The sequence below is a fragment of the Lelliottia wanjuensis genome (assembly GCF_030238365.1).
GTDB classification, from domain to species: domain Bacteria; phylum Pseudomonadota; class Gammaproteobacteria; order Enterobacterales; family Enterobacteriaceae; genus Enterobacter; species Enterobacter wanjuensis.
The window spans coordinates 114,240-340,788 of the sequence record NZ_JASSOT010000063.1 but is presented as its reverse complement, the minus strand read 5'-3'; the positions used below and the strand labels follow the sequence as shown (position 1 = coordinate 340,788).

Annotated in this window: 227 protein-coding genes, 3 tRNA genes and 5 pseudogenes (2 of these 235 only partly in view); 162 read left to right on the top strand and 73 right to left on the bottom strand. The window is 54.6% G+C overall.

The genetic code is table 11. From position 1 onward, the window contains the following. Together fliG and fliF are read right to left on the bottom strand one after the other, a co-directional pair. Nucleotides 1–939, bottom strand: partial view of a flagellar motor switch protein FliG gene (gene fliG, locus QQF33_RS15500; protein WP_282495401.1) — the 5' portion only. 57 nt of this gene lie to the left of the window's left edge; 939 of the gene's 996 nt are visible here — the first part of the coding sequence; its start codon is at nucleotides 937–939; the stop codon falls past the left edge of the window. Continuing rightward, complete coding sequence (gene fliF / locus QQF33_RS15495) at nucleotides 932–2,611, bottom strand: flagellar basal-body MS-ring/collar protein FliF (RefSeq protein WP_282495402.1); 1,680 nt, start codon at nucleotides 2,609–2,611, stop codon at nucleotides 932–934. Before fliF ends, fliG begins: the two co-directional genes overlap by 8 nt. Before the next feature lie 228 nt (nucleotides 2,612–2,839). On the opposite strand from fliF, the gene fliE reads away from it, so the two are divergent. Both fliE and yedD read left to right on the top strand, forming a co-directional pair. Beyond that, nucleotides 2,840–3,157: a flagellar hook-basal body complex protein FliE gene (gene fliE / locus QQF33_RS15490; RefSeq protein WP_282495403.1), complete on the top strand. Its 318-nt coding sequence runs from the start codon at nucleotides 2,840–2,842 to the stop codon at nucleotides 3,155–3,157. An 83-nt stretch (nucleotides 3,158–3,240) separates the two neighbouring features. Next, nucleotides 3,241–3,654, top strand: a complete 414-nt coding sequence (gene yedD, locus QQF33_RS15485) for a lipoprotein YedD (protein WP_285144364.1) — start codon at nucleotides 3,241–3,243, stop codon at nucleotides 3,652–3,654. Nucleotides 3,655–3,750: 96 nt separating this feature from the next. On the opposite strand, the gene amyA is transcribed toward yedD, so the two are convergent. The 4 genes from amyA to fliD are packed head-to-tail and all read right to left on the bottom strand — an operon-like array spanning nucleotide 3,751 to nucleotide 7,537. Then, nucleotides 3,751–5,238, bottom strand: coding sequence for an alpha-amylase (gene amyA / locus QQF33_RS15480; protein ID WP_285158104.1), 1,488 nt, complete (start codon nucleotides 5,236–5,238; stop codon nucleotides 3,751–3,753). Between the two features lie 52 nt (nucleotides 5,239–5,290). Next, nucleotides 5,291–5,665, bottom strand: coding sequence for a flagella biosynthesis regulatory protein FliT (gene fliT / locus QQF33_RS15475; protein WP_282495405.1), 375 nt, complete (start codon nucleotides 5,663–5,665; stop codon nucleotides 5,291–5,293). Further along, nucleotides 5,665–6,075: a flagellar export chaperone FliS gene (gene fliS, locus QQF33_RS15470; protein ID WP_282495406.1), complete on the bottom strand. Its 411-nt coding sequence runs from the start codon at nucleotides 6,073–6,075 to the stop codon at nucleotides 5,665–5,667. The genes fliT and fliS overlap by 1 nt, the downstream gene beginning before the upstream one ends. Before the next feature lie 16 nt (nucleotides 6,076–6,091). Beyond that, nucleotides 6,092–7,537, bottom strand: coding sequence for a flagellar filament capping protein FliD (fliD, locus tag QQF33_RS15465; protein WP_282495407.1), 1,446 nt, complete (start codon nucleotides 7,535–7,537; stop codon nucleotides 6,092–6,094). Between the two features lie 387 nt (nucleotides 7,538–7,924). Here fliD and QQF33_RS15460 point away from each other — a divergent pair, with 387 nt between their 5' ends. The 24 genes from QQF33_RS15460 (at nucleotide 7,925) to sdiA (ending at nucleotide 32,885) form a co-directional block, all read left to right on the top strand. After that, a complete protein-coding gene (locus QQF33_RS15460) occupies nucleotides 7,925–8,761 on the top strand; it encodes a flagellin N-terminal helical domain-containing protein (protein ID WP_282495408.1) in 837 nt (278 codons plus the stop codon). A 230-nt stretch (nucleotides 8,762–8,991) separates the two neighbouring features. Further along, nucleotides 8,992–9,828, top strand: coding sequence for a flagellin N-terminal helical domain-containing protein (locus QQF33_RS15455; protein ID WP_282495412.1), 837 nt, complete (start codon nucleotides 8,992–8,994; stop codon nucleotides 9,826–9,828). Between the two features lie 234 nt (nucleotides 9,829–10,062). Continuing rightward, a complete protein-coding gene (locus QQF33_RS15450; RefSeq protein ID WP_282495410.1) occupies nucleotides 10,063–10,899 on the top strand; it encodes a flagellin N-terminal helical domain-containing protein in 837 nt (278 codons plus the stop codon). Nucleotides 10,900–11,134: 235 nt separating this feature from the next. Beyond that, nucleotides 11,135–11,971, top strand: a complete 837-nt coding sequence (locus tag QQF33_RS15445; RefSeq protein WP_282495411.1) for a flagellin N-terminal helical domain-containing protein — start codon at nucleotides 11,135–11,137, stop codon at nucleotides 11,969–11,971. Nucleotides 11,972–12,153: 182 nt separating this feature from the next. Further along, nucleotides 12,154–12,990, top strand: coding sequence for a flagellin N-terminal helical domain-containing protein (locus QQF33_RS15440; protein WP_282495412.1), 837 nt, complete (start codon nucleotides 12,154–12,156; stop codon nucleotides 12,988–12,990). A 214-nt stretch (nucleotides 12,991–13,204) separates the two neighbouring features. Further along, nucleotides 13,205–14,629: a hypothetical protein gene (locus QQF33_RS15435; RefSeq protein WP_285149421.1), complete on the top strand. Its 1,425-nt coding sequence runs from the start codon at nucleotides 13,205–13,207 to the stop codon at nucleotides 14,627–14,629. Between the two features lie 47 nt (nucleotides 14,630–14,676). Continuing rightward, entirely contained in the window at nucleotides 14,677–18,027 is a 3,351-nt protein-coding gene (locus QQF33_RS15430) for an O-linked N-acetylglucosamine transferase family protein (protein WP_285158103.1), read from the top strand. A gap of 63 nt (nucleotides 18,028–18,090) precedes the next feature. After that, a complete protein-coding gene (locus QQF33_RS15425; protein WP_285158102.1) occupies nucleotides 18,091–19,251 on the top strand; it encodes a DegT/DnrJ/EryC1/StrS family aminotransferase in 1,161 nt (386 codons plus the stop codon). Next, nucleotides 19,248–19,886, top strand: a complete 639-nt coding sequence (locus QQF33_RS15420) for an acetyltransferase (protein WP_282495416.1) — start codon at nucleotides 19,248–19,250, stop codon at nucleotides 19,884–19,886. The genes QQF33_RS15425 and QQF33_RS15420 overlap by 4 nt, the downstream gene beginning before the upstream one ends. 24 nt (nucleotides 19,887–19,910) lie before the next feature. Then, nucleotides 19,911–20,150 (top strand): acyl carrier protein, encoded by a 240-nt coding sequence (locus QQF33_RS15415; protein WP_285144190.1) that lies wholly within the window; start codon nucleotides 19,911–19,913, stop codon nucleotides 20,148–20,150. A gap of 17 nt (nucleotides 20,151–20,167) precedes the next feature. Continuing rightward, nucleotides 20,168–20,914 (top strand): SDR family NAD(P)-dependent oxidoreductase, encoded by a 747-nt coding sequence (locus QQF33_RS15410; RefSeq protein WP_285154917.1) that lies wholly within the window; start codon nucleotides 20,168–20,170, stop codon nucleotides 20,912–20,914. Between the two features lie 10 nt (nucleotides 20,915–20,924). Continuing rightward, the gene (locus QQF33_RS15405) at nucleotides 20,925–21,668 is read left to right on the top strand and encodes an SDR family NAD(P)-dependent oxidoreductase (RefSeq protein ID WP_282495418.1); all 744 of its coding nucleotides are present in this window, start codon (nucleotides 20,925–20,927) and stop codon (nucleotides 21,666–21,668) included. Continuing rightward, a complete protein-coding gene (locus tag QQF33_RS15400; RefSeq protein ID WP_285144192.1) occupies nucleotides 21,665–22,474 on the top strand; it encodes a transketolase in 810 nt (269 codons plus the stop codon). The genes QQF33_RS15405 and QQF33_RS15400 overlap by 4 nt, the downstream gene beginning before the upstream one ends. Next, on the top strand, nucleotides 22,471–23,439 hold the full coding sequence (locus QQF33_RS15395; protein ID WP_285158101.1) for a transketolase family protein: 969 nt from the start codon (nucleotides 22,471–22,473) through the stop codon (nucleotides 23,437–23,439). The genes QQF33_RS15400 and QQF33_RS15395 overlap by 4 nt, the downstream gene beginning before the upstream one ends. Continuing rightward, nucleotides 23,436–24,809, top strand: a complete 1,374-nt coding sequence (locus QQF33_RS15390) for an AMP-binding protein (RefSeq protein WP_285158100.1) — start codon at nucleotides 23,436–23,438, stop codon at nucleotides 24,807–24,809. The genes QQF33_RS15395 and QQF33_RS15390 overlap by 4 nt, the downstream gene beginning before the upstream one ends. After that, nucleotides 24,802–25,884, top strand: a complete 1,083-nt coding sequence (locus QQF33_RS15385; protein WP_285158099.1) for a LuxE/PaaK family acyltransferase — start codon at nucleotides 24,802–24,804, stop codon at nucleotides 25,882–25,884. Before QQF33_RS15390 ends, QQF33_RS15385 begins: the two co-directional genes overlap by 8 nt. Beyond that, on the top strand, nucleotides 25,868–27,073 hold the full coding sequence (locus QQF33_RS15380; RefSeq protein ID WP_285158098.1) for an acyl-CoA reductase: 1,206 nt from the start codon (nucleotides 25,868–25,870) through the stop codon (nucleotides 27,071–27,073). The genes QQF33_RS15385 and QQF33_RS15380 overlap by 17 nt, the downstream gene beginning before the upstream one ends. Before the next feature lie 127 nt (nucleotides 27,074–27,200). After that, the gene (locus tag QQF33_RS15375; RefSeq protein ID WP_282495424.1) at nucleotides 27,201–27,920 is read left to right on the top strand and encodes an RNA polymerase sigma factor FliA; all 720 of its coding nucleotides are present in this window, start codon (nucleotides 27,201–27,203) and stop codon (nucleotides 27,918–27,920) included. Between the two features lie 52 nt (nucleotides 27,921–27,972). Next, nucleotides 27,973–28,524: a flagella biosynthesis regulatory protein FliZ gene (gene fliZ / locus QQF33_RS15370; RefSeq protein WP_282495425.1), complete on the top strand. Its 552-nt coding sequence runs from the start codon at nucleotides 27,973–27,975 to the stop codon at nucleotides 28,522–28,524. Nucleotides 28,525–28,608: 84 nt separating this feature from the next. Then, nucleotides 28,609–29,409, top strand: coding sequence for a cystine ABC transporter substrate-binding protein (tcyJ, locus tag QQF33_RS15365; RefSeq protein ID WP_285158097.1), 801 nt, complete (start codon nucleotides 28,609–28,611; stop codon nucleotides 29,407–29,409). Between the two features lie 105 nt (nucleotides 29,410–29,514). Next, nucleotides 29,515–30,501 (top strand): D-cysteine desulfhydrase, encoded by a 987-nt coding sequence (gene dcyD / locus QQF33_RS15360; RefSeq protein ID WP_285144198.1) that lies wholly within the window; start codon nucleotides 29,515–29,517, stop codon nucleotides 30,499–30,501. 20 nt (nucleotides 30,502–30,521) lie between these two features. Continuing rightward, nucleotides 30,522–31,190 (top strand): cystine ABC transporter permease, encoded by a 669-nt coding sequence (gene tcyL, locus QQF33_RS15355; protein ID WP_095282452.1) that lies wholly within the window; start codon nucleotides 30,522–30,524, stop codon nucleotides 31,188–31,190. Beyond that, a complete protein-coding gene (gene tcyN, locus QQF33_RS15350; RefSeq protein ID WP_285144199.1) occupies nucleotides 31,187–31,939 on the top strand; it encodes an L-cystine ABC transporter ATP-binding protein TcyN in 753 nt (250 codons plus the stop codon). The genes tcyL and tcyN overlap by 4 nt, the downstream gene beginning before the upstream one ends. 223 nt (nucleotides 31,940–32,162) lie before the next feature. After that, entirely contained in the window at nucleotides 32,163–32,885 is a 723-nt protein-coding gene (sdiA, locus tag QQF33_RS15345) for a transcriptional regulator SdiA (RefSeq protein ID WP_285149572.1), read from the top strand. Nucleotides 32,886–32,956: 71 nt separating this feature from the next. Here sdiA and QQF33_RS15340 read toward each other — a convergent pair whose 3' ends face one another. Further along, on the bottom strand, nucleotides 32,957–33,181 hold the full coding sequence (locus QQF33_RS15340) for a DUF2594 family protein (protein WP_282495429.1): 225 nt from the start codon (nucleotides 33,179–33,181) through the stop codon (nucleotides 32,957–32,959). 467 nt (nucleotides 33,182–33,648) lie between these two features. Between QQF33_RS15340 and uvrY the strand changes: the two genes are divergently transcribed. The 10 genes from uvrY to QQF33_RS15290 all read left to right on the top strand — a co-directional run bounded on the left by uvrY (nucleotide 33,649) and on the right by QQF33_RS15290 (nucleotide 46,954). Next, entirely contained in the window at nucleotides 33,649–34,305 is a 657-nt protein-coding gene (gene uvrY, locus QQF33_RS15335) for a UvrY/SirA/GacA family response regulator transcription factor (protein ID WP_282495430.1), read from the top strand. Next, a complete protein-coding gene (gene uvrC / locus QQF33_RS15330; RefSeq protein ID WP_285158096.1) occupies nucleotides 34,302–36,134 on the top strand; it encodes an excinuclease ABC subunit UvrC in 1,833 nt (610 codons plus the stop codon). Before uvrY ends, uvrC begins: the two co-directional genes overlap by 4 nt. A gap of 56 nt (nucleotides 36,135–36,190) precedes the next feature. Next, nucleotides 36,191–36,739, top strand: coding sequence for a CDP-diacylglycerol--glycerol-3-phosphate 3-phosphatidyltransferase (pgsA, locus tag QQF33_RS15325; protein WP_095282446.1), 549 nt, complete (start codon nucleotides 36,191–36,193; stop codon nucleotides 36,737–36,739). A gap of 150 nt (nucleotides 36,740–36,889) precedes the next feature. Continuing rightward, nucleotides 36,890–36,965, top strand: a tRNA-Gly gene (locus QQF33_RS15320). 53 nt (nucleotides 36,966–37,018) lie between these two features. Next, a tRNA-Cys gene (locus QQF33_RS15315) sits at nucleotides 37,019–37,092 on the top strand. Nucleotides 37,093–37,104: 12 nt separating this feature from the next. Next, nucleotides 37,105–37,190: transfer RNA gene (locus tag QQF33_RS15310), tRNA-Leu, on the top strand. Between the two features lie 653 nt (nucleotides 37,191–37,843). Then, nucleotides 37,844–43,123, top strand: coding sequence for a peroxidase family protein (locus QQF33_RS15305; protein WP_285149430.1), 5,280 nt, complete (start codon nucleotides 37,844–37,846; stop codon nucleotides 43,121–43,123). Nucleotides 43,124–43,183: 60 nt separating this feature from the next. Further along, on the top strand, nucleotides 43,184–44,926 hold the full coding sequence (locus QQF33_RS15300; protein ID WP_285158095.1) for a type I secretion system permease/ATPase: 1,743 nt from the start codon (nucleotides 43,184–43,186) through the stop codon (nucleotides 44,924–44,926). After that, nucleotides 44,926–46,239 carry an HlyD family type I secretion periplasmic adaptor subunit gene (locus QQF33_RS15295; protein ID WP_285158094.1) on the top strand — a complete coding sequence of 438 codons (1,314 nt, stop codon included), beginning with the start codon at nucleotides 44,926–44,928 and terminating at the stop codon, nucleotides 46,237–46,239. Before QQF33_RS15300 ends, QQF33_RS15295 begins: the two co-directional genes overlap by 1 nt. A 46-nt stretch (nucleotides 46,240–46,285) precedes the next feature. Continuing rightward, entirely contained in the window at nucleotides 46,286–46,954 is a 669-nt protein-coding gene (locus QQF33_RS15290; protein ID WP_285149432.1) for a YecA/YgfB family protein, read from the top strand. An 83-nt stretch (nucleotides 46,955–47,037) separates the two neighbouring features. Here the strand turns inward: QQF33_RS15290 and QQF33_RS15285 are convergent, their stop codons facing one another. The 5 genes from QQF33_RS15285 to QQF33_RS15265 form a co-directional block, all read right to left on the bottom strand. Further along, nucleotides 47,038–47,487 (bottom strand): SymE family type I addiction module toxin, encoded by a 450-nt coding sequence (locus QQF33_RS15285; RefSeq protein WP_285149433.1) that lies wholly within the window; start codon nucleotides 47,485–47,487, stop codon nucleotides 47,038–47,040. Nucleotides 47,488–48,066: 579 nt separating this feature from the next. Further along, nucleotides 48,067–49,278, bottom strand: a complete 1,212-nt coding sequence (gene tyrP / locus QQF33_RS15280) for a tyrosine transporter TyrP (protein ID WP_285149435.1) — start codon at nucleotides 49,276–49,278, stop codon at nucleotides 48,067–48,069. Nucleotides 49,279–49,515: 237 nt separating this feature from the next. Continuing rightward, nucleotides 49,516–50,013 (bottom strand): non-heme ferritin, encoded by a 498-nt coding sequence (gene ftnA, locus QQF33_RS15275; RefSeq protein WP_282495436.1) that lies wholly within the window; start codon nucleotides 50,011–50,013, stop codon nucleotides 49,516–49,518. A 200-nt stretch (nucleotides 50,014–50,213) separates the two neighbouring features. Beyond that, nucleotides 50,214–50,552: a YecR family lipoprotein gene (yecR, locus tag QQF33_RS15270; RefSeq protein ID WP_282495437.1), complete on the bottom strand. Its 339-nt coding sequence runs from the start codon at nucleotides 50,550–50,552 to the stop codon at nucleotides 50,214–50,216. A gap of 104 nt (nucleotides 50,553–50,656) precedes the next feature. Beyond that, nucleotides 50,657–52,777, bottom strand: coding sequence for an HD domain-containing phosphohydrolase (locus tag QQF33_RS15265; protein ID WP_285158093.1), 2,121 nt, complete (start codon nucleotides 52,775–52,777; stop codon nucleotides 50,657–50,659). Nucleotides 52,778–53,083: 306 nt separating this feature from the next. On the opposite strand from QQF33_RS15265, the gene QQF33_RS15260 reads away from it, so the two are divergent. Further along, a complete protein-coding gene (locus QQF33_RS15260) occupies nucleotides 53,084–53,722 on the top strand; it encodes an RpiB/LacA/LacB family sugar-phosphate isomerase (protein WP_282495439.1) in 639 nt (212 codons plus the stop codon). Between the two features lie 75 nt (nucleotides 53,723–53,797). On the opposite strand, the gene QQF33_RS15255 is transcribed toward QQF33_RS15260, so the two are convergent. Next, nucleotides 53,798–55,216, bottom strand: a complete 1,419-nt coding sequence (locus QQF33_RS15255; RefSeq protein ID WP_285158092.1) for an MFS transporter — start codon at nucleotides 55,214–55,216, stop codon at nucleotides 53,798–53,800. Between the two features lie 213 nt (nucleotides 55,217–55,429). Between QQF33_RS15255 and azuC the strand changes: the two genes are divergently transcribed. Further along, nucleotides 55,430–55,513, top strand: a complete 84-nt coding sequence (gene azuC, locus QQF33_RS15250) for a stress response protein AzuC (RefSeq protein WP_014832437.1) — start codon at nucleotides 55,430–55,432, stop codon at nucleotides 55,511–55,513. A 108-nt stretch (nucleotides 55,514–55,621) separates the two neighbouring features. After that, complete coding sequence (locus tag QQF33_RS15245; RefSeq protein WP_095282433.1) at nucleotides 55,622–55,873, top strand: DUF2766 family protein; 252 nt, start codon at nucleotides 55,622–55,624, stop codon at nucleotides 55,871–55,873. 96 nt (nucleotides 55,874–55,969) lie between these two features. Here QQF33_RS15245 and QQF33_RS15240 read toward each other — a convergent pair whose 3' ends face one another. Together QQF33_RS15240 and QQF33_RS15235 are read right to left on the bottom strand one after the other, a co-directional pair. Beyond that, a complete protein-coding gene (locus tag QQF33_RS15240; RefSeq protein WP_095282432.1) occupies nucleotides 55,970–57,313 on the bottom strand; it encodes an anaerobic C4-dicarboxylate transporter in 1,344 nt (447 codons plus the stop codon). 148 nt (nucleotides 57,314–57,461) lie between these two features. Further along, nucleotides 57,462–57,965: a non-heme ferritin-like protein gene (locus QQF33_RS15235; RefSeq protein WP_285144209.1), complete on the bottom strand. Its 504-nt coding sequence runs from the start codon at nucleotides 57,963–57,965 to the stop codon at nucleotides 57,462–57,464. A 200-nt stretch (nucleotides 57,966–58,165) separates the two neighbouring features. Between QQF33_RS15235 and QQF33_RS15230 the strand changes: the two genes are divergently transcribed. From QQF33_RS15230 to otsA, 6 genes are all read left to right on the top strand, one after another. Continuing rightward, complete coding sequence (locus QQF33_RS15230; RefSeq protein WP_285158091.1) at nucleotides 58,166–58,723, top strand: DJ-1 family glyoxalase III; 558 nt, start codon at nucleotides 58,166–58,168, stop codon at nucleotides 58,721–58,723. Nucleotides 58,724–59,039: 316 nt separating this feature from the next. Continuing rightward, nucleotides 59,040–60,029 (top strand): arabinose ABC transporter substrate-binding protein AraF, encoded by a 990-nt coding sequence (araF, locus tag QQF33_RS15225; RefSeq protein ID WP_095282430.1) that lies wholly within the window; start codon nucleotides 59,040–59,042, stop codon nucleotides 60,027–60,029. A gap of 66 nt (nucleotides 60,030–60,095) precedes the next feature. Further along, nucleotides 60,096–61,610, top strand: a complete 1,515-nt coding sequence (araG, locus tag QQF33_RS15220; RefSeq protein ID WP_282495444.1) for an L-arabinose ABC transporter ATP-binding protein AraG — start codon at nucleotides 60,096–60,098, stop codon at nucleotides 61,608–61,610. A gap of 14 nt (nucleotides 61,611–61,624) precedes the next feature. Then, a complete protein-coding gene (gene araH / locus QQF33_RS15215; RefSeq protein ID WP_282495445.1) occupies nucleotides 61,625–62,605 on the top strand; it encodes an L-arabinose ABC transporter permease AraH in 981 nt (326 codons plus the stop codon). Nucleotides 62,606–62,769: 164 nt separating this feature from the next. Continuing rightward, nucleotides 62,770–63,576 (top strand): trehalose-phosphatase, encoded by an 807-nt coding sequence (gene otsB, locus QQF33_RS15210; protein WP_285158090.1) that lies wholly within the window; start codon nucleotides 62,770–62,772, stop codon nucleotides 63,574–63,576. Further along, the gene (gene otsA, locus QQF33_RS15205; RefSeq protein WP_285149574.1) at nucleotides 63,551–64,972 is read left to right on the top strand and encodes an alpha,alpha-trehalose-phosphate synthase; all 1,422 of its coding nucleotides are present in this window, start codon (nucleotides 63,551–63,553) and stop codon (nucleotides 64,970–64,972) included. The genes otsB and otsA overlap by 26 nt, the downstream gene beginning before the upstream one ends. Nucleotides 64,973–64,991: 19 nt before the next feature. Here otsA and uspC read toward each other — a convergent pair whose 3' ends face one another. Next, entirely contained in the window at nucleotides 64,992–65,417 is a 426-nt protein-coding gene (gene uspC / locus QQF33_RS15200; RefSeq protein WP_285158089.1) for a universal stress protein UspC, read from the bottom strand. A gap of 796 nt (nucleotides 65,418–66,213) precedes the next feature. Here uspC and flhD point away from each other — a divergent pair. The 6 genes from flhD to cheW all read left to right on the top strand — a co-directional run bounded on the left by flhD (nucleotide 66,214) and on the right by cheW (nucleotide 71,650). Beyond that, nucleotides 66,214–66,564 carry a flagellar transcriptional regulator FlhD gene (flhD, locus tag QQF33_RS15195; protein ID WP_181826511.1) on the top strand — a complete coding sequence of 117 codons (351 nt, stop codon included), beginning with the start codon at nucleotides 66,214–66,216 and terminating at the stop codon, nucleotides 66,562–66,564. A gap of 2 nt (nucleotides 66,565–66,566) precedes the next feature. Further along, nucleotides 66,567–67,145 (top strand): flagellar transcriptional regulator FlhC, encoded by a 579-nt coding sequence (flhC, locus tag QQF33_RS15190; RefSeq protein WP_107704251.1) that lies wholly within the window; start codon nucleotides 66,567–66,569, stop codon nucleotides 67,143–67,145. Nucleotides 67,146–67,268: 123 nt separating this feature from the next. Next, complete coding sequence (gene motA, locus QQF33_RS15185) at nucleotides 67,269–68,156, top strand: flagellar motor stator protein MotA (RefSeq protein ID WP_282495448.1); 888 nt, start codon at nucleotides 67,269–67,271, stop codon at nucleotides 68,154–68,156. After that, entirely contained in the window at nucleotides 68,153–69,082 is a 930-nt protein-coding gene (motB, locus tag QQF33_RS15180) for a flagellar motor protein MotB (RefSeq protein WP_282495449.1), read from the top strand. The genes motA and motB overlap by 4 nt, the downstream gene beginning before the upstream one ends. Before the next feature lie 4 nt (nucleotides 69,083–69,086). Further along, the gene (gene cheA / locus QQF33_RS15175; RefSeq protein ID WP_282495450.1) at nucleotides 69,087–71,126 is read left to right on the top strand and encodes a chemotaxis protein CheA; all 2,040 of its coding nucleotides are present in this window, start codon (nucleotides 69,087–69,089) and stop codon (nucleotides 71,124–71,126) included. 20 nt (nucleotides 71,127–71,146) lie between these two features. After that, the gene (cheW, locus tag QQF33_RS15170) at nucleotides 71,147–71,650 is read left to right on the top strand and encodes a chemotaxis protein CheW (RefSeq protein ID WP_282495451.1); all 504 of its coding nucleotides are present in this window, start codon (nucleotides 71,147–71,149) and stop codon (nucleotides 71,648–71,650) included. A gap of 1,167 nt (nucleotides 71,651–72,817) precedes the next feature. Here the strand turns inward: cheW and QQF33_RS15165 are convergent. The 9 genes and pseudogenes from QQF33_RS15165 to QQF33_RS15125 all read right to left on the bottom strand — a co-directional run. Beyond that, nucleotides 72,818–73,134: pseudogene (locus QQF33_RS15165) on the bottom strand (RHS repeat-associated core domain-containing protein); the annotation flags it as partial. Between the two features lie 109 nt (nucleotides 73,135–73,243). Beyond that, on the bottom strand, nucleotides 73,244–73,603 hold the full coding sequence (locus tag QQF33_RS15160; RefSeq protein WP_285149443.1) for a hypothetical protein: 360 nt from the start codon (nucleotides 73,601–73,603) through the stop codon (nucleotides 73,244–73,246). A 180-nt stretch (nucleotides 73,604–73,783) separates the two neighbouring features. Continuing rightward, nucleotides 73,784–74,293, bottom strand: a complete 510-nt coding sequence (locus QQF33_RS15155; RefSeq protein WP_285149444.1) for a hypothetical protein — start codon at nucleotides 74,291–74,293, stop codon at nucleotides 73,784–73,786. A gap of 269 nt (nucleotides 74,294–74,562) precedes the next feature. Then, nucleotides 74,563–74,958 carry a hypothetical protein gene (locus QQF33_RS15150; protein WP_285149445.1) on the bottom strand — a complete coding sequence of 132 codons (396 nt, stop codon included), beginning with the start codon at nucleotides 74,956–74,958 and terminating at the stop codon, nucleotides 74,563–74,565. Between the two features lie 352 nt (nucleotides 74,959–75,310). Beyond that, nucleotides 75,311–75,538: pseudogene (locus QQF33_RS25870) on the bottom strand (RHS repeat-associated core domain-containing protein); the annotation flags it as partial. Between the two features lie 158 nt (nucleotides 75,539–75,696). Then, on the bottom strand, nucleotides 75,697–76,161 hold the full coding sequence (locus QQF33_RS15140) for a hypothetical protein (protein WP_285149447.1): 465 nt from the start codon (nucleotides 76,159–76,161) through the stop codon (nucleotides 75,697–75,699). A 30-nt stretch (nucleotides 76,162–76,191) separates the two neighbouring features. After that, nucleotides 76,192–80,130: an RHS repeat-associated core domain-containing protein gene (locus QQF33_RS15135; protein ID WP_285149448.1), complete on the bottom strand. Its 3,939-nt coding sequence runs from the start codon at nucleotides 80,128–80,130 to the stop codon at nucleotides 76,192–76,194. A gap of 43 nt (nucleotides 80,131–80,173) precedes the next feature. Further along, nucleotides 80,174–82,246: a type VI secretion system Vgr family protein gene (locus tag QQF33_RS15130; RefSeq protein ID WP_285149449.1), complete on the bottom strand. Its 2,073-nt coding sequence runs from the start codon at nucleotides 82,244–82,246 to the stop codon at nucleotides 80,174–80,176. A gap of 348 nt (nucleotides 82,247–82,594) precedes the next feature. Continuing rightward, nucleotides 82,595–83,854, bottom strand: coding sequence for a dicarboxylate/amino acid:cation symporter (locus QQF33_RS15125; RefSeq protein ID WP_282494692.1), 1,260 nt, complete (start codon nucleotides 83,852–83,854; stop codon nucleotides 82,595–82,597). A 428-nt stretch (nucleotides 83,855–84,282) separates the two neighbouring features. Here QQF33_RS15125 and QQF33_RS15120 point away from each other — a divergent pair, with 428 nt between their 5' ends. The 11 genes from QQF33_RS15120 (at nucleotide 84,283) to cheZ (ending at nucleotide 95,894) form a co-directional block, all read left to right on the top strand. Then, entirely contained in the window at nucleotides 84,283–84,852 is a 570-nt protein-coding gene (locus QQF33_RS15120) for a Csu type fimbrial protein (protein ID WP_285149450.1), read from the top strand. 14 nt (nucleotides 84,853–84,866) lie between these two features. Continuing rightward, nucleotides 84,867–85,415 carry a Csu type fimbrial protein gene (locus QQF33_RS15115; protein WP_285149451.1) on the top strand — a complete coding sequence of 183 codons (549 nt, stop codon included), beginning with the start codon at nucleotides 84,867–84,869 and terminating at the stop codon, nucleotides 85,413–85,415. Between the two features lie 17 nt (nucleotides 85,416–85,432). Further along, nucleotides 85,433–86,182 (top strand): fimbrial biogenesis chaperone, encoded by a 750-nt coding sequence (locus QQF33_RS15110; RefSeq protein WP_390888258.1) that lies wholly within the window; start codon nucleotides 85,433–85,435, stop codon nucleotides 86,180–86,182. Further along, on the top strand, nucleotides 86,158–88,542 hold the full coding sequence (locus QQF33_RS15105; protein ID WP_285158088.1) for a fimbria/pilus outer membrane usher protein: 2,385 nt from the start codon (nucleotides 86,158–86,160) through the stop codon (nucleotides 88,540–88,542). Before QQF33_RS15110 ends, QQF33_RS15105 begins: the two co-directional genes overlap by 25 nt. Then, nucleotides 88,539–89,504, top strand: a complete 966-nt coding sequence (locus tag QQF33_RS15100; RefSeq protein WP_285158087.1) for a Csu type fimbrial protein — start codon at nucleotides 88,539–88,541, stop codon at nucleotides 89,502–89,504. Before QQF33_RS15105 ends, QQF33_RS15100 begins: the two co-directional genes overlap by 4 nt. An 84-nt stretch (nucleotides 89,505–89,588) precedes the next feature. After that, complete coding sequence (tar, locus tag QQF33_RS15095; RefSeq protein ID WP_285158086.1) at nucleotides 89,589–91,256, top strand: methyl-accepting chemotaxis protein II; 1,668 nt, start codon at nucleotides 89,589–89,591, stop codon at nucleotides 91,254–91,256. 43 nt (nucleotides 91,257–91,299) lie between these two features. Further along, a complete protein-coding gene (gene tap / locus QQF33_RS15090; protein ID WP_285144229.1) occupies nucleotides 91,300–92,901 on the top strand; it encodes a methyl-accepting chemotaxis protein IV in 1,602 nt (533 codons plus the stop codon). Between the two features lie 19 nt (nucleotides 92,902–92,920). Further along, complete coding sequence (cheR, locus tag QQF33_RS15085; RefSeq protein WP_100779756.1) at nucleotides 92,921–93,787, top strand: protein-glutamate O-methyltransferase CheR; 867 nt, start codon at nucleotides 92,921–92,923, stop codon at nucleotides 93,785–93,787. Continuing rightward, a complete protein-coding gene (locus QQF33_RS15080; protein ID WP_282494685.1) occupies nucleotides 93,784–94,833 on the top strand; it encodes a protein-glutamate methylesterase/protein-glutamine glutaminase in 1,050 nt (349 codons plus the stop codon). Before cheR ends, QQF33_RS15080 begins: the two co-directional genes overlap by 4 nt. A 16-nt stretch (nucleotides 94,834–94,849) precedes the next feature. After that, complete coding sequence (gene cheY, locus QQF33_RS15075) at nucleotides 94,850–95,239, top strand: chemotaxis response regulator CheY (RefSeq protein ID WP_282494684.1); 390 nt, start codon at nucleotides 94,850–94,852, stop codon at nucleotides 95,237–95,239. A gap of 10 nt (nucleotides 95,240–95,249) precedes the next feature. Further along, nucleotides 95,250–95,894 carry a protein phosphatase CheZ gene (gene cheZ / locus QQF33_RS15070; protein WP_282494683.1) on the top strand — a complete coding sequence of 215 codons (645 nt, stop codon included), beginning with the start codon at nucleotides 95,250–95,252 and terminating at the stop codon, nucleotides 95,892–95,894. Nucleotides 95,895–95,939: 45 nt separating this feature from the next. On the opposite strand, the gene QQF33_RS15065 is transcribed toward cheZ, so the two are convergent. The 4 genes from QQF33_RS15065 to QQF33_RS15050 all read right to left on the bottom strand — a co-directional run bounded on the left by QQF33_RS15065 (nucleotide 95,940) and on the right by QQF33_RS15050 (nucleotide 101,073). After that, on the bottom strand, nucleotides 95,940–97,088 hold the full coding sequence (locus QQF33_RS15065) for a fimbrial protein (RefSeq protein WP_285149456.1): 1,149 nt from the start codon (nucleotides 97,086–97,088) through the stop codon (nucleotides 95,940–95,942). After that, nucleotides 97,078–99,633, bottom strand: coding sequence for a fimbria/pilus outer membrane usher protein (locus QQF33_RS15060; RefSeq protein WP_285149457.1), 2,556 nt, complete (start codon nucleotides 99,631–99,633; stop codon nucleotides 97,078–97,080). The genes QQF33_RS15065 and QQF33_RS15060 overlap by 11 nt, the downstream gene beginning before the upstream one ends. 6 nt (nucleotides 99,634–99,639) lie before the next feature. Beyond that, nucleotides 99,640–100,332: a fimbrial biogenesis chaperone gene (locus QQF33_RS15055; RefSeq protein WP_285149458.1), complete on the bottom strand. Its 693-nt coding sequence runs from the start codon at nucleotides 100,330–100,332 to the stop codon at nucleotides 99,640–99,642. Nucleotides 100,333–100,467: 135 nt separating this feature from the next. Further along, a complete protein-coding gene (locus tag QQF33_RS15050; protein WP_350318473.1) occupies nucleotides 100,468–101,073 on the bottom strand; it encodes a fimbrial protein in 606 nt (201 codons plus the stop codon). Between the two features lie 486 nt (nucleotides 101,074–101,559). Here QQF33_RS15050 and flhB point away from each other — a divergent pair, with 486 nt between their 5' ends. The 13 genes from flhB to QQF33_RS14985 all read left to right on the top strand — a co-directional run bounded on the left by flhB (nucleotide 101,560) and on the right by QQF33_RS14985 (nucleotide 115,818). Continuing rightward, nucleotides 101,560–102,708, top strand: a complete 1,149-nt coding sequence (flhB, locus tag QQF33_RS15045; protein WP_282494678.1) for a flagellar biosynthesis protein FlhB — start codon at nucleotides 101,560–101,562, stop codon at nucleotides 102,706–102,708. Further along, nucleotides 102,701–104,779, top strand: a complete 2,079-nt coding sequence (gene flhA, locus QQF33_RS15040; RefSeq protein ID WP_282494677.1) for a flagellar biosynthesis protein FlhA — start codon at nucleotides 102,701–102,703, stop codon at nucleotides 104,777–104,779. Before flhB ends, flhA begins: the two co-directional genes overlap by 8 nt. Further along, nucleotides 104,779–105,171, top strand: coding sequence for a flagellar protein FlhE (gene flhE, locus QQF33_RS15035; protein WP_285158085.1), 393 nt, complete (start codon nucleotides 104,779–104,781; stop codon nucleotides 105,169–105,171). The genes flhA and flhE overlap by 1 nt, the downstream gene beginning before the upstream one ends. Nucleotides 105,172–105,422: 251 nt before the next feature. Further along, a complete protein-coding gene (locus QQF33_RS15030) occupies nucleotides 105,423–107,006 on the top strand; it encodes an MFS transporter (RefSeq protein WP_285144234.1) in 1,584 nt (527 codons plus the stop codon). Nucleotides 107,007–107,010: 4 nt separating this feature from the next. Beyond that, nucleotides 107,011–108,150, top strand: coding sequence for a beta-galactosidase BglB (gene bglB / locus QQF33_RS15025; RefSeq protein ID WP_285158084.1), 1,140 nt, complete (start codon nucleotides 107,011–107,013; stop codon nucleotides 108,148–108,150). A 190-nt stretch (nucleotides 108,151–108,340) separates the two neighbouring features. Then, nucleotides 108,341–109,243, top strand: coding sequence for a GntR family transcriptional regulator YhfZ (gene yhfZ / locus QQF33_RS15020; protein WP_285158083.1), 903 nt, complete (start codon nucleotides 108,341–108,343; stop codon nucleotides 109,241–109,243). Nucleotides 109,244–109,267: 24 nt separating this feature from the next. Beyond that, nucleotides 109,268–109,624: a PRD domain-containing protein gene (locus tag QQF33_RS15015; RefSeq protein WP_285149463.1), complete on the top strand. Its 357-nt coding sequence runs from the start codon at nucleotides 109,268–109,270 to the stop codon at nucleotides 109,622–109,624. A gap of 93 nt (nucleotides 109,625–109,717) precedes the next feature. Beyond that, nucleotides 109,718–110,893, top strand: a complete 1,176-nt coding sequence (locus QQF33_RS15010; protein ID WP_285158082.1) for a YhfX family PLP-dependent enzyme — start codon at nucleotides 109,718–109,720, stop codon at nucleotides 110,891–110,893. After that, nucleotides 110,886–112,121: a phosphopentomutase gene (locus QQF33_RS15005; protein ID WP_285158080.1), complete on the top strand. Its 1,236-nt coding sequence runs from the start codon at nucleotides 110,886–110,888 to the stop codon at nucleotides 112,119–112,121. The genes QQF33_RS15010 and QQF33_RS15005 overlap by 8 nt, the downstream gene beginning before the upstream one ends. Before the next feature lie 4 nt (nucleotides 112,122–112,125). Next, nucleotides 112,126–113,004: a phosphotriesterase-related protein gene (locus QQF33_RS15000; protein WP_285158147.1), complete on the top strand. Its 879-nt coding sequence runs from the start codon at nucleotides 112,126–112,128 to the stop codon at nucleotides 113,002–113,004. 9 nt (nucleotides 113,005–113,013) lie between these two features. Continuing rightward, nucleotides 113,014–113,367 carry a DUF2620 domain-containing protein gene (locus QQF33_RS14995; protein WP_282494669.1) on the top strand — a complete coding sequence of 118 codons (354 nt, stop codon included), beginning with the start codon at nucleotides 113,014–113,016 and terminating at the stop codon, nucleotides 113,365–113,367. Nucleotides 113,368–113,377: 10 nt separating this feature from the next. Next, nucleotides 113,378–114,682: a YhfT family protein gene (locus QQF33_RS14990; RefSeq protein ID WP_285149468.1), complete on the top strand. Its 1,305-nt coding sequence runs from the start codon at nucleotides 113,378–113,380 to the stop codon at nucleotides 114,680–114,682. Between the two features lie 50 nt (nucleotides 114,683–114,732). After that, nucleotides 114,733–115,818: an aminotransferase class V-fold PLP-dependent enzyme gene (locus QQF33_RS14985; RefSeq protein ID WP_285149469.1), complete on the top strand. Its 1,086-nt coding sequence runs from the start codon at nucleotides 114,733–114,735 to the stop codon at nucleotides 115,816–115,818. A 751-nt stretch (nucleotides 115,819–116,569) separates the two neighbouring features. Here QQF33_RS14985 and argS read toward each other — a convergent pair. Continuing rightward, on the bottom strand, nucleotides 116,570–118,303 hold the full coding sequence (argS, locus tag QQF33_RS14980) for an arginine--tRNA ligase (RefSeq protein WP_285158079.1): 1,734 nt from the start codon (nucleotides 118,301–118,303) through the stop codon (nucleotides 116,570–116,572). A 238-nt stretch (nucleotides 118,304–118,541) separates the two neighbouring features. Between argS and QQF33_RS14975 the strand changes: the two genes are divergently transcribed. Together QQF33_RS14975 and cutC are read left to right on the top strand one after the other, a co-directional pair. Beyond that, nucleotides 118,542–119,102, top strand: coding sequence for a VOC family protein (locus QQF33_RS14975; RefSeq protein WP_285144244.1), 561 nt, complete (start codon nucleotides 118,542–118,544; stop codon nucleotides 119,100–119,102). Nucleotides 119,103–119,187: 85 nt separating this feature from the next. Further along, entirely contained in the window at nucleotides 119,188–119,931 is a 744-nt protein-coding gene (cutC, locus tag QQF33_RS14970) for a copper homeostasis protein CutC (protein ID WP_285158078.1), read from the top strand. 290 nt (nucleotides 119,932–120,221) lie between these two features. Here the strand turns inward: cutC and cmoB are convergent, their stop codons facing one another. The 5 genes from cmoB to QQF33_RS14945 are packed head-to-tail and all read right to left on the bottom strand — an operon-like array spanning nucleotide 120,222 to nucleotide 123,797. Next, on the bottom strand, nucleotides 120,222–121,193 hold the full coding sequence (gene cmoB / locus QQF33_RS14965; protein WP_095282397.1) for a tRNA 5-methoxyuridine(34)/uridine 5-oxyacetic acid(34) synthase CmoB: 972 nt from the start codon (nucleotides 121,191–121,193) through the stop codon (nucleotides 120,222–120,224). Continuing rightward, the gene (gene cmoA, locus QQF33_RS14960) at nucleotides 121,190–121,930 is read right to left on the bottom strand and encodes a carboxy-S-adenosyl-L-methionine synthase CmoA (RefSeq protein WP_282494662.1); all 741 of its coding nucleotides are present in this window, start codon (nucleotides 121,928–121,930) and stop codon (nucleotides 121,190–121,192) included. Before cmoA ends, cmoB begins: the two co-directional genes overlap by 4 nt. Before the next feature lie 40 nt (nucleotides 121,931–121,970). After that, nucleotides 121,971–122,366, bottom strand: a complete 396-nt coding sequence (locus QQF33_RS14955) for an MAPEG family protein (RefSeq protein ID WP_095282395.1) — start codon at nucleotides 122,364–122,366, stop codon at nucleotides 121,971–121,973. A gap of 49 nt (nucleotides 122,367–122,415) precedes the next feature. Next, nucleotides 122,416–123,234, bottom strand: coding sequence for a DUF72 domain-containing protein (locus QQF33_RS14950; RefSeq protein WP_285144246.1), 819 nt, complete (start codon nucleotides 123,232–123,234; stop codon nucleotides 122,416–122,418). Continuing rightward, on the bottom strand, nucleotides 123,231–123,797 hold the full coding sequence (locus QQF33_RS14945) for a hydrolase (RefSeq protein ID WP_285158077.1): 567 nt from the start codon (nucleotides 123,795–123,797) through the stop codon (nucleotides 123,231–123,233). The genes QQF33_RS14950 and QQF33_RS14945 overlap by 4 nt, the downstream gene beginning before the upstream one ends. A 264-nt stretch (nucleotides 123,798–124,061) precedes the next feature. On the opposite strand from QQF33_RS14945, the gene aspS reads away from it, so the two are divergent. The 6 genes from aspS to ruvB all read left to right on the top strand — a co-directional run bounded on the left by aspS (nucleotide 124,062) and on the right by ruvB (nucleotide 129,428). Next, nucleotides 124,062–125,834, top strand: coding sequence for an aspartate--tRNA ligase (aspS, locus tag QQF33_RS14940; protein WP_285158076.1), 1,773 nt, complete (start codon nucleotides 124,062–124,064; stop codon nucleotides 125,832–125,834). 1 nt (nucleotide 125,835) lies between these two features. Next, complete coding sequence (gene nudB, locus QQF33_RS14935; protein WP_285149475.1) at nucleotides 125,836–126,279, top strand: dihydroneopterin triphosphate diphosphatase; 444 nt, start codon at nucleotides 125,836–125,838, stop codon at nucleotides 126,277–126,279. Nucleotides 126,280–126,417: 138 nt separating this feature from the next. Continuing rightward, a complete protein-coding gene (locus QQF33_RS14930; protein ID WP_014070693.1) occupies nucleotides 126,418–127,158 on the top strand; it encodes a YebC/PmpR family DNA-binding transcriptional regulator in 741 nt (246 codons plus the stop codon). Nucleotides 127,159–127,192: 34 nt separating this feature from the next. Continuing rightward, nucleotides 127,193–127,714: a crossover junction endodeoxyribonuclease RuvC gene (ruvC, locus tag QQF33_RS14925; RefSeq protein ID WP_285144251.1), complete on the top strand. Its 522-nt coding sequence runs from the start codon at nucleotides 127,193–127,195 to the stop codon at nucleotides 127,712–127,714. Between the two features lie 80 nt (nucleotides 127,715–127,794). Further along, nucleotides 127,795–128,406, top strand: a complete 612-nt coding sequence (gene ruvA / locus QQF33_RS14920) for a Holliday junction branch migration protein RuvA (RefSeq protein ID WP_282494657.1) — start codon at nucleotides 127,795–127,797, stop codon at nucleotides 128,404–128,406. A gap of 11 nt (nucleotides 128,407–128,417) precedes the next feature. After that, nucleotides 128,418–129,428 (top strand): Holliday junction branch migration DNA helicase RuvB, encoded by a 1,011-nt coding sequence (ruvB, locus tag QQF33_RS14915; RefSeq protein WP_100779779.1) that lies wholly within the window; start codon nucleotides 128,418–128,420, stop codon nucleotides 129,426–129,428. Between the two features lie 96 nt (nucleotides 129,429–129,524). On the opposite strand, the gene znuB is transcribed toward ruvB, so the two are convergent. Together znuB and znuC are read right to left on the bottom strand one after the other, a co-directional pair. After that, nucleotides 129,525–130,310 carry a zinc ABC transporter permease subunit ZnuB gene (znuB, locus tag QQF33_RS14910; RefSeq protein ID WP_285158075.1) on the bottom strand — a complete coding sequence of 262 codons (786 nt, stop codon included), beginning with the start codon at nucleotides 130,308–130,310 and terminating at the stop codon, nucleotides 129,525–129,527. Then, on the bottom strand, nucleotides 130,307–131,062 hold the full coding sequence (gene znuC / locus QQF33_RS14905) for a zinc ABC transporter ATP-binding protein ZnuC (protein ID WP_282494655.1): 756 nt from the start codon (nucleotides 131,060–131,062) through the stop codon (nucleotides 130,307–130,309). The genes znuB and znuC overlap by 4 nt, the downstream gene beginning before the upstream one ends. Before the next feature lie 77 nt (nucleotides 131,063–131,139). Here znuC and znuA point away from each other — a divergent pair, with 77 nt between their 5' ends. From znuA to lpxM, 3 genes are all read left to right on the top strand, one after another. Next, complete coding sequence (znuA, locus tag QQF33_RS14900; RefSeq protein ID WP_285158074.1) at nucleotides 131,140–132,084, top strand: zinc ABC transporter substrate-binding protein ZnuA; 945 nt, start codon at nucleotides 131,140–131,142, stop codon at nucleotides 132,082–132,084. A gap of 15 nt (nucleotides 132,085–132,099) precedes the next feature. After that, the gene (mepM, locus tag QQF33_RS14895; RefSeq protein WP_282494653.1) at nucleotides 132,100–133,419 is read left to right on the top strand and encodes a murein DD-endopeptidase MepM; all 1,320 of its coding nucleotides are present in this window, start codon (nucleotides 132,100–132,102) and stop codon (nucleotides 133,417–133,419) included. 118 nt (nucleotides 133,420–133,537) lie between these two features. Next, nucleotides 133,538–134,509: a lauroyl-Kdo(2)-lipid IV(A) myristoyltransferase gene (gene lpxM / locus QQF33_RS14890; protein WP_285158073.1), complete on the top strand. Its 972-nt coding sequence runs from the start codon at nucleotides 133,538–133,540 to the stop codon at nucleotides 134,507–134,509. A gap of 52 nt (nucleotides 134,510–134,561) precedes the next feature. Here lpxM and QQF33_RS14885 read toward each other — a convergent pair whose 3' ends face one another. The 4 genes from QQF33_RS14885 to QQF33_RS14870 form a co-directional block, all read right to left on the bottom strand. Further along, nucleotides 134,562–135,230, bottom strand: coding sequence for a DUF2931 family protein (locus QQF33_RS14885; protein ID WP_285158072.1), 669 nt, complete (start codon nucleotides 135,228–135,230; stop codon nucleotides 134,562–134,564). Further along, complete coding sequence (gene tssD, locus QQF33_RS14880) at nucleotides 135,227–137,218, bottom strand: Hcp family type VI secretion system effector (RefSeq protein WP_285158071.1); 1,992 nt, start codon at nucleotides 137,216–137,218, stop codon at nucleotides 135,227–135,229. The genes QQF33_RS14885 and tssD overlap by 4 nt, the downstream gene beginning before the upstream one ends. A gap of 238 nt (nucleotides 137,219–137,456) precedes the next feature. Next, a complete protein-coding gene (pyk, locus tag QQF33_RS14875; protein ID WP_282494651.1) occupies nucleotides 137,457–138,899 on the bottom strand; it encodes a pyruvate kinase in 1,443 nt (480 codons plus the stop codon). Nucleotides 138,900–139,004: 105 nt separating this feature from the next. Beyond that, the gene (locus QQF33_RS14870; protein ID WP_095282381.1) at nucleotides 139,005–139,874 is read right to left on the bottom strand and encodes a MurR/RpiR family transcriptional regulator; all 870 of its coding nucleotides are present in this window, start codon (nucleotides 139,872–139,874) and stop codon (nucleotides 139,005–139,007) included. 358 nt (nucleotides 139,875–140,232) lie between these two features. Between QQF33_RS14870 and zwf the strand changes: the two genes are divergently transcribed. From zwf to kdgA, 3 genes are all read left to right on the top strand, one after another. Beyond that, nucleotides 140,233–141,708 carry a glucose-6-phosphate dehydrogenase gene (gene zwf / locus QQF33_RS14865; RefSeq protein ID WP_282494650.1) on the top strand — a complete coding sequence of 492 codons (1,476 nt, stop codon included), beginning with the start codon at nucleotides 140,233–140,235 and terminating at the stop codon, nucleotides 141,706–141,708. 233 nt (nucleotides 141,709–141,941) lie between these two features. Continuing rightward, entirely contained in the window at nucleotides 141,942–143,753 is a 1,812-nt protein-coding gene (gene edd / locus QQF33_RS14860; protein ID WP_285149479.1) for a phosphogluconate dehydratase, read from the top strand. 39 nt (nucleotides 143,754–143,792) lie between these two features. Beyond that, entirely contained in the window at nucleotides 143,793–144,431 is a 639-nt protein-coding gene (gene kdgA / locus QQF33_RS14855; RefSeq protein WP_095282378.1) for a bifunctional 4-hydroxy-2-oxoglutarate aldolase/2-dehydro-3-deoxy-phosphogluconate aldolase, read from the top strand. Between the two features lie 80 nt (nucleotides 144,432–144,511). Here kdgA and purT read toward each other — a convergent pair whose 3' ends face one another. Beyond that, complete coding sequence (purT, locus tag QQF33_RS14850; protein WP_285149480.1) at nucleotides 144,512–145,690, bottom strand: formate-dependent phosphoribosylglycinamide formyltransferase; 1,179 nt, start codon at nucleotides 145,688–145,690, stop codon at nucleotides 144,512–144,514. A 177-nt stretch (nucleotides 145,691–145,867) separates the two neighbouring features. Between purT and QQF33_RS14845 the strand changes: the two genes are divergently transcribed. Continuing rightward, nucleotides 145,868–146,518, top strand: coding sequence for a tellurite resistance TerB family protein (locus tag QQF33_RS14845; protein ID WP_285149481.1), 651 nt, complete (start codon nucleotides 145,868–145,870; stop codon nucleotides 146,516–146,518). Nucleotides 146,519–146,605: 87 nt separating this feature from the next. Continuing rightward, a complete protein-coding gene (gene ptrB, locus QQF33_RS14840; protein WP_285158070.1) occupies nucleotides 146,606–148,669 on the top strand; it encodes an oligopeptidase B in 2,064 nt (687 codons plus the stop codon). On the opposite strand, the gene exoX is transcribed toward ptrB, so the two are convergent. The 3 genes from exoX to QQF33_RS14825 form a co-directional block, all read right to left on the bottom strand. Beyond that, nucleotides 148,666–149,328 (bottom strand): exodeoxyribonuclease X, encoded by a 663-nt coding sequence (gene exoX / locus QQF33_RS14835; RefSeq protein WP_285149483.1) that lies wholly within the window; start codon nucleotides 149,326–149,328, stop codon nucleotides 148,666–148,668. The two genes, ptrB and exoX, sit on opposite strands and share 4 nt — an antisense overlap. Before the next feature lie 24 nt (nucleotides 149,329–149,352). Next, nucleotides 149,353–150,009, bottom strand: a complete 657-nt coding sequence (locus QQF33_RS14830) for a carbon-nitrogen hydrolase family protein (protein ID WP_285158069.1) — start codon at nucleotides 150,007–150,009, stop codon at nucleotides 149,353–149,355. A 109-nt stretch (nucleotides 150,010–150,118) separates the two neighbouring features. Then, nucleotides 150,119–150,349 (bottom strand): DNA polymerase III subunit theta, encoded by a 231-nt coding sequence (locus tag QQF33_RS14825; RefSeq protein WP_285158068.1) that lies wholly within the window; start codon nucleotides 150,347–150,349, stop codon nucleotides 150,119–150,121. 137 nt (nucleotides 150,350–150,486) lie between these two features. Here QQF33_RS14825 and yobA point away from each other — a divergent pair, with 137 nt between their 5' ends. From yobA to QQF33_RS14810, 3 genes are read left to right on the top strand one after another with little or no spacing between them, the layout of a single operon-like run. Next, nucleotides 150,487–150,861, top strand: coding sequence for a CopC domain-containing protein YobA (gene yobA, locus QQF33_RS14820; RefSeq protein WP_285158067.1), 375 nt, complete (start codon nucleotides 150,487–150,489; stop codon nucleotides 150,859–150,861). Nucleotide 150,862: 1 nt separating this feature from the next. Further along, entirely contained in the window at nucleotides 150,863–151,735 is an 873-nt protein-coding gene (gene copD / locus QQF33_RS14815) for a copper homeostasis membrane protein CopD (protein WP_285158066.1), read from the top strand. Between the two features lie 15 nt (nucleotides 151,736–151,750). Continuing rightward, the gene (locus QQF33_RS14810) at nucleotides 151,751–152,089 is read left to right on the top strand and encodes a YebY family protein (protein WP_282494640.1); all 339 of its coding nucleotides are present in this window, start codon (nucleotides 151,751–151,753) and stop codon (nucleotides 152,087–152,089) included. Nucleotides 152,090–152,466: 377 nt separating this feature from the next. Here the strand turns inward: QQF33_RS14810 and QQF33_RS14805 are convergent, their stop codons facing one another. The 9 genes from QQF33_RS14805 to QQF33_RS14770 form a co-directional block, all read right to left on the bottom strand. After that, nucleotides 152,467–153,546: a tyrosine-type recombinase/integrase gene (locus tag QQF33_RS14805; protein WP_285158065.1), complete on the bottom strand. Its 1,080-nt coding sequence runs from the start codon at nucleotides 153,544–153,546 to the stop codon at nucleotides 152,467–152,469. Then, nucleotides 153,524–153,751, bottom strand: a complete 228-nt coding sequence (locus QQF33_RS14800) for an excisionase (RefSeq protein ID WP_285149577.1) — start codon at nucleotides 153,749–153,751, stop codon at nucleotides 153,524–153,526. Before QQF33_RS14800 ends, QQF33_RS14805 begins: the two co-directional genes overlap by 23 nt. Nucleotides 153,752–153,935: 184 nt before the next feature. After that, the gene (locus QQF33_RS14795) at nucleotides 153,936–154,160 is read right to left on the bottom strand and encodes a hypothetical protein (RefSeq protein ID WP_285158064.1); all 225 of its coding nucleotides are present in this window, start codon (nucleotides 154,158–154,160) and stop codon (nucleotides 153,936–153,938) included. After that, entirely contained in the window at nucleotides 154,160–154,639 is a 480-nt protein-coding gene (locus QQF33_RS14790) for a hypothetical protein (protein ID WP_285158063.1), read from the bottom strand. The genes QQF33_RS14795 and QQF33_RS14790 overlap by 1 nt, the downstream gene beginning before the upstream one ends. Beyond that, the gene (locus QQF33_RS14785; protein WP_285158062.1) at nucleotides 154,636–155,181 is read right to left on the bottom strand and encodes a hypothetical protein; all 546 of its coding nucleotides are present in this window, start codon (nucleotides 155,179–155,181) and stop codon (nucleotides 154,636–154,638) included. The genes QQF33_RS14790 and QQF33_RS14785 overlap by 4 nt, the downstream gene beginning before the upstream one ends. Further along, on the bottom strand, nucleotides 155,178–157,067 hold the full coding sequence (locus QQF33_RS14780; protein ID WP_285158061.1) for an exonuclease family protein: 1,890 nt from the start codon (nucleotides 157,065–157,067) through the stop codon (nucleotides 155,178–155,180). The genes QQF33_RS14785 and QQF33_RS14780 overlap by 4 nt, the downstream gene beginning before the upstream one ends. Nucleotides 157,068–157,395: 328 nt before the next feature. Then, entirely contained in the window at nucleotides 157,396–157,590 is a 195-nt protein-coding gene (locus QQF33_RS25785) for a DUF1482 family protein (RefSeq protein ID WP_350318475.1), read from the bottom strand. Next, a complete protein-coding gene (locus tag QQF33_RS14775; RefSeq protein WP_285149491.1) occupies nucleotides 157,538–157,729 on the bottom strand; it encodes a hypothetical protein in 192 nt (63 codons plus the stop codon). Before QQF33_RS14775 ends, QQF33_RS25785 begins: the two co-directional genes overlap by 53 nt. Next, nucleotides 157,722–157,970 (bottom strand): hypothetical protein, encoded by a 249-nt coding sequence (locus tag QQF33_RS14770; RefSeq protein WP_285158060.1) that lies wholly within the window; start codon nucleotides 157,968–157,970, stop codon nucleotides 157,722–157,724. Before QQF33_RS14770 ends, QQF33_RS14775 begins: the two co-directional genes overlap by 8 nt. Nucleotides 157,971–158,039: 69 nt before the next feature. Here QQF33_RS14770 and QQF33_RS14765 point away from each other — a divergent pair, with 69 nt between their 5' ends. Continuing rightward, nucleotides 158,040–158,339 (top strand): hypothetical protein, encoded by a 300-nt coding sequence (locus QQF33_RS14765; protein WP_285158058.1) that lies wholly within the window; start codon nucleotides 158,040–158,042, stop codon nucleotides 158,337–158,339. 350 nt (nucleotides 158,340–158,689) lie between these two features. On the opposite strand, the gene QQF33_RS14760 is transcribed toward QQF33_RS14765, so the two are convergent. After that, nucleotides 158,690–159,067 (bottom strand): helix-turn-helix domain-containing protein, encoded by a 378-nt coding sequence (locus QQF33_RS14760; RefSeq protein ID WP_285158057.1) that lies wholly within the window; start codon nucleotides 159,065–159,067, stop codon nucleotides 158,690–158,692. A gap of 111 nt (nucleotides 159,068–159,178) precedes the next feature. Here QQF33_RS14760 and QQF33_RS14755 point away from each other — a divergent pair, with 111 nt between their 5' ends. The 38 genes and pseudogenes from QQF33_RS14755 to QQF33_RS14570 all read left to right on the top strand — a co-directional run bounded on the left by QQF33_RS14755 (nucleotide 159,179) and on the right by QQF33_RS14570 (nucleotide 185,480). Continuing rightward, nucleotides 159,179–159,424, top strand: a complete 246-nt coding sequence (locus QQF33_RS14755) for a helix-turn-helix transcriptional regulator (RefSeq protein WP_285158056.1) — start codon at nucleotides 159,179–159,181, stop codon at nucleotides 159,422–159,424. Continuing rightward, a complete protein-coding gene (locus QQF33_RS14750) occupies nucleotides 159,424–159,864 on the top strand; it encodes a toxin YdaT family protein (protein WP_285158055.1) in 441 nt (146 codons plus the stop codon). The genes QQF33_RS14755 and QQF33_RS14750 overlap by 1 nt, the downstream gene beginning before the upstream one ends. A gap of 16 nt (nucleotides 159,865–159,880) precedes the next feature. Further along, the gene (locus tag QQF33_RS14745; protein WP_285158054.1) at nucleotides 159,881–160,138 is read left to right on the top strand and encodes a DUF4222 domain-containing protein; all 258 of its coding nucleotides are present in this window, start codon (nucleotides 159,881–159,883) and stop codon (nucleotides 160,136–160,138) included. Continuing rightward, on the top strand, nucleotides 160,135–161,025 hold the full coding sequence (locus QQF33_RS14740; RefSeq protein WP_285158053.1) for a conserved phage C-terminal domain-containing protein: 891 nt from the start codon (nucleotides 160,135–160,137) through the stop codon (nucleotides 161,023–161,025). The genes QQF33_RS14745 and QQF33_RS14740 overlap by 4 nt, the downstream gene beginning before the upstream one ends. Before the next feature lie 22 nt (nucleotides 161,026–161,047). Continuing rightward, the gene (locus QQF33_RS14735) at nucleotides 161,048–161,419 is read left to right on the top strand and encodes a DUF977 family protein (protein ID WP_285158052.1); all 372 of its coding nucleotides are present in this window, start codon (nucleotides 161,048–161,050) and stop codon (nucleotides 161,417–161,419) included. A gap of 172 nt (nucleotides 161,420–161,591) precedes the next feature. Continuing rightward, nucleotides 161,592–162,146, top strand: coding sequence for an ead/Ea22-like family protein (locus tag QQF33_RS14730; RefSeq protein WP_285158051.1), 555 nt, complete (start codon nucleotides 161,592–161,594; stop codon nucleotides 162,144–162,146). 2 nt (nucleotides 162,147–162,148) lie between these two features. Further along, on the top strand, nucleotides 162,149–162,574 hold the full coding sequence (locus QQF33_RS14725) for an HNH endonuclease (RefSeq protein ID WP_285149506.1): 426 nt from the start codon (nucleotides 162,149–162,151) through the stop codon (nucleotides 162,572–162,574). A 5-nt stretch (nucleotides 162,575–162,579) separates the two neighbouring features. Further along, on the top strand, nucleotides 162,580–163,053 hold the full coding sequence (locus QQF33_RS14720; protein ID WP_285158050.1) for an XF1762 family protein: 474 nt from the start codon (nucleotides 162,580–162,582) through the stop codon (nucleotides 163,051–163,053). Beyond that, nucleotides 163,043–163,483 (top strand): hypothetical protein, encoded by a 441-nt coding sequence (locus QQF33_RS14715; RefSeq protein ID WP_285158049.1) that lies wholly within the window; start codon nucleotides 163,043–163,045, stop codon nucleotides 163,481–163,483. Before QQF33_RS14720 ends, QQF33_RS14715 begins: the two co-directional genes overlap by 11 nt. After that, a complete protein-coding gene (locus QQF33_RS14710) occupies nucleotides 163,480–163,773 on the top strand; it encodes a hypothetical protein (RefSeq protein WP_285158048.1) in 294 nt (97 codons plus the stop codon). The genes QQF33_RS14715 and QQF33_RS14710 overlap by 4 nt, the downstream gene beginning before the upstream one ends. After that, nucleotides 163,763–164,116: a hypothetical protein gene (locus tag QQF33_RS14705; RefSeq protein WP_285158047.1), complete on the top strand. Its 354-nt coding sequence runs from the start codon at nucleotides 163,763–163,765 to the stop codon at nucleotides 164,114–164,116. The genes QQF33_RS14710 and QQF33_RS14705 overlap by 11 nt, the downstream gene beginning before the upstream one ends. After that, the gene (locus QQF33_RS14700) at nucleotides 164,113–164,673 is read left to right on the top strand and encodes a hypothetical protein (protein ID WP_285158046.1); all 561 of its coding nucleotides are present in this window, start codon (nucleotides 164,113–164,115) and stop codon (nucleotides 164,671–164,673) included. The genes QQF33_RS14705 and QQF33_RS14700 overlap by 4 nt, the downstream gene beginning before the upstream one ends. Beyond that, a complete protein-coding gene (locus QQF33_RS14695; protein WP_285158045.1) occupies nucleotides 164,670–164,966 on the top strand; it encodes a hypothetical protein in 297 nt (98 codons plus the stop codon). The genes QQF33_RS14700 and QQF33_RS14695 overlap by 4 nt, the downstream gene beginning before the upstream one ends. Further along, nucleotides 164,963–165,616 carry a hypothetical protein gene (locus QQF33_RS14690; RefSeq protein WP_285158044.1) on the top strand — a complete coding sequence of 218 codons (654 nt, stop codon included), beginning with the start codon at nucleotides 164,963–164,965 and terminating at the stop codon, nucleotides 165,614–165,616. Before QQF33_RS14695 ends, QQF33_RS14690 begins: the two co-directional genes overlap by 4 nt. After that, a pseudogene (locus QQF33_RS14685) lies at nucleotides 165,616–165,897 on the top strand (DUF4406 domain-containing protein); the annotation flags it as partial. The gene QQF33_RS14690 and the pseudogene QQF33_RS14685, both read left to right, overlap by 1 nt. Before the next feature lie 89 nt (nucleotides 165,898–165,986). Further along, nucleotides 165,987–166,253, top strand: coding sequence for a hypothetical protein (locus tag QQF33_RS14680; protein ID WP_285158043.1), 267 nt, complete (start codon nucleotides 165,987–165,989; stop codon nucleotides 166,251–166,253). An 800-nt stretch (nucleotides 166,254–167,053) separates the two neighbouring features. Next, nucleotides 167,054–167,239 carry a hypothetical protein gene (locus tag QQF33_RS14675; RefSeq protein WP_285158042.1) on the top strand — a complete coding sequence of 62 codons (186 nt, stop codon included), beginning with the start codon at nucleotides 167,054–167,056 and terminating at the stop codon, nucleotides 167,237–167,239. 135 nt (nucleotides 167,240–167,374) lie between these two features. Next, a complete protein-coding gene (locus QQF33_RS14670) occupies nucleotides 167,375–167,677 on the top strand; it encodes a Ref family recombination enhancement nuclease (protein WP_285158041.1) in 303 nt (100 codons plus the stop codon). After that, nucleotides 167,674–168,387, top strand: coding sequence for a DNA-methyltransferase (locus QQF33_RS14665; RefSeq protein WP_285158040.1), 714 nt, complete (start codon nucleotides 167,674–167,676; stop codon nucleotides 168,385–168,387). Before QQF33_RS14670 ends, QQF33_RS14665 begins: the two co-directional genes overlap by 4 nt. Further along, on the top strand, nucleotides 168,384–168,524 hold the full coding sequence (locus QQF33_RS14660) for a YlcG family protein (protein ID WP_285158039.1): 141 nt from the start codon (nucleotides 168,384–168,386) through the stop codon (nucleotides 168,522–168,524). Before QQF33_RS14665 ends, QQF33_RS14660 begins: the two co-directional genes overlap by 4 nt. Beyond that, entirely contained in the window at nucleotides 168,521–169,273 is a 753-nt protein-coding gene (locus QQF33_RS14655) for an antitermination protein Q (RefSeq protein WP_285158038.1), read from the top strand. Before QQF33_RS14660 ends, QQF33_RS14655 begins: the two co-directional genes overlap by 4 nt. A 106-nt stretch (nucleotides 169,274–169,379) precedes the next feature. Further along, a complete protein-coding gene (locus QQF33_RS14650) occupies nucleotides 169,380–169,550 on the top strand; it encodes a hypothetical protein (RefSeq protein WP_285158037.1) in 171 nt (56 codons plus the stop codon). 216 nt (nucleotides 169,551–169,766) lie between these two features. Then, nucleotides 169,767–170,114 (top strand): hypothetical protein, encoded by a 348-nt coding sequence (locus QQF33_RS14645; protein WP_285149519.1) that lies wholly within the window; start codon nucleotides 169,767–169,769, stop codon nucleotides 170,112–170,114. Then, complete coding sequence (locus QQF33_RS14640; RefSeq protein WP_285158036.1) at nucleotides 170,107–170,469, top strand: D-Ala-D-Ala carboxypeptidase family metallohydrolase; 363 nt, start codon at nucleotides 170,107–170,109, stop codon at nucleotides 170,467–170,469. The genes QQF33_RS14645 and QQF33_RS14640 overlap by 8 nt, the downstream gene beginning before the upstream one ends. A gap of 60 nt (nucleotides 170,470–170,529) precedes the next feature. Continuing rightward, nucleotides 170,530–170,946: a crAss001_48 related protein gene (locus QQF33_RS14635; RefSeq protein WP_285158035.1), complete on the top strand. Its 417-nt coding sequence runs from the start codon at nucleotides 170,530–170,532 to the stop codon at nucleotides 170,944–170,946. A 65-nt stretch (nucleotides 170,947–171,011) separates the two neighbouring features. Then, nucleotides 171,012–171,146 carry a hypothetical protein gene (locus QQF33_RS14630; protein WP_285149523.1) on the top strand — a complete coding sequence of 45 codons (135 nt, stop codon included), beginning with the start codon at nucleotides 171,012–171,014 and terminating at the stop codon, nucleotides 171,144–171,146. Between the two features lie 58 nt (nucleotides 171,147–171,204). Beyond that, nucleotides 171,205–172,314, top strand: coding sequence for a terminase small subunit (locus QQF33_RS14625; protein WP_285158034.1), 1,110 nt, complete (start codon nucleotides 171,205–171,207; stop codon nucleotides 172,312–172,314). 4 nt (nucleotides 172,315–172,318) lie between these two features. Beyond that, nucleotides 172,319–173,824 (top strand): TerL protein, encoded by a 1,506-nt coding sequence (locus QQF33_RS14620; protein ID WP_285158033.1) that lies wholly within the window; start codon nucleotides 172,319–172,321, stop codon nucleotides 173,822–173,824. Nucleotides 173,825–173,834: 10 nt separating this feature from the next. After that, nucleotides 173,835–175,979, top strand: a complete 2,145-nt coding sequence (locus tag QQF33_RS14615; protein WP_285158032.1) for a portal protein — start codon at nucleotides 173,835–173,837, stop codon at nucleotides 175,977–175,979. Next, the gene (locus QQF33_RS14610) at nucleotides 175,979–176,914 is read left to right on the top strand and encodes a hypothetical protein (RefSeq protein WP_285158031.1); all 936 of its coding nucleotides are present in this window, start codon (nucleotides 175,979–175,981) and stop codon (nucleotides 176,912–176,914) included. The genes QQF33_RS14615 and QQF33_RS14610 overlap by 1 nt, the downstream gene beginning before the upstream one ends. A 93-nt stretch (nucleotides 176,915–177,007) precedes the next feature. Continuing rightward, nucleotides 177,008–178,294, top strand: a complete 1,287-nt coding sequence (locus tag QQF33_RS14605) for a P22 phage major capsid protein family protein (protein ID WP_285158030.1) — start codon at nucleotides 177,008–177,010, stop codon at nucleotides 178,292–178,294. Nucleotides 178,295–178,348: 54 nt separating this feature from the next. Then, the gene (locus QQF33_RS14600; protein ID WP_285158029.1) at nucleotides 178,349–178,741 is read left to right on the top strand and encodes a hypothetical protein; all 393 of its coding nucleotides are present in this window, start codon (nucleotides 178,349–178,351) and stop codon (nucleotides 178,739–178,741) included. A gap of 5 nt (nucleotides 178,742–178,746) precedes the next feature. Next, nucleotides 178,747–179,211 (top strand): packaged DNA stabilization gp4 family protein, encoded by a 465-nt coding sequence (locus QQF33_RS14595; RefSeq protein ID WP_285158028.1) that lies wholly within the window; start codon nucleotides 178,747–178,749, stop codon nucleotides 179,209–179,211. Next, nucleotides 179,204–180,964 (top strand): packaged DNA stabilization protein, encoded by a 1,761-nt coding sequence (locus tag QQF33_RS14590; protein WP_285158027.1) that lies wholly within the window; start codon nucleotides 179,204–179,206, stop codon nucleotides 180,962–180,964. The genes QQF33_RS14595 and QQF33_RS14590 overlap by 8 nt, the downstream gene beginning before the upstream one ends. After that, the gene (locus QQF33_RS14585; protein WP_285158026.1) at nucleotides 180,964–181,221 is read left to right on the top strand and encodes a hypothetical protein; all 258 of its coding nucleotides are present in this window, start codon (nucleotides 180,964–180,966) and stop codon (nucleotides 181,219–181,221) included. The genes QQF33_RS14590 and QQF33_RS14585 overlap by 1 nt, the downstream gene beginning before the upstream one ends. Before the next feature lies 1 nt (nucleotide 181,222). Continuing rightward, on the top strand, nucleotides 181,223–181,900 hold the full coding sequence (locus QQF33_RS14580; RefSeq protein WP_285158025.1) for a hypothetical protein: 678 nt from the start codon (nucleotides 181,223–181,225) through the stop codon (nucleotides 181,898–181,900). Between the two features lie 11 nt (nucleotides 181,901–181,911). Beyond that, entirely contained in the window at nucleotides 181,912–183,216 is a 1,305-nt protein-coding gene (locus QQF33_RS14575; RefSeq protein WP_285158024.1) for a hypothetical protein, read from the top strand. Between the two features lie 2 nt (nucleotides 183,217–183,218). Beyond that, nucleotides 183,219–185,480 (top strand): hypothetical protein, encoded by a 2,262-nt coding sequence (locus QQF33_RS14570; RefSeq protein ID WP_285158023.1) that lies wholly within the window; start codon nucleotides 183,219–183,221, stop codon nucleotides 185,478–185,480. Nucleotides 185,481–185,508: 28 nt separating this feature from the next. On the opposite strand, the gene QQF33_RS25865 is transcribed toward QQF33_RS14570, so the two are convergent. Both QQF33_RS25865 and QQF33_RS14560 read right to left on the bottom strand, forming a co-directional pair. Beyond that, nucleotides 185,509–186,102, bottom strand: coding sequence for a Rha family transcriptional regulator (locus QQF33_RS25865; RefSeq protein WP_390888478.1), 594 nt, complete (start codon nucleotides 186,100–186,102; stop codon nucleotides 185,509–185,511). Nucleotides 186,103–186,362: 260 nt separating this feature from the next. After that, nucleotides 186,363–186,581: a hypothetical protein gene (locus QQF33_RS14560; RefSeq protein WP_285158021.1), complete on the bottom strand. Its 219-nt coding sequence runs from the start codon at nucleotides 186,579–186,581 to the stop codon at nucleotides 186,363–186,365. A 257-nt stretch (nucleotides 186,582–186,838) separates the two neighbouring features. Between QQF33_RS14560 and QQF33_RS14555 the strand changes: the two genes are divergently transcribed. The 8 genes from QQF33_RS14555 to QQF33_RS14515 all read left to right on the top strand — a co-directional run bounded on the left by QQF33_RS14555 (nucleotide 186,839) and on the right by QQF33_RS14515 (nucleotide 194,006). Then, a complete protein-coding gene (locus QQF33_RS14555) occupies nucleotides 186,839–188,272 on the top strand; it encodes a phage tailspike protein (protein WP_285158020.1) in 1,434 nt (477 codons plus the stop codon). Continuing rightward, nucleotides 188,272–189,495, top strand: a complete 1,224-nt coding sequence (locus tag QQF33_RS14550) for a prophage tail fiber N-terminal domain-containing protein (RefSeq protein WP_285149541.1) — start codon at nucleotides 188,272–188,274, stop codon at nucleotides 189,493–189,495. Before QQF33_RS14555 ends, QQF33_RS14550 begins: the two co-directional genes overlap by 1 nt. Before the next feature lies 1 nt (nucleotide 189,496). Continuing rightward, on the top strand, nucleotides 189,497–189,934 hold the full coding sequence (locus QQF33_RS14545) for a tail fiber assembly protein (protein WP_285158019.1): 438 nt from the start codon (nucleotides 189,497–189,499) through the stop codon (nucleotides 189,932–189,934). Nucleotides 189,935–189,948: 14 nt separating this feature from the next. Continuing rightward, nucleotides 189,949–190,221: a hypothetical protein gene (locus tag QQF33_RS14540; protein WP_285158018.1), complete on the top strand. Its 273-nt coding sequence runs from the start codon at nucleotides 189,949–189,951 to the stop codon at nucleotides 190,219–190,221. 5 nt (nucleotides 190,222–190,226) lie between these two features. Beyond that, nucleotides 190,227–190,769, top strand: coding sequence for a hypothetical protein (locus QQF33_RS14535; protein ID WP_285158017.1), 543 nt, complete (start codon nucleotides 190,227–190,229; stop codon nucleotides 190,767–190,769). A 359-nt stretch (nucleotides 190,770–191,128) separates the two neighbouring features. After that, complete coding sequence (locus tag QQF33_RS14530; protein WP_285158016.1) at nucleotides 191,129–192,124, top strand: hypothetical protein; 996 nt, start codon at nucleotides 191,129–191,131, stop codon at nucleotides 192,122–192,124. Nucleotides 192,125–192,187: 63 nt separating this feature from the next. Further along, complete coding sequence (locus tag QQF33_RS14525; protein WP_285158015.1) at nucleotides 192,188–192,574, top strand: hypothetical protein; 387 nt, start codon at nucleotides 192,188–192,190, stop codon at nucleotides 192,572–192,574. A gap of 994 nt (nucleotides 192,575–193,568) precedes the next feature. Then, nucleotides 193,569–194,006, top strand: a complete 438-nt coding sequence (locus QQF33_RS14515; RefSeq protein WP_285149547.1) for an ECs1072 family phage-associated protein — start codon at nucleotides 193,569–193,571, stop codon at nucleotides 194,004–194,006. Here the strand turns inward: QQF33_RS14515 and QQF33_RS14510 are convergent. Continuing rightward, nucleotides 193,999–194,181: a hypothetical protein gene (locus tag QQF33_RS14510; RefSeq protein ID WP_285149548.1), complete on the bottom strand. Its 183-nt coding sequence runs from the start codon at nucleotides 194,179–194,181 to the stop codon at nucleotides 193,999–194,001. The genes QQF33_RS14515 and QQF33_RS14510 overlap by 8 nt on opposite strands. Nucleotides 194,182–194,322: 141 nt before the next feature. Between QQF33_RS14510 and QQF33_RS14505 the strand changes: the two genes are divergently transcribed. Continuing rightward, nucleotides 194,323–194,493: a hypothetical protein gene (locus tag QQF33_RS14505; RefSeq protein WP_285149549.1), complete on the top strand. Its 171-nt coding sequence runs from the start codon at nucleotides 194,323–194,325 to the stop codon at nucleotides 194,491–194,493. Here QQF33_RS14505 and QQF33_RS14500 read toward each other — a convergent pair. Further along, the gene (locus QQF33_RS14500) at nucleotides 194,484–194,813 is read right to left on the bottom strand and encodes a hypothetical protein (RefSeq protein WP_285149550.1); all 330 of its coding nucleotides are present in this window, start codon (nucleotides 194,811–194,813) and stop codon (nucleotides 194,484–194,486) included. The genes QQF33_RS14505 and QQF33_RS14500 overlap by 10 nt on opposite strands. 9 nt (nucleotides 194,814–194,822) lie before the next feature. Between QQF33_RS14500 and QQF33_RS14495 the strand changes: the two genes are divergently transcribed. The 5 genes and pseudogenes from QQF33_RS14495 to QQF33_RS14475 all read left to right on the top strand — a co-directional run bounded on the left by QQF33_RS14495 (nucleotide 194,823) and on the right by QQF33_RS14475 (nucleotide 197,947). Then, nucleotides 194,823–195,134 (top strand): hypothetical protein, encoded by a 312-nt coding sequence (locus QQF33_RS14495; RefSeq protein WP_285149551.1) that lies wholly within the window; start codon nucleotides 194,823–194,825, stop codon nucleotides 195,132–195,134. A gap of 87 nt (nucleotides 195,135–195,221) precedes the next feature. Next, nucleotides 195,222–195,980, top strand: a pseudogene (locus QQF33_RS14490) (ATP-binding protein). Between the two features lie 93 nt (nucleotides 195,981–196,073). After that, a complete protein-coding gene (locus QQF33_RS14485) occupies nucleotides 196,074–196,400 on the top strand; it encodes a hypothetical protein (protein ID WP_285149552.1) in 327 nt (108 codons plus the stop codon). Between the two features lie 56 nt (nucleotides 196,401–196,456). Further along, entirely contained in the window at nucleotides 196,457–197,104 is a 648-nt protein-coding gene (locus tag QQF33_RS14480) for a hypothetical protein (protein ID WP_285149553.1), read from the top strand. A 423-nt stretch (nucleotides 197,105–197,527) separates the two neighbouring features. Then, nucleotides 197,528–197,947, top strand: a complete 420-nt coding sequence (locus tag QQF33_RS14475) for a DUF2778 domain-containing protein (RefSeq protein WP_285149554.1) — start codon at nucleotides 197,528–197,530, stop codon at nucleotides 197,945–197,947. Nucleotides 197,948–199,007: 1,060 nt separating this feature from the next. Here the strand turns inward: QQF33_RS14475 and QQF33_RS14470 are convergent. Continuing rightward, nucleotides 199,008–199,949, bottom strand: coding sequence for a VirK/YbjX family protein (locus QQF33_RS14470; protein ID WP_390888428.1), 942 nt, complete (start codon nucleotides 199,947–199,949; stop codon nucleotides 199,008–199,010). 168 nt (nucleotides 199,950–200,117) lie between these two features. On the opposite strand from QQF33_RS14470, the gene pphA reads away from it, so the two are divergent. Then, entirely contained in the window at nucleotides 200,118–200,762 is a 645-nt protein-coding gene (pphA, locus tag QQF33_RS14465; protein ID WP_285149579.1) for a protein-serine/threonine phosphatase, read from the top strand. Here pphA and QQF33_RS14460 read toward each other — a convergent pair whose 3' ends face one another. From QQF33_RS14460 to yebS, 5 genes are all read right to left on the bottom strand, one after another. After that, nucleotides 200,763–200,954: a YdfD/YebW family protein gene (locus QQF33_RS14460; RefSeq protein WP_282494632.1), complete on the bottom strand. Its 192-nt coding sequence runs from the start codon at nucleotides 200,952–200,954 to the stop codon at nucleotides 200,763–200,765. 105 nt (nucleotides 200,955–201,059) lie between these two features. Continuing rightward, entirely contained in the window at nucleotides 201,060–201,299 is a 240-nt protein-coding gene (locus QQF33_RS14455) for a YebV family protein (protein WP_095282365.1), read from the bottom strand. 104 nt (nucleotides 201,300–201,403) lie between these two features. After that, entirely contained in the window at nucleotides 201,404–202,846 is a 1,443-nt protein-coding gene (rsmF, locus tag QQF33_RS14450) for a 16S rRNA (cytosine(1407)-C(5))-methyltransferase RsmF (RefSeq protein WP_285149555.1), read from the bottom strand. A 75-nt stretch (nucleotides 202,847–202,921) separates the two neighbouring features. Next, complete coding sequence (locus QQF33_RS14445) at nucleotides 202,922–205,555, bottom strand: PqiB family protein (RefSeq protein ID WP_285155839.1); 2,634 nt, start codon at nucleotides 205,553–205,555, stop codon at nucleotides 202,922–202,924. Then, complete coding sequence (yebS, locus tag QQF33_RS14440; protein ID WP_285144270.1) at nucleotides 205,524–206,807, bottom strand: membrane integrity lipid transport subunit YebS; 1,284 nt, start codon at nucleotides 206,805–206,807, stop codon at nucleotides 205,524–205,526. Before yebS ends, QQF33_RS14445 begins: the two co-directional genes overlap by 32 nt. Nucleotides 206,808–206,938: 131 nt before the next feature. Here yebS and QQF33_RS14435 point away from each other — a divergent pair, with 131 nt between their 5' ends. The 4 genes from QQF33_RS14435 (at nucleotide 206,939) to htpX (ending at nucleotide 211,364) form a co-directional block, all read left to right on the top strand. Further along, complete coding sequence (locus QQF33_RS14435) at nucleotides 206,939–207,436, top strand: GAF domain-containing protein (RefSeq protein ID WP_282494628.1); 498 nt, start codon at nucleotides 206,939–206,941, stop codon at nucleotides 207,434–207,436. Between the two features lie 97 nt (nucleotides 207,437–207,533). After that, complete coding sequence (proQ, locus tag QQF33_RS14430; protein WP_282494627.1) at nucleotides 207,534–208,220, top strand: RNA chaperone ProQ; 687 nt, start codon at nucleotides 207,534–207,536, stop codon at nucleotides 208,218–208,220. Nucleotides 208,221–208,239: 19 nt separating this feature from the next. Beyond that, nucleotides 208,240–210,288 carry a carboxy terminal-processing peptidase gene (prc, locus tag QQF33_RS14425; protein ID WP_282494626.1) on the top strand — a complete coding sequence of 683 codons (2,049 nt, stop codon included), beginning with the start codon at nucleotides 208,240–208,242 and terminating at the stop codon, nucleotides 210,286–210,288. Nucleotides 210,289–210,482: 194 nt separating this feature from the next. Next, nucleotides 210,483–211,364 carry a protease HtpX gene (gene htpX / locus QQF33_RS14420; protein WP_095282358.1) on the top strand — a complete coding sequence of 294 codons (882 nt, stop codon included), beginning with the start codon at nucleotides 210,483–210,485 and terminating at the stop codon, nucleotides 211,362–211,364. Between the two features lie 53 nt (nucleotides 211,365–211,417). Here the strand turns inward: htpX and QQF33_RS14415 are convergent, their stop codons facing one another. Further along, nucleotides 211,418–212,791, bottom strand: a complete 1,374-nt coding sequence (locus QQF33_RS14415; RefSeq protein WP_285149556.1) for an MFS transporter — start codon at nucleotides 212,789–212,791, stop codon at nucleotides 211,418–211,420. Between the two features lie 178 nt (nucleotides 212,792–212,969). On the opposite strand from QQF33_RS14415, the gene kdgR reads away from it, so the two are divergent. Beyond that, nucleotides 212,970–213,761 carry a DNA-binding transcriptional regulator KdgR gene (gene kdgR / locus QQF33_RS14410; RefSeq protein WP_285144273.1) on the top strand — a complete coding sequence of 264 codons (792 nt, stop codon included), beginning with the start codon at nucleotides 212,970–212,972 and terminating at the stop codon, nucleotides 213,759–213,761. 57 nt (nucleotides 213,762–213,818) lie between these two features. Here kdgR and QQF33_RS14405 read toward each other — a convergent pair whose 3' ends face one another. Continuing rightward, entirely contained in the window at nucleotides 213,819–214,058 is a 240-nt protein-coding gene (locus QQF33_RS14405) for a YobH family protein (RefSeq protein WP_282494623.1), read from the bottom strand. A 160-nt stretch (nucleotides 214,059–214,218) separates the two neighbouring features. Between QQF33_RS14405 and mgrB the strand changes: the two genes are divergently transcribed. The 7 genes and pseudogenes from mgrB to rlmA all read left to right on the top strand — a co-directional run bounded on the left by mgrB (nucleotide 214,219) and on the right by rlmA (nucleotide 219,447). Continuing rightward, nucleotides 214,219–214,362, top strand: coding sequence for a PhoP/PhoQ regulator MgrB (gene mgrB, locus QQF33_RS14400; RefSeq protein ID WP_095282354.1), 144 nt, complete (start codon nucleotides 214,219–214,221; stop codon nucleotides 214,360–214,362). A gap of 73 nt (nucleotides 214,363–214,435) precedes the next feature. After that, entirely contained in the window at nucleotides 214,436–214,726 is a 291-nt protein-coding gene (locus QQF33_RS14395; RefSeq protein WP_282494622.1) for a YebO family protein, read from the top strand. A 22-nt stretch (nucleotides 214,727–214,748) separates the two neighbouring features. After that, nucleotides 214,749–215,738, top strand: coding sequence for an MBL fold metallo-hydrolase (locus QQF33_RS14390; RefSeq protein WP_285158014.1), 990 nt, complete (start codon nucleotides 214,749–214,751; stop codon nucleotides 215,736–215,738). Between the two features lie 522 nt (nucleotides 215,739–216,260). After that, nucleotides 216,261–216,405 (top strand): annotated as a pseudogene (locus QQF33_RS14385) (DUF2627 domain-containing protein). A gap of 12 nt (nucleotides 216,406–216,417) precedes the next feature. Beyond that, complete coding sequence (gene cspE / locus QQF33_RS14380) at nucleotides 216,418–216,627, top strand: transcription antiterminator/RNA stability regulator CspE (RefSeq protein WP_001062678.1); 210 nt, start codon at nucleotides 216,418–216,420, stop codon at nucleotides 216,625–216,627. Between the two features lie 219 nt (nucleotides 216,628–216,846). After that, nucleotides 216,847–218,565, top strand: coding sequence for a peptidoglycan glycosyltransferase FtsI (ftsI, locus tag QQF33_RS14375; protein WP_285158013.1), 1,719 nt, complete (start codon nucleotides 216,847–216,849; stop codon nucleotides 218,563–218,565). 66 nt (nucleotides 218,566–218,631) lie between these two features. After that, the gene (gene rlmA, locus QQF33_RS14370) at nucleotides 218,632–219,447 is read left to right on the top strand and encodes a 23S rRNA (guanine(745)-N(1))-methyltransferase (RefSeq protein WP_285149559.1); all 816 of its coding nucleotides are present in this window, start codon (nucleotides 218,632–218,634) and stop codon (nucleotides 219,445–219,447) included. Here rlmA and mntP read toward each other — a convergent pair. The 5 genes from mntP to manX all read right to left on the bottom strand — a co-directional run bounded on the left by mntP (nucleotide 219,444) and on the right by manX (nucleotide 223,599). Beyond that, nucleotides 219,444–220,010 (bottom strand): manganese efflux pump MntP, encoded by a 567-nt coding sequence (mntP, locus tag QQF33_RS14365; protein WP_282494618.1) that lies wholly within the window; start codon nucleotides 220,008–220,010, stop codon nucleotides 219,444–219,446. The two genes, rlmA and mntP, sit on opposite strands and share 4 nt — an antisense overlap. A gap of 399 nt (nucleotides 220,011–220,409) precedes the next feature. After that, a complete protein-coding gene (locus QQF33_RS14360; RefSeq protein ID WP_285144276.1) occupies nucleotides 220,410–220,868 on the bottom strand; it encodes a DUF986 family protein in 459 nt (152 codons plus the stop codon). 55 nt (nucleotides 220,869–220,923) lie between these two features. Beyond that, complete coding sequence (locus QQF33_RS14355; protein WP_095282347.1) at nucleotides 220,924–221,775, bottom strand: PTS mannose transporter subunit IID; 852 nt, start codon at nucleotides 221,773–221,775, stop codon at nucleotides 220,924–220,926. 12 nt (nucleotides 221,776–221,787) lie between these two features. Next, nucleotides 221,788–222,588, bottom strand: a complete 801-nt coding sequence (gene manY, locus QQF33_RS14350) for a PTS mannose transporter subunit IIC (protein ID WP_285158012.1) — start codon at nucleotides 222,586–222,588, stop codon at nucleotides 221,788–221,790. A gap of 48 nt (nucleotides 222,589–222,636) precedes the next feature. Further along, nucleotides 222,637–223,599, bottom strand: coding sequence for a PTS mannose transporter subunit IIAB (gene manX / locus QQF33_RS14345; RefSeq protein WP_282494615.1), 963 nt, complete (start codon nucleotides 223,597–223,599; stop codon nucleotides 222,637–222,639). 317 nt (nucleotides 223,600–223,916) lie between these two features. On the opposite strand from manX, the gene QQF33_RS25860 reads away from it, so the two are divergent. Both QQF33_RS25860 and yoaE read left to right on the top strand, forming a co-directional pair. After that, nucleotides 223,917–224,075: a protein YoaL gene (locus QQF33_RS25860; RefSeq protein ID WP_390888257.1), complete on the top strand. Its 159-nt coding sequence runs from the start codon at nucleotides 223,917–223,919 to the stop codon at nucleotides 224,073–224,075. After that, a complete protein-coding gene (yoaE, locus tag QQF33_RS14340) occupies nucleotides 224,063–225,622 on the top strand; it encodes a CNNM family cation transport protein YoaE (RefSeq protein WP_282494614.1) in 1,560 nt (519 codons plus the stop codon). The genes QQF33_RS25860 and yoaE overlap by 13 nt, the downstream gene beginning before the upstream one ends. 6 nt (nucleotides 225,623–225,628) lie before the next feature. Here yoaE and QQF33_RS14335 read toward each other — a convergent pair whose 3' ends face one another. Then, nucleotides 225,629–226,549 carry the 3' portion of an EAL domain-containing protein gene (locus QQF33_RS14335; protein WP_285158011.1) on the bottom strand. The gene runs 678 nt beyond the window's last position, so only the last 921 of its 1,599 coding nucleotides appear in the window; its start codon lies beyond the right edge, outside the window — the gene reads right to left on this strand; the stop codon is at nucleotides 225,629–225,631.

Below are 226,549 nucleotides of genomic sequence, written 5' to 3'. Positions count from 1 at the left end.
ACGTACGATAAGCAGGATCGCTTTCTGTTCGTTTTCCACCTGAGACAGACGAACCGGGCCACGGTTGGCAAGGTCGTCGCGCAGGATATCCGCCGCACGCTGAGACATGTTGCGCAGGAATTTCTCGCGCAGCGGCTGCTCGGCCCCCTTGAGGGCGATAAGCAGGGATTCGGAATCCACTTCCTGGAGCAGGCGCTGGACGCTGCGATCGTCGACTTCGACCAGGTTTTCGAACAGGAACATCTCGTCGATAATTTTTTGTGCCAGCTCGCCGTCGAACTCGCGCACCGCCGACATAACGGCCTCTTCCTGCTGGGATTTCATCAGGTTGATAATTTCGGCTGCGGTTCTCACGCCGCCCATTTTGCTGCGCTTGAGGTTCTGGCCGTCGAGCAGGCCGTTCAGCACTTCGGTCAGCTCCGCCAGCGCCGCCGGCTGGACGCCGCCGAAGGTGGCGATACGCAGCATCACGTCGTGACGCAGACGTTCGTCGAACAGCGCCAGAATATCTGCCGCCTGGCTGCGTTTGAGGTGCACCAGGATGGTGGCGATGATCTGTGGGTGCTCGTCGCGAATAAGGTCCGCGGCACTCTGCGGCTCCATAAAGTTGAGCGTTTCGATGCCGCTGGCGGTATCGCGTGTTTCCAGAATATCTTCCAGCAGGCTGGCAGCACGCTCTTCGCCCAGGGCTTTGACCAGGACCGAACGCAGGTAGTCGTTGGCGTTGACGTTCAGCGCCGCGAACTGTTCCGCTTCCTGCTCAAACTCGGCCAGCACTTCCGTCAGCTGCTGGTTGGAGATCTGACGCACGTTCGCCATCGCCGCACTGAGGATCTGAACTTCGCGCTGGGAGAGGTGTTTGAACACCTCCGCCGCACGATCTTCACCGATGGTCATCAGCAGGATGACGCTTTTATCTTTACCGCTAAGGTTACTCATCTTCGTTACCCATCCACTGGCGGATCACCAGCGCGACGACGCGTGGATCGTTATCAGACATTTCGCGAATACGCTGGCTCATGACCTCAGCGCCCATGCGCTGGTTGGCGCGGCGTTGCTGCAGCTGTTCGTCACGGCTCAGGCGAACTTCAACGGCTTCCTGAGTTTCCTGACGAACGCTCATGTTCTCTTGTTCAGCTTTCAGCACTTCCGCACGGCGGTTAAGCTGTGGACGGATGGCTTTACGCCAGATAATCCAGGCAACAATCAAGACCAGTAACCAGCGGCCTGCGGACATCAGCTGGTCGATGAACGACTGCTGTTGCCAGAATGGCAGCTCACCACCGGATTCGTCAGTGACGGTGAACGGAGAGTTGACCACGTTCAGGGTGTCACCGCGTTTTTCGGAGTAGCCCATCGCTTCACGGGTCAGGTCTTCGATCTGCTTCATCTGATCGGTGGTCAGCGGCAGCGGTTTTCCGTCCGGCAGCGTTTTGTAGTTCACGACCACGGCAACGGAGAGACGCTGCACGTCGCCCACGTTCATCTTGGTGTGACGGATGGTGCGATCCACTTCGTAGTTCGTGGTCTCGTTACGGCTCGAGTTGCGTGGACCGGTGTTTGCCGCCGCCGTCGAGGTGGTCTGCGCCGCATTCTGCTGGCCGTTCTGCTGATTCGCCGGAGGCGTCGAAATCGGCGCAGTGTTAGCCGGGGCAGGGGTGTTCGACAGCGCACCCGGAACGCCGCCCGGATTCTGTCCGCCGATCTGATCGGTGGTGTTCAGCTGACGCGAACGCATAACCGCCTGAGACGCATCGCCGTTCGGGCTGTACTGCTCTTCGGTTTGTTCTTTATTCGCAAAGTCGATCTGTGCGGTGACCTGAGCGTGGACGTTGCCGTTACCCACGATAGGACCGAGGATCGCTTCGATGCGACGCTGGACGCGGCTTTCCACGTCGGTCGCATATTTCAGCTGCGCGTCATTCAGATCGCGGCTGCTGGTGTTGGACTGAGTCAGCAGGTGACCGCTCTGATCCACCACGGTGACGTTACCCGGCGGCAGGCCAGCAACGGCGCTGGAGACCAGGTGGGTGATCGCGCTGATCTGGCCTTCGTCCAGCGCACGGCCAGGTTCTAGATTCACGGTCACTGACGCCGTCGGCGATTTTTGTTCGCGCACGAACAGGGACGGTTTTGGCATCGCCAGATGCACGCGGGCGGTTTTCACCGGGCCAAGCGTTTCGATAGTGCGGGCCAGTTCGCCTTCCAGCGCGCGCTGGTAGTTGATCTGCTCGCTAAACTGGCTGATACCGAACTTTTCCTGATCCAGCAGTTCAAACCCAACCGCGCCGCCTTTAGGCAGACCTTGCTGGGCGAGGCGCAGGCGCAGTTCGTGGACTTTATCCGCAGGCACTTCCAGCACCCCGTTATCCGCAAAGCGGTAAGGGATGTTCATCTGGGTCAGTTGGGTGACGATAGCCCCGCCGTCCTGATCGGACAGGTTGCTATAAAGGGTGCGATAGTCCGGGCTTTTCGCCCACAGGACCATCGCCACGAGAATCGCAATAGCGGCAGCGCCGGCTACGATCAACGGAATTTTAGGGTTCGCACGCAGGCGGTTCATCCACTCAAGCGATTTGTTTTGCGGTGCTGCAGATGCTGTCGCAGTCATAGCGCACCTCGTGGCTCGTGGTGGATGATGTTATTCGTGTAGTGAAACAAAACTAACTCCCGGGTCGGCAAACACGACAAAAGTTCCATATATATGGCCGAGCTATTATTTGATGAATCCGGATTTTCGATTCGTCAAATAACCTGGTTTTTTGTCGCTATTTACCGCCATTATCCCATTGACAAGGTGCTAGTCTTGTCCTCGTAAAAAACCATCCAGGGGAGAGTCATGGCAATACAAGGCATTGAAGGGGTGATCAGCCAGCTGCAGGCAACGGCGATGACGGCCCGTAATCAGGACGTTTCGGCGGACACGCAATCGACGGTCAGCTTTGCAGGGCAGCTGCACGCCGCGCTCGATCGCATCAGCGACACGCAAAACGCTGCGCGCGCAGAGGCAGAGAAGTTCACCCTCGGCGAACCCGGTGTGGCGCTGAACGATGTGATGACCGATTTGCAAAAATCATCGGTTTCTCTGCAGATGGGGATTCAGGTGCGTAATAAGCTGGTGACGGCTTATCAGGAAGTGATGAACATGCAGGTGTAGTCCCTTTAACGATTGTTATCTTACGCTGGAAGCTTTAACGCTTTAATGCCACAATATTTTTTTCTTCGCAGGCGGGAAAGATGATGAAAAAAAGTATTGTGGTTGGCGCGCTGCTGGCGTTAACCGGTTGTGTGCAGGTCGATAATTATCAGGATGTCATCAAGCATCCAGTCCCTGCTCATCTGGCGGGTTACTGGCAGTCTCACGGACCGCAAAGCAAAATGGTCAGCCCGGAAGCGATTGCGACGCTGGTGGTGACAGAGCAGGGGGATACCCTGGATTGTCGTCAGTGGCAGCGCGTGGTGGCGGTGCCGGGTAAAATCATGCTGCGGTCTGACAGTTATTACAACGTGACCCGCAAGCTGGATATCTATCCGCTCGAACTTGATGGCAACACGCTGGAATATGACGGCATGGAACTGCAGCGCGTCGACCGTCCGACGGTGGAGTGCGCTGATTACCTGAGCAAGAACCCGCTTGAGAGTGCGGTGAAGTAAGGTTTTTTTTGCCGGGTGGCGGCTACGCCTTACCCGGCCTACGGTCCGATTTTGTAGGCCGGGTAAGCGCCAGCGCCACCCGGCACAACCCCCCAACTACAACACTTCCTCCATCACCCAGATACTCACGCTCCCGCCTTTGCAGGTGAACGTCCCTTCGCCGTCGGCGGCCGTGGTGACACTCTCTTCCCGGTTGCCGAGAAAATCACGCCAGCTCTTGTTGCCGTAATTCTCCCCGAGACACAGCACTTTTTCGCCGTCGTCCCCGTTGGACATCACCACCACGCAGCCCGGATCTTCATCGGTACCGCTGCGGCTGAAGGCAATACAGTTGGGATGATCGAACCACAGCGTCTGCACGCCGTGGGCGAAACGCTGGCGGGCGAGGATCAGCTCGTGGAGCTGCTCGATAACCGGCATCACGATAGGATAAGTTTCCCCGTCGCCGCCGGTATCTTCATAGCTCGCGCCAAACAGATCCGGATAGAACACGCTCGGCACGCCGTTTTCGCGCAGCAAAATCAGGGCATATGCCAGCGGTTTAAACCAGGCTTCGACCGGTGCTTCCAGCGCCTGCAAGGGCTGGGTGTCGTGGTTGGCGACCAGCGTCACGGCATGGAACGGATCCGCCTCCACCAACGTACCGGTGAAGATCTGACTCATGTCGTAGTCGCGGCCCTGGCGGGAGGCTTCGTGGAATTTCATCTGCAGCGGGGCGTCGAAGAGCATGGTTTTGCCCTCGACCTGCTCGATGTATTGCTGGAGTTTATCAACTTCGTGGGACCAGTATTCCGCCACGATAAATAGCGGTTTGGGTGCCACTTCCTGCACGTGTTCAATCCACTCTTTATAGAACCAGGCCGGAATATGCTTCACCGCATCGAGACGAAAACCGTCGCAATGGGTTTGCTCCATCACCCAGCGCGCCCAGTATTTCAGCTCCTCCGTCACCGCGTGATTGCGAAAATCGATGTTTTCGCCCATCAGGTAATCGAAATTGCCCATCTCGTCGTCGACCTGATCGTTCCAGCCGTCGCCGGTGTAATCATTGACGATTTTGAAAATGCTGTCTTCGTTGGGGTTTTCAATATGGTCGATGCCGCTAAAGCATTTGAAATCCCAGATAAACTCGGAGTATTTCCCGCCCCGGACGGGGAAGGTGTAGCGGGTCCAGGCTTCGCATTCGATGATCTCATCATCAATCTGCGTCCGGTCCTGCTCATTCACTCTCTGCACGCGGATCGACTCTTTCTCATCCGCGCCCATTTTGTGGTTCACTACCACGTCCAGCAGTACGGCGATCTCATTGCTTTTTAAGGCGTTGATAGCCTCCAGCAGCTGCGCTTTATCGCCGTATTTGGTGGCGACAGACCCTTTTTGATCAAACTCACCGAGATCGAACAGATCGTAAGAGTCATATCCGACGGAATACCCGCCCGATGCCCCTTTGTAAGCCGGGGGCAGCCAGATCATGTTGATGCCGATTTCGTTGAGATTGGGGGCCAGCGCCGTCACTTCCCGCCACAGCTCGCCGCCAGTGGGGTAATACCAGTGAAAACATTGTAACAGAGTGGGGTTTTTCATCTTCCGTGCTCCAGAAGCCGTTAGGCTGACTTCTGGAGTATGGATGATGAAATCATAGTTGGTTATCGCGAGTCAGACTTTCTGGATAAAGAATATTTCCGGAAAGCTTGCCATAGGCCGAAGTTATGGACTGTTGTTTCGTCGTTTGGTCGATGAGATTACGCAGCTCATCCATGCGGATAGCCAGCAGCTCTTTTAGCTCTTTCTCATTTTTCAGCACCATCTCTAACAGGTATCGCGCCTGTTCAATCTGGGCCGCATGAGCAGATGGTATAGAATTCTGCGAGATGCGTTCAACCAACTGCACATAGGAGATTTCGTGGGCGATGAGCTCATCCCACTGGCCGGAATGAGCAAGTTTTAACATCGCCAGGCTAAGGCTGTGCAGGGCCTGCCAGTCGTTAAGAGCGGTGCTGGGATTCGTCATCAAAATTTATCCTGGAGAGAGGAAACGGTCGGGCCTATCTGTTTCCACGCATCCGCAATGTTATTTAATATACCCTCGATCTCGACAATGGCCTCGACGTCATTACGCAGGTTAGCGTGTAACAGACGTCGAACCATGTAGTCGTACAGTGCAGCGAGGTTGCCAGGCAACTCGCTATCAACCTCCATGTTCAGTCCCGCTTTTAAGCCATTATCGATAATGTTGATCGCTTTCGATAAGGCTTCACCTTTCTCGGCAATTTTCCCCTCTTCGAGGAAAAGCCGGGCGCGAACCAGGGCACTAAGTGCCCCGTCGAAAAGCATGACCACAAGCTGATGCGGAGTTGCGCTCAGAACCGCGCTCTCCAGCCCGACCTGCTGATAGGCTCGGGCGCCGTTTTGTGCATACATATACGTTCCTTAACCGCTAAGAACTAAATTGCTTGGTGAGGTAAGCGGCGGTGTTATTCAGCTTGCTCATCATGGTGTCCAGGTTAGTGAACTGACTTTTATAACGCGCCATGGTGGCATCAATACTGGCTTCCATCGCGGTGTAGCGCTGATCCAGAGACTTCAGCGTACTGTTGATCCCGTCGGTGGCGTTCTTGATGATCCCTTCTTTACCGGTTGTGGTGCTGAGCATCCCGGTGAGTACCGTCGACATCTGCGTCGCCAGACCGGTCTTTTTACCGTCGCCCACGAAGTAGGCCTGTACGGCATCCGGGCTTTCACTCAGCACTTTGGTCAGTTTGGCGTCGTCGACTTTCAGGTTGCCCATGGAGCCATCGGCACCCACGGTTGGATCCTGCGTCACGCCCAGCTGAGCCATAATCGAGAACGCCCCGTCCTGTACGTTGGTCAGCAGGCTGCGCAGCTGTGACTGTACGGAACGCACGGTGTTGTCACCCAGCAGCGCACCATTGCTGGTGGACTGATCGGCACCGGCATCCACTTTCACGTACTTGGTGACCGTGGCGATGGTGGACTGCAGGGCGTTATAGGAGGTGACCCAGTCGTTTACCGCTTTTTTGGTGGCATCGGTAGAGCGGGTGACATCCAGATTTTCACTCTTGGTGCTTTCTGCTTTCAGGCTTAAGGTCACGCCCGGCAGCGCATCGCTGATGGTGTTGGTTGAACGCTCGATTTCGATGTCGTTCACCACCACTTTGGCGTTTTGCGAAGCCGTTTGCTGATTCATGGCACCGGTGTGGGTGGATGAATCAAAACCAATGATGTTCTGAAGCGCATCATCGCCGGTCACGGAGACCGTCATGTCGTTCGCGGTGCCGGTGGTTTTTGATGCCAGCATCAGCGTAAACGCACCGTCTTTGGCTTTAACGACCGTTGCGTTGACGCCGCCATTCGCTTTGTTGATCGCGTTAGCGATGCCGCTCAGGCTGGTGTCACCGTCTTCCAGCGTTACGCTGATCGGCTTATCAATGCCTGGCTGAGAAATTGTCAGAGTACGCGTGGTACCTGTGGTGCTCCCCAGCTGTGCGGTGGAGCTGGTCTGGCTGTCAGTGGTCAATACCTGTGCTTTAGCCAGCGCTTTAACCTGTACCGAATACGAACCCACTGCCGCACCTGCCGTGGTGGTGGCGCTGAACGCGGTATTGGTCGAACCAATGGTGGCGGCGTTCCAGGTATCGTTCTTGGCCAGAGCCGCAGTCGCGGTGTTCAGGTTCTGCATCGCGCTTTGCAGTTTACTAAAGGCACTCAGCTGCGCATTAAAGGAAGACTGCTGCGTGGTAATGGTATTGAGCTTCGTTTTTTCCGCTGTCTCAAGGTTCGTGTACAGCGAACTCAGGTCCAGTCCAGAGCCGACCCCCATGCTGGTTATCGTCGCCCCTGAGGTAGTGATTGTACTTGCCATTAATTCATTTCCTTTAGCCAATGGTAGTTTCAGATACTTATCGGCGACTTCTGGAGATAGTTTACGTTTTAGTTAAAAAAATTATCGACGGAATAACGCACAACGATGCGGTCATATGCCTCTATTGCGGTCTGGAGGTATAAAGAAGGGAAGGGCAAGAGAGTTAAGCGTGGATTAATAATTTAGCTTAGTACACCTGTTGAATTAACATCTGAAGAGAATGATGAGGCATTTACAGGATTTAAAACACATTAAATACAAAGGGTTAAATTTTTTCTGACTTAAGTTCTAAAGTCTTATTCAGACCCGTCGATAACCTTCATAACGCTGAGAGACGCCGTGAGTCACCGGCACTTACTCATATCACTATATTGAAGGAATCGAACCATGGCCGTTATTAATACCAACCTGCTGTCCCTGACCACTCAGAACAACCTGAACAAATCTCAGTCTTCTCTGGGCACCGCTATCGAGCGTCTTTCTTCTGGTCTGCGTATCAACAGCTCTAAAGACGATGCTGCTGGTCAGGCGATTGCTAACCGTATGACCTCTCAGGTTAAAGGCATGACTCAGGCGGCACGTAACGCCAACGACGGTATCTCCCTGGTGCAGACCGCGGAAGGTAACCTGAACGAGATCAACACCAACTTACAGCGTATCCGTGAGCTGGCCGTACAGGCCGCGAACGACACCAACGGCACAACTGACCTGGACTCCATCAACACGGAAATCACCCAGCGTCTGTCTGAAATTGACCGTATCGCCGGTGGCGCAAACTTCAACGGCAAAAACCTGCTGAACGGTTCTGTATCTACCGCGCTGAAAATCCAGGTTGGCGCAGGTGTTTCTTCTAACGACACCATCGCGATCGACAGCTCTGCGCTGATCAACGCCACTTCCGGTTCTCTGAGCACTACCCTGAGCACCACCATCGCGGGCAACTCCTCTGCACAGACCGTCATCTCTGCTGCTGACGCCGCGATCGCGAAGATCGATACCGCACGTTCTAACATGGGTGCGATTCAGAACCGTTTCGAGTCCACCATCAACAACCTGAACAACTCTATCAACAACCTGTCTGCGGCCCAGTCTCGTATCCAGGATGCTGACTACGCGACCGAAGTGTCCAACATGTCCCGCTCGCAGATCCTGCAGCAGGCTGGTACTTCTGTGCTGTCTCAGGCGAACCAGGTTCCTCAGGCGATGTTGTCCCTGCTGCGTTAATTTCGCAGAATTCTTAAGAAAGGGTTGCTGGAAACAGCGGCCCTTTTTTTATCGTTTTTCACCAGTCTCAGTGCCGCTCATTTTTGTCAGAGAAGTCCGCCCCTGATAGCGATCTATTTTTAGCGAAAGATCTAAAGTCTTTCTCCAGTTCGTCGATAACCTTAATAACGCTGAGAGCTGCCGTGAGTGACCGGTACCGACTCATAACACTACATTAAAGGAATCGAACCATGGCCGTTATTAATACCAACCTGCTGTCCCTGACCACTCAGAACAACCTGAACAAATCTCAGTCTTCTCTGGGCACTGCTATTGAGCGTCTGTCTTCTGGTCTGCGCATCAACAGCTCTAAAGACGATGCAGCGGGTCAGGCGATTGCAAACCGTATGACCTCTCAGGTTAAAGGCATGACTCAGGCGGCGCGTAACGCCAACGACGGTATCTCCCTGGTGCAGACCGCGGAAGGTAACCTGAACGAGATCAACACCAACTTACAGCGTATCCGTGAGCTGGCCGTACAGGCCGCTAACGACACCAACGGCACAACTGACCTGGACTCCATCAACACGGAAATCACCCAGCGTCTGTCTGAAATCGACCGTATCGCTGGCGGCGCGAACTTCAACGGCAAAAACCTGCTGAACGGCTCTGTGTCTACCGCGCTGAAAATCCAGGTGGGCGCAGGTGTTTCTTCTAACGACACCATCGCGATTGACAGCTCTGCGCTGATCAACGCCACTTCCGGTACTCTGAGCTCCACCCTGAGCACCTCTATCGCAGGCAACTCCTCTGCACAGACCGTGATCTCTGCTGCTGACGCCGCGATTGCGAAAATCGATACCGCACGTTCTAACATGGGTGCGATTCAGAACCGTTTCGAATCTACCATCAACAACCTGAACAACTCCATCAACAACCTGTCTGCGGCACAGTCCCGTATTCAGGATGCTGACTACGCAACCGAAGTGTCCAACATGTCCCGCTCGCAGATCCTGCAGCAGGCTGGTACTTCTGTGCTGTCTCAGGCGAACCAGGTTCCTCAGGCGATGCTCTCCCTGCTGCGTTAATTTCGCAAAAATATCGAAAAGGGTTGCTGGAAACAGCAGCCCTTTTTTTTGCCTGCGGTTTTTTATTAATTTAGGTGAAATTAATTTTTATTAGGGAAATAAAAAGATGGGGCGGATCTATTTTTAGTGAAATAGCTAAAGTCTTTCCCTTATTCGTCGATAACCTTAATAACGGTGAGCGATACCGCAGGTGCCTGGCACTGACTTTTAAAACTTATTTGAAGGAATTCAATCATGGCAGTTATTAATACCAACCTGTTGTCCCTGACCACTCAGAACAACCTGAACAAATCACAGTCTTCTCTGGGCACTGCTATTGAGCGTCTGTCTTCTGGTCTGCGCATCAACAGCTCTAAAGACGATGCAGCGGGTCAGGCGATTGCTAACCGTATGACCTCCCAGGTTAAAGGTATGACTCAGGCGGCGCGTAACGCCAACGACGGTATCTCCCTGGTGCAGACCGCGGAAGGTAACCTGAACGAGATCAACACCAACTTACAGCGTATCCGTGAACTGGCCGTGCAGGCCGCGAACGACACCAACGGCACGACTGACCTGGACTCCATCAACACGGAAATCACCCAGCGTCTGTCTGAAATCGACCGTATCGCTGGCGGCGCAAACTTCAACGGCAAAAACCTGCTGAACGGCTCTGTGTCTACCTCCCTGAAAATTCAGGTGGGTGCAGGTGTTTCTTCTAACGACACTATCGCAATTGACAGCACTGCGCTGATCAACGCCACTTCCGGTTCTCTGAGCACCACCCTGAGCACCACTATCGCGGGCAACTCCACGGCTCAGACCGTTATTTCCGCAGCTGACGCCGCTATCGCGAAAATCGATACCGCACGTTCTAATATGGGTGCGATTCAGAACCGTTTCGAATCAACCATCAACAACCTGAATAACTCCATCAACAACCTGTCTGCGGCACAGTCCCGCGTACAGGACGCTGACTACGCGACCGAAGTGTCTAACATGTCCCGCTCGCAGATCCTGCAGCAGGCCGGTACGTCTGTTCTGTCCCAGGCGAACCAGGTTCCTCAGGCGATGCTCTCTCTGCTGCGTTAATTTCGCAGAAATATCCAAAAGGGTTGCTGGAAACAGCAATCCTTTTTTTTTGCATATTATTTATTAATAAGTTCGGTGAATCTAATTTTTATTAAGTAAATAAACCCAGGAGGGCGAATTATTTTTAGCGAAATATCTAAAGTCTTCCCTTAATACGTCGATAATCTTAATAACGGTGAGAGACGCCGCGAGTGCCTGGCACTGACTTATAAAACTAAATTGAAGGAATTTAATCATGGCAGTTATCAATACAAACCTGTTGTCCCTGACCACTCAGAACAACCTGAACAAATCTCAGTCTTCTCTGGGTACCGCTATCGAGCGTCTGTCTTCTGGTCTGCGCATCAACAGCTCTAAAGACGATGCAGCGGGTCAGGCGATTGCTAACCGTATGACCTCCCAGGTTAAAGGTATGACTCAGGCGGCGCGTAACGCCAACGACGGTATCTCCCTGGTGCAGACCGCGGAAGGTAACCTGAACGAGATCAACACCAACTTACAGCGTATCCGTGAACTGGCCGTACAGGCCGCGAACGACACCAACGGCTCAACCGACCTGGACTCCATCAACACGGAAATCACCCAGCGTCTGTCTGAAATTGACCGTATCGCTGGCGGCGCGAACTTCAACGGCAAAAACCTGCTGAACGGTTCTGTGTCTACTTCCCTGAAAATTCAGGTAGGTGCGGGTGTTTCTTCTAACGATACCATCGCGATTGACAGCACTGCGCTGATCAACGCCACTTCCGGTACCCTGAGCTCCACTCTGAGCACGGCGATCAGCAACAACGCCTCAGCACAGACCGTGATCTCTGCCGCTGACGCCGCTATCGCGAAAATCGATACCGCACGTTCTAACATGGGTGCGATTCAGAACCGTTTCGAATCAACCATCAATAACCTGAATAACTCCATCAACAACCTGTCTGCCGCACAGTCCCGCGTACAGGATGCTGACTACGCGACCGAAGTGTCCAACATGTCCCGCTCGCAGATCCTGCAGCAGGCTGGTACTTCTGTCCTGTCTCAGGCGAACCAGGTTCCTCAGGCGATGCTGTCCCTGCTGCGTTAATTTCGCAGAAAGAACAAAGGGGTTGCTGGAAACAGCAGCCCTTTTTTAGGTCTGCGGGACTTCGATCTTTTTTTTACAAAATATCTAAAGTCTTAGTTCATGCCGTCGATAACTGTAATAACGGTGTGAGACGCCGTAAGTGACAGGCACCGACCCTGCAAACCTAACTAAGGAATTTAATCATGGCAGTTATCAATACCAACCTGTTGTCCCTGACGACTCAGAACAACCTGAACAAATCTCAGTCTTCTCTGGGCACCGCCATCGAGCGTCTTTCTTCTGGTCTGCGTATCAACAGCTCTAAAGACGATGCTGCTGGTCAGGCGATTGCTAACCGTATGACCTCTCAGGTTAAAGGCATGACTCAGGCGGCGCGTAACGCCAACGACGGTATCTCCCTGGTGCAGACCGCGGAAGGTAACCTGAACGAGATCAACACCAACTTACAGCGTATCCGTGAACTGGCCGTACAGGCAGCGAACGACACCAACGGCACGACTGACCTGGATTCCATCAACACGGAAATCACCCAGCGTCTGTCTGAAATTGACCGTATCGCTGGCGGCGCGAACTTCAACGGCAAAAACCTGCTGAACGGCTCTGTTTCTACCGCTCTGAAAATCCAGGTTGGCGCAGGTGTTTCTTCTAACGACACCATCGCAATTGACAGCTCTGCGCTGATCAACGCCACTTCCGGTACCCTGAGCAGCACCCTGAGCACCTCTATCGCAGGCAACTCCTCTGCGCAGACCGTGATCTCTGCTGCTGACGCCGCTATCGCGAAAATCGATACCGCACGTTCTAACATGGGTGCGATTCAGAACCGTTTCGAATCTACCATCAACAACCTGAACAACTCCATCAACAACCTGTCTGCGGCACAGTCCCGTATCCAGGATGCTGACTACGCGACCGAAGTTTCCAACATGTCCCGCTCGCAGATCCTGCAGCAGGCTGGTACTTCTGTGCTGTCTCAGGCGAACCAGGTTCCTCAGGCGATGCTGTCCCTGCTGCGTTAATTTCGCAAAATTCTTAAGAAAGGGTTGCTGGAAACAGCAGCCTTTTTTTTTGCCCCTGAAAGATGAATAACGTCAGCGACGCGCATTTCTAAACTCGAAAATAAGGCGCTGATTTAGGTTTTGTTCCCGCCATTATGGTTGCCCCCGCAGTGATAACCTTTCAACCTCTGCAGAATCGGTTAAAAAACGCATTATCACAGGTTAATACATCACTATGACAACTTACGCTCGCACCAGAGCCATGCACCAATATTATCGGGATGTATTCACCCGTGAAATCTATCTGCCTGAAGCCGATGCCCTGCCAGCCCATATCGTGGTGGAGATCCTCAACTACGCCAACGCCGATCTTCGTTCGCTGGAAGGCATGCTGAACGCGGCGGAAACCGAGTTAGATCCCGATCAGGATCGCGCTATCAAGCTGATGATGAGCGCGGTCGCGCTGGCGAACGGCGCCTTTGATAGCCGCTCGGACGGGCAGCAAGTGCCACTGTCAGCCGAAACCATCGCGCTGATCACAAGCCAGGTCGTTGAGGCGATGCAGCTTTCAAACAGTGTCCATTTCCTGGTCGCCTCCATTCAGATCCTGTTCCGCGTCAACGAAATTGACTCGGTGCTGTTCCTGATCACCAACAACCTTTCAACACTCAGCGAAATCCCGAGCGTGCTGAAAATCCTGCTGCTCATCTGTCTGATGGAAGAGGATTACAACCAGGCGCTGGTGATTGTTCAGCAGCTCACGGCGAATGCCGACCTGATTGGCGAAGATCGCATGACGCTGATCATGGTGGTGTGCAGCATCTATAAGCTCGGCGGTTTCCCGGATTCATTTATCGACTTCCGCCCGCTGAGTTTACCCGCGCCGAAGCTCGATGCGTCGCGCTACGAATGGCTTATCGCCCCAGAAGATAACGGTAAAACCACGGTGATGGTGGCCTGTGACAAGGGTTACTACTATCAGCACGCCGTCGCGCTGCTGCTCTCGATTTATGAGACTAACGGCAGCGATCTGAACGTCCATTTCCATATCTATAACTGCGATGCGGAGATGATTTCGCATCTGCAGGGGCTGGGTAAGACGCTGCCGGGGCTGAATCTGTCGCTCAGCAGCGAATACTTTGCCGCGGTCCAGGCCGTGAATGTGCACTACGCCTGCCGCCGCTTTATCTTCCTGAGCCACGCGCTTGAGAAAATTAACGGGCCGATCATGGTCCTGGATGCCGACTGCCTGGTGAGAAAATCCTGGGCTGAAGTGAAAGCGCGCTACCAGGATAACGAACTGATCGTCTCGCACCACGACGGTCTGCCCCTGTGGGAGCAGATCCCGGCCGGATTCGTCTATACCCGCGGCGGCGCGATCTCGAAAAAATACTTCGCCGCTGTCGGCCACTTTATCGACGTCAACCTGGCAAGCGAGAAGGCCGAGTGGTTCCTCGATCAAATTGCGCTCTCATTCTCCGTCGATGCCTTAACGCCCGTTGAGCAAATGAGCATTGGCCGCGAGCCGACGGCGGAACTGATCGACATTAAGCACTCCGATAACGCTTTTAGCTGGGTGGTGACCACCAGCAAAAATGCGGCGGGGCGCTATCAGGATTACAAAAAGCAGCTGTGCAGCAAATATCTGCCTGACGCGTGATGCTCCGGCAAGGAACGTTTTAATTTTCTCATTTGGATAAGCTTATCGTGACACGCGTTTACTCTGCTATCAGCCAGACTCCCGTCGCTCTTCATGCAGCGGCCTCGCTCTATCATGCTTCGAGCGTCACGCCCGACCAGGCGCGAATTCTGGAGCTGGGCTGTGGTGATGGGGAAGGGCTGGTGGCGAACGCGCTGGCCTGGCCAGAGAGTGTGGCGATCGGTGTTGATGTCCATGAAGAAGAGATCGTCCTCGGCCAGGCAAAGATTGCGCAATTTTCGCTGACCAACCTTGAGCTCCACCATGCCGGGCTGGCGGATCTGCTCGCTTCCGATTTAGGGGAGTTCGACTACATCGTGCTGCGAGGACTCTTCTCGCTGATGGGCGGCGACGAGCGTATCGCGCTGCTCTCCTGGTGCCAGTCACACCTTTCATCCCAGGGGGTGATTGCCCTTCACTGGCCGGTGTTACCTGGCGCGCAGGAGAGCAAAACCTTACAGGATGCGCTCAGTTTTCACGCCGGAAACGCAGCGGATATCGACGCGCAGATCGACTCCGCGCGCGGGATGCTCAGCTATCTGGCGATGACCCTGCCGGAAGGCAGCTTAAAAGATCAGGTCACCCGCGCAGAAAAAAGCAACGATCTGACGCTGGCATTGCGCTATCTCAGTCACAGCCATCAGGGCGACTACTTTGTCGATTTTCAGCAGGTTATCGCTGATGCTGGCCTGAGCTATCTCGGCGACGCCGTTCCGCAGAGCGAGACGGCGAGCTTCTACGGCACCAAAGTGGCGCAGATGCATGGCCTGATCAGCCGCGGCAGCACGCGCGCCAACAGCCAGCAGTATCTCGATTTTGCCACCGGCCGGAGCGAGCGTTTCAGCCTGCTGATCCACCCGACGACGGTCTCTTTTGCCGAGGAGCCAGACCTCGAATCCATCGAACATCTGCACTGGGGGGGCTGCTTCAAGCGCCAGACCAACGGCAGCGGGGTGATGGCCAACGGGCATATCGGCCAGGACGGCACGCCGCTCAGAACAGACAATAAAACCACGCTGCAGATCCTCGATGTGCTGTCCGAAGTCTGGCCGTTAAGCCTGAGCTTCGAGCAGCTGCTTTTCCACTGCCGTTTCCCGGAAGAGACCACCCGCGATCATCGCGCTGATCTGGTTTCATCCCTGCAGGATCTGCTGTCAAACGCCATCAGCGGGCTGATGATCTCCGCCGTACCGTCCGCGTATAACCTGGCGACCAACGACGTTTTGCGTCCCATCGTCCCTGTCTCCGAGGCCGCGTTCGCCGATAATCGCGATATCACGCTGCAAAACTACTGGGGCCAGCCCGTCACGCTCAGCCTTGAAGAGTGGTCGTTTGCGACGGATGCGCAGCAGTGGTGGGGCGCAGCCAACTGGCCGCGCTTTTGCGCGCTGCGGGATAAAGGGCTGTTAACCGGCTCGATCGCCGCCTGGCGCAACGCCCTGCAAGAATTCATGAAATCTGACGATCTGGCGGTGATCAAACAGGTCTATATCGGCCTGCTGATGTTCAGCTGCGAGCGTAAATACGGCGGATTTTCCCTCACGCCGGATCTGCAGCAGACCCCCGTCGGCAGCGATGAGCAGTACGATAGCCTGTACGATGAGGTCAATGCCCTGATCCAGCAGGGGCGGCATAAACAAGCCCGCGACCGGGTGGCGGATTTACTCAAAGACGACCCGGACAACGTGCATTTGCTGCGCTGTCAGGCCCGCTCCAGCCTGCTGATGGAGCAGTGGCAACCGTCGCTGCTCATCAGTAGCCGCCTGCTGGGACACTATTCCATGCACTGGGATAGCTATTACGATCTGGCGACGGCGCTGTTTAAAATCGACGAGCTGCTCGAAGCGCGCAAGCTGCTGCGGGCCTTGTTGCGTATTGACGATCAAAACGCGAACTGCTGGAACCTGCTGGCGTGCCTGTTCCATTCCCGACGCGAGATGGCGGTTGCCGAGAAGTGTGCGCGGCAGGCGATCCGTCTGGCAGCGGACGTGCCGTATTTCCTGAGTATCATGGGGATTATCCTCAGCGATAACCAAAAAATACCCGATGCGCGCTATTTCCTTGAGAAATCCCTGTCGCTGAAAGGCGATGATTTAAACACCTTCACCAGCCTGCTGTTTGTCCTGAGCCATGATGTCAGTTTGTCGCCCGCCGACCTGTTTTCTGTCCATCAGAAATATGGCCGCCAGGTGAACGAGATGTGCCAGTCCCAGCAGGTGGCGATTCACCATGCGGGCAGCAAAGATCCGCAGCGTAAGCTGCGCGTTGGCTTTGTCTCGGGCGATCTCCGTAACCATCCGGTCAGCAATTTCTTCCTGCCGTTCTGGGACAACCTGAACCGCGAGCACTTCGATCTTATCGGCTACAGCACCATTGATAAAACCGATGAGGTGAGCGAGCACTATGCCCGCACGTCAGCTATCTGGCGCATGGCGACGGAGTACAGCGACGCGGAGCTGGCGAAGCAGATTGCCGAAGATCAGATTGATATTCTGGTCGACCTGTCGGGCCACACTACGGGAACCCGTCTGCCGGTCTTTGGCTTTAAACCTGCGCCGGTGCAGATGACCTGGATTGGTTATCCTGGAACGTCAGGCCTGGATCAGATGGACTATCGCATCACCACGCCGGGGCTGGGTAAGCCTGGCGAAATGGACGATCAGTACACTGAAAAACTGCTCTACATGCCGCTGCGCAGCTTCTTTGCCCCGAGCGAACTCAGCCCGGAGGTCAACCCGCTGCCGGCGCTCAGCAATGGCTACTTCACCTACGGCAGCTTCAACCGTCCGAAGAAACTGAACAATGAGGTCTTCGCCCTGTGGGCGCAGATCATGTCGCGTAACCCGACCGCGAAGCTGCTGATTGGCTTTATGGACGATGACGAGATGATTGCCCGTTATCGCAAGAAGCTCTGCGCGCTGGGCGTGCTGGAGTCGCAGCTGATTTTCCGCAAAACAACCGATCTCGAAACCTACCTGCGCATGCATCATGAAGTGGATCTGATGCTGGACTCCTTCCCGTATACCGGTGGCACGACAACCAGCCACGGCGTCTGGATGGGCGTTCCGACGCTGAGTATTGCCGGGGCGACCACCGCGTCGCGCCAGGGGGTGGAGATCATGCACATCTACGGTCTGCAGCCGTTCGTCGCCACCAGCCAGCAAGATTACGTCGAGCGCGCCGTTGGCTGGCAAAACCGTCTTCAGGAGCTGAACGACTGGCGCCAGAGTATGCGCAAAAACATGCCGCTGAAGCAGGATGGCTTTGACGTGGCCGCACCGCTGGAAAAAGCGCTGCGCAAGGCGTGGGAGATTTACTGCTCCGGGCAACCGGCACAGAGTTTTACGGTAGAAGAGTAGGGCGGTTCGTGGCGGCGTAAGCCGTCCGCGAGGGCAAACACAGGTTTATTTTGAAGGTGCGTTATGAAAAACAATGTCTACGTCACGAGCCCGCTGCTTCCGCCGCTCGAGGAGTTTATTCCTTACCTGGAGCAAATCTGGGAAAACAAGTTTTTAACTAACGGCGGTCAGTTTCACCAGCAGCTGGAAAAAGCGCTGGCGGAATATCTCGGCGTGGAGCATCTGTGTTTGTTCTCCAACGGCACGCTCGCGCTGCTGACGGCGCTGCAGGCGCTGCGCATCACCGGGGAAGTGATCACTACGCCGTACTCGTTTGTCGCCACTTCCCACTCGCTGCTGTGGAACGGCCTGACGCCGGTGTTTGCGGATATCGATCCGGTGACCTGCAATATCGATCCGGCGAAGATCGAACAGCTGATTACTCCGGCTACGTCCGCCATCCTGCCGGTCCACTGCTACGGCATTCCGTGCGACGTGGACGGCATCCAGAAGATCGCCGATGCCTGGGGCTTAAAGGTGATTTACGATGCGGCCCACGCGTTTGGCGTCAAAAAAGATGGACAGAGCGTGCTGAACTGCGGCGATCTGTCGATTCTGAGCTTCCACGCTACCAAGGTGTTTAACACCTTTGAAGGCGGGGCGATTATCTGCCCGGATGCGCGCATGAAGCAGCGCATCGACTACCTGAAAAACTTCGGTTTCGCCGGGGAGACCACCGTGGTGGCACCGGGGATCAACGCCAAAATGAACGAAGTGCAGGCCGCGTTTGGCCTGGTGCAGCTCCAGCATATTGACGGCGCCCTGGATGCCCGTCGCGCCATCTACGAGCGCTACTGTGAACTGCTGAGCGACATCGACGGGATTGAGTCCTTCAGCGCGCCGGACAATGTGGAGTGGAATCACGCCTACTACCCGGTGCTGGTGAACGAGAGCTATCCCCTTAGCCGCGACCAGCTCTATGACGTGCTGAAAGAAGAGAATATCTACTCACGTCGCTACTTCTACCCGCTGATCAGCTCGTTTTCCATGTACCGGCATCTGCCTTCCGCCAGCCCGCAAAACCTGCCTGTCGCGGAAGGTATCTCGCAGAAAATTCTCTGCCTGCCGATTTTCCCGGATCTGAGCGAAAGCGATCAGGATCGCGTGGTGGCGATGATTCGCCAGTACAGCGCCGCGTCGGCGAATCAGCCGCTGGTGGCGCAGGTTGACGGAGAAGTGGCATGAAACTGGGTATTTACGGCGCAGGCGGCCTGGGGCGCGAAGTGTTAGTCCTGGCGCAGCAGCTCAACCAATCTTCCCGCTGGGAAGAGATCTTTTTTATCGATGACGTCACTGACGAAAACGTGGTCTCGGGCGTGCCGGTCCATCGTTTTGCCCTGCTGGATCATCAGTGCACCGAAGTGGTGATTGCGATTGGTGAACCGGCCGCGCGGCAGAAACTGGCCGAGAAAGTGCTCGCCAGAACCAGCCTGACGACGCTGATCCATCCTTCGGTCTTTATTCCGCCGGGGACGCACATTGGCGCCGGGGCGATTATCTGCGACCACGCCTTTATCTCCTGCGATGTCGACATTGGGGAAAACACCCTGATTCAGCCGCACGCCAGCGTCGGGCACGATACCCGCGTGGGACCGCACTCTGTGGTCTCCAGCAACGTGACACTCGCCGGACACTGTCTGGTGGGCAAACGTGTGTTTATCGGTATGAACGTGGCAGTGAAAGAAAAAACCACCCTCGGCGCTGACGTTATCGTCGGGATGGGCAGTGCGGTGTTCAGCGATATTGCTGAAGAGTCCGTGGCCCTCGGGAATCCTGCTCGCGTGATGCGCAAAAATGAGCAAAAGAAAGTTTTTAAGTAATTGTTTTGTCTGGAGCTATTCGAAATGACTAATTTAATAAAGTACAACACGATTTTTGTCGAAACCTTTGAGATCACTGAAGACATCCTGCCTGGCTACAAATATCAGGACACCCCTTCCTGGGACTCCGTCGGTCATATGAGCATGATTGCGGCGCTGGAAGAGACCTTCGACATCATGCTGGACACCGAAGACATTATTGATTTCTCCTCCTGGGAAAAAGGGAAAGAGATCCTCAAAAAATATGATGTTGAAGTCGCCTGATTAAAGGAGGGGTGAGCATGTTACTGGCCGGGAAAACTGCCGTTGTGACGGGATGCCTGCAGGGAATAGGGAAGGCGACGCTGGTCGCCTTTGCCCGCCAGGGTGCGAACCTGTTTGCCTGCGTTCAGCAGGAGGATGAGGATTTTTTAACCTTTATTCGTGACCTGAGCGCAGAGCACGGCGTATCCATTACGCCGGTGAGCTTTGATTTGCTCGACGACGCGTCGATCAAACAAGCCGCGATGACCATTCAAAAAGCGAAACAGCCGATTGATATCCTGGTGAACGTGGCGGGCGTGACGCTGGATGCGCTGTTCCCGATGGTCACGCTCGATCAGCTGCAAAAAACCTTCACCATTAATTTCTTCTCGCAGATGGTGTTTACCCAGTACATGACCCGTCTGATGCTGCGCAATAAGCGCGGCAGCGTGATTAACATCGCCAGTATTTCCGGACTCGACGGCAATGTGGGGCAGCTCTCTTATTCCGCCTCCAAGGCGGCGATGATCGCGGCCACCAAAACATTGTCTGCCGAGCTGGGGCCGCAGGGCATCCGCGTGAATGCGGTGGCGCCCGGCGTGATCCAGACCGCGATGACGGAAAACCTGCCGCAGGCGGTGGTGAATGAAAAAATGGCGGCGGCCGCTATTCCGCGCCTGGGTCTGGCAGAAGAGGTGGCGAATACCCTCTGCTGGTTAGCGTCTGATGCGGCGGCTTACGTCACCGGTCAGGTTATCCGCGTCGACGGCGGGATTGGGCACTAAGGGGCTGACTATGCTGTTGAAAGATAAAAATGTCATTATTACCGGCTGCAAGCGCGGGATTGGTCGGGCGATGGTCGAGGCGTTTGCGTCTAATGGCGCCAATATTTACGCCCACGCCCGCAGCGCTGACGACGATTTTTTGACGGATATGGCCCAGACTGCCGCCCGTCACGGGGTGCAAATCTGGCCGCTCTGTTTTGATCTCACCGATTCGGCGGCAATGAAGCTGGCGGTCAAACAGCTGATGAGCGACAAACGCCCGCTGCACGGCCTGGTGAACAACGCCGGGATTACCCTCAACGCCCTGTTCCAGATGACCACCGAGCAGGCATTGCGTCAGCAGTTTGAAGTCAATTTCTTCTCACTGTTCAACTTCACGCAATCCGTCTCCAAGCTGATGGCGCGCCAGAAGCAGGGGAGTATTGTCAATATCGCCTCGACGGCCGCGCAGGATGGCAACGCCGGGAAATCGGCGTATGGCGCATCCAAGGCGGCGGTGATCGCCCTGACGGAATCCATTGCCACCGAACTGGGTGAAACCGGGATCCGTGCGAACTGCATCGCGCCAGGGATCACCGATACGGATATGCTGGAAACCCTTCCGGCTGCCATTATCGAAGCGACGCGCAATCAGACCGATCTGCGCCGTCTGGGCAATCCGTCCAACATCGCCGATGCGGCGGTGTTTTTAGTCTCCGATCTGGCGAGCTACATTACCGGCCAGACGCTGCGCGTGGACGGCGGTTTACGATGAGTCGCGTCGCTGAACTGCAGGCAGCCGCCCGTCAGATCCGCCGCTCGATGATCGACGTCGCGTTCAATGCGCCCGTTGACGGCGTGCATCTTGGCTCGGCGCTGTCGATGGTAGAGATCGCCACCGTCCTGTATGGATCAGTGATGCGTTATTCGGCGGACAGTATGGCGAGCCAGGAGCGCGACCGCTTTTTACTGAGCAAGGGTCATGCCGCCCTTGCGCTCTATACCACGCTGCACCACTACGGCGTGTTGAGCGCGGAACAGCTGGCGACCTTCGATCACAGCGGCTCGCTTTTCCCGGCGCTGACGCCGATGAATCCGGCCCTCGGCATTGATTTCGCCGGTGGCTCTCTGGGGCTTGGCGTGGGCTTTGCCAGCGGGATCGCCTGGCATCAGCGTCTGAAACAGCAGCCGTGGCACAGCTACGTCGTGCTGGGTGATGGGGAATGCAATGAAGGCTCCATCTGGGAGAGCGCGATGTTTGCCGCGCACCACGGGTTAGATAACCTGACGGCAATTGTCGATGTGAACGGCTTCCAGTCGGACATCGCCTGCGAACAAACCCTCAGAATGAATTTCCCGGCCCTGTGGCAGGCCTGCGGCTGGCATGTCGAAACTTGCGACGGCCATGATATCGCGGCGCTCCAGCAGGCTTTCGCTGCACCTTCCCACGGCAAACCGAAAGCGGTGATTGCCGCTACCGTGAAAGGGAAAGGGATCTCCTTTATGGAACACAACAACGCGTTTCACCGCGCGAAACTCTCTGCGGCGCAGCGCCTTGCCGCCCTGGAGGAGCTGGTATGAATATCTCCGTCTCTCCGGCAGAGGTCCGGGCCTGGTCGATGATGGGCACGCGCGGCACCTTTGGTGTGACGCTCCTGAATCTCGCCCAGCAGAACCCCGATATCGTGGGGCTGACCGCAGATCTGGGGATTACCTCGGGCATGGAGCGTTTCAGCCATACCTTCCCCGAGCGCTATATTAACGTCGGTATTGCCGAGCAAAATCTGATTGGCGTGGCGGCAGGCATTGCCTCCCAGGGCAGCATTCCGTTTGCCACCACCTTCGCCAACTTCGCAGCACTGCGTTCCTGCGAGCAGATGCGCCATTACATGGGCTATCTGCAGGGCAATATTAAAGTGGTTGGGCTGGCCTCCGGGTTTGCGATGGGGATGTTTGGCACCACCCATTACGGGATTGAAGACATCGCCACGCTGCGCTCGATAGCCAATCTCACCATCCTGTCACCTGCGGATGCGACGGCGACGGCACTGCTGACGCTCGCGGCGGTTGAACATACCGGGCCGGTCTATCTGCGCCTGACAGGCGGAATGCGCACGCCAATCGTCTATCGCGACGCGCAGGCATTCACCCCTGGCAAAGCCAACCTGCTTCGCGAAGGCTCTGACGTGGCGCTGGTGGCGACGGGGAGCATGGTTTCAGCCTCGCTGAAAGCGGCGGAGATCCTCGCCGAGCGCGGGATCAGCTGCAGCGTTACCGATATGTTCACCATCAAGCCGCTGGATACGGAAGCGTTAAAAAATCAGTTCGGCTGCAAAATGATGGTGAGTCTTGAAGAGCATAGCGTCATTGGCGGACTGGGCAGCGCCGTTGCCGAGTTTCTGGTGACCCAGCCACAGGCGCCGCGTCTGCTAACCATTGGCATACCGCAGGGCTACGGCCCGGCGGGCGAGTATCAGTGGATGCTCGAGCAAAACGGCCTGACCGGGGCGCAGATTGCGGGCACGATCCTGGAGAACCTGTCATGACGCCATTCTGGCAGCTGTCGGCTGACAGTGATGCGGTGGCCGTGATCGACGACCAGAACATCGCGCTCACCTATCGCGAGCTGGCGCACTCGGTCGCGGCACTTGCCGAAACATTGCCAGCCCGCGCGCTGGTTTTTTGTTTATGCGATAACAGCCCCGGCGCGCTGGTGGGCTATCTCGCCTGCCTGAACGCCCGCGCGGTTCCGCTGATGCTGGATAAAACTATCGCCCCTGAACTCCTGCAACAGCTGCTCGATATCTATCGACCCGGCTTTATCTGGCAGCAGGGTGCTGAGGGCTATGCGCTTGAGGATTTACAGCAGCCAGCGCCGGAGATGGATGACTCCCTGGCCTTGCTGATTGCCACCTCCGGCTCGACCGGCAGCCCAAAACTGGTGCGTCAGAGCTATCAAAACCTGCTCTCGAACACCCGCAGCATCATTGATTATCTTGGCATCGACCGTCACGAGCGGGCGCTCGCCTGGCTGCCGATGAACTACGTCTACGGACTGTCGATTATCAACACCCATCTGGCGCAAGGTGCCACGCTGCTGCTGACCAACAGCGGCCCGGTGCAGCCGGGGTTCTGGCGTTTTGTGAAACAACATTCAGCCACCTCGCTCTCCGGCGTGCCTTACAGCTGGGAAATACTGAAAAAACTGCGCTTTACCCGCATGGATCTCCCGTCGCTGAAAACCCTGACCCAGGCCGGAGGCAAACTGCGCCCGGAGCTGCACAGCGAGCTGGCGGCGTGGGCTCTTGATAAAGGGTTACGCTTTTTCGTCATGTACGGTGCATCAGAAGCCACCTCGCGGATGGGCTATTTGCCTCCCGAGCTGGCGGCAGATCATCCGGGCGTGATGGGAAGGGCGATCCCGGGTGGCCGGTTTGCCCTTGAGGACGAAACTGGCGCAGAAATCACCGCCGCCGGTGAGCGCGGTGAGCTTGTCTATTATGGCGAGAACGTGACCCTCGGGTACGCCACCTGTCGTGCAGATTTGGCCAAAGGCGACGAGCACCGCGGGCGTCTGGCGACCGGGGATATGGCCAGCCGTAATGAGGCCGGGCTTTACACCATCGTCGGGCGTAAAACGCGCTTTCTGAAAGTCTTCGGCAACCGCGTCGGGCTGGATGAACTTGAGCATCTGGTGGTGAATGCATTCCCCTCTACCGAGTGTGTGGCGGTCGGGCGCGACGACAACGTGCAGGTGTTTATTACCGATGCGCATCAGGCAGAAGCGGTCAAAAGCTATCTGGCGAAAACCTGCCAGCTGCACCACTCCGCATTCAGGGTGACGGGCATCGAGGCGATCCCGAAAAACCCGGCGGGGAAAACCTTATACCGTCAGCTGGAGGCATTGTGTGACTGAATTTGATGCCTGGCTCGAACATGGGCCTTACGCCTTAAAGCGCGACGAAAAACGCCAGCATCTGCTGGCGCGCATGCGCAGGCTGACGGAACACCATCAGCAGAATTGCGAGCCTTACCGCAATATGCTGCAGGGGCTGGGCTGCGACGTGACCCGGCTGAATCAGCTTGAAGACGTGCCGTTTTTGCCCGTTTCGCTGTTCAAAACTCTGTCCCTACAAAGCGTGCCGGAAGAAGAGGTGGTCAAAACCATGACCTCTTCAGGCACCACGGGGCAGCAGGTTTCGCGTATTTTCCTCGATAAAATGACCGCGGCGCGCCAGCAGAAAACGCTGGTGCGCATTGTGAGCCATTTTACCGGCGCAGGGCGATTGCCGATGCTGATCCTCGACACCCCGGCGGTGATGAAAGATCGCAACATGTTTTCCGCGCGTGGGGCGGGCATTCTCGGATTTTCGATGTTCGGCTCTGAGCGCTGCTGGGCGTTAACGGAATCCATGGGTCTGGATGTGGAAGGCATCAGTGCGTTCCTGGAGCGTCATCAGGGGAAACCCATTCTGCTGTTTGGTTTTACCTTTATGGTCTGGCAGCATTTTTACCAGGCGTTAAAGGCCAGCGGCAAGTCTCTCAACTTAGAGAACGGGATCCTGATCCACGGCGGCGGCTGGAAAAAACTCCAGTCGCAGGCGGTTTCCGCCGCAGAGTTTGCCGATGCGCTGCACAGCGTGTGTGGCATTAATAACATCTCTGACTATTACGGCATGGTGGAACAGACCGGCTGCATTTATATGCAGTGCGAGCAGGGCCATCTCCATGCCAGTATTTTCTCCGATGTGATCGTCCGCGATCCGCGCACGCTTTCTCCGTGCCCGCCGGGTCAACCCGGTATTATCCAGGTCCTGTCGACGATCCCGGAGTCCTATCCGGGGCATTCGCTGTTAACTGAAGATGATGGGATGATCCTCGGAGAAGATGATTGTCCGTGCGGCAGGGCAGGGAAGTATTTCCGTATTCTTGGCCGACTGAAAAATGCAGAAATAAGAGGATGCAGTGACACCTATGCCGCAGAGTTTTGAATCGTTACGCTTCCGGGTGGGTGACGGGCAGGTCCTGGCGCAGATGCCCGAGGCAAAGCCGCGTATGCCCTTTGATCCTGAAGTCATGGCATTCCTGCAGACCTTCTCGAAAATAGTACTGGCAATGCCGCAGGCGCGTCCGCACAGCGATGTGATCTCACTCGCATTCTGGTGTCGAAAAGCGGCGCTGGAGAAAATGAAACAGCGGCTACAGTATAAAGAGCATCTGTTGGGCCGGGGCGTTGCGTTTCATATTGCGCCGTCGAATGTGGCAGTCAATTTTGCTTACTCGCTGTTTGCCGGATTACTCACCGGAAATGCCAATGTTGTGCGCCTGCCGTCAAAAATGTTTGTGCAGGTCGATATTATTTGTGAGGCGCTTAATCAGGCGCTGCAACAACATGTTGCGATACGTGAATTGATTTGTCTGGTGCAATACGGGCATGAGCGCGAAATTAATAACGCGCTGTCAGCACTGTCTCAGTCACGTTTAATTTGGGGCGGCGATAAAACCATTGCCTTAATTCGCCAGTCGCCGCTTTCCCCTCGCGCTGTCGATGTGGCCTTTGCGGATCGCTATTCCATTGCCATTATTCATGCCGATGAATATCTCGCCGCCGACAATAAACAACGCATCGCCCAAAACTTTTTTAACGATACCCTGTTAACCGATCAGCTGGCGTGTACCTCGCCAAAAGTGGTGGTGTGGCTGGGAGAACGAAAAGCCGAGGCGCGCGCGCAGTTTTGGGCGCATTTTGAAACTTACCTGCAAGACAGGCCTGATCCCGAAGCCGTTTCGGTGGTGAAAACTCTCGCCGATTATTGCCAACTGGCGGCACAAAACCCGGCGTTAAAATATATTCCGTCAGAGACGCGACATATTTTCCGGGTAGAGGCAGAAGCGGTAAGTCAGGAGATGCTGGACACTCATCACGGGAATGGACTCTTTTATGAGTGGCTGGTGAATGACATCAGTGAAATTATGTCTATCTGCGGGGAAAAATGTCAGACTGTTGCGACATTCGGCGTATCAAGAAATAATATTGAGGCGTTTATTGTTAACCATGCCCCTAAAGGCGTTGACCGAATAGTTTCTTTTGGTGAAACCATGGAGTTTTCACTGCACTGGGACGGCTATGATCTGCTAAAAACATTAACGCGGACAATCACTTTGTCGCCTGACTATTAGTCGGGCGGCCCCCGTTTTCGCATTACCCCCCAAATAACCCCCGATTTCACCCACTATTCATCCGATTAAAACCCCTCCAGAATTGGATAATCATGCCGATAACTCAATTAACGCAGGGCTGTTTATCGTGAATTCACTCTATACCGCTGATGGTGTAATGGATAAACACTCGCTGTGGCAGCGTTATGTCCCGCTGGTGCGTCATGAAGCGTTGCGCCTCCAGGTGCGATTGCCGGCGAGTGTGGAACTGGACGACCTGCTACAGGCGGGCGGTATCGGGTTACTGAATGCAGTGGACCGGTACGACGCTCTGCAAGGAACGGCATTTACGACTTACGCAGTACAGCGTATTCGGGGTGCGATGCTGGACGAACTGCGCAGCCGTGACTGGGTGCCACGTAGTGTTCGCCGCAATGCCCGCGAAGTGGCACATGCAATAGGACAGCTGGAACAGGAACTGGGACGTAACGCGACGGAAACTGAAGTGGCGGAACGTCTTGGCATTGCTGTGGCAGATTATCGCCAGATGTTGCTCGATACCAATAACAGCCAGCTCTTCTCTTATGACGAGTGGCGTGAAGAGCATGGCGATAGCATCGAGCTGGTGACTGATGAAAATCAGCAACAAAACCCGTTACACCATTTACTGGAAGGTAATTTGCGCTCGCGCGTGATGGAAGCGATTGAAGCGTTACCGGAACGTGAGCAGCTGGTGTTAACCCTCTATTACCAGGAAGAGCTGAATCTGAAGGAGATCGGCGCGGTACTGGAAGTCGGGGAGTCGCGGGTGAGCCAATTGCATAGTCAGGCCATCAAACGCTTACGGACCAAACTGGGTAAGTTATAGGCGATGAACGCCCGAAAAGTGCCGCACAACGTATTGACAACCAGGAGTTATCATGACGGTGCAGCAATCTAAAAGACGGCCTTTAAGCCGCTACCTAAAAGACTTTAAACACAGCCAGACGCATTGCGCCCACTGCAATAAGTTGCTCGACCGTATCACGCTGGTTCGTCGCGGCGAAATCGTGAATAAGATCGCGATCTCTCGTCTCGACACCCTGATGGATGAATCCGCGTGGCAGGCAGAGCAGCAGGAGTGGGTGGCACTCTGTCGATTCTGTGGCGATCTGCATTGCAAAGAGCAAAGCGATTTCTTCGACATCATCGGCTTTAAACAATTCCTGTTTGAGCAAACTGAGATGAGCCACGGCACCGTGCGCGAATATGTGGTTCGCCTGCGTCGTCTGGGCCAGCATCTGACACAGCAAAACATCTCCCGCGATCTGCTGGACACCGGTTATCTGGATGAGAATCTGGAGCCGTGGTTGCCTGCAACCAGCACCAACAACTATCGCATCGCCCTGCGTAAGTACGCGCAATATAAAGCGCAAATGCCGGGCGTGATGAAGCAGAAAGTCTACGCCGGAACAACTTCTGATATATATTAAAATTGAATAAGATGTAGCGGACTCGTGTTTGACGTTATAAACGAAAGCCCTACACTACTCAAAAACCACTATATCGGGGTCACTATGAAATTAGCACTTCTGGGTCGTCAGGCGCTGATGGGCGTCATGGCTGTTGCGCTGGTCGCAGGGATAAGCGCGAAAACCTTCGCCGCTGAAAATCTGCTGAATAAAGTGAAAGAACGCGGCACGCTGCTGGTGGGACTGGAAGGCACTTATCCGCCATTCAGTTTCCAGGGCGATGACGGCAAGCTGACCGGTTTCGAGGTCGAGTTTGCTGAAGAGCTGGCAAAACATCTGGGCGTGAAAGCCTCGCTGAAACCGACCAAATGGGACGGGATGCTCGCCTCGCTGGATTCCAAACGTATCGACGTGGTCATCAACCAGGTGACCATCTCTGACGAGCGTAAAAAGAAATATGATTTCTCTACGCCGTACACCGTCTCCGGTATTCAGGCGCTGGTGAAGAAGGGCAACGAAGGCACGATTAAATCTGCTGCCGATCTGAAAGGCAAAAAAGTGGGTGTGGGTCTTGGCACTAACTATGAAGAGTGGCTGCGCCAGAACGTACAGGGCGTGGATATTCGTACCTATGATGATGACCCGACCAAATATCAGGATCTGCGTGTAGGCCGTATCGATGCGATCCTGGTTGACCGTCTGGCCGCGCTGGATCTGGTGAAGAAAACCAAAGACACCCTGGCCGTGGCCGGTGATGCCTTCTCCCGTCAGGAAGCCGGTGTGGCTATCCGCAAGGATAACCAGGACCTGGTCAAAGCGATCGACGATGCGATTGCTGAGATGCAAAAAGACGGCAGCCTCAAGGCGCTCTCCGAGAAGTGGTTCGGGGCAGACGTCACCAAGTAAGTCTTTCCCTGAAAAAAAGGCGCTTTTAAAAGCGCCTTTTTCATTTCTGTCGCGACTGCGTGCATAATAAAAATAATAAACAAAAACAGCGTTACCGGAGGATCCATGTCACTGCAAAATTTAACCCGCTTTCCGCGCCTCGAGTTTATCGGCGCGCCCACGCCCCTGGAGTATTTACCGCGTTTTTCTGACTATTTAGGGCGCGATATTTTTATCAAGCGTGACGACGTGACCCCAATGGCGATGGGCGGGAACAAGCTGCGCAAGCTGGAGTTCCTCGCCGCTGACGCGCTGCGTGAAGGCGCTGATACGCTGATCACCGCCGGTGCGATCCAGTCCAACCACGTGCGCCAGACGGCGGCGGTGGCGGCGAAGCTCGGCCTGAACTGCGTGGCGCTGCTGGAGAACCCGATCGGCACGCGCGCGGAAAACTATCTCAGCAACGGCAACCGCCTGCTGCTGGATCTCTTTAACGTGCAGATTGAGATGTGCGACGCCTTAACCGATCCGGCGGCGCAGCTGGAAGAGCTGGCGACGCGCGTCGAAGCCCAGGGTTTTCGTCCGTATGTCATTCCGGTCGGCGGCTCGAACGCGCTGGGTGCGCTGGGCTACGTCGAAAGTGCGCTGGAGATCGCTCAGCAGTGTGAAGGGGCGGTGAGTCTCTCGTCTGTGGTGGTGGCCTCCGGCAGCGCCGGAACGCACGCCGGGCTGGCGGTTGGGCTTGAGCAGCTGATGCCGGAGGTGGAGCTGATTGGCGTCACTGTGTCCCGCAGCGTCGCGGATCAGAAGCCGAAAGTGGTGACTTTGCAGCAGGCGGTTGCGCAGCAGCTGGAAGTGCAGGCGAAGTCGGACATTTTGCTGTGGGATGACTATTTCGCGCCGGGCTACGGCACACCGAACGAAGAAGGGCAGGAGGCGATCAAACTGCTGGCGCGTCTGGAAGGCATTCTGCTCGATCCGGTTTACACCGGTAAAGCGATGGCGGGGCTGATCGACGGCATTACCCAGAAACGCTTTAAGGATGAAGGGCCGATTCTGTTCGTTCACACCGGCGGAGCGCCTGCGTTGTTTGCCTATCATCCTCACGTCTGAATCACGGGTCGAAAATAATAATGCAAGAAAGTATTCAACTGGTTATTGATTCCCTGCCGTACCTGCTGAAAGGGGCGGTGTTTACGCTGCAGCTCAGCCTGGGCGGGATGTTCTTTGGGCTGGTGCTGGGCTTTATCCTCGCATTGATGCGCATGTCGCCGATCCTGCCGGTACGCTGGCTGGCGCGGTTTTACATCTCGATATTTCGCGGTACGCCGCTGATCGCTCAGCTGTTTATGATCTACTACGGCCTGCCGCAGTTTGGCATCGAGCTGGATCCGATCCCGGCGGCGATGATTGGTCTGTCGCTCAACACCGCGGCGTATACCTCTGAGACCCTGCGGGCGGCGATCTCCTCGATTGATAAGGGGCAGTGGGAAGCGGCGGCCAGCATCGGCATGACGCCGTGGCAAACTCTGCGCCGCGCCATTCTGCCGCAGGCGGCACGGGTGGCGCTCCCGCCGCTCAGCAACAGCTTCATCAGCCTGGTGAAAGACACGTCGCTGGCGGCAACGATCCAGGTGCCGGAACTGTTCCGTCAGGCGCAGCTTATCACCTCGCGCACGCTGGAAGTGTTCACCATGTATCTGGCGGCGTCGCTGATTTACTGGGTGATGGCGACGGTGCTTTCCGCCCTGCAAAACTATTTTGAAAACCAGCTTAACCGCCAGGAGCGAGATCCGAAATGAGTGCTATCGACGTCAAAAACCTGGTCAAAAAATTCCACGGGCAGACGGTGCTGCACGGCATCGATCTGGAAGTGCAAGAGGGCGAAGTGGTGGCGATTATCGGGCCGAGCGGCTCCGGGAAAACCACGCTCCTGCGCAGCATTAATTTGCTCGAGCAGCCCGAGGGCGGAACCATTCGCGTCGGGGATATCACCATTGATACCGGGAAGTCCATCGGGCAGCAGAAGGGGCTGATCCGCCGTCTGCGCCAGCACGTGGGCTTTGTCTTCCAGAGCTTTAATCTCTTCCCGCACCGTACGGTGCTGGAGAACATTATTGAAGGGCCGGTCATCGTAAAAGGTGAGCCGAAGGAGGAAGCGACCGCGCGCGCGCGGGAGCTGCTGGCGAAGGTGGGGCTTTCGGGGAAAGAGACCAGCTATCCGCGCCGTCTGTCGGGCGGACAACAGCAGCGTGTGGCGATCGCCCGCGCACTGGCGATGCGCCCGGACGTGATCCTCTTCGATGAGCCGACCTCGGCGCTGGACCCGGAGCTGGTGGGCGAAGTGCTGAACACCATCCGCCAGCTGGCGCAGGAGAAACGCACGCTGGTGATCGTTACCCACGAGATGAGCTTTGCCCGTGACGTTGCCGACAGGGCGATTTTCATGGACCAGGGGCGCATCGTGGAGCAGGGCCCGGCAAAAGAATTGTTTACCCATCCGCAACACCCGCGCACGCGTCAGTTCCTCGACAAATTCCTGACGCAGTAATCTTATCTGCGCTGATTTGCTCCAGAAAGACGTTCTGGAGCAAATCATTCTCCAGTTCTGCGGTTTTTTAGATGGTTATATTCTAAATATCAACACTTAAAGGGCGGGAAATGAAAGCTATTCTCACCTGGGGCGATATTTTATACATATAAATAAGATTTATGTGTTAGGTTATATTCACCATAATAATGATTATCTTTTTCAGGGGCTTCATTCAGTAAGTATGAGGGATACAGACTTTTTTACATGGCGGCGGAATTGCTTCCTCCGTTTCCAGGAGATGGGAACGGCCGACGAGGTTTATCACGAACTTCAGCAGCAAACACAGGCTCTCGAATTCGATTATTACTCACTCTGTGTGCGTCATCCGGTGCCGTTTACCCGTCCAAAAATTACGGTTCATTCCAGCTATCCGGCTGAATGGATGTCGCAATATCAGGCAGAGAATTATTTCGCGATTGATCCGGTATTAAAGCGGGAGAATTTCATTCAGGGTCATCTGCCCTGGACGGATGCATTATTCGCTGAGGCGCAACCTTTGTGGGACGGCGCGCGCGACCACGGCATTCGTAAGGGGATCTCGCAATGTTTAATGTTGCCGAATCACGCGCTCGGTTTTCTCTCCGTTTCCCGCACCAGCCAGTTTGGCAAAATGATGGACAGCGATGAAATAGAGCTGCGTCTGCAGATGTTAGTGCAAATGGCGCTGACCACGTTGCTGCGATTTGAACATGAAATGGTGATGCCGCCGGAGATGAAATTCAGCAAACGCGAGAAGGAAATTCTGAAGTGGACGGCAGAGGGGAAAACGTCGGCTGAAATCGCGATTATATTGTCGATCTCAGAGAATACGGTGAACTTCCATCAGAAGAATATGCAGAAGAAATTTAATGCGCCGAATAAGACGCAGATTGCCTGCTATGCGGCGGCAACCGGATTCATCTGACAACACTCTTACTGTTCTGCGTGCCAGACACGAAAACGGCTGAATGCAATCGCATCCAGCCGTTTCTTTTTTTACTGGCGGTAAGCTTGTTTAATTTGCTTAACCGTACCGGCAAATACATCTGCCTGGCTCTGATCTTCCATTTGGGCGATCTGTTTTTCCATCTTAATGATCACACGACCCGCGTCGGCCTGGCCCATCGCCTGCAGCATCAGAGTCAGTAGCGCTTTCAGACAGGATACTTCCTGCGCCAGTTCTTGGTTATTTTCGGCGGTGGCGAATTCAGGTGTGCTCATGGTTATTCCTCAGGACAAAACGGCGCTTGAGCGCGACGATGAAAGTTATGGCGGCGGAGTATACCACAAGCCGGAGGAAAAAAAGCAGTGGTTATTTTTTGTACATTTTTAGACTTTGTTTATTTGGGTAAACTATCATTAAGTGTAATCGCAATAATGTTTTAACATTCCTTAATTGTTTATGGCTGGTGTGCATCTTGTTAATTATTGTTACAAAAATATAAGTGCGACGCTGTGCCAGGACCTGGGCAGTCTTTCGTAACTTTTTGAATACAGAAGCTTAAAAATAACGACGATCCGACTTTTTAAATGGGATTCCCTTTCCACTTGCTGTACAGGCTAATTTCCAAAAACGAGAAGGAAATCGAATGGCGCACTTTTTAGCGTTTTAAAGTTGGGATGAAAACCGTTAATATAAGCCAAATTAGTAGTCAGTAGCGTTATCCCTATTTCTGGAGACATTTCCTTTGATCAACGTTCTTCTTGTTGATGACCACGAACTCGTGCGCGCAGGGATACGACGCATACTTGAAGATATAAAGGGTATTAAAGTCGCCGGTGAAGTTTGCTGCGGCGAAGACGCCGTGAAGTGGTGTCGTACTCACACAGCCGACGTAGTACTGATGGACATGAACATGCCCGGCATTGGTGGGCTCGAAGCCACGCGTAAAATTGCGCGCGCCTACGTTGATACCAAAGTCATCATGCTGACCGTCCACACGGAAAACCCGCTGCCCGCAAAAGTCATGCAGGCCGGAGCCGCCGGTTATCTCACCAAAGGCGCAGCGCCACAGGAAGTGGTCAATGCGATTCGCTCCGTTTTCGCCGGTCAGCGCTATATCGCCTCGGATATTGCTCAACAGATGGCGTTAAGCCAGATTGAACCGGAAAAAACCGGATCGCCATTTGCCAGTTTGTCTGAGCGTGAATTGCAGATTATGCTGATGATCACCAAAGGCCAAAAGGTGAATGAGATTTCTGAGCAGCTGAATCTCAGCCCGAAAACGGTGAACAGCTACCGCTACCGTATGTTCAGTAAACTGAACATTCATGGCGATGTCGAACTCACTCACCTGGCCATTCGACATGGTCTGTGCAATGCAGAGACCCTAACCAGTCAGTGAGTGCTGTGTTCGATTCAAAATCTTTCCTGAAAACCGTCACCAGCCAGCCAGGCGTCTACCGGATGTATGACGCTGGCGGTACGGTTATCTATGTTGGCAAAGCCAAAGACCTGAAAAAGCGTCTTTCCAGTTATTTCCGCGCCAATCTGGCCTCCCGTAAGACGGAAGCGCTGGTGGCACTGATCCAGCAAATCGACGTCACCGTGACCCACACGGAAACGGAAGCGCTGCTGCTGGAACACAACTACATCAAGCTCTATCAGCCGCGCTATAACGTGCTGCTGCGCGACGATAAATCGTATCCGTTCATTTTCCTCAGCAGCGACACTCACCCGCGCCTCGCCACCCATCGCGGGGCGAAACATACGAAAGGGGAGTACTTCGGCCCGTTCCCGAACGGTTATGCCGTGCGTGAAACCCTGGCGCTGCTGCAAAAAATCTTCCCGGTGCGCCAGTGCGAGAACAGCGTTTATCGCAACCGCTCGCGCCCGTGTCTGCAATATCAGATTGGCCGCTGCCTCGGCCCGTGCGTCGCGGGGCTGGTGAGTGAAGAAGAGTACGCCCAGCAGGTCGACTACGTGCGCCTGTTCCTCGCCGGAAAAGACGATCAGGTGTTAACCCAGCTGATTGCGCGCATGGAAAAAGCCAGCCAGGCGCTGGCGTTTGAAGAGGCCGCGCGTATTCGCGATCAAATCCAGGCGGTACGCCGCGTCACGGAAAAACAGTTTGTCTCAAATACCGGTGACGATCTGGACGTGATAGGCGTCTCCTTTGATTCCGGCATGGCCTGCGTCCACGTCCTGTTTATCCGCCAGGGCAAAGTGCTGGGCAGCCGCAGCTACTTCCCGAAAGTACCGGGCGGCACAGAGCTTGGCGAAGTGGTGGAAACTTTCGTCGGCCAGTTCTATTTGCAGGGCAGCCAGATGCGCACCTTGCCGTCGGAGATCCTGCTCGACTTTAATCTGCATGATAAAACCCTGCTGGCGGACTCGCTGTCCGAGCTGGCGGGGCGACGCGTCAACGTTCAGACCAAACCGCGCGGCGATCGCGCACGTTATCTGAAGCTGGCGCGCACCAACGCGGCGACGGCGCTGACGACCAAACTCTCTCAGCAATCGACGGTAAATCAGCGTCTGGTGGCGCTGGCGGCGGTGCTGAAACTGCCGGAAGTGAAGCGGATGGAGTGTTTCGACATCAGCCACACCATGGGCGAACAGACCGTTGCCTCCTGCGTGGTGTTCGACGCCAACGGCCCCGTGCGTGCGGAGTATCGCCGCTACAATATCACCGGCATTACGCCGGGCGATGACTACGCGGCGATGAACCAGGTGCTGCGTCGTCGCTACGGTAAAGCCATCGAAGAGAGCAAAATCCCGGACGTGATCCTCATCGACGGCGGGAAAGGGCAGCTCGGTCAGGCGAAAACGGTTTTCGCTGAACTTGATGTGCCGTGGGACAAGCATCATCCGATTCTGCTCGGCGTGGCGAAAGGGACCGATCGTAAAGCCGGTCTGGAGACGCTGTTTTTTGAGCCGGAAGGGGAAGGGTTCAACTTGCCGCCGGATTCTCCCGCGCTGCACGTGATCCAGCATATTCGCGATGAGTCGCACGACCACGCGATTGGCGGGCACCGTAAAAAACGGGCGAAGGTCAAAAACACCAGTACCCTTGAGACCATTGAGGGCGTTGGGCCAAAACGCCGACAAATGTTGTTGAAATACATGGGCGGATTGCAAGGATTACTCAACGCCAGCGTGGAGGAAATTGCAAAAGTGCCGGGTATTTCGCAAGGGCTGGCAGAAAAGATCTACTACTCGTTGAAACATTGAGGGCTCTGTAGCAACATAGAGCTAAATTTTACTGACAACAGACAGTTACCGTCACTATGCGATTTAACATCCCTACGTTGCTCACGCTTTTTCGCGTCGTACTTATCCCGTTCTTTGTGCTGGCTTTTTACATGCCATTCACCTGGGCTCCTTTTGTATGTGCGCTGATCTTCCTTGTGGCCGCGGTGACCGACTGGTTTGATGGCTATCTGGCGCGTCGCTGGAACCAGAGTACGCGTTTCGGTGCCTTCCTCGATCCTGTTGCCGATAAAGTGATGGTCGCCATTGCGATGGTGCTGGTGGCAGAGCATTACCACACCTGGTGGGTCACGCTGCCGGCGGCGACGATGATTGGCCGAGAAATTATTATCTCCGCCCTGCGCGAGTGGATGGCGGAGCTGGGTAAACGCAGCAGCGTGGCGGTCTCCTGGATTGGTAAAGTCAAAACCACGGCGCAGATGGCGTCTCTGGTGTGGATGCTGTGGCGTCCGAACGCCTGGGTAGAGTGGGCGGGAATCGGCCTGCTGTGGGTCGCTGCGGTGCTGACCCTGTGGTCAATGCTGCAATACCTGAACGCCTCACGCGGCGATCTGCTTGATCAGTGATCGTTTCGGCGTAATTTTCAGCAAACGATCCAGGGAAGCAAAATTAACGTTGACTCAAATCGTCATATAAGTAGAATGCAACGCATCGAACGGCGGCACAGTCAGCCGGACGATAATGAAATCAAGTGATTACAAATAACTTGATGACATGCGGGAATAGCTCAGTTGGTAGAGCACGACCTTGCCAAGGTCGGGGTCGCGAGTTCGAGTCTCGTTTCCCGCTCCAAATTTAAGCATCGGCAGTTTGCGGGTGCAGGTCGGAAGACCACAAAGATTTAAGGCGCGTTAGCAAAGCGGTTATGTAGCGGATTGCAAATCCGTCTAGTCCGGTTCGACTCCGGAACGCGCCTCCAATTTCTTCCCGAGCCCGGATGGTGGAATCGGTAGACACAAGGGATTTAAAATCCCTCGGCCATAGGCTGTACGAGTTCAAGTCTCGTTCCGGGTACCATGGGAAAACAAGAATAATCAAAGCAATAAGCAGTGTCGTGAAACCACCCTCGGGTGGTTTTTTTGTTTTTATTTCTCCCCCGTTTCCACTCTTCTCATCCTCACTTATTCATTTCAACGCTTATTAATCTCACGCTATTTTAATTCTGAGTAACTGGCGAAAATATGAGCTGAAATGCCTGGCATAAGAAAGAATAAATAAGACGATGGCACACGTCAGTGTTCAGAAAAAAGCTTAGAGAGGGGGGTAATGGTTTCAGCAGAAAGTATGAGGTGAGGAAACAAAGCACCCTCCATAGTTATGACCATAACAAAACTGTCATCTTAAATTAAAACTGAAATGACAGTTAAGCCTCACTAATATATTACCTTTGTGAAAATACAATCTGACTGAGTTATTAATCATTCATTAGCCGAATATAAAAGCACGGTATTTATTCCCGATTTTCCATTGGGAAAATTAATCTGACAGGATAATTTCTCCCCGCATTACGGATTCAGGGTCTGGCTTGTTGTGCTTAAAACGTAAACGGACTTCAGCGATCGACGACCTTAAGGTGATTAATTCTATCTGATGAGGATCATTCTTTATCTGTTGCGGCAGCGCCGTGGCGGAAATGGATGATGATAGCTTAATAAACAGAGGTAATGATTATGTCTACGCAATATGATTTTACCGTCACGCTCCACGATCTGGCGTTTATTCTGCAGCAGATCAAAATATCGGAAGCGGCAACCAATCCTGACGGATCGGTTAATGGCGAGCTGCTGCGCGAACTGGTCTCCAGCCCGCTGTTGCCCTATGGGCTTCGTACCGTGGATGGCTCCTGGAACAACCTGCTACCGGGCCAGGAGCTCAACGGGGCTGCCGATCAAACAATGCCCAGGCTGGTGACGCTGGATTTAAACGATCTGCAGGCGCTGCAAAAGTATCTGATTCTCAACCCGAATCAGATGGTGGTGGACGCCGACCCCCGCATCATCAGTAACCTGATCTCGGACCAGACCGCCTCCAACCCCGCCGCGCAGGAAGCCCATGACGGACTCGCTGACGCCCCCGGCGGCGGCACGGTGTCGGACAATGGCAGTTTATCTATCCCCAATTTATCGCCGGATATCGGCCTGTCACCGGCGTTCAACGGCTGGATGACCTTCTTCGGTCAGTTCTTTGACCACGGTCTGGACTTGATCCCCAAAGCCGGGAACGGGATTGTCTTTATCCCGCTCATGCCGGACGACCCGTTATTTGTCGAGGGCTCGCCGACCAACTTCATGCTGCTCACCCGCGCTCAGGTCGACGCCAACCACAACACCACCAACATCACCACGCCGTTTATCGATCAGAACCAGACCTATACCTCCCATCCTTCCCATCAAATTTTTATCCGCGAATATGCGATGGTTGACGGCAAACCTGAGCCAACCGGGAATCTGCTGGAAGGCGCGGGCGGCGGGCTGGCCACCTGGGCTGACGTGAAACATCAGGCTGAAACCCTGCTGGGGATTAAGCTGACGGATCAGGATGTGTTCAACGTTCCGCTGCTGGCGACAGACCGCTACGGCAACCTGATCTTGAGCGACAACGGTAAAGTGCAGATCGTCACCGCGCACGGCCTGGTGGAAGCCAACGGGGATGTCCTGCCAGCAGACACCATCCGCACCGGCCACGCCTTCCTCGACGATATCGCCCACACCGCGGTGCCAAAAGCGGGCCTGGTGGCAGATGACGATACGGAAACCGGCAACGCGCAGACCGCCGGAACCTACGATGACGAACTCCTTGACCGCCACTTCATTACCGGCGACGGACGCGGGAACGAGAATATCGGCCTGACTGCCGTGCATTCCGTGTTCCACAGCGAACACAACCGCCTGGTCGAGCAGTACAAAACCACCATTCTTGAAAGCAATGATATTGCGCTTATTAACCAGTGGCTGTTGCCGAATCACCAGATCACCGAAATCCCGGCTGATACCAGCACGCTGCAATGGAACGGGGAGTATCTCTTCCAGGCGGGGCGTTTTGCGACGGAGATGGAGTACCAGCATCTGGTGTTTGAAGAGTTCGCCCGCGCCGTGCAACCGGCGGTCGATCCGTTCGTCTTCTCCAACAGCGCGGACATCAACCCGGCGATTTTCGCCGAGTTCGCCCATGTGGTGTACCGCTTCGGCCACTCGATGCTCACCGAGACCGTCGCCCGTACCGATGAGGACATGCAGAGTGACGATATCGGGCTTATCGAAGCCTTCCTGAACCCGGTCGCGTTCCACGAACTCAACGGCCAGACCATCTCCACCGAGCAGGCGGTAGGGGCGATTGTGCGCGGGATGACCCGTCAGGTCGGCAACGAAATCGATGAATTTATCACCGATGCGCTGCGCAATAATCTGGTCGGGCTGCCGCTGGATCTCGGCGCGCTGAACCTGGCGCGTGGGCGCGATACGCTCATGCCGACCCTGAATCAGGCCCGAGAGCAGTTCTTTGAATTAACCGGCAACAGCGAGCTCAGGCCGTACACCAGCTGGGGCGACTTCGCCTCGTTCCTGAAAAACCCGGCGTCAATCATCAATTTCATGGCTGCCTACGGTCAGCACGATCTGATTCGCAACGCCACCACCATCGAAGGCAAGCGCGACGCGGTGAACTTCCTGCTGTTTGGCGATGCTGACGATCCTGCCCGCGCCGATGCGCTGGATTTCTTTATGGGGACCGGGGCGTGGGCCACCAAAGAGACCGGGCTGAACCTGGTCGACTTCTGGATTGGCGGGCTGGCAGAGCGCAAAAATGAGTTTGGCGGCATGCTCGGCTCCACCTTCAACTTCGTGTTTGAAACCCAGATGGAGTTGCTGCAGGACGGCGACCGCTTCTACTACCTGAGCCGCGTGCAGGGGCTGAACCTGCTCAACGAGCTGGAGGGCAACTCCTTCTCGGCGCTGGTGATGCGTAACAGCGATCTGGGCGATGCGGGATCTTCCCATCTGCCCGCCCACCTGTTCCAGACCCCGGATTACACCTTTGAGGTCGATAAAGCCCTGCAAACGCATGCCGATCCGAAGTGGGGGAATGCGCTGAAAGATCTGCTCTTCCCGCTGGTGGTGCGGCGCGCGGCCGGGCCGGATGTGGACGGGGATGGCGCAGCCGACGGCGCGTATCTGAAATACACCGGTGACGGGCACGTGGTGCTCGGCGGCTCGGCGGGAAATGACACGCTCATCGGTGGGAAAGGGATCGACAGCCTGTGGGGCGATGCCGGCGATGACCGTCTGGACGGCGGCGACGAGGCGGACGTGGTTCACGGCGGTGACGGGAACGACATTATCACCGACACCGGCACGCCAATCGGCGGGGCCGATTTCCTCCACGGCGATGCAGGTCACGACGTTATCTTCTCGGGCAACGGCAACGATCTGATCTTCGGCGGCAGCGGGAGTGATTTTATCGTGGTAGGCGAAGATGCGCAGGAGGTCTTTGCCGGGCGCGACAACGACTTCGTCCTCGGCGGCTCCGGCGGTGACGCGCTATTGGGTAACGAAGGCGACGACTGGCTGGAGGGCGGCGACGGGTTTGACTCCCTGACCGGTGAAAACTCCGAGCTGTTCTTCAACAGCACCATTGTCGGGCACGACGTCCTGAATGGTCAGGGTAATGACACGGACTACGACGGCGAAGCGGGCGACGACATCATGGTGCAGGGCGCTGGCATCCAGCGTAACAACGGCATGGCCGGTTTCGACTGGGCGATCCACAAAGGCGACCCCAACGCGGCCAACTCGGATCTGGGCATTCCGATCTTCGTCAACCAACAGGAGTTCATCCTGCGCGATCGCTTTGACCTGGTGGAAGGGTTGTCAGGCTGGAAGTTTGACGATGTCTTAACCGGCACGGAACAGCCGGTCGGGACTGCGCCGGTTCAGGGCGTACCGCTGTCCAATAACCTCACGCAGGAAGGCGTCGACAGGATCGCCGGTTTGCAGAGCATTGTCGGCGGACAGCGCCTCGCGGATCCGAATGCGGTGGTCTTTAACCCTGATACCGGCGGCGACATTCTCCTCGGCGGGGGCGGCAGCGACCGCATCACGGGCAAATCCGGGAATGACATTATCGACGGCGACGCCTGGCTGAACGTGCGCATTGCGGTCTCCGGCATGCCAGGGCTGACCAGCGCCGACAGCATGAACGAACTGAAATCCCTGATGCTGGCCGGAACTCTGAAGCCGAATCAGCTCTCCATCGTGCGTGAAATTTTGCAGGAGGGGGCAGGCACCGCGACGGACGTGGCGGTCTATCGCGATCTCAGCAGTAATTACCTGTTCAACCGCAACGCTGACGGCAGCCTGACGGTGAATCACGCCACGCCTGCGGCCGGGCTGGCGTTTAACGATGGCGTCGACCGCCTGCTGCATATCGAAAAACTGGAGTTCGGCAACGGCGAGCAGCTGTGGGTGACGGCCCAGGCCGCTACCGGCAACCTCTCGATCACCGATTCCACGCCGGAGGTAGGCGATCTGCTGCGCGTCAGTCTGACGGACCTGCAGGACGGGAACGGCATCGCGGTGAATGCCCCGATTGTGCTGACCTGGCAGGCGCTGGTGGGTGGGCAATGGCGCGATCAGGCCAGTGGCGAAACCTTTCGCGTGCCGGGCGGCATTCTGGGCGCGCCGCTGCGGGTGATTGCCAGCTTCACCGACCGGATGGGCGATGCCGAGCGGCTGGTCTCCGCGCAAACCGGCGCCGTTCAGGTGCGCGATCAGCCCACCACCGGCGCACCGGCGATCAGCGATTCGACGCCAACGGAAAGCGTCACGCTGACGGCGATCGTCTCGGGGATTGCCGACAGCGACGGTCTGACGGGCGGGAATTTCAGCTACCAGTGGAGAATGAGCCAGGGCAACGGGTTCGTGAATATCGCCGGGGCTACCGCCGCGACGTACACCCCCGGTCAGGCGATGATTGGCCGCGCAATGCAGGTGGTCGTCACCGTCGTCGATGACGAGGGCAACCCGCCAGTGGTGCTGACGTCCGCTGCGACTCAGCCTATCGGCGATATGGTGACGGGGAATAACGCGGCGAACACGCTGGTGGGCACGGCGTGGAGCGACATCATCAACGGCGAAGGGGGGAATGACACCTTACTCGGTCAGGCGGGGGACGATCTGCTGAACGGCGGGGCGGGCAATGACGACCTGGATGGTGGTGCCGGTCAGGATATCCTCAACGGTGATGCCGGCAACGACGAACTCGATGGCGGCACGGGTGCGGACATCATGGCCGGTGGCGCTGGCGACGATCTCTATATCGTCGATAACGCCGCAGACGTGGTGACGGAGGGGCTCAACGCCGGAACGGACACCGTCCGCACCGCGCTGGCCAGCTACGTGATGGCTGAAAACGTGGAAGTGCTGGTCTTCACCGGGCAGGGCAATTTCACCGGCACGGGGAATGCGCTGGCTAACACCATCACCGGCGGTTCGGGGAACGACAGGCTCTCCGGCCTGGGCGGGAATGACCTGCTGCAGGGCGGGATCGGCAACGACATTCTCGACGGCGGCGACGGGAACGATAACCTCGTGGGCGCTAACGGGAATGACAACCTGAGCGGGGGCGCGAATGACGACGTGCTCTCCGGCGGGATTGGCGACGATATCCTCTCCGGCGGCGCGGGGAACGACGCGCTCGACGGCGGGACGGGCGACGACCGGTTCGCGTTTGCGGCCGGTTTCGGACGGGATCGCGTGACCGGCTTCGACAGCGACTCGCGCGGCGGTCAGGATCTTATTGATATCAGTCTGCTGGGTATCACCGCAGGGAACTTCGGCAGTCGCGTGGCGATTGCGGCCAGCGGCGGCGATGCGATCATCACCATTGATAATAACGTCATTACGTTAGCAGGCGTCACCGCCAGCACCGTCAATGTGACTGACTTCATTTTATAACCTCCTGCTGCGACGGCCATGAGAATGGCCGTCGCTCACCGCTCAAATAAGGAGAAGCTTATGCCGCGCCCGCATCCGTCTACGGAAATGAATACGGCTTTAAAAGGCACGCGTCCGGTATTTCTTATGCTGCTGTTTTTTAGCAGCACGATCAATATTCTGATGCTGGCTCCGGCCATCTATATGTTGCAGGTTTACGACAGGGTGCTGGTCAGCAAAAATACCACCACCTTGCTCATGCTCACCTTATTAATCGTCGGTCTGTACACGGTTATTTCGATGATTGAATTCGCCCGCTCCAGCGTCATGACGCGCCTCGGCAACCGACTGGATGTGAAACTCAATCAGCTTATTTTTAATGCCACCTTTAAACGGCGGATTGCCACCGGAGATAATAATCCCGCGCAGGCTATTGCGGATTTAGCGCAGGTTCGCCAGTTTCTTTCCGGGAGCAGTATATTTGCGCTGCTGGATATTCCCTGGACGCCTTTATATTTATTCATCGCCTTTCTGGTGCATCCGCTGCTGGGATATTTGTCCGTCGGCGGGATTGTGATTTTATTTGCCCTGACGCTGATGACCGAATTAACCACCAAAAAGCCGATTCAGCAGGCGCACGCCTTAACCATCAATAACACCAGCAAGCTGAATAAACAGCTGCAAAACTCCGACACCATTGAAGCGATGGGGATGCTCTCGACTCTGAAAAATCACTGGCTGGAACAGCACAGCAAATCCCTGGTGATCCAGACCCATATTGCCGACAAAACGGCGGGGCTGAGCAGCCTGAGCCGCTTCGTGCGCATCCTGCTGCAATCCGTGGCGCTGGGCGCGGGGGCGCTGCTGGTGATCGCCGGGGAAATTACCCCAGGGCTGATGATCGCCGCCTCGATTATTCTTGGCCGCGTGCTCAACCCGGTCGAACAGGTGATCGGCAACTGGAAGCAGTTTGTGCAGTTCCGCCACGCCTGGCGTCAGCTGTCCCGCCTTCTGAGCGACTACCCGACGCCGAAAGATATTTTGACGCTGCCCCGTCCGAAAGGAAATATCAGCGTCGAAGCGGTGTTTGCCGCGCCTCCGGGCCAAAAGACGCCGGTGCTGCGCAATATTTCTTTCCAGCTGGAACAGGGGGAAGTGCTGGGCATAATCGGCCCGTCGGCGTCGGGGAAAACCTCGCTGGCAAAACTGCTGGTCGGCGTCTGGGCGCCCCTGTCGGGGAAAGTGCGCATTGACGGGGCAGATATTTGCCAGTGGGACAAAGCCCTGCTCGGCCCGGCCATCGGCTATCTGCCGCAGGATGTCGAGCTGTTCGACGGGACTATCGCGCAAAACATCGCCCGCTTTACGCAGAGTGACAGCCAGCCGATCGTCGCTGCGGCCACGCTGGCCGGAGTACACGAGATGATTTTGCGCCTGCCGGAAGGGTACGACACGCCGCTGGGTGCGCACGGATATCAGCTCTCCGGCGGCCAGCGTCAGCGCATCGGCCTGGCGCGCGCGGTCTTTAACAATCCGGCTTTTCTGGTGCTGGATGAGCCCAACGCCAGCCTCGACGACGCCGGGGAATATGCCCTTATCCAGGCGATCAATACCCTCAGAACCCAGGGTCAGACGGTGGTGATCATCTCCCATCGCCCGACGCTGCTGGGCGTGGTGAACAAAATCCTGCTGCTCAACGAAGGGACCATCCAGGAGTTCGGTACCCGCGAACAGGTGATCGCCAATCTGCGCCAGGCCAACATTCTCAAACCAGTGGCCACCGCTTCCTCACCGCAAAGTGAACCGCAACGCGAGGCATTGTGATGAAAAAGAATCAGGATCATACCGTCGATACCAATATCTGGCCGCCGCTGCTGCGGGGCATTCTGGTCATTGTGCTCGGCGTCGGCGGCTTTCTGCTCTGGGCGGTACAGGCCCCGCTGGATGCCGGTGTGGTGGCTGACGGGACGGTGACGGTGTCGAGCAACCGCAAAACCATCCAGCATTTAAGCGGCGGGCGGGTAACGGATATTTTTATCAAAGAGGGCGAGACGGTTAAAAAGGATCAGGTTCTGGTGCGGCTGGATAAAATCCAGCTCGATATGCGCTACAGCGCGCTCAGTGCCCAGTATATTGCGGCGAAAACCGTCGAAGATCGGCTGCTGGCCGAGCGCGACGGGCTGGAATCGATCGCCTTTAGCGACGCGCTGACGCAGCATTTTGCGGGCAACAAACGTCTGACGGAAGTCCGTCGCCTGCAGGAAAAGCTCTTCGAGACACGCAAGAAAACCATTCAGGATGAGCTGTCGATGATCCAGGAGACGCTCGACGGTCTGGCCGGGCAGACGGAAAATCTGAATAAAATTAAAGGCTACCGTGAGCATCAGTTCACCCTGATCAACCGCGAATTAGGCACACTCAGATCGCTCAGCGCAAAAAATTACTACCCGAAAGCGCAGCTGCTGGTGCTGGAGCGGGAGGCGGCGGAAATCTCCAGCAGCGTGTCGGAAGATATTCTCAACATCGCCAAACTGAAATCCCAGCAGAATGAGTTAAAAATCAAAGCGTATCAGGTGCAGCATCAGTTTATCCGCGAGGTGGAATCTGAGCTGACGGTGAATCAGAAAGATGTCGCGACGCTGGAGGATGAGCTGGCCTCCACCCGCCATGAGCTGGAAAACACCGAGATTCGCTCGCCGATTGACGGGATTGTGCTGGACGTGAAAGTCAGCACCGTCGGGGGCGTAATCCAGCCTGGCGAACATCTGATGGATATTGTCTCGGCCAATCAGCCACTGCAGATCGACGCCAAAATCCCGGTGCATGCCATTGATAAAATGGTGCCGGGGCTGACGGTGGATGTGCTGTTCCCGGCGCTGAACCATGCGCTGCTGCCTTCGGTTCCCGCGCGTGTTTTAACGGTTTCGGCGGACAGGCTGATCGATAAAGTGACCCAGCAGCCCTATTATCTGGCAGAAGTGCAGGTCAGCCCGCAGGGCGTGCATTTGCTTGGCGACTACAAAATCAAAGCAGGGATGCCCGCCAGCGTGACCATCAAAACCGGCGAGCGCACCCTGATGAGCTATCTATTTAAACCGCTCATTGCCCGCCTGGAACTGGCATTTAAAGAGTACTAGCCTGAAGTGTGGTAAGCTCCTTTTCTTTTTTTCAGGAGTATCAGCAATGACTGAAGGCCCATTATCTGAAAACGAACTGGAGTGGCTGGAAGAGACGTTGATGTCCTACGGTCACGAAGAAGCGTCGGTGATTGACGTTTCCGAACTCGACGGCATGTTGACCGCGGTGTTGTCCGGTCCTATCGTCGTCGAACCCGACACCTGGCTGGTGGCCGCGTGGGGCGGGCAAAAGTACATTCCACGCTGGAAAAACGACCGCGAAATGCACCGCTTTATCGATCTCTGCTTTAAGCACATGAACGATATCGCCGAGCGCCTTAGCGATTACCCTGACCAGTTTGAGCCGGTGTTTGGCGAGAACGAAGTCGACGGTAAAACCTACACCGTGGTGGAAGAGTGGTGCTATGGCTACATGCGCGGCATGGCGCTGACCGACTGGTCCACGCTGCCGGAAGAGCTGAAGCCGGATCTGGCGGTGATTGCCCTGCACGGTACGGAAGAGAACGTCGACCTCGTCGAAGAGATGACGGAAGACGAGTACCAGGCGAGCGTGGACAGCATCCGTCCGGCGGCGATTCGTCTGTACAACTACTGGCTGGCAAATCCGCAGCAACCGTTGTCACAAAAACCGATCGTCAACGGGACCAAAGTGGGACGCAACGATCCGTGCCCATGCGGGAGCGGGAAGAAGTTTAAGAGCTGCTGCCTGCATTAAAATCCTGCCGGGTGGCGCTGCGCTTACCCGGCCTACAAAACCCTGTAGGCCCGTGCAAGCGAAGCGCCGCCGGGCGGTTTATCTCACCGCTGCACCGCCGGAATATTCCCCGTATCATTTAGCGCACCAGGAAAGGTTTTTAACCACTCGGATACGCGCTGTTTATTAATACTCACCACGCTCATGCCTTCCAGACAGCCCCACAACTCGCGGGTGTTTTGCGGGGTGATGATGATGCAGTCCGGCATCACACGAATTTTCACCGGCATCCCGTCGATAAAACCGGCTTTCGAAAGCCACTCTCCGGTAAGAGGTAGATAGCTGTGTCCCATGCGCGAATAAAGTTCGCAGCAGGCGGTGCTGGACTGAGGCGTGTCAGCTCGCGCATGCACCATGGCGACATTCAGGGTTTTACCGTGCAGACGACGGGCGTCTTTTTTGCGAGTCACCTCGGGAAAACGATCATTACCCTCTGATCTCTCAGGATCTGTTTGGGCAATAGTGGGATCTGGCATAAACTCGTTCGCAGCCATAAATAACTCCTTTTCAGTTTTTTGTGGTTAGCGGTGTAACGGTGTTCCAGCACCTTTACGCCGCGCTTCATATTTTCCCGCTCTGAAGAACCCCTCCATCGCGTAAGCCTAATAATACTCCTCTGTATAAAAAAACAGTGCCCCAAAATCAGAGCAAATTCGCAAAATGCGAAGCCGCTTCCGACAGAATTAAAGTCAGAATGAAACGTTACATTGGGCACCGGTGTGGGTCCCCGCAGAAATCGGCGAACCGGAGGCCGGATGACAAGGTCTGGGCGCCAGGGATGGCGACCAGAGGTGAAACGAGACAGGACAAAATTGCCGGGAGCAATTTTGAACAGCGCTTGCGCTGGCCCCGTAGGGGCGAGTCCCATGGATGGGACGAGTAATCACGAGTCGAGCCGGCCGCGGGCAGCAGGCCGGGAGATGAGCGCAGTGCGAAGCACCGATTTCATGGCGGGGCGCGGGGATTGAAAAGGGGGCCGCGCAGCCCCCTTTTCACGTTCACAGGTTATGCAGCCATTATATTCTGTCGAACATAAAGTGAACGGAACAACCTCAAATGCTTCAAAAACAGGATCACCCGACCTCGGGCAACACCCCCGCCACAATCAAAAACTGCACCAAAATCACCCCAATCCCACACACAAACACCAGGCCTAACAACGGCTTCCCGCCCCACACCCGATAACCCGAATCCGGATGCTGCTGGCGGCTTTTCCATGCCAGCAGAGAAGGGAGCAGCAGCGCCAGCACCGCCAGCGCCACGCCCGCGTAACCCAGCGCCATCACAAATCCGCGCGGATAGAACAGCGCGAAGGCTAGCGGTGGCAGGAAGGTGATCAGTCCCGTCTGAATGCGTCCGCCGACGGAGCGATTACGCTGGAACAGATCCGCCAGATAATCGAACAACCCCAGCGCCACGCCGAGGAAGGAGGTGGCCAGCGCCAGATCGGCAAACAGATGCACCGCCAGCTCTACGTGCGGCGAGGCCACTACTTCACGTAACGCCTGCAGGAATCCGTTCAGACCCGAGTGATCGGCCATTAAGCCCATAAAGGTCGAAGAGCCAATGCTGCCGAGCGTCACCAGCTGCCAGAAAATATAGGCAATCAGCGGGATCGCACTGCCGATAATAAACACGCGACGCAGCTTACGAATATCGCCATTCATATAGCTGACGATGCTCGGCACGCTGCCGTGAAAGCCGAAGGAGGTGAAAATCACGGGGATTGCGGAAAGCGCCAGACCCTGTTGCAGAGGCAGCGTCAGCAGATTCACTTTGTGAACGTGCGGAGCCAGCAGGGCCAGCATCACCACCAGGAAAATAATCTTGGCGGTGAACAGAAAACGGTTAAACAGATCGACCAGCGATGTACCGACGCACACCACGCCGCCGCCAATCAGGGTAAAGAAGACAACGCCGGTGGCCGGAGAGATATCCGTGCCAAACCAGTCGTTGACGCTCGATGCAATCAGCTCGCCCGCGCCGCTCATGTACGCCGCCGTCAGGGCATACATCAGGAACATCATGCTAAAACCGGTGATCCACTGACCGTAGCGGCCAAGATAGCGCGCGGCCAGCGAGCCGAGGCCCGTATCCGCCGGAACGTGCTGATACACTTCCAGCAACAGCAGGGCGGTGTAACACATCAACGCCCACAGGCAACCCAACAGCACCAGCGTCACGCCAAATCCGACGCCCGCGGCGGCCAGCGGCATCGCCAGCATTCCTGCGCCAATCGTCGTACCTGCGACGATAAAAATACTTCCCAGTGTTCTGTTCTTCACGCTTTCCTCTACCACAACCGCTAATCGCAACCTAATCTGCGGCGCAGAGTAAGACAAAAGCGCAACCTCGTCAAATCCCCGTTACAAGTGGTGTAATGGAATTTTTACAGGGATGAAGCAGTGTTAGCGCAGGCGGCGAGAGGGAATTTTATCAAGGGGGGAAGAGGGGGTTTTCAACGCACGAAAATAAAATCTGTCGCCAATAAAAAAAAGGGAGCCAGAAGGCTCCCCAAAACTTTATTTCTGTGTGTCGAGAGTCGACAACTCTTTATCAATAAAGTACAGACCTTCGCCTGATTTACCCGCCAGCGATAATTTATCGAGTACGGATTTAAACAGTTTCTCTTCTTCGTGCTGCTCTGCAACATACCATTGCAGGAAATTAAAGGTCGGATAATCCTGAGCCACCATCGCCGCGTGAGTCAGTTCGTTAATTTTCTGGGTGATCAGCTGTTCGTGTTCGTAAGTGGCGCGGAACAGTTCGTCCAGAGAGGCGTACTCGGCAAACGGAGACGCAACCGGGTTGATGCGAGGCAGGCTGCCGGTGTCAGAGAGATAATCGAAAAGACGCTGCATGTGCGTCATCTCTTCCTGAGCGTGGCGACGCAGAAACGCAGCCGCGCCTTCAAAGCTGTGGTAGCTGCACCAGGCACTCATCTGTTGATAAAGCAGGGATGAAAAAAGCTCAAGGTTCATTTGTTCGTTGAGCTTATCGATCATTTCAGTTTTCAGCATAGCGCAGCTCCGGGAAATTATTAGTCAGTCAGGGCGTCACTATAATTTGTTATTTAATTATTTGCAAAAGGTAAAATAAGTATATTATTTATTAAAAATACGAATGGGAATAAAACGCATTGGCGCTTATTTATATTTTAATGAGAATGGTTTTGCTTCGTATTAAATAAGCTGCCAGAACAATACTGGCAGCACTATTATTAATAGTAGGTTTGGGTAGGGCCAGGATTTATCGCATAGCCCATGCATTTGTACTGAATGGTGACGGTCTGGTTGAGGCAAACCGACCCGCTGAACAGGCTACAGGTTTTAATCGGCTGGCCGTAGAAAGAGGCGGTCGCGAAGCCCATGCTCTGACACTCGCGCGTGGCGGTCCCGTTGGTGACGTAGTCATCGTAACGGGCATTCTGGAAAATTGGCTGACCGTAATCCAGTCGGACCACGCCGCCAGTCGCATCGGCATTGCTCACCTGCGCCTGGCGGGTGACCGTGCAACCCGCGAGGAGCAGCACTAATCCTGCAACGAATACTCTCTTCATATCTCGCCCTGATCTGATGTAAACAGGTTATCTTACTGTCTGATAAGCCAGACAATGCCAGGAATAGCCGGACGAATTTCCCTTTCTCTTCACAACGGCATGATTTAGTCGGCGAGACTGTCGAAGATCATGCGGAATTTCAGATGGTGCTGGCGGAACAGGGCGATCAGCTGCGGATCGAAATGTTTTCCGGCACCCTCAAAAATCACTTCGCACGCCTGCACATGGCTGAATCCGGGTTTATAGACGCGCTTTTGCCGCAGGGCGTCGTACACATCTGCCAGCGCCAGAATGCGCGCTTCGAGCGGAATATTTTCTCCGCGCAGCCCTTCGGGATAGCCGCTCCCGTCCCATTTCTCATGATGGAAGTGAATGATGTTTTCCGCCACCGGGCCGAGCCCCAAACCCTGAATAATCATATAGCCCTTGGTGGTGTGCAGTTTCATCTCGCTGAACTCTTGTTCCGTCAGCGGGCCTTGCTTGCGCAGGATCCTGTCCGGCACCGCAATTTTCCCGACGTCGTGCAGCGACGCAAAATGTTCGATCTCTGTCATCATTTTGCGCGACAGATTCAGTTCCCGCGCCATCATTCCGCAATATTTCGCCACGCGCTGAATATGGCATCCGGTTTCATCGTCGTGGGCGCGGTTCACCTTCTCCAGCGCCTGCACAATATTGCGGTTCACCAGACGGCTCTCTTTTATATGCCGACGCATCATGAACAACATCCCAATACTAAAAAGCACGGTGACGAAGAGGATCACGCTGATAATTTTTAAGGTGTTTTTGGTGAGCGCCGGGAAGAACTCGTGCACCTCATGACGTTCGAGCTGAGTGCGGAAGCTCGACAGGCGGTTAACCTGAGTCAGCAAGTGGTACAGCGGATGATCGGGCTGAACCCAGGGGCCGACGATGAATTCGCTGCGGGTGACGCCCGCGACTTTCAGCACTCCGCGAAACAGTTCGTTGCCGCGCAGGGTCGATTCCAGCGAGCTCAGATCCCCCAGAATGAAGTCGACTTTATTGTTCTCCATCGCGTCGATAAGCCCGTTTACGCTGTGACGGGTGACGATCACCACGTCGCTGCCAAAGCGATTTTGCAGATAGCGGGCCGCGAAGGATCCCTCCAGCACGCCCACGCGCTGGCTGCGGATACTCTCTTCATCCCACAGGAAAGGCTGCTTGATACGGTTGTAGTAAACGTTATGCCACGCCACATCCGGCCCGATGCGGCCAGCGGCGTGCTCGGGATCGGTGGTTTCCGCGACATTCACCAGGCGGACCGGCCAGCGCTGCTGCCTCAGCGCGTCGGCATAGTGATCGATAAAATGGACATCCACTTCCATGCCCAGCAGGTCGCGCATGTCCTTAATCATGTTGATAGCGGTGCCCTGATAGCCGCGATCGTCCTTCCAGACCACCGGCGCAAAGTTCTCATTTTTCGGCAGCCAGATTTGCAGGCGGTTATTCGTAAGCCACGCGCGCTCCTCTTTTGAGATGGAAATCCGGCTGAGGAGGTAGTGGCGCTTGCTCTCTTCCAGCGTCCTGTACATCTCCCCACTGCGATACCACTCGCCGAGAAACGCATTCACCTTTTCACGCAGATCTTTCAGCTCCGGGCTGAAGGCCAGCACCACCGGAATACGCAGTTCGGGAAAGGGGCGGGAGATCAGATAATAGCGCTGTGTGTTTTCCATTTCGCTGGCGTCATTAATGTAGAAATCCGCCTTGTGCTCGCTCAGCAAACGGAACGCCTCTTCGCTGCTGGCGACCAGATGCAGCGAGCGGAATTTCAGATCCGGATAACGCTTCTGCACGCTTTCCAGAGTGGCGTCGTTCTGGCGAAATAGCACGCGGGCATTCGCCAGCTCTTCAACCGTATTCACGGACATGCTCGGGCTGGCGGCCACCACTTCATTATTGAACAGCTGCGAGGAGAGAATTTTGGTCCGGGCGCGGGCCTCGGTTCTGAGCACGCCCGCATACACGCCGTAGATGTCGCGGTTAAAACGCTGGCCAATCTCGGGGCCGCTGACCGGCGTGAGTTCCAGACGGGTGCCATATTTTTCATTAATGGCGCGCACCAGTTCCGGGTAAAAACCCTGTGATTCGCCCTGCGGCGAGCGCCAGAATTCAAAGCTGTCGGCGTCATATATCCAGACGGGAATGGCGTGGGTTTCGGCAGCGGGCTGGGCAAAAGCGGCTCGGGCCCAGACCAGGGCCATGAGGATAAGTATCCAGAAAAGCGATGTGATGCGAGGCGTCCGGCGGCGCATATTCACCATTGTTCCCCAAAGGATTTTTATAGTCTTTTAAAAAGCAGTCTAGCTAACAGCCAGATTCGTGAGTAGAGATTTCTTAAGTTTGTGCATAAGCACGCTATTTCCGCGAGACAGGTCGAAATTGTGAAGCGGCTTTCGTTTTTTAAAACATTTTTTCAGTTAATTTGAAAGTGCGTTTGTTAGATAGTAAGGTTGGGTGGATTCGCTATCTTTGGCGGCAAAACCCGCAACGCATTCAGGAGATGAAGAATGAAAATTGCACTGATGATGGAAAACAGCCAGGCCGGTAAAAACGCCACTATCCTCAACGAACTTAAATCCGTTGTCGATGAGAAGGGCTTCCCGGTCTATAACGTCGGGATGAGTGATGAGAACGATCACCACCTGACCTATATCCATCTGGGTATTATGGCCAGCATCCTGCTGAATGCGAAGGCCGTTGACTTCGTGGTGACCGGCTGCGGTACCGGGCAGGGCGCGCTGATGTCACTGAACATTCATCCGGGCGTGATCTGCGGCTACTGTATCGACCCGGCAGATGCCTTCCTGTTTGCGCAGATCAACAACGGTAACGCGCTCTCCCTGCCATTCGCCAAAGGCTTCGGCTGGGGCGCAGAGCTGAACGTGCGCTTCATCTTCGAAAAAGCCTTCACGGGCCGCAAAGGCGAAGGTTATCCGCCAGAGCGTAAAGAGCCGCAGGTGCGTAACGCCGGTATTCTGAACCAGGTGAAAGCCGCCGTGGTGAAAGAGAACTATCTGGATACTCTGCGCGCCATCGATCCTGAACTGGTGAAAACCGCGGTTTCTGGCCAGCGCTTCCAGCAGTGTTTCTTCGAAAACTGTCAGGACAAAGAGATCGAAGCCTTTGTTCGCGGTATCGTTGGGTAATCTGTGGTCTGATTTTTGCCGGGTGGCGCTGCGCTTACCCGGCCTACAACACCTGAGCCAGCGTAGCTGGCTTTTTTAACGCTTATTCGACACCGCGCTTCCCGCATCCTTCGTCAGCCGCAACGTATCCACCATCCCCACCAGACAAATCAGCGCGATGGCGACAAAGGCCAGGCGGAAGCTGATCCCCGGCACATCGGTGATACCCAGAACACTCCCGAGCTTTTCCCCGATACGAATCCCAATCGCCCCGAGCGTGATCCCAAGCCCCACCGCCAGCTGCGTGGCCGTGGAAAACAGCGTGTTGGCGTAGCTCATCTGTGCCGACGGCACGTCCGCAAAAGCCAGGGTACTCACCGCCGTAAACTGAATCGAGCGGAACACGCCGCCCAGATAGAGAATCAGCATGATCAGCCAGACCGGCGTTTGCGGTGTGATAATTGCGCAGGCCAGCAGCGACAGGACATTTAACGCCCCGTTGATCAGCAGCAGCTTTCGAAAACCAAGGCGGCGAATCAGCGGCGTGGTCGCGGGTTTGATCGTCAGGTTGCCGACAAACACCGCCAGTACCAGTAGTCCGGAGTGGAACGCGTCCATGCCAAACCCGACCTGAAACATCAGCGGCAGCAGGAAAGGCACGGCGCTGATAGAGGCGCGGAACAGCGATCCGCCGTACATCGTCACGCGAAACGTCGGAACCTGCAGGGCGTCGAGGCGAATCATCGGCCACTCGGCGTGCTGAAAATGGCGCAGGGCGTAGATGAGCGTCACCACACCGACCGCCAGCAGCCCGACGGTGAGAAGCCCGTCCGGATGCTGCGCTCCCATCGACTCCATGGCGTATACCAGGCTCACCATCGCAATGGTGGTGGCGATAAAACCGGGTGTATCAAAGGGACGGCGCGCGTCGTCGTGCAGGTCGGGAATGATGCGCAGCGCCAGAATAATCGCCAGCATCCCGAGCGGCACATTAATAAAGAAGATCCAGCGCCAGTCGGCGTAACTGGTGATAAACCCGCCGAGGGGCGGACCGATGATCGGAGCCACCAGCGCGGGCCAGGTGAGGGTGGCGATGGCGGTGATCAGCTGATGTTTGGGCGTCGTGCGCAGCACGGCAAGACGACCGACCGGAACCATCAGCGCGCCGCCCATCCCCTGCAGCACACGCATGGCGACAAACTGATCCACCGTGGTAGACAGCCCGCACAGCACGGAGGCGAGAGTGAAGATTGCCAGCGCCACGGCGAAGACTTTGCGCGCGCCAAAGCGGTCGGCAATCCAGCCGCTGGCGGGGATCAGCACCGCCAGGGTAATCAGATACGCGCTGATACCGATGTTCAGATCCACGGCCTGCACGCCAAAGCTTTTCGCCATATCGGGCAGCGCGGTGGCAATCACCGTGCCGTCGAGAAACTCCATAAAGAACGCCCCGGCAACCAGCAGCGCCGCAGGAGACAAACCGCGGCTCTCTTTTCCGGTGATGTTTTCACTCATTTTTACCCTGCCATATCAAAAAATTTTATAAAAATTTACTGGAACTTATAAGTTCCTAACCTGCGGATTTGCCTTGTGTTTTTATAACAATCTCGCAGCATTGTGGTTTTTTTAACCGTGATGTGCATCACATAACCGTTGATTTTTGTGATGTTGGTCATATTATATGCTGATAGACAATAACACCTGCATAACACATTACCGGAGCATCAAATGAAACTGCGCAAAATCCTGAAAAGCATGTGGGCTAACTACTGCAATACGTTCAAAGACGTACCGCCAGGCGCAATGTTCTGATGAAAAAAACCTGCTTCGGCAGGTTTTTTTATGCCTGCGTTCGACGAGAGGGAAGATGAAAGGGCCGTGGTTTTGCTACTATAGCGCTCTTTATTGAAGGAGCTTCCTATGTCTCAAAATCTGAGCGCCGATCAGGAACTGGTGTCTGACGTCGTCGCGTGCCAGTTGGTCATCAAACAAATCCTGGATGTGTTAGACGTTATCACCCCGACCGAAGTGCGGGAAAAAATGTCCACCCAACTGAAAAACATCGATTTCACCAGCCATCCTGCTGCAGCGGACCCCGTTACGCTTCGCGCCATTCAAAAAGCCATTGCGCTTATCGAACTCAAGTTCACACCGCAGGGTGAGTCACACTAAAATAAACCGATGTTTTGAATTTTGAAACAGGTTTTTGCCGGGTGGCGCTTCGCTTACCCGGCCTACAAAACCCGTAGGCCCGGCAGCGCATGACGCTTAGAAGAAGGTCTGCACCAGCAGATAGCTGGCGGCACAGGCGCAGCTCACGCCGATAAGGCCTGGCAGAATGAAGCTGTGGTTGATAATGAACTTGCCGATTTTGGTGGTACCCGAGCGGTCAAAGCCGATACAGGCCAGATCGCTGGGATACGTCGGCAGCACGAAGTAACCGTAAGAGGCCGGGAAGAATGCGATCAGCATTTTCGGCTCGATGCCCAGCATCAGGCCCATCGGCGCGACGGCGGTGAGGGCCGCGGCCTGACTGTTCACCAGTTTGGAGACCAGGAACAGCACGATGGCGTAGGTCCACGGATGACTCTTCACCACGCCTTCCAGCGCCATTTTCAGCTCATCGAGGTGCGCCTGGAAAAAGGTATCGCTCATCCATGCGACGCCGAACACCGAGAAAATCGCCACCATCCCCGCTTTAAACACCGCGCCGTTCGAAATGGCGGAGGCGTTGACCTTACAGGCAATCAGCATTACCGCACCGGCGATCAGCATCATCATCTGGATCACGAGGTTCATCGACAGCGCTGTCATTTTGCCTTTGATTTCAAACGCAGGGCGCAAATCGGGCAGAGCACCCAGCAGAACCACCACGGCGATCCCGGCGAAGAAAATCCACGTTGACCAGTAGGCCTGCTTCGGGAAGCGCTGGTTCATCAGGGTTTCGGTGCTGCCATAGATAAATTCACGCTGTTTCGGGTCGGTGAGTTTTTCCTGAAACTCGGCGTCATCCGCCAGATCTTTCCCGCGGCGCAGGCTCCAGAGGGCGGCGATCATCACGCCAAACAGTGAGGCGGGAACGGAGACGGCTAAAATCTCCAGGATCCCCCACGCCTGACCCACGCCGTGCTGGGCGCCAATGATCGACACCAGCGACACCACGGCGACGGAGACGGGCGAGGCGGTAATCGCCATCTGCGAAGCGATGGAGGCCACCGCCATCGGGCGCTCCGGGCGAATCCCTTTTTTCAGCGCGATATCCGCGATGATTGGAAACATGGTGTAAACCACGTGGCCGGTGCCACACAGAAAGGTCAGCATCCAGGTGGTGAACGGCGCGAGGAGGGTGATGTGCTGCGGGTGTTTCCTGAGCAAGCGCTCCGCAAACTGCATCATCACATTCAGACCACCGGCGGTTTGCAGCGTCGCGGCGCAGCCGATGACCGCGAGGATCGTCAGCATCACGTCCACCGGCGGTTTGCCGGGCTGTAATCCAAACACAAAGCTTAAAATGAAAAGGCCGATACCGCTTATCAGCCCAAGGCCCATCCCGCCAAACCGCGTTCCCACCAGCAGGCAGAGAATAATGACAATAAACTCGATGGTGATCATGAAGCTCCCTCGTCAGTCAAAGTGAAATGAATTAAATCATTTCACTTTGTAAGGTTATGGGTTGGGAGCCAGATCTGATTTGTTAAAATTCAATTAAAGCAATGACTTGATAACTATTAATTAACAATTCCCGTAATACGAAACGATTTTAGTGCTGCTGAAAGTTCACCAGATTCAGCAGATGTTGATCCGTCTGGGTCATGCACAGACCGGCGCGTCGGGCACTGCGTACCTCGTCGAGAATGGTTTTCAGCAGCAGGCCATCCTGCTGCTGCTCTTTCCCTATATCCCGCAGGAAGTCGAGGGTGTCGTCGTCGTGCAGCGCTTTGGCTTCTCCGGCGAGGGTTTTCAGCATGGTACAGCGCTGCTCATACTCTTCGAGGGTTTTCTGGAACAGCTCTTCCAGGGATGAGCAGGACTCTTCGGAAACCACACGGGCTTTAACAATCGGGTTGGCCCCGGCCTGTTTCATATATTCGAAGACCCGCATCATCTGGGTGATATTGCTTTGCGCCTGGGTACGCAGGAAGGTGGCGGTACCGTTGAGGCTGTGCTCGGAACACCAGTCGCTCAGCTGTAAATAGAGATTGGAGGCGTTGAACTCGAGGTTCATCTGGGTGTTGAGTTTCTGAATCATTCCTGAAGTCGTCATTATAATGTCCTTATTTCGGGGAGGGATGATTAACACCAGAATAAAGCCGTTCAGTATTGTCTTAATGTGACCGGCTTTTCATTTCCTTTGATTTCAATGCTATTTCTCAAAAGACCGAACTGTGATCCACCCACGAGTTTGCCCAATGACTTTCTGTAAAATGAAACGATGTTTTATCTATTTTATTTGTGAGGATCAAAATGGCAAAAGTGGCGGTGTTACTGGCACCAGGATTTGAAGAAGCGGAAGCAATTATTACCATTGATATCCTGCGCCGCATGCAGATTGAAGTGGAAACCCTGGCCTGTGCGGAGTCGCGCGCGGTGGTGAGTTATCACAACATTCCGATGGTGGCCGACAGCACGCTGACCGAGCGCGCCGCCACCCTGTACGATGCCATCGTGCTGCCGGGCGGGCCGCAGGGGAGCGTTAATCTGGCCGCCAGCCAGGACGTTATCGCTTTTGTGAAAGCCCACGACGAGGCCGGAAAACTGATCTGCCCGATCTGCTCCGCCGCCGCGCGGGTACTGGGCGGAAACGGTCTGCTGAAGGGGCGTCGCTACGTCTGCTCCGGCGATCTGTGGGAGACGGTGAAAGATGGCGTGTATGTCGATGCCCCGGTGGTAGAGGACCAGAATCTGCTCAGCGGAAAAGGTCTCGGCCATGCCTTTGATTTCGCCCTGACGCTTGCAGCGCGTTTGTTGGATGATGAAACGGCGGTTCGCGATCACGCGGATCATATTTACTACGCCTGGTAAATTCTTAACCGGGCGCTACGGCGCCTGGGTTACAGGGACGCGTTAGCTGACTCTATGGATAATTCTGCTTAATCCCCTTCTATTTGTCCGACAATAGCCGCCTTTTTTATGTCATTTATCGCTGAATCTATGTACGCAATTACTGTAATTCTGCGGTGTGATGGGGCTCTCTTATGGATGATTAATTTCCCGCTAAAACTATCTCCAGCACTATCACTTATTCATGGGTGAGCGCTAATACCTTGTTTTATGTCCGATTAAATAAAAAGCACGACAATATACCCTACATAAAAGAATGCTCATGCTGGAGTTAACCATGCACAAATTTACTAAAACGCTGGCGGCCATCGGCCTGGCTGCCGTTATGTCACAATCCGCTATGGCGGAGAATTTAAAGCTCGGTTTCCTGGTCAAACAGCCGGAAGAACCCTGGTTCCAGACCGAATGGAAATTTGCGGATAAAGCCGGGAAAGATCTCGGGTTTGATGTCATCAAAATTGCCGTGCCCGACGGCGAGAAAACCTTAAACGCCATCGACAGCCTGGCGGCGAGCGGGGCGAAAGGCTTTGTGATTTGTACGCCGGATCCGAAACTCGGCTCGGCCATCGTGGCAAAAGCGCGCGGCTACGGCATGAAGGTGATAGCGGTGGACGATCAGTTCGTCAACGCCAAAGGCAAACCGATGGACACCGTGCCGCTGGTGATGATGGCGGCGACTAAAATCGGCGAGCGTCAGGGCCAGGAACTTTATAAAGAGATGCAAAAACGCGGCTGGGACGTGAAAGAGAGCGCCGTGATGGCGATCACCGCGGACGAACTCGATACCGCGCGTCGTCGCACCTCCGGTTCGATGGAGGCCCTGAAAGCGGCCGGATTCCCGGAAAAACAGATCTATAAAGTCCCCACCAAATCCAACGATATCCCAGGTGCGTTTGACGCCGCAAACTCGATGCTGGTTCAGCATCCGGAAGTGAAACACTGGCTGGTGGTCGGCATGAACGACAACACCGTGCTGGGCGGCGTGCGCGCGACGGAAGGTCAGGGCTTTAAAGCCCCGGATGTCATCGGGATCGGCATTAACGGCGTGGACGCGGTGAGCGAACTCTCCAAAGCGCAGGCTACTGGTTTCTACGGTTCGCTCCTGCCAAGCCCGGACGTACACGGCTATAAATCCAGCGAAATGCTCTACAACTGGGTCACCAAAGATGCCGAACCGCCGAAATTTACCGAAGTCACCGACGTGGTGCTGATCACCCGCGACAACTTTAAAGAGGAACTGGCGAAAAAAGGGCTGGGCGGTAAGTAATTTGTTGTGATTGCGCCCCTCGATGTTGAGGGGCCAGACGTACACTACTGGAATCACGGAGACGTTATGCAACAGTCTGACCTGACTCTCTCTTTTCGCGGCATCGGGAAAACCTTTCCCGGTGTGAACGCGCTGACCGATATCAGTTTTGACTGCTATCCCGGTCAGGTCCACGCCCTGATGGGGGAGAACGGCGCGGGGAAATCCACGCTGTTAAAAATCCTCAGCGGAAATTACGCCCCGACGACCGGCACGCTGGCCATTCGTGGCGAAGAGATGGCGTTTGCCGATACGACGGCGGCGCTGAATGCCGGGGTCGCGATCATTTATCAGGAGCTGCACCTGGTCCCTGAAATGACGGTGGCGGAAAACATCTATCTGGGGCAACTGCCTCACAAAAGCGGGATCGTTAATCGTTCGCTGCTCAACTACGAAGCCGGGCTGCAGCTCCAGCATCTCGGGCTGGATATCGATCCGCAAACCCCGCTGAAATACCTCTCCATCGGCCAGTGGCAGATGGTGGAAATCGCCAAGGCGCTGGCGCGTAACGCCAAAATTATCGCCTTTGACGAACCGACGAGTTCCCTCTCGGCGCGCGAGATCGACAACCTGTTTCGCGTGATCCGCGAGCTGCGCAAAGAGGGGCGCATCATTCTGTATGTCTCTCACCGTATGGAAGAGATTTTCGCCCTGAGCGATGCGATCACCGTCTTCAAAGACGGGCGCTACGTGCGCACCTTCACCGACATGCAGCAGGTGAATCACGACCAGCTGGTGCAGGCGATGGTGGGCCGCGAGCTGGGGGATATTTATCACTGGCAACAGCGCGAGTACGGCACCGAACGTCTGCGTCTGGAGAGCGTGAAAGCGCCGGGCGTGCGCACACCGATTTCGCTCTCGGTGCGCAGCGGTGAAATCGTCGGCCTGTTCGGGCTGGTAGGCGCCGGGCGCAGCGAGCTGATGAAAGGGCTGTTTGGCGGCACGCGGATCACCGCAGGCCAGGTATACATCGACGGCCAGCCGGTGGATATCCAGAAACCGGCCCATGCCATTCGCGCCGGTATGATGCTCTGCCCGGAAGATCGTAAAGCCGACGGGATTATTCCTGTCCATTCCGTTCGCGACAATATCAACATCTCAGCGCGGCGAAAATTCCTTCGCGCCGGGTGTTTAATTAACGATCGCTGGGAAAACATTAACGCCGATAACCATATTCGCTCCCTGAATATTAAAACTCCCGGCCCTGAGCAGCTGATTATGAATCTCTCCGGCGGCAACCAGCAAAAAGCGATTCTTGGCCGCTGGCTGTCGGAAGAGATGAAAGTCATTTTGCTGGACGAGCCGACGCGCGGCATCGACGTCGGGGCGAAGCACGAAATCTATAACGTCATCTATGAGCTGGCAAAACGCGGCGTGGCGGTACTTTTCGCCTCAAGCGATCTGCCCGAAGTGCTGGGCGTCGCCGACCGCATCATCGTGATGCGCGAAGGGGATATCGCCGGTGAGCTGTTACATGAACAGGCGAATGAACAACAGGCGTTGAGCCTCGCCATGCCTAAAGTCAGCCAGGCTGTCGCCTGAGCAAGGAGTGAATGATGTCTTCTGTTACTACCTCCCGCGCGCCGAAGTCGGCTTTTAACCTGGGGCGCATCTGGGATCAATACGGGATGCTGGTGGTCTTCGCGGTCCTGTTTATCGGCTGCGCGATTTTCGTGCCGAATTTCGCCAGTTTTATCAATATGAAAGGACTGGGGCTAGCGATTTCCATGTCAGGCATGGTCGCCTGCGGAATGCTGTTCTGTCTGGCGTCCGGGGATTTCGATCTCTCCGTCGCGTCGGTTATCGCCTGTGCCGGGGTGACGACAGCGGTGGTCATCAACATGACCGAAAGCCTGTGGATTGGCGTGTTCGCCGGTCTGATGCTCGGCGTGCTCAGCGGCCTGGTGAACGGCTTTGTCATCGCGCGTCTGAAAATTAACGCCCTGATCACCACGCTCGCGACTATGCAGATTGTGCGCGGTCTGGCCTATATTATCTCTGACGGTAAAGCGGTGGGTATCGAAGACGAGCGCTTCTTTACTCTCGGCTACGCGAACTGGCTGGGTTTGCCGGCGCCAATCTGGCTGACGGTGGGCTGCCTGATTATTTTCGGCTTCCTGCTCAACAGAACCACCTTTGGCCGCAACACGCTGGCGATCGGCGGGAATGAAGAGGCGGCGCGTCTGGCTGGTGTCCCGGTAGTGCGCACCAAGATTATTATCTTTGTGCTCTCCGGGCTGGTGTCGGCGGCGGCGGGGATTATTCTGGCCTCGCGTATGACCAGCGGTCAGCCGATGACGTCCATTGGCTATGAGCTGATTGTGATTTCTGCCTGCGTTTTAGGTGGGGTTTCACTGAAAGGCGGCATCGGAAAAATCTCATATGTGGTGGCCGGTATCCTGATCCTCGGCACCGTGGAGAACGCTATGAACCTGCTGAATATCTCCCCGTTCTCGCAGTACGTGGTACGTGGCCTGATCCTGCTGGCAGCGGTGATCTTCGACCGTTACAAGCAAAAAGCGAAACGTACCCTTTAGGTAAAATCAGGCTCAACTTTTAAGTCTAGTCCCACCTTCCCACCGCCTGCCAGCTTCGCTTGCAGGCGGTGTTCTAAATGGCGAGCAGCGTCACACTGTCTATACTTACATGGCTACTGAGATGTTAAATGTCTGACATCTCGAAAACCGTAAGGAGGACAAGGGTGGCAGACTCGTTAACCGTACCGCCTGCACTGACCGGAGAATTTGCACTCTTTTTCGATCTCGACGGGACCCTCGCCGAGATCAAACCACACCCTGATCAGGTGGTGTTACCCGCCGACATTCTCCGGGTACTGGAACAGCTCTCACAAGACAATCAGGGAGCACTGGCATTGATATCAGGGCGCTCAATGGCCGAGCTTGATGAGCTCGCCAGGCCTTACCGCTTTCCGCTTGCCGGTGTGCACGGAGCGGAGCGCCGCGACATCCATGGCAACGCGCATATCGTCTCACTCCCCGACTCGCTGATTCAGACGCTCACGGCGCAGCTGACGGCTGCACTTGCGCATCTGCCGGGTACGGAGCTGGAAGCCAAAGGGATGGCCTTTGCGCTGCACTATCGGCAGGCGCCAGAGCACGAGGCGGCGATAACCGCGCTGGCAACCTCAGTCGTGGCCGCGCATCCGCAGCTCGCGCTGCAGCCGGGGAAATGTGTGGTTGAAATCAAGCCTAAGGGCATTAACAAAGGCGAGGCGATTAGCGCCTTTATGGGCGAAGCGCCGTTCGCGGGCAGGACGCCGGTGTTTATCGGCGATGACCTGACGGACGAGAGCGGTTTTCGCGTCGTGAATCAGGCTGGAGGGATTTCTATTAAAGTCGGACAGGGGGAAACCTGTGCCGGATGGCGACTGCCTAACGTCGCCAGCGTCTGGCAGTGGGTCACTGAAGTCGCTAACCAGCAACAAGAAGAAAAAATAGCGCATAACAACAGGAGAAAACATGATGGGTCGCTTAGTCGTAGTCTCTAACCGAATTGCGCCACCGGACGATAAAAAATCCAGCGCGGGTGGTCTGGCGGTGGGGATTTTGGGTGCCTTAAAAGCAGCCGGCGGGCTCTGGTTTGGCTGGAGCGGGGATGTCGGTAACGAGGATCAGCCGCTAAAAAAGGTGACACGGGGCAACATCACGTGGGCATCCTTTAATCTTGGCGAGAAGGATTACGAAGAGTATTACTCGCAGTTTTCCAACGCGGTGCTGTGGCCTGCGTTTCACTATCGCCTGGACCTGGTCAAGTTCCAGCGCGAATCCTTCGAAGGGTACATGCGCGTCAACGCGCTGCTGGCGGATAAACTGCTGCCCTTAATCGAGGAAGACGATATTTTATGGATCCACGATTATCACCTGCTGCCGTTTGCCAGCGAGCTGAGAAAACGTGGCGTGAACAACCGGATCGGCTTCTTCCTGCATATCCCGTTCCCGACACCGGAAATTTTCAACGCCTTGCCGCCGCACGAAGAGCTGCTGGAAGGGCTGTGCGATTACGATCTGCTGGGCTTCCAGACCGAGAACGACCGTCTGGCGTTCCTCGATAGCGTCTCCGGTAAAACGCGCCTGACCACGCGTAGCAAGTCTCACACCGCGTGGGGGAAAACCTTCGAAACCGAGGTCTATCCGATCGGCATCGAGCCGGATGAGATCGCCGCCGATGCCTCTGGCCCGCTGCCGCCGAAACTGGCGCAGCTCAAAAGCGAGCTGAAAAACGTCAAAAACATCTTCTCCGTCGAGCGTCTGGATTACTCCAAAGGCTTGCCGGAGCGCTTCCAGGCCTATGAGCGACTGCTGGATAAGTTCCCGCAGCACCACGGGAAAATCCGCTATACGCAGATTGCACCGACCTCCCGTGGGGAAGTGCAGGCCTATCAGGATATTCGCCATCAGCTGGAAACCGAAGCGGGGCGGATTAATGGCCGCTACGGCCAGCTGGGCTGGACGCCGCTCTATTATCTGAATCAACATTTTGAGCGCAAAATTCTGATGAAGGTATTCCGCTATGCGGAAGTGGGGCTGGTGACGCCGCTGCGCGACGGGATGAATCTGGTGGCGAAAGAGTATGTTGCCGCGCAGGACCCGAAAGATCCCGGCGTGCTGGTGTTGTCGCAGTTCGCGGGAGCGGCCAACGAACTGACGTCGGCGCTCATCGTTAATCCTTATGACAGCGATGATGTAGCGAATGCGCTGGACAGGGCGCTCACCATGCCGCTGACGGAACGCATTTCACGTCACGCGGAGATGATGAAGGTCATCCGGGAAAACGATATTAACCACTGGCAGGAGCATTTTATCCGCGATCTTGAGCGGCTCACGCCACGCAGTAAGGAGAGCAACCTGCAAAAAAAGGTCGCCACCTTCCCTAAACTCGCCTGAGTAGCGCCCCTCGGTGGTATCAGCTGCCGAGGGGAACCAGCAGCACGTCCACCTGACTTGAGCTGACAATCGCCTTGGCGGAGCACGCCGCGCGCGAGAAGAAGCTGTGGTTATGGTTCCCGCAAATCACCAGATCGACCTGCTCCTTGCGACAGATATCGAGAATGTGCTCGCTCAGTTCACCCGTTGCGATAAAGGTTCGCGCGATAGGGTACTGAGCTTTATCTTCCAGCTCCTGCAAAAACTGCTGGGTCTCTTCCTGCAGCAGACCACGAATATCTTCCAGCATTGGCGCGGCCAGCTGGTTGTACATTTCGGGTTCGGCGGCAAGGGTAACAAGACTGACCCGCGCGTTGAGCGGGCGGGCGATAGAGACGGCACGCGCCAGTAGCTGATGGCTTTCTGGTGTCACCGCAACACACACAAGAATATGCGAGTAACTCATAGCTCACTCCTTTGATGTCCTGAGACAGAGGATTCTTCACCATTAGCGCGATTCGCAACGCTTCGCAATAGGGCAATACGACAATGGTGTGACGCTTATCATAATTATTCATTAATTATTCTTATAAAACGAATAGTGGCATAACGCAGCTTAACCACCGAAAAGAACGCCTTAAGTTAAATGTCTACATTTTAATAATGAGTGGATGAATCATTTTAACGCCCTGTCAATAAGTCAGTTACCATCACCAGACGAAACTATTTTATTTGGTTAAAGCTGTAATCCATTGTTTTTATAAGTAAATAAATCAATGTATACAATATTGAGATGAAATGTTAATGCCTTGATCGCATCTGGTGTAACAACAGTTGAGGGTCCTCTCGCAACGATGGTCACTGTGCATGAGTATTCGCATGGTAAGAATATAAAAGGCGTTCAAGTGGTCAATATTTGTTCAAATTACAAATCAAACTGATGGTTCATTCCGTTTTTATACCGTGGTTTTTGTGATCTGGATCACATTTTTTTTAAATTTCGGGAGGGGCTGCATTGTATGTCGGAAAACGGACGAGTAGAGTTGCCTCGAATTAGGAAAAATCTTAGTTATTTGTAAGTAATGATAAGACGCAATGGTCAAGGATCACCATTTTAAACACCGCGCGTTTTATCCAGTTTAACCTTAATTCGACTATGCATTTTCGCCTTTTCTTTTTTTTTACCGGGGTTTTCCCGGCGACATCACGGGGTGCGGTCTTACCGCATAAAAAATTATAGTTGGTTATTCTGGATGGGAAAAATGCATACATCCGAGATGCTTAAACATGTCTATGACATAAATTTGTCATACTTATTACTTGCGCAGCGTTTGATTAGTCAGGACAAACCGTCCGCCATGTTCCGTCTGGGTATCAGCGAAGAGATGGCAACAACGCTTGGCGGATTAACCCTCCCTCAGATGGTCAAACTGGCGGAAACCAATCAGCTGGTGTGTCAGTTCCGCTTCGACAGTCATCAGACGATTACCCGTCTGACTCAGGATTCACGCGTAGACGATCTGCAACAGATCCATACCGGAATTTTGCTTTCAACCCGCCTTCTCACCGAAATCAGCCAGCCTGACGACGTGGCCCGTAAGAAAAGGGCTTGAAGATGAGCGAAAAAAGCATTGTTCAGGAAGCTCGCGACATTCAGTTAGCTATGGAACTGATCACGTTGGGTGCTCGCTTACAAATGCTGGAAAGCGAGACTCAGCTGAGCCGCGGTCGTCTTATCAAATTGTACAAAGAATTACGCGGTAGCCCGCCGCCGAAAGGCATGCTGCCGTTCTCTACGGATTGGTTTATGACCTGGGAGCAAAACATCCACGCATCGATGTTTTGTAACGCCTGGCAATTTCTTTTGAAAACGGGTTTGTGCACCGGCGTGGACGCCGTTATTAAAGCGTACAAACTCTACCTTGAACAATGTCCTCAGCCGGAAGAGGGGCCACTTCTGGCGCTAACCCGTGCATGGACTCTGGTGCGCTTTGTCGAGAGTGGATTGCTGCAATTGTCGCGCTGTAATTGCTGCGACGGCAACTTTATCACCCACGCTCACCAGCCCGTAGGTAGCTTCGCCTGCAGTTTGTGTCAGCCGCCTTCCCGTGCGGTAAAAAGACGTAAACTTTCCCCGGAAGCTGCCGATATTAATCCACAACTGCTGGATGAACAGATCGAACAAGCTGTTTAACCCGAACGTGTGGGAAAGATTCCAGCAGCGGTAAGCAATTACCGCTGCTTTTTTTTACCCTGCGATCCGGTTAAGTCTTCAACCTGAACATCCTGCCATAGTCACTAGCAGAAGGATGATGTCGTGCTTATCTTATTAGGTTACCTGGTCGTACTCGGTACCGTTTTCGGTGGATATATGATTACCGGTGGGGAACTGGGAGCACTCTATCAACCGGCTGAATTTATTATCATCGGCGGCGCCGGGATAGGTGCGTTTATCGTTGGTAACAACGGTAAATCGATTAAAGGGACGCTGAAAGCGCTCCCGTTACTGTTTCGTCGTTCGAAATACACCAAAAGCATGTATATGGATTTGCTGGCGCTACTCTATCGTCTGATGGCGAAGTCGCGTCAACAAGGCATGTTCTCGCTGGAGCGTGATATCGAGAACCCGAAAGAGAGTGAAATTTTTGCGAGTTATCCGCGCATTCTCGCCGACGCGACAATGCTGGATTTCATCGTCGATTATCTGCGACTGATCATCAGCGGCAACATGAACACCTTCGAAATCGAAGCGCTGATGGACGAAGAGATCGAAACGCATGAAAGCGAGTCCGAAGTCCCGGCGAGTGCGCTGGCGACCATGGGTGATTCACTGCCCGCGTTCGGTATCGTGGCGGCGGTGATGGGGGTGGTTCACGCTCTGGCCTCAGCGGATCGTCCGGCTGCAGAGCTCGGCGCGCTGATTGCTCACGCCATGGTGGGGACCTTCCTCGGGATCCTGCTTGCCTACGGTTTCATCTCGCCGCTGGGAACGGTATTGCGTCAGAAGAGCGCGGAAACCACCAAGATGATGCAGTGCGTGAAGATCACGCTGCTGTCAAACCTGAACGGCTACGCACCGCCAATCGCGGTAGAGTTTGGGCGTAAAACCCTGTACTCCAGCGAGCGTCCATCGTTTGTCGAGCTTGATGAACACGTTCGTGCTGTGAAGAACCCGAACCAACAGACGACGACTGAGGACGCATGAAAAACCAGTCCCATCCCATCGTCATAGTCAAAAAGCGCAAGCACAAAGGTCATGGGCACGGTTCCCATGGCTCGTGGAAAATCGCTTACGCCGACTTCATGACCGCGATGATGGCCTTTTTCCTGGTGATGTGGCTGATTTCCATCTCCAGTCCGAAAGAGCTGATTCAGATTGCGGAGTATTTCAGAACCCCGCTGGCGACGGCGGTCACGGGTGGACACCGTATTGCTAACAGCGACAGCCCAATCCCTGGCGGCGGTGACGATGTCACCCAGCAAAAGGGTGAAGTGAAGAAAGAACCGAATATCGACGAGCTGAAAAAGCGTATGGAGCAGGCGCGGTTGAAAAAACTGCGTGGCGACCTGGATCAGCTCATCGAGGCAGACCCGAAACTGCGCGCCCTGCGCCCGCATTTGAAGATCGATCTGGTGCAGGAAGGATTACGTATCCAGATTATTGATAGCCAGAACCGCCCGATGTTTAAAACCGGCAGCGCAGAAGTAGAGCCTTACATGCGCGATATTTTGCGCGGTATTGCCCCGGTGCTGAACGGGATCCCAAACCGTATCAGCCTCTCGGGTCACACGGATGATTTCCCGTATGCCAGCGGGGAGAAGGGATACAGCAACTGGGAGCTATCTGCCGATCGTGCCAACGCCTCGCGTCGCGAGCTGGTGGCCGGTGGGCTGGATGAGGGCAAAGTCCTTCGCGTCGTCGGTATGGCCGCCACCATGCGCGTCACCGACCGCGGCCCGGACGATGCCATCAACCGTCGTATCAGTCTTTTAGTGCTCAATCAGCAGGCGGAGCAGACCATTCTGCACGAAAACGCCGAAAGCCAGAATGAGTCACTGGATGATTTAAAACAGCCAGGGGCAGTGCCTTCGGCTGCCGTTCCAACATCGCCACCAGCCAATCCGAGGTGATAGCGTGAGCATGGATATTAGCGATTTTTACCAGACGTTTTTTGACGAAGCCGACGAGTTGTTGGCCGACATGGAGCAGCATCTGCTGGATTTAGTGCCTGAGGCACCGGATTCAGAGCAGCTCAATGCCATTTTCCGTGCCGCACATTCCATTAAAGGTGGCGCCGGAACATTTGGATTTACCATCCTGCAGGAAACGACCCATTTAATGGAAAACCTGCTGGATGAAGCCCGTCGCGGTGAGATGCAGCTCAACACCGACATTATTAACCTGTTTTTGGAAACCAAAGATATTATGCAGGAACAGCTCGACGCCTATAAAAGCTCGCAAGAGCCAGATGCTGCAAGCTTTGAATACATCTGCAACGCTCTGCGCCAGTTAGCTCTGGAAGCGAAGGGCGAAGTCGCGGCACCTGCGGTCAGCGCGGCAAAACTGAGCGTGGTTGATGCCCTGGCCTCCGACGAGGTGACTCCGCCTGCAGCCGAAGCGAAGCTGCGCGTGGTGCTCTCTCGTCTGAAAGAGAGCGAAGTGAATTTGCTGGAAGACGAGCTGGGTAACCTGGCGACGCTGAGCAATGTCGTGAAAGGCCCGGACAGCCTGGCCGCCACCATCGATGGGGGTATCAGCCAGGATGATATCGTCGCGGTGCTGTGCTTCGTAATTGAAGCCGACCAGATTAGCTTTGAAACCGAAGCTGCCGCTGTTGAAGCGCCTGCCGAAGTGGCTGAAGTGATGGCCGCGCCAGAAGTGGCGATGCCTGCGGTGGTGGCTCCGACGCCTGCGCTGAAAGCGGTACCGAATGACGCGGCTGCGCCAAATCGCGCGGAACGTGAAAAACCAGCGGCCCGCAGCAGCGAATCGACCAGCATCCGCGTGGCGGTTGAGAAGGTCGATCAGCTGATTAACCTTGTCGGTGAACTGGTGATCACCCAGTCGATGCTGGCCCAGCGTTCAAACGAACTCGACCCGGTCACCCACGGCGATCTGATTACCAGCATGGGTCAGTTACAACGTAACGCCCGCGATCTGCAGGAATCAGTGATGTCCATCCGTATGATGCCGATGGAATACGTCTTCAGCCGCTTCCCGCGTCTGGTGCGCGACCTGGCGAGCAAGCTGAACAAACAGATTGAACTGACTCAGGTGGGGAGCTCCACCGAGCTGGATAAGAGCCTGATCGAGCGCATTATCGACCCGTTAACGCACCTGGTGCGTAACAGCCTCGACCACGGTATCGAATCTCCGGAAAACCGCATCGCGGCCGGGAAATCCCCGGTCGGCAACCTGACGCTCTCCGCAGAACATCAGGGCGGCAACATCTGTATCGAAGTGACCGATGACGGCGCCGGTCTGAACCGCGAGCGTATTCTGGCGAAAGCGATGTCTCAGGGCATGTCCGTCAGCGAAAACATGACCGATGAAGAAGTGGGGATGCTGATCTTCGCGCCTGGCTTCTCGACGGCAGAGCAGGTGACTGACGTCTCCGGGCGAGGCGTGGGCATGGACGTGGTGAAACGTAACATCCAGGAGATGGGCGGCCACGTTGAGATCAAGTCCAAGCAAGGTTCCGGCACCACTATCCGTATCCTGCTCCCGCTGACCCTGGCAATCCTTGACGGGATGTCGGTGAAGGTCGCAGGCGAAGTCTTCATCCTGCCACTGGGTGCGGTGATGGAATCCCTGCAGCCGCGTGATGAAGATCTGCATCCGCTGGCGGGCGGTGAGCGCGTGCTGGAAGTGCGTGGCGAGTATCTGCCGCTGGTGGAACTGTGGAAAGTCTTTGAAGTCGACGGAGCCAAAACCGAAGCGACTCAGGGCATCGTGGTTATTCTGCAAAGCGCGGGCCGCCGCTATGCGCTGCTGGTCGATCAGCTGATTGGTCAGCACCAGGTGGTGGTGAAAAACCTCGAAAGCAACTACCGCAAAGTGCCGGGAATTTCAGCTGCCACCATCCTTGGCGATGGCAGCGTCGCACTGATCGTCGATGTGTCGGCGCTTCAGGGTTTAAATCGTGAACAACGTGTGGCGTACACAGCCGCCTGATTAGTTAAGAAGGTAAAAACATGACCGGTATGAGTAATGTAACGAAACTGGCCGGCGAGCCATCAGGGCAGGAATTCCTGGTTTTCACTTTAGGCGATGAAGAATACGGCATCGATATTCTTAAAGTGCAGGAGATTCGCGGCTACGATCAGGTGACTCGCATTGCCAACACACCTTCCTTTATCAAAGGTGTGACCAACCTGCGTGGGGTAATCGTCCCTATCGTCGATCTGCGCGTGAAGTTCAGCCAGGGTGACGTGGAGTATAACGACAACACCGTGGTGATTGTCCTGAACCTCGGCCAGCGCGTCGTCGGTATCGTGGTGGATGGCGTGTCTGACGTGCTGTCCCTGGCTTCCGACCAGATCCGTCCGGCTCCGGAATTCGCTGTGACTCTGTCAACCGAATACCTGACCGGCCTCGGCGCACTGGGTGACCGTATGCTGATTCTGGTGAATATCGAAAAACTGCTGAACAGCGACGAAATGGCCCTGCTGGATATCGCGGCAAGCCACGTGGCGTGATGTGCCTCATCATTCTTTTTATGAATGATAAGTTAGAGTGTGTTAACCAGGAATGAACGTCACAAGAGGACCGCGAGGTCCTCTTGTTGATTTTTTGACCGGACGTTACCTATCATCATCCATTGGCATTCGTATTGAGTGTGAGAATTTATGCGTGGCGATATGATATGCATACTTAAGAATCACCAGACACTATCACTCATAGTAGTGAGACCGATGCCTGTATATCATACCCGACATGTTGCTTTATGAGTTGTAGAAAATAATGACATACCGGTTTGTGATAATAACTATATTATTAATATAGCTTAACTTTAAATGGCTACATTTATCATGCGTTTAGGATAGTGGGCGTGGGAAAAACTCCCTTTCACTGTTTAGTAAATGCTGTCTCTCGACCTTATGGGTGTTGCCTAATAATTTCAATGATAAAGATGATGCTCCAAAAGAGAAAGTATGGCTGTCACTATTGGTAATGATATTCCATTTAAAATATTGCGGGAGACGAAGTGTTGTTTCAATTGCCTCCCTTTGTATATCAATGATATACACTCCGCTTTCCGAAGAAGTGTAGTTACTGTTTGACCAGGATATTCTTGCATTTAAATCTGTAACATGGTGAAAAGAAAGTAAGGCTTGCGATACGGAGAATGTCTTAATTGTAGTTTCAGAACATTCTCCCTATTGCAAAATATGGTCTATATCAAAAACAAGTGTAGATTCCTCGTTTTTTTCATAGCCAGGCAGTAATATTCCATGGATTGCATTGTCATGGAAAGAATAGTTTTCGAAATCATACTTCATAGAATTGACTCCATTTTATCAAGGTGCAACACCACATCCTCCAAATACATGCTTTGCATGTTTGCACTCACACGTTTTTGGTATCTGCCTGTTCACATCATAATGCCAATGAACAGGACTTCCTGTTTTTGCCATACATCCATGGCTTCCCTCGAGTGGATCCGGGTCCCTGCCCTGTTTTTCATAATGAGTTACTTTGTTAAACATTTCACCTGCTGGTGGACTGCATGGCGGGCACTCTTCTTCCTCTGTATCACTAAATGTCTTATTAAACCACTTTGTGAGAGCTTTCGCTGCGTTGTCATTTAGTTCGCTTGAAGGGTTCGATACCCAGGGGACAGGTATTGGTGGGAGTGGAATAGCAAACAATCCTAATGGATCTTGCCTGTTTACTGGAGCTAATGGATAAACATATCCATTAGCTCCACCCGACAACCCAATTGGATCCTGCGTAATATACCGTCCCTGCCTCGGGTCATAATACCGGTGCCGGTTATAATACAGCCCCGTCTCAACATCGTACTGCTGCCCCGGTAGGCGAATAAGCTGTTGCAGACTTTCCGGGTTCTCTTCGTGCAGCAGGTTTCCCCATTCATCAAACTCGGCCTGCCACGCAATGTGGTCGTGAGTGTCAATCAGCGCCAGCCCCGGTGATCGCTGTGGTACAGGTGAAACTTCCGCTCTTAGGTATATGGCTGCACTGTTAGCTGTGCCCGCTGAACTGGTCACTCCATTTTATTTGGCGGGGGTAGCTAACTGTAGAATATACGCTATTTCCAGAACTCACCCTTATGAATTATCACGCATTGAAGCAATTGAATAAAGCCGGGAAATATATGATTCCTTCATTAATTCCTTCAAGTCATTATCAAATGCCTCACACTTTATTATATAAGAGCGAACATCATCAGCCATCAGTTGCTCTAAATCAAGAAATGTCAAATTAATCAATTTAATCAAGGTGTCTTTATCCGGATTTCGTCTTATCCACCAATGAAATGCTCCGTTCCTATAATGTTCAGAAGATTCCTCATCATTATCTTCACGATACAGATTAATCTGGTTTTTAAATAACACGTCAGGATATAGATTGAACGTTATCCATTCAATAGGGAAATGCATTTTCATTAAAAAATGCTCTTTTTTCATTTTATATGTTCTCCTTATACTTCATCGGGGTTAGTTATTTCCCCACCTAGATACTCAAACACTGAACACATATTAGAGTCACCTTGTAAACACAGCTCACGAGCCCCACCATCTGATAATTGTTTTACAATACCGGGTAGACTGAAAAACCTGCCTGTTTTAAACACCTGTTTCACCCGGTTAGTAAGAGCTTTTTAATATATCTAAAGTTCTGATTGCCACTGACAGAGACATACACTCTTCTTCATTACTAGCAAAATCTATTTGCCATAGCACCCATGCCTGAAGAACTGCATACTCCTCAACGGTTAATCCCGTCCACCGGTTGATGAAAAAACCCTCCCAATTATCAACATTTGGACTTCGATTAAGGTTGGAAATCAGAACCTCGCACACAATCAGACCAGGTATGTTGTCTGATAGCGATGCCTTTAATATTCCAGGAAGAAAATATCGAAATGCATCAGGTGAGAAATAATGAATTACCTCGAAATATTTCTCCCATAGTGACGATGTCGTTTCAGACCAGCTAAGTGCTGAGAATATGTTGACTTCAGACAGTTCATCATGGGGTAACACATGACTGTATGCCAGAACCTCTGGTTTAGTGCGCCATGAAAAAGCTTTTTCAATTTGCTCAGTTAATGCCATTACTTCAAGAGATTTGCACATGCTGAAACTTTCTCCCATGCTGTTGCCTGAGGCGCTAAATGATCTTCGTCCCCTCCACCATAACAAACGTTGTCTCTATGTAAACAAGCCTGTGCGAGGGCCATCCAGTCATTAACTCCTGTGGCAGCAACATGGGGCAGGTGTACATATGTATTCCTCTAACCGCGGTGTATTCTGGCTCCATCGGCCAGCTGCTGCTGACCAATACAGTTCGGGATTTTAGCATTTCATATGCCATTAAAAATAGAATTTCAGTCATAAATAATATCGACAACCATCTGCCAAGTTTATTTTGATAGTGTTTTCTTCAACAAGATACTGAGTGTAAATCCAATGAAAATATCAACAAAGGCCAAACTGAAAAAAATCAACAACAGCCACATACTACCAATCCATCCTGGAAAGTCTGTGGGTTGATTCTGCTGATAAATAAAAATATTATACAATGCAATGGATGTTGCTATTAAAAACGCATATACACAACATAACCACCATGCGCCAAAATTAATACACCATGCTACTCTGGCGCCACAAATAAATGGGAGAAGCCAAACAGTGATTGTAATTAAATTTTCTGATAAACCCAGTCTATTATATAAATAAACGGGTGTGTTTTGCAAAGCAAAAAGTAAAAAAACAAATAGAAATATCCATATTAACTCTGTCAGGAATATTTTTTTCATTTTATCCTTCACCTAGATTAGAACCAAATACGGGTGCACGGTTATAACCCGGTTCTCCAGGTTGAGGTCCCGGATTCACTGGGGAATTGGGCCATAATGTTTTAGGAAGAAACGCTCCGCAAGCCTTCATTGCCTGTTCTGCACAATGGCAGCAGTTAAATTCAGTGAAATTATAATTCTCCCCTTTACAATTTTTCATAGCTTCTCTAATGCATTCATCTAATGATGAGCTTTGCTGCTCTGTGCAAATCGTTCCAGCTTTATTAAGTGCGGGATCTGCATGAACGCCTTTATTGTCAAAGCTTGAAGTTGTTCCATCTTCAAATTTTATGTAACAATGTCTTGCGTATGGAACTGGAATGGGATCGAATTTCCTATGACACATTTGATAAAGACCTGGTGGGTCTATGAATTCATTTGGATTTAAAGCGTAAGAGTATGCACTCCATCCCCCTCGTAATCCAATCGGATTCTGCGTAATAAACCGTCCCTGCCGAGGGTCATAGTACCGGTTCCGGTTATAATACAGCCCCGTCTCTGTATTGTACTGCTGCCCCGGAAGACGAATAAGCTCTTGCAGAGGTTCAGAACCTCCTCCCTCAACAGTTTTCATGATCCATCATCTTCAGGCCGGGAAATGAGTCCATTAGTGTCTGCGTTAGACTTTTGGCCGCAATTTTAGATATGCAGTCCCGTGTAATTTTGCTTTTTCACCCAACTCTTCGCTTTAGCCAAACGTCATTTTCGCTCATCATTTAATAAATATTGTCGATTTACTGTCATTGGTGCTCCAATTAACTCAAGTGACATTGATGATGCTCCAAATTTTATGATGCTATTCTTGTTAGTTGTAAGAATTTCCCACTCGTAATAATTCTCTGCTCGCGGAGCAAGTGGGGATTCTATTTTTCTTTTGATTATATCAAGAATATAGATGCCTGAACTATAACCTGCATACTTGGTGTATTGAGTATTCCCCCAAGAGATATCTAAATTTAAGTCGCTAACATCATGAAATTTTAGTAGTGCTCTTGATACCGAAAAAAGTGATTCACCTTCCTTCACAGAACAGTGAACCCACTTAACTATATGGTCAATATCAAAGTGTATATCAGAACTAAAATCACCAACTTCTGACGCAAAGATAACTCCACGGATTAGGTTGTCATGGAACTGATGCTCGTCAACAATATTTGTATTCATAAATTTTCCTCAATAGATTAGTTGGTTCTTTTAAGGCGTTCCACAACCGCCAAAAACATGTTTCTTAGGATGGCAGTCGCATGTTTTAGGGTTTTGATGATTTTCATCATAATGCCAATGTATCGGGCTGCCAGTCAGTACTTCGCATCCATGAGATCCATCTTCTAAGCCTCTTCCTTCATGCGATTCATAGTGAACATCAATATTAAACTTCTCACCTACAGGAGGGCTGCATGGCGGACATTTTTCCTCCTCAGTCCCACCAAAAGTTTTATTAAGCCATTTAGTTAAGCCTTTTGCTGCCTTGTCATTCAAATCGTTGCAAGAATTCAACATCCCAGGAACAGGCATTGGCGGAAGCGGGATAGCAAACAATCCCAGAGGATCCATTCCCGTCAATGGATTCAGCGGGTAGCTATAGAAATTAACTCCACCCATGAACCCAATCGGATCCTGCGTAATATACCGCCCCTGCTGCGGATCATAATAGCGATGCCGGTTATAATATAGCCCCGTCTCTGCATCGTACTGCTGCCCCGGCAGGCGAATAAGCTGTTGCAGACTTTCCGGGTTCTCTTCGTGCAGCAGGTTTCCCCATTCATCAAATTCCCCGCTCCATGCGAGGCTGCCGTCTTCGTTAATTAAGGCCAGCGGCAGCCCCCGGTGGTCGCAGTGGTACAGGTGGATTTTCCGGGCCGGGGTGTATTCCGGCTCCATCTGATTTTTCATCTGCTCCGGCGTCAGGCCGCACTGTGCCAGCCACTGGTGGCTGTGGTCGCTGAGCTGGCCGGTCTGCAGTTCGCATTCCAGATTATCCAGCATTGCGACCAGCTCCGGTACAAAATCCACTCCCGCGTCCTGTTGGAGTTTCTCTGCCAGAGTGCGACGAATGGCTTTTGTCAGCTCACCGGTGGCCGTTTCGATGCGGATTAACGGCGCGAAGGTGCCCGGCTGGTAAATCGTCTGGATGCGGGTGGTGTCGGTCTGGGTGGTGGTCAGCCGGTCGCCGTCCCAGCCGTACCACACGGATTCAGCGGGGGCGGTCGGGAGATACCAGATACCGTCGTATACCCGGCCGTGCCAGACCTGTTTGCAGATACGGCGCCCGAGCGGGTCATACGCGTAGCGGCTCTCGGTCAGCAGGTGACCGCTCTGCCTCTTTTGGTAGTGTGTCAGCCGGTGCTGGTTATCGTACCCGTAGTGATGGGTAATGCTCCCGTCCCGATGGATACGGCGCTCGTCTTTTTCTGTCAGGCTGCCGTGGACGTCGTAATGATAAAAATGCTCTGCGTCCTGAGTGATGCGGTTATCCCGCCACACGTCCGGCAGAGTTTCCTGTGCCGCTGTGCGGTTCCCCGCCGGGTCAGTCGGGGTCTGTTGCGACAGGTCGTGATGCGCGGACTGTATGTGTGTGCTGAGCAGGCGTCCGTTCTCATACCCGTAGTCGCGCTGGTCATGCGGGCCGCGGATGTGAGTGAGCTGTCCGTCCGCATTCCAGGTGTAGTCCCGGCTGAGCTGCGGGATGTTGAGGTGGTGGCTCTGGAGCTTTCCGCCGGGCGTGTACATCGTCGCCAGCTCATAGCCACCGAACCGGCGCTGCGTTTCCCGGTGCAGGCGGTCACGGGTGTACTCGATGAGCGGCGTGTCGCCGAGCTTCATCCCCGCCAGGTAACCAGAGCCATACGTCAGCCATTCCACGGGCGGCAACTGGTCCGGGGTCAGGCGGCTCGCCATGCCCGAACGATAGTCATGCCGGGTGACATGCTGCCACAGCAGGGTATCTGTTTCGGGACAGTGCACCGTCTGGCGCTCGGCCGTGAGACGGCCTTCGGGGCTGTAGTCATATGAAACCGTGACGCGGTGTCCTTCGCTCAGATGGCTGATACACGTCAGCCAGCCGCGTTCTTCGTAGCACCACTGCTCTGCGGGTTCACCGTCAACCATGCGGCTGAGCAGGCGTCCCGCGTCGTCATACTGCCAGACGGTAGTCAGGCTTTCGTCTTCGCTGTGAACCAGTTGCCCGCTGGCGTTGTACCGGTAGCGTCTGATGCGTCCGTCAAAACCGGTCTCCTGCGTCAGACGGTCCAGCGCATCGTAAGCGAATTCAGTGTGGCTGCCGTTCTCGTTAATAAGCGTGGTGACGCGACCCGCGACGTCGTACGCCATCCGCCGGGTGAGGGTGCCCTGCGCTGCGAGGACGATATTTCCCCGGGTGTCAAAACCGGTTTCGCTGCGCTGACCGTCAGGGCTGATAACCGCCGTCAGGTCGCCTGCGACGTTGTATTCGTAGCGGGTTTGCCGGCCTGTGGCATCTGTCTGGCTGACCAGCCTGCCGCGCGCATCGTATGCCCGGTACTGGCTTAAGCCTTCCTCTCGATGGACAGCCGTCAACTGCCCGAAGCGGTCATATTCATAGCGGGTTTCATATCCCGAACAGTCAGTATAAGAAAGCAACTGGCCGTAGCGGCTCCAGGTCATCTGCTTCTTGCTGCCGGTGGGGTCTTCGGACGCAGTCGGGTACTCGCTGTGCGGGTCATCATACGCATAACGCGTCACGTCGCCCTGGCGTGAGGTGTCGGCGGTCAGCCTGCCCAGGTCGTCGTACTCCTGCCGGCTTTCCAGCCCGTCCGGATACACCGTGGCGGTCAGCTGACGCTGGCTGTTGTAGTAAAATTCCGTGAGCCTGCCGTCCGGCGTGACCGTTGCTGCCAGCAGGCCCGAGCCGGGACTGAGCCGGTATTCAGTCCTGCGGCCTGCCGCGTCGGTCTGCGCCACCAGGCGGCCCGCGTTGTCGAATTCACTCTGTGTGATGCTTCCGTCGGTGAATTCCTTTTTCACCACCCGCTTCAGGCCGCCTTCGCCTTCGGTGTGCAGCACCTCGCGACGGTTCAGGCTGTCGGTGATGACCGTGTGGTGTTTTTCATACTGGTAGCGGTAGCTCAGACCGTCCGGGTTGTGCTGCTCCGTCACCTGCCCGGTGGCATCGTAGCGATAGGTCGTCTGCGGCCTGCCCGTATACTGATGGGCCACCATCCGGCCCGGATGCCTGTCGTCATACGTAAACTGACGAACCTGCGTGCCGCTGCGGTCATACGCCGCGGAAAGCTCGCCGCGGGGCGAATAGTCGTAACGCGCCAGAGGTGCTGCGGGCAGGTTGTCCGGATACTCCGGGTCGTGTGCCAGCCAGACTTCGGAAAGACGAACACCAGTGGCTGTGCTGGTCAGCCCCAGCCGGAAGCGGCGGCCTGCGCCGTCGGTCACTCCGGTGATGCTCCCGGCAAACTCACCTGAAGGGGCGCGGTGAAACGTCAGCGTGCGACCAAAATTATCCACCAGCCCGGTCAGCACCCGGTACGGCGGGAGCGGGGCGGGCAGGACTTCGTCCACGGACGGCACGCGCTCCGCCCAGCCGAGCAGCCACCACGGGCCCTGCAGGCTGTTGGTGGCCAGGTAAATGTTGGGGCTGAGGCGGACGTCCTCCGGCAGGGCCTGCCAGAGACGGTGCAGGGGATGGACGGCATTCAGGTTCAGCACACCGCCGCGTGCCAGCCAGAAGGACTCCGTGCGGCTGAACGCCACCTCGCCCGGCAGGAGCGGGTCAAAGTGAATGCTGCGCCCGCCGTTGTCGTTGAGGATAAGTTCATTGTCGCGAAGTTGCAGGCGGATATCGGAAGGCGCTTTCCAGCCGGGACCAAAAATACCCTCTGGCGCCGGGGTTCTGGTGCGGTAACTGCTGTAGGTGCGCGACAGAACAAAGGACAGCGGGCCGGGGAGTGCGAGGTCCGTTTCGCCGGGCAGGACTTTGGCCCCGAGCAGCGGGTTCACCGGACTGCCGGACACCACACCGCCCGGACACACCGAACAGGCGACGCCGGTCGGTGCGCCAATCATCACCCCAAGGCTGCCCTGCACAATCGGGCCGCCGATGGCGGTCATATCGCCCTGGCGGGCGGCGGGTTTTCCGCTCATGGTCAATTCCTTTTGTGAATGTTCAGATAATCCATGGTATCGACTAGGCCTGAGGCGGGGTTTCTGCCACGCCGCAGTTCCAGTTAATCAATAACCCGTCGCCGCTGATTGCCCCTGCACCCTGCAGGTTGATGGTGGTACCGTTAAGAAATATTTTTCCATCCTTGGTCAATACCAGACGGGCCATACCACAGCACAATTCAAGATGATCGCCAGCTGAGTAAACCGCTACTTTTCCGGTACTTTCACTCTTATTTTTCCCAACAGTAAAGGTGACGTTTTCCCCCACGCTAACGTCATAACCTTTACCAACCAGAAGAGATTTCTGTATTCCAATCTGTGAGGATTGTGTCATTGCCACAGAGGTGTTCATCACTCCGCCCACCGTGGTCTGGTAGGCAACACCGACCGTCAGTGCCCGGGCCACGCCGACCGTCTCCGCCTGATTCAGGCCAACGGTAATTATTTGGTTTTGCCCCACGGTCTCTTTCTGGTTTTGCACCACCGTCTGGATCTGGTTTTGCTTCACGGTAATCATCTGGTTTGCGCCGATGGTTTCCATGTGATTCACTTTCACGTCGGTTGTGCGGTTGTTAAGGACCTCGGTGTCCATGTTTTTCTGAGCATGGATATAGACTTGCTCATTACCGGTCGCATCATCGAATTTCAGTTCGTTGAACCCGCCGCCTTTGTAGGTTTTTGAACGAAGCGTCATTTGGGTTTTGGTCCCAGGCAGGCTTCCCGGAGAGCGGTTATCTTCGTGGTAGGTGCGGCCCATCACAATGGGTTGGTCCGGGTCGCCATTGAGGAAATCGACAATCACTTCCTGACCCACACGTGGAATGGCGAGATGACCGAACCCCGCTCCGGCCCAGGACTGAGATACACGCACCCAGCAGGAACTGTCCTCGGTTGCGCCGTGATATCGATCCCAGCGGAATTTCACGCGGATGCGCCCATGCTCATCGCAGAAGATCTCTTCCCCCGCTGGGCCTGTGACCACTGCGCTCTGCGGTCCGTCCACTTTCGGCTTTGGTAACGGGTTCGCACGCCAGGTTTTATCTGCCGGAACGACCGCAAACAGGTTGTTCAGCGTGGTGCCATTGCCCTGACTTCCATGCAGGGCCTGCGGTTGTTCGCCGTTCAACATGCTGCTTATCACCTGCCAGTCGCGGTTGAGCGTTTGTACAGGATGCCCAGTGAGAGTGAAGATGACGCCGGGCGACAAGGTGGGTGAGTTGCTGGCACAGGTGGCCGTTTCTGCATTGTTACGCAAGCCTTCAATCTGATAGCGGGCAAAATCCTGCCCATGTTGTTCATCTTTGAAGCGACCCGGATAATCGAAAATTTCATACTGTGTGTATTGCCCGTTCAGATTTTCCCCGGGTTGCCCGTAATATCCCGGCCACTGAGGGACTTTGAAGGTATAGTCCTGCGTTTCGACGGAAGAAGGGCGAATCTGAGCCTGATAGCTAAAGGCGCTGATACATTCAGTGGAAACTTCTGTGGCGGTATTTGGATTAAAAGGGAAACTACCTGCAGTGGATAATCCGGCCACGCCATCACAGAGCGTCAGTGTTTGGGCCGGACCGTCTTTTGCCATTTTGTCGTAAAAGAAAATACCTTCTTCTGACCACAGGCGAGCGAGAAATGCGAAGTCGCTCTCCCCGTACTGAACGCAAAATTCTCTCGTCGGATGATCTTCGTAAAATACGGGCTTCCAGTCAGTGATGCCGTTTTCATTAAGGAGAAGGGCAGAAATAGTCTGAATGTCCTGCTGCTGAAAACTGCGGAAATTTTGCCGCAGGGCGCTGCGCCAAAGAGGAGGATGGATACGCAAATGGTATTGCATCTGCCAGCCGTTGTTTTCTTTCATTCCGAAGGCTGCAACAGTACCGCTGACATAACGTAGCGCCTGCGGCCCTTGCCAGATAGTCAAAGTGGCATTTTTCTCCAGCAGTTGTTCGGCTGTTTGATTAAATGAATCGCTTGCAACATCCACTTCCAGAACAAAGGGTGAGGAGTAGTTCTGAGTTAATCCGAACCTGACCACGGCAAAAGTATTTGTCGCCAGACCCTCGACTTCCAGTGTAAAACGCAGTCCATGTAATGACATATCTCTTCCCTGTTGTTAATGAAAACCGGATGGAAATAAACGGCAGTGTGGCAGAGCGAAAATGTTTCAGGTAGTACAGCATCGGACAATATAAGAAAGAGTAGGGGATACACTGTCGTGGTTTTTTCTTTTTTGACTGGGGTCAATAAGTTAGAGCTATTGTCCGTTAATGATTAAATAATTAATCATGTGCACTTTAAATTATTATTGTTGTATATGAATGGTTTTTTTAAATTTGTGGGATGAATAAATAAAATGATGAGATGGGTATCAGGAAAATGTGGGAAGTAAATTCAGATTAAAAAAACAGGCCGGGTAAGCGTCAGCGCCACCCGGCTTTTTTACACCTTACGCTTCCTGCTCCACCAGCTCTGGCTCTTCTTCCAGCAAGCCCTCATTCTGCGCCAGCATCGCGGTGGCGATCCCGTTGCCCAGCACATTAATCGCCGAGCGGCCCATGTCGAGGAAATGATCGATTCCCATCAGCAGCAAAATCCCTGCAACCGGAATGTTGAAACTCGGGATAGTCGCGGCGAGCACCACCAGCGCGGAACGCGGGACACCGGCGATGCCTTTTGAGGCCAGCATGAGCGTGAGCATCAGGACGGTCACTTCGGCAAAGCTCAGATGAATATTGTAAGCCTGGGCGATAAACATCGACGCAAAGGAGCAATAGACCATCGAGCCGACCAGGTTGAAGGAGTAACCAATCGGCAGGACGAAGGAGACGATATTGCGCGAGCAGCCAAAGCGGGTGAGCTGCTCCAGCGTTTTCGGGTAAGCGGCCTCTGAGCTACTGGTGGTAAAGGCCACCAGTACCGGATCTTTCAGCATGCTGACCAGGCGGAAGACCTCTTTTTTCAGCACCATATAGCCCACCGCCAGCAGCACCAGACAGGTCAGCAGAATGGCGACGTAATATCCGCCGATAAACGAGGCGTAGTTGAGCAAAATGCCCAGTCCCTGCGTGGCGATAACTGAAGAGATGGCGGCGAAAATCGCCAGCGGCGCAACGTACATCACGTAGCCGGTCACCTTCAGCATGATATGCGAGACCACGTCCAGCGCGGCGACCAGCGGGGCGTTGAACTTCTCGCCCAGGGACGCGCCGCCGATGCCGAAGAACATCGAGAAGACCACGATCTGTAGAATTTCATTATTCGCCATCGCGCCGACAATACTGGTCGGAATCGTGTGCGACAGGAACCCCTTCAGCGACATCCCGCTGACCGCCAGCCCGGTGTCAACAGAGCCCGCAGGGATCGTCAGGTTCAGGCCCGTGCCGGGCTGCTCCAGGGTGACAATAAACAGACCGACCAATATGGATAGTACCGAGGAGCTGATAAACCACACCATCGCTTTCCCGCCGACGCGGCCAATGGTGGAGGTTTCGCCGAGCTTCATAATGCCCACCGTCAGTGTGCTGAACACCAGCGGAGCGATCACCATTTTGATCAGTCGGAGGAAAATATCGGTGAGGAGTGTGATGTTGTCTGCCCAGGTCGCGATAGCGTCGGCAGACGCGTACTCGTGAATGACTGCCCCTGAAAGAATACCCGCCAGCATGAAAATCACGATGAAGAGCGTGAGTTTGTTTGCACTTGCCACGAAAAAAGACCCTCTGTTTATGCGCCTAAGTTGTCATCAGTGCGCTGAGTCATATGTTTTTTTTATTTCAGCGCACAAATACATTCATCGCATAAATTGAAGTAAAGCGAATGCAGATACAACAAATTTTTAAGTTTTATTAATTTTGTTGCTAACGGGTGAGCGATATATTGTGACGCTAATCACATTATTGTGAATATATCCTCAACAAAGCGGCGTTTAAACCTATCGCACAACATGTAACTTATTGTTTTAAATTGGAATAAAACATCAATAGGGCAAAGGTATGAGGTCCAATTGCCCTGGTGGTTGAACCGCGATCCATAAACTAAATTCTCAATAAGCGCTGATTGGGAATGTTAAGTGGTGCTAACAGATTGAGTGGTATAAATAAAATACGAAGGGCAACACTTTCTGGAGGGCTGTAAATGAAAAGTAAACTCCTTCTGATCTGTACGGGCGGCATGCTGGTTTTCGTAGCGCAGCAGGCGATGGCGGTGACCAGCAGCGGGACCATCGGTGCCACGTTGACACTAACCAACGGCTGTCTGATCAACGGCTCTCCGACCCAAAACGGCATCAACTTCGGTAGCCTCGATTTCGGGACCCATCCCGCCACTTTCTCCACCCTCACCACCCAGTTAGCGGGTGCCAGCGGAGGGAACACCTTCACCATCCAGTGTACGACCGCCAGCTATACGGTGGCGATCACCGGAAACACCAACTCCACCGCGCCGGGCACCGTTGTCGGCACGCCGGGCACGCCTGCGCGCTACCTGGTGAATACCGCCAACACCGCGCAGGGCGTGGCCTACAGCCTGTTTAGCGACAGCGGATTTAACAACGTGATCGCCAACAACGCACCGCTCCCGGTGGCCTCCACCGCAGGCGGCGTCGACAGCTACACCCTGTATGGCCGAATTACCGGGGGCGGGAACAGCGTCACCGTGGTACCGGGAACCTATACGGACACCATTAACGTCAGCGTGACCTACTAGTTCCAGCGCCGGAAATGACCGATGTCATCTCACGTCTGCGAAAAATCGCAGAGGGAAAACTGCGCCTTTTATTTGTGCTCATCGCCGGGGTAGCGGCAGTGGGAACGGCGCACGCGGTCACCTCGCAGTCGTTTCAGGTGTCGGCGACGATCGTGCCGGGCTGTTCGGTGACAACAGGCACCGGCGGCGTGCTCGGGACGCTTAACTTTGGTACGCGATCCGGCGTTGCGACCGGGCAGGTCAGCACCAGCTTTGTGCCGAACGGCTCCTTGTCGATCGCCTGCACGCCCAACGTCGCCCTGAGTATGAGCATCGACGGCGGGCAGCACTACTCTTCGGTGCGCAGGATGCAGCGGGCCAGCGGGACGGAAATGGTGGCCTACCGCCTGTACAGCAGCAGTTCGCTGGCGGCTAACAGTGAGATCGGGGTCAATCAGGCGGTGCCGGTGACCTATACCAATAGCAACAATATTGCGCTGCCGCTGTTTGGTGTGGCGCTGCTGACGGGGTTTAGCCCGGCTGGCACCTATTCAGATCAACTCACTGTGACCTTGTCATGGTGAACTAAGGGAGAAGGTCAATGAAGGCATCATCTATTCGCTATGGCGTACTGGGGATGTGGGCCGTACTGGCCGTGATGACGGGGAGGGCCAACGCGGCGGCGACCATTCTGCTGTGGCCGATCGACCCCTGGCTTTCCGCGGATACCAAAGCCACCGAGCTGTGGATCCAGAATCAGGGTAACAGTGCCACCACCATGCAGGTGCGCATAATGCGCTGGAAGCAGGAGAACGGTTTCGAGCGCTACACCGCTCAGCAGGATGTGGTCGCCAGCCCGCCGATTGTCACCATTGGCAAAGACGGCAAACAGTTGATTCGTCTGATCAAACAGAACGACGTTCCGATGGGCGTCGAGCAAGCCTACCGCATTATCGTCGACGAAATTCCTCAGCCCGGCGACAAATCCCGTCCCGAAATCGGCCTCAAAATCCAGATGCGCTACTCCATTCCGCTGTTCGTCTACGGCCAGGGCATCCCGACGATCAAAGAGGGGGCGCATCACGCCCTGGCGGAGCCGCAAAACCTGAGTTGGAAAATTGTGCAGGAGGACGGTAAACCCGCCCTGCAGGTACGCAATCGGGGCGATGTCCACGTCCGTCTGAGCCAGGTGGTGCTCGACAAGCGGACCATCGCCGACGGCCTGCTGGGGTACGTCCTCCCGGACAGCACCCGCAGCTGGCCGCTGCCGGCAGGCGTGCATCAGGCAAGCCAGATGAGTGCGCAAATTAACGCCGGGAACGCGCAATGGCAGTCGGCGCCCGCCCACTGAAACCGGCGATGATCATCCTGCTTTGCGTGACGACCAGCGCCTGGGCCGAAAACGGTGATGACAGTTTTCCGCCGCCGCCGGATGCGCAGGCGCTCAACAGCGAGGCCGTCTTTCAGCTCTCGGTGGTGATCAACCACTACGACACCGGCCTGGTGGTCCCCGTCACGCAGCGCAACGGGACTTTTTTTATCTCCAGCGCCGATCTGCTGCGCGCCGGTCTGCCGCCGGAACAGGTGCCGAACGGCGAAGTCGATCTCTCCCGGCTGGCGCATGTCCGCGTGGAGTATGACAGTGCCGCCCAGCGCCTGCTGTTGAGCGTCCCGCGCGACTGGGTATCGAGCCGGGTCACGCCCTTCGGTGGACAGACCGCCCAGAGCAAGCCCCAGTATGGCAGGGGCGCGCTGCTCAATTACGATCTCTACACCAACCACACGGAACACATCGGCGGCCAGGCCTCGCTCTGGCACGAGTTCCGCTATTTCAATGAAAACGGGTCGCTCTCTTCAACCGGGTATACGCGCAAAAGTTTTGCCGGCGACTCGGGCCAGCAGGAAGGGTACGTCCGTTACGACACCACGGTGATGATCACCAATGAAGACGACGCCACCACCTGGACCGCCGGGGATGTGATCAGCGATGCGTTAAGCTGGAGCAGCAGCGTACGCATGGGCGGGATCAGCTACGGGCGCGACTTCTCCCTGCGCCCGGACCTGGTGACCTGGCCGCTGCCGGAGTTTTCCGGCGAAGCGGCGGTGCCGACGTCGGTGGATCTGTTCATCAACGGCTACCGTTCCGGCTCGACGCAGCTCCAGCCCGGCCCGTTCACCCTCACCAATCTGCCCTACATCAACGGTGCAGGGGATGCGGTGCTGATCACCACCGATGCGCTCGGGCGCCAGGTCAGCACCACCATGCCGTTCTATGTCACCAGCGATCTCCTCAAGCAGGGGCTGAGCGACGGGGCGGTGACGCTGGGGAGTCTGCGCCGCAGCTATGGCATCAAGAATTTTGACTACGGACCGGCGGCGGGCAGCGGCTCGTATCGCTACGGCTTAACCGACTGGCTGACCCTGGAAGGGCACGGCGAAGCGGCAGAAGAGTTGGCGCTCGGCGGGGCGGGAACGGTGGTCAAACTGGGGCAGCTCGGCGTGGTCAACGGCTCATACACCCGCAGCCGAATGCGAGGCGACGACGGCGGGCAGATCAACTGGGGCTATCAGTACAGCACCAGCGCCTTTAGCCTCGCGACGCAGCACTCCCGGCGCGATCGCGGATACGGCAACCTGGCGCTCTACGACCAGCCGACTATCTATGATGAGCACGATCAGCCCATCGCCAGCCTGAGCCGCAATACCGACCAGTATTCGCTCACTTTTAATCTCGGTAACTACGGCAATATCGGCGCGGCGTGGATTGGCGTGGAGAGTTTTGACAACCAGAAAACCGAGCTGCTGAACCTCTCCTGGAGCCGCAATCTGTGGGGAAGCAGCAGTATTTATCTCGCCGCCAGCCGCGACCAGCAGCGCGGCGACTGGACGGTGGCGATGTCCCTGCAAATTCCAATAGGCGAGCGGGACAGCGCCGCCGTCACCTTTGAAAATACGCCGGATTCCGGCAGCACTCAGCGCATTAACTACAACCACTCGATGCCGTCCGACGGCGGACTGAGCTGGAATATGGCGTGGGCGAATCAGTCGAGATCGCAAAACTATCAGCAGGCGACGCTGGGCTGGCGCAACAACAATATTGAAGTGCAGGGCGGGGGATATGGCGAGCAGGACATGATGACCTGGTGGGGCGAGGCGATGGGCTCGATCGTCCTGATGGACAACGAACTGTTTGCTGCCAATAAAATCAACGACGCCTTCGTGGTGATCAGCACCGACGGCCACCCGGACGTGCCGGTTAACTACGAAAACCAGCCGGTCGGCAAAACCAATCACAACGGCTATCTGCTGGTCAGCGGCGTATCGGCCTACTACCCGGCGAGCTACAGCATCAACACGCTCAATCTGCCCGCCGATACGCGGCTTAAAGAGACGGAGCGCCGCGTCGCCATTCGCCGTCACAGCGGTTATCTGGTGGATTTCCCGATGGAGCAGGAGCGAGTGGCGAGCGTGATTCTGCACGATCCGCAAGGGGAGGCGATCCCCGTCGGCAGCCAGGTGAAACGCGCGGCGCGCAGCACGGCGGTGGTCGGGTATGACGGCATCGCGTGGCTGGAGAATCTCAACAACGTGAACCCGCTGGAAGTGATTCTGCCGGAGGGGAAACGCTGCTATGCCACCCTGACCATCGGCGCGAATCCGGATCACAAGCTGCAAACCTTCGGGCCGCTGACCTGCCGGGAGGCCCCGTGAAACGCCTGCTGATCGCCCTGATGTTGCTGATGTTCTCGGGCGGTAGCTGGGCGGTGTGTAACATCAGCACCGTCAATGCGAATTTCGGCAGCGTGACGTCGTTTGCCTTGAGCGGCACGGGCGAAGTCGAAACCACCGGCACGCTGGTGGTGAGCTGCGATGCGATCCTGAACCTCATCACCAATGACTCCGTAACCCTGAACTACACCGCCGCGACCGTCTCAGCTAACAGCCGCGCGACCATGAAACGCACGGACAATGCGACCATCACCGATGTCATTCCCACCCGGCTGTGCGGGCTGTCGGGCTGTTCCGGCAGCAGCGAAGTGCAAATCGCCAAAGCCTATACCTGGAGCGGCGCAACGCTGCTCAACCTGCTGGGGGCCAAGCAGTACAACATCCCTCTTTATTTCCGCACGGTAGCGGGGCAAAACGTGACGGCGGGGCCGTATCAGGTGGTGCTGACCTTTAGCATTAACTACAACGTCTGTTCCGTCGGGGCCGTCGGACTCTGCCTCACGCCGCAAACCGGCACCGCCACCACCAGCATTACGCTCAACATGAACGTCACCAACGATTGCAGCGCGATGACCACGCCGAACGTCAACTTTAACAGCGCGCCGCTGGTGCAAAATTTTCCCACCGTCTCGCAGGCCATTTCCGTCACCTGCACCAAGGGCAGCACCTACACCATCGGCATCAACAATGGTGCCAATGCCTCGAATGGCGTGCGCCGAATGGTAAGCAACGGTAATTATATTAATTACGACATTTATAAAGAGGCGACCAGCAACCGCTGGGGCGGTAGCGGAACCGAGCGCTGGACGAGCGCCACCTCATCACAGGTCAGTACTGACGGGCTTCTGCGCACCTATAACTACACCGCCAAAGTACTCACCGGCCAGACAACTCCCCCCGCCGGAACCTACTCCGACACCCTGATCGTCGACGTCGCATTCTGAGCCGACGTTTTTCCCTTTCGCAAATGTAAAGTTCCCGCAGCCTGTGCCGATAACACCACTAATAATTCTTAGAGAAGGTGTTGTATGTTGAACCGTATCCGCGTTGTCACAATGCTGATGATGGTGCTGGTCATTTTCGCACTTCTTCAGCTTATTTCCGGTGGGCTGTTTTTCTCATCTTTAAAAAATAACCAGCAGAGTTTTGCTGTTTCCAATGATTTACGTCTCCAGCAGAGTGAGCTGACGTCGACCTGGGATCTGATGCTGCAAACGCGTATCAACCTGAGCCGCTCTTCCGCCCGCATGATGATGGACCCGAACAATCAGCAGAGCAGCGCGAAAACCGATCTGCTGAAAAATGCGCGCGCGACCCTGGCCGATGCCGCGAAACACTACGACGCCTTCAAAAAGATTACGCCGCTGCCTTCCATGGTGCAGGCGAGCGAAAACATTGACGAAAAATACACGGCCTATGCTGCCGGACTGGCGGAACTGACCCAGTTCCTCGAGAACGGCAATATGGACGCCTATTTCGCCCAGCCGACGCAGGGGATGCAAAACGCCCTCGGTAAAGCGCTGAGCGAATACGCTACCGCCAGCAGCGAGCAATACCTCGCGGCCTTCAACGAAAGCAAAAGCGACTACCACTTTGCCAAATGGCAGATGGCGATCCTGGCCCTCGCGCTGGTGATTGTGCTGGTCGGCGTGTGGTACGGCATTCGCGCCATTCTGCTCAACCCGCTGGCGCGGGTGATCGGTCACATTCGCGAAATCGCGAGTGGCGACCTGACCAAAACGCTGGTGATTTCTGGTCGCAACGAAATCAGCGAGCTGGCGGGCAGCGTCGATCACATGCAGCGCTCTCTGACCGACACCGTCACCAACGTGCGTCAGGGATCGGATGCGATCTACACCGGCACCAGCGAAATCGCCATGGGCAACAACGATCTCTCCTCGCGTACCGAAGAGCAGGCCTCTGCCCTGGAAGAGACCGCCGCCAGCATGGAAGAGCTCACCGCTACCGTGAAGCAAAACGCCGATAACGCCCGTCAGGCGGCGCATCTGGCTGAAAGCGCTTCGGAAACCGCCCAGCGCGGCGGCAAGGTGGTGGATGGCGTGGTGAAAACCATGCACGAGATCGCCGGCAGCTCGAAAAAAATCGCCGATATCATCAGCGTGATCGACGGGATTGCCTTCCAGACCAACATCCTCGCCCTGAACGCCGCCGTTGAAGCGGCGCGTGCGGGCGAGCAGGGGCGTGGCTTTGCCGTCGTCGCCGGGGAAGTGCGCAACCTGGCGAGCCGCAGCGCCAACGCGGCAAAAGAGATCAAATCCCTGATTGAAGATTCTGTCGCTCGCGTCGATACCGGCTCCGTGCTGGTTGAAAGCGCGGGTGAAACCATGAACGACATCGTCAACGCGGTGACGCGCGTGACCGACATCATGGGCGAAATCGCCTCTGCGTCCGATGAGCAGAGTCGCGGGATCGACCAGGTGGCGCTGGCGGTGTCCGAAATGGATCGCGTCACACAACAAAACGCCGCGCTGGTGCAGGAGTCCGCGGCCGCGGCCGCTGCGCTGGAAGACCAGGCGAGCCGTCTGAAGATGGCCGTCTCGGCGTTTCGCCTTACCTCTGGACCACAAAATACGGTGGCGTCCCGGGCAGTCTCTGCCGGGGCCGTGCCTGCCGCAAGGATGAACAACACCCGCGCGCAGGCCGCCGGACAAGAAGAAAACTGGGAAACATTTTGACTGACATTTAACCGCGGCTAATGACCGCTTGATGGGAGCGTGGATGTTAAATCGTATTCGTATCTCGACCACACTGTTTTTGATTCTGATCCTTTGCGGTGTGTTGCAAGTTGGCAGTAATGGATTGTCTTTCTGGGCTTTTCGCGATGGCTATCAGAACTTACAGGAAGTTGAGACGAGTAATCAGCAGCGCTCCTCGCTCGCGCAAACCCGCGCGGTGCTTTTGCAGGCCAGCACCGCGCTGAATAAAGCGGGCACATTAACGGCATTAAGTTATCCGCCTGATGACATCAAGGCGCTGATGACCACCGCGCGTGACAGTCTGAAACAGGCCGAAGCGCAGTTTAACGCCTTCGGCGCGCAGGAGGCGCTCAGCGACAAAGCCAAAGCGCTGAAAGCCGAGATGCAAAAGGGCTATAGCCAGTGGCATAGCGATCTGGAGCATCAGGCCACCTGGCTTGAGAACAACCAGCTGTCAGATTTTCTGACGGCGCCGGTACAGGACTCCCAGGCCGCGTTCGATAAAAGCTTTAACGCCTGGCAGCAGGACATGAACCAGTTCGTTGAAGAGGCGAGCAGCGACAGCCGCACCAGCTATCACATGTCGGGGGTGATTTTCGCCACCGTGGTGATCCTGGCGCTGCTCCTCACCGGCGGGGCGCTGCTCTGGTCGCGCAAGATGATCGTCCTGCCGCTGGCGATTATCAGCAGCCATTTTGACAGCATCGCCAAAGGCAACCTGGCGCGTCCGGTGGCGGTGTTTGGTAAGAACGAAATTTCGGCCATTTTTGCCAGCCTGAAAGCAATGCAGGGATCGCTTCGCGAAACGGTGACCGATGTGCGACAGGGCAGTTATGCGATGCACACCGGTATTTCCGAAATCGCGGCAGGGAACAACGATTTGTCGTCCCGTACTGAGCAGCAGGCTGCGTCTCTGGCGCAAACGGCGGCCAGTATGGAAGAGCTGACGGCCACCGTCAGCCAGAACGCCGACAACGCCCGGCAGGCATCGGACCTGGCGAAACAGGCGGCTTTAACGGCGAAGAAGGGCGGGGATCAGGCGTCGCATGTGGCCAGCACCATGCAGCAGATCGCCACCAGCTCGCAGAAAATTGGCGACATTATTAGCGTGATCGACGGTATCGCGTTTCAGACGAACATTCTGGCATTGAACGCCGCCGTTGAAGCGGCGCGTGCCGGTGAACAGGGCCGTGGTTTTGCGGTAGTGGCAGGCGAAGTGCGCAATCTCGCCAGCCGCAGCGCGAACGCGGCGAAAGAGATCAAGGTATTGATTGAAGAGTCCGTCTCTCGGGTGCAACAGGGTTCTCAGCTGGTGGATACCGCTGCCCACACGATGACGGAAATTGTCACCTCGGTGACGCGTGTAAACGACATTATGGGCGAAATTGCTTCCGCCTCAGACGAACAGCGTCGCGGCATTGAACAAGTCGCACTGGCCGTGACGCAGATGGATCAGGTAACGCAACAGAACGCTTCTCTTGTTGAAGAAGCGGCTGCCGCTACCGACCAGCTCGCAAACCAGGCCGATCATCTGACGGGTCTGGTCGCCGTTTTTAACGTAAAAGAGCAAGTCGAAAAAGTAGCAGAAGTCGGGCGGTCACAGGCCGTGCCAGTTGTAACCTGAAAGTGATAAAGAAGGCGCTATGACCTCACCAAACCCCTCGGGGCAATCGTCATTATTGCAGCAAATGACCCAGCGCCTCGCGCTGTCCGACGCGCATTTTCGTCGGATATGTCAGTTGATTTACCAGCGTGCAGGGATTGTGCTTGCCGACCATAAGCGAGACATGGTCTACAACCGACTGGTCCGGCGCTTACGCACCCTGGAGCTTGATGATTTTGGTCGTTATCTGGGCATGCTGGAGGCAAACCCTAACAGCGCCGAGTGGCAGGCCTTTATCAACTCGCTGACCACGAACCTGACGGCATTTTTCCGCGAAGGTCACCACTTCCCGGTACTGGCGGAACATGCCCGCCGTCGTAGCGGGGAATATCGTGTCTGGAGCGCGGCGGCGTCGACGGGCGAAGAGCCTTACTCGCTGGCGATTACCCTCGCCGATACGCTGGGCATGGCGCCCGGTCGCTGGAAAGTGTACGCCAGCGATATCGACACCGAAGTGCTGGAGAAAGCGCGCAACGGCGTCTATCGCCAGGACGAGCTGAAAACCCTGTCGCCGCAGCAGCTGCAGCGTTACTTCATGCGCGGCACAGGCCCGCATGAAGGGCTGGTTCGCGTGCGTCAGGAGCTGGCGAATTGCGTGGAGTTCGCTCCGGTCAATTTGCTGGATAAACAGTACAACGTACCGGGTCCTTTCGACGCGATATTTTGCCGTAACGTAATGATTTATTTTGATAAAACGACGCAGCAGGAGATCCTGCGCCGTTTTGCTCCGCTGCTCAAGCCCGATGGCTTGCTGTTTGCCGGGCATTCGGAGAACTTCAGCAACCTCGCCCGCGAATTTGTTCTGCGCGGCCAGACGGTTTATGCGCTGAGTAAGGAAAAAGCATGAGTAAGATCAGGGTGTTGTCTGTCGATGATTCCGCGTTGATGCGCCAGATCATGACTGAAATTATCAATAGCCATAGCGACATGGAGATGGTGGCGACTGCGCCCGATCCGCTCGTCGCGCGGGATTTAATTAAGAAATTTAACCCCGATGTGCTGACGCTGGACGTCGAAATGCCGCGCATGGACGGGATTGATTTCCTTGAGAAATTGATGCGTCTGCGTCCGATGCCGGTGGTGATGGTCTCCTCGCTGACCGGGAAAGGTTCAGAAATTACCCTGCGCGCGCTGGAGCTGGGAGCGGTGGATTTTGTCACCAAACCGCAGCTGGGCATTCGCGAAGGGATGCTCGCCTACAGCGAGATGATCGCCGAGAAGATCCGCACCGCGTCGCGCGCCAAACTGACGGCGCACACCCCTGCGGCCGTCCCTGCGACGTTGAAGGCCGGTCCGCTGCTGAGTTCGGAAAAACTGCTGGTGATCGGCGCGTCAACCGGAGGAACAGAGGCAATTCGCCATGTACTCCAGCCATTGCCGCTTTCAAGCCCGGGTATTCTTATTACCCAGCATATGCCGCCAGGCTTTACCCGTTCGTTCGCTGAGCGCCTGAATAAGCTATGCCAGATTAGCGTGAAAGAGGCGGAAGACGGTGAACGTGTTCTGCCGGGTCACGCCTATATCGCACCGGGCGACAAGCATATGGAGCTGGCGCGCAGTGGCGCTAACTATCAAATCAAAATTCATGACGGTCCGCCGGTTAACCGGCACCGTCCGTCTGTGGATGTGCTGTTTCATTCGGTGGCGAAACATGCGGGGCGCAACGCCGTTGGGGTGATCCTGACGGGGATGGGCAACGATGGTGCCGCCGGAATGCTCGCGATGCACCAGGCTGGCGCCTGGACGATTGCGCAGAATGAAGCAAGTTGTGTGGTGTTCGGCATGCCGCGCGAGGCCATCAATATGGGTGGCGTGAGCGAAGTGGTCGATCTTAGCCAGGTAAGCCAGCAGATGCTGGCGAAAATCAGTGCCGGACAGGCAATACGTATTTAACGAGGAGAAGGTTTTTATGGCGGACAAAGAGCTCAGATTTTTGGTTGTGGATGACTTTTCCACCATGCGTCGTATCGTGCGCAACCTGCTGAAAGAGCTAGGTTTTAATAACGTTGAAGAAGCAGAAGATGGCGTTGACGCCCTCAACAAATTACAGGCCGGTGGCTTTGATTTTGTGATCTCTGACTGGAACATGCCAAACATGGACGGTCTGGATCTGCTCAAAACGATTCGCGCTGACGGCAAAATGTCCGCTCTTCCGGTTCTGATGGTGACAGCAGAAGCGAAGAAAGAGAACATTATTGCGGCAGCACAGGCGGGCGCAAGCGGGTATGTGGTGAAACCATTTACGGCGGCGATTCTGGAAGAGAAACTCGGCAAAATCTTCGAGAAACTCGGCATGTGAGGTGCTGGTGATGATAAAACCTGCTATGAAACCGGTCGAGGAACATTCGGCCAATGAGATTATTGTCCGTATCGGCAGCCTGACGCGTATGTTGCGCGACAGCCTGCGCGAGCTGGGCTTAGATCAGGCGATTGCCGAAGCGGCAGAAGCCATCCCCGATGCGCGCGACCGTCTCGACTATGTTGTGCAGATGACCGCTCAGGCGGCAGAGCGCGCGCTGAACAGCGTTGAAGCCTCTCAACCGCACCAGGATGAGATGGAAAAGGGGGCGAAAGCCCTGAGCAAACGCTGGGACGAGTGGTTCGAAAACCCAATCGAACTCGCGGATGCCCGTGAGCTGGTGACGGATACCCGTCAGTATCTGGGCGATGTCCCGGGACACACCAGCTTCACCAACGCGCAGCTGCTGGACATCATGATGGCGCAGGATTTCCAGGACCTGACGGGTCAGGTGATCAAGCGCATGATGGATGTGATCCAGGAGATCGAACGTCAGCTGCTGATGGTGCTGCTGGAGAATATGCCAGAGCCTGCGGCGCGTCCGAAACGCGAGAACGAAAGCCTGCTCAATGGCCCGCAGCTCGACACCACCAAGGCGGGCGTGGTGGCCAGCCAGGATCAGGTGGACGATCTGCTGGACAGTCTCGGCTTCTAATCCCGGCGAGGTTTTCTCAGGCTGCGTGCGCAGCCTGAGGAGCCTTTATCGCAAGTCCATTTTTACCGTCACATTCCCTTCAAATTTGCCCGGTTCCGGCGTGGCACTGGCTGTGCTTACGGGCGCCGCTTTGATCTTCACTGAACCATTTCCCTGCTCGTCCATGGTGACCGGAAACTCGTAGCTGCCGTCGAGTTGTACGTTCTTATCGTCTTGCGTAAAGACCCTGACCCCAACATCGTCCCGGTTGAGCATTTTTGCAATCAGCGGATTGCTACTGTCCTCGACGCCCTGATCGGCGCTCAGCGTGAGTTTTATGCGGTTATCATTCCCCACGGCGTTATCGTCACAGTGATAGGAGATGTCCACGTTTTTCAGCGTATAGCCCTGCGGCATAACCCCTTTGACTTTGAACTGCTTGCTGACGATATTGCCAAAATCGACCTCGATGGTGCTGCCTTCGTTGATTGTGCAACTGAGGGGAGCGGAAAGGGATCCGCTGAGCCAGATGTTGGATACCAGTTGTGCGCTTGCAGCATCACAGCTCCCAGTATCGTAATAGAGGCAGGCATAGTTCTGAACCACCAGGGTAGGGGGAATAATCTCTTTGCCGAGAATCGGTTTTTTAATGTGAAACGTGGCATTCATGACGTTCCAGCGGAACTGGCGTTTTGCAGGGGGAGACTTCTCCGGACGAGTGCTTTCGCTGCATACGCTGTTTGTGTTTTCTGGGACAATTCTATTGTCCGCAAATTTTGACATCGAAGCGATGGGGGTTGGATATTGATTTATGCTTAACGGGTGTAACCCCGATCCGTCAGGAGAATTGATCGCATCGTCATACCCCCCAACGTCAATATCAAACTTATCGGTGAGATAACCATAGTCGTCGCTTCCAGGCGGAAGCGGGCTTCCTGCCAATGTTAATTCCTTGACCGCAATTGTCTCATCCATTGAAGAAGGGCAAGTACAATTAGCCTCCATGACCGTACTCTCTGCAACCAGATGTCCCGGAACATCAACGTCGTGACCAGCCAGATTTTCATTCGTCGTGAGATCACGGTCGTATGCGATGTGGTAATCCACAGGGACAAAACAGTTGTGCAAAATCGTCACGGCTTGCGCCGAAACTGGAATGCAGAGGCACAGGAACAACACTCCTGAAAAAAAACGTGAAATTGAATTAATTAACATGTTGTGGTTCCTGCTGACAAAGGGCATTGACGGAGCGAATTCCCGCCGGATTTGAAGCCTGTACTGCCGCACCGAGAGAGACATGGGCGGTGCATTGCTGATCCGCTGCACTTCCCCATTTCACGCTTAACTGAACGGTGTCAGAAACCCCTGCCAGATAAACAGTGCCCTTATCATCAACGATACCGCTGATGACCGGCGAGAGAGCGGTAACGATGGCGCCGAAAGGTACCGTTTTGCCATCCGGGCGCATGAGCGTGATCAGGACGCGATAGCCGACATGGGCATCGAAATTCGCGACGACCGCGGCATTGCGGGAAGGGATAACCGTGACCGCCGTTTCGGTCGTATCGACATCTTCCGGCAGACTGGTGGTATCAACACGGATGCTGTTTTCCTGATACGGACTCAGGGACGGAATCACCGCATTGCCCTGCCAGTCGGTCTGAATGCCGCGCTGGTTCTGGAAACGCACGCCTGACGCGTGGTTCGCGTTGACGATAGCGAACTGGCTGCCCAGCGGTTGGGCGAGGGTGACCCCATGCGGGTGCGCGACAACGGCACCGCTCAAACCGTAGCTCAACTGCCGGGAATTATCGGAGGAGTAGTAATACCCGGCATTCATATTGGCGTACTGCGAGCGATAGCTGCCGTACAGACTGCTGGTGTCGTCGCCATCGTGATTCGAATGGCTTTGCTGCAGCGAGTAGCTCAGGCGCTCGTCATCCAGCAGTGTTCCGTTGAGCCCCAGGCTTTGGCGGGTATAGCCGTGTTTGCTGTTGCTCAGGTTATAGCTGCTCCAGGCGCGCGGCAGGAAGCGGCTTAGCGGCATACTAAAGCCGAAAGAGACCATCTGGTCACTCTGATCCTCGTCTGTTTTGCTGTAGGTGTACGCCACATGAAGGCTGATGCCTTCAACGACAGTGTTCAGGCCCGCAGAGACACTTCGTTCTTTTTGCGAGGTATGCCAATAGTCCTGCTGATAGCCATTGAGATAAAAACTGACGCCGGAGATGTTCTGGCTGACGCTGGCCTGGATGCGGTTACGCTTGTTGTAATTGAACAGCAGATCCTCTTCGTGCTCATCGTATTTCTGATTGGCATCGGCAAAGCTGTAGTAGCCGCTGGTGGAGTAGCGATAGCTGGCAAGGGTAAAGTTAGTGTCAGTGGTATCAATTTTACCAGAGTAGAGCAGGCGATAAGACTGCCCGGTGCTCTGGGTACCATTGTCGAGCTGCGTTTTCGCGGCGGTCACATCCGCTGACAGGGTACCGAGCGATCCCAGGGCGATACCCGCGCCGCTGTTCACCGCCTGATAGTCATCCGACGCGGTCAGACCGCCAAACAGCGTCATGCTGTTGTTCAGACCATAGATTAGACTTCCCTGAGCAAAGAGCGGTTCGTTTTGATCGCTGCCGCTGTCCGCGCGATAGCGGGCCGCCGTGATCTCATATTTCATGTGTCCAGGCCGCTGCATCACCGCGATGCTGGAGTAGGGCTGGGTGAAGTGGTGCTCGGTCCCGTCGGCCTCTTTGACGGTCACTTCCAGGTCGCCGCTGTTGGTGGTGGAGTAGAGATCGTTAATCTCGAACGCGCCCGGCGCGACGTTCTGCTGATAGATCAGATACCCATTCTGGCGCACCGACACTTCGGCATTCGAGCTGGCGATACCACGAATCACCGGCGCGAAACCGCGCTGGCTGTAAGGTAGCATCTCTTCATCGGAGGCCACGTTGATGCCGCGATACTGCAGGCTGTCGAACACTTCACCCTGAGTGCTGCTCTCGCCGCCCGTGAACTGCGCTTTTATCGCATCGATATCATGTTGTACGTAGGTATTGACCGTGTCCCAGCTGTTGGCGTCGTCCGTTTTACTCCACGTGGAGTAGTTGCGCACGCGCCAGCCGCCGAGATTGGCGCCGCTTCGCATATTAAGATACTGATTCGTTGTTGTATTTTGGCCACTGTCCTGGTTCTGTGAGCCGGAAAACGAATAATCAGCGAACGCGACAGGGACACCGTCATCCCAGCGTGAAGGGGCGATATAGTCTCTGCCATTCCCGGCTACGGCGGCCTGCGGGATGCTGAGATGCAGCGTCATGGTCGAGAAGTCGAGCGTGGCCGAAGCCTGCGGGATGTAATCCCCTAACGGGTGAGGGAGCGGAACCACCGCATCCAGCGCGGCAAGCTTTGGATATTTATCGATATCCACACCCCAGTTGCGCAGCATATCCGGCGTCAGCTGTGGTGCCAGTTCGCCGTTTTTGGTCCCCAGATAGGTGATACTGGCATCGCCTGCCCGCCGATCGTTGAACATGATTCGGGAGGGATAGACGCCCGGCAGCTGGGTATTGGCGTGTGAAAACAGCGACAGGTCGATGTCCTGCTGCGAGAGCATATCGCCTTCCAGTGACGAGGCGGCGAAATGGTACTCCCGGGCCTCAGCGCCGACTGACGTCACGAGTAAAACACCACTCAGACAACGTACCAGCGGGTTAAGACGCCAGAAACGCTGGCGGGACACATCATGCAGTCCTTTTGCCATTTTGTTCTATTCCTGAACCAGCGTGGAAACGTATTTGTCGGAGGCATTGCCGTAATCCGTGATGCAGCGCCAGCTCACCTGCGAACCGGAAGCCGTGTCCGGTAACGGGATCTGAACGCTGGACTGAGGATTGACCATGTCAGCTTTAACGATTTTTGTGCTGCCCAGCAGCAGACTGTCGAAGGTGCTGTGGAAGGCACCGTCATTGGTGATCGTCAATTGCTTGCCGCTGCGGGAAAAACGCAGATTTTGGCACGTCTCCTCCGGTGAGCCTTTCAGCCCCTTAGGGCGCCAGAAGAGCTTGATTCGGGTTTTGTAGATCAGTCGTAAAACGTTCTTATCGTCGTCTTCCGCCGCGGTGGCGGGAATGGTACGAACGTTCATGTAAAACAACGATTCTTTGTTTTCGGGCAATGCCGTGCCATTCCACGCTATTCTCAGGCTTTGTTCTTTCTGTGGCTCAAGGCGAAATAGTGGAGGGGTGACAATAAAGGGACCACGGGTTTTTCCATCGCCCGTATCGGTCCAGGATTGTATCAACCAGGGTAGGGCATTTTCTTTATTGATAAGCGGTAGTGAGATCTCTTTCTTGCCGGCATCATAGATGATTCGCGTGCGCCCAACCTGAATGCCTGCTGCATGGCTTAGTGAGATGAAAATAACGGGGGTTAACAATACAGCTAGCGGGGAAATACGCATGGCAATACCTGTTCCGGTTTTTAAAATAAAGGAAATCCCAAGCTCACTATAAGGTTGGGATTTCCTTACATACACCCATTTACATCAATATTTTCTGGGAAATAATTGATATCAAGAATGGATAAAGTATAAATATTAACGGTAAATAATATTTACGGTCATATCAGCATCTGCAGGGCCTGCTTCGACTGTTTTAGTGAATGACCTATACCGAGCGTTGAAATTGGTGGTAAGAATGTCATCCACCTTATTTGTGAGTGGCACTTTAACCTGACCTTCAGCACCGTCCATAGTGATAAGATTCGTATCTTTTCCGTCAAGGCTGACCGCAACACCCACGCCTAAAGCCGCCGTCGTTCCTGCGGTGGTTTTTTTGCTTACATCAAGCAGATTATTTACCCCCGTCAATGTAGTGGTGCCAGTGAACGTTAATTGAACTGAGGGCAGACCGTCGCTTTTTAATGGGCAATCTTTCAGTGAAATGGAGAAAGGCACCAGTGTAGATTCCACGCCAACGTCAGTAAATAACGACGTCGGATAGGTTCCCAAAGGAACGGTACTGTCTGTACCATCATCGCCTTCGATAACACAGCTCGGTTCGATTATCTCACCTGTAAAGTGAATCGTACCTGCATTCATTTCAGCGGCGAATCCACTCATTGAGGCTAATGCCAGCAAGGATCCCGAAATGATATTGTTCCTGATGTTCATGGTATGACGTTCCTTAGCAATATAATCCATATAGACACTGTTTTAGAGAATAATCCCAATAAATAAAATTATTCCACGGACAGTATACAAAGATATTTACCTCAGGCGGAAGTGTGGCTTAATTGATATTGTTTGCATGATAATGGATTTCACGGAAATAGTGAAATCAACAATTATGAGTCAATTCTATAATCATTATCTTAGTGATGTTAAATGTGCTGTTAAATATTATTATTAAAATGTAAATTGTATTTTTTATGTTGCATTTGATTTGTTGATATTGGCGAGAAAGGGTGTTTGTAGTGTTTTAAAATAAAAAATCAGGATGCTTTTTCCTGTTTCGGCAAATTCAAATTTGATCCTCTGGGGTCTAAAATTAGATCGAAAAGTTTATCTGAATCGAGTTATTTCACTTTAAAGAGGATAAAAACGACCAGTTTTACAGGCTTTTCTGTCCATTGAATCCACCCGGCTCTGACATGATACGCGTGACGAAATGGGCAGAGAGTACGGACCGTGTCAGAAGACAGCGACGACAAAACAGAAGCCCCCTCACCCCACCGACTAGAAAAGGCGCGTGAGGACGGGCAAGTCCCCCGATCCCGAGAACTGACATCCCTGCTGATTTTAATCGTAGGGGTTTGCATTATCTGGATGGGAGGGGAGTCGTTTGCCCGCAGGCTGGCGGGCATGCTCTCGGCTGGCCTGCGTTTCGATCACAGTATGGTCAACGACCAGAATCTGATCCTCAGCCAAATCATTCTGCTGCTCAAAGACGCCATGATCGCGCTATTGCCGCTGATCTCCGGCGTGGTGATTGTCGCCCTGGTCTCGCCCGTGATGCTGGGCGGATTGATATTCAGCGGCAAATCGCTGCAGCCCAAATTCTCTAAACTCAATCCGCTCCCGGGCATTAAGAAGATGTTCTCGGCGCAAACGGGCGCGGAACTGCTGAAAGCGATCCTCAAATCGACGCTGATGGGCAGCACCGCCGGATTTTATCTCTGGTTCCACTGGCCAGATATGATGCGGTTGATCAGTGAATCGCCGCTGACGGCCATGATCAACGCCATGGACCTGGTGGGAATGTGTGCGGTGCTGGTGGTGCTCAGCATTATCCCGATGGTGGGATTCGACGTGTTCTTCCAGATCTATAGCCACATCAAAAAGCTGCGTATGTCCCGCCAGGACCTGCGCGACGAATACAAACAGAACGAAGGCGACCCGCACGTCAAAGGGCGTATTCGCCAGATGCAGCGCCAGGCGGCGCGTCGTCGCATGATGGAAGATGTGCCGAAAGCGGACGTGATCGTGACCAACCCGACGCACTACTCCGTGGCGCTGAAATACGACGAAAACAAAATGTCTGCGCCAAAAGTGGTGGCGAAAGGGGCGGGACTTATCGCGCTGCGCATCCGTGAAATTGGCGCGGAACACCGCGTGCCGGTACTCGAGGCGCCGCCGCTGGCGCGTGCCCTGTATCGTCATGCAGAAATTGGACAGCAAATTCCAGGTCAGCTTTACGCCGCCGTGGCGGAAGTGCTGGCATGGGTATGGCAGCTGAAACGCTGGCGTTTGGCAGGCGGTCAACGACCTGGTAAACCTAAAAATCTTCCGGTGCCTGAAGCACTGGATTTTATGAACAAGAAGGACACTGATGGCTAATCTGGTGGCAATGTTGCGCCTGCCGAGCAACATTAAATCGACGCAATGGCAGATTCTTGCCGGGCCGATTCTCATCCTGCTAATTTTGTCGATGATGGTGCTGCCGTTGCCAGCATTTATCCTCGATCTGCTTTTTACCTTCAACATTGCGCTCTCGATTATGGTGCTGCTGGTGGCGATGTTCACCCAGCGCACGCTGGAGTTTGCGGCGTTCCCGACCATCCTGCTGTTCACCACCTTGCTGCGCCTGGCGCTGAACGTGGCGTCGACTCGTATCATCCTGATGGAAGGGCATACGGGCGGCGCGGCGGCGGGTAAAGTGGTTGAGGCCTTCGGCCACTTCCTCGTCGGCGGCAACTTTGCCATCGGTATCGTGGTGTTCGTCATCCTCGTGATCATCAACTTTATGGTTATCACCAAAGGTGCGGGCCGTATCGCCGAAGTGGGCGCGCGTTTCGTGCTCGACGGGATGCCGGGCAAACAGATGGCGATTGACGCCGATCTGAACGCCGGTCTGATTGGCGAAGACGAAGCGAAAAAACGCCGCTCCGACGTGACCCAGGAAGCGGACTTCTACGGTTCGATGGACGGTGCGAGTAAGTTCGTTCGCGGTGATGCTATCGCCGGGATCCTGATCATGGTGATCAACATCGTCGGCGGCCTGCTGGTGGGTGTTCTCCAGCACGGCATGGACATGGGCCACGCGGCGGAAAGCTATACGCTGCTGACCATCGGTGACGGCCTGGTCGCCCAGATCCCGGCGCTGGTTATCTCGACCGCGGCGGGTGTTATCGTGACCCGCGTCAGCACCGACGAAGACGTCGGTCAGCAGATGGTCAGCCAGCTGTTCACCAACCCGAACGTGCTGATGCTCTCCGCAGCAGTGCTTGGCCTGCTGGGGATGGTGCCGGGCATGCCTAACTTCGTCTTCCTGCTGTTTACCGCAGCCTTACTGGGTCTGGCCTGGTGGCTGCGCGGGCGCGACATCAAACCGGCGGCAGAACCGATGCCGGTCAAAATGCCGGAAAACAATCAGGCGGTGGAAGCGACCTGGAATGACGTTCAACTGGAAGATTCCCTCGGGATGGAAGTGGGTTACCGCCTGATCCCGATGGTCGATTTCCAGCAGGACGGCGAGCTGCTGGGTCGTATCCGCAGTATCCGTAAAAAATTCGCTCAGGACATGGGCTTCCTGCCGCCGGTGGTGCACATCCGCGACAACATGGATCTGCCGCCTGCGCGCTATCGCATATTAATGAAAGGCGTGGAGATCGGCAGCGGCGACGCCTATCCTGGCCGCTGGCTGGCGATCAACCCTGGCACCGCGGCGGGCACGCTGCCAGGCGAACAGACGATTGACCCGGCCTTTGGCCTGGCGGCGATCTGGATTGAAAGCGCCCTGAAAGAGCAGGCGCAGATCCAGGGCTATACGGTGGTGGAAGCCAGTACCGTGGTCGCGACGCACCTGAATCACCTGATCGGCCAGTTCTCGGCGGAGCTGTTTGGCCGCCAGGAAGCGCAGCAGCTTCTCGACCGCGTCACTCAGGAGATGCCGAAGCTGACGGAAGATCTGGTGCCGGGCGTGGTGACGCTGACCACGCTGCACAAAGTCCTGCAAAATCTGCTCGACGAAAAAGTGCCGATCCGCGATATGCGCACCATTCTGGAAACCCTGGCGGAACATGCGCCGCTGCAAAGCGATCCGCACGAACTGACCGCCGTGGTGCGCGTGGCGTTAGGCCGGGCGATCACCCAGCAGTGGTTCCCGGGTACCGGCGAAGTGCAGGTGATTGGTCTCGATACGCCGCTTGAGCGTCTGCTGCTGCAGGCGTTGCAGGGCGGCGGCGGGCTGGAGCCGGGTCTGGCGGACCGTCTGCTGGCCCAGACGCAAGAAGCGCTCGCCCGTCAGGAGATGCTCGGCGCACCGCCGGTGCTGCTGGTGAACCACGCATTGCGTCCGCTGCTGTCGCGCTTCCTGCGCCGCAGCCTGACGCAGCTGGTGGTGCTGTCGAATCTGGAACTGTCGGATAACCGCCATATTCGTATGACGGCGACCATTGGAGGCAAATGATGCGCCACTGGTTATGGATCTTACTCTTCCCGCTGATGGCCCAGGCAGCAGGGGAGGGGACGTGGCAGGCGAGCAGTATCGGCATCACGCTGAGTAATCGCGGCGTATCGGCCTCGTCGCGACCGCTGTCCGCCTCAGAGCCGGTCTCCGGTTTGATGACGCTGGTGGTCTGGCGCTATCAGCTGATCGGCCCGACGCCTGCCGGGCTGCTTGTGCGCCTCTGTTCGCAGACGCGCTGCACCGAGCTGGATGGTGAGAACGGCACCACGCGCGCCTTCAACGGCGTGCCTGCCGTAGAGCCGCTGCGCTTTGTCTGGGAAGTGCCGGGGGGAGGACGTCTGATCCCGGCCCTGAAAGTTCAAAGTAACGAAGTGATCGTCAACTACCGCTAATTGCCTGCCTTTTCACCAGCCGTCAGACGAAACTGACGGCTGGCTCGCAAAAAATGACCCCGCCTTTTGATGCAAAAGAAACGCTGTTTTATAAATCAGTGACACGCGTATGGAATCTCTTTGCATTATTGCCATTTGCCCTTGCGCGATGGCAGAAACAGAAAGGTATCAATATGACGATGCTTTTACTTTAGCCGTGTAAAAACTCCCGGATGAGGGGGAGTCTCCCAACACTGAAAGGGTTGACGGCAATGAAAACACGTAAAATTGGACTCGCAAATTACCTGGCCTACGGGTCGGGCGATTTCCTTGGGGCAGGGACCACCGCGCTGACGGCGGCCTGGCTGTTATATTTTTATACCACCTTCTGTGGACTCTCGCCGATTGAGGCGACCTTTATCTTCGCCGCCGCCAGGGTGCTGGACGCGGTCGTCAGCCCGCTGATGGGCTTCCTGACCGATAACTTCGGCACCACCTGGCTCGGCAAACGCTTTGGCCGCCGTAAGTTCTTTATCCTGCTCGGTATTCCCTGCGTCTTTAGCTACTCGATGATGTGGGTCGGGGACATGGGCTTCTGGTATTACCTGGTCACCTATCTGATCTTCGACATCGTCTACACCATGATTCTGGTGCCGTACGAAACCTTAGTCCCTGAAATGACCGACGATTTCAAACAGAAAACCAAATTCTCCGGGGCGCGTATCTCCATGGCGCAGATGTCGGCGATTCTGGCCTCCTTCCTGCCGGGCATTCTGCTGACCCACTTCGGGAAAGACAACGCTATCTCGTTCTTCTACGCGAGCCTGGTCTTCTCGGTGCTGTGCGCGATGATGCTGACGTTTGTGTGGATCTTCACCTGGGAACGTCCACGGGAAGAGTGGTCTGAGGCGGCGCTGCGCGCCGAAGAGGAGAAGAAAAAACTCAACCTCAGCCAGAGCCTGAACCGTCTGTTCGTCGAGCTAAGCTCCACCCTGCGGGTGAAGATTTTCCGCCAGCATCTGGGGATGTACCTCGGGGGCTATATCGCGCAGGACGTCTTCAACGCCGTGTTTACCTACTACGTGGTGTTCGTCCTGATGCAGGAAGCGTCGATGGCTTCGAACCTCCTGGGCACTATGGCGATCTTCCAGTTCATCGCCGTTATCGCCATGATCCCGCTCTGCATCCGCTTCGGACCGGCTCCGTCTTATCGCATGGTCGTCGTGCTGTTTGGTCTGGCCTCTCTCTCCTACGCGATGCTCTACTACGCCGGGCTGAGCGACGTTTACTCCCTGTTGCTGCTGATCTCTGCGGTTGCCGGCCTGGGTCGCGGCGGTATCAACTATGTGCCGTGGAACATCTACACCTACATTGCTGACGTGGATGAAGTCATCACCGGGCAACGTCGCGAAGGTATTTTCGCCGGGATCATGACCCTGACGCGTAAAGCCTCGCAGGCGGGTGCCATCATGCTGGTCGGGATTGTGATGCAGATGTCCGGCTTTGTCAGCGGGCAGAAAGTCCAGCCTGCGGAAGTGAGCCACACCATTCTGATGATCCTGAGCGTGGGTACCATTCTGGTGCTGATCTGCGGCTTCCTGGTCTCCCTGCGCTTCAAACTGAACTTACACACCCACAGCACCCTGCGGGAAGAGACTGCCAAAATGCGCGAGTCTGGCCGTGCGATGCCGGAAACCGCGACGCCGCAGGCCCGCGCCACCGTCGAACTGCTGGCCGGGATGCCGTACGAATCCCTGTGGGGCAACAACAATATTGGTTACCTGAATCGCAACAAACCGGCGGCACCTTCCCTGAAGGATCGCGCGGTACTGAATTCGACATATCACAGAGGTTAAGATTATGAAGGTTTGGCCTGTCAAACATAGCCCGCTACTGCGTCAGCCTGAGCACTTTATTGCCAGGGATGAACTGAAATCACTGATTGAAAAGGTGACGCACAATCTGGTGAACATTCACGATAAAACCGGCGAATTTTTGCTGCGACTGGACGACGGGCGGGTGATCGACACCAAAGGCTGGGCGGGATGGGAGTGGACGCACGGCGTCGGCTTGTACGGTATCTGGCAGTATTATTGCCAGACCGGCGCGAGCGAGATGCGTGACATCATCGACGGCTGGTTTGCCGACCGCTTTGCCGAAGGCGCGACCACCAAAAACGTCAATACCATGGCCCCGTTCCTGACGCTGGCCTGTCGCTATGAAGAGACGAAAAACGCCACCTGGCTGCCATGGCTGGAGAGCTGGGCGGAGTGGGCGATGAACGACATGCCGCGCACGACGCACGGTGGGATGCAGCACATTACGCTGGCCGAAGAGAATCATCAGCAGATGTGGGATGACACGCTGATGATGACGGTTCTGCCACTGGCAAAAATCGGCAAGCTGCTCAACCGCCCGGAGTATGTGGAAGAGGCTGTCTATCAGTTCCTGCTGCACGTGCAGAATCTCATGGATCGGGAAACCGGCCTGTGGTTCCACGGCTGGAACTACGACGGGCAGCATAACTTTGCGCAGGCCCGCTGGGCGCGCGGCAACAGCTGGCTGACGATCGTTATCCCGGATTTCCTCGAACTGGTGGATCTGCCGGAAAACAACGCCGTGCGCCGCTATCTGGTGCAGGTGCTGAACGCGCAGATTGCCGCACTGGCAACCTGCCAGGACGAAAGCGGCCTGTGGCATACGCTGCTCGACGATCCAGACTCGTATCTGGAAGCGTCGGCGACGGCCGGTTTTGCCTATGGAATTCTGAAAGCAGTGCGTAAGCGTTACGTCGGCGCGGAGTACGCGGAAGTGGCAGAGAAGGCGATTCACGGCATCGTGAAAAACATCTCGCCGGAAGGGGAGTTACTGCAAACCTCGTTCGGCACCGGGATGGGCAGCGATCTGGAGTTTTATCGCCAGATCCCGCTGACCTCCATGCCGTACGGCCAGGCGATGGCGATTTTGTGCCTGACGGAATATCTGCGGAAGTATTTCTAAGGTGTGATTTTGTAGGCCTGATAAGCGAAGCGCCATCAGGCAATTTCCCCGGTGGCGCTGCGCTTACCGGGGCTACAAAACCTGGCCCCCACATCATTTTGTGATGCTCTTCTCCCTTTCCATCTTCCGCATTTGCCATTTATGTTCATTTTAATGAAGATATAACCATTCAATAAAATGAAGATAAATAATGAGCCGTAACTTTATCAAGAAAGAGGGCGTCGCGCAGAACAGTCTGGCGCGCTATTTACTCGGCGAAAAAACCGGGAACCGTCTGAAGACCATTGATGAACTGGCCGGTGAGTGCGGGTTTTCCGTCGGCCTGATCCAGGCTGCGTTAAAAACCCTTGAAAGCGCCGGAGCAGTTGCGGTGGAACGCCGTGGGCGCAACGGCAGCTTTCTGGTCAACATGGACCACAAACTGTTACTGGATTTCGCCGATATCGGCAACGTCGTCTGTGCGATGCCGCTGCCCTATACCCGGCTGTATGAGGGGCTGGCCAGTGGGCTGAAAGCGCAGTTCGACGGCATCCCGTTTTACTACGCCCACATGCGGGGTTCGGATGTCCGCGTGGAGTGCCTGCTCAACGGCGTTTACGACCTGGCGGTGGTTTCTCGGCTGGCGGCGCAAAGCTATGTCGACAGAGGGGATGTGTACATGGCGCTGGAACTCGGCCCCCATACCTATGTGGGCGAGCACAAGCTGATTTGCCGGGCGGGTGCGCAACAGATCAAACGGGTGGGTCTCGACCCGCGCTCTGCCGACCAGCGCATCATGACGGATGTGTATTTCGCCGGGCAATCCGTCGAGCTGCTCGATGTACCGTACCACGAGTGTCTCGCCCGGATCGTCAAAGGGGATATCGACGCGGTGATCTGGAACGTCGCGAACGAGATCGAACTCGATACCCACGGTCTGGTGGCGCAACCCCTGAAAGGCGACCCGCGTTTTGAAGATGCCTCGGAAGCGGTGGTGTTGACGCGGGTGGACGACATCCCCATCCAGCAGCTACTGCGCACGGTGGTGAACAAATCTGCATTACTGGCTCATCAGCAGCGCGTTCTGGTGGGCGAACAAGAACCCAGTTATTGAGTGTTGATTAAATGAGGTAAGGCGATGGAAGAGAGGCTCAACCTGCTGTGTCAGGCGGGGATCATTGATAAGGATATCTGTGACGGCATGTCAGGTGTCGTCGCGCAGCTCGAAACGGTATGGGCCATTTCCGTGCACAACGAGCAGGGCGAGATGGCGATCACCCATATGGCGAATGCGCTAATGCGCAGCCGCCGTGGTGAGGAGATTGGTCCGCTGGACGCGGGTATTCTTGACGAGATGCAAAGCTGTGACATCTGGCCGCAGGTCGAGTCTGTACACCAGGCGGTGCTCGCGCCGTTCGATGTCCGGCTCCATCCCAACGAGGAAGGCTACCTGCTGGCGAATCTCTTTAGTTTATGGATGGCCAGCAAAGGCTAAACGGTGCGTCAGGAACGAGCGTCTACGCATTAAATATTCAAAAAAATGATGATTTAAGTTGTTATCGTCTGCATGGAGTCGAGAGGCAAGGGCATGTTTACTGGAGCACTCAAGGCACAGAACCCGGCGCTGATAGAGGCCGCGTGTGAATTATGGCGGCAGGGAGCCATCCTGCCGGATACCTGGGTTATCGACGTCGATCGGGTGATGGAGAATGGCCGTCTCCTGCTCGAGACCGCAGCCCGGCACGGCATCACGCTCTATCTGATGACCAAGCAGCTCGGGCGTAACCCGTGGCTGGCACAAAAGCTGATAGAACTCGGTTTCCACGGCACCGTGGCGGTGGATTTTAAAGAGGCCCGCACGCTGCGTAAGGCCGACGTGCCGGTCTCGCACGTGGGCCATCTGGTGCAGATCCCGAAAAGCCAGATAATGGAAAACGTCCTCGCGCCGGTCGAGATGATCACCGTCTTCTCACTGGAAAAGGCGCGGGAGATTTCGGCTGCGGCGCTGGAGAACGGACGCGTTCAGCCCATCATGTTAAAAGTTTTCGACCCACAGGACAGGCTTTATCCGGGTCAGGAAGCCGGTTTTTCGCTCGCGGTTCTGGATGAGGTTGTACCGGTGATCCGCTCGCTTGCCGGGGTGAAACTGGCGGGGCTGACGCATTTTCCCTGCCTGCTGTGGGATGACGAGCAGCAGCAAACCCTGCCTACGCCCAACTTACACACTCTGCTGAAGGCCCGCGATCGTCTGCTCGCCCAGGGCGTTGAGCTTCAGCAACTGAATGCGCCCTCGGCCTCGAGCTGTAGCACCCTTGCGCTGCTGGCCAGTTTCGGCGTGACGCATGCGGAGCCAGGCCATGCCCTGACGGGCACCATTCCGGCGAACCAACACGGCGATCAGCCCGAGCGCATCGCCATGCTCTATCTCACGGAGGTTTCTCACCATTTCCAGGGCAACAGCTACTGCTTCGGCGGCGGGTACTATCGGCGCGGGCATGCGCAGAACGCGCTGGTTTATCCGCTTCAGGGCCACACCGGCATTCCCGCCAGCCTGCTGCCCATGGATGAGAGCAGCATTGATTATCACATTCCGCTGGCCGGTGAGTTCCCGGTCGGCAGTCCGGTGGTGATGTGTTTTCGCACGCAAATTTTCGTCACACGCAGCGATGTGGCGCTGGTGTCCGGGATCTCCCGCGGCGCGCCGGTGCTGGAAGCCGTGTATGACAGTCTCGGCAACCCGGTGTCAGGAGGTGGCAATGAGTAAGTTTGTGGTGGTGGTGATAGACAGTTTTGGCGTCGGAGCAATGGACGATGTGCCGCAGGTCAGGCCGCAGGATATCGGGGCCAACACCTGCGGGCACATTTTGCAGCATTTCCCCCGGCTTCGTTTACCCGTGCTGGAGAAGCTTGGACTGATAAACGCGCTTGGGCAGGACGTGGGCGTGATGAAGCCATCAGCGAGTGCGGTCTATGGCACCGCGGCGTTGCAGCATGAAGGGGGCGACACCTTCATGGGGCATCAGGAGATCCTCGGTACGCTTCCCAAATCGCCGCTGCGAATGCCTTTTTCCACGGTGATTGATGAGGTTGAACAGGCGCTGATCGCCGATTGCTGGCAGGTCGAACGTCGGGGCGAAGGGCTGCAATTTCTGTGGGTGAACCAGGCGGTGGCGATCGGTGACAACCTCGAGGCGGATCTGGGGCAGGTGTTTAACATCAGCGCCAATCTCACGGATATCTCCTTTGAGGAAGTCCGCACCATCGGCGAGATCGTTCGCCGCCAGGTGCAAGTGGGACGCGTGATCGCCTTTGGCGGTCTGCTGGAAAGCAGCCAGCAGATCCTCGACGCCGTGGAAGAAAAACAGGGCGTTTATATCGGGGTTAACGCCCCGCGTTCGGGTGTATATAACAACGGTTTTCAGGTCGTGCACATGGGCTACGGCGTGGATGCCAGCGTTCAGGTTCCGCAAAAGCTGCACGAGGCAGGCATCATAACCGTGCTGGTCGGCAAAGTGGCGGATATCGCCATCAACCCGCACGGCGTGAGTTACCAGAATCTGGTGGACAGCCAGCGCATTCTGGACATCACGCTCGATGAAGTGTGCCAGCCGGGTGATGCCTTTATCTGCACCAATATTCAGGAAACCGATCTCGCCGGACACGCCCAGGACGTGGCGCGCTACGCCGACCGCTTGCAGCTGGTGGACGGCAATCTTGAGCGCCTGATGGAGGCCATGCAACTCGGGGACTGCCTGGTGGTGATGGCCGATCACGGCAATGACCCGACGATCGGCCACAGCAAACACACGCGTGAAAAAGTCCCTCTGCTGGTCTGGCAGCCGGGCGTAGAGCCTGCACAGCTGGGGGCGAGGAAAACCCTGTCTGACGTAGGGGCCACAGTCTGTGACTTTTTCCACGCCGCCGCGCCGCAAAACGGCACGTCATTCCTCGCTTCGCTACATATGACTGACAACGGAGGCCATCATGGCTGAACAGATTCGTTTTGATGCGTCGGGCTATACCTATGCCCACGAGCATCTGCATATCGATTTGTCCTCGTTCAAAAACAACATCGACTGCCGCCTGGATCAGTATGCGTTGATTTGTGCGGAGATGAAGACGCTCTACGCTCAGGGTGTGCGCAATATTATTGAGATGACCAACCGCTACATGGGGCGTAACCCGCAGTTTATGCTGGATATTATGGGCGATACGGGGATGAACGTGGTCGCCTGCACCGGTTATTACCAGCATGATTTTTTCCCGGCCCACGTTGCGACCACGCCGGTAGAGGCCCTGGCACAAGAGATGATCGACGAGATCACCCTCGGTATTGACGGCACCGAACTGAAAGCCGGGATCATTGCGGAAATTGGCTCGAGCGTGGATGTCATCACCCCGATTGAGGCCAAAGTGTTTGCCGCCGCGGCAATCGCGCACCGGGAAACGGGCCGCCCCATCTCCACACACACCTCATTCAGCACCATGGGCCTTGAGCAACTGGCGCTGCTGAAAAGCCACGGCGTGGATCTCTCCCGCGTGGTCATCGGGCACTGCGACCTGAAAGACAACCTCGACAACATCCTGCGGATGATCGATCAGGGGGCCTTTGTTCAGTTCGATACCATCGGTAAAAACAACTACTACCCGGACGAAAAGCGCGTGGCGATGCTGGTCGAGATTGCCCGCCGCGGCCTGCTCGGCCATGTGATGCTCTCCATGGATATCACCCGACGCTCGCATCTGAAAGCGAACGGTGGCCCCGGCTTTGACTATCTGCTGACCATCTTTGTGCCTCTGTTGCGCGAGGCAGGCTTCACCCAGGCCGACATTGATTTGATGTTACGTGATAACCCCTCTGTCTTCTTTAAATAAGGATCTCCCATGAAAAAGATCGGTGTTGCTGGCTTACAGCGCGAACTGATGAAAAAGACCATCGAATCCGCCGCGCCTGGCTGCTTTGAGGTGTTTATTTATAACGATATGGAAGCCGCGATGAAGGTAAAATCCGGCCAGCTCGACTACTACATCGGGGCCTGTAATACCGGTGCTGGCGCGGCGTTATCCATTGCGATTGCGGTGATTGGCTACAACAAAAGCGGCACTATCGCCAAACCCGGCATTAAGGCGAAGGAAGATCAGGTCGCCAAAATGGTGGCGGACGGCAAAGTCGCCTTTGGCCTGTCGGTAGAGCATATCGAACACGCCATCCCGATGCTGATTGCGCATTTAAAATAGAGGCCGCGCTATGGATTTCTATATTCAAATTTTAGTCGTGGCCTGCCTCACCGGAATGACGGCGCTGCTGGCGCACAAATCTGCAGCGGTCTTCCACGACGGTATCCGCCCGATCCTGCCGCAGCTCATCGAAGGCAATATGAACCGCCGCGAAGCGGGGAGTATCGCGTTCGGTCTGAGCATCGGTTTTGTGGCGTCAGTGGGCATCTCATTCACCCTGAAAACCGGGCTGCTGAACAGCTGGCTGCTGTTTTTGCCGACGGACATTATCGGCGTGCTGGCTTTTAACGGCGCGCTGGCTTTTGGGCTCGGCGCAGTCTGGGGCGTGCTGATCCTCACCTGTCTGCTGCCGGTCAACCATTTGCTGACGGCGCTTCCGGTCGACGTGCTGGGCTCGCTGGGCGAACTGAGCTCGCCGGTGGTGTCGGCCTTTGCGCTGTTCCCGCTGGTGGCCATTTTCTATCAGTTCGGCTGGAAAAACAGCCTCTTCGCCGCGTTTGTCGTGCTGATGACGCGCGTGATTATCGTGCGCTACTTCCCGCACCTGAACCCGGAATCCATTGAGATTTTCGTGGGGATGGTGATGCTGTTAGGCATCGCGATTACTCAGGATCACCGTACCCGCGGCGAGCGCGAACATGACGACGCCGGGCTGTCAGTGTTTGAAGAACGAACCTCGCGGATCATTAAAAACCTGCCGTATATCGCCATCGTTGGCGGGCTGATTGCTGCCGTGGCCAGCATGAAGATCTTCGCCGGTTCCGAAGTCTCCATTTTCACCCTTGAAAAAGCCTACCATGCAGGACTCGATCCGGCGCAATCTCAGACCCTGATCAATCAGGCGGCGCTGGCAGAATTCATGCGCGGTCTGGGCTTCGTCCCGATGATTGCCACCACGGCGCTGGCGACCGGCGTCTACGCGGTGGCAGGCTTTACCTTCGTGTTTGCGGCAGGTTATCTGATCGCCAATCCGCTGATTGCCTTTGTGGTGGGGGCGCTGATCATCTCTGCCGAAGTGCTGCTCCTGCGCTCGATTGGCAAATGGCTGGGCCGCTACCCGTCGGTGCGTAACGCGTCGGACAATATCCGTAATGCGATGAACATGCTGATGGAGATGGCGCTGCTGGTGGGCTCGATCTTTGCAGCCATCAAAATGGCCGGTTACACCGGCTTTACCATCGCGGCGGCGCTTTACTTCCTGAACGAATCTCTGGGCCGTCCGGTTCAGAGGATGGCGTCTCCGGTGGTGGCGGTATTAATCACCGGGATTGTGCTCAACATTCTCTTCTGGTGCGGCCTGTTCGTTCCGGCCTGATCCCTTGCGAAACCTGCTGCTTCGGCGGCAGGTCTTCATGGAGTGAACCTATGAATACCTGGCCTTTGCAGAGCCTGACCATGGAACAGGCGCAGCAAAAACAGTTTCAGCTGGTGGATATTATCTGCCGTCATTTTCCGGGAAGCGATTTCCTCAGCGGCGGAGATTTGGGTCTGGTTCCTGGGCTTAACCAGCCGCAGATGACCCAGCGGGTCGAAGCCGTCATCGCTGATTTTTTTAATGCGCCTAAAGCGGCGCTGGTGCAGGGGGCGGGGACGGGCGCGATTCGAAGCGGCCTCGCGGCTTTGCTCAAAGCGGGGGAGACGCTGCTGATCCACGATGCGCCGGTTTACCCGACCACGGAGGTGATCGTCGAACAGATGGGCCTTCGCCTGATTCGTGCCGATTTCAATCAGCTTGATGAGGTGGCGAAAGCGATTGAGGCACATCGCCCGCAGGCGGCGCTGATCCAGCATACGCGCCAGAAAATGGACGATGCCTACTCCCTGGAGGACGTCATCGCCTGCCTGAATCATTACGGCATTCCCTCGCTGACGGACGATAATTACGCGGTGATGAAGGTTGAGAAGATTGGCTGCGAATGCGGCTCTGGCCTGTCCACCTTTTCGAGCTTCAAACTCTTTGGCCCGGCGGGAGTGGGGGTGGTTGTGGGTGACGATAATGCCGTGAGTCGCGTGCGCCAAAGCATGTACTCCGGCGGCAGCCAGGTTCAGGGCGTTCAGGCGATGGAGGTCCTGCGCGGGTTAGTTTTCGCGCCCGTGATGCACGCGGTGCAAGCGATGGTGAATGACCGGGTGGTGGCGGCCCTGCAAAGCGGGGCGATCCCACAGGTGAAGCAGGCGTTGATAGCGAACGCGCAGTCCAAAGTGCTGCTGGTGGAGTTTCATCAGCCGATTGCGGAGAAAGTACTGGCCCGTGCCCATCAGCTGGGGGCGCTGCCTTACCCGGTTGGGGCCGAATCGAAATATGAAATTCCGCCGCTGTTTTACCGGCTTTCCGGGACGTTTCGCCAGTTCGACCCCACGCTTTCACAGCGCATGATCCGCATCAACCCGAATCGCAGTGGGGCTGAGACGGTACTGCGCATTTTGCGGGAAAGTTGCAGGGACCTGTAGGCCTGATAAGCGAAGCGCCATCAGGCAATTTCCCCGGTGGCGCTGCGCTTACAAAAAACCCGGCCATCGCCTAATGCTGGTCAGTGAAGCATCTGAGGTTGTTCCGTTCACCTTATGTTCAGCAGAATATAATCGCGTCACAACCTGTGAACGTGCAAAGGGGGCTACGCGGCCCCCTTTGCAATCCCCGCGCCCCGCCATGAAATCGGTGCTTCGCACTGCGCTCACCTCCCGGCCATCTGCCTGCGGTCGGCTCGACTCGACTTCCTGTCTCGTTTCGCCTCTGGCCGCCATCCCTGGCGTCCAGCCCTTGTCATCCGGCCTTCGGTTCGCCGATTTCAGCGGGGACCCACACCGGTGCCACATTCAGACGGCTGAAAAGGTTGAGGGAACGTGAGTCCGGCTGAAAATCGCCGAAGCGTTTCCTGGAGGCCGGGTCGAGGCGCAGGGAAGCGCCGAGAGGGTGCGACCTGCATGGATGCAGGATCGCGCCCGACCCGATAGCCGCAAGGAATAAGCTGAGGGCACCGCGAAGCGGCGATTTTCTTTGCCGGGAGCCGGGGTTGCCAGGGTGGTGGCGATTGAGCCACCCTGGCACGTTCACCGCAGAGAGATGGACCGGAAGCAGAGGAACGAAAGTGAACGGAACAATTCCACTGATGCCATAAAGGTCCTGGGGCAAGCAAAATAATGAATTTAAACTCATTATTTTGCTTAACTGACTGGCATTAAGCCATCGCCGGGTTTGTTTTTACATACGTTCTACGGTTTCGATCCCGAGGGTATCCAGCCCCAGCTTCAGCGTCTTCGCGGTCAGCTGTGCCAGTTTCAGGCGGCTGTTGCGAATTTCTTCGCTTTCGGCGGAGAGAATCGGGCAATGCTCGTAGAAACCAGAGAACAGACCGGCCAGATCGTACAGGTACGCACACATCACGTGCGGCGTGCCTTCGCGCGCGACCACCGCCAGCGTCTCTTCGAACTGCAGCAGACGGGCGGCCAGCTGCGCTTCGCGATCTTCGTTGATCACTACGGTCGCATTCGCCAGCGCGCTTTCGTCGATGTCGGCTTTACGGAACACGGACAGCACGCGGGTGTAGGCATATTGCATGTACGGCGCGGTATTGCCTTCGAAGGCCAACATGTTGTCCCAGTCGAAGATGTAGTCGGTGGTACGGTTCTTGGAGAGATCCGCGTATTTCACCGCACCGATACCCACCGCTGTCGCCAGTTTTTCCAGCTCGTCGGCTGGCATATCCGGGTTCTTCTCAGCGACCAGACGACGCGCACGTTCCAGCGCTTCATCCAGCAGGTCGGAAAGTTTCACGGTGCCACCGGCGCGGGTTTTGAACGGCTTACCGTCTTTACCCAGCATCATGCCGAACATGTGGTGTTCCAGCGGCACGGAATCAGGCACGTAACCGGCTTTACGTACGATGGTCCACGCCTGCATCAGGTGCTGATGCTGACGGGAGTCGATGTAGTACAGCACGCGGTCCGCATGCAGGGTTTCGTAGCGATATTTCGCGCAGGCGATATCGGTGGTGGTGTAGAGATAGCCGTCATCCTTTTTCTGGATGATCACGCCCATCGGTTCGCCTTCCTTGTTTTTGTACTCATCAAGGAACACCACCGTTGCGCCTTCGCTCTCCACCGCCAGTTTTTTGGCTTTCAGATCGGCCACGATGCCCGGCAGCATTGGGTTGTAGAGACTCTCGCCCATCACGTCGTCGCGGGTCAGGGTAACGTTCAGACGGTCATAGGTTAACTGGTTCTGAGACATGGTGATGTCGACCAGCTTGCGCCACATTTCGCGGAAGTAGGCGTCGCCACCCTGCAGTTTTACGACGTAGCTGCGCGCGCGCTCGGCGAAGACTTCATCTTCGTCGTAATGTTTTTTGGCTTCACGGTAGAAACCTTCGAGGTCGGCCAGCGCCATTTCGCCCGCGTTTTCCTGCTGCTGCTTTTCAAGATACGCAATCAGCATGCCGAACTGCGTACCCCAGTCGCCGACGTGGTTAGCGCGAATCACTTTATGGCCGAGGAATTCCAGGGTGCGCACCGCGGCATCACCGATGATGGTGGAGCGCAGGTGACCGACGTGCATCTCTTTCGCCACGTTTGGCGCAGAGTAATCGATAACGACGGTTTGCGCTTCCGGCTGGGACACGCCCAGACGCTCTGATTTCAGCGCCGCGTCGATGTGACCGGCGAGGAAGGCCGGGTCGAGGAAAATGTTGATAAAGCCCGGGCCTGCAATCTCAACTTTACTGGCGATGCCGTTGAGATCCAGATGAGTCAGCACCAGCTCAGCGAGTTGTCGCGGCGGCATGCCCAGTTTTTTAGCCACTGCCATCACGCCATTAGCCTGATAGTCGCCAAACTGTACTTTTGCTGACTGACGAACCTGCGGTTCGCAATCCGCAGGAGCACCTGCGGCAATCAGTGCCTGACTGACTTTTTCGGAGAGAAGAGCCTGAATATTCACCTGGATACCTTACTTTTTTGCTGCGGGCGAGTTGAACCCACACCAGTTTGAGAATTTAGGGCCGGAGTATACTGCAAATGCCCTCTGGCGTCAGCATTGCACAGGCTGAAGAGCGCTCAGAAAACAGGCGATGAAATAGTGCATAAGCATGCAGTGGGAAAATCGTGAAATCTGCGGTTGGTTGCAGCCATGCAACAGAGTAAATTAGCGGCTTTGCGACAGGATAAGAGAACCGCTGATGACGAACTGGCAATCCATTGACGAACTGCATGATATTTCCGCAGATTTACCGCGTTTCACCCAGGCGTTCACAGAACTTGCCACCCGGCTGGGGCTGGATATCGCTCCGCTCGACGCCGATCACATTTCCCTGCGCTGTCATCAGGACGCAACGGCGGAGCGCTGGCGTCGCGGGTTTGAACAGTGCGGCGAACTGCTGTCGGAAAATGTCATCAACGGTCGCCCGATTTGCCTGTTTAAACTCCATGAGCCCGTCTGCGTGGCGCACTGGACATTTCACGTGGTTGAATTGCCGTGGCCGGGCGAAAAGCGCTATCCGATCGAGGGCTGGGAGCATATCGAAATCGTACTGCCTGGCGACCCCGACACCCTGAATGCCCGCGCGCTGGCGCTGCTGTCGGACGACGGCCTGAGCCAACCCGGTATCTTTGTGAAAACCAGCTCGCCAAAAGGGGAGCGCGAGCGCCTGCCGAACCCGACGCTGGCCGTGACCGATGGAAAAGTGACGGTGAAATTTCACCCCTGGACCATCGAGCAAATCGTCGCCAGTGAAGCATAACCCGCAAAAGAGTGTGAACTCACGCCAGGTCCGCCGTTTTACGGCGTGGCATGATGGTTTATTACCGTGAATGAAAGGAGGAAGTGTGGCGCTACTGGAGATCTGTTGTTACAGCATGGAATGTGCTGTCACGGCGCAACAAAACGGGGCCGATCGCGTTGAACTGTGCGCCGCGCCGAAAGAGGGTGGTCTGACGCCGTCATACGGCATGCTGAAATCTGTCCGCGAGGCGGTGACCATCCCCGTCCACCCGATTATTCGCCCGCGCGGCGGAGACTTTTGTTACTCGGCGGGTGAATTTGACGCCATGCTGGAAGATGTGACGAGTGTTCGCGAACTGGGCTTCCCGGGTCTGGTGATCGGCCTGCTTGATGAAGAGGGTAACGTCGATATGCCGCGTATGCGCCAGATTATGGCGGCAGCAAAAGGGATGGCGGTGACTTTTCATCGCGCGTTTGATATGTGTAAAGATCCGATTCAAGCCTTTGAAAATCTGGCCGAATTGGGCGTGGCGCGCATCCTGACATCCGGCCAGCAGTCGAGCGCTGAAAAAGGACTGCAATTAATTATGGAACTAAAAGCGCATTCCGGTGTTCCAATAATAATTGCAGGTGCGGGAGTCCGCGCCAGCAATCTGGAAACGTTTTTAAACGCAGGGGTGGAAGAGCTTCACAGCTCGGCAGGCAATTGGACGCCTTCGCCTATGCGCTATCGCAACACAGGATTGTCAATGTCGACAGATGCCGAAGCGGATGAGTACTCCCGCTACGGGGTAGATGGAGAGTCGGTTGCGGTAATGAAATCAATGATTGAGCAGTTTCACGTGTAGCAGCGATTTTTACCGCGCATCATGTCGCCCAATATGATGCTTGCTTGTACCAGGCCCCTGCAATTTCAACAGGGGCCTTTTTTTCTCCTTCATATTTCAAGCCGCAGCTGCGTTGGCTGCCTCGCTCACACCGGTCACTGACTCATGTCAGCTCCCGGCGATTCGCTGCGTTGCCGCCTTGCTGCAACTTGAACTATTTTGGAGAAACCGGGCTAACTGCCGGGTGGCGGCTTCGCCTTACCCGGCCTACAAAACCGTAGGCCCGTGCAAGCGAAGCGCCGCCGGGCAAATCACGGCTTAGTCGCAATCAACACCGCACGCATCGGTGCGGGATAGCCTTCGATGGTTTTGCTGCTGTCGTTCGGGTCGAGGAATTCAGCCAGCGACTCGGTGGTCAGCCACTCGGTGCGACGCTGCTCTTCCGTCGAGGTCACGCACACATCCACAATGCGGATATCGACAAAACCACACTTCGCCAGCCAGTTTTTCAGCGCCAGCGCGGACGGGATGAAATAGACGTTACGCATCTGCGCGTAGCGATCGCCCGGCACCAGCACCGCGTTTTCGTCGCCCTCGATCACCAGCGTTTCCAGCACCAGTTCGCCGCCGCTGACCAGCTGATCTTTCAGCTGCCACAGATGCTCCAGCGGGGAGCGGCGATGGTACAGCACGCCCATCGAGAAGACCGTATCAAAGGCGTTCAGGGCAGGGAGTTGTTCAATGCCCAGCGGCAGAACGTGCGCGCGCTGATCGTTACCCAGCAGTTTACGCACCGCTTCGAACTGGCACAGGAACAGCTGCATCGGGTCGATCCCGACCGCCAGATGCGCACCCGCGCCAATCATGCGCCACAGGTGATACCCGCTCCCGCAGCCGACGTCCAGAATCGTGCGACCGGTCAAATCCGACAGATGCGGCAGAACGCGATCCCACTTCCAGTCGGAACGCCATTCGGTGTTAATGTTCAGACCGTACAGGGAGAACGGCCCTTTGCGCCACGGCATCAGGTTGCGCATCAGCTTTTCAAGACGCAGCAGTTGGCCTTCGCTCAGTGGCTCGGCACTTTCCGCCGTCACGCTGTGCAGCAGGTCCAGTTTGTAAGGCGTCATTTCCGGCAAAAACTCGACCGCGTTGCTCCACTGCTTAAACTGGCCGTGCAGGGAGTCGCGCTGCCAGGCCGCAACCTGCGCAGGCAGGGTCTCCAGCCAGTGGGAGAGGTGGTTTTTGGCGATAAGCTGATAGAAATTGCTGAAGTCGATCATGCGTTGTCCCCTTTCAGAGCCACCAGGGAACCAAAGTTAAAGCACTGGAACCAGAGTTCGCTGTGCTCAAAACCGGCTTTATGCAGGCGCGCTTTATGCGCTTCGACGGAGTCGGTGAGCATCACGTTTTCCAGCATGCTGCGCTTCTGGCTGATCTCCAGCTCGCTGTAACCGTTGGCACGTTTGAAATCGTGATGCATGTTGAACAGCAGTTCGCCGACTTTCGCGTCTTCAAAACTGAATTTCTCTGACAGCACCAGCGCGCCGCCGGGGTTCAGCCCCTTGTAAATTTTGTCCAGCAACAACTGGCGATCTTCGGGCACCAGGAACTGCAGGGTAAAATTCAGAACTACCATCGAGGCGTTCTCGATGTGGATATCGCGAATGTCGCCTTCAATAACCTCAACGGGGGTCGGCGCTTTATAGGCGTCCAGATGACGGCGGCAGCGCTCGACCATCGCCGGAGAGTTATCGACGGCAATGATCTTGCAGCCTTCGTGATGCACGTTACGGCGAATCGACAGCGTCGCGGCGCCCAGTGAACAACCCAGGTCATAAACCTGCGTACCGGGTTGAACAAAGCGTTCAGCCAGCATGCCGATCATAGAGATAATATTGGAATAACCTGGAACAGAGCGCTGGATCATATCCGGGAAGACTTCGGCTACCCGTTCATCAAAGGTCCAGTCGCCCAGACTGGCGATAGGCGCGGAAAAAAGCGTGTCGCGATCAGACATAACGTAAAAATCCGGGAAAAATAAAGTGGCGTATTGTGCGCTAATGGAAGGAGAAAACCAACTCCCACGGCATATACCACAGGTTAGCCAGCACCATCAGCAAAAGCGAACACCAGGTCGCGCTCATGCCGGAACGACGCCAGCGGAATAAGCGGTGGTGAAAGCCGTAATAGTGCATCAGTCGTCCAGCGATCAACAGCAGACCGCAGACGTGAACCATCCAGGTTTCCGCGCCGTCCATCTCCATGAGCAGCAGCAAAATCAGCGCAACGGGAATGTATTCCACCGCATTACCATGAATACGGATGGCGCTTTGTAACTCCGAAAACCCACCGTCACCGTATGAGACGCGGTATTGCATTCTCAGGCGCACAACATCAAACGAAAACTTAATCAGTAGTAATGCTCCTAACACCGCGTACAGTGCGCTGACCATACAAACTCCCTGTTTTTGGCAGATGGCACTTCTATGATAGGGCCTGACGTCAGAAAAGAGAAGATTGTTGTGGGATGGAGGGGGCAGGGCCAAGGGACGGAACCGCAGCCTGCAAGGCTTGCCACAGAGCATCGACCAGTTCAGGTGCCTGTGCGATATCCGGCGTGTGCAGGAAAAGGTAAGGGGTGGTGGTTTGCTCCCATTTCGGCAGCGTTTGCAGCCACACGGCGAACATCTCGCGATTTTGCTGCATATTGTCGCTGCCGATGAACCGTACCATCGGATTGTTGGCCGTCACCACGGCGTGAACCGGCACTTTCGGTTTTTTGCGCTGGGCGTCGATAATGGCTTCGTTATGCGCCACGGCGCTGTGGACCGGGCGGCTGTCCAGAATGACCCGATTCACACCGCGCTCATGCAGCCCACGGTTAAGCGCCTGTTCCGCTTCGCCTTTGGCGAAAAATTCCGGATGACGCACTTCCACGCCGTAGGTGAATTCGCGGGGAAGGGCGTCGAGAAAAGCCCACAAGGCGGGCAGATCGCGCGGGCCAAAGGTGGCCGGGAGTTGCAGCCAGTACTGGCCGATGCGGTTCGCCAGGGGCGACATCCTTTCGAAAAACTCCTCGGTTAAATCTCCGCACTGGCGCAGCGCGGCCTGGTGGGAAATGGTCGCCGGGAATTTAAAGCAGAAGCGGAAGTCGTCGGTGGTCTGCTCGCGCCAGCGCGCGACGATCTCCGCGCGCGGCAGGGCGTACAGCGTGGTATTGCCCTCCACACAGTTAAAATGGCGGGCATACTCTTCAAGGCTGGTAATGCCAAGGCGCACCCATTTCGGGTGCGACCATTGGGGCAGGCCCAGGTAAATCATAACGCGCTGAGGATCTCGTCGGTGCTGCGCACGCGACCGATACGCGGGAAGATATGGGTCATGCTGCCCTGATGCTGATCCGCCGAGGCAGCGCTGCACGCGTCTTCAGCAATCACCAGGTTAAAGCCCAGCTCCCAGGCGTTACGCGCGGTGGATTCCACGCCGATGTTGGTGGAAATCCCGCACAGGATGATGGTGTCGATCCCACGACGGCGCAGCTGGAGTTCCAGATCGGTGCCGTAGAACGCGCCCCACTGGCGTTTGGTGACTTCGATATCGCTATCCTGTTTGCCAAGCGTTTCAGGATAGGCCCACCAGTTTGCCGGCAGCGCGGCGGCAGGGGCTTGCGCATCCACCGGCTGTTTCAGCGCTTCGGCGAAATCGGCTGACCAGCCTACGCGCACCATGACCACCGGCGATCCGCTGGCGCGGCATTTATCCGCAAGACGTGCGCTGCGGCTGACCACATCCGAAGCCGTATGCGGGCCTCCGGCGAACGGCAGAATGCCTTCCTGCAAATCGATCACGACAAGTGCGGTTTTGGTGGCATCAAGTGTTAACATCATTACTCCAGTCAAAAGATTAGCGTCCGTCACACCTTACGATGATACAGGGTAAGTAAGATCGGATAATTTTGTTAATTTTTGTGAGAATGCGCAATAAGAGCGCAGCAATCGCGCGTCTGGCAAGCTTCTCTCTTATCGTACGGCGGAATTTCCAGTATAATAGCCGCCTTTTTTCATCCAGTTGTGACATACAGAAAGCTGCGACATAGTAGCCTGTAACTCAGGCGACATTTAGCCTGCGGCTAAATTAAGGGATATCTCATGCGTACAGAATATTGCGGGCAGTTGCGTCAGTCCCACGTTGGACAGCAGGTGACCCTGTGTGGTTGGGTCAACCGTCGTCGTGATCTCGGTAGCCTTATCTTCATCGATTTGCGTGACCGTGAAGGCATCGTGCAGGTGTTCTTCGATCCGGATCGTGCGGACGCGTTAAAACTGGCCTCCGAACTGCGTAATGAGTTCTGCATCCAGGTCACCGGCACCGTGCGTGCGCGTGACGAAAAAAATATCAACGCCGATATGGCGACGGGTGCCATCGAAGTGCTCGCGTCCGACCTGACTATCATCAACCGTTCAGAATCGCTGCCGCTTGACTCCAACCACGTCAACACCGAAGAAGCGCGTCTGAAATATCGCTATCTGGATCTGCGTCGCCCGGAAATGGCTCAGCGCCTGAAAACCCGCGCGAAGATCACAAGCCTGGTGCGTCGTTTCATGGACGACCACGGTTTCCTCGATATCGAAACCCCGATGCTGACCAAAGCCACGCCGGAAGGCGCGCGCGATTACCTGGTTCCGTCTCGTGTACATAAAGGCAAGTTCTACGCGCTGCCGCAGTCTCCACAGCTGTTCAAACAGCTGCTGATGATGTCCGGTTTCGACCGCTACTATCAGATCGTGAAATGCTTCCGTGACGAAGACCTGCGCGCTGACCGTCAGCCTGAATTCACCCAGATCGACGTCGAGACCTCCTTCATGACCGCACCTCAGGTGCGCGAAATCATGGAAGCGCTGGTGCGCGGCCTTTGGCAGGATGTGAAGGGTGTGGATCTGGGCGATTTCCCGATCATGACCTTCGCCGAAGCGGAACGTCGTTACGGCTCTGACAAACCAGACCTGCGTAACCCGATGGAGCTGGTGGACGTTGCTGACCTGCTGAAAGCGGTTGAGTTTGCGGTCTTCTCAGACCCGGCTAACGATGCGAAAGGTCGTGTGGCTGCTCTGCGCGTACCTGGCGGTGCAAGCTTAAGCCGTAAACAAATTGATGACTACGGCAATTTCGTCAAAATCTACGGCGCGAAAGGCCTGGCTTATATTAAAGTCACCGAACGTGCGAAAGGCATCGAAGGCATCACCAGCCCGGTGGCGAAATTCCTGAACGCAGACATCGTGGAAGCGATCCTTGAGCGCACCGGCGCACAGGACGGCGACATGATCTTCTTCGGCGCAGACAACAAGAAAGTGGTTGCCGACGCGCTGGGCGCACTGCGCCTCAAACTGGGTAAAGACCTGAACCTGACTGACGAAGCCAAATGGGCTCCGCTCTGGGTGATCGACTTCCCAATGTTTGAAGATGACGGTGAAGGCGGCCTGACGGCGATGCACCACCCGTTCACCGCACCGAAAGACATGACCGCGAGCGAACTGAAAGCTGCACCGGAAGAGGCGGTTGCGAACGCCTACGATATGGTGATTAACGGTTATGAAGTGGGCGGCGGTTCCGTACGTATCCACAGCGGCGAAATGCAGCAGACCGTGTTCGGCATTCTGGGCATTAACGAGCAAGAGCAGCGCGAGAAGTTTGGCTTCCTTCTGGATGCCCTGAAATACGGCACGCCTCCGCACGCGGGTCTGGCGTTTGGTCTGGATCGTCTGACCATGCTTCTGACCGGCACGGATAACATTCGTGATGTGATTGCCTTCCCAAAAACCACCGCCGCTGCGTGTCTGATGACCGAAGCGCCAAGCTTTGCTAACCCGGCCTCTCTGGCTGAGTTGGGCATCGACGTGGTGAAAAAGGAAGAGAAAAACTGATATGGAGTATAAGCGTCCCGTTTCGGTCTTAGTGGTGATTTACGCGCAGGACACTAGGCGGGTGCTGATGTTACAGCGGCGCGACGATCCCGATTTCTGGCAGTCGGTTACCGGCAGCCTGGAAGAGGGCGAAACCGCGTCGCAGGCCGCCGCGCGTGAAGTAAATGAAGAGGTCACCATTAATGTTGCTCAGGAGCAACTGACCCTGAAGGACTGTCAGCGCACGGTGGAGTTTGAAATTTTTAGCCATTTACGTCATCGCTATGCTCCGGGAATTAAGCGCAATAAGGAATCGTGGTTCTGTCTTGCGCTTCCCCATGAACGGCAGATCGTGTTCACCGAACACCTGACCTACCGCTGGGTTGAGGCGGCCGAAGCGGCCACCTTAACCAAGTCGTGGAGCAACCGGCAGGCGATTGAAGAATTTGTAATTAACGTTAATTAGTTTTCCCAAGAATTTCAGTTCTCAGGAAGGCGGCAAGACCGAGAGTCACCCTGAGCTTACTTCAGTAAGTGATGGGTGCGAGCGGGCGCAGCCAACGCACCTGAGGGCTGAAAGGCGACGGGAAATGGAGAACTTTTTATGGCAGGTCATAGTAAGTGGGCCAACACGAAGCATCGCAAAGCAGCACAGGATGCCAAACGCGGTAAGATCTTTACCAAAATCATTCGCGAGCTGGTGACGGCAGCCCGTCTGGGCGGCGGCGATGCGGGTTCTAACCCACGTCTGCGCGCAGCGATTGATAAAGCACTGTCTAACAACATGACGCGTGACACCCTGAACCGTGCGATTGCACGTGGCGTGGGCGGCGATGACGACGCGAACATGGAAACCATCATTTATGAAGGTTACGGCCCTGGCGGTACAGCGGTCATGGTTGAGTGTCTGTCCGACAACCGTAACCGTACCGTTGCCGAAGTGCGCCATGCGTTCACCAAAACCGGTGGCAACCTGGGCACCGACGGTTCCGTGGCTTACCTGTTCAGCAAAAAAGGCGTGATCTCCTTCGAGAAAGGCGACGAAGATGTGATCATGGAAGCGGCGCTGGAAGCGGGTGCAGAAGACGTGGTGACCTTCGACGACGGCGCGATTGACGTTTACACCGCCTGGGAAGAGATGGGCGCGGTACGTGATGCGCTGGAAGCGGCAGGTCTTAAAGCAGACAACGCTGAAGTGTCGATGATCCCATCGACCAAAGCCGATATGGATGCGGAAACCGCGCCAAAACTGCTGCGTCTGATCGACATGCTCGAAGACTGCGATGACGTGCAGGAAGTTTATCATAACGGTGAGATCTCTGATGAGGTCGCCGCGACTCTCTAATGAGAGTCATTGAACCTCTAACCGGAGACGCGTGATGTCGATTATTCTCGGGATTGACCCCGGCTCACGTATCACCGGTTACGGCGTTATCCGCCAGGTGGGTCGCCAGCTGACCTACCTCGGCAGCGGCTGTATTCGCACCAAAGTCGATGATTTACCGTCGCGCCTGAAACTCATTTACGCGGGCGTGTCGGAAATCATCACCCAGTTTCAGCCCGACTTTTTTGCCATTGAGCAGGTCTTTATGGCGAAAAATGCCGACTCGGCGTTAAAGCTGGGCCAGGCGCGCGGCGTGGCGATTGTCGCGGCGGTCAACCAGGATTTGCCGGTGTTCGAATACGCGGCGCGTCAGGTCAAACAGACGGTGGTGGGCAATGGCGGGGCAGATAAAGTGCAGGTCCAGCACATGGTGCGGACCTTGCTTAAACTCCCGGCCAACCCGCAGGCGGATGCCGCCGATGCGCTGGCAATTGCGATAACCCACTGCCATGTGAGCCAAAACGCCATGCAAATGAGCGATTCGAGGCTCAATCTGGCGCGAGGCCGGTTACGATAATCACAAATCAGGCTGGATAAACATCCAGCCTTTTTTTATGATGACGGAAGTTAATTTCGCATCTCACGCAGGAGCATCATGTGATTGGCAGACTCAGAGGCATCATCATTGAAAAACAACCCCCGTTAGTTCTGCTGGAAGCGGGAGGCGTGGGGTATGAAGTCCATATGCCGATGACCTGTTTCTATGAACTTCCGGAGTCGGGTAAAGAGGCGATTGTTTTCACCCAGTTCGTGGTGCGTGAAGATGCCCAGCTTCTGTATGGCTTTAATAACAAGCAGGAACGCATGTTGTTCCGCGAGCTGATTAAAACCAACGGCGTCGGGCCTAAGCTGGCGCTGGCGATTTTGTCCGGCATGTCGGCGCAGCAGTTTGTGAATGCCGTTGAGCGTGAAGATCCCGCTGCGCTTATCAAACTCCCGGGCATCGGCAAAAAAACCGCTGAACGCCTGATCGTCGAAATGAAAGACCGCTTCAAGGGTCTGCATGGCGACCTGTTCACACCTGCGTCCGATCTGGTGCTGACCTCGCCGAACGGTCCGACGGATGACGACGCAGAGCAAGAAGCGGTGGCTGCGCTGGTGGCGCTGGGCTATAAACCACAGGAAGCCAGCCGGATGGTGAGCAAAATCGCCAAACCGGATGCCAGCAGTGAAACCCTGATTCGTGAAGCGCTCCGCGCGGCATTGTGAGGTAGTAGAGGATGATTGAAGCAGACCGCCTGATTTCGGCAGCCAGCAATGTTCCAGAAGATGTGGTGGATCGCGCGATCCGCCCGAAGCTGCTGGAAGAGTACATCGGCCAGCCGCAGGTTCGCTCACAGATGGAAATCTTTATCCAGGCGGCGAAACTTCGCGGGGATGCCCTCGATCATCTGCTGATTTTTGGTCCTCCCGGCCTCGGTAAAACCACGCTGGCGAACATCGTCGCCAATGAGATGGGCGTGAACCTGCGCACTACCTCGGGCCCGGTGCTGGAGAAAGCGGGGGATCTGGCGGCGATGCTGACTAACCTCGAGCCGCACGACGTGCTGTTTATCGATGAGATCCACCGTCTTTCGCCGGTGGTGGAAGAGGTGCTCTATCCGGCGATGGAAGATTATCAGCTGGATATCATGATTGGTGAAGGACCGGCGGCGCGCTCGATTAAAATCGATCTGCCGCCGTTTACCCTGATTGGCGCCACCACCCGAGCGGGTTCACTGACCTCGCCACTGCGCGACCGCTTCGGCATCGTGCAGCGCCTGGAGTTCTATCAGGTGGCGGATCTGCAGTACATCGTCGGTCGCAGCGCCCGCTTCATGGGGCTCGAGCTGAGCGACGAGGGTGCGTTTGAAGTGGCTAAGCGCTCGCGGGGCACACCGCGTATCGCCAACCGTCTGCTGCGTCGTGTACGCGACTTCGCGGAAGTGAAGCACGATGGCACCATCTCGCTGGATATCGCCTCCCAGGCGCTGGATATGCTGAACGTAGATGCCGAAGGGTTTGACTATATGGACCGCAAGCTGCTGCTGGCGATTCTGGATAAATTCTTTGGCGGGCCGGTCGGGCTGGACAACCTGGCGGCGGCGATTGGCGAAGAGCGTGAAACCATCGAGGACGTGCTGGAGCCGTATCTGATCCAGCAGGGCTTTTTGCAACGCACACCGCGTGGGCGTATGGCAACGGTTCGCGCGTGGAATCACTTCGGGATTACGCCACCAGAAATGCCGTAGTTCGCAGCCGAAAAAAAGCCGGATGTCGGCTAACGCCTTATCCGGCCTACAATGAAACATGTCGCCCGGTACGCGCAGCGCCACCGGGGAAAACAGTTAGCTCGCGGGTTTCTTCATCATACTGAAGATAAACATCAGTGCAGCGCACAGCACCACTGACGGGCCGGCTGGCGTGTCGTAAAACGCCGAGAAGGTTAATCCACCGGTCACGGCAATGATGCCGACAATCACCGCCACACCCGCCATTTGCTCCGGCGTACGGGCGAAACGACGCGCGGTTGCGGCCGGGATAATCAGCAGCGACGTAATAATCAGCGCGCCGACAAACTTCATCGCCACCCCAATCGTCAATGCGGTCACCAGCATCAGCAGCAGCTTCACGCGCTGCAGTTTAACGCCATCCACAAAGGCCAAATCAGCACTGACGGTCATCGCCAGCAGGTTGCGCCATTGCCACAGCAAAATCCCGAGCACGATTGCCACGCCAATGGCGATAGAGATCAGATCTTCTGGCGTCACCGCCAGCAGGTCGCCAAACAGATACGCCATTAAATCGACGCGAATGTTCGACATCAGGCTCACCACCACCAGACCGAGCGACAGCGCACTGTGGGCCATAATCCCCAGTAATGTATCCACCGCGAGGTGAGGGCGCTTCTCAAGCCACACCAGACCGGCGGCGAGCAGCAGCGTCACAGCAATCACCGCGTAGAACGGGTTCACATTCAGCAGCAGGCCAAAGGCCACGCCCAGCAATGAGGCATGGGCCAGAGTATCGCCAAAATAGGACATCCGGCGCCAGACAACAAAAGAGCCCAGCGGGCCCGCGGCACAAGCGAGCATCACCCCGGCTAACCAGCCGGGTAATAACAATTCAATCATGAGTGTCCATTTCCCCGACGCAGGACAATCCGTCCCTGTAAATCATGGCGATGATTATGGTTGTGGCGATAAATCCCCAGCTGTTCGGCCCCGCGAGAGCCAAACATGGAGATAAATTCAGGATGCATCGACACCACTTCCGGCGTGCCGGAGCAGCAGATGTGGTGATTCAGACACAGCACTTCGTCGGTCTTCGCCATCACCAGGTGGAGGTCGTGCGACACCATCAGGACGGCGCAGTCCAGCTCGCGGCGCAGCTGATCGATCAGGTCGTACAGGGCGACCTGGCCATTGACGTCGACGCCCTGGGTTGGCTCGTCGAGTACCAGCAGCTGCGGCTTGCTCAGCAAGGCGCGTGCCAGCAGAACGCGCTGGGTTTCACCGCCGGAGAGTTTCTGCATCGGCGCTTCGACCAGATGCCCGGCCTGAACGCGCTTCAGCGCGGGAAGGATATCGTCTTTACGGGTGCCCGGACGCAGTCGCAGAAAACGACCCACCGTTAAGGGCAGGGTGGCGTCGAGATGAATTTTTTGCGGGACGTAGCCGATTCGCAGCTTGTCGTCACGCTTGATGACGCCTGAATCAGGTGCTACCAGCCCGAGAACCACGCGCACCAGCGTCGATTTGCCCGCGCCGTTTGGGCCGAGCAAAGTTAAAATTTTGCCGGGTTTGAGGTCCAGCGATACGTCAGAGAGGACGCGGCGCTGACCAAAAGAAACCGAGATATTTTCGAGAGAAACTAAATTCGTCATGTCAATTTAAGCTTGCAGAAGTCAACGAATGTTATAATATCACATTCCACGCATTCATTACGATCATAAGTTGCATTATGTTACATAAAAATACGCTTCTTTTCGCAGCATTATCCGCTGGCCTTTGGGGTTCAGCAGCACAAGATGTTAACGCCGCCGTTGTCGCTTCGCTTAAACCACTGGGATTCATCGCTTCGGCCATTGCCGATGGCGTGACAGAAACCCAGGTTTTACTGCCTGACGGGGCCTCCGAGCATGATTATTCTCTGCGCCCATCCGATGTAAAACGCTTACAGAACGCGGACTTAGTGGTGTGGATTGGTCCTGAGATGGAAGCCTTCATGCAAAAGTCCGCAAGCAAAGTTCCGCCGCAAAAACAGGTGACCATCGCCGAGCTTTCCGGTGTGAAACCGCTGCTCATGAAAGGGGCTGACGACGACGATGGCGATCACGACCATGATCACGCCGAGGGCGAAAAAGGTGACGACCATCACCATCATGGCGAGTACAACATGCATCTTTGGCTCTCCCCAGAGATAGCGCGGCTCTCAGCGGTTGCAATCCATGACAAATTAGTGGAACTTATGCCGCAAAGTCGAGCCAAACTAGACGCCAACCTGAAGGATTTTGAGGCACAATTAGCCGCAACCGATAAGCAGGTGGGTAACGAGCTCGCACCGTTGAAAGGAAAAGGGTATTTCGTTTTTCATGATGCCTATGGCTACTACGAAAAACACTACGGCCTGACCCCGCTGGGTCACTTTACCGTCAACCCGGAAATTCAGCCTGGTGCGCAGCGTTTACATGAAATCAGAACACAGTTGGTTGAGCAAAAAGCGACATGCGTTTTTGCTGAGCCACAGTTCAGGCCAGCGGTCGTTGAAGCCGTGGCCAGGGGAACGTCCGTGCGCATGGGGACCCTGGACCCGCTTGGAACCAATATTCAGCTGAGCAAGGCGAGTTATTCGCAGTTCCTCAGCCAATTGGCGAACCAGTATTCGAGCTGCCTGAAAGGAGATTAACGAGGAAGTGAACACGTGCAACAGATAGCCCGCTCTGTCGCCCTGGCATTTAATAATCTGCCTCGACCCCACCGCGTTATGCTGGGGTCCCTTACAGTTCTTACATTAGCGGTCGCCGTCTGGCGGCCCTATGTGTACCACCCACATTCAGCCCCCATCATTAAAACCATCGAACTGGAAAAGAGCGAAATCCGCTCCTTGCTGCCCGATGCCAGTGAGCCTATCGATCAGGCCGCTCAGGAAGACGAGGCCATTCCTCAGGATGAGCTGGATGACAAAACCGCGAACGAAGCGGGCATCCACGAGTATGTTGTCTCGACGGGCGATACCCTGAGCAGCGTGCTCAACCAGTACGGTATTGAGATGGGTGATATCAGCCAGCTCGCCGCATCCGATAAAGATCTGCGTAACCTGAAAATTGGTCAGCAACTCTCCTGGACACTCACCAGCGATGGCGATTTACAGCGTCTGACCTGGGAAGTCTCGCGTCGCGAAACCCGTACCTACGATCGTACTGAAAACGGTTTCAAGATGACCAGCGAAATGCAGCAGGGCGACTGGGTCAACAATGTGCTGAAAGGCACCGTGGGCGGTAGCTTTGTCGCCAGCGCGCGCGAAGCCGGGTTAACGAGCGGTGAAATCAGCTCAGTCATCAAGGCCATGCAGTGGCAGATGGACTTCCGCAAACTGAAAAAAGGCGACGAATTCTCGATCCTGATGTCCCGCGAAATGCTGGACGGCAAGCGCGAGCAGAGCCAGCTGATGGGCGTGCGTCTGCGCTCTGAAGGTAAAGACTATTACGCCATCCGCGCTGAAGACGGTAAGTTCTACGACCGCAACGGTACGGGCCTGGCGAAAGGCTTCCTGCGCTTCCCGACGGCGAAACAGTTCCGCGTTTCATCCAACTTTAACCCGCGTCGTCTGAACCCGGTCACGGGCCGCGTGGCGCCGCACCGTGGCGTTGACTTCGCGATGCCGCAGGGCACGCCAGTGCTCTCTGTCGGTGACGGTGAAGTGGTTATCGCCAAACGCAGCGGCGCGGCAGGGTACTACGTCGCCGTTCGTCACGGTCGCACCTACACCACCCGCTACATGCACCTGCGCAAACTGCTGGTCCAGCCGGGTCAGAAAGTGAAACGCGGCGACCGTATCGCGCTGTCGGGCAACACCGGCCGCTCTACGGGCCCGCACCTGCACTATGAAGTGTGGATTAACCAGCAGGCCGTGAACCCGCTGACGGCGAAACTGCCGCGCACCGAAGGTCTGACCGGTAAAGACCGCACCGATTATCTGGCTCAGGTCAAAGAGGTTATGCCGCAACTGCGCTTCGACTAACCTTTTGTTATCTTAAAGCCGGTGCAGAGATGCGCCGGCTTTTTCTTTTGTGCGATGCAGCCTGCCTCGCTACACTAACTGATGATTATTTTTAGCTTCACCAGACCCTGGAACCCGCATGGAAACCCAAAAAAACAATAGTGAATTCATTCCCGAGTTTGAGAAATCTTTTCGCCATCCGCGCAACTGGGGCGCCTGGCTGGGCGTTTATGCGTTTGCGGGCATCGCACTGCTTCCTGCTTCCGTGCGCGATCCGGTCCTTGGAAAAATCGGCCTGATCGCCGGCCGAGTGGGCAAAAGCGCGCGCCGTCGTGCGCAAATTAATCTCTTCTACTGTTTCCCGGAAAAAAGCGACGCCGAGCGGGAAGCGATTATCGACGCCATGTTCACCACTGCGCCGCAGGCGATGGCGATGATGGGCGAGCTGGCGCTACGCGGGCCGGACAAGATTAAGGATCGCGTGGACTGGAAAGGGCTGGATATTATTGAGGAGATGCGTCGCAACGACGAAAAGGTGATCTTCCTCGTGCCGCACGGCTGGGGCGTGGATATTCCGGCCATGCTGATGGCCTCGCAGGGGCAGAAGATGGCGGCCATGTTCCACAACCAGGGCAACAAAATCTTCGACTACGTCTGGAACACCGTCCGCCGCCGTTTCGGTGGCCGACTGCATGCGCGTAACGACGGGATCAAACCGTTCATCAAGTCAGTGCGTGAAGGCTACTGGGGTTACTACCTGCCGGATCAGGATCACGGGGCTGAGCACAGCGAATTTGTGGATTTCTTTGCCACCTATAAAGCGACACTGCCCGCGATTGGCCGTCTGATGAAAGTCTGTCGCGCACGCGTGGTGCCACTTTTCCCTGTTTACGACGGCAAAACCCATCGCCTGACCATCGAAGTGCGCCCGCCGATGGATGACCTGCTGGAAGCAGACGACAATACCATCGCGCGCCGGATGAACGAAGAGGTCGAAATTTTCGTGGGTCCGCATCTCGAGCAGTACACCTGGATCCTGAAGCTTCTCAAGACGCGCAAGCCCGGTGAGACTGAGCCGTATAAGCGCAATGAGTTGTACCCTAAGCGATAGACGCTAAGCGCGTATAAGAGGTTTTATACGCGCTAATCTGCTGTATCTCACCTTACCATTTTCCGTACGGATAGGTTTTGCCTTTGATGAAATTTTTGATGCTTTGGTCGTATCCATCAGGGATGGTATAAGACATCTCAAGGCGGCTAATACCTTTACAGCCATCCAGTTTATCTCCAGACAATGTAGTTATTTTTTCTGGTTGCACGAGAAGATTGTCACCCCCACCACTATTTTGGAGCCAGATTCTGACCTTACCCTCAGGAGCCAGACCAAATAACATCGTGCTGTACCATGCCTTTTCGCCGAATATATCTACCCCTGTCGACACACTCATTTGCGTACGCACCGATTTAGGAAGAGTAATTCTCGTTTCATAGCTGCGTTTATCAATAATGGAATCCCAGCAAAACAGCATGTTTACGGGGGGATGAAGTGCTTTGTTAAACATTGCAAAACGCATGTACCTTTTATCCCACGAGGAAACACTTGCATCATCCTCATCTGTACTGTCTAAATTTCTGAATGAATAGAGGATGTTGTTTTCGTCGATAATACCAACATAATTGACGAAAGCGGGCAGTTCCTTAGGTGTGAAAAAAACGAAACCCCATTTTCCGTAAGGCATTTCTCCTGCTTCTTCCGAAGAGGGTGGGATGCTGGAATGGCAGGCTGTTGTCGTCAGCATCAGAGTGAGGGTGAATATTTTTCCATGTCTCATTTTTTATTACCGTCCATGTTGTACGTTGTGCGCCGCCAGTTTTCATCTGGCCGGTTAACAAAACTTAGGGTCTCGGACACGGACGCGCCGCCATAGGGTTTTCTTGCGCTATCAAGAACAATGCTGTTCCAGTTTGCTGAGCAGTGGATATACTCCTTCGCCAAAAGGTCAATTTCCGAAGGATCGAGGTGAGTCGCTGATAAACCGCAACGTATTGCAGCCCCTGAAGCCATAACCTTTGAGCACAACGGTAAAAGATCGGAAGTGATACTTAGCTCTTTGTCTTCTTTTTTAATCGGTTTAAACACCGCCCCCGCATCCTGCGCCGCATCGAGCATTACCCTCAGCACCACCTTCGACCAGTCGTTCTTCACGATGCGCTTTTTCATTGCCAGAGCGGCAAACGCGCGCTTCTGCACCCCTTCTCTCGGATGAGCAGGCATCCTCGTGTCCTCCCAGGCTTCAGCCGTGATGTCATTGGTGCGGATGAGCGGGGCTGCAACCGCGGAAGATTCCAGTATTTTCAATTGATTCAGAGCATGTTGATAAGCTCGTGAGCTGGCAAGTGGTGTATCCAGCGGTACGGTTTCCACTTCCGGACGCGTCAGATAGAGGTTTTCCCGCATCACGGGCAGATAACCGCCGCCGATATCAGAGTGCGCTCCGGGCAGAGACAGCTCCGGCCAGGCGGGCTGCACGCTGTTCAGGGCGAAGTTAAAGCGGCATTCATGCTGCGCCGTGATATGGAACACGTTCTCCGCCACACCGGGACGCAGTACGATATTGACGTCACCGGTGTTCGCCGTGTGAGGATTGAGACCGTTTTGCGGTGTGCCGATGGCAGCGACCGTATCAAAAATACCAATAAAGCGGGTTTTTCCTGCCGGAGTACCAGAGTATTTAAAATCATTCATACCCTGACGAATGGCATTAATAACAGGGCGGTCCTCCGCCTGAACTCGATTAGCGAAGTGGCGTGCCGCCGCCGCGCCGCGGCTGAAACCGAAAATATCGAACTGGAAAGATGTGACCGCAATAACGCATCCGTGCATTTTCTGCTGTAACTTACGCAATGCGTCTTTTATGGCCTCAGCTATCTGCTTCACCGCCAGATCCGTCTTCGCAATCACCCCGGTATCTGCCACGCCTAAGCTAAGCCCAATCATGCTGTCCGGTTTTCCCGCCTCGGTGCCGATCCCCTCAACGTAAATGGCTGCCTGTGCTTGCCCTGAATCAATGGGCAGATCCGTTTTGTACAAGGTATTTAACCAGTGAATATTGGTGTACCCGCCGGTATAGCTGGTGGCCCCCGTGCCGGAGACGCCCATCTGTTCCTGCGCTGTACGCGCCAGAATGCTCTCGGCGTCCGGGTCGGAGAGGTCAAAGTGCGCGGCGGTACAGGCGGCAAGCATGTTTTGCGTGTTGACGGCGTTATTACCGGTCCCGTCAAAAAATACCCCGAGCGTCAGGGTAATATCCCGTTTTTCAGGTTGCTTTTGTTCAGTCGGAGGGAATATTTCATTATACTTTTCCGGCAACACCAGATCGCTAAATTCGGTGTTCGCAATAAGATGTTTACTGCGAATATAATCATAACTCACGCTGATACTTTCAGTATCCAACATATCCTTCGTCACTGAGCTCGATATAGCCTGAATCGACGCGCCGCGCAGTTCAATATGAAAATACTTTTCCTGACGGCCAAAGCGATTGGTACGGTAATAATCAAAACTCAGCCGCAGTTTTTCATTTTCATTAATCGCCGCCATCAGAAGCGGTGAGCTTTTGTCGACCGGCTTGGTGAAACTCAGCCCCTGGTGATGCGCACCACCTGTGGTGCTGACGCTGCTGGATGAGAGCTGATAAACAAGGATTTCGTTTTCATGTCGGTACTGAAAGCGGTTGCCGATCGATTTTTCCGTGCCACAGCCAGAAGATATTTGTCCCTGATGCTCTCCCGTCAGCGTTAAATAGATAACGTTGCTCATTCAATGACGTCCTTTTCATTGTTCAGCTAAATAATCAGAAGTGATTATCCAATCAAGTTGGAAGTGTAATGTATTTAATCGGCGGAGAGTTATTGGCAATATCCTGGAATAAGAAAATAAAAAATTGCCAGAGGAGTGGGTTTCCACTTCCGGATATCAGTATGAAAGAGGTTGCAACTAAGAAAGGGGGAAGATGGACTGACGGAGAGAATCTCCGGCAGTCCAGGATATAACAGTATTACTCGACAGTCATCACGCGAGTGGTGTTGGTCGAGCCAATGGTGCTCATCACATCGCCCTGGGTGACGATTACGATATCACCAGAGACCAGATAGCCTTTATCGCGCAGCAGATTGACCGCGTCGTTCGCTGCGGCAACACCGTCGTTGGTGCTGTCGAAGAAGACCGGAGTCACGCCACGATACAGGGCCGTCAGGTTCAGGGTGCGTTCATGACGGGACATGGCGAAGATCGGCAGGCCGGAGCTGATACGGGAAGTCATCAGCGCGGTGCGGCCGGATTCGGTCATGGTGATGATCGCAGTCACGCCTTTCAGGTGGTTCGCCGCGTACATGGCGGACATGGAAATCGCTTCTTCCACGTTATCAAACTGAATGTCCAGACGGTGTTTGGAGACGTTGATGCTTGGGATCTTCTCAGCGCCCAGGCACACGCGCGCCATCGCGGCCACGGTTTCAGCCGGATACTGACCCGCTGCCGTTTCCGCAGAGAGCATCACCGCATCGGTACCATCCAGCACGGCGTTGGCGACGTCCATCACTTCCGCACGGGTTGGCATTGGGTTAGTGATCATCGACTCCATCATCTGGGTCGCGGTGATCACGGAGCGGTTCAGCTGACGCGCACGACGGATCAGCGCTTTCTGGATGCCGACCAGCTCAGGGTCGCCGATTTCAACGCCCAGGTCGCCACGGGCAACCATTACCACGTCAGACGCCAGGATCACATCATCCATCGCTTCCTGGCTGCAGACGGCTTCCGCACGTTCCACTTTAGCCACGATGCTGGCGTCGCAGCCTGCATCACGCGCCAGACGGCGAGCGTAGTTCAGGTCTTCGCCGCAGCGCGGGAAGGAGACGGCCAAATAGTCGACGCCAATCTGCGCGGCCGTGATGATGTCGGCTTTGTCTTTTTCGGTCAGGGCTTCAGCGGAGAGACCACCGCCGAGTTTGTTGATGCCTTTGTTGTTGGAAAGCGGGCCGCCCACGGTCACTTCGGTGAACACTTTCATGCCCTGGACTTCGATCACTTTCAGCTGCACGCGACCATCGTCGAGCAGCAGGATATCGCCCGGCACCACGTCAGCAGGCAGACCTTTATAGTCGATGCCCACTCGCTCCTTGTCGCCTTCGCCTTTACCCAGGTTGGCGTCGAGGAGGAATTTATCGCCGATGTTAAGGAAAACTTTGCCTTCTTTAAACGTCGAAACGCGAATCTTCGGACCCTGCAGGTCGCCGAGGATAGCCACGTGACGTCCCAGTTTTGCCGCGATCTCACGGACCTTGTCTGCACGTAATTTGTGGTCTTCTGGCGTACCGTGAGAGAAGTTCATGCGTACCACGTTGGCGCCCGCGGCGATAATTTTCTCGAGGTTATTATCGCGGTCAGTTGCCGGACCTAAGGTGGTAACGATCTTGGTTCTGCGAAGCCTTCTGGACATGTAATACTCCGTTGACTGAAACAACTTTGGTGTTGCGTGAACATAGATTCGGCGCTGTGTAGAAACTACCGAATACCGAAAAAAGTAACAACCTTATAAAAACATTCAGGGTACATCGCCCTTAATGAGCAATTCTTTATCAAAACGCGATTCCTTGAGCGCTTCTTTGACCCGCTTCAAGTTATCTCTGAATTTCGCGCCGCGACGCAGGGTAAATCCCGTTGCCAGCACGTCGATGACCGTTAACTGCGCCAGCCGGGAGACCATCGGCATATACATGTCCGTATCTTCCGGCACATCCAGCGTAATGGCCAGCGTCGCTTCACGCGCCAGCGGCGTTCCGGCGGTGGTGAGGGCAATCACCATGGCATCGTTTTCACGCGCCAGCTGCGCCAGCTCCACCAGACTTTTGGTCCGCCCGGTGTGGGAGATCAGCACCACCACGTCATCTTCGTTACAATTCATACAGCTCATGCGTTGCAGCACAATGTCATCGGAGTAAATCACCGGGACATTAAAGCGAAAAAATTTGTTCATTGCGTCGTGGGCCACGGCAGCGGAAGAGCCCAGCCCGAAGAAGGCGATTTTTTTCGCCTGGGTGAGCAGATCCACGGCGCGATTGAGCGACGCTTTATCCAGCGACTGGCGCACATGGTCGAGGGTCGCCATCGCCGATTCAAAAATTTTGCCCGTATAGGCCTCTACGCTGTCGTCTTCATCGACATTGCGATTTACATAGGGCGTGCCGTTTGCCAGACTTTGGGCCAGATGCAGTTTAAAATCAGGAAAACCGCGCGTCTCAAGACTGCGACAAAAGCGGTTGACGGTAGGCTCGCTGACCCCCGACTCCTGCGCCAGAGCGGCGATGCTGGAATGAATGGCCTGAGTCGGTGAGGCGAGAATAACTTCCGCCACTTTACGCTCGGATTTGCTAAGGTGTTCCAGTTGAAACTGGATTTTTTCCAGCATGTTCATGATGACAAGACGCTCATGGGTGGAAACGATTTCATTAATTGATGAAATCGTGATTCGAATTAGGAAGAATATACCCCTCTGACCTGGTCGAAGGGTAATGAACAACACGAAAAGTTGTTGTTTTTTTTCATTACTTGATCGCGGTCGGGTTTTCGCAACGGCCCGGCCGCGCAAAGATCCAACGGATTCGTCGTGATTCCCGTAACTGAAGCGTGTAAACAATCAAAAATCGCGTTATCGCACGCGAGGTTAAGCGCTAATGGTTTCGGGAATGACGTAAAAGCAGTACAGTGCATTGTAATAAAATTACAACGATATTCTGGCAAAAGCACCAGGATATCCAACTGAGGAGAATGACATGGCGGTAACGCAAACAGCCCAGGCATGTGACCTGGTCATTTTCGGCGCGAAAGGCGATCTTGCACGCCGTAAATTGCTGCCTTCCCTGTATCAACTGGAAAAAGCAGGCCAGATCCACCCGGACACTCGCATCCTGGGCGTGGGCCGCGCTGACTGGGATAAAGACGCCTACACCAAAGTGGTGCGTGAAGCGCTCGAAACGTTCATGAAAGAGAAGATCGATGAAAGTTTGTGGGATGCGCTGAGCGGTCGTCTTGATTTCTGCAACCTGGATGTCAACGATACCAAGTCGTTTGGCCGTCTGGGCAAGATGCTGGACCAGCAAAACCGTGTGACCATCAACTACTTCGCGATGCCGCCAAGCACCTTCGGCGCCATCTGCAAAGGTCTGGGCGAAGCGAAACTCAACGCCAAACCGGCGCGTGTAGTCATGGAAAAACCGCTGGGGACTTCTCTTGCGACTTCGCGTGAAATCAACGACCAGGTCGGGGAATACTTCGAAGAGTGCCAGGTTTACCGTATCGACCACTATCTGGGTAAAGAGACGGTGCTGAACCTGCTGGCCCTGCGTTTTGCGAACTCCCTGTTTGCGAACAACTGGGACAACCGCACCATCGATCACGTGGAAATTACCGTGGCTGAAGAGGTGGGCATCGAAGGGCGCTGGGGTTACTTTGACCAGGCTGGTCAGATGCGCGACATGATCCAGAACCACCTGCTGCAAATCCTCTGCATGATCGCCATGTCTCCGCCGTCCGATCTCTCTGCGGATAACATTCGTGACGAAAAAGTGAAGGTGCTGAAGTCTCTGCGCCGCATCGATCGCTCGAACGTGCGTGAGAAAACCGTCCGCGGTCAGTACACCTCCGGTTTCGCGCAGGGTAAAAAAGTCCCTGGCTATCTGGAAGAAGAGGGCGCGAACAAGTCCAGCAACACCGAGACTTTCGTGGCGATCCGCGTCGATATCGACAACTGGCGCTGGGCGGGTGTTCCGTTCTATCTGCGCACCGGTAAACGTCTGCCGACCAAATGCTCTGAAGTCGTGGTCTATTTCAAGAACCCGGAACTGAACCTGTTCAAAGAGTCCTGGCAGGAGCTGCCGCAGAACAAACTGACAATCCGTCTGCAGCCTGATGAGGGCGTGGATATTCAGGTGCTGAACAAAGTGCCGGGCCTGGATCACAAGCACAACCTGCAAACCACCAAGCTGGATCTGAGCTACTCCGAAACCTTCAACGAAACGCACCTGGCCGATGCTTACGAGCGTCTGCTGCTGGAAACCATGCGTGGGATCCAGGCGCTGTTCGTGCGTCGCGATGAAGTGGAAGAGGCGTGGAAGTGGGTCGACTCCATTACCGAAGCCTGGGCAGCCGATCAGGATGCGCCAAAACCGTATCAGGCAGGCACCTGGGGACCGGTCGCGTCAGTAGCGATGATCACCCGCGATGGCCGTTCCTGGAACGAGTTCGAGTAAGACGGAAGCTAATCCAAACGGGTTATTTTACCGGTAACATGATCTAACACAGATTGTGGCACAATTTTTAATCATTTAAGCTCCGCGTGGATTCACCCGTGGAGCTTTTTTTATTACACTGGCTGAAGCGATTTTGCCCCCGAGCTACGGACTGCAAGCGTTTCAGCCTTGTTAAGACAAGCGATTCATCTTGTTAACTCCTGCGCCTGGACAGATAAATTAGAGGAGCTTCTATGAATCCTGTATTGTTACGCGTAACACAGCGCATTGTTGAGCGCTCGAAAGAGACACGTTCTGCCTACCTCGCCCGCATCCAGCAGGCAAAAACCGACACGGTCCATCGTTCACAGCTCGCCTGCGGGAATCTGGCCCACGGTTTCGCCGCCTGCCAGCCGGACGATAAAGCCTCGCTGAAAAGCATGCTGCGTAACAATATTGCGATCATCACCTCCTACAACGACATGCTCTCCGCACACCAGCCGTACGAACACTACCCGGAAATTATTCGCAAAGCGCTGCACAGCGCCAATGCGGTCGGGCAGGTGGCCGGTGGCGTGCCAGCCATGTGCGACGGCGTAACCCAAGGCCAGGACGGGATGGAGCTCTCCCTGCTAAGCCGCGAAATTATCGCTATGTCTGCGGCGGTGGGCCTGTCCCACAATATGTTCGACGGCGCACTGTACCTCGGCGTGTGCGACAAAATTGTCCCGGGCCTGGCAATGGCGGCCCTGTCGTTCGGTCATCTGCCCGCGATTTTTGTTCCGTCTGGCCCGATGGCGAGCGGTCTGCCGAATAAAGAAAAAGTGCGTATCCGCCAGCTGTATGCGGAAGGCAAAGTGGATCGCAGCGCGCTGCTGGAAGCGGAAGCCGCCTCATATCACGCGCCAGGCACCTGTACGTTCTACGGGACTGCCAACACCAATCAGATGGTGGTGGAGTTCATGGGTATGCAGCTCCCTGGTTCGTCGTTTGTTCAGCCAGATGCGCCGCTGCGTCAGGCCCTGACCGAAGCGGCTGCGCGTCAGGTGACGCGTCTGACCGGCAACGGCAACGAGTGGATGCCGCTCGGTAAAATGGTTGACGAAAAAGTGATCGTCAACGGGATCGTCGCCCTGCTGGCGACCGGCGGTTCCACCAACCACACCATGCACCTGGTCGCGATGGCGCGTGCGGCGGGGATCCAGATTAACTGGGATGATTTCTCTGACCTGTCTGAAATCGTGCCGCTGATGGCGCGTCTCTACCCGAACGGTCCGGCAGATATCAACCACTTCCAGGCGGCGGGCGGCGTACCGGTACTGATCCGCGAGCTGCTGAAAGGCGGCCTGCTGCATGAAGACGTCAACACGGTGGCCGGTTTCGGTCTGCAACGCTACACCATGGAGCCGTGGCTGAATGACGGCGAGCTCGACTGGCGCGAAGGCGCGCAGGATTCCCTCGACGAGCAGGTGATCGCCACCTTCGCGAAGCCATTCTCCCATCACGGCGGCACCAAAGTGCTGAGCGGCAACCTCGGTCGCGCGGTGATGAAAACCTCCGCCGTGCCGGTTGAAAACCAGATCGTGGAAGCGCCAGCGGTGATTTTCGAAAGCCAGCACGACGTGCTGCCTGCCTTCGAAGCTGGCCTGCTGGACAAAGACTGTGTGGTAGTGGTTCGTCACCAGGGACCAAAAGCGAACGGCATGCCAGAATTACATAAACTTATGCCACCACTTGGTGTATTATTGGACCGCTGTTTCAAAATTGCGTTGGTCACCGATGGACGACTCTCCGGCGCATCAGGTAAAGTGCCATCAGCAATCCACGTCACTCCCGAAGCTTACGACGGTGGGTTACTGGCGAAAGTCCGCGATGGCGATATGATCCGCGTGAATGGCCAGACAGGCGAACTGACCCTGCTGGTGGATGAAGCCGAACTGGCCGCCCGTAAGCCGCATATTCCTGACCTGAGCGCGTCGCGTGTGGGAACAGGGCGCGAAATGTTCAGTGCACTGCGCGAGAAGCTCTCCGGTGCTGAACAGGGCGCAACCTGTATTACGTTTTAAGACGACAAGAATTAACGATCTGGCGAGAGAAAAACACTGATGAAAAACTGGAAAACAAGTGCAGAAGCAATCCTGACAACTGGCCCGGTAGTGCCGGTTATCGTGGTGAACAAACTGGAGCACGCCGTCCCGATGGCGAAAGCGCTGGTTGCAGGTGGTGTTCGTGTTCTGGAAGTGACGCTGCGTACCGCATGCGCGATGGATGCGATCCGCGCTATCGCCAAAGAAGTGCCGGACGCAATTATCGGTGCCGGTACCGTGCTCAACCCTCAGCAGCTGGCTGAAGTGACCGAAGCGGGCGCACAGTTCGCCATCAGCCCGGGCCTGACCGAGCCGCTGCTGAAAGCCGCAACCGAAGGCACGATTCCGTTAATCCCAGGTATCAGCACCGTGTCTGAACTGATGCTGGGTATGGATTACGGCCTGAAAGAGTTCAAATTCTTCCCGGCTGAAGCCAATGGCGGCACCAAAGCGCTGCAGGCGATTGCGGGCCCGTTCTCTCAGGTGCGTTTCTGCCCGACGGGCGGTATCTCTCCGGCGAACTACCGCGACTACCTGGCGCTGAAAAGCGTCCTGTGTATCGGTGGCTCCTGGCTGGTTCCGGCGGATGCGCTGGAAGCGGGCGACTGGGATCGCATCACTAAGCTGGCGCGCGAAGCAGTGGAAGGCGCGAAGTAATTTTTTGCTGTGGCGGGTGGCGGCTTCGCCTTACCCGCCCTACAAAATCTAACCGGGCAAACATCTGTTGCCCGGTTTTTTTATCCCTTCACACTGACGGCCTGCGCTGCACTTTTCGCGCGCTCAACCGCACTTTCCACGCTATCCCCGGTGGCTAACGCCACGCCGAGACGACGGGTGCCGTCAATTTCCGGTTTACCAAACAGACGCAGTTGCAGACCCGCGCCGACGGCGGCCTCAACATTATCAAAGGTGACGTTCTGGCTGGTCAGCTGCGGCAGGATCACCGCCGACGCGGCCGGGCCGTACTGACGGATGCCGCCAACCGGCAGACCGAGGAACGCGCGCACGTGCAGGGCGAACTCCGAGAGATCCTGGGAAATCAGCGTCACCATTCCGGTGTCGTGCGGACGCGGGGAGACTTCGCTGAAAATCACCTCATCGCCGCAGACGAACAGTTCAACGCCAAACAGGCCGTAACCGCCGAGCGCCAGCACCACTTTGCGGGCCATCTCCTGCGCGCGTTCCAGCGCCAGGGCACTCATCTGCTGCGGCTGCCAGGATTCACGATAATCGCCATCCTCCTGACGATGACCAATCGGATCGCAGAAATGCACGCCGTCCACGGCGCTGACTGTCAGCAGGGTGATTTCAAAATCAAACTTCACCACACCTTCGACGATGACGCGACCGGCGCCCGCGCGGCCACCCTGCTGGGCGTAATCCCACGCCTTATCGAGCGCGGAGGCGTCACGGATAAAACTCTGACCTTTCCCGGAGGAGCTCATTACCGGCTTAATGATGCACGGGTAGCCAATCTGTTCGACGGCCTGCAGAAACTCATCTTTCCCATCGGCAAAGCGGTAGCTCGACGTCGGAATCGCTAACTCCTCGGCGGCCAGACGACGAATGCCTTCCCGGTTCATGGTCAGTTTAGCGGCGCGGGCGCAGGGCACCACGCGCTGGCCTTCCTGCTCGAGGGCAATCAGCGTATCGGTGGCGATGGCTTCGATTTCCGGTACCACAAAGTCCGGTTTTTCCTCGGCAATCAGAGCGCGAAGGGCGTTCCCATCCAGCATATTGATCACATGTGAGCGGTGGGCGACGTGCATCGCCGGGGCGTCGGCATAGCGATCGACGGCGATCACTTCAATCCCCAGGCGCTGGCACTCGATAGCCACCTCTTTTCCCAGTTCGCCAGAACCCAACAGCATGACGCGCGTCGCGGCCGGACGCAGAGCAGTTCCTAAAAGAGTCATAAAATCCCCCTGAAAAAGTTGCGCGCAGTATAAACGAAAACGTTTGCGTCTGTCTTCCCTCAACGGACAGCGTGATGATGGGCGGGGGAAATTTGCGCTTCTTTAGCGCCGACAGACATTTCCTGACATCACCTCGCATAGGCTGTACCCATTGCGAACCGTTAAGTGGGGAAAATCATGTCAGGCTGGTTGAATCAATTGCAATCCATGTTAGGACAGAAGGCGTCGTCATCAGGCGGCGAGGGGCTGAGCAAGCTGCTGGTGCCCGGTGCGCTCGGCGGACTGGCGGGCCTGCTGGTCGCCAATAAATCCTCGCGCAAACTGCTGACCAAATACGGCACCGGCGCGCTGCTGGCCGGTGGTGGGGCCATTGCCGGAACGGTGCTCTGGAACAAATACAAAGAGAAAGTGCGGACAGCTCATCAGGATGAACCGCACTTTGGTGAGCAAATTTCACCGATGGATCTGCGTACCGAACGCCTGATCCTGGCGCTGGTGTTTGCCGCGAAAAGTGACGGCCACATTGATGACAAAGAGCGATCAGCCATCGAGCAGCAGATGCGGGAAGCGGGCGTGGAAGAGCAGGGCCGAGCGCTGGTGGCGCAGGCGATTGAACAGCCGCTCGATCCACTCCGTCTGGCGCAGAGTGTGAAAAACGAGGAGGAGGCGCTGGAACTCTACTTCCTGAGTGCCGCGGCCATCGATATCGATCACTTTATGGAGCGAAGCTATCTGAATGCCCTCGGCGACGCGCTGAAAATTCCGCAGGATGTTCGGGAAGGGATCGAACAGGATATTAAGCAGCAAAAACAGGCATTACAGGGGTAATTTTATCTGACGGCTGTCACGTTTCGCTTGCATCGTGCGCGCGTTTTGCCACCCTTATAGGGTGTAAAACCAAAAAGAAAAACTGACATGCTGCCAAAAGCCCGACGCATTCCCAAAGCGCTCACCACTCACGGTGACACGCGCATCGATAATTACTACTGGCTGCGGGACGACGAACGCTCGCAGCCGGAAGTGCTTGATTACCTTCATCAGGAAAATGATTACGGCCGCAAGGTGATGTCCTCGCAGCAGGCGCTCCAGGATCGTCTGCTGGAAGAGATGGTCGCGCGGGTTCCGCAGCGCGATATTTCTGCGCCCTGGACCAAAAACGGCTACCGCTATCGTCATCTCTACGAGCCGGGCAGCGAATACGCCATCTATCAGCGCCAGTCTGTGCTTTGTGCCGAATGGGATGACTGGGAAACCCTGCTCGATGCCAACCAGCGCGCGGCGCACAGCGAGTTCTATACTCTCGGCGGGATGGGTATTTCGCCGGATAACACCATCATGGCGCTGGCGGAAGATTACCTGTCACGCCGCCAGTACGGCCTGCGCTTTCGCAATCTGGACACCGGGAACTGGTATCCGGAAATGCTCGATAACGTCTCATCGGATTTTGTCTGGGCGAACGACTCTGAAACCGTCTATTACGTCAAAAAGCACGCCTCAACGCTGCTGCCTTATCAGGTCTGGCGACATACGGTCGGCACCTCTTCCGGCACCGATGAGCTGGTGTACGAAGAACAGGACGACACCTTTTACGTCAGCCTGCACAAAACCACCTCGCGCCACTATGTGATTATTTCGCTTGCCAGCGCGACGACCACCGAAGTGCTGCTGCTTGATGCAGAGCTGCCCGACGCCCAACCGCTCTGTTTTCTCCCGCGCCGCAAAGACCACGAATATAGCCTCGACCATTTCCAGCACACCTTCTATCTGCGCTCCAACCGCGACGGCAAAAACTTTGGCCTGTATAAAACCAAAGTGCGCGACGAGCGTAAATGGGAAGTGCTGATCCCGCCGCGCGAACAGGTGATGCTCGAAGGCTTCACCCTGTTTACCGACTGGCTGGTGGTGGAAGAGCGTCAGCGCGGGCTGACCAGCATCCGGCAAATCAACCGCAAAACGCGCGAAGTGGTGGGGATTGCCTTTGACGATCCGGCATACGTGACCTGGATTGGCTACAATCCTGAGCCCGAATCCTCCCGGCTGCGCTACGGATATTCGTCGATGACCACGCCCGACACGCTGTTTGAACTCGATATGAATTCCGGCCAGCGGAAAGTGCTCAAGCAGGCCGAAGTGGCCGGGTTTGACGCCAGCCATTACCGCAGCGAACACCTGTGGATCACCGCGCGCGATGGCGTGGAGGTCCCGGTGTCGCTGGTGTATCACAAAGACCATTTCCAGAAGCGTAAAAACCCGCTGCTGGTGTACGGCTACGGCTCTTACGGCGCCAGCATGGACGCCGATTTCAGCAGCAGCCGACTAAGCCTGCTCGACCGGGGATTTGTCTTCGCCATCGCCCACGTGCGCGGCGGTGGAGAGCTGGGCCAGCACTGGTACGAAGAAGGTAAATTCCTGAAAAAGAAAAATACCTTTAACGACTATCTGGACGTGTGCGACGAGCTGATTGCTCAGGGCTACGGCGATCCGAAACTGTGCTTTGGCATGGGTGGCAGCGCGGGCGGTATGCTGATGGGGACGGTGATCAACCTGCGTCCTGAGCTGTTTAAAGGTATCGTCGCCCAGGTACCGTTCGTTGATGTGGTCACGACTATGCTCGACGAATCGATCCCGTTAACCACCGGTGAATTTGAAGAGTGGGGCAATCCGCAGGACGAGACCTACTATCGCTATATGAAAGAATACAGCCCGTACGATAACGTCGAAGCGAAGGCTTATCCGCACATGCTGGTGACCACCGGTCTGCACGATTCGCAGGTGCAGTACTGGGAACCGGCAAAATGGGTGGCGAAACTGCGGGAGCTGAAAACCGACGACAACCTGCTGCTGCTGTGCACGGATATGGACTCCGGTCACGGCGGGAAATCGGGACGCTTTAAATCCTACGAAGGGGTGGCGCTGGAGTATGCCTTTCTGATTGGCCTGGCGCAGGGGACGCTGCCAGGCCATGTTGCCGCGGATTAGGCGTCGTCGAGGTAATGGCGGAGTGTGAGACGCAGCTCCGGGCTCATGCGGTCGAGGTTGTTGTACAGCCAGCGCAGATAGCCCGGATCGCGCTCGGCCACTTCGGAGACTGGTTTGCCGCGATATTTACCAAAGGTAAAGGTGGTTAACAGCGCGGGGCGTCCGGTGATGGTCGCCATCTCGTCCGGCGTCCAGCCGGTGTTATTCATGATATCAATGAGTAACGCCGCCGTGATGTAGCAGTCGTAGAGCGCACGGTGATGATGTAACCCTTCCGGCGTTTTCACGCTGAGCTTGCGGGATTTATACAACGCCATATTGCTGTATTTAATCCCCGGCCAGGCGCGGCGCGCCAGCTTCATGGTGCAGATCCACTCGCCGGGCATCTCCGGCAATACGCGGCGGTCAAAGCTGGCGTTATGCGCCACGTACCACGGGCTACCGAAATAGTTCGGGATCACTTCCTCGATCCAGGGTTTATCCGCCACCATCGATTCCGTGATGCGGTGAATGGCCATCGCCTGCGCGCTGATAGGACGGTCGGGGCGAACCAAATGGCTCATGGGGTTGACGATCTGTCCGTCAATCACGTCAACGGACGCGACCTCTACAATCCCGCCCTGAAGATCACAGGTTTCGGTATCGATTACACGCAGCATGGCTCACTCCTGGCCTTAAAAACGTTAGCGTAATGGAATGATATCACCTTGCCAACCCTGCTTACCCCATGTTCCGGTTAATAACAGCTCGCCGCTGTCGGCGCGAACAATCAATTGCCCGCTGGCATCCCACAGGGCGCTGTGGCCGAGCGAGTTCGCCATCAGCACCGCAATGGCGTATTTATGGGAAAAACGCTGCAGACGACTGATGGCGTCGCGCCAGCTGCTCTCACCGACGGCCTTGCTGCAGGTGAATAGCGCGGCGAGAGGATCGAGACTCGGCAGTTCCGTTTGCCCCTCCACGATAGTGAGCTGGGGTTTGCCGGGTATCAGACATGCGCCGCTGCCCTGCGGGTAGCGCATGGCCTGAGTGTGATTCGGGGAAAAGAGGGCCAGCCCTTTCTGCCGCACGCCGTGCGTCTCCAGGGGCATTCCGGCGATCACCGTGATGGAAAGGGTGTGGGCGGCGTCAACAATCGGAGCCAGTGTCTGTTCGTCAGGCGGCTCAGGCAACGTCACGCCATCGACGGCAGGACCGGTCAGCGAAAGTTCAGGGAAAACGAGCAGATTGCACTGCTGTCGGGCAGCAGCATCGATAAAACGAAGGTGATGCTGAACGTGAGCATCGATGCAGTTATGCCGGGGAGCATACTGCGCGGCGGCAATATTCCATTGGGACATCGTGACTTCCTTATACACTCGTCTCAGGGATTCGATAATTCCCATGAATACTTCAGGGTTTTCTTATCCTGCCACAAACCCTGTAAGGAAGTGTAACGAAATGCCGCGTTTACTTAACTTTAGGTTCGTACGGAAGACGCGACAGCGTGACGGACTTCAGGCGATGCGCAATTAAACGCTCGCGAAACCAATCGCGCAGATGAGGGGGCTGTTCGCGCTCAACGACTTCGGCGATCACCGGCATGTTATAGCGCTCTTTGAACGCCACGCCTGCGGCCGCGAGATCAACATTCACTTTGACCATTTCATCCTGAGGGATGGTCGCCAGATTAATCTTCATTGCCTTCTCCTGATTATGCGGCGCTGACCTTACCGCGGTTGTCCTGCGTTGACAAGCCTGCGCAGGATCATCCTCGACTCAGATATTATACAGAGTTATCCTCTGTCATATAGACATAACAAAAAGGAATGATTGATATGGTATTCACCCCATCCCGCGCGGCCTGCGCACTGACCTTTCTGCTTTCTATGGCGACGGCTCCGGCTGTGCTGGCTCATGCCCATCTTAAACATCAGTACCCGGCTGCCGACGCCGCCGTCAGTGCTGCGCCGCAGGCGCTGACGCTCAATTTCTCGGAAGGTATCGAACCGAAATTCAGCGGCGTATCCGTCACCGGTGATAAGCAGCAGATCGTTAAAATCGGTGCGGTGAAACGCGCGGAGAATGACAACACCCAGCTCATCGTTCCTCTCGAACAACCCCTGACGCCGGGGACATATGCCGTTGACTGGCATGTGGTCTCCGTCGACGGTCACAAAACCAAAGGCAGCTATCACTTTAGCGTGAAATAAGATGCTGGCGTTCAGTTACGTCGCCCTGCGCTTCGTCCATTTTGCGGCGCTGATGCTGATTTTTGGCAATGCGTTTTACAGCGCGTGGCTGGCACCGTTCTCCCTGCAACGGCTGATGACCCGCCGTTTTCAGCGGCAGCAAAAAATCGCGGCGCTGGTCAGTCTGCTGACGGCGCTGCTGATGCTGGCGGTGCAGGGCGGGCAGATGGGTGACGGCTGGCGTGACGTGGTTCAGCCGGAGATCTGGCAGGCGGTCGCCAGCACGCGGTTTGGCGGCGTGTGGCTGTGGCAAATCGTCCTGGCGCTCCTCACCGCCTGTGCGGCCTGGATCGCACCCGCGAAAAGCGCGCGCCTGTTGCTGTTGCTCGCCATCGGCCAGTTTATTTTACTCGCGGGTGTCGGTCATGCGGCGATGCGCGACGGCGTTCCGGGCGTTCTGCAGCGGGTTAATCACGCGGTTCATTTGCTCAGCGCAGCGACCTGGGTCGGCGCGTTGCTCCCGCTGGTGTTTTGCATGCGGCTGGCAAAAGGGCGCTGGCGCGTTCCGGCTATCTATACCATGATGCGTTTTTCGCGTATCGGGCACTATGCGGTGGCGGGCGTGATCCTGACCGGTGTGGTCAATATGCTGCTGATCCTCGGCCTGAACTGGCCGTGGCGCACGGAATATGGGCAGTTGCTGTTGTTGAAATGTGCGCTGGTGGCGATGATGGTGGTCATTGCGCTGCTGAATCGGTATCTTCTGGTTCCACGATTTCGTCCTGAATCGGGGCGCGAACAACAATTCTTTATCTGGATGACACAGGCTGAGGTGGTTCTGGGGGCGCTGGTCCTGGCAATCGTCAGTCTGTTCGCGACCTGGGAGCCTTTCTGACAAGGTTTAAAACGTATGAAAAAAACAGTTCTTTCTCTCGTCTTGCTGGCGTGCGCCGGTTCCGCGTTTGCGGCACCACAGGTGATCACCGTGAGTCGTTTCGAAGTGGGTAAAGACAAATGGGCCTTTAACCGCGAAGAAGTGATGCTGACCTGCCGTCCGGGCCATGCGCTGTATGCCATAAACCCAAGCACGCTGGTGCAATATCCGCTCAACGATGTTGCCGAACAGCAGGTTGCCAGCGGCAAAAGCAACGGCCAGCCGATCGGCATTATCCAGATTGACGACCCGGCAAACCCGAGCCAGAAGATGAGCCTCGCTCCGTTTATCGAGCGCGCCGACAAGCTCTGCTAATTTCAGGTTTCCAATAAAAAAACCGCAGGCTTCTGACAGGAAGCAGTGCGGTTTTTTTGTATTGGGATGCTCAATCGCGAAATTTTCTGACCACTTTTGCTGCGGACTGGAAAACCTGGCGTCGTCATCTATTCTTAAAGTGTCAGGCGACTTGAGCCTGCATTAATGCCAACTTTTAGCGCACGGCTCTCTCCCAAGAGCCATTTCCCTGGACCGAATACAGGAATCGTATTCGGTCTCTTTTTATCTAGCTTTAATTTCAGTCACTTACGGCACTTCGTCCGAAAATGTCCTAAAATTGTCCGAACTTCAATATTCGGTATTTCCCGTTATACCACACCATTTTTAACATTCACAATTCATTTACACGCAAAAAATTAAATCATCACGAACTCTTTTTTTCTGCTGTCCAGGTACTTGGCGGTCATTTTTTCTGACTTGTGCCCGAACAGCTTCTGCGCAAATTCCTTTCCAAACTCCACCTCATACATCCTCCCGGCCAGGCTTCGGATTTCATGAAACGATGGCGGGTTGTCGGTAAATTCCAGCCCTGAAAAATTTCTCGCCTTCACAAAACCCTTTGTCAGACTATCCAGATTTATGCTGCCGTCCTCGCTGTTTTTGCGGATCCCCGGGCTTATCAAAAAATCACACCGGCTAACCAGGCGGCAGCGGTCGATCACCGTCGACAGGCGCAGGCCGGATGCTTTTAATGTCAGCGAGAGGGGGATAGCCAGGCAGGCGCCGGTCTTTTGCTGCTCGATGTACAGCCGGTCATCTTTGATATCGGTGAAGCGCATCCGGGCGACGTCCTCGCGGCGCTGGCCGGTGACGAGTGCCAGATCCATTGCCAGGCCAAACCATGATGGCATGCGTTCGGCACCGGCGCGCACCGCCATGAATGATTCGTACTCCAGGCGTTCGCGCAGCACTTCGATTTTCGGCGCGCGGGTCGGCGTCACCGGGTTTGCATCAACGCGCCCCTCAACGACCGCCTCGCGGAAAACATCAGACAGCACCGATCGCATGGTGCCCGCCATTGTCGTTTTGCCGCACGCCGTCCAGCGCTCCAGGAACTCGGCTACATCGCGGGTGGTGATGCTGGACAGCACCAGCGCGCCGAAGTGTTCGCCGATCGTCGCCAGCTGCCCGGCGCGCACTTTGTAGGTATTGGCCGCCAGCTTGCGGCGCTGCAGGATGACCTCATAACGATCGAGCCAGTTAGCCATGGTGTATTCGTTGGTGCCCTTCAACTGCTCAAGCAGTGCGATAGGGGTGAAGTTTTTTTCAATGTAGTGGTTTGCTTCGATGGCCTGGGCAACCGCATCCCTGCGGGATATTTTACCCAGTGATATTTCTTTTCCGTCGACAGGGTTGCGCCAGGCGTAGGACTTGCGCGCCTTCCGGTAGGTCAGATTTTTTGGCAGATTTGCATCATACTTGTCCGGCCTCCCCATCGATAATCCTCTCTATTAATCGCCCCTTTAGTGGGTGCCTGCTCTGGTTAGTATTTACGGTTTTGCAGTATTTGTTGGGGCGGATGTAGATCGCGTCCGGTCGCACCTGGTACTTTGTGCCTTCTTTTTCCGGTGGCGGGTAAATGTTCCCGTTGCGCGCCCATTTTCTGAGTGTTCCAATCGGCGGCGGATCTTCGTAACGCATCTCCGCCCAGCGCTCGAGTGATACAAGTTTCAATTTCACCTCGATAGCCAGCCGTTACGATACGCGCAACGGCTGGCGCAGGTTGATTATCAAAAATCAGTAGTCACAATTAGCCAAGCGACAAAAATCAGAATGGCAACCACTGCGACTATCAGCAGAACCGCGTCTAAAATTTCAGATGTGCTCATTTCACCTTTACTCCGCGCCCGGTGCCTGCCGCATCTATCACAACATGAAGCCACCAGTAGCCGTTGACCTGTTCAACCTTCCCGCGCTTTTCCAGCTCCAGCAGCGCGGCGATCGCTTCTTCGTTTTTCATTCCCGTGCGCCAGGCGATATCTCTCGCGTATGCCCGGCCACGCATCTGCAGGGTTTGAATAACCAGTAGCATGCTCAGTCGTTTTTCCATTACGCGCCCGCCAGGATGATTTTTCGCTCCAGTAAATGCACTCTTTCCTGCAGCATTTGAACTTCATCAAACAGTGCACATGCGTGCCTGCCTTGCTCTTTTGCGTGCTGCTGGGCATCCTGGTACGCCTCAAGCATGACGCTGAACAGATTACCGTCTTCGATCAGCTGCTTCAGTTCAGGTTTCCACGCGCAGCAGTCGTCGTTCGGATCCTGCATGTTGAAAACGTAGGTATCGAACGCGCCCATGAAGCGGCCAAAGCCGCCTTTGTCGTCTACCAGAACTTGCCAGGCGCGCAACAGGAAGAGCTTTTGCTCACGGCTTAAATCGGTTGCTGACAATTCGTCTGAAATTTCATTCAGATCGCTATACCAGCGATTTTCTACGCGCTGCGCGGCGTGAAACAGCTTCCAGAAATACGCGGTTTCTTCCGCGTCGGGGCGACTCTGTTTAATTTGCAGGGTGATTGATTTGCTCATAGCGCAGCCTCCTCGACATACCCCAGCGCAGCGCACGGATGTGCACCGCGGGAAATTTCCGGATAGTCACCGAATTGTTTGATTGAAGGATCGAGGTTCAACCCACCGCAGCGAACATAAAGATGCCCGGCGCCGCCGATGGTGCAGGATACTTTTTCGCATTCGTGACCGGCCATGCGCAGCAGGTAGCCCAAAATCCCTGAGGATTTACCGCAAAGCCATGCGCCTTCGTAATTCGCGTAATTGAGCATGACGAACTGGCAAAGCAATTCCGGGGACGGCACCTGCCCGCGCTCGCCAGCGGTCAACGGTTGCGGGGCGGCATAGAGGGGGCCAACATAATCGTCGTTACCCACGCGCCATCTGACATCGTGCTTTCTTGGAGTCTGCCAGTGACTCCACTCCACCGCATCAGCCACTGGCTCCTGGTTCAGACCAGCCAGCAGCGCGCTCGCCATTTCGATGCGTTCCTCCCACGACACGACGCAGATAGTGTTTTTGTTCGCCAGCTGCTCAAGGCGCTCTTTCGTTGGTGTGCTCATTGCGCAGCCTCCTCGGTGATGATCGCCTGGGCCATCAGGCAAGCCATCTCCGGTATTTCATCGCTGGTTGTGCAGTATGCGGGGTTAGCGCATAACCCCTGCAGGGCTGCGATCGTTAGTTGCTGCTGATAGGTGAGGGTGGTCGGCGCTGGCGCTGATAATTGCTCTGGTTCCGCGTCATTACTGGTCCGGATGGTGGTCACCGGCGCGCTGCTTTTTGGTGGCGCTGGCTTGCGGTATTCCACAACGTCATCGAGCGCAACTTTCTGGCGAACGTCAGCGCTATCTGACCATGATTCGAGAATGGTTGTAGCTGCGCTGTGAATTTCGTCGGCGCTGAGGTCTGGCGACAGACAAAACTCCGTAGTGGCAATATCAACTAGGAGAAGGGGGATCAGTTGTGAAATGCTATGGCCGGAGTTGGAGACAAGTCCGTCGATGTCATCCTGTCCAATAACGTTTGTGCGCGCCGACAGCAACTCGTTAAGTTCGGTAACGATCTCGAATTCACGCTCGCTAAGCGCTGGTGGCACTTCCTGTTTTTCGACTTCATTTGAGGGCTGCTGGCCCATCAGCGCATCGACAGAGAATACACCGCCGCCGAGGTTCTCAATTTTTGGCTGCTCGCTGCCATCAACCCATTTAGGATCGCTCGGGTCGCTGATGCCGGGAACGAATTCACCGCGTTCGGCTGCCAGCTGCTTACTGGTTTGTTCGTCTGTTGCCGCTTGCTCCCGTATTGCGCGATCAATATCCGCATTGAATTCTTTATCGCTAAGTGGCTTGTTTGCCGGTGCATCAGCTTCGCCTGGCGGAAGCGGTCGCGTTTCTTCATCGGTGGTTTCCTGATGGGGTACGGGTAGAGAGGAGCGACCGCAGGCAATGTCTACGAGCAGCGGATCCGGATTAATACAGTCATTAGATGCTATGAAGGCGTCGATATACTTACGAAGCTCTCCCGGGTAGATGTGAAGATGGTCATCACACGTTTTAACCATGGAAATAATCGCAGCGGGATGGAGATCGTAAACGCCGGGCGTGCGAGAAAGCGGCAGGAACCAGCTCGATATTTCGGTGTCGTTTTTATTGCACAGCATACTGTTAGCGCGCTGTTCTATTCCGATCGGTGTGCTGTTGATATCGAAATCCATTGAGCGAGCTATGCGCCCGCGAGCAATGTTGTAGCGCAGGCGGGTTTGTTCGTCCGGTCCTGCATCTTCATTATTGCTACCGGTGGCGGATTCGAGATCATTAATCCAACCGGTCACCCCTACTTGAATTTCAGGCGATTGAGCCCCCGTATCAAATGTCTGACGTATCCACGCCTGCAGATCCTCCAGTTGCTCAGCGGTGAGGTCTAATACGCGGAGCTCTTCGTTAAACGCCAGTGCGGTTTGATACTGAATACTGCCGTTATCATTCTCTATGAGATCAATAATCTTATCGTGCTGCGCGGAGGTGATTTCTTCGACCACGCCGAAGCGCACTAGGCAGGCGGTACGGGAGCGCAGATCGAGGAGGCTTACAAGCTTCATTGTGGGTGCGCCATCATCCTGATCGCTTCCATTGTCTCCCGGTTCCACCGTAAGCGGCATGGGCTCACCGGTTTTAGCATTCCACACAGCAACTGTTTCAAAAAAAACAGGCGACAAGGCATCAAAGCCAGGGCAGGGCAATTCCTCGCGGTGCTCCCAGATTTTCACCTTAAAATAATTATTCATGTGCTCAGGGAGAAACTTGGCAAACTCACCAGTAAGAATCACTTCGGCCACGCCTTTGTTTATCGCCCTTACCGCCATGGCAAGTGGTTTTAAATCAGGGAATTCTTTAAGCGCTTTATCTTTTGGGAGGTAAGCGCCGGGGAATACTTTTAATTCTACAGACATAATAACCTCAGTATGATTTCCGTGAATAATTGCGAATGTTGCTTTGAACCTGCTTTATTTGGGAAAGGGTTTGATGCGCTCTGACATACTTCAGATAGCAATCCGAATCCTTACAGAAATAAAGCGTTTCAAATCTGCGATAACGTTTGACCTGCCGTGCGTTCAGGTCGTCAGCGTCCCTGTGCTTTGAGCAGTGCGCACAAAAGTTGCTTTCCATATTTATCCTGGTAAAAAGCCCGCCCGAAGTGGGGCGGGAAGGGCTTATAGCAACGGCTTTGGATGAAATGATCCCTGCCGGTTAGGGCATTAATAAATTCAGGTTTAAAAATTAATTACTGACAGTGCTTAATTCACCTGCGTGAATTATTTTTTCAACCGGATAGCAATTAGCGTTGAAATAACGCTCCTCATAAATAACCTGTTCGCATTGAGCTCGGGTGTCGTAAACCTCTTTTACAACATCAGTGCAATCAGTGCTGTTGCTTGAACAGATAGTTAACACGAGCGCGAATAATGGGATCATTAAATGCCACCTCAGCAATAATTTTGGCTTTTTCGTTTCTTACCTGATTCAGCATTTCCTGATCTTCAAGAAATTCTGCGTTAACCTGCTTTACCAGAACCGCGTTGAGGCGATTGCGAACGCTCTGCATATCATTCATGAGCGATCACCCTGCGCAGTTCGTCCCCGGTAGCCTGCAGATCCGCTTCCTGCTCTGAATAACGCTGCTGGAGCTGAGCAATACGGCAATCACGGCAGTTCATTCCAACAACCGGAGAATGAGGGCACTCCGCATGGATTCGACCAGTAATCGAAATTGAGGTTTTGAAGCCCGACGCTTCCAGCGCCGCGACAATGGCGCTCACTTCTGAATCGTCGTTGGCAATGATTTGTACTGACATTTTTCCTCTCCATTAAACCCGCTTTAGCTTTAAATGCGCCTGTCTTTTTTCCACTTCAGGCTCGGTGGTATGCTGCAGTTCTCACACAAACAGCAAGGATATTTTATGACTTTTCAGGACTGCCCTATTTGCGGCACCCGCGTGGAATGCACGCCATTCACAACCAAAAACATGGATCAGATTTTAATTTTCAAGTGCCCACTTGAGGGGCATTATTCCGTCACATTCGAACTGGATGAGCGCCTAAGAAACAGGGTAACCAATCACGAGAGGGCCTTATTCCAGAATCGAGTAATGGAGCGAACCGGCAAGCTGAAGGATGAAAACGCCGAACAAGTTGCAGTTGTTCACTTTTCATCACTTGCTTAACCTCAAGGGATAAGTCGATCTCCAGCGCAAGAATACCCTTCCAAAAATCCCCAACCTGAACAATCGGCCTGCCATCTGGCAGGCGACCAACAATTTCCGGAACTCTCATTCTTCCAACCCCTTTGGTTATGCCCTTATCGCCAGGCTAGCGGAACATTTCACAGACCTTTAGCGCCCTGCATTGGGTTGGTTTTTAAACCCGATGCGTGTTGCTGATGTGATGTAGTAAACACCTTGCGTGATTTTATGTCAACACATCATGTGTTTTGTTTGTGAGGTTTTTTTTGCTGGGTTGAAAAAAGTGCAAAAAAATCCCGCCGAAGCGGGATGGTTGGTGGGGATGGGGCTGATTAAACGTCTTTACTCTTATCTCTACGTTGGATGTATTTTTCTATCCATGCGTCAGTATCTTTCAAGTGCTTGGAGAACGCCCTTATCATATTGTCTTGATCTCGCTCCTCCATCTGATCAAACAAGTCCAGCAATTGAGCCTGTTTCTCACTAAGCCTTCGCAGACCTTGAGCCTCACCACCAAAAACCAACTCCACAGGTGGAATACCCAACTCTTTAGCCATCGCTACGGCATCATCAAGGCCAATCGTCCTAGCGCCTGACTCGTAGTTTCCAATGCGAGACTGAGCCCACCCGCAGCGATCTGCGAGAACCTTTTGGGATATGCCTTTTTTCTCTCTGGCGGCCTTCAGGCGACCAGCAATCTGCTCATTCATGTTCATTAAGTTGTTTTATCACGCTGCGTGTTGAAATAAACACTGCAAATCGTGTTGCATAATCAACACAACGCGTGTTTAATGGTTGTGGTAAATGACTTTGAGGTAACCATGAACAACATCTCCAAAGAACGAACCGCGTTGAAGCTAACCCAGGAAACGCTCGCTGCAGATCTTGGTTGGCGTCAATCCCGCCTTTCGAATTATGAAGTCGGTGTCCGCAAGCCCGGATTGGTCGACTGCCGCCGAATCGTCGAAGCGCTCAATCGCGCTGGTGCCAGCTGCACGCTCGATTCTGTATTCCCACCATCAACTGGCAAGCACAGTACCGCATCAGCTCAAAAGGACAGTGATTAATGGAAATCAAACACGAGCAGATTGAGACGCTGGCATTGTCCCTGGCTGCAATGGTGGGGCAGGCGGCAGCGGCGACCATGATCACCGAGGAGTATCACAAACTCGGTGGCGGTAACTTGCCGCTGGTGGTCGGCAACATCTGGAACAACCAGCAGAACATTTTCCATCGCTGGCTGGAGGGCAGAACGCCGCACCAGCGCCTCAAGATTCGCGAACTGGCACCAGCTATTCAGGCAGCGCATGCGGCTGAACTGGCGCAGCAGAACAAGGTTCAGATTGATGTGGCCATCGCCAACCGGGAGTGCATCGAAGCCACCAGCGCGAAGCTGATGGGCAAGTCGCTGGCCGTAATCCAGCAGGAAACACTTGAAGCGATCGACGCGCTGGCGCAGCTGGCTGGCGTGACGGTCCACATCGCGCACGAACGGCGCGCAGCGTAACGATCCGGAGGCGACTATGCGCACTTCCCAGGAACACAGAGACGCTCTGATGGAGCGCTTTAAAAACGCAGCGAAAAACGCATCGGTTAACGCACCGGTGGAGCGTGGTGCTGAGTTATTTCCAGGGAAGCGGTACCGCGATGGATACGGGCGCATGGTGACGATCCTGCGGGTTTATCCGCTCGCCGTTGAATACTCCCGTGAGGGATATCGCGGAACCTGCACAATGGAACCCAAAAAATTTAAGTCGAAGTTCACAGAGGTGAAGTCGTGAGCCTGCTTTATGCGAAACACCCAATAGTTATCAATCCGGAGCTAGCCTCCGCGATTGGTTTGAATGAAGCCATCTTGCTTCAACAGTTGCACTACTGGCTCTCAGAAACCAGCTCAGGAGTGGAGAGGGAAGGGCGTCGTTGGATCTACAACACGCATCGCGAATGGAAAGAAAAATGCTTCGACTTTTTCTCTGAATCGACCATTAAACGCACTTTCGCTTCGCTAGTGAGCCAGGGACTGATTGACGTGAGACGGCTGTCAGATGACAACCGCGATCGTACTAATTTTTACACGATTAACTACGGAAATAAGGTGCTTTCCGGTCAGGTCAATTTGACCTCATGCAACAGGTCAGAACGAACTAATGCAAAAGGTCAGACTGACCCCGTGCAAGAGGTCAGGTTGGACCCGTGCACGGGGTCAGATCGGTCTCTTCTTCATACAGAGACTACTACAGATATAACTACAGATATTAAAAGATCTTGTCCGGTTCGTTCCGAACCTGACGAAATTTCGACCACTCCAGCCGAAATGGTTCTGGGGCATTTCAACCGCGTGACCAAATCCAGTTACCGGGATAGCAAAACTACGATGGGCTACATCCGGGGGAGATTGTCTGAGCCTGAGTATTCGGCAGACGATCTGATCCTGGTAACTGACTACGCCACGGCGAAATGGCTTAACGACCCAAAAATGTGTGACTACCTGCGCCCGAAAACCCTGTTTGGGCCGGAGAACTTCTCCGAGTACCACCAGAAGGCGCTCAAGTGGAATGAGGCCGGTCGGCCTGAATGCATCAACGGAACGTGGCTGAAGCCCGGACGTCGCGACATAAACAAGATTTCAGAACCAGACAACACGATCCCCCCTGGGTTTCGCGGTTAAAAATTTACGAGAGGGAATTTACATGGCAAACAAAACCAAGCCGGACTGGATTCAAAAATTTATCGATCTCACCCACGAACGCGGGCGCCTGACGCTCGCCGAGGCTGCTGAGATATCCGGATTCACCTACCGTACCGCCCGGCATTACTTCACCAGTGCTGTACGCCTGGGCAACCTGTACCGCACACCGAAATCAGGTGCATTTCCGAGCGAAGAGGTATACCGCGCATGGAACGCAAAGCGCCGGAAACAGTGGGAGCGTCTGCGCGACGAGGAAGAGAATCTGCCAGCGGGCGCAAAGCCCTACAACCCAGCCCGGAACGGCGTCTGCACTGAATGCCGCCGCAGCCCCGCGATGGTGCGCGTGCTGAATTTTTACGGGGTGGCCCTGTGACTGATTTACCAAAATGCCCAATTTGCGGCAATACCGTTGAGTATTTCTCCAGGGAGACCTGGTGTGCTGGAAATGCACAGATCCGCTGTGTTGGGCACCACCAAATTGGAAAGAGTTTTTCACCGGGATCTAAAAAAGCGACGAGAGAATTATTGATTAAGGAGTGGGAAGAATGGGCAAGGCAACAGGAGGAAACACAGTGAGCACAAACAAGCAGGCGCTGCGTGAAGCAGCTGAGAAGGCCACTCCGGGGCCGTGGAGGGCATTCAGATACGACAGCGGTGTTTGCGGTGTTAGTGGTGGTGAGTCGTTTGAAATACTGGTGTGCGAACGCATAAGCAGCAATCGGCCTGAAGATGCGAAATTCATCGCCTCAGCCAACCCTGCCACTGTGCTGGCGCTGCTGGATGAACTGGCAGCGGCAAACGTAGAAACTGAAAAATCTAATCTTTTGGTGGATGACCTTAGGCGCGAGAGAAATTTTCTGCAGGATTTGGCTGGAAAGAGACAAATTGAACTGGAAGCCGCAGAGAAGCGGATCGCTGAGCTGGAGTCGCGAACCGTGGTCATTCCTGATGATCTCGATTTCGACTGTGAATTTGAGAATGGTGAGTACGGCATTGCGGATGAACCGTGGCTGCGTGGCCGAGTTGATGGGTTCAACACTGGCATGAAGGAAATCACCAAGGCTATCCGCGCAGCTGGCATCACAGTGAAAGGAGAATAGGCATGGCGCTGACCAAAAAACAGCGTGCAGAACTGCGCATGAAGTTCGACGGTCGCTGTGCTTATTGCGGGTGCGAATTGCAGGAAAAGGGCTGGCACGCTGATCACGTTGAGCCCATCTACCGTGGTCGAGATTTTAACCGAACCATTACGGATGACGGCAGGCTGGAGTTTCAAAGCCGTGTAGCCGAGCGCGCCGCCCTGGATGTCTCAGAAAATCTCAACCCGGCATGTAAGCAGTGCAATTTATTCAAAGGCGGCCACACGCTGGAAGGGTTCAGAGAGCAAATTGCTCACCAGGCAGAGCGCGCCCGCGCATACAGCGTAAATTTTCGCACAGCAGAGCGTTTCGGCCTGATTGAAGTTATCGAAAAGCCAGTGATTTTCTGGTTTGAACAATACAACGGAGAGGCCCCGCAAGGGGCTTAAACAAAATGATTATTTCACCAATTTCATTGCGAATAGCTCAGGAGTTTGTGCGGCTTCACCATCGACACAATAAGCCTCCGCGTGGACATAAGTTCAGCATTGGCTTGAAAAATAGCTCAGGCGAGATCGTAGGCGTAGCGACTGCCGGTCGCCCGATAGCTCGTCACTTTGATGACGGCCTCACTCTGGAGATTAACCGCACTTGCACCACAGGTGAGCGCAATGCAAATAGCGCGCTCTACGGTGCTGTATGGCGTGCTGCAAAAGCGATGGGATACCGCCGTTGCATCACTTACACGCAGGCTGATGAATCCGGAGCATCGCTACGCGCAGCTGGTTTTGTGCGGGTTAAGGACATTCCGCCTCGTGCTGGGTGGGCGGCATCTAGTGTGGCATTAAAAGATAAGCGTGACCCTCTCGGAAATGGCGGTGTTGCTCGTGTTTTATGGGAAATAAGGAGTCATCAAAATGACAAATAACAAACTAACAGACGACCACGGCCTGAGCGCTCATCTCGAGGCGCTGGAGGCAATGACAGCACCGGGCGACACGGAGAATCAGCAGCTGATTTGTTTGCTGTTGGAGCTGAAGCGCCGCCGCACTAATCAGGCCGCTCTTGAGGCAGAGCTTGAGAATTACCGGAACGCGCAACAGCATCCTGCTGCAACACTCTATAACGGAAGCGGGAGAGTAAGCGTGATGATGGTAAGCGATTTACCAGCCGGTGAGGTGGATGTTTACACTACCCCGCAGCCAGTTCCAGTAGCGCACGATAATTTCATGATGCCCCCGCGTATCGAAAACATTGAATTGCGCTCACCGCTTGAGGTGGAGGATATGTGGCGAGCCAGGGTGCGTCATATGTTCCGTGCTTCCGGATTAAAACTGCATGAGGATGAATCCAAATGATAGACAATAAGCCGACAGACGAATTTTTGGAGAAGCTGATAGCTGATCGGGTTTATCCGATGGATAACGGTGGTTACGTTAAAGTTGGCGATGATTTGGTGGCGCTAGCTCGAGAGCTTCAGGAATACCGGAACGCTGCAGATCCCAAAAATCATTTTCTTGCCGGTTACGACGTCGGCCATTCACGCGGCCTGACTTGCGGTCAACTCTATAAAGGTGATGACCAGGTTCGATCTCATCGCGTGGCAGCAGCTGCAACATACATGGAGCAATTAGAGAATGACCAATAGCAAACTAACAAATCTTGGCTTGCGCCGGTTTGCACTTATGCGCCAGCAGTTCATTGACGCGATGTTTATAGAGCACGGTTTCATCACCCGAAAAATTTTAATGGCAGCACTCGGTATCGAATCGGCTATGGCCTCGCGTGATATGGCGATTTACTCCGCTTTGAATGACAACGTACTCCTGAATCACTCAAAAAAACGGTGGGAAGTAACTGAAGGATTCTCGCCAGTTGAGGGGCTACTAAGTATTAACGCCGCCGATTATTTAACTGCTGCGGGTGTAGTTTTTGGTTTCGAGCTGGGTGACATCCCCAGGACAAAAGTAGAATTTGGGGTGATTAAATGATCAATAACAAACTAACAGACGGTGAGCGCATATCAAATGCGACGCTCATTCGCTTGATTCTGTGGGCTGATGAACACAAAAGCCATTACGTCGCCGCAGCGCTGCGCGAGCTTCAGGAATACCGGAACGCGCAGCAGGTAGTGCCCAGCAAGCCGACAGAAAGTGATATTCCATCGTGGTTGAACGGAGAGAAAAGGCTTCACTGGCTCAGCGGGGCTGAGTGGATGCATAACACTTTCTGTGCCGCCCCGCAGCCACTAACGGGCGCGTCACAGGCCGCTCTCGATGTTCTGGCTGAGCGCCAGCGCCAAGTAACAGCGGAAGGCTGGACGACAGAGCATGATGACGAACATGTCAGTGGTGAACTGGCCCAGGCTGCTTCAACTTATGCCGCGCATTCGAACGCGCCAAATAACCCAATGCTGGTATCCATCTTGTGGCCGTTTGAATTCGAGACTTTTAAACCATGTGAGCCACGTCGAGCACTCGTCAAAGCTGGAGCGTTAATTCTGGCTGAAATTGAACGCTTAGACCGTCTGGAGGTTAAGCCGTTATGACTGCCAAGCTGACTGACTTACTGGACAAACAGGCTGATGTTTTAACTGCGCTGACCAAAGGGCACGCCGGGCAGATTGAGGGGATCCTCGCCGCGCACCGGTTCAAAATAGTTCAGCTGGTGCTGCATGAAAGCCCTGAGCCATTTGTACGTGAGATATTTGATCGGCTGCGCGATGACTTGCGCAGTACAGCGCATGAGCAATCCGGTCTTGCTGATGGAGAGGATGCTCGCTGTTTGCTGCGCATTCTTGACCGTATGCAAATTGCAGCGCTGGAGGGCAAGCCGCTATGACCAAACCAACAGACGAGCGCTTACGTGACATGCTCTGCGACCTGACTGACCTTGTCGGTGAATTTGATCCGCTCGACGATAACGACAAACATAATTACGAGATGTTTGACGAGATGCGTAGCGCCGTGCGTGAGCTTCAGGAATACCGGAACGCCCCCGTGTCGCTTTTGCGCTGTTTTTACGTTGCCTATGACGGCTGGCTGAAAAATGGCGCTAATGACGGCGGTATTTTCACTTTTGAGGCGGGGTTGTGCGCGAACGCTTACGACTATTTCCAAAATATTGGCGTCGATTCGACGGGCCCGCTAAATGAAATGCATGCTGCGTTTGTTGCTGCCGGGCTGAATGAAAAGCTGCCGTTCAATGAAAGCCCAGAACAATACGCCGAAGAGCAAAACAGGGGCGGCTGTCACGCAAACCCATCCCGCGTCGAGTGGGTGCGTAGCCAGGTGGCCGCAGCACCACAGCAGAAGGCTAATTACCCGCAGCAGGCCGCCGCGCCGTGCCGCCGTAACGAAATGGGGTTTATTGAACCTTGCCAGTGTCAGCAATGCAGGGCAGCGCTGGAATTGGCGCGAGGCATGGAGAACGATCCGATCGCTGGCGCAATGTCACTGGTGCCAGCAGATCGAAAGCAGGACCTGATCTGATGTCCCGTATTTACATAGCCGGTCCTATGACCGGCATACCGGAATATAACCGGCCAGCATTTTTCGACGCTGCCGCGCAGCTGGTGGATCGTGGACACACTGTCATGAATCCGGCCACGCTGCCGAACGGCCTGACCCAACCTCAGTACATGGATATTTGCTGTGCCATGCTGCGCTGCGCTGATGCTGTTTTCCTGCTGGAAGGCTGGGAACAATCAGCCGGTGCCAGGGCAGAACGCGCGTTGGCAGAAAAGCTGGAGCTGGGTGTGATTTATCAGGATGACTGGCAGATGGTGGCTGCGATGATTCAGGCTAAAAAGAAAAAAGACGAATCAGCTATTTGTAACCAACAAATCTCAGGTTTGTAGTTATGCGGATTATCACCAGAAAGAAACCGGCTTTCACTGACCTGTACCAGACCGGCGTCCTCACGCGTATTGCGGCGGTAAAAACAGAGGACGGCGGCTGGCGCCTGTTTGGTGTATGGCGGGATCAGGATGTCGCCGTGTTCGTGGAGGCGGCGCGCGGCGGCATCCGGGAATGGTCAGGGCTGGATTACCTGGCGGAGTTCGTTGCCAGTTGCGGTATCAGTCTGTGGGAGGTTCACAGTAAGACGGAGCGGAAGAATGTGAAGTGACTTGCGATAAAAGCAAAAACCCCAGGCTGGTGGCCTGGGGTTTTTGTTGTTGGGGAACAGCGGATAACCTGGATTTCCGCAGCCGCCCTTGACGTGACAAAATAATAGTAAACTATTCCCCGCAGAACTCAAATGAAAATGTTAGCCAGAAGGCCACAACTTAAGTAGAATCCACCCGTCATGTCATTGCTGTGTATAGGGTTTACGCCGACAGATTTTCCCCGCTGAAACGGGTGGTGCCGTCAGAGCTTAAGCCTGGAGCGCAGCTGCCCTTGATGTGACAATCAACCCGCCAGATTCGGGGAAATGTAAAAGCTGATCTGACAGGCTGCAATCCTCTGCAGAGGAAAACGGATGATGTTAAGCCGACACCTGGTTAAACAGGTAATACGGGTCATCATTGCTGTTTTACAGCTGATCCTGCTGTTCCTGTAATAGCAGGAAACGTAAATAAGGCGCGCCCAGCTTACCGGCTGGCGCGCCTTTAACATTTCCATTCCATCAATCCCATCCTAAATTTAATTTACATAATATTTACATTTCCCGCCCTCCCACTACGACCCATAGACCATCAACCCCGAACAATCAAGAATCAGGCGTTAATCGCATCAGCAGCTATTGACAATCAATCCCACCTTCAAACTGTGGTTAATCGATCGGTAAAACAGATCGATAACTTCAATTCGATCTACGGAGCCTATTAGACACATCCAGAAACAGCATCTTAAATGAAACTTCAGCGCTGAAAGGTAAAACGGAAAACCCCCGGCAGGGGAGGATCAATCCTTTGGGATTTCATAATGAAAATTGAAGACTTGATTGATTTTTTGGTTTCGCATGGAGTTGGAGAGTATCAGGTGAGCGTGCTGCCGGATAATCGATGCATCGCACGCCCGCTTACCGAACGTCAGATTATTGTTGAGCCTGAAATGATTATGGAAATGATCGCCAAGAGGGATGCAAAGAACGGCCAACTTGATTTATAATAATCAAATCAGCCTGAACAACTGATACAGCCTTTAGCGCCATCACCGGAGTAATGTGATGACGCCTACAACCGCAATACCCAATTCACACCGCGCTAATCAGGGCGGTGTTTCTGTTCGTGCTGGCGGTGCCGCATGAGCAAGTCAAAGACCAAAGCCGAAATACTCCACCTCTCCCGCGTCGCTGCGCTGGGCTGCATTGTCTGTCGCAATCTGAACCTGGGCGAAACACCCGCGGAAATTCACCACTGCAGTAAAGGCACGGGCCTGTCCGTTCGCGCCGATAACTTCCACGTAATCCCTCTTTGCCATATTCATCACCGCGCTGGCGGCCACGGCGTTGCCATTCATGCTGGCCGTAAAACATGGGAGGCGCACTACGGCACAGAAGGCGAACTGCTGGAACAGGTGCGCGCAGAAATAGGGCTGCCGTCATGATAACTCTCATCAACGAATGCTGCCTTACAGCAATGAACAGAATCCCCGCGGGCTCTATTGACCTGGTTTGCGCTGATATCCCCTACGGAACCACGCAATGCAAGTGGGACAGCGTTATTGATCTGGGTGAAATGTGGGAATGCCTTTACCGCGTTGCAAAACCCAGTGCGGCGTTTGTGCTTTTTTCAGCGCAGCCGTTTACCAGCGTTTTGATTGGCAGCAATTTGAAGCACTGGCGCAGTGAGTGGATCTGGGAGAAGAGCTCCGCCACGGGTTTTCTGAATGCGAAAAAACAGCCAATGCGTGCCCATGAAAATATCCAGGTTTTTTATCGCCAACAAGCAACGTATAACCCACAAAAAACACTGGGTAAGAAACATGTTAAAGCAAGGCGCCAGGGGCAAAAATCTACATGTTACGGTAAAGCTGAAAAAATCACCGAATACAGCAGTAGCGAGCGTTATCCGCGCACGGTTCAATTTTTTCCCAAAGACACACCACGTATCCACCCAACCCAAAAACCCGTTGCGCTAATCAAATACCTGATCGACACCTACAGCAACCCAGGCGAAATAATTCTGGATTTCACTATGGGCAGCGGTACCGCCGGGGTGGCCTGCTATCAGTCTGGCCGCCGCTTCGTTGGTATTGAAAAAGACCCGGATATTTTCACCATTGCGCGCCAGAGACTCAGCGAGGTGATCGCATGACCCATCTGAGCATCATTTTCGAACTTCGCCGCAAATGGGGTGCACTGCGCCGTTTCCGCCTGGCGGGCTCTTTGCTGGTGGATTACCGCATACTCCAGAACTACGCCGCCCGTTTACTGAAGGAAGAAAAGAAATGAAACTGGAAGCCATCGTTAAATATTTCTCCCCAAAATCTATGACGCCCGGTGCAGTTCCCTGCGGTATGACGGCTGACACCCTGACTATCACTGATGTAATGGCTTCGCTTGGCATGGCCGCCGCCCAATCAGCGATCGGCATTGAGCTCTATCTGGCAAAGGCGGGCGTTCTGCCGCCGGATAGCATCACGAACTACATCGAGCAACTGGCGACTGAGCGCAGCAAGAAAAACCGTGCACTGCAAAAGATGGGAACGCAAAGCCGCCGTGCATTCCTGCGCACCCTGGCGGAATACGTGTTCCGTGATTACTCGCTCAGCGCCGCCAGCACAGCGAAATGCGATTGCTGCAGCGGTACTGGATTTATAGACGCTGAGGTGTTCACGATGAAGGCCTGGCGCGTGCGTGATACCTGGCTCCCGCAGGAGCAAGACAGGGAGCAGATCCGCGTTATCTGTAAACCATGCAACGGGAAGGGCGCTATTAAGAATGAATGCCGCTGCCGTGGCCGCGGTGAAGTACTCGACAAAGAGAAAACAGATCTGCAGGGTGTGCCGGTGTATTCGCAGTGCAAACGCTGCGCCGGGCGCGGATACCCACGACTGAAGGAGGCGGAGATATACGCCGCACTGGGAATCCCCAAATCAACCTGGAGCCGAACCTATAAATTATTCTTCGACCGACTGGTGGAGCATTGCCATATGGAAGAATCCAGCGCTGAGCGATCTCTGTGTAAAGTGACCCATTAATAACCTCTTACATTGTGCGCCATTGAAAAAGCGGCCAGAATTGGCTACGCTGTTTCTAACGATGGGAAATTACGCCCGTTACGTTACAAGCATCGCAGGAAGCACAATGGAAAAGATTGAGAGCCCCAAAGAATTCGCGGAGTGGCTGCGAGACATCGCACAGCACATTGAAGAGAATAGCCCTCTGATTAAGTTGGTCAGAACGGAAAATAAAAACTCTGACAATGGCGACGCTATCAAGCTCATAGAGCTGACTTTCAACACCCCACGACGCTGACAATCGCACATCATCAAACCTCGCTCCGGCGGGGTTTTTTCGTTTCTGCTTTCCGAAAATCCCACTGTTACCTCATTCCTTACCGGATTGTCGTTAAATCAGGCAGCGGGATTTTCAGAAAGATAACTGCCATCAGTACTCCTTCCCCGGTCACTTCCGGGGTTTTTTATTCCCGATGCCCGCCACTGCGCGGGCATTTTTTATGGACCAAACAAAATGCCACACAAATCTGGCGCATTCCTGGAGTGGCTGCGGCTGTTATTTTCCACCCCGCATGAGGCTTTAGATATCGCGCTTACTCTGGTTCTGGGTGAGCTGGGCCGCTGGTGTCTGGGTGGCGGAAAGTTCCGTGAACGCCTGGGCGACCTGATCATTTGCCTGATGCTGTTTTACCTGGTCAGACCGTGGATACCAGTTATTCCGCCAGTGTTTGGTGTAAAGGTGTTGCCTGGCGCTGTGGCAATCGCCATCGCGCTGCTGGGTAGTCACGGCGTCGGCCAGATCCTTGCTTTCTACTTTAAAAAACGAACAGGTATTAGCCTGACAGGAGAAAAGAATGGGTAACGTATCCCCGCACTTTAACCGCAGTGAATTTGCATGTAAGTGCGGCTGTGGCTTTACCGCGGTTGACGTCGAACTGTTGAGCGTTCTTGAAGACGTGCGCGGCCACTTTAACGCGCCCGTCACGCTCGATTGCGCCTGCCGCTGCCCGACCCATAACAAAGCGGTAGGCGGCGTAACCAACTCGCAGCACGTTCAGGGCATCGCCGCTGATATCAAAGTAACCGGCCAGAGCCCTGACGCCGTGGCGGATTACTTTGAACGCAAATACCCGGACAGCTACGGGATCGGACGTTACGACACGTTCACGCATATCGACGTTCGCCCCGACCCGGCACAATGGGATGACCGCACCTAACCACAACAGCTAACGGCCTCGCAAACGCGGGGCTTTTTCTTACCTGTATAGGATCGAACAATGAAGCAATACACCGGAACAAAAACAATCAACGCAAAACCGATGAACCGTCAAGAATATAACGCCCTGCGCGGCTGGACTGTTCCTGCTGATGAAAATCCAGAGGACGCAGGCTATCTGGTTGAATACACCGACGGCGGCAAGCCAAACCACCCTGATTTCAGCGGCTATATCAGCTGGAGTCCGGCGGATGTTTTTGAGCGCACATATCATCCAGTTTTCCCGCCGCATCAGGCGCGCGTTATCGAAGAACTGGATCAGCTGCGTGATCGCCTCTCAAAGCTGACAGCCTTCATTGAGGGTAATCCGGTATTTACTGAACTGGACGCAAATGAGAAAAGCCGCCTGATCCTCCAGGCTGAAGCAATGACTGATTACGCCAACGTTCTCGCAAGTCGCATTGCTAATTTCAAGTAGTCACTACAGAGCGTCATTCTGATGGCGCTCGATAATGATTACTCAACCAACCCGGAGCGATCGCCATGCCACTGAAAAAAGGCTCTTCCCAGAAAACCGTAAGCGAAAACATTAAAACTGAAATTGCCGCAGGCAAACCCCAGGCGCAGGCGGTCGCCATCGCACTGGACAAGGCCGGGAAGTCTCAGAAGAAAAAGTGATCATCACACAGCCCGCTAATCAGTGGGCTTTTTAATGATTATGTGAGAGGGAGGCATTATGGCCCGGCAGAACTGGGAAGAGTTACACGCCCGGTTTCTCGCAGAGTATGCCGAAACAGGGATTTCACCCAAAGCATGGTGCGAACGCGAAGGGCTGGCCTTTTCCAGCGCCAAACGCTACATAAAAATAGCTGGTTATAAAACTGCGAATTCGCAGAAAAAACAGAGTGCGAATTCGCAAAAAAAAGCCCCGAAAAAAACTGCGAATTCGCAGATTAAAAACCCGCAAAAAGTGCCCGCAGCCGCACTGGCTGGCACTGCTGCGAAAACCTCCCCGGCGTTACCCGAACGCGCCGCCGTAGCCCCCGCGGATTACGGAATCTCTGAGCAGCAGGCGCTATTTGCCGATCATGTTGTGCAGGGAAAATCCCGCGTTGATGCGTACCGCCTGGCGGGCTACAGCGGCGAGGGGAATGTAGCTTACGCAGGTGCATCACAGGTATTAAGAAATATTAAGGTTTCCCGCTACCTTCACGCCCTGCGAAACGAGCGCCAAAAACGCTACGCCGTCGAGCTGGATGATCTGATTACGCAGCTCACTGCGATCGTTAATGCCGATCCTAATGCGTTGAGTCAGTACCGGCGCGTAAATTGCCGTTATTGCTGGGGCGATAACCACAAATACCAATGGCGTGATATCGAGGAGCAACTACAGGCAGAGAAGCGCGCGGAGATAGACAAGAATCCGCCACCGGATGTTTCTGGGGGTGTTGGTTTTGTCGATAACTCCGATCCCAACCCTGACTGCCCGCGCTGTCTGGGAGAGGGCAGGGGTGAAGCATATTTTCCGGATACTCGCGATATAGAGGGAGACGAGCGCCACCTGTTCCAGGGTGTGAAAGTCACGATGAACGGTGTGCAAATCGCCATTGCTGACAAAGACGCCGCACGGCGCGAACTGGCACGCTTGCTGGTAGTTCGCGGGGCAGACTCAAGGCAGACGGAGCTCAATATAGAGCGCCTGGAATTGCAGAATCAAAAGTTAGCGGCAGAGATTGCCGACATACGCCGCAACACACCCCCAGATGAACCACCAAACCCGGATGGGGTGACGGGCGATCTTCCGCCGGAGGACGCCGCAGCGCAGTACCGCAAGTTAATGGGCTGACATTATGCCAACACCCTTTGAATTTAATTTCAGAAGTCCCGATTATTCCGCCGTGTTTGCCTGGCGCGCGCAGAAACTAAAGGCCATCAGAGAGAGCCCCGAAAGCCTGCTGGCGCTTAAAGTTTTTTATCGTGATAACCCCGTGCAGTTTATTAATGACTGGGGAATGACGTTCGATCCCCGTAATGCAGAGTTAGGGCTGCCCACTACGATCCCGTTTATTCTGTTCCCTAAGCAGGAAGAATGGATCGACTGGCTATATGCGCGCTGGAAAGGGCGAGAGGACGGGCTTACAGAGAAATCCCGTGATATGGGACTTTCCTGGCTGTGCGTGGCGGTGGCCGTGCATATGTTTCTGTTTTATCCCGGCACGGTCATTGGCTTTGGTTCACGTAAAGAGGAATACGTGGACAGCAGCAGCGATCCAAAGTCACTTTTCTGGAAAGCCCGCCAGTTTATTAACCTGTTGCCGCGTGAGTTTCGCCCGCATGGATGGAACGAGAAAAAGCACGCGCCCTTCATGAAGATTCAGAACCCGGCAAACGGTTCAATGCTGGTGGGGGAGGCGGGTGATAACATCGGGCGTGGTGCGCGTACCTCGATATATTTTAAAGACGAATCGGCATTCTATGAGCGGCCTAATCTCATTGAGGCGGCGCTCTCGCAAACGTCAAACTGTCGTATTGATATTTCAACGCCAAACGGCAGCGGCAATCCTTTCTATCAGCGCAGGCATTCCGGTAAAACATCGATATTTACGTTTCGCTGGCAGGATGATCCGCGCAAAGACGAGGCCTGGTATCAGGACCAGTGCAAGAAGCTTGATCCCATCATCGTTGCGCAGGAAATCGACATTGACTATGACGCATCAGTCAATGATGCCTGGATACCGGGGCCAGCCGTTGATGCCGCTCAACGCAACACCATCGCGGACGTTGAGGCGATCGGCCCGTTACTGCTGACCGTTGACCCTGCGCGCTTTGGCGATGACAAAACGGCGATTATGTTGCGCCGTGGCCGCGTCGTGTACTGGTTCAAAGAGTTTGAGCACAAAAACACGATGGTTGTGGCCGGGCTTGTACGTGACGAGGTTATGGGTTCGCCTGTGCAAATTGAACAGATCGCAGTAGATGTAATCGGCCTGGGTGCGGGTATTGTCGATCGCCTTCAGGAATTCCCGGAGACTGCCGGAATCACGGTGGCGGTTAACTCTTCTCTGCGAGTGCAGGATGGGCGCAATTACAACGTGCGCGCCCAGATGGCCAGGAGTATGAAAGAGTGGCTCGAAGATTCACCGGCTGTTCTGCCGCTTTATCCGAATCTTAAGGCGGAGCTGACAACCTTTAAATACACCTACCGTAACGGCCTCCTGCTGATCGAGTCGAAAGAGGACGCAAAGGCGCGCGGTGTGAAATCTCCTAACCTTTACGACGCGCTGGCGCTCTCCTTTGCAATGCCAGTGATTAAAAAGCGCGCCCATAAGCCTGCGCCTTCGATGAAAACCTACTGAGTAACTCCCGATGGATGAAGATAAATTTCACGCTACAGCGCTGGCGCGCTTCGACGCGTCCTGGTCACTGTCGAAAGACGTGCGCGAGGACTGCCACGCCGCTGGCCGTTTCTGCTTTGTTCCCGGCGCGCAGTATGAAGGGAAGACACAGGGCGGCAGCGATTACGCAGAAATGGCGAAGCGCTTTCCGAAGTTCGAAATCAACAAAGTCCGCGCCGAAGTTCTGCGGATCGTCAACGAGTACAAAAACAGCCGCATTGCCGCGAAGTTTCGCCCCGGCAGCAGTCAGGCCAGCGAAGATCTTGCCGACAAGCTGAACGGCAAAATGTTGGCCGACTCCGAGGACAGCGCGGCCACAGAGGCCAAAAACAACGCCTTTACCGAAGCGCTTTCCGCTGGCTTTGGCTGCTACCGCCTCAGCACGCTGACTGACGATGAAGAAGGCGACGACCTACCGCCGCAGATTGTCTTTGATCCCATTTATGACGCCACTGCAACAGTCTGGTTTGATACGGACAGTAAGCGCCAGGACAAAAGCGACGCGAACTGGGCCTTTGTGATGCACGCCATGACCCCTGCGAAGTTTAAGCAGGAATACGGCAATAAAGGTGATGACACTGAAGGCGACGCGGACTCCATGCCGCAGACGCTGGATGGTGGCCGCAATTATGATTACAACTGGACGAACGGCAACGTAATCAGCGTGGCGCAGTATTACGAGCGCCGCCGCGAAAACGTTAAATTTGTGGCGTATGTCAATCCGCTGACCGGTCATCGGGCGGTTTACGACGAAGAGCAGATCGCCGCCATTGAAGACGAGCTGGCAGCCGTCGGCTACCGGCAGATTGACGAGAAAACAAAAAAGGTCTGGCGGGTGTATTGCAGCGTCATCAGTGGCGATCGCGTTCTTGAAAAGGCCGTGCGCCTGCCCGGCAGTTATATCCCGCTGGTACCGGTGTACGGCCAGCGCAACTATCTGGACAACGTCGAATACATCACCGGCCACGTTCAACCCTCAATGGATAGCCAGCGCCTGTATAACTACAGCGTGTCAGCCATTGCAAAAACGGCGCAGTTTGGCGGGCGCGCTATTCCGATCGTCAATGATGGTGAGGTGCTTGGCTACGAAAACGACTGGGCAAACGCGCTTTCTGACGATGCGGCATATGTTCGCCTGGCGATTCCGGATGACGTGGAGGGCACAAACCGCGCGAGCTATCGCCCCGGCCTACTGGGCACACTTCCTCCCGTTCAGGTACCTCAGGCTATTACACAGTTGCTGGAAGTATCAGACGGCGATATTACGTCCACCGCCGCTTCGGGGCAGTCCAATCAGGAAGTTCCAGGCAACGTTGCAAGCGAGACTGTTGCCAGCTTCATGACCCGCACGGACATGCAGTCTTACGGCTATATGGACAATATGGCGATCGCCGAACGTCATATGGCGAAAATCTGGCTGTCTATGGGGCGCGAGGTATACGGATCAGAACAGGAAGTACGCATTAAGCGCCCGGACGGTAGCGACGAAATCACGCACCTTTCCGTGCAGGTTATGGACCGTGAGTCCGGACAGATCACCGCAATCAACGACCTGACCACTGGTAAATACGATGTGGCGATCGACGTTGGCCCGTCGTTCGTGACTCAGCGTCAGGCAACTGTTGCCATGCTGGTAGAGCTGCTGAAAACCACGCCAGAGCAAAACCCGTATTACAACGTGCTTTACGCGATGCTGATTCAAAACGTTTACGCGCCGGGCATGGAGCCGCTGAAAGAGTTCAACCAGAAGCAGATGTTGCTCTCTGGCATCGTGCCGCCGAAAACGCCACAGGAAGCGCAGGAGATTCAGGCTGCACAGCAACAGCAGGCGCAGGCCGCACAGAACAGCCCGCAAGCGTTGCTGGCGAAAACCCAGATGATTCAGGCTGTAGCGAAGGCCCGCAGCAGTGTTGCGGATGAACTGAACGCTAAAGCGAAGGTTCTCGACACCATTACTGATACCTGGGTGAAAGAGGCGCAAGCCTACAACTACGTAAAGGGTGCCGACGCTAAATCCATCGACAGCGCTATGAATGTTCTTCAATCCGTTACGGACAACCTCGCCGCCGACATGGCTGCGCGTGTCCAGTCAACCACTTCACAGGAGATGCGCTAATGCCGCAGCCAAATACTGAAACCACCAATACCGAAACCACCACCGTAGCTGATCCTGATTTTGTGCCGCACGATCCGGGTGGTAATGACTTTGACTCTATGGAAATTGAGTCAGAAGAGGGGGGTGACGACGATAATAGCGGTGCCGGGGATGGCAGCACCAACAATGATAGCGACAGCGCCGACGACAGCAATGACGACGACTCTGATGCTGGCGATGGTGCTAACTCTGGAGAGGAAGAAAAAGACGGCATTTTCATCTACGACGATAAGCCGTTTGATCCAGAAAATACCCCCACAGAAACGGAAACAGAAAAGGCGCAGCGCCTTCAGATTCTGGAGCTGCAACAGAAGTTGTCAAAGCAACCTTCGGCAGAAACTGAGCCTACAGAGCCACTGAAGGAGCCTGGCTTTTATGATGCTGGCATTGATGGCGACCCGGATAAATATGCCGCTGCAATGAAAGCCTACGGTATTGAAGCCGGAAAGCGCGAGGCCGCACAGGAGGCTGAGAACCACAAGCAGGAGCAGCGCCGTCAGCAAGAAAGGGCGATTTACGAAACCAACGTACAAAACTACGACGCGCGCCGCGCAGCCATCAAAGCCACACTACCTGACATTGACCATGCTGATGTCATGCTGGCCCAAAACCTTCCGCAGATGCATCAGGCCGCAATCATGTGCGCCGGTCTGGAAAATCCAGAAATGGTGGTTTACGCGCTGTACAAAAGTCCTGAGCTGCGCGAAAAGCTGACCGCCGAAACCAACCCGATCCGCCTGGGCATGATGCTGGCTGATATCAGCAAAAAATCACGCCTCGCGCCGAAAGGGGAAAAACCACCAGTTAACAGAGAGCCACAGGTGAGAGGCTCACAGGGTTCGAATCCGAAGGGTAACGGCCTGCCAAAAGAATTCTCTTCCGCACAGTTTGAGTAACACCCACCGCAATCATTAAACCACTGACAAAAAGACCTTCACCGGCATAACGCGGGCGGGTTCTGCACGTCATTAACAAGGAGTAAAGCCACTATGGCCGGAAATAACATGAGCAAAAACGTCAGCCAGAAGGTGCTTCAGAAGTTCCTTCCAGAGTTCGCCAGTGATCTGGTACTGACTAAAACAATTGATCGTCAGATCATCGCCAACAAAATCGACAATACCACCGGCGACAGCATTCAGATCAAGCGCCCGCATCAGTTCAAGACTGAAAAAACCAAAACGGGCGACCTGACAGGAAAGGACCCTAGCGCACTGGTCGCAGCAACCGCCACGGCGAAAGTGGATGATTACATTACTGTCTATGTCAGCTGGTCCCAGTTGGAACAGGCGCTTGAACTCAACCAACTAGATAAAATCCTTAAGCCGATCGCCCGCACAATGGCGACTGAACTGGAAACGCGCGTTGCTAACTTCATGCTGGCGAACGGCGCGCTATCCATCGGTAATGCCGGTTCCGGCATCAAAGAATGGGATGAGGTTAGCCGTGCGGGGGCATTATTTGCGGATATGGGGCAACCCGGCACCAAATATGCCGCTCTGTCACCGTGGGCTATTTCTGCGCTGGCCGGTAAACAGATTGCGCTGGCAAATGGCGATCTGAACCGCAACGCATGGGAAAAGGCACAGATTCCGCGCAACTTCGCCGGTCTGGATGCAGTCTTTAGCACTAACTCACTGGCAACCCGCACTGCCGGGCAAGCCGCAGGCGTGGCAACGCTGACCGTTAAAACTGCGCCGACGATCGACTACACCTCAGTCAAAGACACTTATCAGTTCTCTGTTCCGCTGACCGGCGCAACGGCCAGCGTGAATGGTTTCCTGAAAGCTGGCGATCAGCTTGTCTTTAGCGCTACCGCCTGGGTTAACCAGATGAATAAACAGTCAATCATCGGTGACAGCGGCGACATCATCGCCTTTACCTGTACCGTTATGGCTGATGCCAACAGCGACGCCAATGGCAATGTCACCGTCACCTGCTCCGGTGTGCCGATTTATGACGCTGCCCTGCCGCAGTACAACACTGTTGCTCAGACCGTGGCTGCTGGTGATGCAGTTATGGTGCGTGGCGCGAAAAACAAGCTTATCAAGCCGTCTCTCTTCTACACCGATTCGTTTATGGGGCTGGCGACGATCAAGCTGCCTAAGCTGCACAGCATTGACTCATCAATCGTGAACTGGGAAGGGTTGTCAATCCGTGCGCACAAGTGGTCTGACGGCACCAAAAATAACCAGTTCATGCGTTTTGACCTGCTTCCGGCGTTTGCCTGCTTCAACCCGATGGAAGGCGGTCAGCTGGCTGGCGGTACCGCAGCTTAAACCCACCTAAAGGGGCTTTGGCCCCTTATCTTTCGAGTAAACGGAGAAATAACAATGTCACGAATGACGGTTTTCCATCACGCCAAAAATGAGGCGGGTTTTGTCGCAGCGGTTATCCATGTAGATGACTGCCATGTTTTTTATGGACTGGGCTTTGTCGAATCAGTTGATCACGTTGAACCGTATGCGCCGCCAGAAGACACAACCGGCGACCCTTCGGCACTGGTGAATGAGATAGCGCAGCTGAAGCAACAAGTCATCAATGAACAGGGCCAGCAAGCGCAGCTTAAACAGCAGCTGCTTGAATCCCAGGGCGAAATTAACGGCCTACAGCAGTTGCTTGAGCAGACGCGGGCGCAACTCTCCGCAGCGCGGGTAAAGAGTGACGCGCCGTTAACGGATTCTGACGGCGCAACCAAAGACCAGAAGAAAAACTCTAAGGCGTAATCATTATGATCACGAAAGGCGACATTGTAGACCTTGCGATCAGAAAGCTAATCGGCGACCGCTCAACCGCGTTAACCGGTATCGAGCCGGACAGTTACAGCAAAGCGGTTGAAGACCTTGAAGCGATGCTGGCGCGCTGGCAAAGCGACGGAATCGACCTGCTTTATAACTTCGCAGAAGATATGGACGTAAAGACATGGTCCCGCCATGACTCCGGCTTAGAACTCTGGATGAAAATGCCGGTGGCCTGCAATCTCGCCATTCTGATCGCGCCTGATTTTCACCGCGAACCGCCAGCAACCACCGTTGCGGAAGCGGGCCGGGGCTGGCGCTCAATTGCCAAAAAGTTTGGCAAATCCCGATCGCTAAAACCCGCGCTGCCGTTACCGGCCAGTGAAGGCGAAATGCATTCCGGGGAAGTCAATAACCCACACCCCGTAAATCCCGTAAGAGGTTTCCGCCGTGGATAAAACAACAACACTGCCGCTCATGAAGGGCACAGGCAAAAACCCGCTGATTTCCGATTACGTGAATCTGTTCCCCGTCAATATGCTGACCGTGCCGCCTAAAATCGTTACGGAAGGCGGCTACATGCGCAGCTTTCCTGGCGTGGTGAAACTTGCAGACGTGGACGGCGCGTCACGCGGGGTGCTGGCAAATCCGTTTGATAGTCTGGTCTACCGGGTATGTGGAAAAAAGCTTTATCAGGCGAGCGTTGAAATCGCCGATGTGGATGGAGAGGACCGCGTAAGCATGGCGGGGAGTGATAAATCAGTTGCTGTCGCAGCAGGCGGCCTGATGACGATCCGCAAAAACGATGGCACAACGTTTATGCTCGATAACTGGCCGCCCGCGAAATATTTTCCGGGTTCAACAGTCATTCTGGTGAGCGGCAATAAAGGCAGCGGTTTTGATGGCTCCTTGCCCCTGACCGAAACAATGACGGACAAAGGGCGGCTCATTCTGACGCTGACTCCGGCAACCACGTCCGGCGCGACAGGTGCAGTGCTGGAAGTTGATAAAATCCAGAAAACATTCAATCAGGATGTACCCGCAGCAGGAACGCCTTACCTCACTGATGTTTTTGTTTCTGGCTTCGATATTTCCGGCACCACGTTAACCGTTGGATATACGTTCAACGCGAACGGCGCTGACGGCAATGACAACACAGCCTTTGTATGGACTCAGGTTGTTGAGCCTTCGGACATTCTCTACGCGCAATACGACCTGGGCACCGTTGCTGATATCTGTCACGCAAACAGCCGCTATGCGTGGATTAAAGCTGGTACAAACACATTCGGCGTGACGGACATTGACGACGAGACACACCCCGATCGCTATCGACCGTTTATGACGGCAGAAGCATTCCCCGATCCTGCCGTGGGTATCGCTGCGCTGAATGGCGATATCGTTGTTTTCGGCACAGTATCGACTGAATTTTTCACACTGACCGGCTCCAGCGATACCACGAAGCCCATTTACAAAAGCCAGCGCGCCGCGCTTATTCCAGTGGGGATTGCGGGTGTTCACTGCAAGGCGCTTGTAGGTGAAAAATTTGCGGTCATCAGCAATCCGGCAGGGGGGAAGGTTTCCGTGTATCTGCTGGGTGACGGGCGCGCCACAGAAATTGCTTCCCCCGAAATATCCAGAGAACTGCAAAAGCTCAGGCCGGACGATCTGGCAAAGGGCGTTGTCGAGGCAGTGGGCGTCGGTATTCATCAGCTAATCATTGTGCGGGCCGGTTCGCTTGCCTGGTGCTATGACCTGACCAGTAAAAACTGGTGCAATCTGACCAGCGGCCCGGACATGAAGCCCCATATCGCCACAGATTTTGCGCTGGAAATGGCGCGCATCACCTGTGGGGATATTCGTCACGGCCAGTTGGGCTGGCTGGATGAATCCACGGCGGCGCAGTACGGTGAACCACAGTCCCATATTCTCTATACCCCGATGTTTTCAGCACCCGGCGCAGTGCTGGCCGATCTGGAGCTGAATACCGCCAGCGGCACCGCCCAAAGCATTGAGCACCTGGCGATCTCCGCCACCACCGACGGGGCAATATTCCCTTATGAGGTGCAGGTAATCAGCGATGGCCCGCAGCGCTACACGGAGCGCGTGTTACTGCCGAACGTGGGTTACGTGGCAAAAGATATCGCTTTCCGCTTTCGCTCATTCTCTCGCACGCCGTTCACGGCGACGAGTTGCAAAATCAGGGTGACGTAATGTCCGACACATCCTCAGAAAAAAATAATGTTCGCGTTCACCTTAGCGACATTCCTGAATTCTTCTCTAAAGCGCTTAAATCCTTCATCACCCGGCAGCCTGATTTTAATGACGACGTCCAGGAAAGGCTGACGCAGTCCGCCAAACTCATGGAAGTTCTTAATCAAAAAATTGCCGTGATGGAGCGTGACGCAGCGCAGAACAAAGAAGAACTCGCCAAATTGCAACAGACAGTCAGACGACTGCAAGGGGGCTGATATGGGGCTTATTGGAAGCATGGGGGCGGGAAAGGCTGCCGCCGCGCAGGCCAAAGCGATGAAGGAGATCGCAAAAGGTTACGGCAAGGTGGGCCAAAAACAATATGACTGGATCTCCCCATGGATGAATGCTGGCACGCAGGCGCTCACTGCGCAAATACAGATGCTGGCGAACCCGATGAACAGTCAGGCGGCGCTTACAGATTACTACGCAGGGCCACAGTATGCGCAGGAGCAGGAGCAGGCACAATATGCCGCAGAAGCTGGCGCAGAGGCGGCGGGCGGTCTGGGAAATACCGCGACGTCTAACATTCTGGCTTCGGAGTCAACGCAGCTCGGCCAGCAATATTTGCAGGGACTGGGTAAAGCACGCTCTCAGCAGTTTCAGCAGCTGGGCGGCATATCCAGTCAGGGTCTTGGGGCCACAAAAACCATGGGTAACTGGGCTTATCAGGACTATAACTCAGCCGCAGGCTATCTGGCGCAGGCTGCCGGGCTTTCAGGACAGGCGACAATGGCACCGTATATGGCTGCAGATCAGGCCGCAACAATGGCAGGCGGAATGGGGCTGTACGGGCTTGGCGGCATGATGGGCGGTCAGGGCGGAAAATCTGGCGGGGATGGTAGCGCACTGAAAACCGCCGGTAAAGCTGCTGCAACGGCCTTAATGTTTTTATAAGGGGATGAATCATGGCATTAGGACGCGGCATGAGCGGCTCTGTACCTGATTATATTGGTATGGCGCAAAGCTCTGACAAGCTCGGCTTACAAAAGGCTCAGGGGGCAACAAGTCTGCTGGAGCATGGTTTTGATTTTGGGGCGAAGGTGGAAGATCGCCAGCGCATGCAGCAGGCGCGCGAAGCTTTCCAGGGTGCATGGAACAGCAACAATCCGGAAGACGTTCAGCGCGTTATGGCTGCGTTTCCTGAGTATGCCGCAAAAATTCAGAAGCTTATTGGCGTGCGTGACGATCAGCACCGTAAAGATGTCGGCTCTATGGCTGTGCAGCTTAGCGGTCTGCTTGAAGGTGGGGATACTCAGGGGGCACAGGATTACATACGCCAGCATAAAGGAATGTTTGACCCTTCCGGCATGTTCAGTGCTGACAGCGTGGCAAACGCCATCGGCGCAGCTGCGCAGGACCCGCAAAAGCTGGGCATGTGGAAGGACTGGGCAAAAAAACTGATGCTGAGCACGCTCAATCCGAAGGAGATCACCGACTGGGCGACAAGCCAACAAAAACTGGGCCTCGATGCTCAGCGTATCGCCAATCAGCTCGAGCTGGGCACGCAGCGGATCAACCTGCAAAGTCAACTGGGTGCGCAACGTAATCAACTTGGCTACGCAAGACTTGAGGAGGCTATTCGTAGTCACAACATGCTTAATGAGACTCGCAGAGAGGGTATAGCCCAAAAAGGGAAGCTGGCTGGGAGTATATCTCTCGCTCACATCAACCCCTTAATGACTTCACTTAGCAAACCTTACTCCAAGCAATTGAGAACGCTAGGAGATAAGCAGATGTACTTAGATCAGCTAAAAACAGATATTCAGTTGCAGCGATCGGGCAACCCGGCTGGCTATAACGCTTTGCTTACAGCTGTTGCAGGGGTCGATAACCCTAACGTTAGTCCGAAAGAAGGGGCGATAGAGCGCATTGGCAACATTGGCGGACTTGGAGAGCAAGCCAAAAACTATCTCTCGAATAAGACCGGAGGGGTAATGACCTCGGAGGCTCTCGATCAGATCGAAGGCTTCTTGAATGCCCATCAAACCGACACGAACATGGAGCGGCAGGGTATTCATAACAAAATTTACAGCGCTGCAATGCCGTTTGTGAAAGATCCTGTGTTAGCTGCCGCCGTGGCTGATACCGTTTCGGCAGGTGGAGCGGTCGATGCTGCTGCCCCAGCAATATCTACAAGTGAGGCTCAAAATGATCGCGCTACAAAGCAGATCGAGGACATGACCGACGACGAACTACTTGATGGGCTCTGATTATGGCGACAAAAGAAGAGAAATACGCTGAAGCATATCGCCGGGGAATACTCCCGGCTGATAAAAAAGCAAAATATGAAGAGGCTGTTCGTCGTGGGTTAATGTCGAACCCTGAGCTTAAGGCAAAGCTGGCTGGTGTGGACCTCCCTGATATTGATATTCCCGAGCAGAAACAACCAACCCGCCTGCAAAAAGTGGAAGACTGGCTTACTGGGGGGCAGAGCGCCTCACAGATAACTGAACAGGCTGGGAGGGGGCTGGCTAATATCCCCTTTGATTTGCTTCAAGGTGGCGCGAGCCTCATTAACGCAGCAAGCCAAAATTTAGGCGGTCCGAAATTACTGGAGGATGTTTATCGCCCGGTCGACCGACCAACGGATCCTTACGCTCAAACTGGCGAAGTAATGGGTGATTACCTCGCCCCTGGTGCAGGTCCGGCTGGTGGGATGATTCTTGGGTCACTCGCTGAGGCCTCCAACGAGGAAGGTGATTTTGCAAAAAACGCCGCGTGGAATGGTCTGGCAAACCTCATAGCTCACGGAATGATGATTGGAATGGTTAAAGGGGTGGATTTAGGGCGTTCAGCAATCAAAGGGAAGGGCGTTCTGAAGGATATTGCCGAAGACCCAAAAGCCGCCGTCGAGAAAATTACGGAAGAAGTTAAATCTCAAGGGCCTTCATATTCTGCCAGTTTCACTCCCAAGCCAGATGTTGAGACGACACCGGCAGGCGAGGATAAGATTCTAAGTGTTATCGATGAATTGCGAAACACCGCCCAGAGGCCTGGTGCAAAGAATATTCAGCAGATAATGCAGCAGATCCAGCCGCGACAGGATGTCATTGATGCGGCGGAAAAACTTGGCATTGATAAAGCCGATCTTCTTGAGTCGCATTATTCTGGCAATGAAGCCTTTAAGCAGGTTCAGCAGGCATTTGCCTCTGAAATAGGAAGTCCGCTTTATCAGCGGGAATTGGGTGCTATTAACTCAATTGCAAAAAAAGCCGCTGATATTACGGATTTAGCTGGGGCGATGCCGGATAAACAAGCTATGAATGAGCGGTTTATCAAGGAGTTCTATGATACTCGGCAAAAACTATTAAACGAAGAAAACACCCTTTTCAGTGAGATAGGGAAGAATCTGCCAGCCCGGCAGGATGTTGAAGCGCCCAATACGATCGCGTATCTGAAAAATAAGGCTGATGATTTAAAAGGGGTTGAATTTCTGTCACCAGTCGAGCAACGCGTTTTTCGCGCCCTATCTAAGGGTGAGAATGGAGAGCTTCCTACTATAGCGAGACTGGAAAGTCAGCGCCGCCAGGTGGGCGCAATGTTGGATAACTCAATGTTCGGATCCGCAGAAGAGCGGGATCTTGAAGAGCTTTACGCTCATTTAAAGAAAGATAAAGCATTGGCCGCGAAAGATGCCGGTATGGGGGAAAGGCTTCAACAGGCGAACGCACTCACTGAGCAGCGGAAGTTGATGGAAAACAATGTCCGCAGTCTCCTTGGGAAGGGTTTATCCGGGGACATTATGTCTAAAGCCAAAAGCGCAATGGATGGCTTGATGAAGGGAAATACGAAGGCTTATCAAGAGTTAAAAAGAGGCGTTCCTGATAAAAACATGCGAAGGGATATCCTCGCCACGGCATTGAAAGATGCTTTCCGTACCGGTTCCAAAACAGAGGGTGAATTCAACTTGCCGGGCTTTGTGAAGTTTTTCTCCGGCCTGCAAAGAAACGGCACCCTGCGCCTTGTCGCTGATGAGCTTGGTCCTGACACTATGAAGCAAATGGGGGATTTGTACATTCTCAGTCAAGCTGTCAATGGCGCAAGGCGCTACCACATTACAACCGGCAAGCTTGCAACATTCCTGGATAAGTTCGATAAGCCGGAAGGGTTCGTTGATAAGCTGAAAAAACACGGTAAAAAAACCGCTCTTGGTTACGCCGTTGCACACATACCGATTATCGGCCCCGTTGCTGGACCTGCAATCATCGCCACTGCTGCCGCTAAGGATGCGGTTAAACCGGCGGCATCGGATGCTGTAGCGCAGCTGATGAATTCCCCTGTATGGCGGCGCGCGGTTGATGGGGCTAAATCTCCGGCAGCAACCCAGAATGCGATAGCGGGAGATTTAGAGAAAAGGATCAGTAAACTGGATGCCTGGAAGGAATTTTACCGTGGGATTTCCACTAAAGACAAACAGGCCATTGCGCGCATTGGTGTTATTGCGTGGCTAAGCGGTTCGAGTAGAGAAGAATAACCCCGGCGCTGACCGGGGCTGGGTGCAATCAGAACGGTAGCGCTTTCAAATAGGCTTGCCTGGTATCTTCAATCAGTCCGGCTATGCCTGTGGTTGTCATATTGGCTAGCATCTGAAAAGAAATCACCACCAGGCCTTTTCTCTTCGCCATATCGGAAAATGAGTCAAAGCTCATGACTATCTCATCGGGCATTATTGGTCTGCTGCATACTGGGATGTGGTTTTCGAAGTAGGTAAGAATGGAGTAATCACCATTGGGTTGAGTTGGTGGCTGTGATTGACGCTTAGCAAGCTCAATTTCCATTCTGTCGAACTCGGCAATGTAAGTCTCTTTGAATGCAGCAGCCTTTTTGCCAGTGAATCCCATCACCAGGAAGATGAAGCCGTTTTTGGTCATTTCGTAGGCTTCGATTTCGCGATCATTGAATCCAGCAGTGACGGTTACAACGACGGCTGAAAAGTTAGCTGTCGTGAAAGCCGGGGAGCATTCGAGGGATCGTATCTTCTGGAGGACATTTTTGTGCTCTTTTCCGAAGAAGTTGGCAACAGCTATGGAGGTGGTTACCGGGCGATTGTTGTGCACGGTGATTTCTGGGATAACGCAGGAGATTGATTCGATCATGGTGTAAACCCTTTAGTTTTTTCTAGTGAGCACCAAAGGTGGCGCCGGGAGGCTAGAAACGGCCTAAAGTACCGCAGACTTATTCCCCTTTCGGGTGTTGTATTCGTCGTCCTCCCGACTTTGATCGGGGTGGTGACCGCAGTTTGCGATCGCCGAATGACAGGCATAAAAAATCCAACACTGGTGTAGGGGTTGGTCAGCTACTTCAGGAGGTTTCTAGGCCTCACACAGCGGACTATACGCCAGTGTTGGATTTGATGTCAATCTCGCCTTACGTGTTTAAGTAGATCTTCATTGGGCCACTTAAAGAACGCCAACGACCAAAATGCTAGAAGAGATACTCCCGGTATTGACAAGGCAATTGCCATACCCCAGCCATAACCTGCTTTACGTGCAATTCTGATCGCCGGGACTAAATTAAAAAATAAAATTACCGACACCATGATAATTAATGTTAACGGTGAGCCTTGCTCTTTCATTTGTCTTTCCTGTTTTTGACTGAATTTATTTTTGTTAGATCCGTCTTGGATAAATAAGCATAAGTAAAAATATTAACAACAGGGATCGGTGTTAATAGGAAAAGCCAGATGCTTACGTTAATTTTCTTAAGGGTTTTGTACTGGAAGTAATAAAGTAGAATAAATAGAAATAAAATTATCACTTGCCATACCGATATTCCAAACATAAATCAATCCATTTCCTAAATATATTAACGTTAATTATTTACAGAGGTTATATGTCCAGTCTGGTCACAAACCCTACTGCACAATTTATAAACCCCCTATTTGGAAATCCTTGCGCTGACGCAAAGATATTCATCGGGAAAGTAAATACAGATGCAGCAAAGCCAGAAAACCGCCAGCAAGTTTATTTAATGCAATGGACTGATGAAGCCACGCTTAATAAAGTCCCATTGCCGCAGCCGCTGGAGACAAACAGCGCAGGTGTTATCGTTTATCAGGGATTACCGGTCACGCCCTGGGTGGATGGCGCATATTCAATAACGATTGTGGGATATGACGGCGCGCAACTGTACACCTCGTTTTACGTTGACGACCCAACGTACTGGCTACGCAAAGACCTCGCAACCGAACCAAAGAAAACGGCAGACGGTAAACACTACGATCCGGACGACGAGCACGGCGTAAACATGGTGGCCGGTGCCGCGCCAATTTTAAGCCCGGAATTTCAGGGGGTACCAACCGCCCCGACGCCGCCCGCAGGTGACAGCAGCACAAAGATCGCAACCACTGAGTTTGTGACCGAAGAAGTGCAGAAGATTGGCGATTCCGGCCCACTGGGGACTCATAGCTGGTATGTCGGTTCAACTCACCCGGCTAACTCTGTTGTTATGGACGGTTCGCAGCTCTCGAAAACCACTTATAAAGACCTTTACGCCATTATCGGCGACACCGTCGCCACGGCTAATGGCATGGTGCCGGATAGCGCTTCTTTTTATATTCCAGATCTTCGCTCACGATATATTCGCGGCACAGATAACGGCGCATCTCGTTCAAGTCATGCGCAGATGTTGAAGAATTACCCGGATGTTTTCAAAAAACATCACCATACCAGCCATTACACACTCGAGGGTGTGACGCTGGACGGCGACGACGATGCGCGTTTTTTGCGTCTCGATCCAGATAAAGCCAATGGCGGTGGATCATACGGAAGCGCGCCGGACGATATAACCAATGATGTTGGCGATTCTGAAACGATGCCAATGACCGTGCCCATGCTTCCGATCTTGTGGGTTACGCGCGCCTCCGCCACTGTTTCCACCTCTGTTTATGCCTGGCACGAAAAACCAGAGTACGAAGCCGCGCGCCCGGCCATCCACCATTACCACGAAGACACCGGGGAATATCTTGCTAGCTCACCTGCGCGCCCGTCACCGCTGGAGCCTGGCGTCTGGCTGACGCCAGCGCACGCCACGCAGCTAACACCGCCAGCGTCACGGCCTGGACATGTTCTCGCATTCCGTGAGGGTAATTGGCTGCATGATGCTGATCTCTTCCAGCAGCGGGAGCGGGCCAAAGAAGATGTCCGCCTGACGCGCGAACGGCGCAACACCGTTTTGATGGAAAACGCGAATAAGCACAAAGCGATTAATGAGTGGCTGAAACAGCAGGGCGCACCGTTCACGCTGGATGACCTGGAGAATATTTAATGCGTAATCGACTCAATCAACCCGCGCCGCTGGACCTGCCGCCGGTAGAAGTCATCCCGATCCGTATTTACGGCCAGCTCATTGGCCCCATGCAACGCCCGGAGGCATTCGTAAAAATATTGCTGAAGGCGATCACGACCAACCAGCTCGTTGTTCAGGATACCTGGTCTGAATGCACCGCCGATCAGGGTGGGAATTATGATTTTTCGGTCAACCCCGGAAAGTACGCCGTTTACTTTGAGCGCAGCGGCATTAAAACACGCGTGCAAAATATTCAGGTTTACTCGGACAGTGCGCCAGGAAACCTGCAATCGTTTATGTTATCGCCCGCGCCGGAATTACTCACGCCGCTGGTAGTTATGGAAATTAAATCCGCACTTGAGCTGGCATCCGCCGCCATGCTGCGTGCGCGCCAGTGGGCGGAAAACCCTGTTGATGTTCCGGTGCTGGATTTTGAGCAGGGCGCAGGCCCTGAATATTCCGCCTATCACTGGGCGCATAAAGCAATGGAAGCGCTGGACACTGATACCAATATCAACTGGCGCGGCGAATGGTCATCCACTGCCGCATACGCATTCCGCGATGCGGTGCGCTGGCGTCCTGATGCAAACACGGCATACAGCTCCTATTACTGCTTGGAAGCTAACACCAACCACACTCCGCCAACGATTGATGTGGGTGAAAATGAATTCTGGTCACTAATGGCGGCAGGCGGCACGAATGGGAAGGACGGTATTGATGGGAATGATGGTTCAGATAGCGTTGTTCCTGGACCACCTGGGCCAGCTACAACGCTTTCAATTGGCACAGTAACCGCTGTTCCATACGGTACCATCCCCACCGTTACGATTAGTGGCAATCCACCAAATCAAGTTCTGAATTTTAAACTTGAAACAGGACCGGAGGGGGCGGCGGCATCAGCAAACACGGCATCAAAGGCTGCAAACGGATGGTGGCAATGCGGAAGCACAGGCATTATTGAGCAGTGGATACAGGGTGGTACGGTTACATCTGATACAACAATTTCAGTTACTTTCCCTAAAGCTTTCCCGACAGCGTGCAGTATGGTTTTGGTGGGTACGCTAAATGCGGCCAGCGATCCAGATGCGGAAGCCATGTTCCAACTTGTTTCTAAGACCGCAACGGGATGTGTTGTTATTTCTAACAGAGCGTATGGCGATACAGGATCGGTCGCCCCTCTGATATATGCAGTGGGATATTGATATGGGCAAAATCTTTTATAGCGCCAGCAAAAGAGGATTTTTTCTTGAGGAGGACAAGGCGATTTATGAGGATGCGAGTGGATGGCCAATGGATGCCCTGGAAATATCTCAGCAGATGTATGAGGATTTGTTATCAGGGCAATCCAATGGCCAACAAATCATTCCTGATGCCACTGGATATCCTGTGCTGGTCACTCCAGAAGTTGACCCGACAGTCGTCACAGCACAAAACACCGATCAATTTAACCGCCTGCTGATTGCCACCAGTGCCGCTGCGTTTCCGCTGCAATCCGCCGTTACGCTCGGCATAGCTACATCAGAAGATCAAAGCGCGCTTGCAGCCCTGCAACAGTACGCTATTGACCTTGCAAACACAGATTTAAGCCAGAATCCTGCGGCGTTTCCTGCTGCACCGGCTGGCGTAAAACTTCCCATCTAATCAAAGGAAAAACAATGAGCACTATTAACAGCACTGTTAAGCCAGAAGACGGATGGTTTCCTCTTTACACCGGCCCGACAGCCAACCCCATTTCAGTTGAGAAAAGCAGTGGTAGTTCTGAAGCATACCTGGCGATCGGGACCGCATTACCTGTGCTTGATTTTGGACACAGCATTAGAAATGGTGAGTTAAAAAATGTCGTTCTTGAGGCGGGTGAAAATCTATACGTTAAATGCGTAGACAGCCTTTCACCGACAGCACAAAACATTTTCTCAGTAACGGATTAATCATCATGGGACAAATTTATAATTCTGAAGCGATCAGTATGGCTGCCGGTGGTGGTGATGGTGGTGTTACCGTTACGGTGCTGGAAAGCGGGGAATTTAATACCATCACAGCCGAGCCGGGTGTTTATTACCTGAAACCTGGGGTAACTATTGAGAACTGCCCCGATAATTTGATTGCCGTGTTTCACGCATTGGTGACAGTAAGAATAAAAGGGGAATCCGTAAACCTCATATTGCACGCTCATTTTAATCAAACGAGTGGGTATATTCATTGCGGTGAATGGGAGTTAATGCCTGATGGATCTGCATATCTCTGGTCTAGTCTTGGCCCCGGAGACAGCAGCAACCCATCGGCAGATAAAGATTTCCTTATTACTGCGACTATTCAATCAGGAAGAGGGGCCACCGGACCAGCGCCAGAGGATTACTATGTGGCGTTACTTGCAGGAAAGGTGTATGGCTTACTGACTCCAGAAGAGGATCAGGCACTTGAAGAGTTTACCGCAAAATCACTGGGAGAATTGAGGACGGCAAAAGAGAGTTTGTAAGCTAACCCCAACCCGCCACAGAGCGGGTTTTTTTATACCTCTGGAACTCACTATGAAGCTTATCCAGTGCCAAAAGCACTGCGCTGCGCTATCAGGAAAAGGGCGCGCCAGCTGCTGTGAATATCTTATCGAATCCCGCCGACAGTGCCTCGAGTGTCCGGTGTGGTTTACCCCGAAATTTCCCCGCCATATTTACTGCTCCGATGCCTGCAGGATGAAAGGATACCGCCGCCGGAATGGACCAAAACCCGCCGTAATGTAAAACCGTTACGCACGTGCGTAACATTCTGATAACTCAATAGAAACCCCGCATAAACCTGTCTATAACCACAGTGCTATCAACTCGAAAGGAGGCTGATATGCGCAACCTGACAGGTGGCGATTATGACGACAACGAATACCCAGAAGACCCGAAACCGGCAAGCCCGGTTAGCCAGGGTCCATCTGCTGTGCGCGTGCCGTCTGATTCGCCAAAACATGATGATGAAGGGGATTCTGAGATGGACAATCCATTCAAGAATGAAGTTGAGATTAAAGGTTTTCCTGTTCCTTATCCTATGCACGGCGGCTACGGTGGTGGCTACGGCGGTGGGTGTGGATTTGGTGGGGACGGTTTCGGCGGTGGTATCGGCGGTCTGCTGGTTGGTGCGCTGTTAGGCCGTGGTTTTGGCTTCGGCGGTGGTTTTGGTGGCGGTTACGGTGGCGGCGGTGGTTGTGGCGATAATGGCCGCGTGCTGGAAACCGCAATCCTGCAGCAACTGGGTAACGTTCAGGCCGCCGTGCCGCTGACTGCTCTGCAGACGCAGGCGCAGGTCGCTGAAAGCACCGGCAGCATCAACAACACCACGCTGCAACAGACCCTGATGCTGGGCGGCGAAATTGCTCGCGCATCGCTGGCAGGGCAGCAGGGTTTTGCCAACGTCAAAGATTCGGTCCAGAACAGCTTCGCTGTGCTGAATGCCGCAGTGCAGAACGCAACATCAGCTACAAACATCGGCACTTTGACCACTGCCATCGCAATCCGCGATGACGGCGACAAAACCCGAGCGCTGATCAGTTCTATTGACCGTGACAATCTGAACCGCCAGCTGACGGTCGCAGAAAACACGATCACCGAGCTGCGTCTGAATCAATGCCGCCGCGAAGACACCCACGGCCTGGAAATTCAGATGACGAACAACCAGAACCAGAACCAGCTCCAGTTCCAGGCGCAAGCGCAGGGTCTGGGCTGGCTGCAGCATGGTCTTAACGAGTGCAACCAGTGGGCAAAAGCCACTAACGCACAAGTTAACATCGGCTCTGGCACCCTGACGGGGGCAGCGCAGAACGCCGCACCCGTTAACGCCAAGCTTTAATCCTGGTGATTTAAATCGGCCCTTCGGGGCCGTTTTTCTGGATCTGGATGTCGAGGATAGAAAATGTATCCGTATGCCAATATGCCCCAGGCGAATCCGCTTGCCGGGCTCAATCTTTACGATCCGCAGGTTCGCCAGCTGGTGGCGCAGCATTACCCGCAATACGCCCACATGCTCCCGCAGGTGCAACAGCAGCAATATTACCCGCCACAGTATCAGCAGCAGCAATACGCGCCACCGCCGCCGCCTGCTGCCCCTGATTTTGGGCTTACGCTTGCTGAGCAGCAGTTTCTTTATCACAACGCGAACCTGATCCCGGCGTTTTACCAGACACCCGACGGGAAAGCGCTGAATAAAATGTTGGTGGAAGGGATGCAAAAAATGTTGGGGGTGAGTAGTGGCGCTAATACAGCCGCAGGGTCGCCCGCCCAACCCGGGCAGGCCACCTGACGACGGCGATTATGATGAGCGGGAATTGATAGCCATGGAAGGCAAAAAAACGTCCGAATCTCGTCCGAACATGTCCGAAATTTTGGGTAACTATATGATTTTCTGTGCCTGAAAACGCATCATGATCGGGGTGTTTTTTAATCTGAGTGATGCGTATTTTGTTGAAATGAAAGGAGAAAATAAAATCGAGGAATAAACAGGAATCGTATTCGGTCTCTTTTTATTTGTAAGTCACATCAGTAACTTACAGAAACCGCCCCGAAAATCCTCGAAATTTCCTCGAATTTCGATATCCGGTCTTTTCCTTTTATATCACAACAAAATCGGCCTTAACATTTTTTTCACAAGGAAAATTTAAATCATCACGTACTCTTTCTGACGCTTATCGAGGTACTTTTTGGTCATTTTCTCGGACTTGTGACCGAAAAGTTTTTGGGGAAATTCTTTGCCATAGGCTGCTTCTTAAAGCCGCCCGGAAAGGCTGCGGATCTCGTGAAAGGTTGTGGTGCCAAACTTCACCAGCACTGCAGTTCGAAGAATGGAGGACAGCTTAAACAACTGCGAAACCTCGCAATCTTCGTTTTTGAAAATCACAGTATTTCCGAACTTCACTTTTTAGGACAACATAATATTAACTCCTGAATTTAGGTTGAATGATTCCCTGCCCGTGAGGGCATAAATAAAGAAACGATAAATTTGCTGCTTAGTTAATTAACGCTTGCCCGCGCCCATCCAAAAGAATGGTTATCCAAATATCTTTCGTTCGGGTATTTTCCCGCAAATTACTTAAATAAAGAGAACCCTTTCGATTAGCTGACGCTTTCCAGATCTGGTCTTTATAAACAACCATCATGCCAGCCCGGACTCATCCCCTAATGACCTGTTGAGTTCCGTAATGTTGATGTTTCATGATGTCTCCTTTTTATGCCTGTCTTTTAACCACATCAGGCTCAGTGGTATACTGGTGTTCTCACACAACCAGTAAGGAAACGTTATGCAAAATTATCCTGCGCATTACATAATTTTTGGTAAGTACAAAGACCACGTAGCTCAGGTTCGAAATATTTCTATAAATAGTTCCGTAACACTCTCACAGATCAGCTGCGTTTATCATCGAGCAGCACAATTAACGCTTTTAGACGTTCTTCTGGAAACATACAGGCAGAAAAACAAAAGCATCTTTAATGACCTTCGTGGCAAACAAGCCCTGCATCATCTACTCTTCACCCGATACAACTGGCCGTTAGATAAGATCAGGAATCTGTCTTTAGAAGATGTTTTATTCATTCTTCACGATGACCTAAAAACTGATAAATTCGATCCGACAGTTGCAAAATACATTGACACTACATTAAGCAATTATCAGCAGATGAGTTTTCCTGATGTTATGGATGCTGAGTGGAATCCAGACTATGCGGAAGAACTTAAATAGATGCTTCACTGGTAAGTTGATCTATCCGTGATTCAATCTCAACCAGCACTTGTTCGATCTGCTGTTTTTCTGCAAGTGCTGCTCGAAGCGCTGATGCCTTTTGTGCTTTATCCTTCATCCAGGCATAGATCTGTTCATTCGTGAGTCCCTCCGCAACAATCTTTGGTTCTTTCATTGCGCATATCCTTTTTTATTGGCTGATTCATTAATATTCATCGGTTGAATATTAATGGGCGAAATATAGCACCTGCTTATTTTTACTCCTCAGGTGGCGGTGTTATCCTTACGGTAGTCCAAACCAAGTAAGGAAAATTGCATGTCTGATATTATCGACCCACCTACTTTCCCAGCACAGGCGGCACAACAGGTAATTATCGAGCTGATTAGAGCCGGTAAATTAACTGTTTCTGATGAAGGAATTTTCCTTCTGAAAGTCTATAACAGGCTCAAAAAGCAGTACGAGCAGGATAAAAAAAGTTACGAATAGAGTTCTTTAAAAGCTATTCGCACGGCGGATGCAGCTTCCTTTATATCCGCCGTATTTTGATTATTAACGCCTGGTGCTATTCTGATAAGGCTGCACCACAGAATTTCCAACACTCTCGCCTGAGCCACTTCTGGCAACTGATCCAGTTTAAGGCCGCTTTCTGGCGTACCCGCTGGCATTTTGAAAGTCATCGTTGTTTCGACGGTCTGTACCTGCGGAACCAACAGGTCGTATATTAGTTCGGAGAGCTCTTTATGCTGATATTTGTTGAAGCACAGGTACTGCTCGAAGAATTTCTGCCAGCCTGAAAAATACGCCACGATTTCTTCGTGGATTATCGCCAGCTTGGTGCCATCGGTTTCGCTACCCCCAAGGGGGAACGAGGCAACAAATCCGATTATTCGCCAGAGTTCGAAGAGGCCTGGTCGAAGTATTCCAAACGAGCTGGCGGCAACAGCGTACAGGCGGCGTTTAAAGCCTGGAATGCACGGATCAAATCTGGTGTTGCCGTGCAGGACATGATCGACGGCGCTGTGCGCTATGCGGCTTACATGCAGCAACTGGAAAAATTAATACCGAGTACGTGCTGCAGGCCGCAACATTCTTTGGCCCGTCCTGCCACTACGAAAACGAGTGGTTAATACCAACCCGGGGCAGGGATATCAACCACATCTCCCCGCCTGACAGTGCAATTCCACCAGGTTTCAGGGGGTAGACATGAAAAACGGATCTGCTGTTGGCGCACTGGAGCGCTGAAAAAAAATCTCCCGGCGGGCGTAACTCCCAAATTCAGCAGCGCCGCCGAGCTGATGGCGTGGCAGCAGGCCGAGGGCCGGAAGCGTGCCACCGAGGTGAGCAAGATAAACCAGCAGGCTCGTACTTAGAAAATTTTTGGGCGTTCGGGTATTCAGGAATTGCACCGCAGCTGCACGTTCGCCACCTAATGTGTCGAGGGGGAAGGGCAAAAACGAGCGCTGACGATGGCAAAAAGTTACGCGCAGAATTTTGGCACCGGCTTTGCCAGTTTTATTTTCAGCGGCAACCCCGGCACCGGAAAAAATCACCTGGCAGCAGCAATCGGTAATTACCTGCTGAAACAGGGCAAAAGCGTGCTGGTGGTGACCATACCGGATCTGACCATGCGCCTGCGTGCCTGCGTGCCTGCGTGCCTGCGTGCCTGCTACGACGGTGACGGGTCAGAATCGGCGGTGATTAACGATCTCTGCAGCGTGGATCTGCTGGTGCTGGACGACGTGGGTGTGCAGCGAGAATCCCGCGGTGAATGGGTGGTGCTGAATCAGATTGTGGATCGCCGCCTGGCAGCAATGAAGCCGCTCGGCGTGCTTACCAACTTGCACCACACAGAGCTCGAAAGGGTGATGGGGCCGCGCGTAATGGATCGCCTGACGATGGACGGCGCCATGTGGGTGAATTTTGATTGGGGAAGCTTCCGCGAAAGGGTGCGACACTTAAGAATTGTTAAGTGAATGCCGGACAAATCAGGACTATAATTCTATTAAATCTGTTCGAGCGGTACGATTTGTATGCTACATTTGCAATATCAAATGAGTGGGCGAAAAATGATTAAGAACAAAGGCTACAGTCTCGGTTTCACCAGCAATGATATTGAACGTATTGCTAAGAATTCGACCGCTGAGGTTGCAGCGAAGCAAATTGTGACCATCTCTGGTCGCAGCAATGGCACTGTTGCTGTAATGGGTTCTAGAGCTCAAGCTCCGTCACCTAAAGGTATTTATAGAGAACTTTCAGGGCGAAAAGCTCCGGCAAGGTCTAGTAAGCAAACCGAAGCCCTTGCTGGAAGTATTCTTTCGAAGAATTCTTCTGGCTATTCATCAAAACAGGCAGTAGACATGTTTAATCAGGCCTTTAAGAAAGTTAAAGCCTAAAAATATAGTTATTCTAAGCGCCTCCTTTTTGGGGGCGTTTTTATGTCTGGTGGGATATGACGCATAACAAAAAATGGGTGTTTTCTGAGTTAGTCAAGGACTCCAACGATCTAAGCCAGCTTATTGCTTATGCAATTTACAAGGCTGATAAAGACGGTGTGGCCAATGGATTGCGTGCACAGGGAAAGACAGAAGCAGAAATTCAGGTGAAATTAGATTCTTATCATGATTCCGTTGCAACGACTCTACGGTTGCAGCAAAGTTGTCGTGATCGAGCTGAAGCACTAATGATTACAGTTGTGAAAGGTATTGCTGATAAAACTAACAAACAGGCAGAACAGCAAATCAAAGCAATTAATGATGAAAATAAAAAAGCACTTGAAAAAGCAGGAACAAAAGCTGTTGATGAATATCACAAAAAAATCAAAAAGGACGTTCTCGAGAAGCAGTCTAAAAGCGCGTGGTGGTGGAGCTTTACGATTTCCGGCTTTTCTGGTGTATGGGCAACGATCGTCCTGATCATCATCGTATGGATCATAAGCATGGCTGCAGCGCCTGAAAGTGAAAGGAATCATCTTACAGGGAGCTTATTTAATCGAATGTGGAACTATGCAACTTCGTCACCATTACCTGATTCTGAGAGCGATATCGGCATTGGTAAAGATACATCCAGAATTGTGACAAGCCCTCCACAGAAGCCATAATCGCTGACAACAAGACATTGAAAAAGGAACCCGTTTTGGCGGTTTTTCTCATATCAAATAGTCTTCCAATACCTTCATCTCCTATAAGTGGTTAAAATATGTCTCATCCAAGCGTTTCAAAAAAGAAGAATTGAAACATAGTGTTAGAGTAATATTCTAACTTGACCTTGATCATCCACTGATGCATGATGCTGTATATAATTACAGTATTTGATAACGAAAAAGTTCGTGATGCCTGTCTCTAAACTGCCATATTCATACGATCAGCGTTTGAGTTAGAGGCTGTGTTTGCTTAACTGATCTGACGCGTGCGATGCACCGATCACCCTGGAGGCGCTATGGAAATCCCAGACAATCTTTTCCCCGGTCTTACGGAACACACAGGCCCGTGGACGTGATTGCACGATATTGACCGTAGCGGGAGTGGGAAACTTTCCCGCATTTTCAGGTCAGCTATTTGGGCGCAATAACGTGACAATGGCTGGCAGAAAGGAAATTGGCCCAATCCCCCCGGGTCGCTACTTTATTTTAAGTAGGCAAAGCGGTGGCCGGTTGGGCGCAATAACTGATTTCGGCCTGAAAAATTTCTGTGGCACAGACCGTTCTACATGGTTCGCTCTTTATAAAGAGGACTGGCAGATAGACGACGCAGTTTTTGTCGAGGGTGTTAAACGCTCTAGTTTTAGATTGCATCCGATTGGCCCGCGCGGGTTGAGTGAAGGGTGTATAACGCTTTGCAGCTTGTCAGATTTTGACTATTTGCGGGAAGCATTGCTAAACACGACGATGATGCCAGTTCCCTGTACGAGCTTTAAAGCACATGGAACGATAACCGTAACATGAGAACATTTTTGATATTTCTACTGAGTCTTTTCATAGCCATTATCATGTTTGCCGGTATATCAGCGGTGTGGTTTTACAATGTCCCTTTGTCGTGGATTTATGTGATTAAGGATATTTTTTCATTATCAGGGGATGAGGACACGCTCGATCTGCTACTGATATCGGGTTGGTTTGTTGCCGCAATACCTGCGCTGATTACATTAATCTGCTCTTATCGGCAACTACGATGACGTCGATTCATTTGTATTTTAAGCTTTGATCCCGCCGGGGCTTTTTCGTATCTGGCCCGCCAAATAGTGCTCTCATTGTGTGTCCCGCGGGGCACCTATTTAAGGCCGCTGATAGGTCTTTTTTGTGCCTGTTCCCCGTTTTCCTCTCCTGGACGGTCGGTTTTTTTTATTCCATACTCCCGCCCGTGTTGGTGCTTTTTTTCTGCCTGCAGGCGTGGAGCGCTTTATGCCACCACCGATTCAGATCCCGGATGACACTTCACATAACTACGTTTAATCGTGTGTAATGTTGAGGGATCCTACTTACGCTGATTAATTCAGCACCTATGATTTCATCCTTGTGGAGATTTGTTAGTAATCGCCGAACTATCAATCCCGAGGCATACAATGCGCTTTCGCAAGCAATATTCGAAGTTGAGAAATTTCATATTGGATAGGGGAACATCACGGGATAGAGAGGATGCCATCTCAGAATATTGGCGGGTTGCAGCTGTTCATGTCATACCACCTGATTCCGAGTTTGTAGACATATTCGAGAGGAAAGTCTATTACTGGCTATCTCCAGAGCAGTACAGCAGAGAGGATGTGTTAGGACATGACATGTCGCTGTTGATTGTCCTGCCTACTTGGGAATGATGATTTCGAGTTGTTCCTTGTTCACTGTATTTCTCTTTGGGTAAAACCTTTGTTGTACCACGCAACTTGATATCAATTATTCTTCTTAGTCACAGATAAAGAAACAAATCCTACCTTAATCTGGCAGGCGAAAGTCCAGTGCTTTTTGGCGGTTTTGTTAAATTTTTGTGTGGTGGCGGATGCCACCACCTCGGTTAAAAGCGGGCCTTAATCCCTTCGGCGATTTCATCCAGCAGGCCAAAACGGCGGCGGTATTCGGCGCGTTTTTTACTGGCGATTTCCTCAAGCGATTTACGTTCCATCTGTAACGGCAGCTGCCAGCGGAAGCGGGAGATTTTCTGGCCTTCGATGGAGGCCCAGAATTCATCATAGCTGGCGTGGAAATGGCGGCCTTTGCTCAGGCGATAGCGCAGGGCGCGGAAGACGTGGCCTTCATCGCTGACGGCGTAAATGGCTTTGATATCGCTGTGGGCAGCAAGGTTAAAAATTACCTCCATCAGCACGCGTTTTGGGAACAGGCCATGGCAGGCGCGGGTCGCTTTCTTGATCGTTTCGCGCGTCACGCCGCGACGGGGACCCTGCAGCCCGCCGATGACTAACGCCGAATGATCGCCTTCCGGCACGACGCTGAAGGTCACACTCGCCAGCAGCGTCTCTTCTTCATCGCGCAGCCAAAGAGTGCTTTCACCTTCGCGCTCTGCTTTGCTGGCGGACGAGGCATAGACGGCGTAACGCGCGTCATCCTTCGCCTGGAAATGGACGATCGGCTGTGCGACGGGATGGGTAAGGGCATTGGCCAGACTGGTATCCGGCAGGGCATCGAGCCACTCATAGTGGCGAACAACTGCCTCGGCGCGCTGGTTGGAATTGATACCGCGCGTCAGATACTGACGATGGGTTTTGCTCGGCAGCGTGACCTGAGCGGCCAGCAGGCGGTCAAAATCAGCGCGATGGGCCAGCGCGCTCAGCATGCGATTTGTCGAAGACCAGAACAGCAAAGAGCGCAGAAAGAACTTAATTCGATAGTCGCGCTTTTTCCAGATTGGCCCAGGGATAAGCTGACCGTTCGTCAGTGCGGAAATAATATTGGCAGGCTGTGCTTCTGGCATATCAATTTGCAGGCTGGTATTCGACACGATGATGACCTCATTAGAATTCTGAATCTATTCTAAGGGGCGGAACGCGTCGATTTAAGAGCGGCTAAACCTTTATTCCTGCTTCGTTTAATGATGATTGAAGTTAGCAACATCATCGAGCCAGATCCTGATAAATGTGTATTAGCTATACTTCTTCATGGAGGGGCTATGTACCAGATTCTTGAAGGTCATCAATGGCGTCACGTCTGGGTTGTGAGCGACATTCACGGTTGCTGGCAACGGCTGATGGATGAATTAAAACGCCTTCATTTTAATCCCTATCAGGATTTGCTTATTTCCGTGGGGGACCTGATCGATCGCGGCCCGGACAGCGTGAAATGTTTAGCGCTGATGCAGGAAAATTGGTTTCGCGCCGTGCGCGGGAATCATGAACAAATGGCGCTGGATGCGCTCAGTAATAATGATTTTGCACTCTGGACGATGAACGGCGGAATTTGGTTTTCTCGCCTGACGAACCCGCAGAAATTAGATGCGATGGCGCTGCTCGAAGCCTGTCGGCAATTACCCTATATTATTGAAATCACCTGTGCCAACGGGCTCAACGTGATTGCTCACGCCGATTACCCCTCTGAAAGCTATGAACGGGATAAGCCCGTCAGCCGCAGCCGCGTGCTGTGGGAGCGGGGGAGACTCAGCCATCTGATGAGCGGTCGCGGCGAGGGGATTTCCGGTGCGGACCATTTCTGGTTCGGGCATACGCCGCTCAATACGCGTTTTGACTTCGGGAATTTACATTACATCGACACCGGCGCCGTGTTTGGCGGCACCTTCACCCTCGCGCAACTCCAGTAGCTAAAAGTCACTGTATTCCTGAGCCGGGGTCCAGAAGCTGTCGATAAACTCCTCGACCGGGTAGCAGCCGCCGTGGCGAATGCGCTGCTCTTTTTTGGAGGCAACACACTGCATTTCGCTGTTATAGACATCAATCACGATGTCATCGCAGCCGCCGTCCAGATAACAAACAAAGAGTACCAGTGCGAACATCTCATCCTCTGATCTGGCGATCCGAATGATTAGTGTAGGGGAGGATTTATCGCAGGGGAAATTGAGGGCATAAATAACCCGCCTTCGGGCGGGTTCTTTTTGGAATCAGGCAAGGCGCATGACCCAGGCATCGGACTTCTGATCGTAATGTTCACGGTATAGCACGGAATGTTCGCCATCCAGGATCGCCGGAATGCTGGTATCAGCGTCCCAGGCATCGAGCTGCATACATAAATCCGGATCGGATTTACAGGGGATGGTTAACGTTCGATCGCCCTGATTATCGCCGCGCAACTCCGCATCGTCGATCTCAAAAGCGCCAATACGCACGCTGGTTTTCGTCATAATGCTCTCCGCAGTTTTGCTTAAAATCTGGTACGACCAGTGTGATCGCCCATTTTTCAGCGTAGTGCAGGAGAGCAAAAGCGCCAGTGAAAATGTGCTGTTTTTTATTCGCTGAGATCGTTACCGGTAAACAGGCGACCATCGCGAACCAGTTCGCGCGGGTAGCTGTTCTTCAGACGTGAGCCGACTTTCTTCGCCAGGCCCAGCGAGAAGCCCTGATAGGTGACGATCATTTCGTCTGCCGGTGGCGTGGCTTCCGGGTACACATCGCGGCCGCGATACCACTCTTCCGCCTCTTTATGCGTCAGGGCAAAGGTATTTTCATTCCCCGCCAGGGCAATGACCGCTTCATGCTGCCAGCGATAGCCTTTGTTGTGCACTTCCGCCAGGCGCATACCGATGCGGGAGAAACGGACTTTGCCGATGAGAGGCTCGATCTCGACCGGGAAGAGCCAGATCTCTTTGTCGCGCTGCCACAGGCGCAGATTGTCGTCCCAGTGAAGGCCGACTTTATTTGCGGCTTCGGTGACCTGCGCGGTTTCGCGTCCTTTCAGGGGGGAGAACGGGAAGTTGCCGACTTTAAATTTCGGGGCCGGTAAAGCGTCAATGGCGGCCGTTTTACGCAGGCGCGCGACAAAGAAGCCTTCGCAGTCAAAAATTTGCGGGAAAACGTGAAGGAAACCTTCCGCCGTCAGGGCCTCTTTTGCGCCGTCGAACAGTCTGTCCAGTGCCACGAATTCGACGGCCTGCGGGTATTGCTCTTTCAGCCACAGACAGACGGATTCGTTCTCATCGCGGTTCAGGGTGCAGGTGGAGTAAATCAGCGTCCCGCCCGGGCGCAGGGCGTGAAACGCGCTGTCGATGAGCTCACGCTGGGTGGCGGCAATCTCAAGGTTGCTGGCGACAGACCAGTTTTTAAGGGCATCGGGATCTTTACGCACCACGCCTTCGCCTGAACACGGAGCATCCAGCAGGATCGCATCGAAAGATTCCGGTACCGCAGCGCCAAAGACTCGGCCATCGAAGTGAGTCAGGGCAACGTTGCTGATCCCGCAGCGGCTGATGTTGGCATGCAGGACTTTCACCCGGCTTGCGGAAAATTCATTGGCCAGAATGGCACCCTGATTGCCCATCCGCGCGGCGATCTGTGTGGTTTTCGAGCCGGGCGCGGCGGCCACGTCCATCACCCGCGCAGGCTGATTGTTATCGGCGAACAGCGCGGCAACGGGCAGCATTGAGCTCGCTTCCTGAATGTAAAACAGCCCGCTCAGGTGCTCGGCGGTACTTCCCAGCGGCAGGGCATCTTCGTCATCGCGCTCAATCCAGAAACCTTCCGCACACCACGGGACGGGCGTCAGCTGCCAGCGGTAGGGCGACACCAGCGTCAGGAAATCGGCGACGCTGACTTTGAGCGTATTCACGCGAATGCTGCGGCGTAACGGGCGCTGGCAGGCGGCGATAAAATCATCCATCGAGAGATGAGCGGGAAGTGCCTCGCGCATCTGCGCCAGGAATTCGTCAGGAAGAAACACGGAGTTTTGAGCCACGGGCGTACCACAGGGAGTAGATAAGGCGCGCAGTGTACCATAAAGGCTCCGGTGCGTTGACACCGGAGCGTTCGATTAACGTGGCAGGGCGGTGCCCCATTCACGCCACTCTTTCGGTTCGCTTTCGAGCAACAGGAAGTGTTTGCCCGGCTGCGCTTTCGGGGCGAGTGGCGTGCCTGGAGGCGTCGCAAAGGCGATGCCGCCGCGGATGAACTGGTTAAAGGTCCCGGTTTTCACCACGCCGCCTGTCAGGCCGAAATCAAGGGAATACCCCGAGGCCAGCCAGAAGACGGAGTTGTTACGCACCAGATGCTGATAGCGCTCGCTGATCCGAAGCCCTACCATCACGCGATCCGACAGCGTACCCAGCGTCAGCCCGGTCACGGTACCGACCTCAATGCCGCGGAACAACACAGGCGTGCCGATACTCATGGAACCCGCTTCCGGCACTTCCACCACAATGCTCAGGCCATCGAGATAGCGGGAGTCCGTGATGGTCGCTTCCTGCAGCTCAAAGTCGCGGCGCGCGTTGCCGTTGCCCGGTTCGACGTTGATGTACGGCTGCAGGATGGTGTCGAGATGCTCAACGCCGGCGGCAGAAATCTGCGGCGTTACCACCGAGAAGCGCGTTCCGGTGCGGGCAAAGTTCTGCATGTATTCCGGATAAAGCACCGCCGTGGCCTGGACTTCATTGCGGGCAGTAATCAGCGTCAGCTTCTGGATCTGCCCGATATCAATGCCCAGGTAGCGAATCGGCATCCCTTCTGCGAGTTTGCCCGCGTCGAAGGCGTGGAGCGTAATCTGGCCGCCGACCGCGCGTGCGGCGGTTTCCGACGGATAGAGCACGCGTTTATCGCCTTTGCGCTGGTTCGCGCCTGCACCGCTTAAGTTATCAAAGCTGATCGCCCCACGCAGCGCGCGGGAAAGGGGAGAGGCCTGCACGGTCAGTCCGCTGCCGTTAAGCTGCACTTTCGCGCCGCCTTCGGCCCAGAAGACGCTGTTGGCGGTGAGTAAATTGCGATACTCCGGTTTGATATGCAGTTCGATATCAAAGGCGTCGGCGCGCGGACGCACGGTGATCACTTCGCCCACTTCGAATTTGCGGTACAGCACCACCGAACCGGCCTGCACGTCTGGCAGAGTGTCAGCGCGCAGCGTCAGGGTGGTGGTCGGCATATCGCTCAGGCTGTTTTCAATCGCTTTTTCCAGGTTGGCGTACAGCGGATAGCTGTCGCGCATCTCGCCTTTCTGGCCCGGCAGAATACGAATGCCGCCGTTGATCCATTCGCTGGCGCTGGCTCCGAGGAACTCGACGCCGTCGAGACCGACTTTGACGTCGACCCGGCTGTTGACCACAAACTTGCTGTCGCCATGCACCAGGTCACGGTATTGCGGATCGACCGCGACGGAGAAAGTGACGCCTTTTTCGGTCAGTTTGCGCTCCAGCACCTGGCCGACCTGTACGCCGTGCAGAATCAGCGGCTGTCCGGCTTCAATGCCGTAACTCTCTGGTGCGGTCAGGGTCAGGGTCATCACGCCAGGTTTTTGCAGTAAGGCTTTATCTGCGGGCGCGATAACAAAGTTGCTGTTGGGCTGGCCTTCGCCTGGGATCAGCTCAAAGGTGCTGCCCGTCAGCAGGCTGCTGATGCTGGCATCACTCAGTGAAATTTTCGGATTGCGCAGTTCGATACGCGTTTTTTCACGCAGAAGATCGACGACGCTCGGGTCGACGGTCATTTCGCCGGTCACCGAGCCGCCCGGGTTCAGCGTCAGTTTGGTGAGCTGCCCGACCTGCAAACCCTGGTACATCAATGGCGTCGAACCGGCGTTAAGTCCTTTGGCATCCGCCAGGGCCAGTTTGACGATCACGCCGCGCTGGCTGTGGGCCAGATCGGCATACAGGCCGAAGTTGTCGTCGGCGGCGGCGGTGTCCGAATTCTCCGGGGAATCGAAGGCGATCGCGCCATTGACCAGCGCGGCCAGGCTTTCGAGCTTCACTTTCGCACCGCTGAAACTGACGTCGGCATCCACGCCCGAGACATTCCAGAAGCGACTGCCTTTTTTCACCAGACCGGTGAAGCGGCGTTCGATCAGCACGTCAATGGTGACGCCCTGTTTGTTGGGGTTAATGGCGTAGTCATAGACGCGACCGACCGGGATTTTGCGGAAATAGACCACCGAGCCGCTGCTCAGGGAACCTAAGTCCGGCGAATGCAGATGGATCATCAGATCGCCATTGTTCAGCCGGTATTTGGGCTGGGTGTCCAGGGCGGTGAAATGGTCCTGCGGTTCGCCTTTCCCGGGCATCATGCCGATATAGTTCCCGCCGACCAGCGCGTCCAGCCCGGAAACGCCCGCCAGAGAGGCTTTCGGCGTCACCAGCCAGAACTGGGTTTCGCTGCGCAGGGCATCCTGCATATCGGCTTTAATACTGGCGCGAACCTGAATTTTGTTCAGATCCTTGCCGAGCCGGATATCCTCGACCGTTCCCACTTCGACGCCCTGGAAGCGCACGGGGGTTCGCCCCGCGACGATGCCGTCCGCCGTCTGGAAGTCAATGGTGATGGTATTGCCGCGATCCTGATAGCTCGTCCAGATAAGCCAGCCCGCAATCATCAAAGCGATGACGGGCAGCAACCAGAATGGCGAAATGCGGCGTTTTGTTTTAATTCTCGCTTCAGTCGTCGAAGCGGGCGTTTCCTGACTCATGTGCATCCCAAAGTAAGCGGCTATCCAGCCATTCCACTGCAAGAATAGTCAATATCACCGCAGAGCCGAAATAAAAAGCCGCGGGTCCCATAGTAAAAGCGAGCAACTGATCGCGATTGATCAGCGACATCATTAACGAAATAACGAACAGATCCAGCATCGACCAGCGGCCAATCCACGTGACAAACCGCAGGAGCAGGATGCGGGTGCGTAACCCTTGCTCACATTTAAATTGAATGCTGATGAGCAGGGTGAACATGACGATGACTTTGGTGAAGGGCACCAGAATACTGGCTATAAACACCACCCCCGCCACGGCGAAGTTACTGCTCGCCAGCGACACAATACCTGACATGATAGTGTCTTCCTGCCGCGCACCGTTAACGTAAATGATCGAAATCGGTAACAGGTTGGCGGGCAGAAGGAAAACGATCGAGGCAATCAGCGCGGCCCAGCACTTTTGCAGGCTCTGTTTACGCCGCAAACGTAACGGAATGTGGCAGCGCGGACAGCGACCACGCGCGTCCGGCAGGCCGGTAAAATGGCAGCCGAGGCAGGCGCGCAGATTCGGGTCGGGCCGCGTCGCCGGGCGCTGCGGGTAAAAGCGCTCCCAGAGCTGTTCCACGTTCAGATGGATCAGCGTCATGATGCTGAGTAACACCAGCGCGACAAAGGCAAACAGGCCGATGCCGGGCTGTAAGAACGCGTAATCCTGCACCTTAATCGACGCCACGCCGATGCCGACCAGATAGATATCCAGCATCACCCACTCCTTGAGCTTCTCCAGCATCAGCAGAACCGGGCGCAAGTTCATGCCCAGAATATTGCCGAACCAGAGATAGGCGATAGCGGCGACCAGTACCATTGGCGCGCCGACGGTGCAAAACAGCACCATTGCGCCGGTCAACGGATCGCCCTGTCGGGTCATCTGCCAAATCCCCATCAGCAGGTTGGCGTCGATGCGCACCCCCAGCAGATATAACTTGAGCAGCGGTTCGCCCCAGGCAAAGGGCATGAGCAGGAGCATGGTGACGGCCATCGCCGCCAGACGGGTCAATGACCAGTCGCGTCCATCGCGAATTTTGGCGTCACAGCGCGGGCAATACGCGCTCTGATGCGATTTCATCTTCGGCAACATAAAAAGCGTATCGCACTGCGGACAACGCTGATAATGTGCACGAGGTAGCGCATCGCTGACCGAGTGGACAGTGATCTTTTTTGCCGGCGTAATTCTTGGAGTATTGAGTGCCATCAGTCGCGCATTAAAGGATTAATTAACGTTATATTAACTCATCTTGGGATTCATCTTGAGAATGAGCGCATTTAATGTTTATTTTAATAGGCTATGCTCTATTTTTTGTACGACAACCAAGTGATTGATTAATGAACAAAACAGAATTCTACGCGGATTTGAACCGCGATTTCCAGGCATTGATGACAGGTGAGACCAGTTTTTTAGCTACGCTGGCAAATACCAGCGCGCTGCTGTTTGAGCGTCTGTCGGATGTGAACTGGGCTGGTTTCTACCTGCTGGAAGGGGATACGCTGGTTCTCGGGCCATTCCAGGGCAAGCTTGCCTGCGTGCGGATCCCGGTGGGACGCGGCGTGTGCGGGACTGCGGTGGCGCAAAATCAGGTTCAGCGCGTTGAAGATGTGCATGCCTTCGACGGACACATTGCGTGCGATTCGGCGAGTAACTCCGAAATCGTCCTGCCGCTGACCGTAAAAAATCAGATTATTGGCGTACTGGATATCGACAGCACGGTCTTCGGACGCTTTAGCGCCGAGGACGAACAAGGGCTGCGTGAACTGGTCGCTAATCTGGAAAACGTATTAAACGCGACCGATTATCAAAAATTCTTTGCGAGCGTCGCAGGATAATCAACGGATAACGTAGCATTTACGGATGACGTCATTATAATGTCGCCTGTTCATGCCTGCGGCTAGTTGGCAACGTCCGTTGTAATCAGGAAATTTCATGGAAAATCAACCTAAGTTGAACAGTAGTAAAGAAGTCATTGCCTTTCTGGCTGAGCGTTTCCCACAGTGTTTCACTGCTGAAGGCGAAGCTCGTCCCCTGAAAATTGGTATTTTTCAGGATCTGGTAGCGCGCGTTGAGGGTGAGATGAGTCTCAGCAAAACCCAACTGCGTTCTGCCTTACGTCTTTATACTTCAAGCTGGCGTTACCTTTACGGTATCAAGCTGGGCGCGACCCGTGTCGATCTCGACGGCAACCCTTGCGGTGAGCTGGACGAGCAGCACGTTGAGCACGCACGCAAGCAGCTTGAAGAAGCCAAAGCGCGTGTTCAGGCACAGCGTGCTGAGCAGCAGGCGAAAAAACGCGAAGCTGCTGCAGCAAATGGTCAAGAAGAAGCGCCGCGCCGTGAGCGCAAACCGCGTCCTGCTCCACGTCGTAGTGAGAACAGCGATCGCAAACCGCGTGCTGATAAACCAGCCGCTAAAGCACAGCGTGCGCCTCGCGAAGAACAACGCCACACTCCGGTTTCTGACATCAACGCGCTGAGCGTCGGTCAGGCTCTGAAGGTGAAAGCGGGTAACAATGCGATGGATGCCACCGTACTCGAAATCACCAAAGATGGCGTTCGTGTACAGCTGACGTCTGGCATGTCAATGATTGTACGCGCAGAACACCTGGTGTTCTGAAACGGAGGCCAAGCCTGGCATGAACACTCTTTTTAGGATCACCGCGCTGGCTGGCCTGTTTGCAATAACAGGCCACGCTTTCGCAGTGGACGATATTACGCGTGCCGATCAAATTCCGCTGTTAAAGGAAGAGACTCAGCACGCGACGGTCAGTGAGCGCGTCACCTCGCGCTTCACCCGTTCACATTATCGTCAGTTCGATCTCGATCAGGCCTTTTCGGCCAAAATTTTCGATCGCTATCTGAACCTGCTGGACTACAGCCACAACGTGCTGTTGGCCAGCGATATCGAACAGTTCGCGAAGCGTAAAACCGAAGTCGGCGATGAGCTGCGCAGCGGTAAACTCGATCTGTTCTACGATCTCTACAACCTTTCCCAGAAGCGCCGTTTTGAACGCTATCAATACGCGCTGAAAGTGCTGGAACGTCCGATGGACTTCACCGGCAACGACAACTTTAATCTCGACCGCAGCAAAGCCCCCTGGCCGAAAGATGAAGCCGAGCTGAATGCGCTGTGGGACGGCAAAGTGAAGTTCGATGAGCTGAGCCTTAAACTCACCGGTAAAGATGAGAAAGAGATTCGCGAAACGCTGACCCGTCGTTATAAATCAGCGATTCGCCGTCTGGCACAGACTAACAGTGAAGACGTGTTCTCTCTGGCGATGACCGCCTTTGCTCACGAAATCGACCCGCATACCAACTACCTTTCCCCACGTAACACCGAACAGTTCAATACCGAGATGAGCTTGTCTCTGGAAGGGATTGGCGCGGTGCTGCAAATGGATGAAGACTACACGGTCATCAACTCCATGGTGGCAGGCGGCCCTGCGTCGAAAAGCAAAGCGATTAGCGTCGGCGATCGTATCGTCGGTGTCGGTCAGACAGGTCAGGGCATGGTCGACGTGATCGGCTGGCGTCTTGACGATGTCGTCGCACAGATCAAAGGCCCGAAAGGCAGCAAGGTTCGCCTTGAGATTTTGCCTGCGGGTAAAGGGACGAAAACCCGTATCGTGACCCTGACGCGTGAGCGTATTCGTCTGGAAGATCGCGCGGTGAAAATGTCCGTGAAAACCGTCGGCAAAGAAAAAGTCGGCGTGCTCGATATTCCTGGCTTCTATGTCGGCCTGACAGACGATGTGAAAGTGCAGCTACAGAAGCTTGAAAAGCAGAATGTCAGCAGCGTGATCATCGATCTGCGTACCAACGGCGGTGGGGCACTGACCGAAGCGGTTTCGCTTTCGGGTCTGTTTATCCCGTCTGGCCCGGTGGTTCAGGTGCGTGATAACAACGGCAAAGTGCGTGAAGATGCCGATACGGACGGTGTGGTTTACTACAAAGGTCCGCTGGTGGTGCTGGTGGATCGCTTTAGCGCCTCCGCATCAGAAATCTTCGCGGCTGCGATGCAGGACTATGGTCGTGCGCTGATCGTCGGTGAACCGACCTTCGGTAAAGGCACGGTGCAACAGTACCGCTCCCTGAACCGTATTTACGATCAGATGCTGCGCCCTGAGTGGCCTGCGCTGGGCTCTGTCCAGTACACCATTCAGAAGTTCTATCGCGTGAACGGCGGCAGTACGCAGCGTAAAGGCGTGACGCCGGACATCATGATGCCGACCGGCACCGAAGAGACGGAAACAGGCGAGAAGTTCGAGGATAACGCGTTGCCGTGGGACAGCATTAATGCTGCCACCTTCGTGAAATCCGGCGACATGACCCAGTTCGGTCCGGAATTGCTGAAAGCCCATAACGACCGTATCGCTAAAGATCCGGAATTCCAGTACATCATGAAGGACATTGCGCGTTTTAATGCCCTGAAAGATAAGCGGAATATTGTTTCTCTCAACTTTGCTCAGCGTGAGAAAGAGAACGAAGAAGACGATGCAACCCGCCTGGCGCGCATCAACGATCGTTTCAAACGTGAAGGCAAACCGCTGCTGAAGAAACTGGAAGATCTGCCGAAGGATTACCAGGAGCCAGATCCGTATCTGGACGAGACGGTACATATCGCTCTCGACCTGGCAAACCAGGAAAAGAGTAAACCGGCTGCACAACCCGCTCCGGTGAAATAACACCCCCGACAGGCACAAGAAATTGTGCCTGTTTTTTTTAGTTCTGCATCCTCCCGTCAGCAAGCTCATAAACAATGTAAAGTTGTGTCTTTCTGGTGACTTACGCCCCTCGAATCCTTGAAAATAGCCACAATACCCATACGATGTGGGTAATCGCATAGTGCGTTTTGTTAAACAGAGGTTAAAAGAAAATTATGATGCGAATCGCGCTTTTCCTGGTCACCAACCTTGCGGTCATGGTGGTATTCGGGCTTGTGCTAAGCCTGACAGGGATCCAATCAAGCAGCGTTCAAGGCCTGCTGATTATGGCGCTGCTGTTCGGTTTTGGTGGATCGTTTATCTCGCTGCTGATGTCGAAGTGGATGGCGTTGAAATCAGTCGGTGGCGAAGTCATTGAGCAGCCACGTAACGATATGGAACAGTGGCTGATGAACACCGTGGCTCAACAATCGCGCCAGGCGGGTATCGCTATGCCGCAGGTGGCGATTTATCACGCGCCGGACATTAACGCCTTTGCGACCGGTGCGCGTCGTGATGCCTCGCTGGTCGCGGTCAGTACCGGTCTGTTGCAGAACATGAGCCGTGATGAAGCAGAAGCCGTCATCGCGCATGAAATCAGCCACATTGCCAACGGCGACATGGTGACCATGACCCTGATTCAGGGTGTGGTTAACACCTTCGTTATCTTTATCTCGCGTATTCTGGCGCAGATTGCCGCAGGCTTTATGGGCGGTAACCGTGATGACGGGGAAGAGAGCAACGGCAACCCGCTGATCTATTTCGCGGTCGCCACGGTGCTGGAACTGGTGTTTGGTATTCTGGCAAGCATCATTACCATGTGGTTCTCCCGTCACCGTGAGTTCCATGCGGATGCGGGTTCAGCAAAACTGGTCGGTCGCGAGAAGATGATTGCTGCACTGCAGCGTCTGAAAACCAGCTACGAGCCGCAGGAAGCAACCAGCATGATGGCATTTTGCATCAACGGTAAATCAAAATCCCTGAGTGAACTGTTTATGACCCACCCGCCGCTCGATAAACGTATCGAAGCGCTGCGCAGCGGGGAATACATCAAGTAATCAGGCAGTAAGAAAAAGCAGCCGGGTTGAGCAGAAATGCCGCCCGGCTTTTTTTATGCCTCGACGCGAGGCTGCGTGACGCGCAGGCCGCTGATGACGGCGGCGAGGGTGGCAAGCGTCCCGGCGGTGAACAGCGCGACATGCGTGCCGTTTTGCCCGGCGACGTTAAACATCAGCGCCACCAGCGCAGCCCCTGAACTTTGCCCTAACAGACGCGCGGTGCCCAGCATTCCGCTGGCGCCACCGCTGCGATGACGCGGAGCGGCGGTGATGATGGTGTGATTATTCGGCGACTGGAACAGGCCAAAACCAGCCCCACACAGGATCATGCGCCAGATAATATCCAGATCCGTCGGGGCTGTCGGCAGCATGGCCAGCGCGAACAGCCCGGTCGCCATCACCACCAGACCCAACGCCCCCAGTAATCCCGCGTGAACCCGCTCGATGAGATACCCGGCAAGGGGCGCCATCACCATGGTAGCCAGCGGCCACGGGGTGAGCAGTAAACCGGTTTCGACTTCAGTGCGTCCAATCACGCCCTGCAAGAAGAAGGGCAGGGAGACCAGGGCCAGCATCTGGGCGCAGAAAGAACAGATGGATGTGCCAATCGACAGGGAAAAGAGTGGAATACGCAGCAGATCGACGGGCAACAGCGGGGTGGGGAGTGCCAGCTGGCGGCGAACGAAAAAGAAGCCGATGATCAGCATGGCGACAATCTCCGCGCCAATCAGCGTCAGCGATTGCCCCTGAGCAAACCCGCTTAGCGCCGTGATCAGCAAACCAAAGGTCAGGGCATTCATCACCGCGCTCGGTAAATCGAAGCGCGGCATAGAGCTTTTCGCACTGTTCTCAGGCAGATAGCGCAGGGCAAACAGCAGGGAGATAATCCCCAGCGGGACGTTAATCAGGAACAGCCACTGCCAGGAGGCAACGGAAAGTATGGCCGCCGCGATGGTCGGCCCTGCGGCAGACGACACCGCGACAATAAATGAGTTAATCCCCATCCCGCGCCCAAGTTGACGCTGCGGGTAGATCAGACGTATCAGTGCCGTATTCACGCTCATCAGCGCCGCGCCCCCAAACCCCTGAGCGATACGCGCGAACGTCAGGGTGTGCAGCGAATCAGACAGCGCACAGAAAAGAGATGTGACCGTAAAGACAACCAGCCCGCACTGATAGACGCGGCGATAGCCAAACATATCGCCGAGAAACGAGAAAGAAAGCAAAGAGACGACGATAGCAATCTGGTAGGCATTGACCACCCAAATGGAGCTGGCCGGAGAGGCGTGCAGGTCGCTGGCGATAGTCGGCAGGGCGACGTTGGCGATGGCGCCGTCGAGTACCGCCATTGAAATACCGATGATTATGGTGGCGATTGCGCCGTATCGCTGCGGCAATGGCAAGCCATCAGAGGATTGTTTTTCCATGGGAAATGAAACGCTCGGGGAGATATTATTATCAGACTAGCTAGTTTAGCATCGTTATTTCGGTTTTATGTCGCAGATTTGTAACGAAGTAAACGCAGATCGATTGCAGCATGACGGTCACGAATTTATAATAAAAACCGGTTCTGATTTTTATAAAACACTCGCAATGAGGTGATAAATGGCAATCGCAGATTTGGATAAGCAGCCAGATTCTGTTTCTTCCGTGCTGAAGGTGTTTGGCATCTTACAGGCGCTGGGTGAAGAGCGCGAAATTGGTATTACAGAGTTGTCGCAGCGTGTGATGATGTCAAAAAGCACCGTTTATCGCTTTCTGCAAACCATGAAATCCCTGGGCTATGTCGCACAGGAAGGCGAATCTGAGAAATACTCTCTGACCCTGAAGCTGTTCGAACTCGGGGCTCGCGCGCTGCAAAACGTTGATCTCATTCGCAGCGCCGATATTCAGATGCGCGAGCTGTCGCGTTTGACGAAAGAGACCGTCCACCTGGGCGCGCTGGATGAAGACAGCATCGTCTACATCCACAAAATCGATTCCATGTACAACCTCCGCATGTACTCCCGCATTGGTCGTCGCAACCCGCTGTACAGCACCGCCATCGGTAAAGTGCTGTTGGCGTGGCGCGATCGCGAGGAAGTGAAAGAGATCCTCGAAGGCGTGGAGTATAAACGCAGCACCGAGCGCACCATTACCAGCACTGATGAGTTGCTGACGGTGCTCGATCAGGTGCGTGAGCAGGGCTACGGGGAAGATAATCAGGAGCAGGAAGAAGGGTTACGTTGCATCGGGGTTCCGGTGTTTGACCGTTTTGGCGTTGTCATCGCCGGTCTGAGCATCTCCTTCCCGACGCTGCGCTTCTCGGAAGAGCGTCTGCACGAATATGTCGCTATGCTGCATACCGCAGCACGCAAGATTTCTGAACAGATGGGCTACAACGACTATCCGTTCTGAAATCAGCAATAAAAAACGCCGCTGAGAAGCGGCGTTTTTGTCTTTCTGTTCTGTCGGTTATCCGTTGTCGACGACCTGCTGGCTTTTACGCAGAATCGGGCAGTTAGACATTCCGATGATCCCGCTGTCGCTGTGCAGATATTGCGCGGTGCTGATACCGCGGGCGGTGAGATATTTACACTGGATACCCAGTCCCGCAGCGTTCTCTGTGCTTCCCATCAGCACGCCGTATCCCGTCAGTAAAATACCAATCCACAAAATGGCGAGGACAATAATTGTCCGAATAATGATGCGCATGAAAGCCTCATTTTTTTGCTAATAATGCTGTTAAGACTAATAGTTTTACTCTATGAAACAAGTGCATGATTCCGAAAATTTTCTGATGAAGGTACAGTTAGTCCTTGTTTAAGATAACCGTGATAACCTGGTTCAATCAGGTCATAAGACGGAGTGTGGAGTGAAAAAATTTCGCTGGGTAATTCTGATTGTAGTACTGATTGCCTGTGTCATTTTATGGACGCAGACAATTAATGTCATGTGCGATCAGGATGTACAGTTCTTTAGTGGCATTTGTGCAATCAATCAATTCATCCCCTGGTAGTATTCATTTTGATAACAGATGGTATGCTTCCTCTGCGTCAGTGCTAAAATGGCGTTTTTATTGAGGTGGTAAAATGGGTGAGTTACTGAATTCGGGGCTGCTGAACGTAGCCTCACTGGCGATCTCTCTGATCGTGATGATTATCGGCCTGGCGCTGTGGTTCTTTGTCAATCGCGCCAGCTCTCGCACCGATGAGCAGATTGAGCTGCTGGAAGCGCTGCTTGACCAGCAGAAACGCCAGAACGCGTTGCTTCGCCGTCTGTGTGAAGCCAACGAGCCGGAAGAGAAAGAAGCGCCAAAAGCTGCAGCAGAAGTGGTCAACGAAGACGAAGATGATTTCATTCGTCTGGTCGCTGAACGCTAACGGCTGAAAGGGGGAGGTGGCTGTGGTCTGGAAAAATCCCTGGTATAACCCCTCCCTCAAACATCATACCCCCGACGGATTTCGCAATATCGACTTCACCGGTCATCAGCCGGGTGACGTCGAGCGCTGGCGAAAGGAGCGTAAAGCGGCCGGAGTACCGAAGCCGCCTTCACTTGGTTATCACGATTTTGTCCGCCAGTGGTGGCAGCCTGCCGAGCTGAACGACCTCTCAGAAGATGGCGTCTGGTGGCTGGGGCATGCCAGCGTGCTGCTGCGGTTAGATGGGCAATATCTGCTGACCGATCCGGTTTTCTCCCGACGCGCCTCTCCGTTACCCTTTGTAGGGCCGGAACGCAAAACCCCACCGGTTATCTCCGTTGAGACGCTCCCGCGGCTCGATGCGTTAGTCATCTCTCACAATCATTACGATCATCTCGATTCCGCCACTGTCCGCCGCCTGCTGCGCCGTTTTCCCGATCTCAGGGTGTTTGTACCGCTGGGCCTCGGCGACTGGTTCCGCCGTCGCGGGGCGAAAAGCATTATTGAACTCGACTGGTGGCAGAGCGCTATCTTTCAGGGGCTCGCGATTACCGCAGTGCCCGCTCAACACTGGAGTATGCGCACGTTCTGGAACCGAAATCGTTCGCTGTGGTGCGGGTGGGTGTTCGAAGGGACAACGCAACGTTTCTGGTTCAGCGGCGATACGGGGTATTCCCCACAGCTGCTCGCCATCCCCGAAAGGCTGGGGGAGATCACCGCCGCGGCGCTACCTGCCGGTGCGTATGCACCACGCTGGTTCATGTCGGCCCATCATATGGATCCGCAATCCGCCATCGCACTCTGGCAGCAGATGGGAATGCCGCGCGCCTTTCCGATCCACTGGGGCGTGTTTGAGCTGGCCGATGAGTCCCTCGACGAGCCGGTGCTGGAACTGACTCAGGCGCTGAGTAATGTAGCCCAGATTAATGACAACTTTAGAATATTGAAAATTGGTCAATATTTATCCCTGTGATCTCTCGCCGCTGCGCTGAATATATTCTTTATTACAATTCTGGCCCTTGTCGTGTATTTCCATCGAAACGTTTTTCTTGCTTTCTTTTGAAGCAAGGTCATAAAAGTTTCATTATTTTGGTGCAAAACTGAAAACTGGCGTCTCAGACTTATATGATGAAGGCGAACAATAAATAACCGGAAAATTTCATTGTGAAACTCAAACCCTTACGTTGATTTCAGCATAACTTTTCGCAAATTGTTCTAACTCAATCATTGCATCTAATAAAGATTCCGCGCTGGCTGGATCTATATCAAAGATTGAGCTAAGGTAAAATTGCTTTAGATTACAGGGCCTCTGTGGGCTCCTGTCTGACGGTAGGCGCTGGTTGACGTGCGGTCATGCGTGCATGCAGTTGTGCATAATGTCGCAAGGTCACATCAGAGTTTGTGCGGCGGATCTAGACACGTTTAAAAATGGCTTGCCATAATTTTCGTTGTATGTAATAACACGTTTTGGGTCAAACGAGGTACAGTTCTGTTTATGTGTGGCATTTTCAGTAAAGAAGTCCTGAGTAAACACGTTGTCGTTGAATACCGCTTCTCTGCCGAACCTTATATTAGTGCCTCATGCAGTAATGTCTCAGTTTTATCTATGTCAATGCCTGCGGGCTAAGAAAACAATCTAAGGAATTTTGCAAATGGCAAAGATTAAAGGTCAAGTTAAGTGGTTCAACGAGTCTAAAGGTTTTGGCTTCATTACTCCTGCTGACGGCAGCAAAGATGTGTTCGTACACTTCTCTGCAATCCAGGGTAACGGCTTCAAAACTCTGGCTGAAGGCCAGAACGTTGAGTTCGAAATTCAGGACGGCCAGAAAGGTCCGGCTGCTGTTAACGTAACCGCTATCTGATCGAATCCCTGCTGATTCAGAAACGCTTAAGCGTTTCGCTCTCAGACATCAAGCCTCGCCTGTGCGGGGCTTTTTTAATCCTCTTCTTTCAAAATGTTACCTCTTTAGCTTCTGTTAGTAGTTTGTTGCAAAGCTACGAGGTTAGAAGCATTGTTTTCGCACCAAAAGTCACGTTTTTCCCGTTAAATCAGGGCGTTGTTTATCAGACCTGGAGCTCGGGTGAAAAAGAAAACTACTCCTCCTGCCGGAAATTTCACCCCGGCGCGTTTTGTCCTGCTTTGCATCGCCATTTTAGGCAGCCTGACCTTCCTTCTGGGCCGCGTCGCCTGGTTACAAATCATCAAGCCTGACAACCTGGTGAAACAGGAAGATATGCGCTCCCTGCGCGAAGTGGCGATAAACGCGCCGCGCGGGATGATCACCGATCGTGAGGGCCGTCCGCTGGCGGTGAGTGTCCCGGTTCAGGCCGTGTGGGCCGACCCGAAAACGGTTCTCGCCAAAGGGGGCGTCGGCTTTGACGACCGCTGGCAGGCCCTGGCGAATGCCCTGCATATCTCCCTCAGCAGCCTGGCCGCGCGAATCAATGCCAGTCCTCAGGGGCGTTTTATCTACCTGGCCCGTCAGGTGGACCCCTCCCAGGCCCAGTGGATCGACAAACTCAACTTACCGGGGATTAACCTGCGCGACGAATCGCGCCGCTTTTATCCTGCGGGACACGTGGCCGCCAATCTGCTCGGCTTTACCAACATCGACGGGCAGGGGATTGAGGGCGTTGAAAAGAGCTTTAACGCCCAGCTAACCGGCAAACCGGGCGTTCGACGGGTAAGGGAAGACCGCTACGGCCACGTCATTGAGAACCTGACAGAAGTCTCGCCGGTTCCGGCGCATAACATTCAGCTCAGTATCGACGAGCGGCTACAAACCATCACCGAAGATGCGCTGGATAACGCCGTGGCGTGGAACAAAGCCGAATCCGGTGCGGCGGTGTTGATTAACGTCCAGACCGGGGAAATCCTCTCGATGGCGAGTTTCCCGGACTTCAACCCGAACAACCGCGAAGGGGCGACGCTAAACGATTTCCGCAATCGGGCGATCAGCGACACCTTCGAGCCCGGTTCCACGGTCAAACCGCTGGTACTGATGACGGCGCTTCAGCAGGGCCTGGTGAAACCGGACAGCGTCATTGATACGCATCCGTACACGCTGGATGGTCACCGGATCCGCGACGTCGGCTATTATCCTGAACTCTCCCTGACCGGCATTTTACAAAAATCGAGCGATACGGGCGTGTCGCGCCTGTCGCTGGCGATGCCCATTCAGCACCTGCTGGATACCTATCAGGGCTTCGGTTTTGGCTCAAGCACCGGACTTGGGCTGACGGGGGAGAGCAGCGGCCTGCTGCCGCAGCGTAAATTCTGGAGTCAGCTCGACCGCGCGACCTTTGCCTTTGGCTACGGTTTGATGGTTACACCGCTGCAGCTGGCGCACGTTTACGCCACCATCGGCAGCTACGGCCTGGAACGCCCGCTGTCGATTACACGCATCGATCCGCCGGTGATGGGCCACCAGGTGATGCCGGAGGAGATTGTCCATCAGGTCGAACATATGATGGAGAGCGTCGCGCTGCCGGGCGGCGGGGGCATCAAAGCGGCGGTGCGCGATTATCGCGTGGCGATCAAAACCGGCACCGCGAAAAAGATTGGCGACGATGGCAAGTATGTCGATAAATACGTGGCCTACACGGCAGGCGTGGCGCCGGCCAGCCATCCGATGTTTGCCCTCGCGGTAGTCATCAACGATCCGCAAAACGGCAGCTATTACGGCGGGGCGGTGTCGGCACCCGTGTTCAGCCAGATTATGGGCGATGTTTTGCGCATTGAAAACGTCGAACCCGACGGCCTGCCACCTGATTCTAACCATCTTATCGTGATGCGCTAAGCCAGGCGTTTTATACCAGGGCGAATAGCGGTACACTTTCGCCCTTTGATATTGCCTGGAGTTACCATGTCATTCAGTTGTCCCTTATGCCACGCGCTGCTGACGCACGAACACAATAGCTATACCTGTCCGCAGGGGCACCGGTTTGACAAGGCGAAAGAAGGCTATGTGAATTTGCTGCCCGTTCAGCACAAACGCTCCCGGGATCCGGGAGATTCCGCTGAGATGATGCAGGCGCGTCGCGCGTTTCTCGACGCCGGTCATTATCAGCCGCTGCGTGATGCCGTGGCTGAACGGCTCGCCACGGTGATGGAAGAGAACGCCACGTCGATTCTGGATATCGGCTGCGGAGAAGGCTACTACACAGCAGCCTTCGCGGAGGTGGCGAAAAGCAAAGGCGCCGAAACGGTGGGGCTGGATGTCTCTAAATCGGCCATTCGCGCCGCGGCGAAGCGCTATCCGCAGGTGACATTTTGTGTGGCCTCGAGCCATCGTCTGCCGTTTGAAGAGGCCAGCCAGGATGCGATTATCCGTATCTACGCCCCGTGTAAAGCAGAAGAGCTGGCGCGGGTCGTCAAACCGGGCGGATGGGTGATCACCGTGACACCGGGGCCGAAACACCTGATGGAAATGAAAGGACTGATTTACGACGAAGTGCGCCTGCATGCCCCGCATTCCGAACAACTGGCCGGTTTTGCGTTGAAGCATGAGCAGTCATTGGGCTACGAAATGACACTGACAGGCGAGGAGGCGGTGGCGCTGCTCCAGATGACGCCGTTCGCGTGGCGGGCAAAACCGGAAGTATGGGAAACTTTAGGGAAACAAGAGGTGTTTCGCTGCCAGACAGATTTCAGTCTTCACTGCTGGCAGCGCGAGGGTTAACCGTAGAAGTGCGACCAGAGGATCTGTCCGCCAATCCCGATTAACACGATACCGCCCAGGATTTCGGCTCGCTTACCTAACAGCGGGCCGATAAAGCGACCGACCATTATTCCCAGCGTCGACATGATCAGCGTGGCACAGCCGATAGCCAGCGCGGTGGCGATGATATTCACCTGCAGGAACGCCAGACCGACGCCGACGGCCATCGCATCCAGGCTGGTGGCAATCGCGGTGGTCACCAGCAGCCAGAAACCGTGGCGGTGAATCGGCGCTTCGTCTTCAGCTGTACTTCCGCGACACCCTTCAATCACCATTCGCCCGCCGAGGAACGCCAGCAGGATAAAGGCAATCCAGTGGTTCCACTCCAGCACAAACTGGCTGGCGAGCATGCCAAGTCCCCAGCCGATAAGCGGGGTGAGGGTTTCGATAGCGCCGAAAATAAGACCCGTGCGCAGGGCTTCAGAGAATTTTGGTTTGTGGAGCGTGGCACCTTTACCCATTGAGGCCGCGAAAGCGTCCATGGACATGCCGAAAGCGAGAAGGATCGTAGCGGAGATATTCATTTAAAGCGTCCAGACCGGGGATATCCATATGACACATCACTGCCCCCAGTAAACAGCAGTTGATGTATCTATGGTCTCGCCTGACCTCAATGCACAGAATCTGTGCAGAAAGCGATCCGTACGCACCACGTTTTTCAACGAGTATGTTGACACGTACATTTCCCTGGGACGGGAAATCGGCTACTCCCCAACGACGGGCGCAACCTTAACATATTTTGAGAATATAAAACAACAACAGGAAGGTATTATTCCATTAACTTGTTGATAACGATTTTCATTTAGATTTATTGGTGAGAATAACGTTAATAAATATAAGTTAATTCAGGCGGGAATATAGCTGTGGCTATATATTGCTCGCCGCGAAAAGAGACAATATATAGCCGTTGCTATAAATTTAACTCATTGAGTTTTAACCATTAATTTGTATATCTTCTCGAGGTCATCAATATTCTTCACCCGGATGAGCAGGCGGCGCTGCTCTAATTGCATGACCAGCACGCCGTCCTCGGATAAATTCATCTCTTTAATACGGTTATATTCTATCCACGCATTGGCGAAGAAAAAGCCATGACGTTTGAAGAGGATCTTCGGCGCTCTGATCCAGAAGAGATAAATCGCCATTAATGCCAGCGCACATAATAACCATGTGGTTAATAATGCACCGTGGCTCATGGCATTGTTGTAAATCAGAATGGCGAGCAGACCCGCGAAGATAAAAGCATCAACCCGACCGCGACGCAGGAGGGGGATGGAGAGCAGTGTCTCGCCGTGGCGGCGGGGCATCAGGAATTCGTCGTAAATGGCGTACGCCAGAAGGGCAACAATAAACAGAACCAGTACGATATCCGTAACCGTCATTCGTCCTCCAGAATAAAAAAACCGGGGGCAAGCCCCCGGTGGATAAAGCGAAAACTTACAGACCCAGCAGGCCGATAGCGTAACCCACGATACCGATGACGAAGAAGCCAACGATGATCCACAGGGCGTTCACTTTCTTACGCAGCAGCCACATACAGGCGAAGGTCAGCAGCAGCGGCACCAGGCCCGGCATCAGCTGGTCGAGGATGGTCTGCACGGTGGTCACACGCGTTTGTCCATCCTGACCGGTGATGGTCGACACCACCAGCGGGATGTTCACGTGCGTCCACTTGTTCACCAGGGCCCCCATGACAAAGAGGCCGAGAATGGACGCCCCCTCAGTCAGTTTCTGCAGGAAGCCGCCGCCCATATCAGAAACGATATCGACACCTTTACGGTAGCCGTAAGCCACGCCGTAGTAACGGGTCGCCAGACGGACTGCGTTGAACAGAATGAAGAACAGCAGTGGGCCGAGCAGGCTGCCGCTCATCGCGATACCCGCGCCGAGTGCCGCGAAGACCGGACGTACGGTACCCCAGAAGATTGGGTCGCCCACGCCTGCCAGCGGACCCATCAGACCGACTTTGATACCGTTGATGGCACCATCGTCAATCTCTGCGCCGTTTGCACGCTGCTCTTCCATCGCCAGAGTTACGCCCAGAACCGGAGCCGCAACATAAGGGTGGGTGTTAAAGAATTCCAGGTGACGTTTAATCGCCTGGCGACGTGCTTCGTTGTTTTCCGGATACAGGCGTCGAATCGCCGGTACCATGGAGAAGCAGAAGCCCAGCGCCTGCATACGTTCGAAGTTCCATGAACCCTGGAACAGATTCGAACGCAGGAATACGCCACGAATATCACCCGGAGTGAGTTTTTTCTCGGTGGTAGTTTTTGTCATATCAACCATTTCGCTCACCTGCTAGTCCAGTTCGTTATCGAGATCGTTGCTACCAGCAGCCTGCGCTGGTGCACCCGCGACGCGGTTATATTTCGGGCTCAGCTGGATGTACAGAATCGCCATCACCGCACCAATCACACCCAGAGCAACCAGGTTGAAGTTAGTGAACGCCGCGGTAACAAAGCCGAGGTAGAAGAACGGCATCAGGTAGCCTGCGCGCATCATGTTGATGACCATCGCATAACCGACGACCACGATCATGCCACCCGCGATGTTCAGACCGCCGGTCACGACTTCTGGAATCGCGTTCAGCATGCTCTGCACTTCGCTGGTACCGACAGAGATGGCAACGATAACCGCAGGGATAGCGATACGCATGGCCTGCAGGAACAGGGACGAGACGTGGATCCACGAGAGCGCCGTCAGGTTGCCATTATCTGCCGCCTTATCCGCCGCGTGCTGGAAGGCCACGGTAATAGTACGAACGATGATGGTCAGAACCTGGCCTGCTGCTGCCAGTGGGATTGCCAGTGCGATACCGGCACCGATGCTTTGGTGTCCGGCAATAACCAGAACCGTAGAAATGATGGACGCCAGCGCCGCATCAGGCGCAACTGCCGCACCGATGTTCATCCAGCCCAGGGCGATCATTTCCAGCGTACCACCGATGATAATACCGGTTTTCATATCGCCGAGAACGGCGCCAATCAACGTACAGGCCACCAGTGGGCGGTGGAACTGAAATTCATCAAGTACGGATTCCATACCCGCAATACACGCGACGATGAACACCAGCACAATCTGAAGAGTGGTAATCTCCATTGTACTTCTCCTATAACATAAGCTTTATGTGAAAAATCAGCGCCTGGGTTATTTCCCAACCTTGCCGATCAAATCCATCATTTTCAGTCTCTGATCCGTGGAAACCTTACGGGCTTCCAGTTCAATACCGCGTGCATTCAGCTTATTGAAGGCTTCGATATCTTTTTCATCGACGGAAATCGCGTTGTTTACCTGCGTTTTGCCCTGACGGAAAGCCATACCACCGATGTTTACGGAGGTGATTTTCACGCCGCCTTCCACCACGCGCTCAACGTCTGTCGGGTTGGTGAACAGGAGCATGACGCGTTCACCGGCATATTTCGGGTTGTTATACACGCGGATCATCTTGGCGACGTCCACGACGTGTGCGGTAACGCCCGGAGGAGCAACCTGGGTGAGGAGGGTTTTACGAACGTGATCGGCGGCCACTTCGTCGCTGACGACGATAATGCGTTTCACGTTGGTCTCTTTGGTCCAGCGCGTTGCCACCTGGCCGTGGATTAAACGGTCATCAATACGCGCCAGCCCGATCACCATGTAATCGTTCGCGCCCATCGGTTTAGTGGGAACCGCGGCTTTCACGGCGGCAGCGACCGGGGCAGGTTTCTCTGCCGGTTTCGCTTTCAGCGCTTTCACGCCTTCGCGACCGGTTTCGACAGCCAGAGCGACCAGTTCGTCAAAGCTCGGGTTGTCGTCACGCGCCATCAGCGTTTCGACCAGCATAGGAATGTTGACGCCCGCGACAACTTCATAATGCTCTTTATCGACGACAATGCGGCTGGCGGCGTTAAACGGACTGCCACCCCATGTATCAACGAGAAACAGCACCCCGCTACGGGTATCCAGTTTCTCCAGCTGAGCCGTGTATTTTTCGATCAGCGTTTCAGCGTTTTCGCCAGGGACGAAATCGATCCAGCCAACGTTTTCCTGCTCACCCAACAGCATCTCTGCGGTTTTGAGTAACTGCTCTGCAGCCCAACCATGTGTGCCTATTACAATAGCAATGGTCACTTGCTACCTCCTTTTATTATCATGAATACAACTGCCAGGCAGTTGTACTGAGAATCTTCCCCGGCGCACCGAATCGATTCAGATAAAGGGTTAGAGTTAAATTAACGAAGACTTCCGGGAATTATTTTAGATAGTGAAAAAATAATTTATGTGATGAAGATCCGTAATTTAGCTACGCAGACGAGATTTATCTCAAATGAAAATCGACTCTGTAACAGATCTTTGCAAAGGAAAGTAAATCTTTGCTAAAAAGCCATTGTCTCTGATATGTTTAGCCTCCGTTTAATAACCAGGAGTATAGGGCTACAGCCCACTGTATGGATCGTCACCGACGTCAGTCATCTTCCAGGCCATTTTGCGCCTCGCACGCCGGCGAACCTCGCCACTCATTACACACGTCTACCGTCATTTCGCCCATGCTTTTCGGGGCGCCGTTTAGTCATTCCTTTAGCAGGAGCTTGTCATGGAATTCTTAATGGACCCGTCAATCTGGGTGGGATTACTCACGCTGGTTGTTCTTGAGATTGTTCTCGGTATCGACAACCTGGTGTTTATCGCCATCCTTGCGGATAAGCTGCCGCCAAAACAGCGCGACAAAGCGCGTTTAATCGGCCTTTCGCTGGCGCTGATCATGCGTCTTGCGCTGCTGTCCGTTATTTCGTGGATGGTCACCCTGACCAAACCGCTGTTCACCGTGATGGATTTCACCTTCTCCGGCCGTGATTTGATCATGCTGGTGGGGGGACTCTTCCTGCTGTTCAAAGCGACAACCGAGTTGCATGAACGGCTGGAAAACCGACAACACGACGATGGACACGGTAAAGGCTATGCGAGTTTCTGGGTGGTGGTTGCGCAGATCGTAGTGCTCGACGCCGTCTTCTCCCTGGATGCGGTGATTACCGCCGTCGGCATGGTGAACCACCTGCCGGTGATGATGGCCGCTGTCGTGATTGCGATGGCCGTGATGCTGCTGGCGTCTAAACCGCTGACCCGTTTTGTGAACGAACATCCAACGGTCGTGGTGCTGTGTCTGAGCTTCCTGCTGATGATCGGTCTGAGCCTCGTTGCAGAAGGTTTCGGCTTCCATATTCCAAAAGGCTACCTGTACGCCGCGATTGGCTTCTCGATCATTATCGAGCTGTTTAACCAGATTGCGCGCCGCAACTTCATTAAACAGCAGTCCAATCAGCCGCTGCGCGCCCGTACCGCTGACGCCATCCTGCGTCTGATGGGCGGTCGTCGTCAGACCAACGTCCAGCCGGAAACCGCGAACCGTAACCCGGTCCCGGTGCCGGAAGGCGCGTTTGTGGAAGAAGAGCGTTACATGATTAACGGCGTCCTCTCCCTGGCTTCCCGCTCGTTGCGCGGCATCATGACACCACGCGGTGAAATCAGCTGGGTCGATGCCAACCTGACGGTGGATGAAATTCGCCAGCAGTTGCTCTCTTCGCCGCACAGCCTGTTCCCGGTGTGTCGCGGTGAGCTGGATGAGATCATCGGTGTGGTGCGTGCTAAAGAGATGCTGGTGGCGCTGGAAGAGGGCGTGAACGTCGAAGCGATTGCCGCGGCCTCCCCGGCGATTGTGGTGCCGGAAACCCTGGACCCGATCAACCTGCTTGGCGTCCTGCGTCGTGCCCGCGGTAGCTTCGTTATCGTCACCAACGAATTTGGCGTGGTGCAGGGTCTGGTGACCCCGCTGGACGTGCTGGAAGCAATTGCCGGTGAGTTCCCTGACGCCGATGAAACGCCAGAGATCGTGGCCGATGGCGACGGCTGGCTGGTCAAAGGCACCACCGACCTGCACGCCCTGCAGCATACGCTGGGTCTCGATAACGTCATCAACGACGAAGAAGATATCGCGACCGTGGCCGGTTTAGTGATTGCCGTGAACGGTCAAATCCCGCGCGTCGGCGATATCATTGAACTCCCGCCGCTGCAGATCACTATCATGCAGGCGAATGATTACCGGGTAGACATGGTGCGTATTGTTAAAGAGCAGTCCGCCCACGACGAAGAAGAGTAATCAGGCTTAATGTAACGGCATAGCGGGCATCACGTGCCCGTTACGCGGGGCTGGCGGAGGCGAACTCTCCGCCAGCCACTGCGGAAAATCTTTCAGCGGCATCGGCCGCGCATACAAAAATCCCTGCAAAATATTGACCCCATGATGGCGTAAGTAACGCGCCTGCTCCTGTGTCTCCACGCCTTCCGCCACCAGTTCAATATTCAGCCGCTGCCCCAGGGCAATAATGATATCCGTCACCGTCGAATTCACCGCATCGGTACCCAGCGCGGTGGTGAAAGACTTATCAATTTTCAGCACATCCGGACGCAGTTTTTCCAGCCACGACAGGGAACTGTTGCCGGTGCCGAAATCGTCAATCGCCAGTTTGACCTCTTTGCGATGCAGCTCGCGCACAATGCGATAATCCACATCCAGTAGCGCGTCCCGCTCGGTGAGTTCAATGATTAGCTGCTGTTTCGGGCGGGCGTTGAACCAGTAGCGGTTCAGATCCTGGAGCAACACGCCGTTGCGGAAGTGGCTGGCCGCGACGTTAATCCCGATATGAAACCCCTTGTTCGCCGGGAAATAGCCAATCTGGCGGACGGTTTCCATAATCACGTAGCGCGTCAGAGGCACAATCAGATTGTGTTCCTCCGCCAGCGGGATAAATACGTCCGGCGATATCCAGCCCTGGCGAGGGTTATTCCAGCGCAGCAGGATCTCCACCCCGACGCATTTCTGCGTCCGGGCGTTGAGCAACGGCTGGCAGAACAGCTCGAACTCGCGTGCGGCTAATCCGAGGTTAATTTCCCAGGTAAAACTCATGCGGCTGGCGGTGGCAAACCAGGCGATATAGCCCAGCAGCAGGCTCAGCAAGACGGCAAGCGGAAGCTGAGAGGGGAGATTCATCAGCGCCAGTTCGCTGGCTCCCGGCCCGCTGACGGT

What these genes read in the sequence shown, in the direction of transcription:
- lpxM (WP_285158073.1), top strand. Translation starts at nt 133,538, where the DNA reads ATGGAAACCCAAAAAAACAATAGTGAATTCATTCCCGAGTTTGAGAAA.
- QQF33_RS15050 (WP_350318473.1), bottom strand. Translation starts at nt 101,073, where the DNA reads ATGGATTATATTGCTAAGGAACGTCATACCATGAACATCAGGAACAAT.
- QQF33_RS14635 (WP_285158035.1), top strand. Translation starts at nt 170,530, where the DNA reads ATGAAGCAATACACCGGAACAAAAACAATCAACGCAAAACCGATGAAC.
- QQF33_RS15425 (WP_285158102.1), top strand. Translation starts at nt 18,091, where the DNA reads ATGAAAAACAATGTCTACGTCACGAGCCCGCTGCTTCCGCCGCTCGAG.
- fliE (WP_282495403.1), top strand. Translation starts at nt 2,840, where the DNA reads ATGGCAATACAAGGCATTGAAGGGGTGATCAGCCAGCTGCAGGCAACG.
- QQF33_RS14600 (WP_285158029.1), top strand. Translation starts at nt 178,349, where the DNA reads ATGTCACGAATGACGGTTTTCCATCACGCCAAAAATGAGGCGGGTTTT.
- QQF33_RS15435 (WP_285149421.1), top strand. Translation starts at nt 13,205, where the DNA reads ATGACAACTTACGCTCGCACCAGAGCCATGCACCAATATTATCGGGAT.
- QQF33_RS14455 (WP_095282365.1), bottom strand. Translation starts at nt 201,299, where the DNA reads ATGACGAAAACCAGCGTGCGTATTGGCGCTTTTGAGATCGACGATGCG.
- QQF33_RS14505 (WP_285149549.1), top strand. Translation starts at nt 194,323, where the DNA reads ATGTCTGATATTATCGACCCACCTACTTTCCCAGCACAGGCGGCACAA.
- proQ (WP_282494627.1), top strand. Translation starts at nt 207,534, where the DNA reads ATGGAAAATCAACCTAAGTTGAACAGTAGTAAAGAAGTCATTGCCTTT.
- QQF33_RS14885 (WP_285158072.1), bottom strand. Translation starts at nt 135,230, where the DNA reads ATGAGACATGGAAAAATATTCACCCTCACTCTGATGCTGACGACAACA.
- amyA (WP_285158104.1), bottom strand. Translation starts at nt 5,238, where the DNA reads ATGAAAAACCCCACTCTGTTACAATGTTTTCACTGGTATTACCCCACT.
- QQF33_RS15410 (WP_285154917.1), top strand. Translation starts at nt 20,168, where the DNA reads ATGTTACTGGCCGGGAAAACTGCCGTTGTGACGGGATGCCTGCAGGGA.
- QQF33_RS15065 (WP_285149456.1), bottom strand. Translation starts at nt 97,088, where the DNA reads ATGTTAATTAATTCAATTTCACGTTTTTTTTCAGGAGTGTTGTTCCTG.
- copD (WP_285158066.1), top strand. Translation starts at nt 150,863, where the DNA reads ATGCTGGCGTTCAGTTACGTCGCCCTGCGCTTCGTCCATTTTGCGGCG.
- QQF33_RS15260 (WP_282495439.1), top strand. Translation starts at nt 53,084, where the DNA reads ATGAAAATTGCACTGATGATGGAAAACAGCCAGGCCGGTAAAAACGCC.
- aspS (WP_285158076.1), top strand. Translation starts at nt 124,062, where the DNA reads ATGCGTACAGAATATTGCGGGCAGTTGCGTCAGTCCCACGTTGGACAG.
- QQF33_RS14650 (WP_285158037.1), top strand. Translation starts at nt 169,380, where the DNA reads ATGGAAAAGATTGAGAGCCCCAAAGAATTCGCGGAGTGGCTGCGAGAC.
- tcyN (WP_285144199.1), top strand. Translation starts at nt 31,187, where the DNA reads ATGAGTGCTATCGACGTCAAAAACCTGGTCAAAAAATTCCACGGGCAG.
- araG (WP_282495444.1), top strand. Translation starts at nt 60,096, where the DNA reads ATGCAACAGTCTGACCTGACTCTCTCTTTTCGCGGCATCGGGAAAACC.
- fliZ (WP_282495425.1), top strand. Translation starts at nt 27,973, where the DNA reads ATGACGGTGCAGCAATCTAAAAGACGGCCTTTAAGCCGCTACCTAAAA.
- QQF33_RS14675 (WP_285158042.1), top strand. Translation starts at nt 167,054, where the DNA reads ATGAAAATTGAAGACTTGATTGATTTTTTGGTTTCGCATGGAGTTGGA.
- tar (WP_285158086.1), top strand. Translation starts at nt 89,589, where the DNA reads ATGTTGAACCGTATCCGCGTTGTCACAATGCTGATGATGGTGCTGGTC.
- ruvC (WP_285144251.1), top strand. Translation starts at nt 127,193, where the DNA reads ATGTCGATTATTCTCGGGATTGACCCCGGCTCACGTATCACCGGTTAC.
- QQF33_RS14700 (WP_285158046.1), top strand. Translation starts at nt 164,113, where the DNA reads ATGATCAATAACAAACTAACAGACGGTGAGCGCATATCAAATGCGACG.
- QQF33_RS25860 (WP_390888257.1), top strand. Translation starts at nt 223,917, where the DNA reads ATGGATCGTCACCGACGTCAGTCATCTTCCAGGCCATTTTGCGCCTCG.
- cmoA (WP_282494662.1), bottom strand. Translation starts at nt 121,930, where the DNA reads ATGTCTGATCGCGACACGCTTTTTTCCGCGCCTATCGCCAGTCTGGGC.
- QQF33_RS14785 (WP_285158062.1), bottom strand. Translation starts at nt 155,181, where the DNA reads ATGAGCACACCAACGAAAGAGCGCCTTGAGCAGCTGGCGAACAAAAAC.
- yobA (WP_285158067.1), top strand. Translation starts at nt 150,487, where the DNA reads ATGGTATTCACCCCATCCCGCGCGGCCTGCGCACTGACCTTTCTGCTT.
- QQF33_RS14760 (WP_285158057.1), bottom strand. Translation starts at nt 159,067, where the DNA reads ATGAATGAGCAGATTGCTGGTCGCCTGAAGGCCGCCAGAGAGAAAAAA.
- ftnA (WP_282495436.1), bottom strand. Translation starts at nt 50,013, where the DNA reads ATGCTGAAAACTGAAATGATCGATAAGCTCAACGAACAAATGAACCTT.
- azuC (WP_014832437.1), top strand. Translation starts at nt 55,430, where the DNA reads ATGAAACTGCGCAAAATCCTGAAAAGCATGTGGGCTAACTACTGCAAT.
- QQF33_RS15115 (WP_285149451.1), top strand. Translation starts at nt 84,867, where the DNA reads ATGACCGATGTCATCTCACGTCTGCGAAAAATCGCAGAGGGAAAACTG.
- QQF33_RS15255 (WP_285158092.1), bottom strand. Translation starts at nt 55,216, where the DNA reads ATGAGTGAAAACATCACCGGAAAAGAGAGCCGCGGTTTGTCTCCTGCG.
- QQF33_RS25865 (WP_390888478.1), bottom strand. Translation starts at nt 186,102, where the DNA reads ATGATCGAATCAATCTCCTGCGTTATCCCAGAAATCACCGTGCACAAC.
- QQF33_RS15055 (WP_285149458.1), bottom strand. Translation starts at nt 100,332, where the DNA reads ATGCGTATTTCCCCGCTAGCTGTATTGTTAACCCCCGTTATTTTCATC.
- QQF33_RS15395 (WP_285158101.1), top strand. Translation starts at nt 22,471, where the DNA reads ATGAATATCTCCGTCTCTCCGGCAGAGGTCCGGGCCTGGTCGATGATG.
- QQF33_RS14975 (WP_285144244.1), top strand. Translation starts at nt 118,542, where the DNA reads ATGACGAACTGGCAATCCATTGACGAACTGCATGATATTTCCGCAGAT.
- QQF33_RS14460 (WP_282494632.1), bottom strand. Translation starts at nt 200,954, where the DNA reads ATGTTCGCACTGGTACTCTTTGTTTGTTATCTGGACGGCGGCTGCGAT.
- yebS (WP_285144270.1), bottom strand. Translation starts at nt 206,807, where the DNA reads ATGGCACTCAATACTCCAAGAATTACGCCGGCAAAAAAGATCACTGTC.
- pyk (WP_282494651.1), bottom strand. Translation starts at nt 138,899, where the DNA reads ATGTCCAGAAGGCTTCGCAGAACCAAGATCGTTACCACCTTAGGTCCG.
- QQF33_RS25785 (WP_350318475.1), bottom strand. Translation starts at nt 157,590, where the DNA reads ATGATCCCATTATTCGCGCTCGTGTTAACTATCTGTTCAAGCAACAGC.
- cheY (WP_282494684.1), top strand. Translation starts at nt 94,850, where the DNA reads ATGGCGGACAAAGAGCTCAGATTTTTGGTTGTGGATGACTTTTCCACC.
- manY (WP_285158012.1), bottom strand. Translation starts at nt 222,588, where the DNA reads ATGGAGATTACCACTCTTCAGATTGTGCTGGTGTTCATCGTCGCGTGT.
- QQF33_RS14805 (WP_285158065.1), bottom strand. Translation starts at nt 153,546, where the DNA reads ATGGGGAGGCCGGACAAGTATGATGCAAATCTGCCAAAAAATCTGACC.
- QQF33_RS14355 (WP_095282347.1), bottom strand. Translation starts at nt 221,775, where the DNA reads ATGGTTGATATGACAAAAACTACCACCGAGAAAAAACTCACTCCGGGT.
- QQF33_RS15110 (WP_390888258.1), top strand. Translation starts at nt 85,433, where the DNA reads ATGAAGGCATCATCTATTCGCTATGGCGTACTGGGGATGTGGGCCGTA.
- QQF33_RS14795 (WP_285158064.1), bottom strand. Translation starts at nt 154,160, where the DNA reads ATGGAAAAACGACTGAGCATGCTACTGGTTATTCAAACCCTGCAGATG.
- cspE (WP_001062678.1), top strand. Translation starts at nt 216,418, where the DNA reads ATGGCAAAGATTAAAGGTCAAGTTAAGTGGTTCAACGAGTCTAAAGGT.
- QQF33_RS14950 (WP_285144246.1), bottom strand. Translation starts at nt 123,234, where the DNA reads ATGATTTACCTGGGCCTGCCCCAATGGTCGCACCCGAAATGGGTGCGC.
- QQF33_RS14765 (WP_285158058.1), top strand. Translation starts at nt 158,040, where the DNA reads ATGCTGCAGTTCTCACACAAACAGCAAGGATATTTTATGACTTTTCAG.
- flhD (WP_181826511.1), top strand. Translation starts at nt 66,214, where the DNA reads ATGCATACATCCGAGATGCTTAAACATGTCTATGACATAAATTTGTCA.
- QQF33_RS14995 (WP_282494669.1), top strand. Translation starts at nt 113,014, where the DNA reads ATGAAAAAGATCGGTGTTGCTGGCTTACAGCGCGAACTGATGAAAAAG.
- flhC (WP_107704251.1), top strand. Translation starts at nt 66,567, where the DNA reads ATGAGCGAAAAAAGCATTGTTCAGGAAGCTCGCGACATTCAGTTAGCT.
- QQF33_RS14485 (WP_285149552.1), top strand. Translation starts at nt 196,074, where the DNA reads ATGATTAAGAACAAAGGCTACAGTCTCGGTTTCACCAGCAATGATATT.
- QQF33_RS15405 (WP_282495418.1), top strand. Translation starts at nt 20,925, where the DNA reads ATGCTGTTGAAAGATAAAAATGTCATTATTACCGGCTGCAAGCGCGGG.
- uspC (WP_285158089.1), bottom strand. Translation starts at nt 65,417, where the DNA reads ATGAGTTACTCGCATATTCTTGTGTGTGTTGCGGTGACACCAGAAAGC.
- QQF33_RS15005 (WP_285158080.1), top strand. Translation starts at nt 110,886, where the DNA reads ATGAGTAAGTTTGTGGTGGTGGTGATAGACAGTTTTGGCGTCGGAGCA.
- QQF33_RS14625 (WP_285158034.1), top strand. Translation starts at nt 171,205, where the DNA reads ATGGCCCGGCAGAACTGGGAAGAGTTACACGCCCGGTTTCTCGCAGAG.
- QQF33_RS14790 (WP_285158063.1), bottom strand. Translation starts at nt 154,639, where the DNA reads ATGAGCAAATCAATCACCCTGCAAATTAAACAGAGTCGCCCCGACGCG.
- QQF33_RS14620 (WP_285158033.1), top strand. Translation starts at nt 172,319, where the DNA reads ATGCCAACACCCTTTGAATTTAATTTCAGAAGTCCCGATTATTCCGCC.
- QQF33_RS15240 (WP_095282432.1), bottom strand. Translation starts at nt 57,313, where the DNA reads ATGATCACCATCGAGTTTATTGTCATTATTCTCTGCCTGCTGGTGGGA.
- QQF33_RS14555 (WP_285158020.1), top strand. Translation starts at nt 186,839, where the DNA reads ATGTCCAGTCTGGTCACAAACCCTACTGCACAATTTATAAACCCCCTA.
- QQF33_RS15300 (WP_285158095.1), top strand. Translation starts at nt 43,184, where the DNA reads ATGCCGCGCCCGCATCCGTCTACGGAAATGAATACGGCTTTAAAAGGC.
- QQF33_RS15030 (WP_285144234.1), top strand. Translation starts at nt 105,423, where the DNA reads ATGAAAACACGTAAAATTGGACTCGCAAATTACCTGGCCTACGGGTCG.
- QQF33_RS14955 (WP_095282395.1), bottom strand. Translation starts at nt 122,366, where the DNA reads ATGGTCAGCGCACTGTACGCGGTGTTAGGAGCATTACTACTGATTAAG.
- araH (WP_282495445.1), top strand. Translation starts at nt 61,625, where the DNA reads ATGTCTTCTGTTACTACCTCCCGCGCGCCGAAGTCGGCTTTTAACCTG.
- znuC (WP_282494655.1), bottom strand. Translation starts at nt 131,062, where the DNA reads ATGACGAATTTAGTTTCTCTCGAAAATATCTCGGTTTCTTTTGGTCAG.
- QQF33_RS15460 (WP_282495408.1), top strand. Translation starts at nt 7,925, where the DNA reads ATGGCCGTTATTAATACCAACCTGCTGTCCCTGACCACTCAGAACAAC.
- cheZ (WP_282494683.1), top strand. Translation starts at nt 95,250, where the DNA reads ATGATAAAACCTGCTATGAAACCGGTCGAGGAACATTCGGCCAATGAG.
- QQF33_RS14810 (WP_282494640.1), top strand. Translation starts at nt 151,751, where the DNA reads ATGAAAAAAACAGTTCTTTCTCTCGTCTTGCTGGCGTGCGCCGGTTCC.
- dcyD (WP_285144198.1), top strand. Translation starts at nt 29,515, where the DNA reads ATGTCACTGCAAAATTTAACCCGCTTTCCGCGCCTCGAGTTTATCGGC.
- znuB (WP_285158075.1), bottom strand. Translation starts at nt 130,310, where the DNA reads ATGATTGAATTGTTATTACCCGGCTGGTTAGCCGGGGTGATGCTCGCT.
- QQF33_RS15450 (WP_282495410.1), top strand. Translation starts at nt 10,063, where the DNA reads ATGGCAGTTATTAATACCAACCTGTTGTCCCTGACCACTCAGAACAAC.
- QQF33_RS14715 (WP_285158049.1), top strand. Translation starts at nt 163,043, where the DNA reads ATGACAAATAACAAACTAACAGACGACCACGGCCTGAGCGCTCATCTC.
- QQF33_RS14530 (WP_285158016.1), top strand. Translation starts at nt 191,129, where the DNA reads ATGCGCAACCTGACAGGTGGCGATTATGACGACAACGAATACCCAGAA.
- zwf (WP_282494650.1), top strand. Translation starts at nt 140,233, where the DNA reads ATGGCGGTAACGCAAACAGCCCAGGCATGTGACCTGGTCATTTTCGGC.
- QQF33_RS14705 (WP_285158047.1), top strand. Translation starts at nt 163,763, where the DNA reads ATGACCAATAGCAAACTAACAAATCTTGGCTTGCGCCGGTTTGCACTT.
- QQF33_RS14945 (WP_285158077.1), bottom strand. Translation starts at nt 123,797, where the DNA reads ATGTTAACACTTGATGCCACCAAAACCGCACTTGTCGTGATCGATTTG.
- QQF33_RS15245 (WP_095282433.1), top strand. Translation starts at nt 55,622, where the DNA reads ATGTCTCAAAATCTGAGCGCCGATCAGGAACTGGTGTCTGACGTCGTC.
- znuA (WP_285158074.1), top strand. Translation starts at nt 131,140, where the DNA reads ATGTTACATAAAAATACGCTTCTTTTCGCAGCATTATCCGCTGGCCTT.
- QQF33_RS15010 (WP_285158082.1), top strand. Translation starts at nt 109,718, where the DNA reads ATGTTTACTGGAGCACTCAAGGCACAGAACCCGGCGCTGATAGAGGCC.
- yhfZ (WP_285158083.1), top strand. Translation starts at nt 108,341, where the DNA reads ATGAGCCGTAACTTTATCAAGAAAGAGGGCGTCGCGCAGAACAGTCTG.
- QQF33_RS15140 (WP_285149447.1), bottom strand. Translation starts at nt 76,161, where the DNA reads ATGAATACAAATATTGTTGACGAGCATCAGTTCCATGACAACCTAATC.
- QQF33_RS14695 (WP_285158045.1), top strand. Translation starts at nt 164,670, where the DNA reads ATGACTGCCAAGCTGACTGACTTACTGGACAAACAGGCTGATGTTTTA.
- QQF33_RS14510 (WP_285149548.1), bottom strand. Translation starts at nt 194,181, where the DNA reads ATGAAAGAACCAAAGATTGTTGCGGAGGGACTCACGAATGAACAGATC.
- QQF33_RS14435 (WP_282494628.1), top strand. Translation starts at nt 206,939, where the DNA reads ATGAACAAAACAGAATTCTACGCGGATTTGAACCGCGATTTCCAGGCA.
- QQF33_RS14415 (WP_285149556.1), bottom strand. Translation starts at nt 212,791, where the DNA reads ATGGAAAAACAATCCTCTGATGGCTTGCCATTGCCGCAGCGATACGGC.
- flhE (WP_285158085.1), top strand. Translation starts at nt 104,779, where the DNA reads ATGCGCCACTGGTTATGGATCTTACTCTTCCCGCTGATGGCCCAGGCA.
- QQF33_RS14630 (WP_285149523.1), top strand. Translation starts at nt 171,012, where the DNA reads ATGCCACTGAAAAAAGGCTCTTCCCAGAAAACCGTAAGCGAAAACATT.
- QQF33_RS14360 (WP_285144276.1), bottom strand. Translation starts at nt 220,868, where the DNA reads ATGACGGTTACGGATATCGTACTGGTTCTGTTTATTGTTGCCCTTCTG.
- QQF33_RS14710 (WP_285158048.1), top strand. Translation starts at nt 163,480, where the DNA reads ATGATAGACAATAAGCCGACAGACGAATTTTTGGAGAAGCTGATAGCT.
- QQF33_RS15160 (WP_285149443.1), bottom strand. Translation starts at nt 73,603, where the DNA reads ATGAAAAAAGAGCATTTTTTAATGAAAATGCATTTCCCTATTGAATGG.
- QQF33_RS14930 (WP_014070693.1), top strand. Translation starts at nt 126,418, where the DNA reads ATGGCAGGTCATAGTAAGTGGGCCAACACGAAGCATCGCAAAGCAGCA.
- QQF33_RS15380 (WP_285158098.1), top strand. Translation starts at nt 25,868, where the DNA reads ATGCCGCAGAGTTTTGAATCGTTACGCTTCCGGGTGGGTGACGGGCAG.
- QQF33_RS14990 (WP_285149468.1), top strand. Translation starts at nt 113,378, where the DNA reads ATGGATTTCTATATTCAAATTTTAGTCGTGGCCTGCCTCACCGGAATG.
- tssD (WP_285158071.1), bottom strand. Translation starts at nt 137,218, where the DNA reads ATGAGCAACGTTATCTATTTAACGCTGACGGGAGAGCATCAGGGACAA.
- QQF33_RS14595 (WP_285158028.1), top strand. Translation starts at nt 178,747, where the DNA reads ATGATCACGAAAGGCGACATTGTAGACCTTGCGATCAGAAAGCTAATC.
- QQF33_RS14540 (WP_285158018.1), top strand. Translation starts at nt 189,949, where the DNA reads ATGAGCACTATTAACAGCACTGTTAAGCCAGAAGACGGATGGTTTCCT.
- QQF33_RS14575 (WP_285158024.1), top strand. Translation starts at nt 181,912, where the DNA reads ATGGCATTAGGACGCGGCATGAGCGGCTCTGTACCTGATTATATTGGT.
- QQF33_RS14570 (WP_285158023.1), top strand. Translation starts at nt 183,219, where the DNA reads ATGGCGACAAAAGAAGAGAAATACGCTGAAGCATATCGCCGGGGAATA.
- QQF33_RS14545 (WP_285158019.1), top strand. Translation starts at nt 189,497, where the DNA reads ATGGGCAAAATCTTTTATAGCGCCAGCAAAAGAGGATTTTTTCTTGAG.
- QQF33_RS15290 (WP_285149432.1), top strand. Translation starts at nt 46,286, where the DNA reads ATGACTGAAGGCCCATTATCTGAAAACGAACTGGAGTGGCTGGAAGAG.
- QQF33_RS14655 (WP_285158038.1), top strand. Translation starts at nt 168,521, where the DNA reads ATGAAACTGGAAGCCATCGTTAAATATTTCTCCCCAAAATCTATGACG.
- QQF33_RS15390 (WP_285158100.1), top strand. Translation starts at nt 23,436, where the DNA reads ATGACGCCATTCTGGCAGCTGTCGGCTGACAGTGATGCGGTGGCCGTG.
- QQF33_RS15105 (WP_285158088.1), top strand. Translation starts at nt 86,158, where the DNA reads ATGGCAGTCGGCGCCCGCCCACTGAAACCGGCGATGATCATCCTGCTT.
- QQF33_RS14615 (WP_285158032.1), top strand. Translation starts at nt 173,835, where the DNA reads ATGGATGAAGATAAATTTCACGCTACAGCGCTGGCGCGCTTCGACGCG.
- cheR (WP_100779756.1), top strand. Translation starts at nt 92,921, where the DNA reads ATGACCTCACCAAACCCCTCGGGGCAATCGTCATTATTGCAGCAAATG.
- kdgA (WP_095282378.1), top strand. Translation starts at nt 143,793, where the DNA reads ATGAAAAACTGGAAAACAAGTGCAGAAGCAATCCTGACAACTGGCCCG.
- QQF33_RS15400 (WP_285144192.1), top strand. Translation starts at nt 21,665, where the DNA reads ATGAGTCGCGTCGCTGAACTGCAGGCAGCCGCCCGTCAGATCCGCCGC.
- QQF33_RS14735 (WP_285158052.1), top strand. Translation starts at nt 161,048, where the DNA reads ATGGCAAACAAAACCAAGCCGGACTGGATTCAAAAATTTATCGATCTC.
- motB (WP_282495449.1), top strand. Translation starts at nt 68,153, where the DNA reads ATGAAAAACCAGTCCCATCCCATCGTCATAGTCAAAAAGCGCAAGCAC.
- htpX (WP_095282358.1), top strand. Translation starts at nt 210,483, where the DNA reads ATGATGCGAATCGCGCTTTTCCTGGTCACCAACCTTGCGGTCATGGTG.
- QQF33_RS14690 (WP_285158044.1), top strand. Translation starts at nt 164,963, where the DNA reads ATGACCAAACCAACAGACGAGCGCTTACGTGACATGCTCTGCGACCTG.
- QQF33_RS14770 (WP_285158060.1), bottom strand. Translation starts at nt 157,970, where the DNA reads ATGTCAGTACAAATCATTGCCAACGACGATTCAGAAGTGAGCGCCATT.
- QQF33_RS14585 (WP_285158026.1), top strand. Translation starts at nt 180,964, where the DNA reads ATGTCCGACACATCCTCAGAAAAAAATAATGTTCGCGTTCACCTTAGC.
- QQF33_RS14395 (WP_282494622.1), top strand. Translation starts at nt 214,436, where the DNA reads ATGGGTGAGTTACTGAATTCGGGGCTGCTGAACGTAGCCTCACTGGCG.
- QQF33_RS14725 (WP_285149506.1), top strand. Translation starts at nt 162,149, where the DNA reads ATGGCGCTGACCAAAAAACAGCGTGCAGAACTGCGCATGAAGTTCGAC.
- tcyJ (WP_285158097.1), top strand. Translation starts at nt 28,609, where the DNA reads ATGAAATTAGCACTTCTGGGTCGTCAGGCGCTGATGGGCGTCATGGCT.
- QQF33_RS15445 (WP_282495411.1), top strand. Translation starts at nt 11,135, where the DNA reads ATGGCAGTTATCAATACAAACCTGTTGTCCCTGACCACTCAGAACAAC.
- rlmA (WP_285149559.1), top strand. Translation starts at nt 218,632, where the DNA reads ATGTCATTCAGTTGTCCCTTATGCCACGCGCTGCTGACGCACGAACAC.
- QQF33_RS14610 (WP_285158031.1), top strand. Translation starts at nt 175,979, where the DNA reads ATGCCGCAGCCAAATACTGAAACCACCAATACCGAAACCACCACCGTA.
- QQF33_RS15135 (WP_285149448.1), bottom strand. Translation starts at nt 80,130, where the DNA reads ATGAGCGGAAAACCCGCCGCCCGCCAGGGCGATATGACCGCCATCGGC.
- araF (WP_095282430.1), top strand. Translation starts at nt 59,040, where the DNA reads ATGCACAAATTTACTAAAACGCTGGCGGCCATCGGCCTGGCTGCCGTT.
- exoX (WP_285149483.1), bottom strand. Translation starts at nt 149,328, where the DNA reads ATGCTGCGTGTAATCGATACCGAAACCTGTGATCTTCAGGGCGGGATT.
- ruvB (WP_100779779.1), top strand. Translation starts at nt 128,418, where the DNA reads ATGATTGAAGCAGACCGCCTGATTTCGGCAGCCAGCAATGTTCCAGAA.
- QQF33_RS15415 (WP_285144190.1), top strand. Translation starts at nt 19,911, where the DNA reads ATGACTAATTTAATAAAGTACAACACGATTTTTGTCGAAACCTTTGAG.
- QQF33_RS14680 (WP_285158043.1), top strand. Translation starts at nt 165,987, where the DNA reads ATGCGGATTATCACCAGAAAGAAACCGGCTTTCACTGACCTGTACCAG.
- QQF33_RS15060 (WP_285149457.1), bottom strand. Translation starts at nt 99,633, where the DNA reads ATGGCAAAAGGACTGCATGATGTGTCCCGCCAGCGTTTCTGGCGTCTT.
- QQF33_RS14720 (WP_285158050.1), top strand. Translation starts at nt 162,580, where the DNA reads ATGATTATTTCACCAATTTCATTGCGAATAGCTCAGGAGTTTGTGCGG.
- QQF33_RS15130 (WP_285149449.1), bottom strand. Translation starts at nt 82,246, where the DNA reads ATGTCATTACATGGACTGCGTTTTACACTGGAAGTCGAGGGTCTGGCG.
- QQF33_RS14845 (WP_285149481.1), top strand. Translation starts at nt 145,868, where the DNA reads ATGTCAGGCTGGTTGAATCAATTGCAATCCATGTTAGGACAGAAGGCG.
- QQF33_RS14550 (WP_285149541.1), top strand. Translation starts at nt 188,272, where the DNA reads ATGCGTAATCGACTCAATCAACCCGCGCCGCTGGACCTGCCGCCGGTA.
- QQF33_RS15455 (WP_282495412.1), top strand. Translation starts at nt 8,992, where the DNA reads ATGGCCGTTATTAATACCAACCTGCTGTCCCTGACCACTCAGAACAAC.
- QQF33_RS15285 (WP_285149433.1), bottom strand. Translation starts at nt 47,487, where the DNA reads ATGGCTGCGAACGAGTTTATGCCAGATCCCACTATTGCCCAAACAGAT.
- QQF33_RS14780 (WP_285158061.1), bottom strand. Translation starts at nt 157,067, where the DNA reads ATGTCTGTAGAATTAAAAGTATTCCCCGGCGCTTACCTCCCAAAAGAT.
- QQF33_RS14605 (WP_285158030.1), top strand. Translation starts at nt 177,008, where the DNA reads ATGGCCGGAAATAACATGAGCAAAAACGTCAGCCAGAAGGTGCTTCAG.
- QQF33_RS15440 (WP_282495412.1), top strand. Translation starts at nt 12,154, where the DNA reads ATGGCAGTTATCAATACCAACCTGTTGTCCCTGACGACTCAGAACAAC.
- QQF33_RS15305 (WP_285149430.1), top strand. Translation starts at nt 37,844, where the DNA reads ATGTCTACGCAATATGATTTTACCGTCACGCTCCACGATCTGGCGTTT.
- yedD (WP_285144364.1), top strand. Translation starts at nt 3,241, where the DNA reads ATGAAAAAAAGTATTGTGGTTGGCGCGCTGCTGGCGTTAACCGGTTGT.
- otsA (WP_285149574.1), top strand. Translation starts at nt 63,551, where the DNA reads ATGGGTCGCTTAGTCGTAGTCTCTAACCGAATTGCGCCACCGGACGAT.
- fliT (WP_282495405.1), bottom strand. Translation starts at nt 5,665, where the DNA reads ATGACGAATCCCAGCACCGCTCTTAACGACTGGCAGGCCCTGCACAGC.
- sdiA (WP_285149572.1), top strand. Translation starts at nt 32,163, where the DNA reads ATGAGGGATACAGACTTTTTTACATGGCGGCGGAATTGCTTCCTCCGT.
- QQF33_RS14515 (WP_285149547.1), top strand. Translation starts at nt 193,569, where the DNA reads ATGCAAAATTATCCTGCGCATTACATAATTTTTGGTAAGTACAAAGAC.
- pphA (WP_285149579.1), top strand. Translation starts at nt 200,118, where the DNA reads ATGTACCAGATTCTTGAAGGTCATCAATGGCGTCACGTCTGGGTTGTG.
- QQF33_RS14730 (WP_285158051.1), top strand. Translation starts at nt 161,592, where the DNA reads ATGGGCAAGGCAACAGGAGGAAACACAGTGAGCACAAACAAGCAGGCG.
- QQF33_RS15420 (WP_282495416.1), top strand. Translation starts at nt 19,248, where the DNA reads ATGAAACTGGGTATTTACGGCGCAGGCGGCCTGGGGCGCGAAGTGTTA.
- QQF33_RS14800 (WP_285149577.1), bottom strand. Translation starts at nt 153,751, where the DNA reads ATGCGTTACGAAGATCCGCCGCCGATTGGAACACTCAGAAAATGGGCG.
- QQF33_RS14985 (WP_285149469.1), top strand. Translation starts at nt 114,733, where the DNA reads ATGAATACCTGGCCTTTGCAGAGCCTGACCATGGAACAGGCGCAGCAA.
- QQF33_RS14660 (WP_285158039.1), top strand. Translation starts at nt 168,384, where the DNA reads ATGACCCATCTGAGCATCATTTTCGAACTTCGCCGCAAATGGGGTGCA.
- QQF33_RS15015 (WP_285149463.1), top strand. Translation starts at nt 109,268, where the DNA reads ATGGAAGAGAGGCTCAACCTGCTGTGTCAGGCGGGGATCATTGATAAG.
- QQF33_RS14745 (WP_285158054.1), top strand. Translation starts at nt 159,881, where the DNA reads ATGCGCACTTCCCAGGAACACAGAGACGCTCTGATGGAGCGCTTTAAA.
- QQF33_RS15235 (WP_285144209.1), bottom strand. Translation starts at nt 57,965, where the DNA reads ATGACGACTTCAGGAATGATTCAGAAACTCAACACCCAGATGAACCTC.
- QQF33_RS15120 (WP_285149450.1), top strand. Translation starts at nt 84,283, where the DNA reads ATGAAAAGTAAACTCCTTCTGATCTGTACGGGCGGCATGCTGGTTTTC.
- fliF (WP_282495402.1), bottom strand. Translation starts at nt 2,611, where the DNA reads ATGACTGCGACAGCATCTGCAGCACCGCAAAACAAATCGCTTGAGTGG.
- cheW (WP_282495451.1), top strand. Translation starts at nt 71,147, where the DNA reads ATGACCGGTATGAGTAATGTAACGAAACTGGCCGGCGAGCCATCAGGG.
- QQF33_RS14775 (WP_285149491.1), bottom strand. Translation starts at nt 157,729, where the DNA reads ATGAATGATATGCAGAGCGTTCGCAATCGCCTCAACGCGGTTCTGGTA.
- QQF33_RS14755 (WP_285158056.1), top strand. Translation starts at nt 159,179, where the DNA reads ATGAACAACATCTCCAAAGAACGAACCGCGTTGAAGCTAACCCAGGAA.
- QQF33_RS14750 (WP_285158055.1), top strand. Translation starts at nt 159,424, where the DNA reads ATGGAAATCAAACACGAGCAGATTGAGACGCTGGCATTGTCCCTGGCT.
- QQF33_RS15295 (WP_285158094.1), top strand. Translation starts at nt 44,926, where the DNA reads ATGAAAAAGAATCAGGATCATACCGTCGATACCAATATCTGGCCGCCG.
- purT (WP_285149480.1), bottom strand. Translation starts at nt 145,690, where the DNA reads ATGACTCTTTTAGGAACTGCTCTGCGTCCGGCCGCGACGCGCGTCATG.
- yecR (WP_282495437.1), bottom strand. Translation starts at nt 50,552, where the DNA reads ATGAAGAGAGTATTCGTTGCAGGATTAGTGCTGCTCCTCGCGGGTTGC.
- edd (WP_285149479.1), top strand. Translation starts at nt 141,942, where the DNA reads ATGAATCCTGTATTGTTACGCGTAACACAGCGCATTGTTGAGCGCTCG.
- QQF33_RS14830 (WP_285158069.1), bottom strand. Translation starts at nt 150,009, where the DNA reads ATGTCCCAATGGAATATTGCCGCCGCGCAGTATGCTCCCCGGCATAAC.
- QQF33_RS14445 (WP_285155839.1), bottom strand. Translation starts at nt 205,555, where the DNA reads ATGAGTCAGGAAACGCCCGCTTCGACGACTGAAGCGAGAATTAAAACA.
- QQF33_RS15230 (WP_285158091.1), top strand. Translation starts at nt 58,166, where the DNA reads ATGGCAAAAGTGGCGGTGTTACTGGCACCAGGATTTGAAGAAGCGGAA.
- QQF33_RS14870 (WP_095282381.1), bottom strand. Translation starts at nt 139,874, where the DNA reads ATGAACATGCTGGAAAAAATCCAGTTTCAACTGGAACACCTTAGCAAA.
- QQF33_RS14525 (WP_285158015.1), top strand. Translation starts at nt 192,188, where the DNA reads ATGTATCCGTATGCCAATATGCCCCAGGCGAATCCGCTTGCCGGGCTC.
- yoaE (WP_282494614.1), top strand. Translation starts at nt 224,063, where the DNA reads ATGGAATTCTTAATGGACCCGTCAATCTGGGTGGGATTACTCACGCTG.
- cmoB (WP_095282397.1), bottom strand. Translation starts at nt 121,193, where the DNA reads ATGATCGACTTCAGCAATTTCTATCAGCTTATCGCCAAAAACCACCTC.
- mntP (WP_282494618.1), bottom strand. Translation starts at nt 220,010, where the DNA reads ATGAATATCTCCGCTACGATCCTTCTCGCTTTCGGCATGTCCATGGAC.
- QQF33_RS15155 (WP_285149444.1), bottom strand. Translation starts at nt 74,293, where the DNA reads ATGGGAGAAAGTTTCAGCATGTGCAAATCTCTTGAAGTAATGGCATTA.
- QQF33_RS14640 (WP_285158036.1), top strand. Translation starts at nt 170,107, where the DNA reads ATGGGTAACGTATCCCCGCACTTTAACCGCAGTGAATTTGCATGTAAG.
- tcyL (WP_095282452.1), top strand. Translation starts at nt 30,522, where the DNA reads ATGCAAGAAAGTATTCAACTGGTTATTGATTCCCTGCCGTACCTGCTG.
- QQF33_RS14560 (WP_285158021.1), bottom strand. Translation starts at nt 186,581, where the DNA reads ATGAAAGAGCAAGGCTCACCGTTAACATTAATTATCATGGTGTCGGTA.
- bglB (WP_285158084.1), top strand. Translation starts at nt 107,011, where the DNA reads ATGAAGGTTTGGCCTGTCAAACATAGCCCGCTACTGCGTCAGCCTGAG.
- ptrB (WP_285158070.1), top strand. Translation starts at nt 146,606, where the DNA reads ATGCTGCCAAAAGCCCGACGCATTCCCAAAGCGCTCACCACTCACGGT.
- QQF33_RS15150 (WP_285149445.1), bottom strand. Translation starts at nt 74,958, where the DNA reads ATGAAAAAAATATTCCTGACAGAGTTAATATGGATATTTCTATTTGTT.
- flhA (WP_282494677.1), top strand. Translation starts at nt 102,701, where the DNA reads ATGGCTAATCTGGTGGCAATGTTGCGCCTGCCGAGCAACATTAAATCG.
- nudB (WP_285149475.1), top strand. Translation starts at nt 125,836, where the DNA reads ATGGAGTATAAGCGTCCCGTTTCGGTCTTAGTGGTGATTTACGCGCAG.
- QQF33_RS14645 (WP_285149519.1), top strand. Translation starts at nt 169,767, where the DNA reads ATGCCACACAAATCTGGCGCATTCCTGGAGTGGCTGCGGCTGTTATTT.
- QQF33_RS14670 (WP_285158041.1), top strand. Translation starts at nt 167,375, where the DNA reads ATGAGCAAGTCAAAGACCAAAGCCGAAATACTCCACCTCTCCCGCGTC.
- pgsA (WP_095282446.1), top strand. Translation starts at nt 36,191, where the DNA reads ATGCGATTTAACATCCCTACGTTGCTCACGCTTTTTCGCGTCGTACTT.
- QQF33_RS14405 (WP_282494623.1), bottom strand. Translation starts at nt 214,058, where the DNA reads ATGCGCATCATTATTCGGACAATTATTGTCCTCGCCATTTTGTGGATT.
- QQF33_RS15340 (WP_282495429.1), bottom strand. Translation starts at nt 33,181, where the DNA reads ATGAGCACACCTGAATTCGCCACCGCCGAAAATAACCAAGAACTGGCG.
- tap (WP_285144229.1), top strand. Translation starts at nt 91,300, where the DNA reads ATGTTAAATCGTATTCGTATCTCGACCACACTGTTTTTGATTCTGATC.
- QQF33_RS14535 (WP_285158017.1), top strand. Translation starts at nt 190,227, where the DNA reads ATGGGACAAATTTATAATTCTGAAGCGATCAGTATGGCTGCCGGTGGT.
- QQF33_RS14580 (WP_285158025.1), top strand. Translation starts at nt 181,223, where the DNA reads ATGGGGCTTATTGGAAGCATGGGGGCGGGAAAGGCTGCCGCCGCGCAG.
- fliD (WP_282495407.1), bottom strand. Translation starts at nt 7,537, where the DNA reads ATGGCAAGTACAATCACTACCTCAGGGGCGACGATAACCAGCATGGGG.
- fliS (WP_282495406.1), bottom strand. Translation starts at nt 6,075, where the DNA reads ATGTATGCACAAAACGGCGCCCGAGCCTATCAGCAGGTCGGGCTGGAG.
- QQF33_RS14665 (WP_285158040.1), top strand. Translation starts at nt 167,674, where the DNA reads ATGATAACTCTCATCAACGAATGCTGCCTTACAGCAATGAACAGAATC.
- prc (WP_282494626.1), top strand. Translation starts at nt 208,240, where the DNA reads ATGAACACTCTTTTTAGGATCACCGCGCTGGCTGGCCTGTTTGCAATA.
- QQF33_RS15080 (WP_282494685.1), top strand. Translation starts at nt 93,784, where the DNA reads ATGAGTAAGATCAGGGTGTTGTCTGTCGATGATTCCGCGTTGATGCGC.
- QQF33_RS14480 (WP_285149553.1), top strand. Translation starts at nt 196,457, where the DNA reads ATGACGCATAACAAAAAATGGGTGTTTTCTGAGTTAGTCAAGGACTCC.
- QQF33_RS14825 (WP_285158068.1), bottom strand. Translation starts at nt 150,349, where the DNA reads ATGAAGATTAATCTGGCGACCATCCCTCAGGATGAAATGGTCAAAGTG.
- kdgR (WP_285144273.1), top strand. Translation starts at nt 212,970, where the DNA reads ATGGCAATCGCAGATTTGGATAAGCAGCCAGATTCTGTTTCTTCCGTG.
- QQF33_RS15265 (WP_285158093.1), bottom strand. Translation starts at nt 52,777, where the DNA reads ATGGCCCTGGTCTGGGCCCGAGCCGCTTTTGCCCAGCCCGCTGCCGAA.